Raw genomic sequence first — 227572 nt, 5'->3', positions numbered from 1 at the left:
CCGCCACAGTTGAAAGGCCAAATAAAACAGATACGCCGCCCCCAGAATCTTGATCCCGTAGAACAACAGCTCCGAGGTTTGCAGCACCACCGCCAAACCCGCAGATGCCAGCGCGATCATGCCGGCGAAGGCCAGCAGGCGCCCGATACCCGCCACGCACGAAGTGCGGTAGCCGTAGCGGGTGGAGTTGCTCACCGACAACAGGTTGTTCGGGCCGGGCGCCATGTTCAGGGCGAAGCAGGCGGGGAGGAAAAGGGAGAGGGTGGCGAGGTCCATGGCGGCTCCGTGTTCGCGGGGGACGGGGAGCGTTGAGGATAAGGGGAGTGGGGCGGATGGACAATGCGCGTTGGAACACCAACGCGCTCAGCCGTGGAGATTCAGTTTGGGGATGCCTCATCTTTAGTTGCCGGGGTTATCTGTTTGACCAGCCAAAGGCCAAGGTCAGATATGGAGTACGTCACAGGCGCTTTCGTGGGGGAGAATTGAATATCTATTTCTGGTGAGTTGTTGCTGATGAACGAGTCGTTCAGAAGCCCTTTGGCAATAAGATCTGATACGCAAGACTCAATCAACATAGGGTCCAGATCGCTGGGCAGCAGGTCTTCAATTGCACGCGTGGCGAGTGAGAGCTTCCTGCCCACAGAAAACATACCGTTGCCAGTTCCTGCGCCGTGAAGTTTTTGTGCTTCTGAAAGCACCAGGAAATGAATATCTTCCAGATCACGTACGAGGCGAAGGGTTTGAGAGGTCGCATCCCAGTGACTTGTTTTCTGGTTCCAGAGATTGCCCAGGATGGATGCAAAAACTCGGATTTTCTCTTCACTCAGTGATTCATTGATAGCGTTGAGAGAGATGCGCAGTGCAGGGATGAGGTCTGGCGAATCCGAAGGTGTGGAAAGTGGCGCGCGTTTTTCAAGCTCGGCAATGAGCTGGCGGAGTTGTCGCAGCTCAAAGTCCATTGCCTTTTTAGACAGGTAGCGGTCAACAAACCCAAGACCGCTTGAATTCAGAATGACGCACAATGGCGTCCATAGCGGGTGATCGTTCTCATAGATGTAGCCAGTTTTTTCAATTAGCGTTGCATTGTCGAGTTTGGACAGGTCCATTCCTTTTCCCTTAGTCGACGCATCAAAATCGATACAGTCAGTCAAAAAATTCCATACCTGCATACGGCTGGCGTCGGCATTGCTCAAGCCTTGAAGCCAAGCTGCCTACGTGCAGTTCCAGGCGATGCCCATCGGGGTCCAAAAAATAGAACGAGTTGCCCTCGCTCGAATTGGATTTCCACTCAATCACGTTACGAAGCCGCAAGTCAGCGGTGACTGCTTCAAAATCATCTTGCCCCACTGAAAACGCATAGTGGGTGTAATCAGGTGGCTTTTGCGCCGCACGGCTCTCGTCTAACGATAGGCAAAGCCATAGATCACCAAGGGACAGATAAGCCCCCGTGTCCCAGCGCGCAGCCAGCCTGAAACCGGGTAAAGCCACATAAAACTCGATACTGCGAGGGAGGTTCACCACCGCCAACGTAAGATGATTCAAGCCAGTTAACATAAACTTCTATCCAGAGCCAGTCCGCTAGAACGGTTGAGGGTATCAATATCGAGGGGCCTAACGTGCTTAAAGTGCGCTGAGTTCAGCTTGCAGGTAGCTCATCCCACAAGTTGAACGTGTGCTGCTTCGCAGTACCATCAAGTGCCCCGAAGACGAGTTCCACCCTGGTCGTTGGCTTTTGTAGAAAAGCCAACCTTTGAATATGCGCAAGGATAAAGGCGAATAGCGCCTTGGCATCGGCACCTTGAAAGACTGCCTCGCAGTCGCCGCCGTCGATTGCCATGTCGTCGCTATCAAATCGGCCGACGCCACTGCTGGCGAGCTGGGGCTGCAGGTTCTCGATAAATGTGCACCAAGGGCTGATGTCCTTGATGGTATGTGTGAAATACAGGATTAGATATTGCATTGGGCGCCTCCTGTGTCACTGAGGGGGCCCAATATCAAACCGTCACAATGTTTCATTGAATAGAGGTCACGAAGCAGGAATCAACGCCGACAGGGGTGGGCGGGAGAGCATTGACCAGCATGACGGCGTTGTCACCACAGTTGAGAAAAACCAGGAAGTCCCCGGATTCAAACTGGACTTTAAATCCGACTAGCCTGGGCGCCTTCCCGCAAAATGAGTCGAGTATTCCCTCTACCTCACTGATCATCTCGCCTTCGAGGCAAGGTATCGATAGCGTTGCCAGGAGGTCTTCTCTTTTCCAGGCACAGGTCACATCAGGCTCTATCTCAAAAGCAGCGGGTGTGTCGGTGGGATATAAGTCAGCGCCTACACTTTCACCGTCACTCAAGAGGTACATGGATAGTATTTCTTGTTCGCCGAAACGCCACTCAATAGGGTCAATATCTCCTAAGGTTTTTTCATCGGCAAAATAATACTGGTCATACACGAGCCCACTGAGTCGCTTACCTTTCAGCAAACGTGCGTTGTGCAGGTCCTGCGCGGTTCTCGTGAAGGAAAAGGTGCGGCGCAAAGCCATTATTGTCTCCAGGGCTGCAGTCAGCAAAAGAGCGGCCTAAACCGCTCCCCTATTATTTGATGATCAATTTCGCTTGTAACCACTGGTGCGCATCAACTTCCCTGATGAGTCAAACAAAAAACCGACGGTGATATTGTTTTCAACTTCGTAAAGGTAAACGTATCGACCGTCCGGGTTGTGGTTTTCATCAACGGGTGCTCCCAGGCAGCCTTTAATTTGCTCAGACGTTGCCTCGCCTGCCTTATAGTCGCCAATCTTTTTAGGGCAGTTTGCAGAGGCGGCAGCACTGGGTTGTCGCATCTTTTCAATCATAAAGTTCGCGCTACCCAAGCCGGTTTCGCTGAACGTCATCAAAAACGGTGTGCGAGTGCCCTTGGAGTCAACAATCCACATTTCTTGCCATGCTTGAGCACCGGGGGTGCCCTCAGGCTGCCGAACGACGGATTTCACTATTTTTGTTTCCGAGGTAAACGCAGCTTTACCCAGTATGTTTTGCAGGCCAGCTGTTGCATCAGAGACCAGTTTTTCATTCGCCAGTGTGCCCTCACTGGCAACGTTTGGCTTGATGGCTGAGGCCGGCTCCAACTGCGCTGAGGTTTGGCAGCCGGACAATATGAAGGCAAAAACGATGGCGGCGAGCGTTACACGCATTTAATCACTCCCTGACTAAGATGGGCTTACCAGATGGCCTGGTAGCCTTGGCGATAATATCTATAGGCCATTACTGCGTCTAATGCCTGCGCGCAACCGAAAAATACCTATCAATAGGGGCGGCCTCAAATCGAACGCTGATTGACCCGTGCCATCAGTTGCTCCGCCGTTTCCTTGCGCTCCGAATAACGGTCCACCAGAAACGCCTGTTGACCACGCAACAACAGGGTGAATTTCACCAACTCCTCCATCACGTCAACGACGCGGTCGTAGAACGGCGATGGTTTCATCCGTCCGGCCTCATCGAACTCCATGTAGGCCTTGGGCACCGAGGATTGGTTGGGGATGGTGAACATGCGCATCCAGCGCCCCAGCACGCGCAGTTGATTGACCACGTTGAAGGACTGGGAGCCGCCACACACTTGCATCACCGCCAGGGTCTTGCCTTGGGTTGGGCGAACGGCGCCCAGCTCCAGGGGAATCCAGTCGATTTGCGCCTTGAACACGGCCGACATTGCGCCATGACGTTCGGGTGAGCACCACACCTGACCTTCAGACCACAGCACCAATTCGCGCAACGCTTGCACCCTGGGGTGTTCCACCGGCGCGTCGTCCGGCAGAGGCAAACCGCTGGGGTTGAAAATACGCACCTCGGCGCCAAAATGCTCCAGCAGGCGCGCGGCTTCTTCAACCAGAAGGCGGCTGAAGGAGCGCTCGCGGGTCGATCCGTACAACAACAGGATGCGTGGTTTGTGGCCTGATGCTGGCAGGTCTGGGAACAGGCCAGGGTCGAGGTTGGGCAGGTGTTCTGACATGAGGCCTCCTTTAGAGTGTGCCGATTCGATCGAGCTCAGACTTGAGCTGGTCGCGGTTGAGCTGGGCAAAGGGCAGTTCGAGGAAGGCTTTGCAGCGTTGTTCGATGGTCGCCAGTGTCGAGCGGAACGCGGCTTCGATCTGCGCGTCATCGCCGTGCACGTCGGACGGGTCTTCCAGCCCCCAATGGGATTTCAACGCCGGGCCGAAATACACCGGGCAAACTTCGCCGGCCGCCTTGTCGCAAACGGTGACGACGATGTCTGGCGGGTTGCCTTCAAAGGCGTCATTGCCTTTGCTGTGCAAGCCGTCGATCGAGATGCCGGCCTGCTGCAAGGTCGACAGGCTGCGGGGCAATACCTGGCCCTTGGGGAAACTGCCGGCGCTCACCGCTTCAAAGCCAGCGGGGGCCAGGTGGTTGAACACGGCTTCGGACAGGATGCTGCGGCAGCTGTTGGCCGTGCACATGAACAGGACTCGCATGGGGTGCTCCTTTCGCTTGGGGCGGCTATCAAAGGCTCAGGCGCAGGGCCAGGGCCGAGAGGGTGATCAACAGAACCGGAAGGGTCAGCACGGCGCCGACCTTGAAGTAATAACCCCAGGTGATGCGCATGCCTTTGCGCGCCAGCACGTGCAGCCAGAGCAGTGTGGCCAGGCTGCCGATGGGGGTGATTTTCGGGCCGAGGTCGCAGCCGATGATGTTGGCGTAGATCATGGCCTCGCGAACAATGCCCTCCGCGCCGCTGGCCTCAATCGACAGCGCGCCGATCAACACGCTTGGCATGTTGTTCATCACCGACGACAGCAACGCCGACAGCAGGCCGGTGCCAAGGGTGGCGGCCCACAGGCCTTGCCCGGCCAGGTGATCCAGCAGCCGGGCGAGCCAATCGGTCAGGCCGGCGTTCTTCAGGCCGTACACCACCAGGTACATGCCCAGCGAGAACACCACGATCTGCCACGGGGCTTCGCGCAGCACCCGCCGCGTCGAGATCTTGTGGCCCTTGGCGGCGACCGCGAACAGCAAGGCCGCGCAAGCTGCCGCGACGGCGCTGACGGGAATGCCCAGCGGTTCGAGTGCGAACAGGCCGACCAGCAGCATCAACAACGTCCAGCCACCGACGATGAAGGTTGCGCGGTCACGAATGGCGGCTTTTGGTTCTTGCAACGCCTCCAGCGCATAGCACTGCGGAATGTCGCGACGGAAATACACCAGCAGCACCAGCAAGGTCGCGGCGACGCTGACCAGGCTTACCGGCACCATCACCGAGGCGTACTCGGTGAAACCCAGCCCGAAGTAGTCGGCGGAGACGATGTTCACCAGGTTGGACACCACCAGCGGCAGGCTGGCGGTGTCGGCGATGAACCCGGCGGCCATGACGAACGCCAGGGTCGCGGCGGGGGAAAAGCGCAACGCCAGCAGCATCGACATCACGATGGGCGTGAGGATCAGCGCCGCGCCATCATTGGCAAACACGGCGGACACGGCAGCGCCCAGCAGGACGCAGAAGGCGAACAACCGATAGCCGCTGCCTTTCGCCCAGCGCGCCACATGCAGCGCGGCCCATTCGAAGAAACCGGCCTCATCCAGCAACAGGCTGATGATGATCACCGCGATAAAAGTGGCAGTCGCATTCCAGACGATGGCCCATACCGTCGGGATATCCTGCAGCGACACCGCGCCCACGGCCAGCGCGATCAGCGCACCGACCGTGGCGCTCCAGCCAACGCCGAGGCCCTTGGGTTGCCAGATGACGAGTACGAGGGTGAAGACAAAAACAGCCACGGCGACAAACATTGAATACTCACTCGATCAGGGGTCAGCAGCAGGCCGCTTCGCGCACGGGGCGCCCATCCATGTTTTGCAGGCGTGAAGCGTTGCCCTTGAGCCAGCCCGCGTTGGCCTTGGACGTCACGTGCAGAACCTCGTGAACCCACTCGGGCAGGTCTGGATTGAGGCGGTAATAGACCCACTGGCCCTGGCGGCGATCCAGCAATAACCCGCTGCTACGCAGCTGGGCGAGGTGGCGGCTGATTTTCGGCTGGCTGTCGTCGAGCGCACACATCAACTCGCAGACGCACAGCTCACCTTGATCGGCAATCAGCAGGGTGGCCCGCACGCGGGTCTCGTCGGACAGGCTCTTGAAGACTTCGGGAGGTGTGATCATGGCGTACTCGTAACATGTGGATAAACGAATATACGGATATCCATATATTAAGATCAAGTACGAAATTCGCTGAGAGCCTGCCTTTGATCGGTGAGGGGGGGGAGCAAAAAAACTCAGGGCCTTGAATCCTATGTGTCAATCGAGAAAACTCCACCGCACAATTTGAGGAGGCGACAATGCAAGGAACAGCGTTTCAAATCGTGCGAATCGACCAGATCCACGAAATAGTTTCGCCTACCGTGGACGCACTTCTGCTGCCGTTGGGATTCGAAGTTCAAGGCCCATTGTCCTGGGTGCGCAGTGCTGACGCCCCCATCCGGCAGATCTTTCGCCTGGCGCAGTGGAAGGGCGGTGCGCTCGCGCCTTCATGGGGGTTGTCCCTGGATTTTGTCCCGCACCTGTCCGGCAATGACTTCAAGTGGCACAGGACTGTGAAGTCGGCGCGACCTGACCTGACGTTTGATGTGCGTGATCGGGCGCTTGATATTTCCTATAGCTACGGGCCCGAAACCATCGCCAAGTGCGCACCCGATATCCTCAGGGCAGTTATTCCAACCGCAGAATCCTTCTGGAACTCGGCGCGTTCGATAGCCGACCTGCCCAGTGCTTTTGAGCGGGTCAGGCAGCATCTGTCGACAGGCGGCTTGGGCTTTTACAACTACACGCAACACCCGCTTGCCTACGCTTTTGTGCTGGCCAGGAACGGCAAGCCCGATGCTGCTGAACAAGAGTTTCAGCGCTACTCACCGCGTCTTTCAGCGGCGGCGCAAAAGAAGCTTCGCACGCTGTTCGTTGATGCAGGGGGTTACCCAGGGGCGAGTGATTAACCGAATGAATCACCCACGTTGAAGCGTCTTTTGAATGGCCTTCAGTACCGCAGCGATGTGCCAGGTTTCAGGTCCGATGGCCGTGGCGCCTTTTGGTTCTGAAACCAATTCAATGTCCGTTGCTATCCCTTCCTCAGCCAGCAAACACTTGGCCTCTTCCAGGTGTCGGTGTATGCCCGTCAACCACTGGCGACCCGTAACCGAAAGGAGAGCGAAGCTCTCGGTGTAAGAGCACGACAGCGTTTGCCGCAACTTGATCACCAAAGCTTTGTCCACACGAGAGAACGTCGGGCACAGCACATAGCTATTGCCGGCGGCAGCCTGCAGATGCCTCTTGTCATACAGGTATTGGTCCACCGTAAAGCAACTGGCTACCGTCTCCAGCGCCCCGGTGTGTACGTCCACTAGGTGCGCGTTGACGCCGACGTAGCAGTACTCGGTTTTGCCGTGAAGCACGCATTCTTCGGTATTGCAGCGCACCACCCAGTAGTCGCGGTTGGCAGAGAGTTCGCAGAACGCAATGGCAAATCGCTCCGGGCGACCCTCTCTGAAGGAGCCTTCATGAAGGTCAAGGACGATAGCGCTGGCTTGTTGTGCGGATAGCATCTGGATACTCAGGTGATCATTTTGAAGGTTAAGGTCACGGAAAACTTACTTCAATTTTTCCACCACCACATTCGTGGCTTCAATTTCGATATCGCCGAAATCACCTTCCAGGATCAGTACGTTGTCTGCAAGGCTGATGCCCTCCAACTCTCCAAGGTCAGCGCGGGCGTGCAAGTTCAATGCGCCAAGCCGGATAGCCAGCTTAAGTCCATCGTCGTTCCAGGCCCTCAACTTGCAACAAGCACCGTCCTGCAAGCTGACGGTCATTTCAAAGAAACGATGGGCTTGGTCAATCGACATCGACAGGATATTGCTTTCTTCCAGGGCTTGAATGTTCATCGGCAGGTCTCGTTCGTTTGACGGCATTCTGCTGGAAACCCACGGGTCAGTGCTGAGAAACCGCCAACTCAGCGCTATCTTCCTTGGCCCGCGTCGCCCGCACCGCCATCACCAGCGCCAACACCGGTGCCAGGGTAAACACCGCGAACAACCAGCGCGCCGCATTGGCGACACCCGCATCGCCGGCTGCGTCGTTGATGCCCGCCATATTGGATATCACACCCGCAAGTGCCGCACCCAGTGCCATAGCAAACAGTTGCAGCGTGGTGATCGACGACGCGGCGGTGTCCTGGTCCTGAGCCGACGCGACTTGCAGGATGCGTGTCAGCAAGTGCGGCCAGCCCAGGCCGATACCGAACCCCACCAGGAACAGCCCAATGCAAATGGGCGCCAGCAGCGTCCACTCACCTGCACTGGTCACCGGCGTGGTGATGGCCAGTATCACCAACCCGGCCACGATCAGCAGCGGCCCTGCAAGGATGGCGCGATGGGCGCCGCGCCCGGTCCAGCCGGAGCTGAGGATCTCCGACACCGTCCAGCCTGCCGCCATCAACGCCGCCATGTAGCCGGCCACCAGCGGTGATTGGCCGTGCAGGTGCTGCAGGAAATACGGCATGAAAATCTCGCTGCTCATGCCGATCACCAGCAGGCAGGTGGTGGCGTAGAGCGCGCAGAGCGGGGTGCTGAATTTCAACGCATCTCGTGGCAGCAATCGCACCGAGGCGCGCGACTCCTGGCGGATCAACAAGAGCACCAGCACGGCACAGGTCGCGATGCCCAGCAGGTTCCAGCTCGGCAGCGGCGAAACGCTGCCCGCACACACCGCCAGCACGGCCGCGGCCAGCAGTATCAACTGCGGCACCGGCAGGCGTGCGGCGGTGGTCGCGGTTGGGTCCCGGGGTGGCAGCGCCCGGCTGGTGAGCACGATGTAGGCCAGGCTTACCGGCACCATCGCGCCAAATGCGTAACGCCAGGCGTCCAGTTCGGCAAACACGCCGCCCACGGCCGGGCCCACCAATGTCGCCACGCCCCACATGCCAGATACCAATGCCATTGCCCGAGGCCACAAGCGTTCTTCGAACACCAGTTGAATCATCGAGTAGCACAAGGCGAGCAAGACCCCGCCGCCCAGGCCCTGGATCGACCGCCCGACCAGCATCACCGGCATGCTCGGTGCCAGGGCGCAGATCATCACGCCCGCCATGAACACCAGGGTCGCCACCGCATAGGCCAGGCGTGGCCCGGTGCGTAGCAGCAGCTTGGAGGTGAGGGCCGAGCCCAGGATCGAGGCCACCACATACAGCGTGGTGCTCCAGGCATACAGCTCCAGCCCGCCGATTTCGGCCACCACCGAGGGCAAAATGGTGGTGGCGATATAGGTATTGGTGGCGTAGAGGGCAATGCCGCCGGAGAGGGCGAGGGAACGGGCCGCGTTCCTGCCGAGGAGCAATTCGCCCCAACTGCTGTTCTGGGTGTCCATCCACAATTCCTTGTCATACGGGCGCTGAAAAGCCCCGATGGTTTGCATGAGCGACAGGCTTGGGTTAATTTGCCAAGCAATTGCTTTGAATATTGCGGCGGGGCTAAATATTTTGTCAAGAAATGACTTGGAAAATTCATCGGCGTCTGCGGCAGACCGTGTATTGCACCTGCTCAAGACCCGTGGCCCGCAGCTGGCCGCCGATGCGGGCGTATTTCTAGGCACCAGCGGGGAGGCTGCGCGCCAGCAACTGGTGAAACTGGCGGCCAGCGGCCTGGTGCAAGCCACCTCCGAAGTGCGAGGGGTGGGACGCCCGACCCAAGTGTGGCAACTCACGGCCCAGGGGCATGCACGCTTTCCGGACACCCATTCGGACCTGACCCTGCAACTGCTGCAGACCGTGCGAGAAACCTTTGGCGAGGCTGCCATCGATCGCCTGATCGACGTGCGCGAGCGTCAGACCCAGGCCCTGTACGAGCAAGAGATGGAAGGGTTGACGGACCTGAAGGCACGGGTCGAACGGCTGGCCACGCTGCGAACCCGTGAAGGCTATATGGCCGAATGGAGCGAACAACCCGATGGCGCCTTGATCCTGGTGGAAAACCACTGCCCGATCTGTGCAGCGGCCACGGCATGCCAGGGCTTTTGCCGGGCGGAGTTGCAGGTGTTCGAGCAGGTGTTGCAAGCCAAAGTGGAGCGGGTGGAACACATTCAACTGGGGGCGAGGCGGTGTGCTTATCGGGTATGCCCGGCCTGAGTGCTCTGTGGCACGTTAATGGTGTTTCTCCAGTAGCCGTGACATCATTGGGCCATTACTTGGCCTAGGATACGTTAGTACTCATGGAAGAAAAAATTCGTCAACACTATGTCAGCAGATTTTATCTCGATAGCTGGGCTACCCAAGATTCGAATGGTGATTCATGGATCTGGGTCCACAACAAAAAAGATAAAAACACTTATAAAACAGCTAACTTAAAGAAGGTTGCCCAGCAGAATAGGTTTTATCGGGTTGAGATTGATGAAGTTGTCTGGGGGATGTTGAGTTACTACTTCGCTCCTTTGCAAGGTGAGCCGTTTGTGGCTGAGATGTTACACAAAATAAACCAGTTGCGTTTGGTGAATGCTTATAGAGTTTCCGGGCTTGAAAGGCACGAGAAGTTGGCGCCTCTGGAAACAAACTTTCTCGAGGATATGTATTCCGCATTGGAAAGTGAGTTTGCATATACCGTTGCTGCAATGAGTGCTAGGCCTGAAAATATGAATGTCGCAGTTGAAGAAGATGCTGAAAGACATCACGACAACTTGTTAAAGTTGATAGCGAGTCAATATTTTCGTACGCGACGCGCCCGAAAGGCAGTTATAGATCTAACGAAAGATATGTATCTGGAAAGCGTGAATGGGACGGAAAAGCTCACGCCTGTTCAGGTAGAAACTGTGACCAAGGTTATTCTTTTTGTTGAGTCGATTAGGCTCGCAAATAATTTTATTAGAACTGGTTTTACGCTTTCGCTGGATCACAATGCAAGTGATCTGGATCTTGTGACCAGCAGCAATCCGGTGTGGGGGAATGTGGAGGATCGAGAAGAAAAAGAAGATGTAAGCTCCTTTAAGGCGGTTATGCCCCTTGCGCCAAAAGTGAATCTGCGCCTTTTTAAGTCGGACAATACTGACAGTGTTTTTCAGTTTAATAGTATTGATCGGGACGTAGTGTATCGGCAGAACAAGCTGATCGCGGAAGCTTCCGACCTGGATGTCTATGCGACTACGAAACAGCAACTAAATATGTTCTAGCTTTCGTGGCTTGCACCGATGAGGCACCGCCCACTTAGGCGGTGACTCATAGTTGTTTGTCGTAGGTTTTCATTTAGTGCTTGTTGCATCCTCGCCATACCTGCAGATTTGGCTGTGGTGGGGGCCTGCTACCCGCTAGGGAGCAATGCTTATGGAAATGAGATCGGTATTGAAGAAAATGCTTCGGAACTGTTCACTGATGAAACCTCCGCCCCAACGCATCCAGCCGCACCGCAATCACCGGCAACTGCTCACTGCTCCTCGCCAGCATTTCCACATCGTCCGCCGTGCTCTGCGCAATCCCCTGCACCGCCTGCAACCGCCCAACAATTTCCATGTTGGCTGACGTCTGCTCCCGCGTCGTACTCACAATCCGCCCGTTCAACTGATCGATATGCGCGATGTCATTGCCCACGGCCTGCAGCATATCCACCGCGACCTGGCTGTCTTCCACGCACCGTTCCACCCCTTGGCGGCTGTCGTGCATGGCTTCCACGGCTTGGCGGCTGCCGTGTTGCAAGCCTTCGATGATGGTCTTGATTTCCTGGGTGGAGACGGCGGTGCGTTGCGCCAGGCTGCGCACTTCGTCGGCGACCACGGCAAAGCCGCGGCCTTGTTCGCCAGCGCGGGCAGCTTCGATGGCGGCGTTGAGGGCGAGGAGGTTGGTCTGGTTGGCGATGCTGCTGATCACTTCGAGCACGGTGCCGATCTGTTCGGCTTGCACCGCCAGGCCTTGCACGGTTTGGTGGGTGCCGTTGAGGCGGGAGGCCAATTGGGTGATTTCGTGCTGCGCGCGGCCGACACTTTGCTGGCCGCGCACGATTTGCTGGCTGGCCTTGCCCGCGTGTTCGACGGCTTGTTCGACGTGCACGGCGATGTGGCCCATGGCGTCTTCCATGCGCTGCATCGAGCCGGTCATCTGGGTGATTTCCGCCAGTTGGTGCCGCGCACCTTTTTCCAGGGTGCCGCTGGCGCTGGCGAGTTCCTGGCCCAGCTGGCCGAGGCCGTGGGAGTCGCGGGTGACGCCATCGATCAGGTGGGTGATCTGCTGCAGGAAGTGATCAAAGCGCTTGGCCAAAGACACATGCACCTTGCCTTCGCCCTGGCTGGCCTGCGAGGTGAATTGAGAGGTGACGGCCAGCATTTTTTCGAGCATTTCCTGGCTCTCGACCGCTTCGGCCTGGCTGTGCACGGCGAGGTAGAGCAGGGCGACGGTTTCCATCACCACGTAGAACGCATGCACGAATACCATGCCCCAACCGCCGTGATGATCCATCACAAACACCGGAAAACCCTGATGCTGCAAGGCATGGAACACCACGTGGTGCACCGCGATGGTGAGGGCGGCCACCAGGATCGGCAGCCAGTCGCGGTAAAACGTGAGCACGGCGAGCAAGGCGAAGATGCCGAAGTGGGATTCGATCACGCCCTGGGCCTGGTTGATGTGCAGGGCGGCCATAACCATCAGGCCTGCGCCGAGTGCGCAGCGCATCACGCGGGTGCCTGAAAGGGCACGGTAAAGCGCGGTCAGTACAACAGCGGTGCCGCCGCCGATGACCACCGCTTGCAGCAAGGTGTCGTGCCAGAACGCCAGGCCCACGGAGAACACAAACATCAGCCAGATCAACGCCAGCATGATGCGGTCGGCCTTGCGGTAATGCTCGAGAAAACGCGTACGGACAGGCATTCAGGCTTGCTCCATGTAATCGTAAGAGGATCTGGCGTGCGCGGAGCGAGTGTTCGGATTCAATACTGCCAGTCAGTTATCGGCCTGGTCGGGCAGGACTTTAAACGGGCCTGGAGCCGTTCTGAGCCTCACCGCCCAATCGCCACCCGACTCGTCGCCTTCACTTCCTTCAACGCCAGGCTCGACTGGATCGACGCAATCCCCAGCTGTCGGCGCAGCACGTTCTCGACAAATTCGCTGTAGCTGTCCAGGTCCTCGGCCAGCACCTGTAACAGGTAATCCGCATCGCCGGTGATCTTGTGGCACGCCAGCACCTGGGGCAGCTCGCGCATCACCGCCTCGAACGCGTCCGGTGCCTGGTCGGCGTGGATGGCGAAGCGCACGTGTACGAAGGCCAGGATGTTCAGCCCGAGCAGCTTGCGATCGAGGTTGGCCTGGTAGTCCTTGATCACGCCTTCTTCTTCCAGGCGCTTGCGTCGACGCCAGCACGGCGTGAGGCTCAGTGACAGGCGCTCGCTGAGCTGGGCATTGGAAATGCTGGCGTCTGCCTGCAGCAGGGCGAGGATGGCGAGATCGGTGTCATCAAGAGCGACCTGGCTGGTTTTATTTTTCATATATCGACGCCTTAAGGGTAAAAAACACCGAATAACCTAACATCGAGGGAAGTAAAAGCAAAGAAAGCCCCGCCCCGCCAGAACAAAATAGACCCTGTCTTTTACTGGCGGAACCTCAGCAATGTTGACTGTTTTTAGTGATGACCACCGTTTGCACCATGGCACCGAATTGAAAGATGGCGTGCTCAAACCCTCGTTCGAACAACCGAGCCGTGCGGACACGGTGCGTGACCGGGTGCAACGGGTGGGGCTGGGCGAGATCATCGTGCCGCGCACCTTCGACCGTGCCTGCTATGTCAATGCCCACAGCGAGCGCTATGTGACCTTCCTCGAAACCGCCTGGGCCGAATGGACCGCCATCGGCCGCAGCCACGACGCGCTGCCGTTGGTGTGGCCGGTGCGTGACCTGGCCAACCAGCAGGTGCCGGAGTTCATCGATGGCAAGCTGGGCTTCTTCGCCATGGACGCCGGCTCGCCGATCACCCGCACCACCTGGAACGCGGTCAAGACCAGCGCGGACATCGCACTGACCGGCCTGGCGTTGATCGATGAAGGCCAGCACAGCGCCTTTGCCCTGTGCCGTCCACCGGGTCACCATGCGGCGCGCGAATACATGGGCGGTTATTGCTACCTCAACAACGCTGCGATTGCCGCGCAACAGGCCATCACCCAGGGCGCCCGGCGCGTGGCGGTGCTGGATGTGGACTTCCACCATGGCAACGGCACGCAGAACATTTTCTATGACCGCCCCGATGTGATGTTCATCTCGCTGCACGGTGAGCCGAGCGTGTCCTATCCGTACTTCTCCGGCCATGCCCACGAGCGCGGTGCCGGGGCGGGAGAGGGCTTCAACCTCAATTACCCGTTGCCGAAAAACACCGACTGGGCCGGCTACCAAATCGCCTTGCTCGACGCCTGTCGGCAATTGAAAAACTTCGCCCCCGAGGTGCTGGTGATTTCCCTGGGCGTCGACACCTTCAAGGACGACCCCATCAGCCACTTCCTGCTCGACAGCCCGGACTTCATTGGCATGGGCGAACTCATCGCCGGGGTCGGCGTGCCGACGCTGTTCGTGATGGAGGGCGGCTACATGGTCGATGAGATCGGCATCAACGCCGTCAATGTGCTGCATGGCTTCGAAAACAAGAGCGCCTGAGCGCCACCGTTCAATCCTTTTTTCTGCCAAAACTCAAAAACATAACAAGAGGTTTTGTGATGAAAACAACCACGCCCGGGCTTGCCGAAAAGCCTGCGTTGCAACGCACTTTGAGTAACCGCCACATCCAGCTGATGGCCATGGGCGGTGCGATCGGCACCGGTCTGTTCATGGGCTCGGGCAAGATCATTGCGCTGTCCGGCACCTCGATCCTGCTGATCTACATGATCATCGGGCTGTTCGTGTATTTCGTGATGCGCGCCATGGGCGAGTTGCTGCTGTCCAACCTCAACTTCAAGAGTTTTGCCGACTTTGCCGGGGCGTACCTGGGGCCGCGCGCGGCGTTTTTCCTGGGCTGGTCGTACTGGTTGAGCTGGAGCGTGGCGGTGGTGGGGGATGCGGTGGTGGTCGGCGGGTTCTTCCAGTATTGGTTCCCGCATGTACCGGCCTGGATGCCCGCCGTGGGCATGTTGCTGACGCTGTTCGCGCTGAATGTGCTCACGGTCAAGCTGTTTGGCGAGGTGGAGTTCTGGTTCGCGATCATCAAGATCATCGCCGTGGTCACGCTGATAGCCGTGAGTGCGGTGCTGATTGCCTCGTCCTTTGTCTCACCCACCGGCGTCACCGCCTCGCTGGGGCATTTGCTGGATCGGCAGGCGGCGTTCCCCAACGGGCTGTTTGGCTTTTTTGCCGGCTTCCAGATGGCGATCTTCTCATTCGCCGGCACCGAGTTGATCGGCACCGCAGCGGCCGAAACCCGTGCCCCGGAGAAGACCTTGCCCAAGGCGATCAACTCGATCCCGCTGCGCATCATCCTGTTCTATGTGCTGGCCCTGGCGTGCATCATTGCAGTCACTTCGTGGCAGCAGGTGTCGCCCAGCAAGAGCCCGTTCGTGGAGTTGTTCTTGGTGGCGGGGTTTCCGGCGGCGGCGGGTATCGTCAACTTCGTGGTGCTGACCTCGGCGGCGTCGTCGGCCAACAGTGGCGTGTTCTCCGCCAGCCGCATGCTGTTCGGCCTGGCAGACCTTGGGGATGCGCCCGGGATCTTCCGACGCCTGTCCACCCGCAGCGTGCCGTTTATCAGCCTGGCGTTTACCACGCTGTTGATGCTGTTGGGCCTGGTGTTGCTGTTTGTGGTGCCGGAGGTGATGACCGCGTTTACGATCGTGTCGACGGTCTCGGCGATCCTGGTGATTTTTACCTGGTCGACTATTCTCGCCTCCTACATTGCCTACCGTAAAAAACGCCCGGACCTGCACGCCAAATCCCTCTACAAAATGCCCGGTGGCGTGCCAATGGCCTGGTTCTCCCTGGGGTTCCTGGCGTTTGTGCTGTGCCTGCTGGCCTTGCGCCCGGACACGCGACTGGCATTGTGCGTGATGCCCGCATGGTTTATCTGGCTGGGGATTGCCTACCAGCTGTCGCAGGTTCGCAATCGGTTCAACGCCCGGGTAACGGAGGGCAGGGCGCTATAGTTGTTTTTACACAACGCTACGTTTAATCATGCGCGGCAATTCCTAACCTACAAGTCAAGAAAAGGACGCTCCCCATGAAAGTCAGTGCACGCAATGTATTCAAAGGCCAGGTCAGCCAGGTACAGGATGGTGCGGTCAACGCCGAAGTTGTCCTGACCCTGCCCGGTGGTGAGCAACTGGTGGCCGTCGTGACCATGGAAAGCGTGCGCAACCTGGGCATCGCCGTCGGTAAAGAAGCCGTGGCGCTGATCAAGGCACCGTGGGTGATGCTGATGACCGAGTCCAGCGACATTCGCCTGTCGGCGCGCAACTGCCTGGAAGGCAAGGTGCTGAGCGTCAACGATGGTGCGGTCAACGCTGAAGTGGTGATTGAGTTGGCCGGTGGTTCGAAGGTGTACTCCATCGTTACCCGTGATGCGGTTGCCGAACTCGGCCTGGCACCGGGCGTCAGTGCAACGGCCGTGATCAAAGCGTCGCACATCATCCTGGGCGTACCGGCCTGATGAAAAACGTGGAGGTCCGGTGACACCCGGACCTCCACGCTCAGGGCGCCAGTTTGGTGAACACGTAGTCCCGGTCTTTCACCAATGCCTGGTGGCAGGCAAAGCACGTCTCGTGCTGGGCCTGGTCCGCCGGCTTGCCATTGATGAACCGCCCGAAACCCCAGCCGCCGGTGGCAGCGTACTTCTTCGAGTCCTTGACCATGAACTGTACCGTGGTGGCCGCGCCGGGAATGGACGCGGTCTTGAAGTCCGGTGACTGTTCGTGTTTCCACGCCAGCTTGGCCAACACCGTGCCATCGGGGAAGGGCAGTTTGCCTTCCCGGTAGGCCTTGAGTGCGGCGCTGTTGCCCAATACCACGCGCAGTTCGTTCAACGGGTCGGCTTCCTGGGCGGGCGCCACCAGTTCCCATTGGCGGTAGCCGTCGGGAATGGTCACGCCGTAGATCGGCGAGGCATTGTCGTCGGCGAACACCCAAGGGCTGGTCGCGCCGGCCAGGGCGATGAAGGCTAGGCAGAGGCGCTTCATCACAGGTGATCCGCGTCAATCACCGCCTTGGCAAACGCCTCGGGCGCTTCCTGAGGCAGGTTGTGGCCGATGCCGCCGTTGATCAGGCGGAACTGGTACTTGCCGGTGAAGCGCTTGGCGTAGTCTTCCGGTGCCGGGTGAGGGGCGCCGTTGGCATCGCCTTCCAGGGTGATGGTGGGCACACCAATGGACGGTGACTGCGCCAGTTTCTGCTCAAGCGCTTCGTATTGGCTTTCGCCCTGGACCAAGCCCAGGCGCCAGCGGTAGTTGAAGACGGTAATGGCCACGTGATCCGGATTTTGCAGGCCTTTGGCACTGCGGTCGAAGGTGGCGTCGTCGAATTTCCACTGGGGCGAGGCGGTCTGCCAGATCAGCTTGGCAAAGTCATGGGTGTTTTTCTGGTAACCCGCTGCGCCGCGCTCGGTGGCGAAGTAGAACTGGTACCACCATTGCAATTCGGCTTTTGGCGGCAATGGGTTCTTGCCGGCAGCCTGGTTGCCGATCAAGTAGCCGCTGACCGATACCAGCGCCTTGACCCGCTCCGGCCACAGCGCCGAAACGATATCCGCCGAGCGCGCACCCCAGTCATACCCGCCCAGCACGGCTTGCTTGATCTTCAACGCATCCATGAAATCGATCACGTCCTGCGCCAGCGCGGCGGGCTCGCCGTTGCGCAGGGTTTTATCCGACAGGAAGCGCGTGTCGCCATAGCCCCGAGCATACGGCACCAGCACGCGGTAACCCTTGGCGGCCAGCAGTGGGGCGACGTTGGCGTAGCTGTCGATGTCGTAGGGCCAGCCGTGCAACAGGATGACCACCGGGCCTGTGGCCGGGCCGACTTCGGCATAGGCCACATCCAACTGGCCGGCCTTGACGTGTTTAAGCGTGCTGAAGGCCGATTGGCTGACGGGCGCCGGAATGTTGATTTCGGGCATCTCGGCACGGGCTACGCCCAGGGCCCCGAACTGCAACAGCGCAAAGGCCAGAAAGAGTGGGCGTTTGGAGCGAGGGGTCAACTGAGTGTGCATGGCGAGCCTCCTGCGGCTTGATGTGTGCCTGGTGCTCAGTTGAACGCTGCGCTGTATCTGGCCTGTTTCAGAAAAGCCGCTGACTTAAAGGCGGTGTATCACAGCGGCCTCTGTACACACTGCGATACAAACCTAGAACAGCATCGCCCCTGCCCACCGAGCCATTGATCGTGGCCCAGGCTTGCGGCGCTACTGTGAAAAGCAACAGACATAGACGAGCGGGCGCCTAGCCCAACACGATCTCATAAGGCTCACGCATGCGCTCCAGCAACACCTGGGCCAGCATCGGCGGCAGGCCGATTTGCGGGTCGCCTGCCAACTGGCTGGCATACGCATGGGCTGCATGCAGCTTGCGCGCAACGCTCCAGGTGTCCAGGCGCACCTTGCGCGCGCGTTGCCACGGAATCACCGGGCCCTCGCGCGCCGGCCAGTGCCAGGCCCAGATCGGCAGTTCATACAGGCGGGCGCCCATCAGGCTGCAGGCTTTGGCGCTCGCGCGGCCGACGGCGTCGTGATCGTCGTTGCCATCGTTGCGCCAGGTGCTGAACACCACGTCACCCGGCTGCAGGTAGCGCGCAATGAATTGGCTCAGCGGTTGCTCGCGAGCGGCCAGGGCGTTGTCGCAAAAACCGCCACGTATCCATTTCAGGCTGTGCAGTGGCATGCCCAGGCGGCGCAACGCCTCGGCGCTTTCCTGGGGCCTGACCACGCTCAGGCGGCTGGCTGGCCACACATGGGAGCCGGGGTGGCTGGCGCTGCCATCGGTGATGGAGATCAATTGCAGCGGGTGGTCGCGGGTGCTGAGCAATTGCAGCAACCCGCCACAGGCCAGGACTTCATCACCGGGATGGGGGGCGATGATCACCACCCGTGCACCCGGTGGCACCAGCGAAGCAGGGGAAAGCGTGGGGATTTGCGCCAACTGCGGCGCGCTGTTCCAGATTTGAGCGGGACCACGACGGCCCTCGCTTAACGAGGCAGGCTTCATGGGTGTCACATCCTTGTCGATTGATGCTCGGCCGCGCCCTGTCAATGGGACGACTCTCTTTATTCACCGCAGACTCCGCTGCAATGATCGCGCGGCATTCCAACCCTGGAGTGCCGGCAAGGCGTTTTGAGCATAGACAAGGATCGGCGGCTTTTACATCTGGATATATCGATTTTTTACGTGGCCTGCATCAGGCTCTTCAAATAGTCGCCGAACCCACCCTGTGCGCGGCAGTCCAGGCGGGCGCTGGTGATCACCTGGGGCGTGTGGCTCCAGGCGATCGACGCGCCGCTGCGTTCCAGGTTGCGCACCAGTTGCACATCTTCATGGCAGGCCAACGGTTCGAACCCGCCGGCTTGCACATAGGCCCCGGCACTCACCCCCAGGTTGGCGCCGTGGATGTGGCGATGGCCGTCGCGCGCGGTATACGCCTGGTGATAACGGATCTGTGCGGCGGGGTCGAAGCCTTCGCTCCAGGCATCCACGGTCACTGTGCCGCACACGGCATCGGTACCCAGTGCCAATTGCGCCACCAGCCAATCGGGGGCCACACGGCTGTCGGCATCGGTGCAGGCAATCCACCGTGCCCCCAGGTTCAACAAATGCCGCGCGCCGGCGCCGCGCGCGTGGCCCACGTTGCGCGCCTGCACTTCAAGGCAATGCACCGGGAAACCTGCTGCAATGAGCGCGCTGGCGTCGCTGCAACTGTCGAGCACCGCCAGAACCTGTACGGCTTCATCCAATAATCCCGGATGGCTGGCGGCGGTCAGCGCGGCCTTCAAGCACTCGGCCAACAACGTTTGTTCGTTATGCACGGGAATCAGAATGCCGATCATCGCAGGCCCTCATGGCGCGCCACCGAGGTGCCGTCACGGCTCCACAGGTCAAGCAGGAAGTCACTTTCGTGATGCTGTACCACGTGATGCATGCCCAGCCGTTGGTGGAGCAGGTCATGTACCTGCTGCGCCGTTTGCAGACAATCGTCAGTCTGCGGGCGCCAGTGGCAGGCGAGCAGTTGACCGTCAGGGGTCAAGGAGGCGAGGGCGCGGTCAACCAAACGGTGCAGATCATCGGTACTGAGGTAGTAGCACAGCTCACTCAGCACGATCAGGTCGAAGGGCCCGGCCGGCCATTGTTCGGGCAGCCGGCTGTGCTCGACTCGCGCATGGGGAAAGCCCAGCAAGCGGGCTTTCGCCAGGTTGACGGCCGCGCCTGCCGCGTCACAGCAGAGCAGTCGATCACAGCGCGAGGCCAGATCGGCACTCAACTCGCCATTGGCGCAGCCGGGTTCGAATACCGATGCATAACGCGGGCGCGTCAACACTGCCAGGGTCATAGCGCGCTTGCGTCGCTCGTACCAGCTGTGACGATACGCCCAGGGATCGTTGTTGCCCGCGAACAGTTGATCGAAATGCCGTGTTGCCTCACTCATACAAACACCACTTCAAAAGGCTGCAGCAAGCGTTCCACCACATAGGGGGCGAGCACCGGTGGCAGGCCGATCTGTGGATCGCCCTCCAATTGGCTGGCAAACGCGTGAATCGCATGGCGCTTGCGCGCCACGGCTTCGCACGTCAGCGGGATTTTGCGCGCACGGTGCCAGGGCACTTGGCTGTCTTCAGGGGTTGCCCAATGCCAGGTCCAGACGGGCAACTCATACAAGGTCGCACCGACCGCCGACGAGGCTTTAGCGCTGGCCCGGCCGACCGCTTCATGGTCGCTGTGACCGTCTTCGCGCCACGTGGTGAACACCACATCGCCGGGTTTGAGGTAACGCTGGATAAACCTCACAAGCCGGTCTTCATGGTCGGCCACTTTGCTGTCGGTAAAGCCGGCACGCAGCCATTTCAGGCTGTGCAGCGGCAAGCCCAGCCGGTGCAGAGCCTGGGCGGACTCCTGCGGCCGCACCACGCTCAGGCGCTCTACCGGCCAGCGCCTGGAGCCGGGGTGGCTGGCGCTGCCATCCGTCACGGAAATCAGCAGGATCGGCCGGCCCAATGCGGCCAACCCTTGCAGCAGGCCACCGCAGCCGAGCACTTCATCGTCCGGGTGCGGGGCGATGATCACCGCGCGTCGGCCCTCGGGCACCAACTGCGCGACGCTCACCACTGGAAGTTCGGCCAACTGGGTCGAGGCCTGCCAGTGATGCAACGGCGTGCCTTGCCCCACGATCGGATTGGGTTTCACAGTTGCCACCTCCCTGTGGGTTCACCAGCGACCCGTTCGCCAAGGGCGGCCAGATCGCGCTCGGCATGACTTTGCCGCACATACACCGGTAGGTCCGCCATCAACTGGGCGAAGTGCGGGTCTTTGCAATACGGCCCCGCGCCCACTGCACGTCCGACGTGATGTATCACTTGTTCCACCGTGTCCTCGATGCACGCGCGGGTTTGTTGTGCCAGTTGCCGGGCATCGGCCTTGGGCTCGCGGTCGACCTGTTCGGCGCTGGCACGTAGCACACAGGCAGCAGCGTTCAACGCGCTGTCGACGGCGCCCAGGTGGGCGAGGGCGTGGGGTTCGGGACGTTGGCTGCACTGCGCGCGCAAGGCTTCGCCCAGGCGTTGCGCCGCGCCGTACCAACACGCGGCGATGCCGATTCCACCCTGCCAGAACCCGGGGCGTGCCAGGTAATCACCCGGGCCGCCGACGGCAATGCCTCGGGCGCCATCAAAGAGGATTTCGACACTGCCGGTGGCCGCCATGCCCACGGCGTCCCAGCCCTCGTTGGTGACGGTGATGCCGGGCCGGCCCATCTCAACCGCGACCAACTGCTGGCGGTCCTCTTCGTCCCAGGCAGTCAATAGCCCATGGCTGACCACCGCTGCGCCGGAACACCAGGCCTTGCGCCCGTCGACGATCAAACGATGCCCGTCCTGCCGCACGCGTACCTTGGCCGTCGGCGGTTCGGCGGCCCACATGCCCCAGAGGCTGCCTTCGGGGGGCAGCGAGCCCTGTAGTTCGGCAATGATCGCCAAGGCGTCGGTGTGCCCTTCAAACAACTTGCACAGGCGCAGGTCGTGCCCGGCCACCTGGGCCAGGCGGCTGAAGCGCTCCAATGTCTGGCCACTGCCAGGCAACGGCAGGCGATCCAGGCCTTCTTCCTGAAGTGCCCTCAGTGCGTTCCCCAGGGCGTGTGTATCCGCATAGCCCCGAAAGCCCTGAAGGAATCCATGCAGCGCCATGTCAATCCTCCTGTTCATATTGCAGTTCGAACAGCAGCAGCGAGCGGCCGGTGACGGCGTACTCATGATCGAACTCGAAGCGTTCCTGGCCGCGCACCGAGGTCTGGTTGGTGTCCACCATGCACGTCCAGAAGCCGCCCTCGGGCACCGGTGGCAGGCGGAAATTGACCATGTCGTGGTGCGCGTTCACCACCAGCAACAGCGTGGCGTCGGCGCCCGGGCGACGAATGCCGGTTTCCTGGGCACGGCCATCCATCAGCATGCCCAGGCAGCGGCCATGACTGTCCTGCCATTGTTCAGTGGTCATTTCATCGCCACTGGGCGCCAGCCAGGTCACGTCCTTGACCCCGATGTCTTCGTTATAGTCGCCCACCAGGAAGCGCCCACGACGCAGGATCGGGTAGGCCAGGCGCAACTTGATCAGGCGCTTGACGAACTTGAGCAGGGCCTTGCCATCATTGTCCAGGTCCCAGTTGACCCAACCGATCTCGCTGTCCTGGCAATAGGCATTGTTGTTGCCGTGCTGGGTGCGCGCGAACTCATCCCCGGCCACGATCATCGGCGTGCCCTGGGCCAGCAGCAGCGTGGCGAAGAAGTTGCGCATCTGGCGCAGGCGCAGCGCGTTGATCTCGGGATCTTCGGTCGGGCCTTCGACGCCGTGGTTCCAAGACAGGTTGTTGTTGCTGCCATCCTGGTTGTTCTCGTCGTTGGCTTCGTTGTGCTTGTCGTTGTACGACACCAGGTCGTGCAAGGTGAAACCGTCGTGGGCGGTGATGAAATTCACCGAGCTGTAAGGCCTGCGCCCCCGGTGGTTGAACATCTCGCCGGAGGCGGTCATGCGCCCGGCAAAATCGGCCAGTTGGCCGTCGTCGCCTTTCCAGAAGGCCCGCACGGTGTCGCGGAAGCGGTCGTTCCATTCCACCCAGCCCGGTGGGAAGTTGCCCACCTGGTAGCCACCGGGGCCGCAGTCCCAGGGCTCGGCGATGAGTTTGAGCTGACGCAACACCGGGTCCTGGCGGCAGGCCACGAGGAAGCTGTGGCGCTCATCGAAGCCCTCGCGGTAGCGCCCCAGGATCGTCGCCAGGTCGAAGCGGAAGCCATCGACGTGCATCTCGTTGGCCCAATAGCGCAGCGAGTCGGTGACCATTTGCAGCACGCACGGGTGGCTCAAGTCCAGGGTGTTGCCGGTGCCGGAATCGTTGATGTAGAAGCGCTTGTCGTCGGGCATCAGCCGGTAGTAGGAGGCGTTGTCGATGCCGCGCATGGACAGCGTAGGGCCGCGCTCGTTGCCTTCGGCGGTGTGGTTGTAGACCACGTCGAGAATCACCTCCAGCTTCTGCTCGTGCAGGTGCGCGACCATCTCCTTGAATTCGGCGATCTTGCCGCTGGCGAGGTAGCGCGGGTCGGGGGCGAAGAAGGCGATGCTGTTGTAGCCCCAGTAGTTGGTCATGCCTTTTTGCAGCAGGTGCTGGTCGTTGACAAACGCATGCACCGGCAGCAATTCAACGGATGACACACCCAGCTGGCGGATGTGCTTGAGCACGTCGTCTTCCATCAAGCCGGCGCAAGTGCCGCGCACCGATTCGCCCACCGAAGGGTGGCGCATGCTGATGCCGCGCAAGTGGGTTTCGTAGATGATCGTGCGGTCCCACGGCACGCGCACCGGCTGGTCGTTGCCCCAGGTGTGCGCCGGGTCGATGACCTTGCACTTGGGCACGAAGGGCGCGCTGTCGCGTTCATCGAAGCTCAGGTCATCGTCGGGGTGGCCGATGGTGTAGCCGAACAGGGCTTCGGACCATTTGAGCGCCCCCACCAGTTGTTTGGCATAGGGGTCGATCAGCAATTTGTGGTGGTTGAAGCGATGACCGTTGGCCGGGTCATAGGGACCGTACACGCGGTAGCCGTAAATCAGCCCGGGGTGGGCGTCGGGCAGGTAGCCGTGGAAGGTCTCGTCGGTGTATTCGGGGAGTTCGATGCGCTCCAGCTCCACTTCGCCGGCATCATCGAACAGGCACAGCTCCACCTTGGTGGCGTTGGCCGAGAACAGGGCGAAGTTGACGCCCAGGCCATCCCAGGTGGCGCCGAGGGGGAAGGGCAAACCTTCACGAATCCGCGACGGCTCGTGGTCCGGCGTCGGTTGGCTGTAATCGGGTTTGCTCATGGTTGAGTTGCTCCTGCAAGGTGTGTTTTTTCAGGCCGAACGCCGCCGTGACGACCGTGCGCCAGACAATTATTCAGTTCAGAGTGGGGTCACCTGTGGGGCCGGGCTTGCTCGCGAATGCGGTGTGTCAGGCGACAACAGGGTTGTGTGTGCCGACGCTTTCGCGAGCAAGCCCGCTCCCACAGGGGATAGATGTTTAGCCTGCGGGCTTGGGCGGCGTCTTGGGCTTTTTCGGCGCGGCCGGTTTGGCAGCCGCAGGCTTGGCCTTAGGCGGCGGCTTGGGTGCAGTCTTGGGTTTAGCCGCAGGTTTGGGTTTGCTCGGCGTCAGCGCTTCGGCTTCTGCCAGCTTGCGCGCCATCTCCCAGTGGCGCGTGTCTTGTCCGTGGGGCTTGCCTTCCGATTCCCAGATCTGATGCGCCAACTCGCGTATGCGTTTGTCTTCAGTACTCATCACAATGCTCCTCACAGAAAATGTTCAGCTTTCTTGATCATCAGGATTGATAAAGACATTGACCGGGAAATCCCCCAGGGCAGTGCTGATCAGCAGCTCCTTGTCTGGTGTGACTGCGGCCGTATGAAAAAGTCCCTTCCAGTTTTGGGTTGTGGTGGCGAACGGTAATTTCACCCGTGTATCGCCCCAAACCTGCGCATGGATGTGGGGCTGCACACCGTTTTCAAGCAAGCGATGAGGCCAGCGCGGCACCACCACCAGCAGCTGTTTGCCTTGATGCTCACGGCTAAACGCGACCACGTGATCGGCGTGTTTGCCCACCACCTCCAGTGGCAGGTAGCGCCCGTTGCGAAACAGTTCAGGGTGGGCCTTGCGCACGGCCAATCCCCCGGCGATCAACGCCTGTTTGATACGCCCGTCCTGCCAGTTCGACAACTGTTCGCCGATGTCCGGTGGGCTGTTGAGCGCACATTGCCGTGCGTCGAAATCCACCGGGCGACGGTTGTCGGGGTCGACTAGGCTGAAGTCCCAGAACTCGGCGCCCTGGTACAGGTCCGGCACCCCTGGCACCGTGAGGCGAAGCAAGGTTTGCGCCAGCCCGTTGAGCGCGCCGGCCGGGGCGATGGTTTGGGCAGCGGCGGCGATGGCGGCGCGCAGGGCCTGGCCTTCGTCACCCAGCAGCAGGCGCGTGAGGAATGTTTCGACGCCTTTTTCGTAGGCCTCGTTGGGGGCGCTCCAACTGCTCTGCAATTTGGCTTCGCGCAGGGCTTTCTGTTGCCATTGCCACAGGCGCTGATGATAAGCCTTGAGGTCCGGGCTTGATTCCAGAGGCCAACTGCCCAGCAGCACTTGATAGAGGATCAGCTCGTCACCCGCCGAAGGGCTGTCGGCAGATTCGCGCAACGGCGCTGCCAGGGTGCGCCACTGCTCCACCTGCTCGACGTACCACGGCGCGCATTCGCTGATCACGGCCAGGCGCGCGCGGCTGTCTTCGCCCCGTTTGTGGTCATGGGTGGCAGTGGCCAGCAGGTTGTCGGGGAAGGTCTGCAGACGTTGTGCGTTGATAGCGTGAAAGTCATCCAGCGGCGCGCTGAACTGCTCGGTGCTGAAGCCCACGTCATTGCGCGACAGCAGCACCGCCGAGCGATAGAACGCGGTGTCTTCCACGGCCTTGGCCGCAGCGGGTGAAGTCAGTTGCTGGAAGCGCACGCACGCATGCTTGAGGATCTTGCGTTCGCGACCCACCGGCCGGTTGCGCCAGGGCTGGCCGCCGAGCCACTGCTCCAGGTGGGCGAGCACCGGCCAGTCGCCTTCGTTCAGTGTGCTGCGCGCACCTTCCAGGGCGTGGTGGAATACCTCATCGTCGTCGGCGCTGCGCCCCCGGGCACTGATGTAAGTGCGGTAAACGGGGAAGTGCACGATCAGTTCCTGCAACGCACGGCGGATCGCGCCCAGGGTCAGGTCGCGGGTCATGACATCGTCACGGGCCACTTGCAGCAGGGCCTGGGCCACGCTTTCAAAGTCGCCGCCGAGGGAGCCGTTGAGGATTTGCTGGCGGGCCAACCGCGCTTCTTCGATAAAGGCCGAAGGGCGTTCGCTGTGGCGTGTCCATAACTCGGCCAGCGGCTCAAAGCCTTGCGGGTCATGTTGCAGCAATGACAGCTGGTTCATGAACTCATAGCCGGTGGTGCCGTCCACCTGCCAATCAGTGCGCAGGGTTTCGCCTTCGCCAAGAATTTTTTCCACGAAGATCGGCAGGTGCCGTTCAGGTGAAAGCGTGTCGACACGACGGCGCAATTTGCGGCAGTAACCCCGAGGGTCGGCGAGGCCGTCGATATGGTCGATGCGCAGGCCGTCCACCAGGCCTTCGCCGATCAGTTCGAAGATTTTGCCGTGGGTGGCTTCGAACACCGCGCTGCGCTCGACCCGCAGGCCGCCCAGTTCGTTGACGTCGAAGAAGCGCCGCCAGTTGATGTCGTCCGCCGCCGTGCGCCAGCTGGCGAGGCGATAGGTCTGTTGTTCGAGCAATGCATGCAGGCGGTCGAAGTCGAACGTGCCCAGCTGCTGCTCGATGGCGCGCAGCACGTCGCTTTCGGTGGCGCGCTCCGCCAGCGCTTGCTTGAGCCATGCCGCCTCGTGGTAAGCGTCATCTTGGTAGGCGAGGGCGGCGAAGCGTTCGGCCAGGGGGTTGAGCAACGGGTCGCTGCCCAGAATCATCGCGTAGTCCCGAGGGCAGATGGGGAAGCGGTGTTCGTAGTGTGCCGCGTAGAAACTACCCTGGGCGGCATCGAAGGCCAGGGCCAGGGTGCCGGTTTGCAGGGCTTCGCCGTAGTCGCTGCCGAGGAATGGCATCAGCAACTGGCCTTTGAGCAGTGGGTCGGGCGAGTGCCACTGGATATCGAAGAACTCGCAATAGGGGCTCAGGCGCCCCCATTCCAGCAGGTCAAGCCACCATGGGTTGTCGGCGCCGCCCACGGCCATGTGGTTGGACACGATGTCGAGGATCAGCCCCATCTCGTGTTCACGCAGCGCCGCGACCAGGCGGCGCAAGGCCGGTTCGCCGCCCAGCTCCGGGTTGACGGTGGTGGGGTCGACCACGTCGTAGCCGTGCATGGAGCCGGCGCGGGCACTGAGCAACGGCGAGGCGTACAGGTGGCTGATGCCGAGTCTGGCAAAGTAGGGCACCAGCGGCACCGCGTCGTCCAGGGTAAAGCCTTTATGAAATTGCAGGCGTTGGGTGGCGCGCAGCGGCAGGGCCTTCATCGGTCACGCTCGTGGGCCTGGTTACGCGCCACCGCCAGCAGTTCCAGGCGGCGCGCGGCGCTGTCGTTGTCGAGCAGGCTGGCGGCTTCACCCGGCAGGCGGCGGCGCCAGTTGGGGTGAGTGTCGAGGGTGCCGGGCAGGTTGGCCTGTTCCTCGATGCCGAGCGCGTCTTCCAGTGGCAGCAATACCAACGGCGCACGGGTGTGGCCCAGGTAGCGCACGCTGGCATCGATCATGTGGTCGGTGTCGTTGCGGATCTCATCGACGAAGTTCTGTGGGTCCTGGCTCAAGGCCTGGCGCAGCGCCTGGCGTTCGCGCAGGCGGTGTTCGCTCCATTGCTCCACCGTGGGCGCGTCGATCAAACCCAGCTGGATGTTCCACTCGATATCGCGGCTGTGCCACCAGCCGTTGAGGGTGGGCAAGTCGTGGGTGCTGGTGGTGGCCAGGGCGTTGTCCGGCCAGTCGAGGATCGGCTTGAACTGGCCGTCATGGTTCTGTTCGAACAGCAGCACGCGCATGCCGAGGATCGAGCGGCCGCTGAGTTTTTCGCGCAGGCCATCGGGCACGGTGCCCAGGTCTTCGCCAAGGACGATGGCCTGGTGACGGTGGGATTCCAGGGCCAGTAGGCGCAGCAGGTCATCCACCGGGTAATACAGGTACGCGCCTTCCCGGGGCGATGCGCCCATGGGAATCACCCAGAGGCGTTGCAGGCCCATCACATGGTCGATGCGCAGGCCGCCCGCGTGGGCGAAGTTGGCCCGCAGCATTTCGATAAAGGCGCGGAAGCCGTTGCGTTTGAGGCCCTCCGGGGAAAACGCGGAGATGCCCCAGCCTTGGCCCGATCGGTTGAGAATGTCCGGCGGCGCGCCCACGGTCAGGTCGGCCAGCAGCTCATCCTGGCGGCTCCAGGCTTGGCTGCCACCGCCGTCGGCACCCACGGCCAGGTCGGCGATCAGGCCCACGCCCATGCCGCTGCCGCGGGCGGCTTGCTGCGCACGTTCCAGGCTACGGGCGATCAGCCATTGGCTGAAGGCGAAATAGCCGATTTCATCGCGGTTGTCTTCGGCGAATTGAGTCAGTGCCGCGCTCTGCGGATTACGCCAGGCGTCTGGCCAGTGGCGCCAGTCCAGATCTTCACCGGCGGCCGCACGCTGAGCTTGCACAGCCTCGAAGCGACAGTGATTTTCCAGGGCCTCGCCACCGGCTTGGCGAAAGCTCAGGAAGTCGGCATGTTGCGGATGCTCGCCGTGACGGAAGTCTTCATACAGCGTGCGCAGCAAGCGTTGCTTGGCCTTCGCGGCGGCAGGCCAGTCGATCAGGGTGTGCTGTTCCAGGGTGTGCAGCTCATCGGCGAGACCGGCGGTATCGATGGCGTTGCGCACCTCGCGCTCGCCCAGGATGCAGCCCGGTGACGCGTAAAGACTGTTGAGGAACAGGCGGCTGGACGGTGAGTAAGGGCTGTAGCGGTTCGGGTCGGCACTGAACATCGCGTGCATCGGGCTGATCGCCAGGGCATCGGCACCGCGCTCGGCGGCCGAGCGCGCCAGGTGCTCCAGGGCCAGGGTGTCGCCGAAGCCGCCATCGCCGAGGCGACGCAACGAATACAACTGGGCGCTCAGGCCCCAGGCCCGGGCGGGGCGGCTGTCCACCGCTTCAGCCACGCTGTAGCAATGGGTGGGGGCCACGGCCAAGGTGAAGACCTGGTCGCTGATGTGTACTTGGTGGTACCCGAGAGCAATGACGCCCGGCAACACGGCGTTGCCATCCAGGCGCAGCTCTAGGGTTTCGCCGTCTTCGAGATTGACCCGGCACAGGGTGTCGGGTTCGAAGTAGCGCGCCAGGTCCAAGCCTTCGCCACTGTCGATGGTCATCAAAGGCGGCAGGTGTTTGTTCTGTTGCACCTGTTCCAGTTCGAGCAGGCTGGCGTCGATCTCGGCATCGGTATCGGCTGGGTGGCCCAGGCCTTTGAGGACCGCACGCAGGGCGTCGGGCTTCACGTGTTGCGGGCGGCCGTTTGCGTCGATCCAATCGACGGCCAGGCCCGCGCGGCTGGCGAGGATTTCCAGGTTCGCTTCGCTCAAGGGTGCTCTCCAACAGGGAAAAGGGCTACGCGCGCACTGAACGGCGCCAGCAGGGCCGGGTCATGGGCGCGCGTTTCGAATAGCAGGTGGGACGGCGCAGGGTGAGTCACGGGCGTGGCGCCCAGGTTCAGGTCGATCTGCAACAGGCTGCCGTTGCCCAGGCGCCAGCGCGCAGTGACGGCGCCGTCGGCCAGCACCTGTGCGCCCAATGCAACGCTGCCGGGCAAATGCGGCACGATGTGCTGGTGGCGCAGGTGCAGCAGGTGGCGATAGAGCGCGGTGTGGTCGTTGTCGGTGAAGCTGGGGGCGGAATGCTCAAAGGTGGACGCGGCGTTGGGATCGGGAATGCGTTTGCGCCGTTCGGGGTCGTGGAAGGCGGCGAAGTCGGCGAATTCATTACGCCGGCCTTCGCGCACGGCCTCGGCCAGTTCGCCATGGTGATCGGTGAAAAACAGGAACGGCTCGCTGGCGTTAGTTTCATCGCCCATGAACATCATCGGGATCATCGGCGACAGCAGCAGTAGCGTAGTGGCGGCTTTGAGTGCCTCGGGCGAACAGAGTTGGTGCAGCCGTTCGCCGAAGGCGCGATTGCCGATCTGGTCATGGTTCTGCAGAAACAACACGAAGGCGCTGGGTGGCAAGTGCCCGCTAGGTTCGCCGCGCGTGTGGCCGTGGCGGGTCGCTTGCCCCTGGTAGATAAAGCCTTCGCCCAGGCAACGCGCGAGCTTGGCGGTGGTGTCCGAAGCGAAGTCGCTGTAATAGGCGTCGGTTTCGCCGGTCAGCAGCACATGCAAGGCGTTGTGGCCGTCGTCGTTCCACTGGGCATCGAATTCATGCTCCAGCAGGCTCGCCTGATTGAATTCGTTTTCCAGCACCAGCCACACATGGCGGCCGATATCGGCTTGTTGGCGCACCCGTTGCGCCAGCTCCTTGAGAAACCCCGGGTTGTCGATGGCGTGCACTGCATCCAGGCGCAGGCCGTCAAAGCGGTACTCCAACAGCCACATCAGCGCGTTGTCGAGGAAGAAGTCGCGTACTTCGCGGCGGTCAAAATCAATGCCCGCGCCCCAGGGGGTGTGCACGTCTTCCTGAAAGAAGCCCTTGGCGTATTGGCCGAGGTAATTGCCGTCCGGGCCGAAGTGGTTGTAGACCACGTCGAGGATCACGGCCAGGCCGTGTTCGTGGGCGCTGTCGATCAGGTGCTTGAGTTGCTCGGGCGAGCCGTAGGCAGAGTGGGGTGCGTAGGGCAGCACCCCGTCGTAGCCCCAGTTGCGTTCGCCGGGGAACTGCGCCAACGGCATCAACTCGATGGCGGTGACGCCCAGCTCGGCCAGGCGTGGCAGGTGTTTTTCCACGCCGGCATAGCCGCCGAGCGCGCCAACGTGCAGTTCGTAAATCACCGCCTCGTGCCACGGGCGGCCTTGCCATTGGCTGTGCCGCCATGGATAGGCGAGCGGGTCGACGACTTGGCTCCACCCGTGAACGTCCGTGGCCTGGGCTCTGGACGCCGGGTCGGGTACATCGGTTTCGCCGTCGATGTTGTAGCGGTAGCGCGTGCCCGCCGCGCAGCGTATTTCTGTTTCGAACCAGCCCTCTGCCTGGGGCAGCATGGCGATGGACTTGCCGTCTTCCAATTCAACGCTGACATAAAATGCGTCTGGCGCCCACAAGGCAAAACGCGTGTGTTGCGCGTCCAGCATGATTGCGCCGTGGGGCCAGGTTTCCAGAGTCCGTGACGGCATCTATGAAGCCCTCCCTTGATTATTTAGCGGATTTCCCCAAGGCCTTGGCCACCAGTTGTTCGTACAGTTCGGCGTAGGGTTCGACCGCCTGGCACCAGTTGAAGGGTTGGGTCATGGCGCGGCAGCGCATGGCGTTGAGCAGCCCGGTATTGGCGAACACCTTGAACGCTCGGCTCAGGGCTTCTTCGTAGCTCTCTACCGTGGATTCATTGAACAGGAACCCGGTGACGCCGTTCTCGATGGTGTCGGCCAGCCCGCCGGTATTGCGGGCCACCGGCAGTGAGCCGAAGCGCTGGGCATACATCTGGCTCAGGCCGCAGGGCTCGTAGCGCGAAGGCATCAGCAGGAAGTCGCTGCCGGCGAACATGCGGCGGGCGTCGGTTTCGTTGAAGCCGATGCGCACGCCCACCTGGCCAGGGAAGCGCAGGGCCAGTTCACGCATGGCTTGTTCTTCTTCCGGTTCGCCACGGCCGATAATCGCGATCTGGCCGCCCTGTTCGACGATAAAGCTGGCAACGGCTTCGGTGAGGTCCAGGCCTTTCTGGTACACCAGGCGCGAGACCACGGCGAACAGCGGGCCGGTAGAGTCATCCAGTTCGAACAGTTCGCGCACGTGGGCGGCGTTGACGGCCTTGCCTTCCCAATCCCCAATATTGAAATTGTGGGTCAGGTGCGTGTCGGTGGAGGTTTCCCAGCTTTCATCGATGCCGTTGGGGATACCACTGAGCAAACCTTGTTGGGTCTTGCTGGCGAGGAAACCATCGAGGCCGCAACCGAATTCCGGGGTGGTGATTTCCTGGGCGTAGGTGGCGCTCACCGTGGTGATGTGGCTGGAGTACGCCATGCCGGCCTTGAGGAACGACATCTTGCCGTAGAACTCCATGCCTTCTTGTTGCAGGGCATGGGGCGGAATGCCCAGCTCCGGCGTCGAGGCCAGGCTGACCACGCCCTGGTAGGCCAGGTTATGGATGGTGAACAGGGTCGGGGTGCGTGACCCACGCCAGTGCATATACGCCGGGGCGAGGCCTGCGGGCCAGTCGTGGGCGTGCACCAGGTCGGGGCACCAGTGAATCTGCGCCAGGTTGGCGGCCATGTCGGCGGCGGCCAGGCCCAGGCGGGCAAAGCGAATGTGGTTGTCCGGCCAGTCGCGGCCGTTGTTGGCGCCGTAGGGGGTGCCTTCGCGCTCATAGAGTTCGGGGCAGATCAGCACATAGATGACCAGGCCGTCCTTGAGGTCCATGCGCCCGATCTTGCAGGGCGGCAGGGCTGCGTGGCCGCCCAGTTCGCCGACAATGTGGATCGGGTTGTCGCTTTCCATCACCTGCGGGTAACCCGGGATCAGCACTCGCACATCGTGCAGATGGGCCATGGCGCGGGGCAGGGCGGCGGACACGTCGCCCAAGCCACCGGTCTTCACCAAGTCGGCAAACTCGGAGGTTACAAACAGGACTTTCTTGCGATTAGGGTTCTGACTCACGATCGGCCGCACAGTGGTGGGCAGGTCGACCAGCGAAGGTCCCCCTACCGGCTGACTGACACGCTCTCCCTGAATATCTACAGCGGCACTGATCATAGTTCTCTCCCACATGTCTGTCGGCTAATGGCCCGCTGCCATTAGCTCCGATGACCGCATCCTGCGGTCAGGCGCACAAGCACTGTACAAACTGGCAAGGCGTATGCCAGTTGCACACTCAGCTGAAAAAGATTGGATGGACGGGCATCTGCGATCAAACGCGCGTGCTCGCCTTACCTTAAAACTGGACCTACGGCAGGTTTGGAAAGTTTCGATTTTTTGCGGGGTTTTTGTTTTCGAACGGACCCATCGGTCATCAGTCTAGGACAGATCCTAGAGCGTGTAGGGTTTGTGAGAAGATTTTGTAGGACAAAAAACTTGTAACCATATGCAGCTTTGAAAACACGGTTTGAACGGCGGCTTTCTGTGGCGAGGGAGCTTGCTCCCGTTGGGCTGCGCAGCAGACCCGTATTTGAAATAAAGAAAGGGCCGCTTCGCGCCCCAACGGGAGCAAGCTCCCTCGCCACGAGGAAGCATGCGCCCCGCAATGGTGCGCTAGCCGAGCATGCGAATGGGCGCGCCGTTGGCCCAGGCCTGGATGTCTTCGATCATCTGTTGGTAGAACTGGCGGTAGTTTTGCTCGCTGACGTAGCCGACGTGGGGGGTGGCCAGCACATTGGGCAGGCGGCGGAACGGGTGATCCACCGGCAGTGGCTCCTCGGCGTACACATCCAGTGCAGCCCCAGCCAGCCCGCCACTTTCCAGTGCCTGCACCAGCGCCTGTTCATCCACGATGGGCCCGCGGGCGGTGTTCACCAGGCGGGCGGTGGGTTTCATCCAGCTCAAGGCCTGGGCATCCACCAGCCCACGGCTACGGTCGCTGAGCACCAAGTGCACGGTGAGAATGTCGGCCTGTTCGAACAGTTCTCTCTTGCTGACCCAGGTCACGCCCGATTCGGCGGCGCGCTCGGGCGTGAGGTTTTCGCTCCAGGCAATCACACGCATGCCGAACACCTGGGCAAACTGCGCGACCTTCTGGCCGATGCTGCCCAACCCCAGGATGCCCAGGGTTTTGCCGTACAGGTCGCCGCCCAGGCCAACTTGCCACTGGCCGGCACGCAGGGAGTTGGCTTCGGCCAGCAGGTTGCGGGTGGAGGCCATAATCAGCGCCCAGGTCAATTCCGGTGCGGCCTGTTTATAGCTGTCGGTGCCACACACCTGGATCCCCAGGGCCTTGGCGGCGGCGATGTCGATGGCCGCGTTGCGCATGCCACCGGTCACCAGCAGCTTCAACTTCGGCAGGCCCTGCAACAGGGCCTTGTCGAAGGTGGAGCGTTCGCGCATCACGCAAATCACCTCGAACCCCTGCAAACGGTCAATCATCGTGGCGGTATCGGCAGGGTAGTCGTGCAGGAAATGCACCTGGCCGACGGTATCAAGCACCGACCAATCCACCACGCCACTGGCCACATTCTGCCAATCATCAATGACTGCGATCTGTACCGACATTCACGAGTGCCTCGAAAAAGGTTGAATTAAAGGGCGTTCAAACCCTGCAACAGCGCTTTATGAAACTGGGCCGGTTCTTCCATCTGCGGCGCATGCCCCAGGCCTGGGAATTCCACCAGAGTGGCGTGGGGGAATCAATGTCAATCCCACTTTAAATAATTCCAACAGCCCAGTAGGAGAACGCAATGCATCCCGTACATTCAATATCCTTGCTTCTTTGATTGCAAAGCTGATGCTGTACATGCAGCCACTGCCTATCTTGATGAACACAGCACGCGCTCTGTCCACAAATTCACAGTAGTTGAAGCCTACATTAACCACAAACAGAAGTGGTTAATGGTTCACCGTAATGGAAAAGCTTTACCTTTAAAAGGAAACGTACATGCGCACTAATATTCCACAGGTGGTCGGTGGATGGATGAGCGTCATTGATAACGCAATCCACAACAGCAACGAGAATAGCCGTACAGCATGCCCAGCAAGAGTTGTGGGTGTTAATGGTCGTTTCAGTGTCACCGTTGAAATCTCCAACCCGCGTAAAGCTGATGACGGCTATAACATGGATGACGCGTACGTTATCAACGCTCCTATCGCTCACATGAGAACTAGCAACAGCATGTTCCTCTTCCGTGTTAACGTGGGTGATAACGGAATGTGTGTGGTGATGGGTAACAAAATGGATAACTTTAAAATTGCAAAAGGCACAGCGCCAATCATGATCTACGATAACCGTAAAAAAGATGTTATGGGTTCTGTGTTTGTTCCCGGCTTGGCTCCTTTCTCAGTAACCACACAGCAAGTAAATTCCATGAGCTTGAGTAATGATCTAAATGGTTTGATGGCTGTGCATAACATTGGGACAGGTCAGTAGACACAGTTTTTTCTCAAGGTCGATGGTAATGCTGTAGTTGAATCTCAGTTCGCAGTTAGGGTGATTGGCAAATATATTGATCTTGAAGCCTCCAGTAGTATAAGCTTGAAAGCCAGCACTATGAATGTCCAACAGGCTAACACAAGCTGGACAGGTAACTACACAATGACAGGCAGCGCCACGTTCAATGGCATTTTATTTGATATACACAAGCACATCGGGATTACACCGGGTAATGGTGTTTCTGAATTGCCTACAGCATAAAGCGCTTTAGTTAAAGAGCAGCCCGCCGAGGCGGGCTTTTAGTTTGTATGGAGTTTACAGTTTTGAAACAAACTTGATTAGGTGCTTTAAGGATTCTTTGTAATTTGACTTAGGGATTCCCACCGAGTCTCCATTGGGCATGGTGTAGTTGTTATGTAGAGGTAGGCGATGTAAAGGTATGCCGAGGCTTGCTGATACCTTGCCCGCCGTGTGGAAGTCTTTTACATTAGATACGAAAAGCTTTTCCCACTCTTTTATCGTTGTTGGTGGTACATCGCAAGGATAAAATATTGTTGGATCTGTGGCGTATTGCTTCCATGCATAAAGGATCAGCTCCTCTCTTACAGAGTCAAAAGCTGTTGCCACCCCCAAATTCGTTGTGAAGTTGTTGAATGGAAGTTCCCATATCTTTGGTAGTTCAAGGCCATATTGCTCGACTTGTCGGCTGAAGGTGACAACCTTGGCTGCATAGTTCTTTGTGGCCGATGATGGGTATTTTCCATACAGCAACATCAGAATCCCTTTGATACCCTCCAGAGAGCTGAAATCTGCCATCATTGGTACGATCAAGGCGTCGGAGGATACCAACGCCATCTGTGTGTACACAGAAAAGCTCGGATTACAGTCTATAAAGACCGTCATATCATCGTATTCAGAATTCTGTAGTTCGATTTCACACAGCCTGCGAATGGCTGTCACGTACTCCTTCCACGCAAAAATGTTTGCCGGATTCATTGTGGCAAAGTTCAGCGCAAGGGTTAGCGACTCTAAAAACGAGTCACCAGCTATGAGGTGAAGGTTCTTGGTGACATTTGGGTTGTGCGGGTTAACTTGCGTCAAATAGCTTGTAGGCAAGCTAGTGAAGCCAGAGTTGCCGCCTAGCATCCAGTCCATGAAGCCGACAATGTTACGACGAGTGGCGGTTGATTGAAGACGTTGATTGGCCTTGTACCCGACATGTCCACCCCCCAAGAGGAACTGAGAAATGTTTGCTTGAGGGCACAGGTCAATCACCAAAACAAGCTTTTGAGGATTGTTTTCTGCGTAGAGGCAAGCTGCGTTTTGGCAGAGTGTGGTTTTGCCAACCCCACCCTTGTTGTTATAGAAAGCGTATATTTTAGTGGTCACTGGTCGGTTCTTCCTTGTCTTGTGTGCACGCATAATGACTCCGCAGTGATGGCATTTCAACAGCAGCGCTATGGCGAGACGTTCGCGGATGGCTTGAAATGGGTGATTTGATGCTCCGCGCCCTATATTCTGTTCGGACTGATTAAGGGAGGGGTGGGAGCAGTGATAAATTTATTGAAGCAGCTAGCAGGGATTGCTTTTCAGGCTACGGTTGACGAATGGCTCAAGCCCTCGACTAAGGAAGCGCCTAATGAAGCGCGTGATGCGCCCCGTGAAGTCAATCAGGTCTCTAAAAAAGAGAAGCGCCCTAGCCAGCCACGATACGTACTCCAAACTGCATCAAAGGTGCACCATAATGACGTTCTCTACGTAAAAGGAGAGTGGCGGTGGATTACGAAAGTTGTCTACACAGGAGGGGCGAGGGTGTACATGGAGACTCAGTGTGGACACAAATTCTCCCGTGCGTGGGATGATATGGTGCGCGTTCGCTGCTGAGGTGTTTCATTTTTTACACGTTCCTATTAAGGCTTTCGACCACAGTCACACCTATGCAGTGGTTTTTGTTTGTCTGATGATTTTGCTGGTGAGCCAATCCTAATCGAACTCTACGATACAGCTATCACTAACGCTCTTAGCTGGGTTTGGGTATTTTCTCGGTTAACTCATTGTTATCAAGGCAATGCGCCATCGCTCGTCTGGTACACTGGTCTCTTTTGCCTGATGGGGTTGCTATGGCGTCGCGGGGATGGGTGATAACAGGCATTTTAGGGGTGGGCGGGTTGATTCTGACCCCTATGGCGGATTCGTTAGTGAAGGAAGGTAAACTTCCAGATTGGCTCACTCCCAAGGTAGAAGGCTTTTTTAGCTTTTTTACGACTACCACCCCATGGGCTCTCTGGGAGTTGATGGCAATAGTCTTGTTTATAGCGGGGGTCGCAATTTTCGTAGCACACCGCGATAGTCGTAGCCTTGCACTCAAAGATGGTCACGTTGATAGATTGAGTGTGGAGTTAGATGAGTGCTCTAAGCGTTGTGCGGCACTAGAAGCGGCCAATACTCATCTTGAGGCTTCCGAAGCCCGTTTAAAGGAATCTAACGCTGCTCTCACAAAACAGATTGCTGAGTTGCCACCGGCTCTAGAAGAGGCAAAGCTTACCGATGTTGTTTTTGATATGTTGGAGGCTTTCACTGTATTCGCCAATCAAGGTGCCCGAGCGACACTGGTTGCTGTTAGCGCTGTAACGTCGCTTATACCTCTTGAAGTTCACGCTGCCGTTGACGTATTAATTGAGCGGAGGTTTTTGATTAGGTGTGGAGGTTTAAAGGGGGAGTACTATGAGCTTACGCCCGCCGGCCGTGCGTATTACATAAAGCATAGGTGATGGTCTATGAATGAGCATCCTTGGAAGCACTCCGTTGTCGATGTGTATGCCAATAACTATGGCAGCGTTGCGCAAGACTATTTGGAACTTGTTGTTCAGCCTTCCTTGCAAACCCTACAGCGTCGGCGGGATGAGTTGATTGCACGTCCTGACATAGATGACTTCATCAAATCTCTTCAAACGCTTGACCACTATGTACTGAAGCAGAGGACAGCTATGGCATTTTGTCTCGGCATCCAGTCTTTATGGGAGCAGCAGGTACGAACGTACATGTCTGGGTGTGTACCGCATTTGTTCATTCCCGATTCACCAGATGATCAGGCACCCGATGTGATTGGAAAGGCGATAGAGAAAGCAGAGAAAGCGCTCTGGGGAGCGGAGTTCAATGAGCTTTTCTTGAAGGTACGAGGTTTAGAGCTTCCACAATTTCAGTCCTACCCCCAACTCGATCTGCTTATGCTTTTAGGCAACGTGTGTCGTCATGGTGAAGGTAAAGCTGCTCGGGCTCTTCGGAAGAGGAATCCAGAGCTTTGGCCTGCTTCGTCTCATCTCCTTGAAGAGCATTATGGTGTGCGTCCTGTGACCGATCTGATGCTTTCATTTGAGCTGCTACGCTCGCTGGTGGAGGCGGTTGTATTGTTCTGGCAAGAGCTGGAGCGACATGGGCTGAAGAGTTTCATGCACGATCAGTCGGATGCACAGATTGAAACACGGCTATCAAACCGCATACGTGTGTAAGCGCCGTACGCATATTTCGAGTCTTCCTGTCCTTGTTCCGAGCATTACACGGCTTTATGCCATTGCAAGTGAATAGTTTGTTAGCATCCGTCCATCAAGCGGACATCGGTGAAGAAATGCAGCACAGTAAAAAATCCATATTTAAATGGTTGGTCAGTGCGCTGATGGCGATTGTCGGTGCGGTTTTGCTGGCGCCTTTCTCGAAATGGGGAGAGGAACAGTTGAACCCGTCTATCTTGAGTCCTCTGATTGATGGGGTGTGGAGCTGGATTGTGAGCGTAGGTAGCTGGTTGGGGCAGCCGATACCTACCGCGTTGTGGGTGCAAATCAGCATCTTCATTTGGGCAGTCGTGATGAGTACTCTGTTCGTACGCGCGTTAAAGGCCGCCGCTCAAACCGAAATAACCAACAAGGCGATCTTTGACTCTGCCGATCGGCAAATGCACGAAGCCTGTACGACGATTGATCACCAGAGCAATGAGTTGGAGAAAACCAAGGGCGAGTTGGTTGCAGCATGCTCGAACCTCTCATCTGTAAAGACAGATTTGAAGGCCGCTCAAGCGACAATTGCTGATCTAAGGACGCCCAAGGAGAAGCCGCTCAATGAACATCAGCGTAGAGCCCTCGCTGCAATCGCATTCGCTAACAACTCGGGTGAGGTAATCACTGCGGGTATGCTGTGCAAACGGCTTCAACTTAATGCGGTTCAGGCTGATAATGCGGTAGATGTGTTGTCAAGTCGGGGGCTTGTCGAGGAGTATTCCAGTTATGGTATGACAATGCTTTCGCTGTCTGCAAAGGGCCGTGCATATGTGCTGGAACCCGATTTCGACTCGTCTTTCCTTTAGTTGCTAGGGCGGTTACGGCCTGACGGAGAATGCTAAAAATGCACAAGAATTATGCAAAGAAGGGCGCAAGATTTAAGACTATTTTGGGGTGGGTATTCGGCACCTGTGCTGCAGTGTCTATCACAAAGTTTGTGGAAAACTACTAGACGTTTCTATTTTCAGTCCTGCGATAACTGGGGTGTGGAGCTGGATAGTCAGTATCGGCAGTTGGTTCGCAAGTGATGTGTCTTTCCCAATCTGGGTGGTCTTTCTTTTGGGCCTGCTGATGACGTTATTGGCGGTGCCGGTGTTGACGCGCGGATACGCTCGGTAGTTCAAGAAAGAAGCGGAGCCTAAAGCAACCCTGTCCGAAAACGACTTTATGGCACTCGCGGTAGTGGGGGACGGAACTGAAGGCTCACACCAATTTGGAATTGACGAGGTGATGAAGCACGCCAATCTTTCCAAAATCTTAGCCCAAATTGCCATCGACAGACTTTTTAAAAATGGGCTGATTCAGGAGAGTCGTGATCACTTGGGTGTTGTCTGTATAGATTTGACTCAGGATGGGCGAGAGATGTATGTGAAAATGGCGACTCTCGTAAAAAACCACCAAAGCGGGTTGTCAAATACAAAATAGTTGCTATCAGGGTCTTCTGGGCATGCGGGGTTGCGGTGTGCTAAGCGTCCCTGATAAAGCTACGATTTAGGCTTAATCACATGGAGAGCGAATGATGGCTAATGTAGAGGAAGGTCTTATCAAGCAGTATGTTGATGAGATTCGAGTGTTGAGTGTTAAGGCTTACGACGGTCAGGACGTTAAGATCAGGGTGCAGGATTCCGTAGGTCGGGCCGTCGAGCACTTCAAGATCATCGTAGGTAGCGATCCAAAGGCGAATGTAGCGGCATACCGTGGACGGTTGAAGCTAAGCGCCGATATCACTCATGAATCGCAGCCCGCAGTGAGGGAAACCCTCTTGTACGCTGTTTCGGTTTGCCCTGAGAGCGTATGACGTCTGAGCCACATTGATGTGACTGATACAGTTGCCTGAGCCCTCCAAGTGCGGGCTCTTTCATCCCAAAGAAGTAGACGTATACATTGCAAATTGTTGTGTGAAGATCATGTCGTAAATCAAGGCCGAGTTCCATGCGACCAGCGTATGCCCCGGGCCTTTATTCAGGCCGGCGAGCATGTCCACCCAGCGGTCATATTCGGGCTTCCAGCGGCCTACGTAGTAGGTGTTGAGTTCGTACTGGCGGATGCCCTCGGCGCTCAGCTTGAGCTCGCGCTCGTACCACTGGTCGACGCTGCGGTAAGGCACGCCAAGGGCTTTCCAATCTTCCAGGCCGATGGGGTTCACCAACGCCAGATGTTCGGTCTGGGCTGGGTAGAGCAGGGCATAGCGGGTGGCGAGCATGCCGCCGGTGGAGTGGCCGACGAGGGTGGCTTTCTGAATGCCGAGTTTCTCCAGCAGTTGGTGGGTGTTGGTGGCCAGTTGTTGGAAGCTGTATTGATAGTGCTCGGGCTTGCTGGAGGTGCAGAAGCCGATCTGGTCCGGCGCGATCACGCGGTAGCCGGCATCGCTCAAGGCTTTGATCGAGTCTTGCCAGGTGGCGCCGCAGAAGTTCTTGCCATGCATCAGCACCACGCTGCGGCCGTTGGCTTTGCCCTTGGCGGGGACGTCCATATAACCCATTTGCAGGGTTTTACCCTGTGACTGGAACTGGAAGTGTTCAACCGGATACGGGTATTGGAAGCCTTGCAGCTCGGGGCCGTAGGTGGCGGCGAAGGCGGGGGCGGCACTGGCGGTCAGCAGGCCGGCAATGCAGAAAGCACGGATCAGAGGCATCGGCTGGGCTCCTAGAGAAGGTGCTCGGATGCTGTTGGGAGGGGATTAAGTGGGGATTAACGCCCACTGCAGGGTCAGGGCGGCGAGCACGCCGTAACGTGCGCCTTTGGCGAGGGTAACCAGCAGCAAGAAGCGCCACAGTGGCTCACGCATCACCCCGGCCACCAGGGTCAGTGGGTCCCCGATGATCGGCACCCAACTGAGCAGCAACGTCCAATGCCCCCAGCGCTCGTAATGGTGGCGCGCCTTGGCCAATTGCTTGTCGCTCACCGGAAACCAGCGTCGGCCCTTGAAGTGTTCCACCCAGCGCCCGAGCCACCAGTTCACCAGCGACCCCAGCACGTTGCCCAGGGTGGCAACCCCCAGCAACAGCCACAGGCTGTAATGCCCGCTGAGCAGCAGGCCCACCAGCACGGCTTCCGATTGCAGGGGCAATAATGTCGCGGCGCCAAACGCCGCGAAAAATAACCCCAGGTAACCCGCGATCATTGCGCCGGGTAGTCAGCCACCACCACGTCGTTGCCCTCGCGGGTCAGGCCGATGATCTGGTAAGCCTCGCGACGGCCTTCCACTTCCATGCCCGGCGAGCCCATGGGCATGCCCGGTGCGGCGATGCCCAGCAGATCATGGCGCTTGCGCAGGGCCAGCACTTGTTCGGCCGGCACGTGGCCTTCGACGAACTTGCCGTCGATCACGGCGGTGTGGCACGAGCCCAGGCGCGGGGCCACGCCCAGGCGTTGCTTGACGGCGCTCATGTCGGCTTCGACGTGGTCGTTGACCTTGAAGCCGTTGTTTTCCAGGTGGCTGATCCACTTTTTGCAGCAGCCGCAGTTGGCGTCGCGGTGGACGTCGATGGGAATGAGGTCGGCGGCTTGGGCCAGGGAGGGGATCAGCAGGGAGGAAAGCAGGACCAGGCGCAATGGGGTTTTCATGGTGGGGCTCGTAGGTCAGGTAAACGTCGTCATGAGGGAGGCGATCATGACGACGTCATCGCAGGCAAGCCAGCTCCCACACGATGCCGCGTGGGGCGGTAATGTTTCTAAATTATACGGAGGGGCCGTTTTCCAGGCGGTGCTTGAGCTGGTCGAGGGCAATGCCCGACAGCTCGATCATGCGCTCATGCAGGGTGGCCAGTTGCAGCTCGGTCTCGTAGGTCAACACACGCTTGAACAGGGTGCCTCCGCGATGGGGCTGCAGGAAATAATGGATGGAACCGTCCACGGCCAGGGAGGTGAACACGGTCTTGAATTCGCCGGGGCGCCGGGCGATCTGCACGCGGTAGCTCATAGGGACGCGTACGCCCAACAGGTCGATGATTTCGGTAAACCGCGTGCCCGCAGGCAGCGAGCCGGTGGTGCCGGTGTCGGCACTCAGGGACGTGGGGTGCCACTCGTGCCAGCGATCAGGCTGGGTCACATAGTCATAAACGGCATCGATGGGGGCCTGGATAAAGCGTTCCTGACTGATCCGCTCCAAGCGGACCGATTGCTCGGCAGCGCGCATGGCACACCTCCTGTGTGACGACTAGGAAATGTCAGAATAGTCCTACTCCCGCGCTTTGCACGGGAGCCTCCAGGCAATTGATCAACGGACTTTGAAGCGGCTCATCAATGCAATCACCCGGCCATTGGCGTCCAGCAGGCTCTGGGTGTTGCTTTCGGTGGCATGGCCGCTGTGCACCAACTCTTCGACCATTTGTCGGATCTGCACCATGCTGCGGTTGATCTCCTCGGTTACCGCGCTCTGCTGCTCGGCCGCCGTGGCGATCTGGGTGCTGAGGTTGTTGATGTGGCTGACCGAGCCGGCCATCTCATCCAGGCCGGTGTTCACCCGCGCCGTCGCATCCGCCGCCGACTGGCAACTGGCCTGGGTGTTTTCCATGGCGGCCACCGACGAACTTACGCCGGTGGTCAAGCGCGCCAGCATTTCGTTGATCTGCGACGTGCTGGCCTGGGTGCGTGCCGCCAGGGCGCGTACTTCATCCGCCACCACCGCAAACCCACGGCCTTGCTCGCCGGCACGTGCCGCCTCGATGGCGGCGTTGAGCGCCAACAGGTTGGTCTGGCCGGCAATGGCGCCGATCACGCCGAGGGTTTCGGTGATGCGCGCAGCGTCCTGGCGCATGTTTTCCACGGTGTGGGTGGCGCTGGAGACTTCGCCGATCAAGGCGCTGACGCTGGTGGAGGCTTCACCCACTACCACGCGGGAACGGTCGGCGTGCTCGTTGGCGCGCTGGGTGAAGGCCGCGGTTTCGGCGGCATTTTGCGCCACGGTCTCGGCGGTGGAACTCATTTCGGTGATGGCGGTGACGGTCTGGTCGGTTTCCGAGGCGTGGCGCACCAGGATCCGGTTGGTCTGCGCCGAGGCCTGTTGCAACTGCTCCAGGCCCGACGACATGGCCCCCGTGGCCTGGGTCACTTCGCCGATCATGTTTTGCAGGTAGACAATAAAGCGGTTGACCGAATGGCCAATGGCGCCCAATTCGTCTTCAGCGCGAATGGTGATACGCCGCGTCAGGTCCGCATCACCGGCCGACAGCGCGTCGATGTTAGTCTTCAGCGACTTCATGCGCTGCACCAGTTGGCGGATGGCATAGGCCGCGAGCAGTACCAGCAGCAACACCATGGGGATTTGCAGCAGGGCCAGCGTGCCGAGTACATCGTCACGCTGGGCGGTGATCAACGAGGTGGGCAGGGCAGTAGCGAGGAACCACGGCGTGCCTTCGATCGGGCGCAGGTAGAAGGTGCTGGCCACGCCACCGTTGTCGAATTCACTGCGTTGCAGCCCCTGGTCGCGATGGGCCAGGGCTTTGCTGACCTGGGCGGCAAACGCCGAGCTGCCGGCCAGCTCGCTGATGTTTTTCAACACCACCGGGCTGTTGATGCGCGAGCTGTTGCTGATGATCTTGCCGTCGCCCTCGACGATCAGCATCTGGCCGCCGATGTCTTTTTCCTTGCTGGCCACCAGCTCGTTGAAAAAGCCCAGGGTCACGTCGATGGTGGCAACGCCGTAGGCCGCGCCATCGCGCTGGATCGCCATGGCGCAGTTGGTGCGCGGCTCCTGGCTGGCGTCATCCTTGTAGGCCGCCGCCCAGGCACACTGGCCACGTGGCGAGGCGAGGCCGCCTTTGTACCAGCTCTGGTCGTAGTAGTTGGGCGCGGCGTCGCTGTTCCAGAAGGTGTTCACCGTCAGCTTGCCCGAGGCATCGCGGTGCCAGAAGGTGCTGTGCTTGTTGCGCCCCGGGGTGCGCTGGTTCGGCAATGGCCAGATGCCGCCGCCGAAGACTTTCAGCTCGCCATACTGGTCCACCAGGCCCGGCAGGACCTTGTCGATGGCATCGCTGTCGAGCAGGGGAATGGTCTGGGTGATGCTGCGTTGCTGGGCTTGAACCTTGTTCAATTCGCCCTTGATCTGTTCGGCCACCTCGGCGATGCGGTTGAGCACCACCTGTTCTTCGGTGTGGCGCAGCGTGGGCGCGACCAACTGGCCGATACCCACGACGGTCAACACGAATAACACCAGGACGAACAGCACCAGAAACAGGGTATAGCGGGCTTGGATGGAGCGCAGTGGGGGCATGGGGTCGTCCTTACGAAGCGTTTATTATTCACGCGGCTTTCTTGGAGCTTCGTAGGGCTATCGGCTTGGGTGTCAGGAGCTTTAGGTACGTTCGTACAAGAAAGTCGAGGCGCCGTTTGCCGGCGCCTCATTCTGATGAGGGGGTCGCTCTTTGAGCGCAGCAGCGCTGACTTTTGGCGTTACAGGCCTCGACCCTGCGGGCTAGGGACAAGCTGGTGGAATTTTCGTAGTGGCTTGCCCATTTCTTCATTCAGAGCGTTTTCTGTGAAGTGCTTCGGGTTGACCGTCGTGGGCGGGGTAGAGGGGTCATCATCGAGATCAAAAGGTGTGGCGCTATTGGGTACACCAATAGCCTGGTACTCTAAGTTATTGGTCAAGTTTTTGCTGTCTGAGTCGTCCTTGGTGGACGGATCGTCGACTTTGCTGCGCCCTCTCAGGAAGGTGCCCTTTGCGCCATTCCAGGCGTGGGCTATTTCATGGTAGAGCGCTGTCACGGGAATAATCGTATTTCCGTTATGTTCCTCGATGATCGACCGCTCGTCGAAGTTAATGACGCCGCGGTCAGCGCGAGAACCGGCTACGCCATCGGTGATTCGCCCAAGGGCCGACAAATCAACCTTTCCTTTACCCTCGGCTCTCAGAGCATCCAAGGCCTTACTGCCAAAGTCGTAACCGGAGGCACCAAACCCGATGGGATTGATGCTGACACTGGCGCCATTGGTGTCAGCGAGCTCATCCATCTCGGCGAGGACCTTCTGACCATTAGGCGAACTACGGAAGAACTCCAGATCATCGGCCACGCGTTGCTTGAAGTTTTCATCACCGGTTACCGTAAAACCCCGCTCGCCCGCGTTGCTGGTTGCAACGGGGGTAAAGGACGAACCCCTGTTGCGGTCAAATTCATCGTTGATCTTCGCGTAAATGCGGTCGTGGGCGTGGTTGTTTCGTATCTTGTCCCGGCCTTTACCGGTATAAAACGTCGTGCTGTCATGCCCGACAAGTTCATCATCACCGTTGCCACCGTGCAGGACACTATGCCCGTTGCCTGCGAAGAGTTGGTCGTTGCCGTTGCCCCCGTCCAGGTAATTTTGCTTTTGTTTTCCCCCCGCGCCCGCGTAGAGACGGTCGTTGCCATTGTTGCCATACATGACGCTGTTACCGGTGCCGCCGATGAGGGTGTCATCACCTTCATTGCCTTCGGCATAGCCCAAGCCGCTGCCCAGGCGCAGCGTATCGTTGCCAGCTTGACCGTACAGTCGCGTTCTTCCGCCTCCCGCTTGAATATCATCGTCGCCGTCATCCCCGTACACATCGACACGAAGCATTACATCCTGGTCGATCGTAATTTTGTCGTTGCCGCCCATGGAGTCGATCGCCAGCCCCGGTTGCGGGCCTTTTTTTTGCTCGAAATCAACGTTGAATACATCGCCGTTTACGGTGATCCGAACCTGGTTTCCAGGCCCTTTACTGACATGAATGACGTCATCGTCATTACCGGTTTTTACAATGATTCGGTTGTTCAAGATCTGCGGCTTATCGCCAGGAAGCCAGGCGACTTCGTGGTTAATCTCGACGTCGCCTTTGGTATGCAGCACATGGTTCTTATAATTCACGACGCCAGGCTCCAGGTCTTTTGGCGTGTCGTAAGGTGATGTCGGGGGAAGGCCCGAGGTGTGTCGATGTTGTGATGCCGCCAAATATGCAAGGGCCGCGAGTATCATCATTAAACCTTTCTGTCGAACTTAGGAAAAGGTCTGACGGCGCTGTCGAATTTTGCGCGTCAGGCTCGCGAATTCTGTGGGCGTAACGCGCAGAACGTTCCCGCATACCGTAAGACACTTAACGCTAAATATTTCGACGGGGTCTGCTGCACTGGGAGGATGGACAATCAAGCGTGTTTTGATCGGGGCGAGTCAAAGGGGGCATTGCCCTGTAACATAAGCACCGGCCTCTGTGCTTCGTGTGTGGCGATACACAAGGGCCCAATACTTCAGCTTCAGGACCCTGTCATGACTCAAAAGCAACGTTTGAAATATTCGATTCTGATTGCCCTGTCGGTACTGGCGATCATGTTTGGCCTGTCCTACCTGCAGAACACCGGCGTGATCAGCGAGAAAACCTTCCAGTACATCGCCATTGCCGTGGCCGTGATCGTAGTGGTGATCAACGGCATCATGCGCCGCAAGGTCAAGCCGCACTTCTGATTCAGGCGCGACCTTCGAGCACCTTGGCAGCCTCTTCATGGAGGCTGTAGCTCTTATCGGCATTGAGGGTGATCACGCCCTCGCTGCACAGGCGCTTGAGCACTTCACGCACGCTGAGAAACGACAGCGGAATGCCCAGCTCCAGCAAATGGCTGTGCACGCCGCGCACCCCCAGGGTGCGCTGGTTGTCGGCAGCGGTGAGCAGGGCGTCGATGACCTTCAGCCGAATCAGGCTGGTGCGCAAACCGAAACACTTGAGCAAATGGCGAATCCGCTGGTTGCCTTGCTGTTCGGGCGCTTTGCCGAACGCGTGTGTGCCGTTGCCAAAACTGGCGTCGGCGCTCGGTGAATGTCCGTCCGTGGGCAGTTGCGAGTTGTACATGCAAAAAACTCCTTATCAGAGCCTGATCAGGAAAATGATGGCGCTCTTATTAGGTAAGACGTATGAGCGACAGAAATCATGAAGTCCCGGATGTAGAAATTTTGTCGGTATCCGGTTTGTCACTTTGTGGTTGCCCTGAATAAACGTGCCCGTCCGCTAAATTATTCCCGGTGCATTGCGTCCTTACGGTGGGGTAGTTACCCCTCGTGAGGGTGTTCAATTTAACGGTGGAGTCGGCGTGATTATTTCCAATGGGTTGTCCAGGGTGTGCATGGCAGGGGTGTTGCTGGGGGTGAGCTTCGCTGCATCGGCGCTTGAGCCGGTGGCACAGGCATCGGCGGATATCCGTCGCACCACATTCGGTGTGCCGCACATTCGTGCCAATGACGAGCGCGGCCTGGGCTACGGCATCGGCTATGCGTATGCCCAGGACAACCTGTGCCTGCTGGCCAATGAAGTGGTCACGGTGAACGGCGAGCGCGCCCGTTACTTCGGCCCCGATCAGACAACCCTGGAGGAGCGCAACAACCTCGCCAGCGACGTGTTCTTTACCTGGCTCAATACCCCGCAGGCGGTGGCCACGTTCTGGAACGCGCAAACCCCGCAGATGCAACAGCGCATGCAAGGCTACGTCGCGGGTTACAACCGATACCTGAAAGAGCAGGGCGCGCCGGTGCAGTGCCAGGCGGCGTGGGTACGGCCACTGGCGGTTGAAGACTTGGTGAAGCTGACCCGTCGGCTGCTGGTGGAAGGCGGTGTCGGGCAATTCGCCGAGGCCCTGGTGGGCGCGACGCCACCCCAGGCGACTGCCGGCGTGCCGGTCGACAGCAAAGCCTTTGCACTGGCCGCTGCCAACCAGCAGCGTTTTACCCTCGACCGTGGCAGCAACGCAGTGGCGGTGGGCCGGGACCGTTCCTTCAATGGCCGTGGCATGCTGCTGGCCAACCCGCATTTCCCTTGGGTGGGCGGCATGCGTTTTTATGAAATGCACCTGACCATCCCGGGCCAGCTGGATGTGATGGGCGCTGCATTGCCAGGCTTGCCGGTGATCAATATCGGCTTCAATCAGCACGTGGCATGGACCCACACGGTCGACACCTCCAAGCATTTCACCCTGTACCGCTTGACCCTCGATCCCAAGGATTCCACCCGCTATATGCTGGATGGCAAATCCATCCCGCTGGATAAAACCCCGGTCACTGTGCAGGTCAAACAGCCCGACGGCAGCCTCAAGGCGCAAGCCCATACGGTCTACAGTTCGCAGTTCGGCCCGGTGGTGCAATGGCCGGGCAAGCTGGATTGGGACAGCCACTACGCGTTCAGCCTGCGCGATGCCAACCTCGGCAATGATCGCGTGCTGCAGCAGTGGTACGCGATGAACCGCGCTACCAGCCTCAAGGAATTGCAAACCTCGGTGCACACCCTGCAAGGCATTCCTTGGGTCAACACCCTGGCGGCGGATGATCAGGGCCAGAGCCTGTACATGAACCTGTCGGTGGTACCCAACGTCAGCGCCGCCAAGTTGGCGCAGTGCAGTGATCCGCGTGCCGGCTTGCAGTTGATCCTGCTCGACGGCGCCCACAGCGCCTGCGCTTGGGACGTGAACCCACGTGCGGCCCAGCCCGGTATCTTCCCGGCTGATCAACTGCCGCAACTGGAGCGCACCGACTACGTGCAGCACTCCAACGACTCGGCATGGCTGGCCAACCCCAAGGCACCGCTCACCGGGTTTTCGCCGGTGATCAGCCAGGACCACATCGGCCTCGGCCCGCGTGCACGCTTCGCTGTGCAACGCCTGCAATCCCTGGAATCGCAGCCCATTACCGTGGCCGCGCTGCAGCACATGGTGATGGACAACGAGGTGTACCTCGCCAGCCAGGTCATGCCTGACCTGCTCGCGTTCTGCGCCAAACACTTGGGCAGCGACGCTGTGGCCCTGCAACCGCTGTGCACCAGCCTCAAGGACTGGGACCAGCGCGCCAACCTCGACAGCGGCCTGGGCCTGGTGCACTTCATCAACCTGGTGCAGCATCTGCAGCAAATCCCCGATGCCTGGCGCGTAGCCTTCGACCCGGCCCAACCGCTGACCACGCCACGCGGTCTTGCCATCGACCGCCCAGTTGTGGCCAACGCCTTGCGTGAAGCCATGCTGGCCTCGACCGCCGAGGTGGCCAAAAACGGCCTCACTGCCAACAGCCGTTGGGGCGATGTGCAGGTCAGCGGCCAAACGCCGATCCATGGCGGCCCGCAAGAGCTTGGCATCTACAACGCCATGCAAAGCGTGCCCCGCGCCGACGGCAAACATGAAGTCGTGAGCGGTAGCAGCTACCTGCAAATCGTCACCTTCGACGACAAGGGCCCGAACGCCCTCGGCGTACTGGCGTTCTCACTGTCCAGCGATCCCGCATCGAAATACGCGAAGGATCAAACCCAGGCCTTTTCCGAGAAAAAGCTGCGCCCACTGCCGTTTACCGACGCCCAGATCAAGGCTGATCCGCAGTACCAGGAGCAGGTCATCAAGGAGTAGGGCGGCCGCGCAACCCCTTGATGTCCCTACGAAATATTTTTGAAATCAAGGGGTTGCACGCTTTGGCAAATACGTACATAATGGCGCCCATCGAACGCAACGAAGCATTAAAAACTTCAATGTATTCAATGAGTTAGAGTAGAGGCAGGCTGTTACAGCCCACTCAAGTTTTTATGCGGTGAGTGCCAGCAACCAGGGCATTGATCGTTTGAGGCCGAGTAGCAAAATGGTTATGCAGCGGATTGCAAATCCGCCTACGCCGGTTCGATTCCGACCTCGGCCTCCACTCTTAGAAACCCCGTAGATTAACGTCTACGGGGTTTTTTATTGTCTGCGGTTTTGTCATCGCTTTTGCAATTAACGGCGAGAAGCGGGCGTTACACACGGGGTTAATGAATCTGTCCCCGTTTCACGCAAATGGGCACCACGTGAATCACTGACCTCTGAAGCAAACACCAACCACGCCTCTAGCGCTGATAACGGCCGCTTTGGGTAAAGTGGCGCGCGATTGCTGCCCTGCATGACTGATGTCAGAATGATGCGCCACGCCTTGTACACTCAACGATTAGCGCGATTCCCGGACTATCATCATGCCCAGCCTCTGTTGCTGTTCTAACACGCTAGGCCCACCGAAGAGACTTCTCCTGGTTCAGCTGCGCCGGCTGCTGTGTTTAGTGCTGCTTTGGGATCAATCTGCGTGGGCTGATCCTGGCCCTCGCCAGAATGGCGCCAAACAGGTGATTGATGTACAGCTGCGTTGGAAACATCAGTTCCAGTTCGCGGGCTACTATGCCGCAATCGCCAAGGGCTATTACCGCGAAGAAGGACTGGACGTGCGCTTGCACGAGGGTGGCCCCCATGTCACACCAGTTGAAGAAGTGCTCTCTGGGCGTGCCCAATACGGCGAAGCCAATAGTGAATTGCTCTACGCACGCCTGCATGGAAAGCCCTTGGTCGCGCTGGCGGTGATTTTTCAGCATTCGCCTTCCGTGCTCGTGGCTCGCACAGACCAAGGTATTCGCACTGTGCACGACCTGATCAGCAAGCCGTTGATGTTGATGGATGCACAGACCGATGCTGATTTTCTGGCGATGTTCCGTAGCGAGGGTATACCCCTCGAAAAACTGCAACTTCTACCCAGCAGCTTTCAAATTGGGGATCTAGCCAGCGGTAAGGTGGCGGCGTTCAACTCGTACCTGACCAACGAGCCCTTCTACCTGCAAGAGCGGGGCGTGGATTACAACATCATCTCGCCTGTCACCTATGGGATCGACTTCTACAGCGACATCCTGTTCACCAGCCAGGCAGAGATTGACGAAAATCCACAGCGGGTCGAGGCCTTCCGCCGCGCTACCTTGCGCGGCTGGCGTTACGCGATGGATAACCCCGAGCAAATCATAGACCTGCTGCTCAATCAGTATTCGGTGAAGAAAAGTCGCGCGCACTTGCAATTCGAAGCTGAGGCCATGCGCCCGCTGGTGGTATCTGACTTGATAGAGATCGGTCATATGAACCCAGGGCGTTGGCAACGAATGGCTGAAACCTTTCTCGAACTGGGAATGGTCGACAATATCGCCGGTCTGGAAAACTTCATTTACGATCCAAACCCGCCACAACTCGTCGAGCGGCTGCGCAAGACCATTGTGCTGATCAGTATCGGCGGTGTGCTTGTCCTGATGTTCGCTCTGGTTCTGTTGAATGCCCAGCGTCATCTGCGCAACGAGATCAAGTTGCGCAAACTGGCCGAAGAGGAAGTACACAAGCTGGCCTTCTATGACAGCCTGACTGGCTTACCCAATCGCAATAGTTTTATTCCCTCTGCTAGTCAGAAGCTATTGGATGCAAAGAGCCATGGAGAACATCTGGCCCTGTGCTATATCGACTTAAATCACTTCAAGCAGATCAATGATCGTTTTGGCCACCAGGCAGGCGATGCCATCCTGATCCATGTAGCCACGGCCATCAAATCCAATATTCGCGAGTTCGAAATAGCCGCGCGCATGGGCGGTGACGAATTCGTAGTGCTGCTCGACGGCGCGCATCACAGAGGCGATATCCAGCGCACCACCCATGAAATCTGCGATGCCATCAACCTGCCCATCCCATGGAAAAACAGCCAGCTCAAGGTCAGCGCCAGCCTAGGGGTGGCGTGGTATCCGGAAGATGGCGAAGGTCTGGACGATCTGATTTTCAAGGCCGACACCGCCATGTTCAAAAGCAAAGCCAGTATCGCTGCGCAGGCGTAAAGCTGCTTGCGTGGTGTCCCCAAAAAAAGAATTGGTAGTTAGGAAGCAGCGTTTCACTGCGGTTTGTGTGAGCGTCGTCCTTCGCATGACGCCTCTGGTCAGTGCCGTGACTGACCCGGATTGTAGAAGCTGAATGATCCATAGCCGCCTACGGTCATCCTCCGACCTCTTCAGGCCGACAGCACCTTCAATAAACCGCCGGTACAGAGAATTCTTATGACTCGCTTAACGTTGTAGGCGAGGACGTTCAAGCTCATCTGCGCACTTACCCGCGTTGGCGCTTGCGGACTTCGGAGTCAGAGAAGTTAAGGTTTTTATTCAGCCGCCGTCGGATTCGCACACTGTGACGAAGTTAATAGGTAAGAGAATAAGGAAAAGCGCACCTTAGTATTAGCTATTATGATACCGAGAATGCACATGCTGAAATCCTGATGATGAACTCATAGACTCATTTCGTACCCGGACCTCGCGCCGGATCCAACAACTATAAAAAGTAAGCGGAGACACGAATGAGTAAGCAAATATCGTTCGAAGACCTGCCGCTGACCCGCTTCCATATCAGGACGGTGTTCAGTGGTACCGGTGGTCAATTCAGTGATGGCTTTGTGCTGGGAATTATCGGCATCGCTGTGAGCATGGCGGCGGGTCCGCTGCAACTCACCGCGTTGTGGATGGGGCTGCTGGGTGCTGCGTCGCTCGCCGGCCTTTTCTTGGGCAGCCTGATCGCAGGCCCACTTGCCGACAAGTACGGGCGTAGGACTATTTTCGCCTGGGACATGCTGTTGTTCGCCACCATTTCCGCCTCCCAGTTTTTCGTCTCCTCACCCGAACAACTACTGGTGTTGCGTCTACTGCTGGGCCTTGTGCTGGGCTTCGATTATGTCGTCAGCAAGTCGTTAGTCACGGAATTCGCCCCGCGCAGGTACCGAGGGCGGCTGCTCAGCATACTCGCCGTGGCGTGGGCAGGCGGCTATGTCGCTGCTTATCTGGTGGGCTTCGCCGTTCGCGATATTGGCCCCGATGCTTGGCGCATCATGCTGGCATTGAGCGGCGTTCCCGCACTGCTCATCCTGCCGTTGCGCATGGGCGTGCCTGAGTCGCCGATCTGGTTGATGGCTCGTGGGCGTACCGAGGAAGCCATGGATATTGTGCGCAGTAAGTTTGGGCCCAATGTCAGCCTGCCGGAGCCTGTAAGTACACCGAAGAAGAAAGGTGGCAACTGGGCTGAGTTGTTCAGCAAACGCTGGCGCAAGAACACCGTGGTCGGGTGCGTCTTCTACACCTGCCAGGTTATTCCGTTCTTCGCCCTGGGCACCTTTTCTCCAAGAGTCTTGGAAGCACTGAACGTCGGTGACAAATTTGTCGGTGGCCTGGTTTACAACGTGCTGCTGATGCTGGGGGCAATCCTTGGCTTGTTGTGTATCGACCGGATCTCGCGTCGCGCATTTCTCGTCGGCACCTTCTACTTGAGCGCGTTGAGCCTTGCCGTGCTCGCGTATGCCGGTTTCGGCGCCTTCGGTACGATTCTGGCCTTTGGCCTTTTTGCCTGCATTCTAGCTGCCGCGGTAAACCTTGAATTCGTATATCCCCCCGAGCTTTTCCCGACCCATCTGCGTGCGTCCGGTATCGGCCTTGCGGTTGCGTCCAGTCGTTTCGGCTCTGCGTTTGCAACGTTCCTGCTACCGATTGCCGTGCAAAACCTCGGCATTCAGACGGCATTGGGTATTTGCGTCGGCGTGTTGATATTCGGTGGAGTGTTCTGCCACCTGTTTGCGCCGGAAACCAGCAAGGAAGAACTCTCTGGCGTAAATCCTGACGGACGCGGTCAAGCGACAGCCTTCGTCACGCCGGCCACAGTCCCCGAAGGGAAGTGACGGGCGAGTAAGCGATGGTCGCACTAAAGTCTTCCTGACCTGATAGAGCGAGAACAGACCTAATGGCAGCGAACAAATTCATCGACATGTATGCGGTTCAAGTGTTCATCGCAGTGGCCGAGGAGGGCAGCATGTCGGGTGCAGCTGCACGCATGGGGATTTCGCAGTCGGGTGTTTCGCAGATGGTCCGCCAGCTTGAGGAAGAGCTGGGTGTGATCCTGGTGGATCGATCCTCTCGCCCTCTGGTCTTGACCACTTTTGGGATAGCGTTGCGCAATCGCGGTTCAGTGTTGAGTGAGGAACTTTTCCATCTAAAGGCTCAAGTTTTGGATGCCGGGCGCGGAGTGAAGCCCGACCTGCGAATCGGTCTTGTCGATTCCTTCGCCGCGACCTGCGGCTCGGCTTTCACCAAGAAACTGTTGGGGAAGGTCGCACAGTTATCGATTCGTACCGGCTTGAGTCCGCAGCAAGGGGAGGCACTGTTGCGTCGTGACCTGGATTTGATCGTCACCAGCGATCCACTCATGGATGCCAATGACCTGATCCGCTACCGACTATTTTCGGAAAAATACTTTGTCATTACCCCCAAGGATTTGAACAAGAACATCGCGACCATTGAAGACATCCGGGTGATGGCCAACGTCATGCCCGTGGTCCGCTTCAACCGTGGTTCCCAGGTTGGGCTGCAGATCGAGCGCCATCTTCGCAGCTTGAATGTCCGAGTGCCTAATCGACTGGAACTGGACAACGCTGACGCCCTGACCTCAATGGTTGCAGAAGGTATCGGCTGGGCGGTAACGAGCCCGATGTGCTTTCTCCAAGCATCGGCCTGGGTTGACAAGGTGACGGTACACCTGACCCCTGAGCTGGGGCTGGAAAGGTCGCTCTATTTGGTCGCACGAAGAGATGAATACAGCGCTTTTTTTGCAGATGCCTGCGAAACAGCGCGTGAGGTAGTTCTCAACTCATTTTTGCCACGGCTGCAGTCCATGGGCTGCGGGGTTGAGACGTTAATAAATTCTAACGAGGGCAGTACTCTTGAATACTTTTGAATCCAAAGAATACCGACTGGAGCGCGACTACGTAGGTGAAGTCCAGATCGCTGCTGACAAACTCTATGGCGTGAACTCGGTGCGTGGCTTCGATAACCTCACCGTTTCTTCGCTGACTGTCGCTCACTATGCTGCGTTTCGTAATGCGTTCGCCCAGTGTAAGTGGGCGGCAGCGCTCGCGAACCTGGATAGCGGTGTACTGGCGAGTGAGCAATGCAGTGCCATCGTGCAGGCATGCAAGGATGTGATTGATGGCCAATGCGATGACTCCCTGATTGTCGATCTGTTGGAAGGTTCAGGTGGTACCTCCACGAACATGAACTTCAATGAAGTGATTGCCAACCGTGCCCAGCAGGTCATGGGGCATCCGGCTGGCTCCTACCAAATCATTCACCCGAACGACCACGTCAATATCTCGCAGTCGACTAACGATGTTTATCCGTCAGCGATGAAGATTGCGACCTACGCAATGTTCGGACCTCTGATCACCGAGGTCATGAAGCTCGCCAAACAGTTCGACCAGAAGGCTGAGCAGTTTGCGGATGTCCTGCACCTGGGCCGTACCTGCCTGCAAGACGCCCAACCTATGCGCTTGGGGCAGTTGTTCTCCGGTTACGCTTCACTCACCCATCGCCTCGCTGCAGAGCTGCTCAACGTACGCGATAAGCTACGTACTCTCCCGCTCGGTGGCACGGCCATCGGCACCGGATTTGGTGCACCGCCGGCCTACAGAGCATTTGCTTTCGCACACTTGGAGGCTATTACCGGCATCGAGTATCAGGCTCCGTCAAACCCCTTCGATGCAATGCAGAATATGGACGTGTTCTCTCGGGTTTCCGCAGAACTGCGCACATGCTCGGCTTCGTTGGCGAAAGTCGCCTCCGACCTGACGGTATTGTCATCGGGTCCAGTGGGCGGCATTGGCGAGTTGACGCTGCCAGAAGCCCAGGCGGGCTCGTCGATCATGCCGGGTAAGGTCAACCCGGTGTTGCCAATGTCGATGATCCAATTGAGTTTTGCGGTGATCGGCAACGATGTGGCCGTAGCCCAGGCCGTGCAATACGGCGAACTGGAAATCAACCATTTCGAGCCAGTGGTTGCCTCCCGGGTATTTGACAGCATTACGCTGCTGACCAATGGCATCCAGCGCTTCCGTGAGAAATGCGTCGCAGGGATCACCGCCGACGTAGCACGCAACGAGCAGCACCTGACTGAGTCGATGGCCGTTGCCACAGCCTTGGTGCCGACGCTCGGTTATGCGCAAGTCAGTAAGCTCGCCCGTCAGTCGGTGGCGCAAGGCCGTTCACTGCTGACGATTCTGGAAGAGTCCGGGATCCTGTCTCGGGCAGAGGCGATGGCGGCCATCGATAAGGCGTCATATCCGGTCTTTGCAAACTGACTCAAGTAATCAATCGGCCGCATTAAAGTGGCCGCTTGAACTCACCTGCAATTGTTTGTTGTGTTCAAGTTGATGAGGCTGTCACACACTTTTGCACGAGGTGTATATCCGTGGGTAATAGCATGGGTTTTCGCCTTTTTGAATGTTTATTGAAAAGCCGCTGTTGATAATTACGCACACCATCAGGTTGTTAGTAATTGGCGCGGGTACGCTGTTGCTCCGTTAAAAGAAAAATATATGAACGTTAACGAATGCACTCTAATTAACGAGTGTGTCATTACTTTTTCGAGGGTGAAACTATGAAAGTTTTGAAAAGTAGCGTGTTCGCAGGCATCTTAACGGTGTTGTCGATTTCGACTGTCAACGCTCAACCCCAACCACCGAAAGACCTTCCCCATGTCGCCGTGCTGGCGACTGGCGGCACCATTGCTGGCACGGCGGATCAGGAGACCCAGACCACGGGCTACAAGCCTGGTGTGCTTACTGCTGCGGCGCTGCTCAAATCTGTCCCGTCGTTGGACAAAATAGCCAAAGTGAGCGGCGAGCAGATTGTTAACATAGGTAGCGACAATGTCGACAATGAAGTCTTACTGAAGCTCGCCAAGCGGGTGAACGAGGTACTCGAAAGCCCAGATGTATCGGGTGTCGTGGTTACGCACGGCACTGATACGCTTGAAGAGACCGCTTATTTCCTGAATTTGGTCGTCAAAAGCGACAAGCCCGTTGTAGTCACCGGCTCGATGCGCCCGGCCAGTGCAATTGGCGCCGACGGCCCTAGCAACATTCTTCAGGCGGTGGCTGTTGCAGCTGCACCAGAGGCCCGCGGGCGAGGCGTGATGATCGTGATGAATGATCGTATTGGCTCCGCACGTTATACGACCAAGACGGATGCCAACTCTGTCGATACATTCAAACCCGTGGGTGGCGGTTATCTCGGAACCCTCGTCAATCAGCAACCTATTTTTGAAACGCGCGTAGTCAAAAAGCATACCGTCGAGACGCCATTCGATGTCTCCAAGCTGACCGCATTACCGAAGGTCGACATTATTTACGGTTATCAGAACGATAACGGCTACATGTTCGATGCTGCAGTTGCGAACCACGCGCAGGGTATTATCATTGCCGGCGTAGGGGCCGGGAGCGAATCGCGCTTCATCTTGCCAGCTATCAAGAAGGCAATGGAACAAAATGTCTTGATTGTTCGCTCCACGCGCACTGGCGCAGGTTTCATTCCAGAAGATGAAGCCTATCCGGGCCTGCTCGGTGATAGCTTGAATCCTCAAAAAGCCAGAATCCTTCTGATGCTCGCTCTGACCGTCAGTAGCGATCCAGCGAAGATTCAGGAGATGTTCCACACCTACTAGGCCCCGGATTAAATCGTCCTTTTACTTCCCCCCAGTCACATCAAGAAACGTCCCAGTAATAAATGAAGCCTCGGCACTCGCCAGCCACAAGACAGCCCGCGCCACTTCCTCAGGCTGGCCGCCGCGGCCCATGGGGATCGAGTCTTTAACCCGGTCTACACGCCCAGGCTCGCCACCGCTGGCGTGCATGTCGGTGTAGATGTGGCCGGGGCGGATGCAGTTGACGCGGATACCGTCGCGCGCCACCTCTTTGGCGAAGCCGATGGTAAAGGTTTCAATAGCGCCTTTAGTCGCCGCGTAGTCCACATATTCGTTCGGGCTGCCCAGCCGGGCCGATGCTGAAGAAATGTTGATCACCACGCCGCCAGGCCCGTTGTGTCGATAGGCCATGCGCTTGATTGCCTGCTGCGCACACAGGATTGGCCCGATAGCGTTGACGGTAAACAGGCGCTGCATCCGCGTGAAGTCGAGGTCTTCCAGGCGCGATTGCGGCGCCAGCATGGCGGCGTTATTGACCAGTACATCGAGGCGCCCGAATTCGCGGTCGATGGCGGCGAATAAATCAGCAATCTGTTGCGGGTCTGCATTGTCGGCGCGTATCGCCAGTGCTCGGCGTCCGAGCGCTTGCACATCAGTGACCACCGAGCGTGCGGCGGATTCGTCGCGGACGTAACTGATCGCCACATCGTATCCGCGTGAGGCCGCAAGTCGTGCGGTGGCCGCACCTACACCGCGACTGCCACCGGTGATCAGGATGATGGGGGGTTGAGTGAGTGTATTCATGACGCGAACCTCTAGGTATGACAGAAACAGGTGGCCTCAACCGATCAGGAAGGTGCCCGTCGCAATCACCGCACACGCTAGAAACTTGCGCGGGGTGAGGGCCTCGCCGAGAAAAAAATAGCCGATCAATGCTGCAAACAAGACGCTGGTTTCGCGCAACGCAGACACCGCGCCCATGGGCGCATAGGACATGGCGTAAATAATGATTGCGTATGCCAGCAACGAGACCAGCCCGCCCAAGAACGCTGTCGAGAAACCCGGTCGCAGGCTGAACAAGTCCCGCGCGCCACGCAGGCCGATATAAACCAATGGCATCAGCACGCCCCACAGGGCGCACATCCAGACCGTGTAGGCCAGCGGGGCGCCGGACAGTCGCGCGCCGATGCCGTCAGTGACGCTGTAGGCTGCAATGAAAACGCCGGTCCCCAGCGCGTAGGGCAGGCTGGGAGCCGCAAAGCGGCGCTTATGAAGCGCCAGGGAAATGATCCCGCCCGACACCAGCGCAATGCCCAGCAGCGCGCTCGCCGTCACGGTCTCCCCGGCAAACACCGACGCGGCGAGGGTAATCAGGATGGGCGAGGAGCCACGGGAGATCGGGTAGGTTTGCCCGAGATCACCCACTTTATAGCTGCGCACCAGGAACAGGTTGTAGCCAACATGCAGGACGGCGGACAGCACGGCGTAGAACCCACTGGCCGGGGCGGGTGCCGCCAAAAATACTGCGATGAGAGCGCTGGCGATGGCAACCGCCACGCACATGATGGTCATCGACCACAGCCGGTCGGCGCCGCCGCGCAACAGCGCGTTCCAGCTAGCGTGCAGCAGTGCGGCAAAGAGGATGAGTAATACGATGTGATAAGGCATGCGCCATCCTAGGCAACCGGTGCACCCGACTAAAGCGAAGTCCTTTCATTGCACTATGAGTAAATCCTCATGCTTTACAGGTAGCGCAGCTGGGCTTGGCTGGACTCAGCCAGGAGCCATTCGCGAAAGCTGACGACGTGGGGTTGGGCTTCAATACCTTTCGGGCAGACAAAGTAGTAGGCGACCGGGGAGGCAAACGGTTCGTTGAACAGCCGCACCAGGCGGCCATCACTGATCTGCGCTTCGACGTGGCCGCTGCGGGCAAGTGCAACACCCTGGCCCAACAGCGCCGCTTCGATCGTCATATTGGTGTCTGCAAACCGAACGCTTTCATTGAGTGCAGAAATACCCACGCCCACGTGTTGAAACCATGCTTCCCATTTCGGCACAAGGTCGGCGCCGTCGCGCGTCAGCAGTGGGTAGCGCAATAGTTCGGCGGGGTCGTGCGGGGTGCCAAACCGGTTGAGAAGCTCAGGGCTGGCCACGGGGAAGATCTGTTCCCTGAGCAGGAACTCTGAATGCAAGCCAGGGTAATTGCCGTTGCCCAGGCGGATCGCGACGTCCGATTCGTCGCTTGAAAAGTGGATGGCTTTATCACTGGTTTCCAGCGTGATCAGAATGTCCGGATGCTGCTGCGACAGGCTCGGCAATCGGGGTAGCAGCCACTTGAGTGCGAACGAGTAGGTGGTACTCACCTTGAGGCGCACCCTGCCTTTTTGTTCCCGAAGGTCCGACAGTGTGGCCTCGAGTTTCATGAAAAACTCGCGCACGATGGGCGCAAGTGCAGCGCCTTCGGGCGTCAGCCGCAAAGATTTTCCACGCTGGAACAGCTGCAGGCCCCAGATGTCTTCCAGGTGCTTCAACTGATGGCTGACGGCGCTTTGGGTGACGTGCAATTCTTCAGAGGCCGACGTAAACGTTGCATGCCGTGTGGCCACTTCGAAGGCACGCAACGCGGCAGTGGGGGGTAGGTCTCTCATTGGAGGTAACTCGGCGGGCTGCATGAGTGAAGGCTCATGTTAATTCAATTGCGCACCGCCGCCGATAGTCATAACACCCACCCCAACCCCAACGCCTTATGCAGCGACGCAAAATCCTTCAACAACTCCGCATCCCCTGAGATCCGGCTCTCCTGCGCCTGATACCGCGTGCGCTCCGCATCCAGCCAATCCAACGTGCTCGCCGTGCCCGCGCGGTAGCGTTGCCGCGTCAGGTCCGCCGCACGTACCGCTGAGGATTCCACATTGCGCAACAGCACCACGTTCTGCCGCTGGTTCCCGTACCGTGCCAACGCCACATCTGCATCGCGCAAGGCACTGAGCACCACGCTCTTGTAGTTGGCGAGTGCCTCGTCACGCCCGGCTTCGGCGCCTTTGACGCTGGCGGCGACGCGGCCGAAGTCGAGGGCGTTCCAGGTGAGGCGCGGCAGGATCAGCCAGGTGCCGTTGTCTTTGCGGGCGAGGTGGCCCGGGTCGCCGGCGGAGAAGGACAGGTCGCCCATCAGGCTGAGCTTGGGAAACCAGTCGGCGGTTTTTTCGCCGATCTGTGCGTTGCTCGAGGCCAGCTTGCGCTCGGCCACGCGGATGTCGGGGCGAGCTTTGAGGAGGGCGGCGGGGTCGGCCACGGGCACTTGGTTGGGGATGGCGGGCAGGGCGCGGGCGGTGGCGAGGCGGCTGTCCAGTTCACCGGGTTCCAGGCCGCAGAGCAGGCCCAACTGGTCGAGGGATTCGACGATGGAGGCTTGCAGGGGCAGGCGCTGGGCCCGGGTGTTTTCGGCTTGGGTGAGCACTTGTTCCAGTTGCAGTTGCGAGGCCACGCCGCGCTCGCGCCGTTGCTGGGTGAGGTCCAGGGCCTGGTTTTCGATGTCGACGCTGGCGTCCACCAGGGCCAGTCGCGCTTGCTGGTCGCGCAGGTCGGTATAGGCCTGCACGACGTCGGCGGCGAGTTGCACCTGGGCGTCTGCGAGTTGGGCCTGCGAGGCGTCGGCTTCGGCACCGGCGGCTTCGACGGCGCGACGGGTACCACCGAAGAGATCGGCTTCCCAACTGGCATCGAAACCGGCGAGGTACAGGCTCAACGGGCCGCGTCCGCCACCGCTGTTGCCGCCCAGGGCGGAGGTGTCGGGGGAGCGCAGCTTGAGCAGCGCCGCGTCGCCGGTGACCTTGGGCATCGCGTTGGCGCGGGCGCCGCTGAGGCTCGCGCGGGACTGGCGCAAACGTGCTTGCGCGGTGGCGATGTCAGGGCTGTTATGCAACGCCTGCTCCACCAGCTCATCGAGTTGCGTATCACCCAGGGTTCGCCACCACTGGGCGACTGCCGGCGCATTCGGCGCGGCGTTATCGGCATGGGGCAAGCGTCCGGCCGCCAGGGTTTTTGGCGCGACGGCAGGCGCGCCCTGGTAATCCGGGCCTACGGTACAGGCCGACAACAAACCAACGGTCAGCAGCAGGGGAAAGGAACGAGCAATCATGGTTATACCGTGCGCTTTTTCAGAATGAAGATCAGGGGCAGGCACGCCAGCATTGCGAGTCCCAGTAGGTAGAACGAGTCGTTGTAGGCCATCACCGAGGCCTGTCGCGCAATGTCATTGGCCAGTTGGGAGAATGCCTGCAACTGCGAGGCGGCGGCATCGCCACTCTGGGCCAGGTAGCTGGCGGTGTTGCTCGCCATGTGGTCCTGGGCCAGTTGGCTGTTGGCCAGGATGCCTTCGCGCAGGCGGTCGTCGTGGAAGTGGCTGCGACGGTCCATCAGCACGCCGAGCAACGCCAGGCCGATGGTGCCGCCGAGGTTGCGTGACATGTTGTAGAGCCCGGCCGCGTCGCCGGCGTCCTTGGTCTCGACCGAGCGCATCGACAGTTGGCTGAGGGGCATCATCACTAGGATCTGCCCGAAGCCGCGCAGCAATTGCGACCAGACAAAATCATGGCCGACGCTGTCACCAGTGAGCTGGGTGTCAACGAAGCAACTGGCCCAGTACAACAGCAGGCCGGTGCCGACCATCCAGCGCAGGTCATAACGGCCGAGCATTCGCGGCAAAATCGGCATCAGCAGGAACGCCGGAATGCCCGACAGCAACATGATCGAACCGGACTGTTGCGCGTTGTAGCCCGACAGGATCCCGAGGAACTGCGGCACCAGATAGGCCGTGCCATACAGCCCGGCGCCGACGGTGGTGCCGATCAGCAGCACGCTGCCAAAGCTTCTGTTGAGCAGCAGTTGCAGGCGCAGGATCGGCGTACTCGAACGGAATTGCCCAACGGCGATCAGGAACAGCCCGGTGACGGTGGTGAGGGTCAGCCAGGTGATCAGTGTTGAGTCGAACCAGTGTTCACGCTGGCCTTCTTCCAGCACCACAGTCAGCGAACTCAACCCCATGGCCAGGCCGAGAATGCCCAGCCAGTCGGCGCTGATAAAGCGTTGCAGGTTCATGCGCTCGGTCGGCAGGCCGGTGATCAGCAGGGTGATCAGGGCAATGCTGATGGGCAGGTTGAGAAAGAAACACCAGCGCCAGTTGATGTTTTCCGTCAGCCAGCCGCCGATCACCGGGCCCAGCAACGGGCCGAGGATGACGGTCATGCCGAACATCGTGGTGCCGATCGCCAGTTGGTGCGGCGGCAGGCGCGTGCGCACGATGGTTTGTGCGGTGGGGATCATCGCGCCCCCGGCAAAGCCCTGGCCGATCCGCCCGGCAATCATCGCGCCGAGGCTGGAAGACAAGCCGCAGAACATCGAGAACGCGGTGAACATCAGCGCCGTGCCGATCAGGAAGCGGCGCAGGCCGAACACGCGGGTGAGCCAGGCGGCGAGGGGGATCATGACGATTTCCGACATCAGGTAGCCGGTGGCGATCCAGGTGCCTTCGGTGCCCGTGGCGCCGATTTGCCCCTGGATCTGCGGCAGTGCCGAGTTGGTGATCGACACGTCCAGGGTTGCCAGCAACGCGCCGAGCGCGCCGGCGGCGACGGCGATCCAGTCGGTCAGCGAGGCATTGCGCGGTTTCTCGGCGGCCACTGTGGCCATCACGGCTTCAGCCATGATGGGCGTCCGCGCCTTGGGTGCGGGTGTCGACTTCCACCGTGGCCGATAAGCCCGGCATCAGGGCGACGCGCACGTCATCCGGTACATCCAGGGCGATGCGCACCGGTACGCGCTGGACGATCTTGGTGAAGTTGCCGGTGGCGTTGGACGGTGGCAACAACGCGAACTGCGCGCCGGTGCCCGGTGAAAGGCTGTCGATGTGGCCCTGCAAATCGCGGCCCGGCAGCGCATCCACGTGCACGGTGACGCTTTGCCCGGGGCGCATGTCGCCGATCTGGGTTTCCTTGTAGTTGGCGGTCAGGTAGATCGCGCTGATCGGCACCACAGTCAACAGGCGCGTACCGGGTTGCACGTACTGGCCTACACGCACGCCGCGATCAGCCACGCGGCCGTCCAGCGGGCTGCGAATGACGGCGTCATCCACGTCCAGTTGGCTCTGGGCTTCGCTGGCCTTGGCCACGCCAAGTTGCGCCTGGGCCTGCTTGAGTTGGGCCTCCAGCGTGCCATAGCGGGTTTGGCTGGAGCGCAACGCCGCTTGTTTGGCCGCGACGGTGCTGCGCGCCTGGGCCAATTGGTTGTTGAGCTGCGCCAAGCGCTCTTCCGGCTCGGCGCCGGAGCGGGCAAGCGGGGCGTAGCGGGCGACTTCGGTCTGGGCATGTCGTGCATCGGCCTCGGCGCCTTGCAGCTGGGCGCGGGCTTCGGCGATGGTCGAGTCCTGCTGCACCAGGTCGGCCTGGGCCTTGGCGTAGTCGGCGTTGCGTGCGGCGATGGTGGCCGTGGCTTCGTCGCTCACTGCCTGGTATTTGCGCGCATCCAGGCGCACCAGCACGTCGCCGCGCTTCACGTTCTGGTTATCGGCCACCAGCACGTCGGCGACGTAGCCATTGATCTTCGGCGCGATGCTGATGCTGTCTGCCTGCAGGTAGGCGTCGTCGGTGGTTTCGATAAACCGGCCGGTGAGCCACCACCAGGCGCCCCAACCCAGGCCGATCAGCAGGGCCACGGTGGCCAGTGTCAGGAGGATGCGCCGGGCCTTGCCGCGTTGGCCGTTGACGGTGTCTTCAGGAATGACCTGAGGGGAGGGCGGTGCAGCGGACATCGAGGTCGCTCCAAATTTATAACAGGTGGAATAAATTCCTTTTTTCGCGAAATTTTGTCAACTGGTATATTTTGATCCGATCTTGACAGGGAGCTGCACATGGCACGACATAAACCTGCCGCCGAAGGTGGTTACCAGCGCGGTGAAGAAACCCGCGCGCGGATTGTCGAGGCGGCGGTCGCGGTATTTGGCGAGCGTGGCTACGAAGGCGCGTCCACCCGCGACATCGCCAGCGCGGCCGGGGTCAACGCGCCTGCGATCCAGTACTACTTTGATGGCAAGGAAGGCGTGTACCTGGAGTGTGTCGAACACTTGATCGCGCTGTTGTGGCGCAAGATGGCGCCCTCCGTGGAAGCTGCCGAGCACGCGTTGGCCGATGACGGAACCGACGATGCGGTCCTCATCGATGCGTCACTGGGCATCCTGGGCACGGTGGTGTCGACGATCCAGGACAGCCCCCAGACCAGCGCATGGCGCGCTTTCCTTGATCGCCACCAGGCCGGCCTGTGCCCGGAAAGCGCGACGATGGCGTTTGAAGAACGCTTCAAGGCGCGCATCGGCCGGGTGATCCGCCAACTTATCGCGCGCCTGGCCGGTTTTGCGGTCGAGGACGATCGCACCGTGATTCATTCGATGGCGCTGTTCACTCAAGGCCTGGCGTTTCGAGTGCAGAAGCCCAAGTTGCTCGCGGCCTTGAAGTGGACCGAAATCAGTCAGGCAGAAATGGTGCAGGTGCGTGACGTGGTGCTGATGCAGGCACGCTTTACGCTGGAAGGGTTGGTGAGGCAGCGAGGCCTCAACGATGCTTGATGCACACCCTGTTTGTCTGGAGGGCCAGCCGATCACCGCGCCGAATACGGCACACCCAGCGCCCACCGCGACTGCCAGTGCTCCACATACTGGCGCGCCACTTCCGGCTGATTACGGATGACCACCACGTTCTCCGAGTTCAGCGTTTCGGCCGAGGCGGCGTAGTTGAACGAGCCGGTCTCTACCGTGGTGCCGTCGACGATGAGGGTTTTATCGTGCTGCAGGTGGAAATGATCGCTGGTGCGCAGTTCCACGCCGTTGCGGCTCACAAAATCCATGGCTTTCTTGCTGGCCTTGCCCAGGTTGCGTTTTTTGTCGATGACCACACGCACGTTCACGCCGCGCTGTTTGGCCTCCACCAGTGCCTGGGTGATGTCTGTGGCCTGAAAGGAGTAGGCGAGCATTTGTATGCTGTGTTGGGCGCTGCCGAGGGTGTCGAGCACCAGTTGGCGGGCGGTGCCCTCCGGTGAAAAGCCGACCTGGATGTCGGGAGCGGCGAAGGACAAGGTCGGGACGCCCAGTAAAGCAATCAGTGCGATGCAGCGAATATTCCACATGGTTCAGCTCCCAGGAGAATTGGGTCAATAGGCTTCGCGTGGAATCAAGGAAACGAATTCCGACTTGAAGATAGTCTCCATCACGCGCATGAAATCCGACGCCAGCTGTGAGCGCTGCTGGTGGCCGGGAAACACGATGGACACTTCGAACGGGATGTCCTGGTCGAGTTTGCGGAACGTGATCCCCGGGTATTTCGTGTAGGACGCCGTAAAGGGATCGCAGATCGTAATGCCCAGCCCACCCGCGACCATCCCGCATGCCGAATGGGCCGCCGTGGTTTCCACCGACGAATGCCCAACCACACCGCGTGCCTCCATCGCGGAGCGGATGCGGCGCTGCAACGGGTTGTTCGCGTTCATCGTCACCAGCCGCCGCCCGTGCAGGTCGTCCAGGGTCACCACGCTTTTGCTGGCCAGCACATCCTCTTTCGGCATCACGCACACCGCACTGATCGGCGGCAAGGGAATGGCAAAAATACCGGGGTACTCGCCCGAGGGGATCTGCACAAAACCGATGTCCAGCTGGTTGGCCGAGGTCAATTCCAGAATGCCCAGGGAGTTGCGTACATCCAGCGAGGTTCTGACTTCCGGATGCCGGCGGGCGAAGCGGCAAACGCCCTCGGCCACCACACTCAAGCCCAATGTGCTCATGGCGCCGATGCGCAAGGTGCCCGTACGCAACGTGACCAGGTCTTGCGCTACACGCTCGATGCGCTCGATGCCCTGATAGAACTTGTCGACCTCGGCATACAGTACCTGGGCTTCGGCCCCGGGGATCAGCCGGTTGCCTTCACGTCGGAACAGCCGGATCGACAACGCCGTCTCGAGGTCACGTATCAACCGGCTGACGGCGGGCTGGCTGACTTGCAGGGCTTCTGCGGCGATGGTCATGCTGCCGGTCAGCATCACCGTCCTGAAGGCTTCCAGTTGGCGGGGGTTGAGTTTCATTGTTCGGCTCGGCGCTAAATAGGAAAGAGGCATTTTTTCGAGCGTATAACATTTTGTTATGTGCGTCCAACAGCGTGCCGGTTTGCTATCGGGATGTAACGGGGCGATCATTTAGTTGCGTCGTTTTAATCGATCGCAACCCAGCTTAAATCGTGGGCGACGTGATCGTAAAATAAAAAAAGAGGATGCCACGTGCTGAACTACACCTTGCGTCGGTTATTACTCCTTTTCCCCATGCTATTAGGTGTGTCCGTTGTGATATTCCTGGTCATGCATTTCATTCCGGGCGATCCCGCACAACTAGCGGCAGGCCCGGATGCGACGGAAGAGGATATAGCGCAGATACGCATCAACTACGGGTTGGATAAACCACTCGTCAATCAATACTTCATCTATATAAAGAATGTCGTCAGTGGCGATTTCGGCGAATCTTTCCAGACGTTTACTCCGGTACTGGAAGGCATTGCAAGAACGCTCCCGGCCACCCTTGAACTGACGGCAGCAGGCATGTTGCTGGCCGTGGTCATCGGCGTGCCCCTAGGCATCATTGCCGCGCTGAGGCCTCGAGGGTTGCTGGACAGCTCATTGACCACCTTCGCCGTGTTGGGCATTTCGGTACCCGGTTTCTTCCTCGGGCTGATCCTGATGTCGATCTTCTCCGCCAGCCTGGGCTGGTTGCCGCCCACGGGACGCGGCGGATGGCAGCACTTGATATTGCCCGCGCTGACATTGGGCCTGCCGTATGTGGCGACATTCTCCAGGTTATCCCGCTCCACGATGATGGATGTATTGCAGGAAGACTATATACGCACGGCCTACGCCAAAGGTGTGCCCAGTTATAAGGTAGTTATAAAACATGCACTTTCCAATGCGGCTATTCCGTTGGTAACGGTATTTGGCATGGACTTTGGTCGGCTGTTGGGCGGGGCGGTTATTGTCGAAACCGTATTTGCCTGGCCGGGCATGGGGCGGTTTTTAATTGATGCAATCATGGCGCGGGATATTTATGTGGTTCAAGGCACGGTACTGGTATTTGCCGCCTTGGTCGTCATCATCAACTTAATGGTGGACTTGGTCTATGGCATCCTCGACCCTCGCATCACCTACAACTGAGGCCAGCATGCTTACTTCAAAAAAGCGTCGGCCAGGGTTTGTTCGTTTCCTTGTCTCCCATCAGCGCTGGTTCGCCTTCAGTGCATTGGTCGTGATTGTGATCATGGCCGCCGCTGCGGTGTGCGCACCGTTGTTCTTTGATTGGGATGCGGTGACCAAGATCAACTTGTCCCGCTCCCTGGTCAGCCCCGGCAGCGACTTCCTGTTCGGCACCGACCAGATGGGCCGTGACTTGCTCGGCCGTGTGCTGTGGGGCGCGCGCATTACCTTGACTGTGGCGCTGTCCAGCGTGGCCATCGCCATGTTGATTGGGGTCGCGGTGGGCGCGGCATGCGGTTACTACAACGGTGCGCTGGCCAGCCTGGTCATGCGTGTCATGGACGCCATGATCGCCTTCCCCCGCACGCTGGTGGCCATTCTGGTGATTACCGTGGCGGGCAACAGCATTCTGAGCCTGACCCTGGCCATTGCCATCTCCAGCATTCCCATCTACGTCCGCTTCTTTGCCGGGCCGGTGGCAGCCTTGAGAAACCGCGAGTTCGTGCTGGCCTCCAAGTCGATTGGCGTCAGCGACCTGCGCCTGCTGTGGGTGCACATCCTGCCCAACATCGGCTCGCTGGTGATCATCCAGGCCACCGTGTCGTTGGCCGAAGCCATCCTGATCGGCTCCGGGCTCAGCTTCCTCGGCCTGGGCCCACCACCACCGACACCGGAGTGGGGCTCGATGATTGCCGAGTCGCGGCCCTTGCTGACCACCCACCCCTACATCCTGTTGGCGCCGGGGTGCGCCCTGGTCCTGACCATCTTGAGCTTCAACATTGTGGGCGACGCACTGCGCGATTACATCGATCCCAAGTCACGCAATGCGTGACCGCGATCGGCGCGGTGCTTGCACCCGAACACTCACCCATTTTTCAGCGAGAACTCTGATGGGGCGTTTAAAACTCCTGGCAGCGCTGATCGGCAGCCTGCTTGCATTCAATGTACTGGCGCTGTCGACAGGCAACGCCGCTTTTGCCCAGGCAAAAGAGCAAGGCCAGATCACCTTCGTGCAGGGCTCGGACATCGACACCCTGGACCCGGCCATCTCGCGCAGCGTGCCGTCCTACAACGTGATCGATCATGTCTTCAACCGCCTGGTCGCGTGGGAAGGGCACGACCATGAACGTTTCATGCCTGACCTGGCGCAGTCCTGGTCGAGGACCGAAGACGGCAAGCAATGGACGTTCGTGCTGCGCCAAGGCGTCAAGTTTCATGACGGCACCGACTTCAACGCCCTGGCCGTGAAGTTCAACCTCGACCGGATTCGCGACCCCAAGCTCGGTTCGCCCCACCGTTCCTACTATGCCGACATCGTGGCGGTCGACGCGGTAGCGCCCTACGAATTGCGGATCACCACGCAGCATCCGTCACCGACCATGCTGGAGTTGCTCGCCAAGCAATCTTCGTCCATCAGCAGCCCGGCGGCGGTGGCCAAGTACGGCAGGGCCTACGGGCATCACCCGGTCGGCACCGGGCCTTACGTCTTCGACAGCTGGATTCCCAATGACCAGGCGGTGATCGAGCGTAACAACGGCTTTTTCGGCGAGCCGGGCAAGCCGTCGAGAATCGTGTTCCGCCCGGTCAAGGAAGACGCTTCGCGGGTGATCGAACTGCGCACCCAAAATGCCGACATCGCCGCCAACCTGTCACCTGAAGCCGCAATGGAACTGAAGGCGCTGAACACGTCCACATTGCTGCGCGTGCCCAGCACCTTCCAGGTGTTCTTTGAAATGAACCTGACCAAGCCGCCCTTTGACGACCCGCGCATTCGCCGTGCGGTCAGCCTGGCCATCGACCGCCAGGCCCTGGTCAACAAGGTGCTGCTCGGCTACGGCAAGGTGCCCACCGGGCCCTTTCCCGAAGGCACCCAGGCGCGCCGTGCGTTTGCCCCGGTGCAGTACGACCCGCAGAAAGCCAGGCAGATCATCAATGAGGTGTACCCGGGCGGCTACCCCGGCACGGTGGTGCTGTGGACCCCGGCCGGACGCTACACCAAGGATCGCCAGGTCGCCGAGGTGGTGCAGGGCTACCTGAATGCCGTGGGGCTGAAAACCGAGTTCAAGGTGTGGGAGTGGGCCACCTACCAGAAGAACCTGTACCGCCCGGAGCCCGGCAAAGGCACCGGCAAAGGCTCCAACGACGCAAACATGTGGTTGCTCGGCACCGGGCTGTCGGACGCCGATATCCGCCTGCGCCGCAAGCTGTCCAGCGGTGACCCGCAAAACCTCACCGGCTACAGCAACCCCGAGGTGGACACGCTGCTCCAGCTGGCCGCACGCGAGCTGGATCAGCAGAAACGCATGGCCTATTACGGCCAGATCCAGCAGATCTTGTGGGAGCAGGACCCTGACAACCTGCCGCTGTTCGATCAGGAACAAGTGATGGGTTTGCGCAAAGGTTTGAACGGTCTCGACGTGGATTACGAAGGGACCCTCGATTTCAAGAATGTAGAATTCAGTGAGCGGTGATTGAAAATGTCTAATGCACATGCCAGCGAAACCTTGTTGACCGACGCCCGTTTGAGCGCGCCTCCCGCCGAGCGCATGGTCAAGTACCACGACATCCCGGCCCTGGAGACCGAGAAACGCCAGTTCCACGAGTTCATCGAAGTCGACCTGGCCCACACGGTGATGCTGGTCGAACAGAAGATCCTGTCGCGGCCGGTCGGGCAGGCCATCCTCGCCGAGTTGCGGCGCATACGGGACATGTCCTCGGCAGATTTCCCCTTCGATGTGAAGAAAGGCAGTTTTCTGCTACAAGTCGAGTCCTACCTGTTCGCCAGGATCGGTGAAGACTCCGCCGGCCAGATGCACACCGGCCGCAGCCGTATCGACCAGGGCGCGACGGTGCGCCGGCTGTATGACCGCACGCGCATCCTGGCAGTGCTGGAGCGTATCAATGAGTTCCAGGTGGCCTTGATCGAGAAAGCCGCGCAGCACGCCGGCACCATCATGCCCGGCTACACCCACATGCAGCACGCCCAGCCCTGGGTGTTCGGCCACTATCTGCTGAGCTTTACCTCGCGCCTGCACGACAGCTTCAGCCGGTTGATGCACGCTTATACCCGAGTCAACCGCAACCCGTTGGGCGCGGTAGGCCTGGCGGGTACATCCTGGCCGCTGGACCGTGAGCGCACCACGCACTTGCTGGGTTTCGACAGCCTGGTGGAAAACTCCAAGCTGGGCCGCGAAGCCTGGTATGCGGCAGAAACCATCGGCGCGCTGTCCTTTGTCATGGCCGACCTAAATGACCTGGCCACCGACCTGCACATCTGGTCCAGCGTCGAGTTTGCGACGGTGGAAAGCCACGACGGTTACTGCGGCACCAGCAGTATTTTCCCGCAGAAGAAAAACCCCAGCGGCCTGGAGACCATCAAAAAAGCCGCTGGCGGTTCGGTGACCTGGCTCAGCACCGCGCTGGCCACCTTTCGCTCCGAAGGCACCGGCGACCAGGCCATGCGCGACCTGCCGCTGATCCACGACGCCCTCGCCACCACCGAAGGCATGCTGGACCTGTTCACCGGCATCATTGAAACCCTGGTGGTGCATGAAGACCGCATGGCCGAGCTGTTGTCCGGCAGTTGGTGCACGGCCAGCAACCTGGCCGACGTGATTGTGCGTGAGCGGGGTGTCTCGTTCCGCCAGGTGCATCACGTGGTGGCGCGGCTGGTGCGCAACTGCCTGGTGGCGGGCGTGGCGCCGGGCGCTGTCACGGGGGCGGCGCTGGATGAGGCGGCGCTGGAAACCATCGGCTCCACCCTGGGTTATTCCGACGAGCAGGTCCGTGATGCCCTGAACCCTCGGCGTTTTGTCGAAACGCGTACCTCCACCGGTGGCGTTGGCCCTGGTGAAGTCAGCCGCCTGCTGGCAGTCGCCAGCAGCGAGCTGCAGCAGGACCGTGAATGGGTCGCCCAGCACCGGCAACACGTCGCCCGTTCGCGTGCCGACCTGGATGCCGCCGTATCGCGCATCGTCGATTAAAGGAGCAGGCATGGAACAGAATCTGGTAGCCCGTGTGCGTAACCTGAGTGTCGGGTTCGGGCCGCGGGGCAGTGAGTCCGCCGTGGTGCGCGATGTGTCCTTCGAGGTCATGCGTGGCCAGACCCTGGCCATTGTCGGCGAGTCCGGCTCGGGCAAGTCCGTCACATCGATGGCCATGATGGGGCTGGTCAAACGCGCCGGTGGCCGCGTGTTGTCCGGCTCGATGGAGTTGCACACCCGCAACAACGAGACCATCGACCTGGTCAACGCCCCCGAGTCGGTGTTGCGCCGCCTGCGGGGGGCGGCCATGTCGATGATCTTCCAGGAGCCGATGACTTCGCTCAACCCGGTGTTCAAGATCAGCGCCCAACTCACCGAGGCCATCGTGCTGCACAAACGCTGCAACCGCGCGGCAGCCGAGGCGCAGGCCTTGCGCATGCTCGACCTGGTGCGCATCCCCGATGCCCGGCAGGTCATGGGCCGCTATCCCCACGAGCTGTCGGGCGGCATGCGCCAGCGCATCATGATCGCCATGTCGCTGGTGTGTGAACCGACGCTGCTGATCGCCGACGAACCGACCACGGCGCTGGATGTCACGGTGCAGGCGCAGATCCTGCGGATCATCAAGGAGCTGCAAGACGACCTGGCCATGGGCGTGATCTTTATCACCCATGACATGGGCGTGGTGGCCGAAGTGGCCGACCAGGTGATGGTGATGAAGAAGGGCGAGACCGTCGAACACGGCGCGGCCCGCGAGGTGTTGCTGGCGCCCACGCAGCGTTATACCCAGGCGTTGCTGGCGGCGGTGCCGAAGATCGGCTCGATGCGCGGCACGTCGCTGCCGGCCAAGTTTGCACTGATTGAGGACAACACCGAGCCAACCCAAGCATTGCCGCCGCTGGCGCCTGACTACGCCGGTGCGCCGATCCTGAGCGTGAAGGCGCTGTCCATCCGCTACGACCTCAAGGGCGGACTGCTGGGCAAGGTCCAGCGCCGGGTGCATGCGGTCGAAGGGATCGACTTCGATATCTACCCGGGAGAAACCCTGGCCCTGGTGGGTGAGTCCGGGTGTGGCAAGTCCACCAGCGCCCGCGCGGTGGCCGGGCTGATGCCGATCCAGGGCGGGGACATCCGGTTCGGCGGCCAGAACCTCGCCAGCCTGAACAAGGGCGGCATGCAACGCCTGCGCCGGGATATCCAGATGGTGTTCCAGGACCCCTATGCGTCGTTGAACCCGCGCCTGACCATCGAGGACAGCCTGCTGGAACCGCTGCAGGTGCACCGGATTGCCCAAGGCGAGGCGGCGCGCAAGATCGTGCGCGATTTGCTGGAGCGGGTCGGGCTGTCGGCCGAGCATGCCCAGCGTTACCCCCACGAGTTCTCGGGTGGGCAGCGCCAGCGGATTTGCATTGCACGGGCGCTGACCCTGTCGCCCAAGCTGATCATCGCCGATGAGGCCGTGTCGGCGCTGGACGTGTCGATCCAGGCCCAGGTGATCAACCTGCTGCAGGACCTGCAACGGGACATGGGTATTGCGTTTCTGTTTATCTCCCACGACCTGGCGGTGGTGGAGCGCGTCAGCCACCGGGTGGGGGTGATGTACCACGGACGCATTGTTGAAATCGGCCCGCGCCGTGCGGTGTTCGAAAACCCGCAGCACGCCTACACGCAAAAATTGCTGAGCGCCGTGCCGTCGGCAGACCTCAACGCGGCCAGGACGCCCTTCAGCTTGATGGAGGAGGCGGTGCCGAGCCGCATCTACGATGTGAATCACCGTGCGCAAGCCATGAGTTATCGGGAAGTCAGCCCCGGTCACTTTGTGGCGACCTCGGCGGTTGCCTGAGAAAGGCGGGCAGGGCAGCGGCCAACAGTTGGTCGCTGCCCGCGAAATATTCCGGTTCTTGTGAATTGTTGTGAAGCGGGTGATTAATGGCCCATTGCCCATGCTACCGTCCGCGACGGGGTATCGTCAGCACGACGATTTCATTCGTTTCATTGAGGGAGCAGCGCCGATGTCTACTACCGTAACGCCCGCGACCGGCGGGCCGAGCACGCCAAAGTCTTCACCGTCCTCGTTCGATGACAAGTTGAACATCGCCAAGTCCAGCAAGGTGATCGCCGACTACATGCGCCAGAGCGGCAAGTCGGCCATTACCAAGCAAGAGCTGACACAGCTAGCTAACAATGCCTCTGGCAAGGTGCCCGCCAATGTGTCCGACGCGGCCAAGTACATGGAGCGTCATCCGGACGTATTCACCGCCATCGAAACCCACGACGTGGCCGGTGCCGATAACCTGTCCGGCGTGTGGAACTTCGATTGGGCGGCCAACGGTGGCTTGAACGGCACCTCGACCGATGCCATCGCCAAGATGCAGGACACCTTTGACCTGGCGATCGCCAAGTCGGCGCAGATCACCGAAATCAGCACCGCCAAGAAAGCCGAGCTGGATTCGACCAAGCAACGGCCGCAGAACTGAGTGACGGGCGCTGTCAGGCCTGATAAACGGTTCCCGGGAGGTTGGTCGGGAACCGTTTACCCATCTTTCTTCCTTTCGTGATGTGTTCAGCGCCGATTCAAGCGAAGTGCGCAAGTATACCGATCAGTGAAGGCAATCCAATTGCAGTGCGCCCGCGATTGCCTGCCATCCGTTTATTCACCTCGCTGTCGGAGATGCCTTGATGCTTGTCGTGGTTGCTTTGCTTGCCATCGTTGCCGCGTGCGTGTGGTGGACGTACCCACGGGTGGGGGATGTGCTGTTCGAGGTCATCGCCCGTGTCGAATCGCGGCGCTCGCGGCTCAAGGCGATCACCGTGCCGATCAAGGGCATGACCCTGGCGACTTACCAAGGGGGGGAGCGTCACGCGCCAGCCCTGTTGCTGCTGCATGGGTTCAGTGCCGACAAAGGCGTGTGGCTGGGGTTTGCCCGGCACTTTGTCGACGACTACCGGCTGCTGATCCCGGACCTTGCCGGCCACGGTAAAAATGCCTTTGTGGCAGGCGGCGACTACAGCATCGCGGCACAGGCGCGGCGCATGGTGGCGTTGCTGGACGCGTGTCACATCGACAAGGTGCATGTGATCGGCAGTTCCATGGGCGCCTATGTGGCCACCTGGTTGGCGACCCATTACCCGCAGCGCGTGATTTCCCTGGGGCTGATCGGTGCGGCGGGTGTGCGCTTGCCGCAACCGAACGAAGTGGAAGAACTGGTCAACCGCGGCGACAACCCGTTCCTGATTCATTCACGGGCACAGTTCGACCGCTTTTTCGCCATGACCATGGCCGCGCCACCCTACATTCCTGAAGTGCTGCTGGCCGCCGAAGCACACACCTACATCCGCCGGCGCGAGGCCTTGACTGAGATCTTCGCCAACTTCTCCGACAGCCCGCGCCTGGAACCCTGGCTGCCCCAGGTGCGGGTGCCCAGCCTGATCCTGTGGGGCCGCGAAGACCGCATGGTGCCAGTGGCCAGCGCGCACACCTGGCTGGCGGGCATTCCCCATGCGCACCTGGAGATCCTCGACGGCATCGGCCACCTGCCGATGATCGAGTGCACCGAGCAAACCGCAGCGCACTGTCGCCGGTTTCTCGAGTGCGCCAAAGTGTATTCCTCGATCCGCCCCTAGCTGTACGGGGCGGTTGGATCCAGAAACCACTACTGTCGCAGGCATACCTCATCGCCTGGATGCCGCACCATGTTCATGTCTACCAGCCTGTTGTCGGCCTTTGTGCTGTTCGCCTTTGTGTCGTCGATCACGCCGGGGCCCAACAACACCATGCTGCTGGCGTCGGGGGTGAACTTCGGTTTTCGCCGTTCCATGCCCCATGCGCTGGGGATCAGCGTGGGGTTCATGCTGCTGGTGATTTCGGTCGGGCTGGGGCTGGGCGAGGTGTTCAAGGTGTTCCCGTGGGCCTACACCGTATTGCGTTATGCCGGCGCCGCCTACTTGCTGTATCTGGCGTGGAAAATCGCCAACGCCGGAGGCATGTCCGAGGGCAGTGATGCACAGGGCAAGCCGATGACGTTCCTGGGCGCCGCAGCCTTTCAGTGGGTCAACCCCAAGGCCTGGATCATGGCGCTGGGGGCGATCACCACCTACACGCCGGCTGAGGGCTACGTGACCAATGTGCTGGTGATTGCCCTGGTGTTTGCCGTGGTCAACTTGCCCAGTGTCTGTGTGTGGGTGGTGTGTGGCAGCGGGCTGCGCAACGTGTTGCGCGAGCCGCGCTGGCTGCGACTGTTCAACTGGTCGATGGCGGCGCTGTTGGTGGTGTCGTTGTACCCGATGCTGGTTGCCAGCTGATATAGCCGCGTGCCGCCATTGACGGGGTTTGACGGGCTACTGCATGCTCGGCGCTGCATGTCAGGCCTGCTACGGGATGTTGCGGCACGAAGCGATTGAACGGGCGTCGGGTTCGAAGTATCGCTTCAGAATCCTTCTATGAGAAACCCGAGTGTGAAGCGTCCCCTCGTCCTTGCTGTGCTCATGGCGGCGTCCGTCGCCGCCCATGCCGATAACCTCGTCGGCATCCGCGCCATTGAAACCACGTACCACCAATTGATCACCGAGCTTGACCGCAGCCGCGGCGGCCGGCCTGATGCCGACACCCGCCAGCGCATCACGACAGCAGCCCAGGCGTTCCAGGCGACGATGCAGCGTGATGGCGGAGCGCGTGACAACCTCAACACCGACGTGAAAAACATCGTCGCTTCCCTGAGCGACGGCAGCTACAGCGCCGACGGCAGCATTCGCGCCTTGCAGCGCGACGCCAAGGGCAGCGTGATCGACGCCGGCCCCTGGAAGCCCGCCCTGGCCGGCAACCCCATCACCCAGCCGATCGGCACCCACCTGAACCAGACCAGCGAAGGCGACTGTGTGGGCATTTCGGTGGTCAAGGCGTTTTCCAACACCCAGATGGGCGCGCAGATCCTGCAACGCGGCGTCACGCTCAATGCGGACGGCAGTTTCAATGTGAGCCTGCCGGGCGCGCCTTCAACGGTGTTCCACCTGCAAGCCGCCGACCTCGACCAATATGGCAAGGGCGACGCGCCCGCGGCGGCGGTGGTAGGGGCGATGTTCCAGTACTTCCACCTCGACCCGGCCAAGGGCTCGCTGCCGACCAACAAGGTCATGGAGCTGCTGGCGGGTCAGTACGGTGATCACCAGCGCCTGGCCGACGCCCACAGTTCGCCCCAGGACATCACCCAGTTTCTGTTGAGCCATGCGAGTGGGGTCGGCAGCCGGGCGGCTATCGTGTTCGGCGGCAAACCGGCGCGGAATGGCGATTGGTCCAAAGGTGACGGGCATGCCTTCGCGATCATCCATATCGACCCGGCGAGTGGCCAGCTCAGTTACACCAACCCGTGGAATGAGGGCGTGCAGGTGCGCACAATTGCGATCAGCGACCTGGCGGCGCAGGCCGCGGGCACCTCGGCGGATTTCGAAATGGTGACGTTCCGCTGAGTACTGCTTAAACCGGCGAGATGGTCGCCAGCAGGCCGATGCCGATGGTCAGCACCAGAAAGCCGAACAGGAAAAGTGCCATCTTGGTCATAAGGCCTCCGAAGGGAAGGGGACGGCGGGGAGATTCCTGCCGCGCTCGACACGGGTGTCGGGAGTGACGCCATTGTCCGCCCGAGGCAGATTTCGATACAGACGCAGATGCAAAAGAAAAAACCGTATCAGATGGGGCTGTGAGTGCTCAGCACAGGGCTTTGCAGAGCACCGGCTTTATGAAGATCAGCCGTTTATACCGTGCATTGCACGCCAGGCCTTGTGCCTTAATGTAATCTTCATGTCGGGCAATGATTGTTGCCAAAAGTGACCGTGGCTGGCGTAGACACTGCTCTACGCCGATTGATGCAGAGCGAGGATGTATGCGACGTTGGCTGAGCAAGTACCGTTACGCGATCATTTTTTGGCTGTGCTTCGGCATCTTCCGTACCTCGTTGGCCGACTGGAACCCGATCCCCTCCGGCTCCATGCGCCCGACCCTGGTGGAAGGCGATGTGGTGTTGGTCAACCGCGTGGCCTATGACCTCAAGCTGCCACTCACGGACATCTCCCTGGCCGAGTTGGGCAACCCGCAACGCGGCGATGTGGTGACGTTTTCCTCGCCCAAGGACGGCGAGCGCCTGATCAAACGCATCGTCGGCATCCCCGGCGACACCCTGCAAATGAAGGACGAGGTGCTGTGGGTCAACGGTGTGCCAGCCACCTATCAGGATGAACAGGCGATCAGCGAGCCCATGGGGCCGGGGCAAACCATCCCGGGCATCAAGCTCACTGAACTGGCCAGCAGCAGCCGGCGCACGGTGCAGTTCATGCCGGCGGTGCGTGCTGCACGAGACTTCGGCCCGGTGGTGGTGCCGGCCGACAGCTACTTCATGCTCGGGGACAATCGCGACAACAGCGCCGATTCACGCTACATCGGCTTTGTGCCGCGCCGCCTGCTGATCGGGCATGCGCACCATATCCTGGCCTCCGCGAAGATCCTCGATAACTGGATGCCACGATTTAGCCGCTTTGGCTCGCCAATCCTCTAAGATAGCGCCCACTGCATCAACAATAAGAGTGGGCCAACCCTCGATGGAAAGACGCCAATTCAGCGGTGGCATGAAAGGCAAGAACCTGCGCTACCTGAACGAAAACCCGCAACAGCCGACGCCGGCCACCCGCGTCGGCTTCTTGTTGCTCGAACATTTCTCCCTGCCGGCCTTCACCCAGACCCTCGACACCCTGGTGACCGCCAACCTGTTGCGCCCGCAACTGTTCGCCACACGCACCTTCGGCTGGGACGATGGCGAAGTCATCAGCGACCTGGGCCTGGTGATCCGCCCGGATGCGCGCCTTGTGCCGGCGGTGCTGCAAGACCTTGACCTGCTGGTGATCTGCGGCGGTTTCCGCACCGAGCTCAAGGCCAGTGATGACTTCAACCAGTTACTGGGCAGCGCCGCTGAACACGGCGTGAACCTTGCCGGGTTGTGGAATGGCTCGTGGTTCCTTGGCCGCGCCGGGTTACTGCAAGGCTACCGCTGCGCCATCCACCCCGAACACCGCCCGGCGCTGGCGGAAGTGGCCAAGGCGGCGCAGGTCACCAGCGAACCCTACGTGATCGACCGCGACCGCCTCACGGCCTCCAGCCCTTCGGGCGCCTTCCATATGGCGCTCGACTGGATCAAAAGCCTGCACGGCAAGGCATTGGTCGAAGGCATAGAAGACATTCTGTCCTTTGAAGAGTCACGCTACCGGCGCATCAAACCCACCGAAAACGTCTGCGTCAGCGCCCCCCTGCGCGAAGTGGTCAAGCTGATGGATTCCAACCTTGAAGAACCGTTGGAGCTGGACCAGTTGGCGGTCTACGCCGGTCGCTCGCGCCGTCAGTTGGAGCGGCTGTTCAAGGAACAACTGGGCACCACCCCGCAACGCTATTACATGGAATTGCGGGTGACCGAGGCGCGGCGGCTGTTGCAGCACACCGAGCTGTCACAGGTGGACGTGCTGGTGGCGTGCGGGTTTGTGTCGCCGAGTCATTTCAGCAAGTGTTACAGCGCGTATTTCGGATATCGCCCCTCCAAGGAGAAACGGTTGGTCAAGTAGCATGGCCCCTGTTTGTCGGGATGGGCTTTTTATCAAGGAATGCTGATGTCTGTTACGTGTGTAGACCGCTATCGCGGGAGTTTGCTGGGGTTGGCGTGCGGTGATGCGGTGGGCACCACCGTTGAGTTCATGCCTCGGGGCTCGTTTGAACCCCTGGTGGATATGGTGGGCGGTGGCCCGTTCAACCTGAAGTGTGGCCAATGGACCGACGATACGTCGATGGCGCTGTGCCTCGCCGAGAGCCTGATACGCAAGGGCGGCTTCGATGCTGCGGACCAGATGGGGCGTTACCTGAACTGGTGGACGTGGGGCTATTTGAGCGCAACGGGCGAGTGTTTTGATATCGGCCTGACGGTGCGTACCGCGTTGGCGAAGTATCAGGAGGACGGTGACCCGTTTGCGGGCTCTACCGACCCGTTTTCTGCGGGCAATGGTTCGCTGATGCGCTTGGCACCGGTGGTGCTGCTCTATTTCCCGGACCGAGAGAAGGTGCGCTTCTACAGTGGGGAAAGTTCTCGAACGACCCACGCCGCCCAAGAGGCCATTGAATGTTGTTGGCTGCTGGCCGAGGCGCTATCAAATGCCTTGGACGGTCTACCCAAGGAACAGGTTTTAAACCTCTCTCAAACCCTACTGAGCGCGCCAAAAGTCGAGGCCATCGCGCGCGGTGAGTACCGCGACAAACCCCGTGAGGACATCATCGGCTCGGGGTATTCGGTGGCGGCACTCGAAGCAGCGTTCTGGTGTTTTCATCACACCCACAGCTTTGCTGACGCCGTGTTGGCGGCGGCCAACCTGGGCAACGATGCCGACACCACGGCCGCCATTGTGGGGCAACTGGCTGGCGCTTTTTACGGCGTAGCGGGTATCCCGACGCATTGGCTGGATACCTTGCACATGCGCGATGAGATCCAGGAGATGGCCGACGCGCTATTGAGGGCTTCTCAAAACCTGTCCAGTTGATAGGGCGCAAGCGCAGGCAAGCCTGAGAATGTCGGGGCCGTTGAAGCGAGTTGCCCAATCATTTCCGCCGTTACCGCCGCCTGGGTCAACCCCAGGTGCTGATGACCGAACGCAAGCAGCACCTTGCCGTCGCACACCCGATCGATGATTGGCAGCGAGTCCGGCAGGGAGGGCCGAAAGCCCATCCAGGGGGTGGCGTCGCGGGTGCTCAGGTCGTCGCGGAACAAGCCCTGGCTCAAGCGGTGCAGTTGCCAGGCGCGTTGCAGGTTGGCCGGGCGTTCCAGCCCGGCGAATTCCACCGTGCCAGCCAGGCGCAAGCCGCCGGCCATGGGCGTCATGATGAACTTGCGCTCAAGCGACGTAACGGCGAAGGGCAGGCGTTGATGCTCATGGGGCAGCATCAGGTGGTAACCGCGTTCGGTGTCCAGCGGTACGTGCTTGCCCGTCAACGCAGCGGTGAGCTTGGCCGAATGGGCGCCGCAGGCGATCAGCACCTGGCGCGCCGCGAAGGAGCCTTGATCACAGACCAACGAAACGCCATCGGCGTGTACTCGGCCATCCATCACGCGTTGCTTGAGAAACTGCACGCCCTCGGCCTTGGCAGCGCTGACCAGCTCGCACACCACCTGGTACGGGTCGAGAAAATGCCCGGTGGCGGGGAAGAACAGCCCGCCTTGAATACCCTCGCTCAATGGCGGCGCGGCTTCACGGATAGCATCGCCAGACCAGTAGGCCACCGGCACGTTTTGCTGCTGCATGCGCACCTGCAGCGCATCAAGGGCGGCACGGGAGTCGGCGCGTTCATACACCAGCAGCGAGCCGTCTTCGCGCAACAACTGCGGGCGCCCGATAGACCCCAGCACACGTTGCCAGGCACCCAGGCTGCCTTCGTTCAGCGCGCGGATACCCGCCACGGTACGCCGGTAGCTGGCCGGGCGCAGGTTGAGCAGCAGGCGTACGAACCAGGGCAGGGCGCGGGGCAGGTACTTCCAGTCCAGGCGCAGTGGGCCCATGGGGTCCAGCAGCATGGCGGGCAGGCGCTTGAGGATCGACGCGTCGGCGATGGGAAACACCTGCTCGGTCGCCAGGTGCCCGGCGTTGCCGTAGGACGCGCCCATGCCCGGTTCCTGCGGGTCTATCACCACGACCCGCAGGCCCTGACGCGCCAATTGCAGGGCAGAGGCGACGCCGATGATACCGGCGCCGACGACGGCGATGTCTGGGCGGTTGGAATCGGGCATGGCCTAGGCCTCTCTCTGGCCGTTGAGCAACCGCCGCAACAGCAACGGGTTGCCGTGTTGCAGGGCGTCGGGCAGCAGGGTGTCGGGGAAGTCCTGGTAGCACACCGGGCGCAGGAACCGCAGGATCGCCGCCGTACCGACCGAGGTACTGCGCGAGTCGGAGGTGGCCGGGAACGGTCCGCCGTGGACCATGGCGTCACACACTTCCACCCCCGTCGGCCAACCGTTGACCAGCAAGCGCCCGGCTTTGTGCTCCAACACCGGGAGCAATGCCTTGGCGTAAGGCAGGTCACCCTCATCCAGGTGCAAGGTGGCCGTGAGTTGCCCCTCTAAATGCTCGGAAACCTCGCGCACTTCACGTTCATCGGCACAGATCACCACCAGCGAAGCCGCGCCGAATACTTCAGCTTGCAGGTGTGTGTTGGTCAAAAACGCCTTGGCCTGGGTCACGAACAAATGCGCCTGGCCCTGGTTCGGCCCCTGGGCTTGAAGGCCCTTGGCGACAACGTTGGCATGGGCTGCCAAGCTGCCGACGCCCGCTTGGTAAGCGCTGAAGATACCGGGCGTGAGCATGGTCTGGGCGGTGCACTGTGCGAGTTGTTCGCCGGCCGCGCCGATGAAGCGATCCAGTCCGCTTCCAGCGATGGCAATCACCAGACCGGGGTTGGTGCAAAACTGCCCGGCGCCTTGGGTCAACGATGCGACAAACCCCTGGGCCAAACTTTCAGCTCGCGCTTCAAGTGCCGCAGCAAACAGGTACACCGGGTTGATCGAACTCATTTCGGCATACACCGGAATCGGCTCCGGCCGTGCCTGTGCCGCCTGGGTCAAGGCAACGCCGCCGCTGCGCGAACCGGTAAACCCTACTGCCTTGATACGCGGGTCAGTCACCAGCGCTATCCCGACCTCACGGCCTGAGCCGTACAGCAGTGAAAACACACCCTCTGGCAGCCCGCACTGATTGACCGCCTGGGCAACCGCGCGCCCCACCAGTTCACTGGTACCCGGGTGTGCACCATGGGCCTTGACGATCACCGGGCAACCCGCGGCGAGTGCCGACGCTGTATCGCCGCCGGCCACGGAAAAGGCCAGCGGGAAGTTGCTGGCGCCAAACACCGCCACCGGGCCCAGCGGTACATGGCGTTGGCGCAGGTCTGCACGGGGCAGCGGCTGGCGCTCGGGTTGTGCGGTGTCGACGCGCACGTCCAGCCATTCACCGGCGCGCACGGTACGGGCAAAGGTGCGCAGTTGCCCGCAGGTACGGCCGCGCTCACCGAGGAGGCGCGGGCGCGGCAGGCCGGTTTCGGCCACGGCGCGTTCGATCAACTCGTCGCCCAGGGCCTCGATGCGGTCGGCGATGATTTCAAGAAACGTGGCGCGTGCCGCCAGGGAGGTTTCGCGGTAAGTGTCAAAAGCGGCCCAGGCCAAGGCGCAGGCTTGAGCGACATGCTCGCCGTTGCCACCGGCGTAGGCCGGTTCCAGCGGTGTGTCGGTGGCGGGGTTGATGGCCCGGATCGCTTCGCGATGGCCAGAGAGTGAGTGCTGACCGATCAGCATCTTGCCCGTCAGAGTCATGGGGTCGTCCTGAAAAAAAGGGGGGGGCCGCTGTGAGAACCACAGCGGCGCGCAGGGTCAGGCTAGGTTCTGTTCGGCCGACCAGTTGGCGTACCACTGGCGGAACAGCGCGTATTGCTGCTCGGCATAGCGGCGCTGGGCATCGCTGAGTACGTCGGTCTCGTTGAAATGCAGGGCGTAGCCCTGGTCGCCGTTGAGCACCATCAAGTGCTTGTAATACAGCACCAGGTCGCAGCCTTCGTCGAACGACGACAGCACCGCCAGCGCCGCTTCCAGTTCACGGGCCAGGCGACGGGCCTTGGCGTCGCCCTTGGCGGCTTTTTTGCTCAGCGCCACCAGGTGCAGCACTTCCCGTGGCAGGGCGTTGCCGATGCCGGTGATAGCACCGGTGGCGTTGCAGTTGACGAAACCGTGGACCACTTGGGTATCGACACCGACCATCAGGGTCACGTCATCGTCCTGGGAGGTGATGTTCTCTGCGGCGTAACGCAGGTCGGCACCGCCGCCGAATTCCTTGAAGCCAATCAGGTTGGGGTGTTCGCGGCGCAGTTCGAAGAACAGGTCGGCGCGGGTGGCGAAGCCGTAGTACGGGCTGTTGTAGATCACCGCCGGCAGGTTTGGCGCCGCATTGAGGATCGCGGCAAAGTGGGCCTTTTGCGCGGTCGCCGAAGCACCTCGGGACAGCACGCGAGGAATCACCATCAAGCCGTGGGCACCGACCTTGGCGGCATGGGCGGCGTGGGCCACCGCTTCACGGCTGTTGACCGCACCGGTGCCGACAATGGTCGGTACGCCGGCCGCGACCAGGCGCGCCACGCCTTCCTGGCGCTGGGCTTCGGTGAGCAATGGCCAGTCACCCATGGAGCCGCAATACACCACGGCGCTCATGCCGATGTCGATCAGTTCACGGCCCTTGGCGACCAACGCGTCGAAGTCTGGCTGGCGGTCGGCGGTGCACGGGGTCATCAGCGCGGGGATGCAGCCGGTGAAGATGTTGTCGCTCATTGTTCTTGCTCCTTACAGTGTTCAGATAAAGACGGCGGGGCTCAAATGCCCCAGGCGAAAGGGTCTTGCTCGTCGATCAGCAGGGTGCTGTCGGCGGTCATGTAGGCGCGGCCGGTGATGAAGGGGCGCACGTGTTCGCCGTCCCATTCATAACGGCCTTCGAATTGGCTGCCGGTGATACTGGCTTGTACCCACACTTCACCCGGCTGCAGTTTTCCGTCGGCGGCCAGGCACGCGAGTTTGGCGCTGGTACCGGTGCCGCAGGGTGAGCGGTCATAGGCTTTGCCGGGGCACATCACGAAGTTGCGGCTGTTGGCGTGGGCGTCGTCGGCGAACAGTTCGATGTGGTCGATCAGTGCGCCGTCCGCCCCGTGGATGCCCTGGTCTTCCAGGGCCTTGAGCATCGCCCAGGTGTAGTCGGTGAGGACATCGACGTTGCCCATTTCCAAATCCTGGCCGTGCTCCGACACCAGGAAAAACCAGTTGCCGCCCCAGGCAATATCCCCGAGTACTTCGCCGTAGCCCGGAACCTGGACCGCCACCTGATGGCGAAAGCGGTAGGCTGGCACGTTGCGCAGGGTCACGGCGCCATCGGCGTGCAGGGTGGCAGTCACCGGGCCCACTGGCGTGTCAATCGTGTGATCCCCCGGCGTGATGCGCCCCAAGTGGTGCAACGAGGCAACCAGGCCAAGGGTGCCGTGGCCGCACATGCCCAGGTAACCGGCGTTGTTGAAAAAAATCACCCCGCAGGTTGCGCCGGGCGTGACGGGTTCGCAGTACAGCGCCCCCACCAGTACATCATTGCCGCGCGGTTCCAGCAGGCAGGCACGGCGCCATTGATCGTGCTGGGTGCGCAGGTTGTGCAGTTGGTCGGCGATCGTCGCGCCGGTGAGTTCGGGGAACCCGTTCATCACCAGGCGCGTGGGTTCGCCGCCGGTGTGGGAGTCGATAACGTGCAACCGTTTCATAAAACGCTCCATCAATGGGTGGCCGGGGACAGCGGTGCGCGGTAGGGGGCTTCGCTGACGACTTCGCTTTCGTCGTCTTCGGTTTCCAGACGGACCAGGTGCGCTGGCACGCCGGTGGCGGCGCCCCAGTAATAGATGCCCAAGGCGCAGACCGCGACGACCACCGTGTCAAACGGGTGGCTGATCACGCCGATGCCGCCAAAGCTGCCGAGCTTGGACAGCAGGATGGTCACCGCGTAGAAGCCGATCAGCCAGGCTGACGAGCGCACTTGTTGCTTGAGGTTCAGGTGGGCAGTGGGCACCCAGCGAGCGCACAGCAGGTACACCACGAACATCAGGATCTGCAGGCCGAGCAGCCAGGACACGGTGCTCCAGCCCGACCAGTACACGATCAGCGCCGCGATGATGAACGACAGCGGCCCGAGCACACCCAGGCCCTTGACCCGGAACGGCCGCGCCATGCCCGGGGCGTTGCGGCGCAGGGCGGCGACGGTGACCGGGGCCACGGCGTAGCTCAGGATCAGCGCGGCTGACACCACGTTGATCAGCGCTTCCCAGGACGGGAACGGCAGGGTCCAGAACACCGACAGGCCAAAGGTCAGCCACAGCGCCGGGCGCGGGATGCCGGACTTCTCATCGATACGCGTGAAGATCTTGAAGAACGTGCCGGTCTGCGCCCAGCCATACACCACACGCGGCGTGGCGTTCATGTAGATGTTGCCGCAGCCGCTGGGAGAGATCACCGCATCCGCCACCACCAGGTAGGCCAACCAACCCACGCCCAGGGCCAGGGCAATGTCGCGGTAAGGCAGGGCCAGTTCCTTGCTGATCCCGGCCCAGCCGTTGGCGAGCATTTCGGTGGGCACGCCGCCGAGGAACGCGGTTTGCAGCAGCACGTAGATGGCGGTGGACAGCAGTACCGACAGGATCAGGGCGATGGGAATGGTGCGCTGAGGGTTCTTCACTTCGCTGGCCACCGAGATGATCGGCGTCAGCCCCAGGTAGGCGAAGATTACGCCCCCGGCCGAGACCGCCATTTCAATCCCCGACAGGCCGAACGGCGCAAAACCGTGGACCTGGAAGTTCGCCGGCTTGAAGAAGGTGAACAGCACGCCAATCACCAGCAGCGGCACGATGAACTTGAACACGCTCACCAGGTTGTTGGCGATGGCGAAGGTCTTCACGCTGCGGTAGTTGAGGACGAAAAACAGGCAGAGCAGGGCGAACTGCACCAGCCAGCCGAGGGTGGTCGGGTCACTGGAACCTGCTTTGGTCAGCTCGGGGAACCACGCCGCTGCGTATTGGCGCGAGGCGACCACTTCAATCGCCACCAGGCTTGAAAACGCGATCAGTGTGATAAAGCCCATCAGGTAGCCGAGCAACGGGCCGTGGGAGTAGACCGGGTAGCGCACCACACCACCGGCTCGGGGCAATGCGGCACCCAGTTCGCAGTAGACAATGCCGAGCAACAGCACGGCAAAACCGCCGAGTAACCAGGAAAAAATCCCTGCCGGGCCTGCGATGGCCGACACGTGGCTGGCCGCGAATAACCAGCCCGAACCGAAGATGGCACCCAGCCCGATAAAGGTGAGGTCCATCAGTGAAAGTTGTTTCTTGAACTTGCCTTGACCTGACATGTTGGCGCCTTCTTGTGAGTTATTGGATAGGCATGCAGTGGCGACATCGTGAACCGATCAGCTCGGCGGCGATTGATGTTTTACGCAAGCGGGAATGACGAATTCGGCACAATTGCCGGCGCTCGACAGCGCCCTGGGCATGGGGCAATCTGCTCGGCGTCGGTGCCAGAATCGGGAAGTGAAAGTCATGCTGCAGAGCGCGTTTGCAACCCTTTGCCAGGGGGATGGAGCCAATCGTCCCCAGAGCATCGAGCAGCTGTTGGCCGGGGTGGCGCAGCTGTTGCCGATGCTGGATGTGATCCCCAACGCGGCGATCTTTATCAAGGATGTCGACGCGCGCTACGTGCTCGCCAACCGCACCCTGGTGCAACGCTGCGGCCTGCGGCAGTTGCAACCGTTGCTGGGCAAGACCAGCGCCGACGTGTTCCCCGCACAACTGGGGCCGGGGTACACCGAACAGGACCGACGTGTACTTGAGGAAGGATTGGTGCTCGAAGATCAATTGGAACTGCACCTGTACGGCAGCCGCGAACCTGGCTGGTGTTTGACCCACAAGTGGCCGCTGTACAACCACGCCGGTCAGATCATCGGCTTAGCCGGTATTTCGGTGGACCTGCAATCGGCCAGCGAAACCCACCCGGCCTACCAGCGTCTGGCGGCGGTGGATGAACACATCCGCCAGCACTTCAACCGCCGCGTCACCCTGGGTGAACTGACCCGCATCGCCGGGATTTCCGTGGCGCAGCTGGAGCGCTACTGCAAGCGCGTGTTCCACCTGACACCGCGCCAGATGATCCAGAAAGTCCGCCTGGAACACGCGCACCGGCTGTTGCATACCGAGCTGCCGATCACCGAGGTGGCGCTGCAATGTGGCTACACCGATCACAGCGCGTTCACCCGCCAGTTCAAGGCGTTGACCGGGTTTACGCCAAGGCAGTATCGGCAACTGGCCTGACTGCCCGGGATATCCAATGCAACGAATGCCGCCCGTTGCCGCTCCTATGCTTACGAGCAACCCTTCACGACGGCAGGTATCAGGCTTATGACGGCGGCGGACAAGGACCATGTGAACTGGCTGGTGGAGCAATCGATGCTGCACGCGGCGCGACAGCGGGCCCGGCTGTATTCGGGGCAGGGCCGGTTGTGGCAGCAACCCTATGCGCAGACGCGGCCACGGGATGCGTCAGCGTTGTCGTCGGTGTGGTTCACCGCGTACCCGGCGTCCATCGTCACTCGCGAGAACGGCACGGTGCTTGAAGCGCTGGGCGATGAGGCGCTGTGGCAGGCGTTGTCGAAGATTGGTATCCAGGGCATTCATAACGGGCCGTTGAAAAAGTCCGGTGGCCTGTCGGGCACCGAACACACGCCGACCATCGACGGCAATTTCGACCGCATCAGCTTCGAGATCGACCCGCAATTGGGCACCGAGGCGCAGTTGCAGGCCCTGACGCGCATGGCCGCTGCGCACAACGCGGTGATCATCGACGACGTGATCCCGTCCCACACCGGCAAGGGCGCCGACTTCCGTCTCGCCGAAATGGCCTATGAAGACTATCCCGGCCTGTACCACATGGTGGAGATCCGCGAAGAAGACTGGGCGCTCCTGCCTGACGTCACCCCGGGGCGCGATGCGCAGAACCTCAGCCCGCAACAGGTCGACGTGCTGCGCGACAAGCACTACATCGTCGGCCAACTGCAGCGGGTGATCTTCTTCGAGCCCGGGGTGAAGGAAACCGATTGGAGCGCCACGCCCGTGGTGGTGGGCGTGGACGGCAAGCCACGTCGCTGGGTGTACCTGCACTATTTCAAGGAGGGCCAGCCGTCGCTGAACTGGCTGGACCCGTCGTTTGCAGCGCAACAGATGATCATTGGCGATGCCCTGCACGCCATTGATGTGATGGGCGCGAAGATCCTGCGCCTGGATGCCAATGGCTTTCTCGGCGTGGAGCGCAAGCTGGACGGCACCGCGTGGTCGGAAAGCCACCCGTTGTCGATCACCGGCAACCAGTTGCTCGGCGGTGCGATCCGCAAAGCCGGGGGCTTCAGCTTTCAGGAACTGAACCTCACGGTCGACGATATCGCCGCCATGTCTCACGGCGGCGCCGATTTGTCCTATGACTTCATCACTCGCCCGGCCTACCAACATGCGCTGTTGATGGGCGACACCGAGTTCCTGCGCCTGATGCTGCGCGAGATGCACAGCCAGGGCATCGACCCCGGCTCGCTGATCCATGCGTTGCAAAACCACGACGAACTGACTTTGGAACTGGTGCACTTCTGGACCTTGCACGCCCACGACAGTTACCCCTACCAAGGCCAGACGTTCCCCGGCAACAGCCTGCGCGAGCATATCCGCGAGCAGATGTACGAGCGTCTGGCCGGTGAACACGCCCCTTACAACCTCAAGTTCGTGACCAACGGCGTGTCCTGCACCACCGCCAGTATCATCACCGCCGCGCTGGGCATTCGCGACCTGGAAGCCATCACGCCCGCCGATATCGTGCAAATCCGCCAGATCCATTTGCTGCTGGTGATGTACAACGCGATGCAGCCCGGGGTGTTTGCCTTGTCCGGCTGGGACCTGGTGGGCGCTCTGCCGCTGGCGGCGGATGAGGTGGTGCACCTGATGACCGATGGCGATACGCGCTGGATTCATCGCGGTGCCTATGACCTGGTGGACCTGAACCCCGAGGCGGTGCTCTCCGCGGGGCAAATGCCGCGTTCGAAAACCTTGTATGGCAGCTTGAACAGCCAGTTGCAGGACCCTGAATCCTTCGCGTCGCAGCTGCAGAAAATCCTGGCGGTGCGCCGGGCCTATGACATCGCCGCCAGCCGCCAGATCCTGATACCGGATGTGGAGCACCCCGGCTTGCTGGTGATGGTCCACGAACTGCCGGCCGGGAAGGGCACGCAAATCACCGCGCTCAACTTTGGCGCGACACCCATCACCGAAACCTTGCACCTGCCCGACATTGCGCCTGGGCCGGTGGTGGACATCATCAATGAACGGGTCGAGGGCGACCTGACTGCCGAAGGGGATTTCACCATCACCCTGGATGCCTATGAGGGCCTGGCGCTGCGGGTGGTGAGCAGTACGCCGATGCTGTAGCAGGTTTCATGGAATAAAGGCGCGCACCGAGGCGTTCCATCAGTAACCGTCATCGCCTCGGAGCGCGCACAGCATGTCATCGATCACCCAACAAGCCCTCAAGAGCTTCGAAAACGCGCCCGACCCGCGTTTCAAACAGGTCATGCAAAGCCTGGTGCGCCACCTGCACGCGTTTGCCGACGAGGTGGAACTGACCGAGGAGGAATGGTGGGAGGGCATTCGCTTCCTGACCGATACCGGCCATATGTGCGACGGGTTTATCCGCCAGGAATTCATCCTGCTGTCGGACACCCTGGGGCTGTCGATGCTGGTGGATGAGATCAACCACCGCCAAGTCGCCAACGGCACCGAAACCACGGTGTTCGGGCCGTTCTATATCGACGGCATGCCGGACCGGGCCTTTGGTGAAAACATGGCGTTCACGCCGGGTGACGCCACGTTGATCCACGGGCGTGTGCTGGATACTCACGGCCAACCCGTGGCCGATGTGGTGCTGGATGTTTGGCAGACCGCCAGCAATGGCATGTATTCCGGACAGGATGTCGACCAACCCACTGGCAACCTGCGCGGCCGCTACCGTACCGACGCCAACGGCGATTTCGCGATTCGTACCATTTTGCCCGTGTGCTACCCGGTGCCGACCGACGGGCCGGTGGGGCGTATGCTCGACGCCGCCCAGCGCCTGGCCTGGCGGCCGGGGCATGTGCATTTCGTGCTGGAACGCCCGGGTTACACGCGCCTGGTTACGCACCTGTTCACCGAGGGTGACCCGTACCTGGGCTCGGATGCGGTGTTTGGGGTCAAGCCGTCGTTGCAAGTGGTCTATGAAGACCGTGAGGAGCAGGATGCACTGTCCGCCCAGGTCGGGATGCCGTTACCGTTCAAGCGCGCGTATTACGAGTTTGTGCTGGAGAGTGAGTGAAGCGTCTGCATCAGCACGTCTTTCAGGCACGTCGCGGCTGGGGTCAAGGCGCGCCCGGCTGAGCTGAGGAACACATGCACGGGAGGCAGCGCTGGCAGGGCTTGGCTGGCACGGATGGCCTCCAGGCCCTGGGGTGCACTCATCTGCGTGCGCAGGGTGATGCCCAGGCCGGCATTGACCGCCGCCCATAAGCCGGACACGTTGGCGGTGGTAAAGGCGATTTCCCAAGGGATCCCCGCTTCATCCAGCGCATTGATCGCCGCCGTGCGGAAGAAACACGGCGCTTCCAGCACCGCCAGTTGCACCGGCTCGCCGGCCCTCAACTGGTCGCCGGGGCGGCCGATCCACGCCATCGGCACGGTGGACAACACCTGGGCTTCCACGCTGACCTTGCCACTGAGCAACACGCTCAGATCGAGCTGGCCCTTTTCCAGGCGCTCGATCAGCGCGGCGTTGCGGTCTACCGTGGCTTCGATGCGGATGTTCGGGTAGCAGCATTTGAACTGCTGCAACGCGAGGGGCAGCCAGGTGTGGACCAAGTCTCCGGAAAAGCCGAAACGCACCACGCCTTTGACTTTGATGCCGCTGATCACGGTGACGGCTTCGTCATTCAGGTCAATCATGCGTCGGGCGTAGGCCAGCAAAATTTCCCCGGCTTCAGTGAGTACACGTCCGCGACCTTGCTTGCGAAACAGTGGTTGGCCGATGCGGTGCCCCAGCTTCTGAATCTGCTGGCTGACGGCCGACTGGGAGCGCCCGACCTTATCGGCCGCACGGTTCATGGCCCCCAGTTGCTGGGCGGCGATCAAGGTGCGTAGCACGTCCAGGTCCAGATCGATGGGCATGGGGTTCCTGCCTGTGAATGAGTGGGTGGAACCGCCGAATCCCTGGCGGCGTTTGGCATTGGTTCAGTGGGTGCGCACGTAGGCGATTTCGCCGTACACGCCTGGGCCACCAATCGTAGGGTGCGGGACGGTGAACGTGGCGTGCTCGGCATCGACGGTGTAGGGCCAAGTCAGGTTGGCGCCTTCCCAGTTGGCGTAGGTGGCGTGCTCCACGTGCAGGGTAATGGTGTGGTCCTTCTCGTTGACGGTGTAGGTGCCGAAGTGGCATTGGGTGCCCACGACTGTCGCGCGGTACTCTTCGGGGGTGCCTTTGCTCTTGTCATTGGCGGCGAACCTGGGGCGCACTTTGCTCATGATCTGCAGCGAGTAATGACCGGTGGCGTCGAAATTCAGCGTGCCTTGCGGGTCATCGCCGTACAGGTGAATGCGGGTGCCGTCGGGATTGATGTTGTCCGAAGCGGTGAGGGTCCAGGTGCCTTGCAGGGGAAAGGCGGCGTAGGCGGGCAGCGTCAGTGCCAGCGGCACCAGGCACGTCAGGGCGCGAATCAGGGTTTTGCCAAGCATCATGTTTTTCTCCAGCCTTTGGGTGAATGCGAGCGCCGAGCCTACCAACGGCGCTTTCACCGCACTAACGGATAGTATGAACGTGAGACTGTTGAAAAACTGAAGCCTCAGTGGCTTTGCGAGGCGTTGTGCAGCAGGCGCGAAACCAGTTCGGCCGTGGTCACAATCGAATGAGCAAAGGTCGGCCCGTTGAGCTCATGGGCGGCGTGCATGAATTCGGGGCCGAAGGCCGCCGTAGCGTCGCGCACCAGGGTGACGTGGTAGCCCAGTTCCACGGCGTAGCGCGCAGTCGCTTCAATACAGGTATTGGCCAGCAAACCGACGATGATCACGTGGGTGATGCCTTGCTGCTTGAGGCGAAAGTCGAGGTCGGTGTTGGCAAAACCGCTGGACCCCCAATGCTCTCGAGCCACGATGTCGCCCGGCTGCGGGGCGAAATCCGGGTGCCAGTCACCGCCCCATTCGCCTCGGGCAAAGTGGTGCATGTGCTGGATTTTGGATTGGGTGGGGCTTGGGTGATTCCAGCTGTCGTAGTCGCCTTTCTCCCAGCGACGGTGCGGTACAATCGCCACCTGCACGCCCAGGCTGCGTACGGTTTTGTCGAGGGTGCGCAGGTTGTCGAGCAGGTTGACCTGGTCGGCAGTGGGCTTGATCAAGGGGTAGACCTTGCCGCCTTCGGAGAGAAAGTCATTGTAGGGATCGACCAGCAGATACGCGGTGCGATCGAGGGGGTAGGCGGGGGTCGTCATGATCCGTTCTCCAAGGCATTCAGAGGCGCATAAGCAGTTCGGGGTGCCCGTCTGCATTATGCTATGATAATCATAGTTACTTTTCAGAGGCAACGTCCGTATGTCGTTGAAGAAGAAACTTGCGCCTGAAACCCTGTGCCCGGTCTCCCGCGCGGAGGAGATCGTGGGCAGCAGTTGGACGGTGCTGGTGCTGCGCGAATTGTTCATGGGCAACCATCGGTTCGACGAAATCCAGGTACAAAGCGGTGGCACGCCGCAAATGATTGCTGCGCGCCTCAAAGGCCTGGAAGCCGATGGGATGGTGGAGCGCCGGCCTTACAGCGAGCGGCCTTTGCGCTACGAATATTTCCTCACGCCGAAAGGTGAGGGGTTCTATTCGGTGGTGCTGGCGTTGCGCGCCTGGGGCGAAACCTGGTGCAAGTCCCCGGGCGAGGACAGGGCGGTGAATTACATCCACGTGCCCTGCGGCCAGCCTGCAGGCTTGGGCCCATTGTGTGAGCATTGCGGTGAGCCCTTGCGTCGGGGCGAACTGGTGGGCGAACTGAGCGAGGGGTATGCCCTGGAACGCCAGTTGCGCCGTGAGGGTGCCTAACCCAGGCCGTCGGTGATGGCCTGGATCAGCAACTGATTGGCCAGCCGTAAGTTGCCCGGGCGGGGCGAGTGCGTGACCCAAATGCCCATCTTGAGCTGGAAGTCCTCGATGCTCACCACTGACAACGCGTGTGCGTACGGGTTGCCGGGCAGCAGCGTCGCCGGGATCAGCCCCAGGCCCAGGCCGGCCGCGACCATGCGCATTTGCATGGCGGCGCCGTGGGTGTCCACCGCGAGCTTGAGGGTGTGCCCGCGCCCGCCCATGGCCGCCTCCAGGGCCGCTCGATAGCCGCAGCCCTTGGGGTTGAGCACCCACTCTTGAGCGGCCAGGTGTTTGATCTGGGTGGCGGCATTCACCAGGGGTTTTGATTGGCTCTGCACCACCAGGATATCGAGCGTGGTCACCCGTTGACCTTCCAGTGCCGCGGGTGGGCGGCTGGCCGCTGGCAACATCAGGGTGGCGGCGTCCAGTTCGCCGGCCAGCATCTGCTGCTCCAGTTCGGAACTCCAGTCGGTGACGATCTGCAGTTCAAGGCTCGGCAGTTGCTCGCGCATGCGGGTCACCACGTCAAACACCACGGCGTCCGCGACGATCTGCGTCAGCCCCACGCGAAACCGCCCGCTGGGCACTGCGCTTTCCTGAGGCAGGCTGAGCAAATGCTCGGCGTCGCGCAACAGGCCCACGGCCAATTCGTAGACGCGGTGCCCCATGGCCGTGGGCAAGGGCGGGCGCGTGGTGCGATCAAGCAGCGCTTCGCCCAAGGTCTCTTCCAGGTGCTGGATGCGGCGGGACACGGCGGACTGGGTCAAGCACAAGCTCTGCGCCGCGTTGGTCAGTGAAGCGCTTTCAATCACCGTGACGAAGGCTTTCAGGTCCTGGAATAGCATGCGTAATACTCATCATCTTTTCGAAAATTATGCGCTTGATGAATCATGGCGTCGAGACTAGCGTTGTATCACCGGCCACCGACCTGGATTGGCCATTGACCCGTTAAGGATTTCCCCATGCCTTTAGTTCGAATCGACCTCGCTGCCGACACCAGCGCCGAAACCGCAGCCGCCATCGGTGATGTGGTGTATGCCGCAATGACGAGCGTTGCCAACGTGCCGGAGCACGATAAGTTCCAGATCATCAACCGTCATGCCAAGGATGAGCTGGTGTACCCGGCGGCCGGCTACCTGGGTATCTCGTACACGCCCAAAATCGTGTTTATCCAGGTCACCTGGAACGCCGGGCGCACCATCGAAGTGAAAAAGGCCTTCTACAAGTTCATCGCCGAAGGCATCCACGCCAAGACCGGGCTGCGCAAGGAAGACGTGTGGATCAGCCTGGTGGACGTGAAGCGCGAAGACTGGTCCTTCGGCAACGGCGAGATGCAATACGCGCCCACCGAGTGATCTGAACACAGTAAAAAGGGGCGACGCCTGTGGGCGTCGCCCCTTTTTTTATCCGGCGTTCAGTGCTTGCAGAAACGCGCTGTGCTGCAGGGTCTGGGAAAACATCGGCAAGGTGAACTGCTCGGCGGCGTGCTGTTGTTCGTCACTGAAGGTGGCGGTGCAGTCGGTCAGGGTCACGACGTCGTAGCCCTTTTCATAACCTGAACGCACGGTGCCTTCGACGCAGCAGTTGGTCAGGAAGCCTGCGACCACCAGGTTCTGGATGCCGTTGTTGCGCAGTACCAGGTCCAGGCCGGTGGTGGCAAAGGCGTCCAGCCCACGCTTGCCCTCGATCACGATGTCGACGGGATCGCGGGGCAGGGCGTCGGTGATTTCGGCGCCCCAGGTGCCGGCGAGAAACGCATGGCCGTCCGACACGCCTTTGAGGATCCCGTAGGAGCGCGTGGTGAGTTCCGGGTAGCCTTTGGCAAAGTGGATCGGCATGTGGATGATCGTCACACCAAGCTTGCGCGCCTGCTCGATGGTGGTCGCGGTATTGGCGAGCATATTGGAGGACTGCATCACGCCTTTGACAGCGTCATGGAAGACCCCGCCCGGACTGGTGAAGTCGTTCTGGTACTCGATCAAGACAATCGCAGTGTTATGCGGGTGCATGGGAAGGCTCCTGTCAGTGGCTGCCCGGGATGGGGGCGTTGGGGTGGATAAAACCCTGTTCTTTCATGGCCTGCCAGAACGCAGGCGGGATCACGGCATGGATCGCTTGGGTGTCTTCAATAATCCGCGAAGGGCGGCTGGCCCCCGGGATAACGGCGGCCACGAGCGGGTTGGCCAGTGGGAATTGCAAGGCGGCGGCCTTGATATCCACGTGGTACTGCTGGGCGAGGGCGTGGATTTTCGCCACTTTGTCGAGCATCGCGGCGGACGCCGGCTGGTATTCGAAGTGTTTGCCGCCGACCAGCACGCCGGAACTGTAAGGCCCACCCGCGACAAATTCGGCGCCCTTGGCCTGGGCCTTGGCGAAGAGCCGTTGCAGGGGTTGTTCATGGTCGAGCAGCGTGTAACGGCCCGCGAGCAGGAAACCGTCCGGACGCACGTCCTCCAGGTCCAGCAACAGCTCGCAGGGCTCAACGCGGTTCACACCCAGCCCCCAAGCCTTGATAACGCCTTCCTCTTTGAGCCGGGTCAGGGCTTTGAAGGCGCCTTTGCGGGCGATGTTGAAGTGCTCGATCCATTCATCGCCATGGGTGTCCTGGGCCACGTCGTGCACGAACACGATGTCGAGGCGGTCGGTGCCCAGGCGCTGCAGGCTGCTTTCGATGGAGCGCAGGGTGGCGTCGGCGCTGTAGTCGCTGAGCATCTTGTTGGGGTTGCCCTGGCTGAACGGGCCGGAGCCCGGGTTGGGGTTCACTTCGTCAGAAACCAGGCGGCCGACTTTGGTGGCCAGGGTGTAGGAATCGCGTGGATGTTGCGCCAACGCCCGGCCCAAGCGGGTCTCGGACAACCCGGCGCCGTAGAGCGGTGCCGTATCAAAGAAGCGAATGCCCTGGTCCCAGGCCGCGGCGACGGTTGCCGCGGCTTCCTCTTCGTCGATTGAGCGAAACATGTTGCCCAGGGGCGCGGTGCCAAAACCCAGGGTGCCGATAATCTTGTCTTTCAAGCTCATTGCCGTTTCTCGTGTGGTGAAGTGGGTGGACTAGTGCTGCGCAATGCGGTTTTCGAGTGTGCCGATGCCCTCAATGGCAATGCGCACGGTGTCGCCGGCCTGCAGAAAGCGCGGCGGGGTGAAACCAATGCCGACGCCCGCCGGCGTGCCGGTGCTGATCACATCGCCCGGCTTGAGCTCGATGCCGGCAGAGAGGCATTCGATCAGCGCGGGGATATCGAAGATCAGGTCCCGCACATTGGCCTGCTGGCGAAGCGTGCCGTTGACCCAGCATTCAATCGTGGCGTCCTGGGGGTTGAATGCGTCGGCGGTGACGACCCAAGGGCCCATGGGGCACAAGCCGTCGAGGGATTTGCCGAGGAACCACTGGCGGTGGTTCTTCTGCAGGTCGCGTGCGGTCATGTCATTGATGATGGTGTAGCCCCATACGTGAGCGTAGGCGTCTTCCCGGGAAATGCCTTTGCCGCCTTTGCCGATGATCACGGCCAACTCTGCTTCATAGTCCAGCTGGCGCGTGACCGAGGCGTGCAAGGGGATCGTGGCGTGATGGCCGATCACCGACTCTGGGGTCTTGGTGAAAATCACCGGAAACTGCGGGGCGATTTCCCCGTCCTTGGCGCTGTGGTCGAAACCCGATTGGCTGAACTCCGCCGCGTGCTCGTGATAGTTCTTGCCGACGCAAAAGATATTTCGCGTGGGGGAGAGCGGTGCGAGGAGGGTCGCGCCTTCCAGCGGCAGGCCGTCGCCGTGCGGGGTGAGCCCTGCCTTCAGGTGATCCCACTGACCGATCAATTGCCCCAGGCTGCCGGAAAACGGCACGGCCAGCTCACTCAGCGGCCAATAGCGCTGGCCGTCGGCATCGATCAACGCAGGCAAGGCCTTACCGTTGCTGCTCAAGACATTGGTGAATTTCATCGTATGACCTCAACCCATGTGTCGGGTGATGGAGGACCACCCGAGGTGAGATTCAACATACATGATTAGAAACATCTATTGATAAAAGTGTTGTTGAAATCTATTAATACGTGGATGAAGCAAAACTGATAGGTGAGAACAGGTCGGCTTGACGGCTGTAAAGCCATTTGAGCAAATGCACACCCACCGTGGACGCGGTAGTGGTTAAACCTCTCTTTCTCTTGCGGATTCAGCCCCATGACATTGCGCCTGTTGCCAGCCTGCCTGCTGTTCGCCTGCACGCTCACCCACGCTGCCGAGAACCCGGTTCCACAACCGGTGGCAGAGCAGGTTGGGCGCTTGGTCGAATTGCTCAAGGACGGTTTTGCCAGCGGTTACCCCGAGGCCACCCAGGTGCAGGACTTGAACGTGGGCACGGCCGACCAGCTCACCCTGGCCGTCTTCACCGTCGAAGGCTTCGACAAGGGCAATACCTACCGTCAATACATTGCGGCCTTTACACCCTCCGTAACGGAAGATGACCAGGAGCACTACACGCTGGTGGACGTGATGCACATCGGCGGCGATGGCTGGCGCGCCGTCGAAACACTGGACGCCAAGTGGGTGAAGGACCCGGCGCACAAGCGAGCGCTCATCGACATCCCCGTGATGGAAAACGCTTCGGGGGATTCCCCCAACTTTCCCAGCCAACCGGGCGTGATTCACCTGGCCCTGATCGGCGAGGAATCCAAGCGTTTTGTTGAGAAAGACTGAAGCACCTGAACTACGCTGCACCCAAGCGATCGTATCTCGATCAATGAAACCGGCGACGGGGCACTATGGATAAGCGGCTGGCGGGTCTTTCGTTTTTGCTGACACTGGGATGGGTCAGCGCGGTTGCGTTTGTGATGTGGTTTTTTGGCAAGACGTAGCCTGGGGGGGACGTGGGCGTTGAAGGGTATCAATGAAACGCAACGATGGCGCCCGATAGGGAGGGCCTTATGCCCAATCTAGAAATGGTCAGGCGCAAATTCGAGTGGTTGATTGGCGTTCGCGCAGTCGAACGGAGTTTCATCGACAATCTTGAGCATGAACTGGGCATGACGCTTCCCCAAACCTTTAAATCTGTCGCAAATTTTTTTGATGGCAGTGGTATTTACGTCCTGCCGTTGCATCAAATCGGGTATCAGTCGCCAACGAATGTCCTCAGTGAAACCCAGCGCCTGAGAAAATATGGTGAGCTTTCATCCCGTTACCTTGTGCTCGGGGAGCCCACTGAGAGCCTGATTGTGATGGACTGTGACTCCACATCGGGACGCGTGCTCTGGTGTGATGCAACTGACGTGTGTCGTCTTGGCAAGGAACCATTGCTGAGAGAGCCTGATAGCTGGGCGTCTTACCTGGATTTTGTTGAGTATCTGGTAACACAGGAAGAGGCTGAACAAGGATAGAAGCACGCAACCTGATAGCGCTGCTCAGCATTCAAGCTGTAACCCAGCCCTGCTGACAGTCACTCGGGCAGCTCACGCCTGACGCGAGTGACGTCCGCATCTGGCGTAAATTATAGCTGATGCAATCTGCCGCTGACTTAGGCGTACCGTTGGAAAATTTTCGAGATGATTTTCCACTGACCCTCTATTTTGAGCAGTGAAAGAAAGTCGTGGAAGCTCGCACCCAAAACGTCATTCTCCATGTCCACGCGCACCACTGCGGCTGTGGGTGCGATAGCCAAAATATCCAGACGACTGCGAGCGTTGGGTGAGGCACCCAGTGAATTGAAGAAGCTTGCGAATACCGGAACAGCGGGACCTTGAAGCAACTCATCGCCGCTGTAGCCCCACATGATCGCATCGTTGTGGAAGGCCTTCTCAATTCCAGCGATATCACCGGAGCGATAGCCGTCTATATAAGCTTGTGCTGCCTGAATCACATCATCGTACTCAGTGGTGGCGACTGGTTTTATATACGAAGTCATGTTTAACCCTCGAAAGCTACTTAGCGAAATGTGCAAATTTATTGGCCTCGCAGAGCCACAGACGGCGATCACCACAATGGTTGTTATAGCGAGTGCTCGCCCCTGGGTGATTGGACCAAACCATGGGTGATTCGTAGTGTTCTACTTTTCCGACGGCGAACGTGTCACGGCGAGCATTACAACCGTCGCCGATGGTGTTCGTGCCAGCAACTTTACGTAGGAGTCTGGTAAACGAAAACGACGTTTTTCCCTCACTTTAGGCCAAGAAATCTAACTCCCAAGCACCATCAAGAACGCCAGGCTTCGTGGCGTTACACTAGGGTTCCCGGCAACCGGGGGCTGAACGCTGGAGCTGAATTGCGATGTACCGAATTGGATTTTTTGTCTGCACTGGCCACGATGCCCTCGATCTTGCAGGGCCATTATCTGCATTCAACCAAGTGGCGACGGCTGAAGGTTATAAGCCGTATGAGCTTCGCGTCGTATCGCGTTTCGGAGGGCTGGTTATTGGCAATTCCGGCCTTCCGGTCGATACCACTCCGGTCGGTAAGGATATGTTTGACACCGTGATTTTTGTGGGGGGTGAAGTCGAACCCATGCTGACATCAGAAAATGTCGCTGCAGCAAGGCAACTAATCGTTAACGCATCGCGAGTCGCAAGCGTGTGCACGGGTGCGTTCTTGCTGGCAGAGACCGGCCTGTTGAACGATCGGCGGGCTACGACGCACTGGCACCACACTGCACAACTGCAATCGCGTTACCCCCGCATCAACGTTGAAGGGGACATTATTTTTATAGAGGACGGACACGTCTGGACCTCAGCGGGCATTGCTTCCGGGATCGATCTGGCGCTCGCTATGATTGAGAAAGACAGGGGGGCGAATGTAGCGCGCGATGTCTCCAGGTTGCTGGTCGTTCCCTACCGCCGACCTGGTCGCCAGTCGCAAATTTCCGCGATGTCGCAAATGGAACCAGAGTCAGATCGCATCCGTATTGCGCTGAAATTCGCCAGAGAGCACTTGTCTGAGGCGTTACCCATTGAGCGACTCGCCGATGCGGCGAGATTGAGCTTGAGGCAATTTGGACGAGCATTCCGTCGAGAGACGGGAGAAACGCCAGCTAAAGCAGTAGAACGCTTACGCGTCGAAGCGGCGTGTTTACGTTTGCAAGAAGGCAGTGAGCCGATCGAGCAAGTTGCCCAGGCGGTGGGCTTTACTGACCCCGAACGGATGCGCAGGGCGTTTGTTCGGCTGCATGGATATTCACCGCAACATGTCCGCCGCGAGAACCGGTTGAGCGCAGAGGGGAGATCGCTCGATGGTGAGTGATGGACGGTAAAGCCCTCGCATGCAGGAATACGGGGCTTTTTTTGCCTGCCGATGACGTTACTCAGGAACCGACCGCCAAGAGAACAACGCTACGGAACTACAATTAGGTGGGAGCCCGTGTTGATAACCGTGCTCGGCGCGCCATATGTTCATTCGCGACGCTTACCGCTTCGTCGGTTCGCCCCCACAGCCCCTTTATCTGCGCAACGATTTCTGGTCGCGCGGTGCGTGGATTCCCCGAGGTCATTGTCGGCTGCGGGTCGTACTCAAGCACGAGTTGCGTAAATTCAGCCGCGTCCCGACCTTTGAGTTGCGCGATGACCAGCAGCGCAAAATCGATACCTGCCGTTACACCGCCACCTGTGATTCGGTTCCTGTCGACGCATACTCGTTCGTAGCTCGGTTCGATACCCAGTGCGATAAGGGGTTCGTAGAAAGGCCAATAAGTCGCTGCGCGGTAGCCCTCCAATAATCCCGCCATGGCAAGAAGTACAGAGCCTGTGCATACAGCGGTTACATAGGTGGCCGTCTTGCCTGCGCGAGCAATGAAATCGAGCAGCTCCTGGTCCTTCATGATTTCAGGCGTTCCTCCACCCCCAGCGACAAACAGCACGTCCAGGTTATCTGGAACGTCATCAAACGTGATCGTAGGGTTCAGGGTGACACCCATATCCGTAGGAACGGGCTCCAGGGTCTTCCAGATTATGTGAGTTTTGGCATGAAGGCCGAACGCCGTCTGTGGACCTGCCAAATCCTGCAGAGTGAAACCAGGAAAAATCACCATGCCAATCTGCAGTTGGCGCTCTTCACGCTTATCGCTCAGCTCATCAGACATTACCGTCTCCTCTCGTCGTAATTGACTAAAGCGTATTCCTGCTGGACGCTGTACGTGAGTGGCTTAAACGACATCAAACGATCGTTTTCTGCCAGCCATTTTGATTTTGAGAGCAGAGGTCCACGGCGTGCACAAGATTGCGGTGCTGGTATTGAATGATGTGGTGCCCTTGGACTTGGGTATCGCCTATCAGGTTTTTGCGTTGGCTTCTCAGGTCGATGGGAGCAACGCTTACGAGGTGGAGGTGTGCGCACCCGAGCGGACAATTCGGGCCGCTGGCTTTGATATGCAGGTGCGGTATGGCCTCGACCGTCTTGAACTAGCCCACACTGTTGTCATTCCAGGGTGTGAAGACCCGTTTGGAGTCGTTCCAGAAGCGGTAAGCATTGCTCTTCGCGAGGCACATACGCGGGGTGCACGGTTAGCGTCCATCTGCACGGGGGCTTTTATCTTGGCCGCGAGCGGTCTTCTTGGTGGCAAACGCGTCACGACGCACTGGCGTTTCGCCGAGGACTTGGCCAGGCTTTATCCAGAGATAAAAGTAGAACCTAATGTCCTATTTGTGGATGAAGGCAGCATCGTGACGTCGGCCGGCGCGTCAGCGGGATTAGATATGGGTTTGCATATCGTGCGACGCGACTTTGGTCAGGCTGTTGCGGCAAACACTGCCCGTCTGGTGGTCGCGCCACTGTATCGTGATGGCGGTCAGGCCCAATTTATTCGTCAGGAGCTTCCAGGTTCTCCAACCAGCTTAATGTCCTTGATCGAATGGATACGGGACAATTTGAACAGTCCGCATACGGTCGATAGCCTTGCCGCTCGCGCCAACATGAGCTCGCGTACCTTTGCTCGGCGATTTCAAGAACAGACCGGTACGACACCTTTACAGTGGCTTCTCACCGCTCGTATTGATCGAGCGCGTGAGCTGCTTGAGGAGAGCGAGACATCGATTGATCAAACGGCATTGCTTTCCGGATTCGGGTCTGCGGTGACCTTCCGGTCGCGGTTCCGAAAAGTCGTTGGCCTCACGCCAACGGAGTACCGTCGCCGTTTTAGTTCGGCTCGGCACGTTTGATGAACAGCGGCATACCTGGCCAGTAGCAAACAACGTCGATTTTCTTTTGACCCAGTGTTTTTGGCCGACACAAAAAAGCCCGCGCTTGGCGGGCTTGAGTCGAGCACTGGGAGTCGCGCTTATGCAGGCAAGTGCAAATCGCCACGATGGACTATGTGCACTTTATTGCCATCCGGGTCACGTAGGTACGCGCCATAATAGCCGTCGCCATAATGCGCGCGTGGCCCTGGTTCACCCGCATCAACACCGCCAGCACGAAGGCCTGCGGCGTAGGCTGCGTCGACAGAGTCTGGATGTGGCGCGCAGAAAGCCACCATGCTGCCATTTCCCGCGACGGCCTCTTTGAGGTCGTAAGGGCAGTAAACATAAAAGCGCGGCAGGGGGCTGTTGGGGTTAACCCAGCATGCGGCAAGAGGCCCTCCATCAGGTGTTACAACCCGACGGCAAAGTCCCAGAGGGATCAGCACCGCGTCATAGAAGGTAGCGGCTTTATCAAGATCGTTTGTCCCAACGGTTACGTGACTGAACATCCTGTGTTCCTACTGACGAAGGCGAGGGGCTATCGTGTCATTTTGTAGGGTGGCGCGTATAGCCGTCGTTGTGCGGTCCGGGGGAGGAGATTCTCGGCCATGCAAATCATTGGTAAAGAAAAACCTGCGAGGCTCCAGGCTGTTCAAAATCCGCATCAGGAAAACCAACCATAGCCAGGGCACTTCATTGCTCGGAGGCGATGCAACAGCGCCAGTGCTTCTGGAAAGTGATAATCCGAGGCGATGAGCGTGGAGCGCTGTGCGTATTGCAGGGCGTCCTCAGCCCGCTGGATGTCTGCGAGTCGCTTGAAATTACGACATTGCTGTAGACGTTCAGCTTCCGTAACGGGCATTGGAAAGGCATCGATCTGTTTTTCATACTCGGTTTTTTCTTTTGGCGTGCTGAAGCAGCCGGAGACAAAAAGCGGCGCGACTACAAGTGCAGCGACCCGAAAGGCATTCATCACCACATTCCTTTGTGAACACGAGCGCTACTCAGCTCGCGATATCTCGATTTGGCCTGTCATCCAGGCACATGGGCCTGGAACGCAGGCGGATCAGTAAAACTTTTCCAGCGCCAGCACAACTACGCCAACCATCTGACAGTTCTCATCCACTGCCTCAATAGGATAACTCGGGTTCAGCGGCTTCAGGAACAGCCGGCCACCGTCATCGAGTCACCTTTCACCGTCAGCCAGAGAGCAGGACCCTTGGAGTCGTATTCCGAAAACTCGCAGGTGTCCGAGATTCCAACCGGACGGGCCCCAAGTCTTCCGCCCACGCGCTGGCGGCAACCCAACTGCCGTTCCATTGGTGGAGTGAAAACGGGTTTTTCAGCAGAGCGCATTCCATGCTGCTCGCCGTTGCGCCGCAGGTGATGCCTTGCACGCACGGCTGAACGCACAGTTGTGCCGCTGGTTCCGGCGCATCAACAACTACGGCACCGCATATAAGGCAGAGTGGAGGAGGGACACGCGGAAGAATCCCGACCGCCACTTAATCTACACCGATCGAGTCAGTGAGTAATGGAGACAGCGCCGGCGTGTCGGTGATGTCGGGAATCTGAGGGCATTGTCAGCCTAATTTCTCTGCGCGGTGTTGACCAGGTGTTTGATACTGATCAGTATCTGCGGCCTGCCGTGAGTTTTTGTCAGGCTGTTTTACTCAGTGCAATTATTAAGTGTGGCTTGATTTTTCTTCTTTGGGAGCATGGCGGTAATGGAGCAATACTTGAAAGATGGACTGCGGAATTTAATCGGAAATGCTGCCAGGAAAGTTAATCGGACAGGCTTTAGTCAAGAGCCAAATTATACCGCTGCTTTTTTTGGGAAGCTTCACGATGAGGCAGTTATAAATCCGTTGACTGGTAAGTTCGTAAATCTACATACTTCAATATCCAACGATCGTGGGCCCGGTTCTGCAGAGTCAGTCACCGGTGTAGATATCGGGTTGGTGTTTCAATGGGTAGATGAGAACGGTCTTGCGTACGAGAAAGCAATTCTTATGCAGGCAAAAAATGATGTCGCAACGCTCAACAGTACCGAGAAATCGAAACTTTTCGAGCAATGCGACAAGATGGCAAATATCTCATCAAGTTTTGTCGTAATGGATTGCCCATTCGACGGCTCAATTCCTCAGGTATTTCGCACTAAGAAGCCTGACGCTTTGGTTGAGCCTTCGATATGTCTCGCAGACTACTTGATTGATTTTGTTTTTCCATGTACTCAAGGCGATGATGATAGGAAAGTGGTAGAAATTGCCAAACGCGCAGACAGAAGCGTGACATTGACGACTAATACACCTAAACCTAAAAATATTTTGAAGAAGCGTAGAAAAAATACGCCTTGACGGAATGCCTGAAGTATTGACGTCAGGGGGGGGTAACTAAGTGCCAGAAATGGGTATGTAGTAATTTGAGCTTGACCTCGATGGGGTAATCCAACGAGGGACTGACCACCGCCGCCCTCATCCCCACTCGGGGCGATTTTCCCACCACTGACCCAATAAATATGGCACCAAGATTGACGGTATTTTGTGGATTGGTATTTCGTCTTACCCATTTCACGCCATTCGTGTTCGTGGAGCTTTCTTTTGGGAAGAGGGCCGGCATGGTGTACACATGGATACGTATGGTTCTACCCACACGCTTATTCTTGTTGGTCGGAGAAACAAATGGCCTACAGATCGAACGCGGAAATGCGAACGTGACTGGATTCAGAGCCAACGGAAACGAAGGAGTTGCAGTGTTCCTTTCAAATGACAACCACATCGTCGGGGGTAACGACCTGAGCGAGAATGATGTTTCTGGGTTTGGCTTCGCCGTAACCCCGACCATCACGCACGACGTAGGCAATTTGAAGGTTTGATTATTCGCTGCACCATGGATACGCTGCGCGCGATAAAAGGAGATTTCAGTGGGCGGTGGCAAGATTGAATTCGCGAACACACTCAGAGGCTTTGCAGCTCTTGCTGTGATAATTGCACATTATTTCGGCGTGTTCTGGGTTGCAAGGCCAACGGTGTCTGGCTTCATAAATGCGCCTGAGCTGCCAATAAATGAGTATGCAATACCGAACTATATCTCTCTTGTTAATTCCTTTCCGATATTCAATTTCGGGGCGTTTGGTGTCGCCTTGTTCTTTGTTATAAGTGGGTTTGTTATACCCTTTTCATTTAGGAAGGTTGGCGGATTTGCATTTTTAATAAATCGGGTGCTCCGGATTTTTCCAACCTATTTTGTTGGCTTTTCTGTGACTCTGTTGGCTGTGTACTGTTCGACCCTTTATTTTTCCGGGGTGTGGCCTTACACGAACAGTGAAATAGCTATCCACTACTTTCCAGGGCTAAGAGACTTGCTTTGGTCTAGAGATATAGACGGGATAGTCTGGACGCTAGAGGTTGAGTTGAAGTTTTATCTTGTGTGTGCGGCTTTTTATTTTCCTATTCGGCGTGGGTCGCTTTACATTTTCATCTTGCCTGTGCTGATTGCGGCTGCATCTGTCGTACTGTCCGGAAAACTTGAGCTGTGGGGGAGCACCGATGCGGGCCTGTACGTTAAAGCAATTGCCTTCGTGTACCCAGCGAAGTATCTGGTGTTCATGTTTATTGGCGTTGCTTTTCATTACATGAATGCAGGACGACTGCCTCACGCGGCAGGTTATTTCATTATTGGGGCGCTGTTCATTTTGTTTGCAGCACTGTGGTACAGCGGACCAACAAGCAATTCTTTCTACTTGGTGTGGAGCTATGCCGCCGCCTTGCTCGTTTTTTCTTTTGCATATGCCTTTCCGTCACTGTTCAAGGCAAATCCAGTATTCGACTTTTTTGCAAATATCAGCTACCCGCTCTACGTGATTCACGGCGTTGCTGGATATGCTGCTTTGCGCATACTTCTGGACCAGGGGGTAAAAGCTTGGATTTCTCTGATTATCGTCACCGGCTCATCTTTTGTACTGTCGTGGATAATCCACAAAGCCATTGAGTCACCATCCCAAGCGGTCGGGAAAAGGCTTGCGTCACTTCTAGCCCGCCCTGGATCATCAGAATTGCAGATGCCTGCACGCAGCTGATACCGCAGCGACTCGCTCACTGCTATTTCAAAATAGCTGGCTTGGCATACGAGAGGAGCTATCAGGCTTTGAGTATCAGAACTGTAGCTCGGTGAGTTTTCTCAATTCTCCCTGCAACCGCTGATTCTCCCTGACTCCCTGAACAGCTGATCGAGCTATCGGTTTGATGCGATTTGAAGCGACGAGCTATAAGAGGTTGGGGTTTTGTGTCAGTTCGGCAGGACGCCGTAAGGCAGAAGTTGCGGAACAGCTCGATAAATTGCAGAGCGCAAAAGATAAGGGCCTGCACGACGTTCATCATGCAAGCCCTTGATATCTATGGTGCCCGAAGCCGGAATCGAACCGGCACGCCCTTACGAGCGGGGGATTTTAAGTCCCATGCGTCTACCAGTTTCGCCATTCGGGCGGTAGCGCGGTGAAGCAGGGTTGGGAATATATAGACCCAGACGCTTCGACGCAAGGTCGGGGGGCGCCTTTCTTGTACAAATGCCCGGCTGAAAAAGCTCGATAGATCAGTGATCTACGGATAAATCTTGGCGCAATGCCGAGGAATCTTACAGCACGGGAACAAGATCCCAAAATCCCAGTCATAGCGATATGCCATCCCGGCAGTCATGAAAGGAATCTGTTGATGCACAGTGTTCGCAAGCCTTCTTTGGTCATTGCTGCAAGCGTATTGGGGTTGCTGGCCGCCTTTGGTGTGACGACGGCGCAGGCGGGTGATGTGCAATGGGGAAGTTTCGGTTCAGGCAGTAGCGACAAGCTCACCACCAGCTCAACGGAGGGCGCCCACCGCGTGCTGTCCACCACCGGTCTTTCGGTAAGTGATCTCGAAAAAATGCGCGATGGCCAAAAGAGCGATCATGAAGAGCTGCAGCGGCTCAAGAGCAAGCTGGACGAGCAGGCGAAGTATTTCGAGGAGTTCAAGCGTAAGAACGGCTCAAGTTCCAGCACCAGCGACAGCCAATTATCCGACTTGAAGCGCACCGTGGCCGATCAGAAAAACACCATCGACAAGCTCAAAAGCGAAGTGGATGACCTCAAACGCAATTCAAGCTCCAGTTCCAATTCCAGCTCCAGCGAACTGTCGCGGCTCAAGAGCGATGTCAGTGATCAGAAGCGCAGTATCGACGACCAGAAACGCAGCCTGGATGACCTCAAACGCAGCCTGGATACGTTGAGCAGCAAGGTGAAATAACCCGCCCTACAGACTGGCGCCTGCAAGCAGCAGGCGCCTTTTCTGAGCCGGTTATACGAACGGCTGGCCGCTGAAACCCCGTGGCAAACGCTGCAGCCCGGGCAGGTCGGTCAGGCGTTGTGTCCAGGCACTGCGCCGGTCACTGGCGGTGTGGGTCTTGGCTTTGCGCGCAGCGCGGCGAGCGGCATTGCGCTGGGTGCGGCGCGCTTCTTTGTAGGCATCGGTGTTGCGGCAGGTACGGCATTTGACACGGTTCAGCTCGGTACTGGACGTGAGGTTGTTACCGTGATGGCCGCAGGCTAAATGCCCGGCGACCTTGAAGTGAGTGACCATGTAAGCGTCTCCTTCTTATGGGGGTACGCACAGCCCGGCAGGGCGGGTGTACGTGAGCAGGGCGGGACAATTTCTCCCGGCGCCTTACAGTTACGACCTTACGCGACGTGCAGCGTTCGGTTTTGTTATCACCGGGGTTCACGCTACCCTGAGGCGTCAACAATCATAAAAAGGAATGGATAATGAGCGTCGAACACCAGCCGCTGGAAGGCAGTTGCCGCTGCAACCGGGTGCGTTTCAGCGTGATTTTGCCACCAGTGATCACCATGGCCTGCCACTGCACCGGCTGCCAGAAGATGACCTCCAGCGCGTTCTCCCTCAGTGCGCTGATTCCCGCCAGTGGTTTTACCGTGACCCAAGGCTGCCCGGTGATGGGCGGGCTGCACGGCGTGGACCGCCATTATTGCTGCCCGCACTGCATGAGCTGGCTGTTTACCCGTCCCCATGGCATCGATGAGTTCGTCAACGTGCGTGCGACCTTGCTGGACAACGCCGGCGCCTACGTACCCTTCATGGAAACCTGGACCAGCGAAAAACTGCCTTGGGCCTCCACACCCGCCGTCGAAAGTTTTGCGCAGTTGCCTCAGCCACACGATTTCCCGCGATTGATGCAGGCCTACGCCGAATTCAACGCGGGCTGAATTCAGTCGATCAGCGCCAGCAGGTCGGTATCGCCGACGTCCACGCCGGCCTGGGTCAGCAACGTGGTGGCCTGGCCCCGGTGGTGGGTCTGGTGATTGAAAAAATGCACCAGCAGGCTGAAGAACGGTTTGTCCGCGGCCACGCCACGCATGTTGCGGTAATGCAGGCGGTGATCCAGGTCGGCTTCACGCAGCGTGTGAGCCCAGTCGATGATGAGTTCGTCCAGCCAGGTTCGACGGGCGCCAAGCTCGCGGAGATCGGCGAAGGCCAATTGTTTCAGGTTTGTGGGCATGGCCAGGTCGCTCAACGGAGCCAGCACGATGAAGCCTGAAGGATGCTGGACAAAGCGCTTGAGCCATACGGTGTCGCCCAGGGTAAGGTGGTTCAGCGTGCCGAGGATCGAGCCGAAAAATGCCTGCCGGTCCATCGCCAGCTCAGCGTCCGTCAATGTGGCGGCCGCGTCGTAGACCTTGCGGTTCATCCACTGGTTGTAGCGGGCCATCAATGCGATGTGTTCGATACGGTTCACCTGCGTTCTCCCCAAGCGGCGCAATGGCGCCATCATAAGGCGTGCCCGCCCGGCGGTCATGGTATTCGCGCAATGGCGGGCTATGGTTGATGGACGCCTACATTGCACCCTGGGAGGGTGAAACCATGAACACCAGCGATCTTCTCGAACAACTGCTGCGCGCCGGGCAGCAGGGCGGCGGTGCCTCGGGTGGCGGCCTGGGTGGCTTGCTCGGCGGTTTGTTGAACGGCGCTGGCACCGGCACTGCGTCAGCCGGTGGTGGTGGCCTTGGCGGATTACTCGGAGGCCTCGGCGGCCTGTTGGGCGGTGCACCTTCGGGCAACGCGGCGCCCAATCGTTCTGGCGGGATGAACTACGCCGCGCTGGCGTCCCTCGGCATGGCGGCCTTCCAGGCCTATCAAGCGTGGCAGCGCCAGCAGGCGAGCGCACCGCAGCAAGCCTTCCAAACGGTCGACCAGTTGGACGGCCCCCAGGCCGAAGCCCATAGCCATGCGCTGTTGCGCGCACTGATCGCGGCGGCCAAGGCGGATGGCCGCATTGATGAACAAGAGCAGCAAATGATCGGCGCAGAGATCGGCAGGCATACCGATGACCCGCAATTGCAACAATGGCTCGACGCCGAAGTCGCCAAGCCACTGGATGCTGCCGATTTTGCCGAGTACGCCCATGACCCGGCGCTCGCCTCGGAGATTTACCTGGCCAGCGTGATGCTGGTGGACGACCAGCAGGACGCCGAGCGCAATTACCTCGACGACTTGGCCGCGCAGTTGCAGATCGACCCTCAGTTGCAACTGCACTTGGAGCAACAAGCCAAGGCTTAGAAGCGCACTGTGGCCCCCGTTGTCAGCCATTGGGCCCTGTCAGCGATCAGGCTGCGCCCGACCACGACATCCACGTCGACGAACTCACCCAAGTGAAAGCGTGGCCCGGCCTGCCAGGCCTGGTCACCGCCTGCCTGGCCGTAACGCTCGCCAATCAGGCTCAGCGCGGGTGCTACCTGGTATTCGAACCCGGTGCCCCAAGTCAGGCGGTGTTTCTGGTCGCCGTCGTTGTAGGCGTGGGTCCAGCCGGCGTTGAGGTTCAGGCGCAAGGCTTCTGCAGGTTGCCACGTCAGTGGAATGTTGAAATCGGCGCCGTCGAAGCTGTGCTGACGGTCCAGCGCAAAATGCGCCCCAGTCGACAAGGCCAGCTCAAGCCCCAGGTCTTTCTGTGTATAGACCTGGGCTTTGACTTGCGGGTTGACCTGAGTCTCGCCGCTGCTCGCCGTGTCTGCCCGCGAGAGCGCCGCCGTCCATTGCACCGTCGGCATGCCCGTAAAGGTACAGGCCGGTGACAGGGTCTGGTTGTGGGTGCTCCCGTCATGCCGGTTGGCGGTGAACCACGCGTCGACATTGCATTGCCCCGGATCGTTGATGGCGCCGTCGTCCACCACATAGGAGCCGCCCGCCGCATGGGCTTTCGAAAACAGGGCGATCAGCAAGATTAAACCCAGGGTCACGCCGATAAAGATCAAGTTACGTTGCAGTGCGCGCCGTTTGGCCGGTGGCAGCAGCAACAGGGTGTGGCGAGCGCCGCGATAGTGACGCGCACGGTATTTGGCGAACCCGTCCTGACGGTTCGGTGTGTGTTTTTTGTGCATGATGCACCTCGCTTGAATTCAGCTTTCTACTGTCAGCACCGAAATGCCACTGGCTTTGGCCTGGCAGACCAGTTCCGACGTGTCGTCGCCACCGGGGAGGGCGATAATCACGTCGGGGCGGCTGTCGGTCAGCATGAAATGGTTGCGCTGGCGTTCGGCCTGTTTGCCGTGGCGTTGCCAGTTGGGTGGGTAGCGCACCACGTCGATGCCGATTTCCCGCGCCCATTCCTCGATGTCGCTGCCCAGGAATTGGTTGCCGCCGTGGATCAATACCTGCACGGGGCGCAGGCGGTGGTAGGCGTCCAGCACTTGGCGGGACTTTTTGGTGTCGGCGTAATGACGACCTGCACAGATCAAGACGCGCATAAGGTAGTTCCTTGCATTGCAAACGCACCCCTGTAGGAGCCGGCTTGCCGGCAAAGGCGTCCTGTTGAACACCCGTGGCCTCAAGGGCCTCATCGCCGGCAAGCCGGCTCCTACAGCCAGGCGTTATTTGGGGCTCAGTACCACTGCTTGAAGCGGCGGATGTAGATCGTCTTCATCAGTTGGGCGACGCAGCAGTAGCTGAGCAAGGTGCCCACCAGCCAAGGGAAGTACGCCAGCGGCAGCGGCTGCAGGCCCACCAGAGTGCCCAGCGGCGAGAACGGTACGTAGATCCCCAATGCGATCACGATGCACGTCATCATCAGCACCGGCCAGGCGGCCGTGCTCTGGAAGAACGGGATCTTGCGGGTACGCAACATGTGCACCACCAGGGTTTGCGAAAGCAGGCCCTCGATGAACCAGCCGGACTGGAACAGGGTCTGCATTTCCACGCTGTTGGCGGAGAACACGTACCACATCAGCGCAAAGGTGGTGATGTCGAAGATCGACGAGGTCGGCCCGATCCAGATCATGAAGCGCCCGATGTTCTTGGCGTCCCACTTGCGTGGTTTGGCCAGGTATTCCTTGTCCATCTTGTCCCACGGCAGGGCCAGCTGGGAGATGTCGTACATCAGGTTCTGCAGCAGCAGGTGGATCGACAGCATCGGCAAAAACGGAATGAACGCACTGGCCACCAGCACCGAGAACACATTGCCGAAATTGGAGCTGGCGGTCATGTTCAGGTACTTCATGATGTTGCCGAAGGTTTCGCGACCCTTGAGCACCCCTTCTTCCAGCACCATCAGGCTTTTTTCCAGCAGGATGATGTCGGCCGACTCCTTGGCGATGTCCGTGCCGCTGTCCACCGAAATACCCACGTCAGCATCCCGCAGCGCCGGCGCATCGTTGATCCCATCACCGAGGAAGCCGACGGTGTGACCGTTGGCTTGCAGCGCCTTGAGCACGCGGGACTTCTGCAGCGGTGTCAGCTTGGCGAACACCGTGCGCTCTTCCACGCGCCGCAACAGGGTGGCGTCGTCCATCGCTTCGATTTCCACACCCAGCAGCGGCTGGCCTGGCTCGAGGCCGACCTGGCGGCAGATCTTGCTGGTGACCACGGCGTTGTCGCCGGTCAACACTTTTACGGCGACGCCGATTTGTTGCAGCGCGGCAATCGCCGGACCTGCGGTTTCCTTTGGCGGATCCAGGAAGGTCAGGAAACCCTGGATGACCAGGTTGCGCTCATCGGCCGTGGTGTACTGCTGACGGGCCAGGGATTTAGGGATATTGCGGGTCGCCACCACCAGCACGCGGAAACCGTCCTCGTTGTAGTCGTTGGCCAGGGCCAGCAACTCGTCACGACGGCGATCGTCCAGCGGCACGGCCTCACCGGCTTCCATCACGTGCGTGGAAATGCTCAGCATCTCTTCCACGGCACCCTTGCACACCAGCAATTGGTCGCCGGCGGCGTCCTTCACCACAATCGACAGGCGACGGCGCACGAAGTCGAACGGCAATTCATCGACCTTGCTGTAGGCGAACGGCACCTGGAACTTGGGGTTCTGCTCCGAGAACTGCACCACCGCCTGGTCCATCAGGTTTTTCATGCCGCTCTGGTGATAGCTGTTGAGCCATGCCAGGGACAGCACGCTGTCATCCCGTTGGCCATGGGCATTGACGTGGTGCTCCAGGATGATTTTGTCCTGGGTCAGGGTGCCGGTCTTGTCGGTGCACAGCACGTCCATGGAACCGAAGTTCTGGATCGCGTTGAGGCGCTTGACCACCACCTTGCGCTTGGCCATGGCCGTGGCGCCCTTGGCCAGGTTGGCGCTGACGATCATTGGCAGCATTTCGGGGGTGAGGCCGACGGCAACCGCCAGGGCAAACAGGAACGCATCGCCCCAGTCGCCTTTGGAGAAGCCGTTGAGCAGGAATACGATCGGCACCATCACCAGCATGAAGCGGATCAACAACCAGCTGACGCTGTTCACCCCGCGATCAAAGGCGGTTTGCACCCGCGAGCCCACAATCGCCTTGGCCAGGGAGCCGAAGTAAGTGCGCGGGCCGGTGGCGACGACCACGGCTTTGGCGCGGCCGCTGACCACGTTGGTGCCCATGAAGCAGATGTTTGGCAGATCAAGCAGGTTGCCTTGGTCGGCGGCCATGGTCGAGGCGGACTTCTGCGTCACATCACCGAGGGTGTCGTATTTCTCCACCGGCAAGGCTTCACCGGTCAGCACCGCCTGGCTGATAAACAGGTCGCGGGATTCGATCAGGCGGATGTCGGCAGGGATCATGTCGCCCGCTGACAGCTGCACGATGTCACCGGCCACCAGGTCGCGCATCGGCACTTCCCGCAGGGTCGGTGCGGAGCCTACTTGTTCGCGGCGCAGGACGGTGGCGGTGGTGCGCACCATGGCTTTGAGGGCTTCGGCGGACTTGGCCGAACGGTGTTCCTGCCAGAAGCGCAGCAGGCTGCTGAGCAGGACCATGGTCATGATGATCACGACTTTGGTGGGATCAGCCTCTTCGCCTTCCTGCATCGGCAGCCAGCAGTCGGTGACAAAGCTGATGCCGCCCAGGGTCAGCAACACATAGATGAAGGGGTTGTTCAGTGCCTGCAGGAACTGGACGATGGCGTGCGGCGGCTTGTCATGGGCCACCTCGTTGTAGCCCTCGCGTTGCAGGCGAGCAGAGGCGTCCAGTTCGGTCAGGCCATCCTGGGTGGCCCGCACGTTGGCGAGGGTGGCCGACAGGCCGTTCTGGGCTTCGCGGGCGGCACGCATCGACAGTTTGGTGCTGTCGTCGGTGCCATTTTTCTTGTGCAGAGGCGTGTTTTTTACGGCGCTCATTGTCTGTACTCCTGTCGCCAATTCTCGACAAAACATACCCGGTACTTACCTGAATACAGGCGAGCGAAAGCATGCCGAGCCGCGGACTTCGCGATCGGTTTAAATAAGAGTTTCGATAACTTCTACAGGGCCCGCTTAGTGCGCGTTAGTTATTCGGCGCGCAGCGGGCTACTACTGGATGTATTCATGAAAGAACTCCAGGTTATAGATAAGAAAGTTGCTGTTTCCAGCCGGTTTAAGCTGCGCGAGTGCTCATGTACAGATCGAGCATCAGGCTAGCTTGAACCAGTCTGGAAACGATCGGTCTCTGCGGGTCTTGAGGGTCGGCGTGATCCCAGTGCTGCAGCAGTTGGCCGCTGGCAGGGCAGATACGCCAGTGCGCCAGCGGAGGAGCCGGACGCACTTGGGGGGAGGGTGCAGCAAAGGTCGAGCGGGTAGGGGAAAAGCCTACGGGCTCGCGGCACAGCTTGGCGCGCAGGGCTGCGGCTAGCGTACGAATATCCGGCAAAACAATGAGTTGAAAGGTCATAACACACCTCGGGACCGGACGGGCGACCGGTGAGGCAGTTACGGTGGAGCATCAAGCTCTAGCGCAGCTTACCGGACCTGGAAGGCGAGTCCTGTCATATTCTGGGTTTGGCGCCCGAAGCCCGCAGAGGCGGTGCTCGGACAGCGACTAGATACTGTGTCCATTGGCTTCTTTTGTGAGGTTTAAAAAAGGCCCCAGTTGCGGGCACGGGCAATCTACTCAGACGATTACAAAATGTCAACGCATGATTAATTAAATTAACCCATGTTCAGAGTTCATTCAGACAAAGGGCACGGATAAGTTGCATGCCCGATAGAGTTATATACCCAGCGCGGCCAATATCGCCAAGTACAGTAATACCAACCCGCAGGCGCCATAACTGATGCGTTGCCACAGGGGCGACGCCGTGTTGCGCAATACATTCACCAACCCGGCAATCAAAAAACACGACAGCACCGACGCCAGCATGAAACCGGCAAAAAACATCAGCGTCTGCCCATGGCTGGGCGTGGCACCGACAATGCCGGACAACGCACTGCCGAGCGCGCCCCAATACACAATGTTCTTCGGGTTAGCGAGGGAGATAGCGGCACCCACCGCCAGCGCATTCTGCCCTGAGCGGGCGGGTGCGCTGTCGGCGGCGGGCAAGTGCCATGCGTCGATCAGGCTGCGCAGCCCCAGCCAGGCGAGGTACAGCGCGCACACCACGGTCAGTGGCACGCGCACCGCATCATGCTGGATCAGCAACGCGATGCCGGTCAGGCCAATCACCGCCCATACGGCGTCGCCTACCAGCGAGCCAATCTGCACCAGCAATGCCGGGGTAAAACCGTGGAGCAAGCCCCGGCGCAGCGTCTCTGCCAGCACCGCGCCGGGTGAGAGGCAAAACACAAAACCAAAGACCAATGCGTAGAAAAAGATCGTCAACATGCCTGCTTTCCTTCAAGGGATGGCGGGCAGTGTGAAGAGGGCGCGGGCGGCTGTATTGGACCAGATTGCACGGTTCAACGTTTGAGCACGGCTTGATAGCGCCCAGGCGTGATGCCGTAGGCGGCACGGAAATGCCGGTTGAGGTGGCTCTGGTCGGCAAAGCCCAGGTCATGGGCCACGTCGCTCGCGGCGGCGCCGTTGCGCAGCAGGCCTTTGGCGCGTCGAGTACGCAACTGCATCGCCCATTGCCGTGGGCTCAAGCCGGTTTCTTTTTGGAAAGCGCGCAGCAGGTGGAATTTGGATAAGCCGAGTTCATCGCCCAAGTGGTCCAGGGGCAGCGATTGATGCAACTGCTCGGCGAGCAACGCCTGGGCGCGGCGGATCAGGTTCTTACCGGGCGCCGTGCTGCCTGGTACACGCACACCGCTGACCGCGACCACTTCACCCAACAGCAGCACCAGGGCTTCTTCATTCAACTCACGAACCAGTGGGTCGCGGCTCAAGGCGCCTTGCACCGCTGAGGCAAGACGCTGCGCCAGTTGCGGTTGGAAACACAGCGAGCGATCGAACTCCAAGTGCACCAAGCCAAGATCGGCCGCCAGCTGATCTGCCGGGGCATACAGGCTGACAAATTGCCAAGGCGCGCCCTCGGCCGCGCCACCGCCCTGAATCTGTCCTGGGTTGTACAAGGTGATGGTGCCCGGGCCGGCCTCAAACTCACGACGGTCGAGCCAGACCTTTTCCTCGCCCACCATGTTCACGCCGATCACGCACTCATCGTGGCTGTGTCGCGCAAAGGACAGGCCGGTGCACGTGGTGCTGGTGACTTCGTAGTTGCCCAGCCAGGCGTGTTGCATGGCGCTCATCGTGTCGGCTCGAGGCAGAATGAACGCCGAGCATAACTAAATACTCAGGCGCAACGCGAGCGCAGCAAGGGTGATCAACAGCACTGGCAAGGTCAGCACTATCCCCACTTTAAAGTAGTAGCCCCAGGTAATGTTGATGCCCTTGCGCGCCAGGATATGCAGCCACAGCAGGGTGGCCAGGCTGCCGATCGGCGTAATCTTGGGCCCCAGGTCGCTGCCGATGACGTTGGCGTAGATCATGGCGTCCTTGACCACGCCTACCGCATGGCTGGCTTCGATGGACAGGGCGCCGATCAACACCGTCGGCAGGTTGTTCATCACCGAGGACAGCAGCGCCGTCAGCATCCCGGTGCCCAGCGCGGCACCCCACACGCCATAACCGGCGAAGTTGTCGAGCCAGGTGGCCAGGTAAGTCGTAAGGCCGGCATTGCGCAGGCCATAGACCACCAGGTACATGCCCAGGGAAAAGATCACGATCTGCCAAGGCGCTTCCTTGAGCACCTTGCGCGTGGAAATCTTGTGACCCTTGGCGGCGATCACCAACAGCAACACTGCACAGGCGGCCGAGATGGCGCTGATGGGAATGCCCAAGGGTTCCAACGCAAAACAGCCCACCAGCAGGATGCCCAGCACCCACCAGCCGGCACGAAACGTGGCGCGGTCATGGATCGCATTGGCGGGGTCATCCAGGTCCGCAGGGTCGTAGGTGGCGGGGATGTCACGGCGGAAGAACCACAGCAGCACCGCCAAGGTGGCGGCGACGCTGACGAGGTTCACCGGCACCATCACGGCGGCGTACTCGTTGAAGCCGATCTTGAAGTAGTCGGCCGAGACGATATTGACCAGGTTCGACACCACCAGCGGCAGGCTGGCGGTGTCGGCGATAAACCCTGCGCCCATGACGAACGCCAAGGTGGCGGCCGGCGAAAAACGCAGCGCCAGCAGCATCGACATCACGATAGGCGTGAGGATCAACGCCGCTCCGTCATTGGCAAACAACGCCGACACCAGCGCGCCCAGCAGCACCATGTAGGCAAACAGCCGCCGACCGCGCCCACGCCCCCAGCGCGCCACATGCAGGGCGGCCCAGGCAAAGAAGCCGGCTTCGTCGAGCAACAGGCTGATGACGATCAGCGCGACAAACGTACCGGTGGCATTCCAGATGATGTGCCACACCACCGGGATGTCCGCCAGGCTGATCACCCCGCAGGCCAAGGCCAGGATGGCGCCCATCGTCGCGCTCCACCCGACGCCCAATCCCTTGGGCTTCCAGATGACCAATACGATGGTGAGTAGAAAGATGCCAACGGCTACGAGCATTAAATGTCCCCGGGAAGGATGAAATCGCGTAAGGATTGACCTATGGCATGGCTTTTTAATTCAGCGACAAGTGCCTGAAATTAAAATGAAACACGACTGTCCTAAAGTGCCCGACCATTGGTGATAAAGGAAGTAACCGCGTGACCCGTGCCACTCGCAACCTGCGCAAGACCCTCGATTCCGTCGCGGACAATAACGAAACCGCGGCGTTTGACCTGATGCGCGCCGTCGAAAAACTCGGCGATGAGGTGCTGCGTCAGCGCCTGCTCAATACCATTCACAGGCTCAACCAGGACGCCTACGAGCTGCGCGAAGCCCGCGACGCGGTGGAGCAGGTGTCGGTCAAGCTCGCCTGAGCACGATCGTTCAAGACAAGCCCTTTTTGCACTGGCATGCTTGTCGACTGTTTGTCGATGAGCCGTTTCCATGCCTGCTGCCGTCCCTTTTAACGCCTTTGCTCGTGGCGCTATCGCCGTCATCCCGTTATCCCTGGCCTGCGCGCCGTGGGGACTGCTGGCCGGCTCCATGGCCATCGATGCGCAATTCAGCCCGCTCGAAGCCCAGGGGCTCTCCGCCATCGTGTTTGCCGGCGCCGCGCAATTGGTGGCCATCGGCATGGTCAAGAGTGGCGCCAGCCTGATTTCCATTGTGCTGACCACACTGCTGCTGACCTCCCAACATTTGCTCTACGGCATGCACATGCGCCCCACATTATCGGCGCTCAACACCCGCTGGCGCATGAGCCTGGGCTTTTTGCTGACCGATGAATTCTTTGCACTGGTCAACCACTATGACCGCGAGACCTTCAACCGCTGGTATGCACTGGGTGTAGGCCTGACGTTCTACATCGCCTGGAACCTCTTCACCCTGGCGGGCATTGTGCTCGGCAAAAGCATCCCAGGGCTTGATCAACTGGGGCTGGAGTTCTCGATTGCCGCGACGTTCATCGCCTTGATTACGCCGGTGGTGCGTGACGTGCCGACGGTGGTGTGCGTGGCCGTGTCGCTGCTGTTTTCAGTGTGGCTGAGTTACCTGCACTGGGAGTCGGCCGTGGTGGTGTCCGGGGTGTTGGGGATGAGCGCGGGCTATGCCTGCAAGCGGCTGGGAGTCGGGCAGCAATGATCTACTTCATGATCGTGGCCATGGGCCTGGTGGTATTTTTCAACCGTTACCTGTTTATCGAGCCGCGCCTGCCGGTGCGCCTCAACCGTGGCGCGCGGGAGTTTCTCGGGTTCGCCGTGCCGGGCATGCTGACGGCGATTTGCGGGCCGATCATTTTCCTGGCCGACCATAAGCTCAATCTGAGCCCGGCCAATCCTTACCTGCTGGCGGGCATCAGTGCCGTGGCGCTGATGTTCTGGACGCGCAGCGTGCTGATTACGGTGTTGCTGAGCATGGCGTTGTTCTACCTGTTTCGCTGGTGGCTCTGAACCGCAGGCGAAAAAAAGCCCGCGGGAGAGCGGGCAGAAGGGAGACTTCTTAAAAATGAGCCTGCCGACTATAGGCGGGCCCTTGTCTGTTCACAGTGAAACTAAATTCATGGGGCTGTCAGCGAAGCAGCCCCCGCAGGAGCTTAATGGTAGAGTCGCGTTTTTTTCCAAGGAAGCGATGGCATGCACAAGCTGGTGATTGGCGCGTTGGTGGTGGCAGCACTGTCCGGTTGCGCGGGCTCGAAGATGAAGGACGCGCGGGCTGGCACGCCCTACAAGACTCTGGCGTCGGACAAGGCCCCTCTGGTGGTTGCCCAATGCGTGCAGTTCGGTTGGCAGGATGAAACGGTGTTCGGCGTCGACGCCGGCGGGTTCAAGGAGCCAATAGAGGCGGGTGGTTTTACCGTCTACACCACCGGTGGCGATTATTTCGTCGACGTGCGCAGCGCCGGTGCCGGCTCCACGGTCAATTACTTTGCAGCCGAGACCAGCATGGTCGCCCAACGTCGCTTGGCGGCCCTCGCAACTTGCCTGTAATCCTTTGCCTTAGTCATATTCGGAAAAACCCGGCGGGACAGCCGCCGGACATTGGCCTATCATTCTCCCGCTCGCTCGACGTGATGGCTCTTTACCAGTACACGGACGTCGAGGCCGAAACGTCGGGCGGGCCTCCTCCTTATTCCCTTTGTTCCAGACGCCACCCCTCGGCGTGCCACGCCAACACGTGGGTCGGCTTGATCGCCTGCATGAACGCTTCATCGTGGGAAACCACCAGCATCGCCCCGCAAAATCCCTGCAATGCCTGTTCAAAAGCCCGCACCGATTCCAGGTCCAGGTGGTTGGTGGGTTCGTCAAGCAACAACAGCTGCGCAGGCACTTCACGCCACAAGGCAATGGCCATGGCTGCCTTCAAGCGCTCGCCGCCGCTCAATTGGCTGCACGGTTGGGTCACACGCGTGGCATCCAGTTGCAGCAAGGCCAGGCGTGTGCGCAGTTCGCCCTCAGCCAAGGGCGTGTCGAGCAGGTTGAGTTGCTCAAGGACACTGCGCTGATCGTCCAATAGCGCCAGGTGCTGATCGATATACGCACTTGAAACCTGCACGGCACATTCGCCACTGACAGCCTGCCAATGGCCCGCGAGCACTTTGAGCAGCGTGGACTTGCCACACCCGTTCGGCCCCTGGATGGCAACGCGTACTGGCCCGGCGACGTTAAGCGTGACGTAGCTCGCAGGCGACTGCGGATTCAGCCACGGCAGTTGCGCGTTCTCCAGGGTCAGTACGCTACGGCCGTTGGGCAGTGCCGAGCCGGGCAGGGCCAACAGCGTAGGCGTTTCATCGATCACCCGTCCATAGGCCTGGCGCACCTGTGCATCGAGCTGGTTTTTGTGAGCGTGATGGGCGCTGCGCACGGTGCTGACAATTTCCGTGGCGGCACCTTTCCAGCGAGCCTTGGTAAACCGGTCGACGTTGGCGGTCTCCGCATGTTTGCGTGAACGCGCGGCATTGCGTTGCAGGCTGTCGTGGTCTTTTTGCAGGCGCCGCCGTTCGCGACTGCGCTCCAGGCGGGCATGCTCCAGGGCGGCGACAGCCGCGTGTTGTTCGGTATCGCGCTGCAGGCGATAGGCATCGTAGTTGCCGCCAAACACCCGGGCGCCGAGGGGCGACAGTTCAATGATGCGTTGCAGGGTGTTCAGCAGTTGCCGGTCATGGCTGACCACCACCAATCCGCCGCGCCACGCCTGTAGCAGCCTTAGCAACCAGGTGCGCCCGGCGCTGTCGAGGTGGTTGGTGGGTTCATCCAGGATCAGCAGTTGCGGCGCGGCCAGCATTGCCCCGATCACCGCGACCCTGGCCAATTGGCCGCCGCTGAGTTGGTCGGCGGGTGTGTCGGCGTTCAGTTGTGTCAGGCCCGCCGCATCCAGCGCTGCGCGCAGGCGATCGGCAAGGTCCCAGCGGTCGTCGATCAGGTCCAGGTCAGCGGCCTGCGCTTGACCGCATGCCATGCGCTCAAGGGCCGCCAGCGTCGTGGCGGTCCCGGTGATGTCCGCGATGCGTTCGCCGGGTTGAACGGCCAGCGTCTGGGCCACATAGGCCACCGTCGCCGTGCCCTCTACCGTGCCCGAGGAGGGCGCCAGGCGGCGGGCTATCAACTGGGCCAGGATACTTTTACCCAGGCCATTACGGCCGACAATGCCGGTGGGTGTGTGATCGATTGACAGGTCAAGGTCTTCCAGCAAGGTCTCGCCATTGGCGAACTGGAAGCACACGTGGTGCAGGGAAACGAGAGCGGGCAGCCGTTTGACGTGAGTCATCAGCACCTCCAAAAAAATGTCCAACAGGCCAACAAGCGCGCCGTGCGACTTGTCGCAGATACATTTTGGAAGGCTTAGTTGTTCACGTTTGCGGTCGTCCCGTGAGTCAGAAGGGAAGCAGAGGCTAACCCAGCTTGGCGCGCTTGGGCAAGTCGGCGGCCAGCTGCTCAAGGAACATCGCCAGAGCGACTTCCTCAGCTTTCAAACCCTTGCGCACCCGAGGCTTGGGCAGCCTGGACAATTCACCCAGGCTGAAATGCTCCAGCACGGCCGGATGGATGTAGCACTTGCGGCACACCGCAGGGGTATTGCCCAGTTGCTTGGCGACGGCCTTGACCGTGGTGACCACATGCCGTTTGGCGTCCGATTCGGGCTGCCATTCCAGTTCGCGCAGCACCGCCAGTGCGAGCGCGGTACCGGCCCAGGTGCGGTAGTCCTTGGCGGTGAAGTCTGCGCCCGTGAGCGTATGAAGGTAGGCGTTGACGTCGTGGGAACTGACGGTATGGCGCTCGCCCTGTTCATCCAGGTATTGAAAGAGGTTCTGCCCCGGCAGCTCCAGGCAGCGTTTGACCACGGTGGCCAAGCGGCGGTCTTTAACGCTGACCTGATGTTCAACGCCGCTCTTGCCGCGAAACTGGAACAGAATCTCGCTGCCCTTGATGTCCACATGACGGTTGCGCAGGGTGGTCAGCCCATAGGATTTGTTGTCGCGGGCGTATTGGGTATTGCCGACGCGGATCAACGTGGCGTCGAGCAGCATCACCACCGTGGCCAGGACTTTCTCGCGGGTGAAACCAGGCTCGGCGATCTGTGCTTCCAATTGCTTGCGCAGCTTGGGCAGGGCTTCTCCGAACGCCTGCAAGCGCGCGTACTTGTCACTGTCGCGTACTTCGCGCCAGCGCGCATGGTAACGGTACTGTTTGCGGCCCCGGGCGTCACGGCCGGTGGCTTGCAGGTGGCCGCGCGGGTCGGCGCAGATCCACACATCGGTATAGGCCGGCGGCACCGCCAGCGCATTGAGGCGCTGGATTTCGTCCGCGTCAGTAATACGCGTGCCTTTGGCATCGAAGTACTGGAACTTGCCGCGCAAGGTTTTGCGACGGATACCCGGCTGGGTGTCGTCGACGTAATGCAGGTCGCGGGGCAGGTCGGCAAGCAATGCAGAGTCGGGCATGGTGCAACTTCCTTGGCAACGGATCAGGCCGGTATGTCTGATGGACCGCACGGGTGTGCGGTCGTGCCAAAAAGCTTTGCTAGGCCAGTACCGCCACCGCCTTGATCTGTGCCCACAGCACCTGGCCGGCGTGTAGCTGCAACTGGTCGCGGGAGAAGCGGGTGATGCGCGCCAGCAACGGCGTGCCACCTGCCTCCAGGCGCACCAGCACATGGGCGTTGTTGTCGGCGGTGATGTCCTGGGTGACCGTCACCGGCAAGCGGTTGAGAATGCTGCTGTGCTCTTCGGCCTGCAGGCTGAGGCTCACATCCCGGGCCTGGACCTTGACCCGCAGTTGCTTGCCCAGCGCCAACGGCGCGTGGGCCACGCGTATCTGCAGGGCGCTGTCGGGCAGTTGCAGGGTGAGCAATTGATAATCGGCGTCATAGGCGCAGACGGTGCCGTTGACCACCACGCCGGCGTCGTCGCCCAGGGCCATGGGCAGGTCGAGCCGTGCCAGGGTTTCGCCGATCGGCCCGCTGGCCAGGGCCTTGCCGTCGCTGAGCAACACGATGTGGTCGGCCAGCCGCGCCACTTCGTCCTGGGCATGGCTGACATACAGCACCGGGATGTCCAGTTCATCATGCAGGCGTTCAAGGTACGGCAGGATCTCGCCCTTGCGCTTGCTGTCCAGGGCGGCCAGTGGCTCATCCATCAACAGCAGTTTTGGGCTGGTGAGCAACGCACGGGCGATGCCGATGCGCTGGCGCTCGCCACCGGACAAGTGCTGCGGGTGACGATCCAGCAGGTGGCCGATCCCCAGCAATTCGGTGGCTTGGGCCATGTCCACCCGGCGTTGCTCGGGTTTGATGCGCTTGAGGCCGAACTCCAGGTTGGCCCGCACCGACAGGTGCGGAAACAGGCTTGCCTCCTGGAACACATACCCCAGGGCGCGCTTGTGCGGTGGCACGAACAGGCCGCTGCGGCTGTCTTGCCAGATTTCGTCGTTGATCTGGATAAAGCCGTCTTCGGCGCGCTCCAGCCCGGCGATGCAGCGCAGGCAGGTGGTCTTGCCGGAACCCGAGTGACCGTACAACGCGGTCACGCCACGGCCGGGCAGGTGCAGGTCCACGTCCAGCGAAAAGCCTGTGTAGTTCAAGTTGAGGCGTACATCGATCATCGCGGTCAGCTCCAGCCCATCTTGGATTTACGGCTGGAATACAACGCCAGCAACACGAGGAACGCGAACACCACCATGGAGCCGGCCAGCCAGTGGGCCTGGGCATATTCCATGGCCTCGACATGGTCGTAGATCTGCACCGAGACCACGCGGGTCTTGTCGGGAATGTTGCCGCCGATCATCAGCACCACGCCAAATTCACCGACGGTGTGGGCAAAGCCGAGAATCGACGCGGTGATGAAGCCGGGACGGGCCAGGGGCAGGATCACCGTGAAAAACGTGTCCCACGGGTTGGCGCGCAAGGTCGCGGCCACTTCCAGGGGGCGCGTGCCGATGGCGGAGAAGGCGTTTTGCAACGGCTGCACCACAAACGGCATGGAATAGATCACCGAGCCAATCACCAGCCCGGCAAAGCTGAAGGTCAGGGTGCCCAGGCCCAGCCATTGGGTGAGCTGGCCGAAGTAGCCGTTGGGCCCCATGGTCAACAGCAGGTAAAAGCCGATCACCGTGGGCGGCAGCACCAGCGGCAAGGCGACGACGGCCCCGATGGGGCCGCGCCACCAGGAGCGGGTGCGCGACAGCCACAGGGCAATCGGAGTGCCGATGACCAGCAGGATCACGGTGGTCAGTGACGCCAGTTTGATGGTCAGCCAGATAGCGGAAAAATCGGCACTCGACAGGGGCATTTACAGCTCGTAACCGTAGGATTTGATAACCGCGGCGGCTTTTGGCCCCTTGAGGTATTCAACCAGTGCCTTGGCAGCGGCGCTGTCTTTGCCCTTGTTGAGGATCACCGCGTCTTGTTTGATCGGGTCGTGCATCGAAGCAGGCACGATCCAGGCCGAGCCGCTGGTGACTTTGCCGTCTTTATAGATCTGCGACAAGGCCACGAAGCCCAACTCGGCATTGCCAGTGGAGACGAACTGATAGGCCTGGGTGATGTTCTGGCCTTCGACGATCTTGTCCTTGACCTTCTCGGTCAGGCCTTCTTTGGCCAGCACTTGGGTGGCGGCCAGGCCGTACGGCGCGGCTTTCGGGTTGGCGATGGAGAGGTGCTTGAATTCGTTCTTCTTCAGCACGTCGCCTTTGGCATCCACGTAGCCTTCTTTGGCCGACCACAGGGCCAAGGTGCCGACGGCGTAGGTGAAGCGCGAGCCTTTGACGCTGTCGCCTTCGGCTTCGAGTTTCTGCGGGGTGGTGTCGTCGGCGCTGAGGAACACTTCGAACGGCGCACCGTTCTTGATCTGGGTGTAGAACTGCCCGGTGGCTCCGTACGCGGCGACCAGCTTGTGGCCGGTGTCTTTTTCAAAGTCGGCGGCGATGGCCTGGATCGGTGCGGTGAAGTTGGCGGCCACGGCCACCTGTACTTCATCGGCCTGGGCCGAACCGAACGCGAAGGCGGCAATCAAGGTCGCCAGGGCCGTGGGGGCCAGGCGTGAGGCGCGAATCATCATGAAGCAGCTCCTTAGGGTTGTACGGCTTGTTATAGGTAGAAGGCTTAACCGCTATGTATGGGAATATATAGCGGTTGGCCATTGCCGGTACAGTGCAAAGTTGCCCCACGTGTCAGATCTAGTTGAGCTTGGCCAACGCCTGCTCGGCCAACTGACGTGTCAGGTCATACGTTGAAATATCCTTGCCCAGGCGCAGCGCCTGGCCCGACCACAGGTTGCTGAAGCCCGCTTCATCCTTGGCCTTGAGTGGCATCAGGGCGCCACCGGACGTGGGGAAGGCCGGCGCTGCCGGGTTGATCGCGCCCAGTTCACGCATCACCCGATTGACGATGCCCCGTGCCGGGCGGCCGGTGAACAGGTTGGTCAGCGCGGTTTCGCTGGCCTGGGCGTGGCGCAGCGCGTAGTGATGGGACGCGGTGACATTGGCCTCGGGGGTAAACAGGTACGCGGTGCCGATCTGCACCGCCGACGCGCCCAGGGCGAAGGCCGCGACGATACCGCGTGCATCACCGATACCGCCGGCAGCAATCACCGGCACGGCGACGGCGTCGACTATTTGCGGCAACAGGGCGAACAAACCGATCTGGGTATTGAGGTCGTCACTCAGGAACAGGCCGCGATGGCCACCGGCTTCAAGGCCCATGGCGATGATTGCGTCGCAGCCATGTTGCTCCAGCCAGATCGCTTCTTCTACGGTGGTCGCCGACGACAGCACCTTGGCGCCGGTGGCTTTTACCCGGTCCAGCAAGGCTTTTTCCGGCAGGCCGAAGTGAAAGCTCACGACCTCGGGACGAAATTGTTCCACCACCTGGCAAGCAGCCTCGTTGAACGGCGCGCGGTTGGACACTGGGGTTGGCGCGTCAAAATCGACGCCCAATTCGCGGTAGTAGGGTTCCAGCAATGCCTTCCAGCGTCGGTCACGGGCCTCGTCGGGCGCCGGTGGCTGGTGGCAGAAGAAATTCACGTTGATGGGCCGCGTGCTGGCCTGGCGGATGGTGGCCAACGCCTCGCGCAATTGCTCGATGCTCAAGGCTGCGGCGGGCAGTGAACCCAGTGCGCCGGCGTTGTTCGCAGCAATGACCATGTCGGTGGTCGTGCCCACGGCCATGGGGGCCTGGATGATGGGCAGGTCGATGCCCAGCAGGTCAAGAATGCGCGTGTCTGGCCAGGTGCTCATGGGTTGCGTCTCCAGCGTGAGTAAGACTTTTAGCTGTTTTAGCAGGGCCCCTGGCACCCGGCCAGTCTGTTTTATTCACTGGACGAGTACGGCGTTTCGTGCAGTGCCATCAGTCGATGGCATGCCCCAGTACGGCATGGATGCGCTGGGCGATGTGGGCCGCATGGGTTTCCAGGGCAAAGTGGCCAGTGTCCAGTAACTCGACCACGGCGTTGGCGTTGTCACCCGCGTAGGCGTGGGCGCCCGGTGGAATGAAGAAGGGGTCGTTCTGGCCCCAGATCACCAGCGTCGGTACCTGGCTGGCCTTGAAGAACGCTTGGAACGCCGGGTACAGCGTGAGGTTGTTGCGGTAGTCGAGGAACAGGTCGAGCTGGATCTCATCGTTGCCCGGGCGCTGCATCAACAGCACATCCAGCATGTACGACTCCGGCGCGACCAGCTCGGGCTGGCTGACGCCGTGCAGGTACTGATAGCGCGTGCCTTCGAGGCTGATCACCGCATGGCGGATCACTTCGCGATTGGCCTGGGTCGGCTCGGCCCAATATCGGCGGATCGGCGCCCAGGCATCCCCCAGGCCTTCGAGGTAGGCGTTGCCGTTTTGCGAGACCAGCGCACTGACCCGCTGCGGATGCGCCACGGCCAACCGCAGCCCGACCGGAGCGCCGTAGTCGAAGACGTACAAGGCGTAACGGCTCAATTCAAGCGCATCGACAAAGTGCCCGACGGTCACGGCCAGGTTGTCGAAGCTGTAGTGGTAGTCGCGGTCGGCAGGCACCTCGGTGAAGCCAAAACCTGGCAAATCCGGCGCGATCACGCGGTAGCGGTTGGCGAGCAGGGGAATCAGGTCACGGTACATGTGGGACGAACTGGGAAAACCGTGCAGCAGCAACATGACCGGGGCCGCTGGGTCGCCGGCTTCACGGTAGAACATGCGCACGCCATCGACATCGACGTGCTGGTAGCGAATCACAGGGGCTTGGGTAGACATGATGAAGGCGCCTTTTGTAACTTGATAAAGTGTGTTTACGGGTTAGCTGTTTTTAAAGCTGCGCTCAAACATGTAACCTGTCAACGTAATTATTCAGGTTAGATTTTCGTCGCTTGTAACTACCCATCCTGCTGGTTAGCGGTTACTATCGTGTGATGCTCAAGAGGATCCCCCATGGCAATCACCGTCCCCCCAGCTGTCCCTGACGAGCCCTATGTCCTGGCCGATGATCCGGTGCTGGACATGCTCAACACCCTGGCCAACATCGACGGCGTGCCGTGGGATTTCTGGCAGACCGATGCCGACGTGGAGCGTTGGTTGGTGCGCTTGCAATGGGTCGAGGAGGGCAGTGCTCCCAAGTTTGAAGCCGGCACCTTGCTCAGCGCGGCGCGGCAACTGCGCGAAGTGATTCGTGAGTTGGTCAAGCAACGCAAAAACGACCAGCCTGGCAACCCGGCCGCCCTCAACAGCTTCCTGCGCAAGGCGGTCAGCCATCCGCAACTGGTGTGGCCGGCGTCGGGGGGGCCGCAGCTGGAACGCCAGCGCAAACGGCAGACGGCCGAACAATTTCTGTCGCCGATTGCCGAGGCAGCCGCTAATTTATTGGTGGCGGGCGATTTCACCCTGATTCGCCGCTGTGAACACCCGGAATGCATCCTGTGGTTTTATGACCGGACCAAGGCCCACAAACGCCGCTGGTGCAGCATGGCGTTGTGCGGCAACCGGCATAAGGTCGCCGAATTCCGCAAACGAAAACTCAAGCTTTAAAAGGAGAAGGCTTTGCACGTCACCAAGGAACAACTGAAGGCAGCATTCACCGTGTCGGGTCTGAAGGTTCGCACACGCAACGCCGATGAGTCGCAGGCCGCGAGCGCAAAAATCGGCCCGATGTGGCAGCGGTTTTACAGTGAAGGGTTGTACGAGGGGATCCCCGCCAAACAACCGGGCTCACCGGTCTACGGGGTTTACAGCGGCTATGAATCCGATGCCAGTGGCCTGTTTGATGTGACGGCGGGCGTGGCGACGGATGCGCCCGCCCTGGGTTTTGAAAGCCTGGTTATTGAGCCGGGAAACTACCTGGTATTTGAAGCACGCGGGCCAATGCCCCAGGCGATCATCGCCGCCTGGCAGCAGATCTGGGCGTATTTCGAGCAACCTGACGTGCCGGCCCGTGCGTTTGTCACGGACTTTGAGGCTTATCAGGGCCCGGACCTGGCGTTCATCCATATCGGCATTCGCTAGGCTTCGGACGGGCTTTCCCGTTCCAGCAGCTGCCGCTTGCGCTCCACGCCCCAGCGGTAGCCCGACAGGTCCCCATTACTGCGCACCACGCGGTGGCAGGGAATGGCGACCGCCAGGCTGTTCGCGCCACAGGCCTGGGCTACGGCTCGAAAGGACTTGGGCGCGCCGATTTGCTGGGCGATTTGCGCGTAACTGGCAGTGCTGCCCACCGGAATGGTGCGCAGCGCTTGCCATACCCGTTCTTGAAAGGCTGTACCGCGCAGGTCCAGTGGCAAGTCCAGCCCCAGTGCGGGCGCTTCAATAAAGCCAACGACCTGGGCGATCACTTGCTCAAAGTGTGGGTCAGCTCCCACCAGCTCGGCCTTGGGAAATTGGTCCTGCAGGTCGCGCACCAGTTTGTCCGGATCATCCCCCAGCAGGATCGCGCACACGCCGCGCATGCTCTGCGCCACCAGAATCGCACCCAGTGAACATTGGCCCACGGCAAACAGGATTTCGTTGTTGGTGCCGCCGGCCCGGTAATCGCTGGGTTTCATGCCGAGCAGTTGGTCGGCAGACTCATAAAAGCGGCTGTTGGAATTGAAGCCGGCGTCATACAAGGCGTCGGTGACCGAATGCGGGCCCTTGAGGCTGTTGCGCACTTTGCGTGAGCGATGGGCGCTGGCGTAGCCCTTGGGCGTCAGGCCGGTCACGGTCTTGAACACGCGGTGGAAGTGAAAGGGGCTCAGGCCAGCGTGTTTGGCCAGGGTTTCCAGGTCGGGGGGCGTCTCGGCTTGCTCGATCAGCCGGCACGCGTCGGCGACCAGTCGGGCATGGTGCAGGGCGACTTGGGTCTGATCGCCGACAGCCCTTTTGCTGGGGCGATAGCCCGCCGCTTCGGCTTGCTCGCGGGTGTCGAAAAACTCGATATTTTCTGGGCGCGGCAGGCGCGAAGCACTGCTGGGGCGGCAATACACGCCAGTGGTTTTCACGCCGTAGACAAACAGCGTATCGGCCTTGGGGTCGCGGGCCACAATGGCAGCCCAGCGAGGATCTTGTTCGTTGCTCATGGCCAGCACTCTAGACGGTTCACATGGGCAGGTTAGCCGGGCTGGCCGTCTGTGACACTCCGAACCTTGCGGTCAAATCAGCCTGCGGTGCGAAATGTGAGGTTGATGCGTTGCGGGCCCATGACCGGGTGCATGCCTTCCTTGATCGGCATCACGCCGTGAAAACGCAAGCGGTCGACGCCACCCCAGACCACCACATCGCCATGGAACAGCGAGATTTTCTGGGCCTTGTCGCTGCGTTCATGGCCACCGAACAAGAAGATGGCCGGCAAGCCAAGGGACACGGACACCACGGGGGCATCGTAGAGGCGCTCGTTCTTGTCTTGATGCAAGGACATCTTGGCGCCCGGCACATACCGGTTGATCAGGCAGGCATCGGGGGCGAAATCGTTGAACCCGGCCTCAGCAGCTGCCTGCACGGCCAGCTGGCGCAACACCTCGGGCAAGGCCGGCCAGGGTTGCTGGCTGCGTGGGTCAAGCGGGCTGTAACGGTAGCCGCGGGTGTCCGTCGTCCAGCCCAGTTCGCCGCAACTGCTCAGCGCCGCCGACATGGTAAAGCCACCGGGCGTGGTCATTTTCCGAAAGGGTGACTGGGCCAGGATGCGGCGAAGTTCAGGCAGAAGGCGATCGATCCAGGGCAGGGCGTGGCCTCTGAGCACGTAGGACTCTGCGCCAATCTGTTCGCGCCCTGCGGGTTGTTGCAAGGCGTTGTCCGCGAACAGGTCGGCAGTAGGGCCGGGCATGGCTTACAGCGCCTTACTCACGTTGATGTCAGTAATTTCATCAGTGGCGTCGTGAATTTTAGCCAGGGCTTGCTTGGCTTCCTCTACGCTGTTGCTCTGCAATTGCGCGAACTCGAAACGGCGTTCGCCGTTGAGTTTGTATTTGATGACGTACTTGGTGGTGGTGTTCACGGCTATTTCCTGTCGGGTATTCGGATCAGCTCAGCTTGGAGCTGGTGCGACGAACGATGCGGATCTTGTGGGACAGCGCAGGTTTGCGAGTAACGCTGATGGCGCGGCGAGTGACCACATCCAGGGTGATGTTCCAGAAGCCGGTGCTGGGTGCGGTGATCTTGGCCGGGAACTTGTCGAAAGCACCACCGTGGTAGGTATGGCGACCGCCGTTTTTAAAGCTGCGAAAATTCGCATCGCTCATCAAACGGATGTTACAGGTCTGCGAGCATTCGATGACGACAATGTCTCCCTCGTTGAGGTGCTCACGCTGGTGGATGAATTTCATGAGGGTGTCTCCAGAAGGGCTTTTTCTGAAAAATCAGAATGATACGTAGGTTAAGATAGAGTTTATCAGCCCCAGCGCGTTTATTATCGGGCCGTCGTCGACGACTTCGACAATTTAAAACAGTTATTTACCGAGTTATCAGGGATAAATCCTACTTGGGCGGGAGAAAATTACCATCCCCGCTGTCGTAGGGTCTTTATCGGAGGTTTTTGTATGAAGTGGAGTGTGTTGGTTCTGGCCTTGGCAATAGGTGGGTGTGCTTCGGTTGCAGATATCAAGCAGACCCCGCCGACGCTGTCGGTCATTTCCGGGAAGAAACCACAGGAATATGCTGCCTGTGTCGTGCGCAAACTGTCGACGACGCGCCGACCACCACAGATCGAGCCCCACAAGGATGGTGTGCAGGTAATTGTGCCGCAGAAGTATTCGGCTGACCCTTCGGCGATCTTCGAGATTGAAGAACGCTCCAGCGGCAGCAGCATCAAGCTCTACGAGAGCATGGCCAACGTACCTATCCGCCCAGGTGACGTGAAAAAAGCCGGTGAGGATTGCATTTCCGGCTGATTCCCCGCGTTTCACCCATGCGCCAACATCCGATAAAGAAGCCCGGCCCCGCTGTTGTGGGGCCGGGCTTTTTAATGCATGAGGTTTGACGGTTATCGTCAGCGGATCATTACCCTACCACTTGTAGGCGTATGCGCTTAAGGCCTAAGCATATAACTATAAGAATGGAGTCGTGATGATTTCGTTTGAGCGAGTTCTGCTGGGAGGTGCGCTGCTGTTGCTTGGCCGAGTATGTGCGCAAGCAGTTGGTAGATTTCAGCAGCGGGGAGCGCATCAATCCGGTGATGCAGCCGCTGGCCAAAGTCCTGACCGAGGCGGAAATTTCTGCACTCAGCCTAACATTGGCGGCGATGCCTGCGCCCGTATCCGCAACCGTGCACCGTAGCGAAATGCCGAGTACTGCTGCGCAAAAGCTTGCTTTGCAAGGGGCGTGGGAGCGGCAAGTTCCTGCGTGTGTCAGTTGTCACGGGCCTGCAGGTGCCGGTGTGGGAAGTGCATTCCCGCCGCTGGCAGGTCAGCCGGCCGCCTATCTGAGCGCACAATTGGTCGCCGGGCAGGCAGGCACGCGGCGCAATGACCCCAATGACCCGATGGGGCACATCGCCAAGGCGCTGATCCCGGAAGAAGTGCAGGGGGGGGGCGCGCAGTATTTCGCGTCGCTGCACCAGGAGGTCAAGCCATGAAGGCCTTCAGGTTTGCACCCGTATTCGCCTTGCTGATTTCACTGCCGACGCATGCGGCGACGGTCGCCATGGAAGACCAGTCGCAGTCGCAGTTGCACCCAACCGCATCGCCTGTCTCTGCTACGTTCCAGCCGCCCCAAGAAAGTGAATTGCCTGACAACGCCTACGGCAAGCTCGTTAGGCAGGGTTACGCCTTGTTTGTGGACACCAAGCGGTTGGCACCGAAATTTGTCGGCAACGGCCTCAACTGCAGCAACTGCCACCTGGACCAGGGCCGGCTGGCCAATTGGGCACCGCTGTGGGGCGCTTATCCGATGTACCCGGCCTATCGAAAAAAGAACGACAAGGTCAATACCTTTGCCGATCGTCTGCAAGGCTGTTTCCAGTTCAGCATGAACGGTGGCACACCGCCTGCGGCAGATAGCCCCGAAATTACCGCGCTGTCGGTGTACGCCTATTGGTTGGCCAGCAAGGCGCCCTTGGGTGTCGAGCTGCCGGGACGAGGTTACCCGGACGTGGCGCCGCCCGCCAAAGGCTACAGCCTGGCCCGGGGCGCCGAGGTGTACAAAGACCAGTGTGCGGTGTGCCATGGCGGCGAAGGGCAGGGACAAAAGGGTGGCGACAGCTACGTCATGCCACCGTTGTGGGGTAAAGACTCCTACAATTGGGGCGCAGGCATGCACCGTTTCAATACGGCGGCGTCCTTCATCAAGCACAACATGCCGCTGGGCAAGGGTGGCAGCCTGAGCGATGAGCAGGCCTGGGACGTGGCGGCCTACCTCAACAGCCACGAGCGGCCGCAAGACCCACGGTTGATAGAGGGCTCGGTCGAGAAAACCCGTGTGAAGTTTCACGCCAATGACGGCGTCAATCTGTACGGGCAAACCGTTGAAGGCGTGCTGATCGGGCAGGGCATCCGTTAAACTGTCGGGTAATGCATACAAAAATGCCGCGCAACCTTAAGGTTTGCGCGGCATTTGTCTTTAAATCGGGAAAACCTAATGAAACGTGAACACGTCAGGGCGCGCCATGCCGACGGCCAGATCTCAGCCACCCATGTCATCCAGAACCCGGCTGACCTGGGTGAATGGATCGTGTTTTTCAAGAAGAGCGGCGGGCGTAGTTACTTCTTGGTGGACGAGCAGGACGAGGTAGAATCATTTGCGCGCCTGGATGAGCTGATCGAAACCCTGCGCGGGCTCGGCATCAAGTTCGCCGAAATCCACCTGTAGCCCTATGGCTTACTTGCAAACCACCACCACGCTGCGGCTTTTGTAGTTGCCCACGTCCTTGCCCAGGGTCTTGTCGTCCTCTTTGAGCGATGGCGTGCCTTCAGTGCCGACGATGCGGTAACCGGTGCCGGCGCAGGAAGCATCTGCCTTTTCATAGCAACTGGCCCAGGAGTTGGCTTCGCCGGAACAGTCGATGGTCAGGCCTTGTTCGCCGTTCTTCAGGTACGTATCGGAGGTGGTGGTGCAGCCGGTCATCAGGACCAGTGCTGCAGTCAGCGTCAGTATCTTGTTCATGGTGGGGTCGTCGTCGAGGTATTGGAGGGGCGCTGACACTGTCGTGGGGCGGTCGTGCGAGATTATAGCCATCTGCCACATACGCAGTCTCCAGAATAAACGCCTTCGACTGCGTAGCTTCCGTTGATGGGCGTTACGGCACGCCCATCACCAGTACACCACTGCCGCTGACGGCGCCGGCAGCGGGTAGCGACCCATTGCGTCGAACCAGGGTGAACATCACATCATCCCCACCCACGCTGTTGGTGATCTGTGTCCGGAATGAGCCGTTGACCTGAACCGCAGCCCCCGAACGGACCATAGCGGTACCCACGTTCGGGTTCGTCATACTCAGCAGACGTGTGTCGAATGACGAGGGTGTTCCTTTGTAGGTGATGGTGATCGGTGTCGTGATTCCCCCATCGGGGTACGAGTAAGTGAGCCTGCGGTTGCTGCGGATGGGGCTCGTCAGCGGGTCGGTGCCTATCTGTCGCTGCTGGACGGTGCCGAAGTCCACCGTGATCGGGTTGTTGTTATTGATCGTGCAGGTTGACGGCGAAACAGTAAAGTTGTTAGCCGACGTGTAAGTGACAGTGAGTTGCGGTCTCGAAGCGTCCCAGTTGTTCGAGCTGGTGAGACGTAACAGGCCGAGATTATCCCCGACACGGACATTGATAGGGTTCGACGGACTGTTACGCATCAGAATATAGGGGGTGATATTGATAGGATAAACGCCACCGTTGTTGGGCATGGTCGCGACCAGGATGCCGCTCAGGACCGGGGTGTTGTAGAAGGTCCCATTGATTCGCAGCCCGGTCCTTTCAAAGGAAAACTTGGGGCCGGGAGTCCACGGAGTGCCTGAACTATTGCCTGTTGCCCAATAGTCCTGACCCCACGCCGGACCCTGGCCAGGTGAGTATCGACATTCCAGCCTTGCGCCTTCGAGCATGATCCTGGTTTTGTCTGGGGTCAGCGTGACCGTAACGGGAACTTGCAGGTTGGGATTTCCCGTCTGCCATGCGCCACCATTCACCCTGCAGTCAACGGCCTGTGCAGTCGGAGCCAAACCAAGCAGCGTAAGAAGCATGCTTTTTTTATATAGTCGTTTCATTTTATTTCTCGTTGCTCCCCTCCCCGGAAGGCTAAATCCGCCCGGCGAGAGGTGAGGTTTGTCTGGGGCTGTTACGGATAGTCCAGCGTAAACGTTGACGTCACCGTATATCTGCCGTGCCCGATGGTTTGGTCCCGGATCGCATCCGGTTCGCCCTGCACATAGGCTTTGAGCTCAATCACATTGCTGCCGGTACTCAACACCTGTTTGTCGCTGACGGTGTTGACGGGTAAAGGTTTATTGCCCGGGGTTTCTATACCAAGGCCAATCCCCGTGGCGCCGCTGCCACCATCGAGTGCGAACAAGCCTGGCAACTTAGTGTTTTCCGTACCGCTGAGCAGGAGGGTGACCGAGTCGCCAATCGTGGTGTCGCAGTTCTCCAGATGCACCCTGAACCCCTTACCCTGGGTGCGCGTATTGAGGTAGAGGTGCTTGCTGGTGACGTCCCAGAGTTCCAGCGTGATCGCATCGTCACCCGGGCGAATCGTGCAAGCCTCTTCCACCAGGTTGCCCTTGAAGCTCAGGTTGTCTGCCGCAGACCCCTTGTCCGGCAAGCCGAAGGTCATCAATAACGCGAGCCAGGCACACGACCACTTTTTATGATCCATTTCAAATCGCATAGACGTGGTTCCTACTGGTATTCAGCCAACAGCGTGGCCACCGCTGCAAACCGTGTGGGGGCCAGCGTTGCACCGGCTTGTTTGACGGGCACGACGTCCAATGTCGGCGGTGTCGACAAAGTAATGTTCATGGGCGTGTTGAGTGGAAACGGCACGTTATTCTGAAAGACCCGGATACCCAGCGCCGGAACGTTGGTCTGCACCGCTGCGCCATCAAATGCCGTGGGCGTACCGTTGACGGTGAGCTTCAGCACCCAGGGGAGGGTGTCCGAGCCACAGTTGATGATGTAGGGAACCGATTTGCGGTACTTCACACCGTCGACACGTTTTACGCCTACATCTCCAAAGTCGATTTCAATGGTATTGCCTGCATCAATGGTACAAGGCGGCGGTTCGTTCAAGGTTCCGCTGAACGTCAGGTTGGCCAATGCACCACCGCACAGGCCGATGGAGCACAAGGCGAGCAACGCTCGCTGTTGCCAGCTTCTCATTGATCATTCCTCTTCATTGATAATCGACTACCAGAGTGGCGGTTGCATCAAATGCCCCTCCGGTCAATTTGCTGCCTGCACGCTTGACCGGCACCGCCTGCACGACAGGGATGTTTGGGTAGGTAAAATTCACGGCCCTGTTCAGCGGCCAGGCTGCACCGTTGACGTACAGCTTTACGCCAAGATCGGCCTTGCGGGTCACGAGCACGGCGCCGTCAAACGCCGCTCCCGTTCCCTTGAGTTCCAGAGTCAGCGCATTGCTGAAAGGCGAATTACAGGTGACGGTATAAGGCACATTTCGACGGTAATTGACGCCGTCCACCCGTGACGTCAGAAGGTCATTGCCGAAAGGCACATTGAGCGTGGTGCCGCTGTTGATCACACAGGGCGGAGGCGCAATGATGACCGCGCGAATGGTCAGGTTGGTATCGGCCTGCACACCCTGGCAAATCGCCCACAGCAGGCTGCCTCCTATTAGTAAGGCCCAGGGGCCGGTTGAGTTCGCCATCGTTCTGCCCTTACTCATAATTGAGCCTGAAATCCACCACGGCCCGAAATGCCCCGCTACTTAATTGAGCGGAGGTGCGCGTGGGCTGGACCTTCCAGGTCTGGGTATTGCTGCCCAGAGGAAGGAACAGAGGTTCCCCCCTTGAGCCAAGCTGTACATCGCGCCCTAAAGCATCGGTCAGTTGCAGGCCCATTCCGGTGATGCCTTGTACTTTGACCAATCGGGTGTCATCGGTATCAGCGGGCGCATAAAACGCCACCGACACCACCGGTTGGAATGCGCTCCACACCAAATTCCCCGTGCGTTCACTGCGGATGCCGCCGGCTTTGCGTTGGCAATCGGCAAAACGCAACTGGAACGCGATTGGGTTGGCCTGGTCGCCAGGGCGCTGCAGTTGGCTGGTCGAAAAGGCGCCCAGGTCAATGGTTTGATGCAGTGATGTCATTTCCAGGCTGCAAGGGGTTTCATGCATGGACCCACTGATGTTAAGCATGCCGCTCATACCCTCGACATCATCCTCCTGAGCGTGTGCCCCCCCCATACAGGCCAGCAGGAGTACGCCCAGGACCTTCATGTTATGCAGCTTCATGACCTTCTCCGGTGCCAGGCACTACTCATTGGGGGTAGGTGCTTGCGCGTTGACCTTGCAGGTGTTGTCACTGCAGGTAAAAGCCATCAGTGGGCGTCCGCCGTAATCGTTCACGTAGGCCAGGTGCGGGGTTGAGCCAAGTGCCTTGACGGTTGGCCCCAGGGCCAGCGAGCCTTTTGGGGGGATCATCAGCGGTTCAAAACCGGGCAAGGTTTTGCCGTCCTTGGCGCTGCGCGCATCGACCAGAGTGACGTAGTAGGGCGTCGGGTTGTTCACCTGGTAGCGGTCGCCTTCGCGAGTAAGGGTCAACTTTTCCTGCCATGGGTTGGACAAGTCTTGCTGGGTCGGCGTAATGGCTTGCGGCCGATAGAACAATTTGATTCGGGTCTGCAGTGCGATTTGCAAGGTGTTGGGCTTGTCACTGCGTGGAGGAATTTCCCGCAAATTGAAGTAGTAGACCGTCTCTCGATCCTGCGGCAATGTCTTGGCGGCCGGTAAGGCCTGCACTTTCATCTGGCTTTGTTTCCCCGGCTCCAACCGTTGAACCGGTGGCAACACGATCAGGGGGGACGTGATTTTTTTACCCGCTTCATCCTCAATCCACCCCTGTGCCAAATACGGCAATTGGGTGTTGTTGTTGGTGATATTCACGCTGGTAGCGTCTTTGCCACCATCAAAGATCACGCGGGTGCGGTCTAGGCCAACCGCAGCGTTGGCGTCGTGGCTCAAACCCAGCGCCAATAAGGTGAGGACCTGACAAGTGAAACGTGTGTAGAGGTTCATGAGGATGTGTTCTCCGTTTCGGCACGCTTGCCGGTCAACGTCGCGGGCTCAGGTAAGGATTGATCAGCGGCCACCATCCGGCAGCCCAGTTGCAGGGCATCGCTCAAGCCATCAGCGGGCAACACGTCGGGGAGGTTGAGGATGCAGCGTTCGGCGCCGCCCCAACTGACGACCATTTGTCCGCCGGCCTGGATGCCACTCAGGTACACGCTGCCGCCATCGTTCACGATGCCGGTGTCCTGTTGTTTTACGTTTTTGACGGTGGCGCCAAAGGGCGGTGAACTGCCATCGGGCAGGCGAAGAACGGCCATGGCTTTTTCACCGGCGATCACCGGCAGGGACCGGTAACCGATAGCGCCTTCGGTGAGCGTCAGCTGTGTGACGGATTGAGTGGCTTCGACATTGCTCGGCAAGCTCTCCAGGTCGACGCTGGCGGCTGTGCGCAAGTAGCTGGCTACGTCGACGATCACGGCTTTGCCGAAGGCGTTACTGCGGGTCGGCGTGCCGTAACCGCGCACTGGCACATCGGGTACACCGCCGGTGTCAACCATCAGGCGGGTTCCGCCTGTACTGTTGGTGCGATGCAGCGCTGCGCCATAGGGCGTGAGCGTGCCACCGCCGCGAGCCGATACGCTGAGTGTTGAGTAACCGCCTTCCTGCTTGCTTGCGGCCAGGTCAACGTCAGCCAAATTGCCGACATGATTCAAGTAGCCACTGACGGACTTGTCGTTGGCGCTGATCTGGTAACTGTTGCGTTCATCCAGGCGATCGTTATAGCGCGTGCCGAGGCTGTTCTTGCCTGAGACTCGGCTGGCGTCCATCGACAGCGTGCCGGTGGGCCCGAACGGCAGGCTGATCGCCAACGAAACACCGTTGTCCTTGTAGTTGTAGTCCTGGGTGCGATGAAGGTTCAGGGATACATTCAGGTTTTTGACGGTACCGACATTGAAGTAGCGAGATGCCGACAGGTTCCAACGCTGAGTGGCCGAGCGCCCCCAGTAGGTTTGTTTGTTGTAGCTGGCGTACACCGTGGCCCCTAGGTCACGAAACTGCTTGTTCACCGTTGCGGTATACAACGCCTTGCTATCACCGATCGGCCTCCAGCTTTTCAGAAGGTCGCCGTTGGCGTCGCGCCCGGCGAGTTCGCCATTCATGCCGTAATGACGAGCGTCCAGGTATTCGCTCATGCTCAGGTAGTTCTTCTCGGAAAATCGATACCCGGCAAAGGTGACTTGGCTGTCGTACTCCTCGAAATGCTTGGAATATTGAAGGCGGTACGATTTGCCCGAGAGCGACTCACCCCATACTTGCGCACGAGATTGAGTGACATCCAGCGAGAGCGCACCGAAGGCCAGCAAGTCGCGGCCGACCCCGGCAGACAATGCGCCGTAGTTGTTATCCGTGATACCGCCGCCATACAGCGACCAGCCGTTACTGACCCCCCACGAAAATTCACCCGTGCCGAAAAAGTCACCCTCGGCGCCGTAGTGCAGATTGGACGGACGCCCCGTCGCCACTTTGTAGCGAATATGCCCTGGGCGCGTGAGGTATGGCACCCCAGCCGTATCGAACTGGAACGTCTGTACCGAGCCATCCTGCTCTTCTACCCGCACATCCAGCCGACCGGTCACTGCATCATTGAGGTCCTGGATGCGAAAAGGACCTGCTGCAACCAGCGTTTCATACAGCACGCGGCCTTGTTGGCTGACAATGACCTTGGCGTTGGTTTTGGCCACGCCCACCACCTCAGGCGCATAACCACGCAAGTTAGGCGGCAACTGGCTCTCATCCGAATTGAGTGCGGCACCGGTGAAGCGGAAGCTGTCGAACAGATCCGAATACAGGTAGTTTTCACCCACAATCAGCCGGGCCTGCAATTGCGGGATGGCGCGATAGGCGTAGTAACGGCTCCACTCCAGGCGCTGACGACGCTCGGACGAGTCCGCACGGTCAGGGTCGACACGGCCCTGCCAGTCAGCCCGCAAACGCCACGCACCGGCATTGGCCCCCACCGTTCCGTTACCACTGAAGTTGGTGCGGGTCCCGTCATTCTTCTGGTGGCCGGTCTGCGCCGTCATGTTGTAGTCAATCAGCAGGCCAGGCACCCCTTCGTCCCAGCGAGAAGGGGGGTCCCAATTAATGTCGCTGTATTCAAGATAAGCGTGGGGCAAATTAATGTTGAGTGTGGACGTTGCCAGGTCACCATTGACTTCCGTTCCGGGCAGCTCCTGAATATCCAGGCACTCACCCTGTTTCCACCCATTGAGTTTTTCAATGATTGAAGATTTCAAACCCAATTGCTCAATAATGTTTTGCGATAAGCAGGCCTGGCTCCCTTTAGGATCATCGTCGGGTGGGTAAAACGCGACGGACTGTTCTGATATAGGTTGGTTGTTAATCTGTACGGTCATTGAGTACGTGCCCGGCAGAATGAATCCTTTACGTGCAAATTGCGACAAGTCAATGTTGGAGCGATCACTGAGATCAAGAACGTCGGTATTAAATTCGATATCCCCAGCGCCCAGTGCAGTCCCAGCCATGGATATCAAGCCGCCAAATACTAAACTTGGGCGTAATGTATTTTTTATCTTCGATGCATTCAGCATGAAAGCAACCCATCAATGTTCAAAAGTATTCCAGCCTGAATCGCACTGCGGCACTGTGCGCGCCGGGCAATAACTGCAACCCGTTGCCGACCAGACGAAGCGTGTAGTTCAGTGTCATGTCACCCTCATTCAAGGGATGCGGGGCCATGCGCTCGCCCGGGACACTCTCCTGGCCTGTGGAATCCCAAATATGAAACGCCACGCCTTGGGACAGGCCTGTGGCAGCAAAGGAGCGGCCATCCCTGTCGGGGGCTCCATCAAACGTTACCCGCAGATGTTCCCAGTCGGGCAGCGTTGCGCCTGGGCGATTCGGATCGGGGCGTGTCAATGAACAGTTGACCAGGCGCAGTTGAAAGGGGTGTGGTGCGCCCAGCGTATTTCGCAACAGCCGGCCGATGGGCTCCGGAGGCATTTCGATTGTCTGATCGACACTGGACAGTTCCAGCCCGCAGGCAGAATCAATGATCTCTCCGCCCAATGTCACAACCCCGTCGCCTTGACCTTGGGCAAGTACTTGTCCGATGGACATCATCAGTGAGCTGGTAATAGCGAGGTTTTTGAATGTTTTCACCGTTATCTCCCGCCAGTTGCCCCCCGCCACTGTGGTGGCGGGGGGAATATTCACTGATAAGCCAGGGTGAAATTGGTGACGGCGCTGAAATCACCGGGGACGATGTCGCCCGTGGCTGCACCCTGCACATAGGCACCGAATTCCAGGGTGTTATCACCGGCGACAATGGCCTGCGGGCGGGTCGGTGTACCCAGGTCGATAGGCGCGCCACCATGGGTCATCATGATGCCAATGTTGCCCGCGCCCCCGACGGTGCCGATCGCACCAGGCACCACGGTCGATGGCGCCGCTGTAAAGGTGGTCGTCACAGTGTTGTCGGTAAGGCCAGTCAGGTCGCAGCCTTCAAGTTCAATGCGTACAGGCCGGGCGCTGGATTTGCCTCCGGCTTGCAGTTGATGCTTTGCGATGGCCCCCAAGTTAACTGATTGATCTACGGATTCAGGCTTGATAGAACAGGCGCCAGAGTGAACCGAGCCGTAAAACGTAACGGTTCCATCCGCCGCTTGAACGGCAGGCATCGATCCCATCAACAGCCCGAGAGACAACAGCGCAGTTTTCATTTCAGTTTTCATTTGCAAAGACCCATCTATTAGTGAATGTCATCAGTCAATCCCAACGCAGTTGCGTGCAGGACTTTCCAGGCATACAGCAATGGTCGATGCCATTGCGACGCTGGTATTAATGCTTCGGGCCCGCCCTCGACTTGAACGTGGAAAGTTTTAAATTTTCCAACTAGTTGTATTGCCTGTTCAGGCTTTTTCCGAAGTCAGGTGATTGTCAGGGCCGTACTTTAAAAAGTAAGTCGCTGGATTCGTTTAGTTGCGTAGTCTAGATGTATCGGAATATGTAGGTGGATTATGGCTATTTGCCAAAACTAGAGTTTCGGCTGTAGGATATTAACTACACGACGATTGTTGAGCGGGGTTTACGTGGTGTGTTAGTTGTAGGAATGGTATTACAGCTTTGTGAATGCAATAGGGGGGGTATGCATTCATCTCAACGAATAGTGCGGTGTTGGGCAAGTAAGGTTGAGGGTGGCTAAAAACGCGCGCGCACAAAAAAGCCCCGATCAACGGGGCTTTCTGTGTGGCTTGATAAGCTTACTTGCCCTTAGGTCGTTTGCTCGACGCGTGGCCTGCTTCGTCCACGAACACTTCAGCCACTGCAATCGCTTGGCTTTCGGTTGCGAAAGCACCGGCAACGCTGTCGCCGTGGAAGTTGATCAGGTGCCAGCCGTCTGCTCGCTTCGTGATCAAGTAGCCGTTTACGCCTTTTGGTTCGGACATCTGTCAATCTCGTGGTCTGGTTCAAGCGGTCCATGATAGCGCCAAATGGCCTCGGGCCGCGCAAGTTGTTGCAGGTCAGTGTCGTATGGTCAAAAGCGTGGTAAAACGGTTGCAGCCCTTTAAGCAAGGGGGCAAAGGCTTGTTTTGCCATGCCGCCAGTGAAGCTCTTCGTAGGATCTGCGGAACTTACGCCGACATTTTTTCTCTATGATGACATCGCAACGCCAGCAGGACCCATTGTAAGGTGACTGCGGCCTGATTAGACTGCGCCGAATTCCGTACGCACAGCCCTTTAGTAAGGACTTATATGATCAAGAAATGCTTGTTCCCAGCAGCCGGTTACGGCACTCGCTTCTTGCCAGCGACCAAAGCCATGCCCAAAGAGATGCTGCCGGTGGTGAACAAGCCACTGATTCAGTACGGCGTCGAAGAGGCACTGGATGCCGGCCTGAACGAAATCTCCATCGTGACCGGCCGTGGTAAGCGCGCGCTGGAAGACCACTTCGACATCAGCTACGAGCTGGAAAACCAGATCAAGGGCACCGACAAGGAAAAATACCTGGTCGGCATCCGTCGTCTGCTGGACGAGTGCTCGTTCTCCTACACTCGCCAGACCCAGATGAAAGGCCTGGGCCACGCGATCCTGACCGGCCGCCCGCTGATCGGTGATGAACCATTCGCCGTGGTATTGGCGGATGACCTGTGCGTCAACCTGGACGGCAAGGGCGTGCTGGAGCAGATGGTCGACCTGTACAAAAAGTACCGTTGCACCATCGTTGCGGTCCAGGAAGTGGACCCTTCGGAAACCAACAAGTACGGCGTGATCGCCGGCGACGAAATCGGCGATGGCCTGATCCGCGTACGTGACATGGTTGAGAAGCCAGCGCCGGAAGATGCTCCGTCGAACCTGGCGATCATTGGTCGCTACATCCTGACCCCGGACATCTTCAAGCTGATCGAAGAAACCGAGCCAGGCAAAGGCGGCGAAATCCAGATCACCGACGCCCTGTTGAAGCAAGCCAAAGACGGCTGCGTGATTGCCTACAAGTTCAAAGGCCAGCGTTTCGACTGCGGTGGCGCCGAAGGCTACATTGAGGCGACCAACTTCTGCTTCGAGCATTTCTACAAGACCGGCAAGGCCTACTGAGTTCAGTCAGCCCCGCCAAGTAAAAAGCCACCTTCGGGTGGCTTTTTCGTTTTTCAGCCCCACGTAAGTCGGTATGCTGATGGCCTGCCGAGGAGAGTGAAATGGCCTACGATTTTGACCTGTATGTAATTGGCGCCGGTTCTGGCGGTGTTCGTGCTGCACGCTTTGCTGCGGGCTTTGGTGCCAAGGTGGCGGTAGCCGAGAGCCGCTACCTGGGCGGTACGTGCGTAAACGTCGGTTGCGTGCCGAAAAAACTGTTGGTGTACGGCGCGCATTTTGCCGAAGACTTTGAACAAGCCAGCGGGTTTGGCTGGTCGTTGGGTGAGGCGAACTTTGATTGGGCAACCCTGATCGCCAACAAGGACCGCGAAATCAACCGCCTCAATGGCATCTACCGCAACCTGCTGGTCAACAGTGGCGTGACCTTGCATGAAGGTCATGCGCGGCTGGTGGACCCGCATCAGGTGGAAATCAACGGTGAGCGCTTCACTGCCAAGCACATCTTGATTGCCACCGGCGGCTGGCCACAGATCCCGGAAATTCCGGGGCGCGAGCACGCCATCGGCTCCAACGAAGCGTTCTTCCTGAAAGAGCTGCCAAAACGCGTGCTGGTGGTGGGGGGCGGCTACATTGCCGTCGAGTTCGCCGGCATTTTCCACGGGCTGGGCGCGCAGACCTCGCTGTTGTATCGCGGCGATCTGTTCCTGCGCGGCTTTGATGGCTCGGTGCGCACGCACCTGAAGGAAGAGCTGACCAAGCGGGGCCTGGACCTGCAATTCAACGCAGACATCGAGCGCATCGACAAGCAAGCGGACGGCAGCCTCAAGGCCACTCTCAAGGACGGTCGTGTACTGGAAGCCGATTGCGTGTTTTACGCCACCGGCCGTCGCCCGATGCTGGATAACCTTGGGCTGGAAAACACCGGCGTCAAATTGGACAAGCGCGGCTTCGTTGAAGTGGATGACCTGTACCAGACCGCCGAGTCGTCGATCCTGGCCATCGGTGATGTGATTGGTCGCGTGCAGTTGACGCCGGTTGCCTTGGCCGAAGGCATGGCCGTAGCGCGTCGCCTGTTCAAGCCCGAGCAGTACCGCCCAGTGGATTACGCCATGATTCCGACGGCGGTGTTCAGCTTGCCGAACATCGGCACCGTGGGCTTGACCGAAGAAGAGGCGAAGAAGAACGGCCATAATGTGCAGGTCTTCGAAAGCCGCTTCCGGCCGATGAAGCTGACCTTGACCGACTGCCAGGAAAAAACCTTGATGAAGCTGGTGGTGGACGCTGACACCGACAAGGTGCTGGGTTGCCACATGGTCGGCCCCGACGCCGGCGAGATCGTGCAGGGCCTGGCGATCGCGCTCAAGGCGGGCGCGACCAAGCGGCATTTCGATGAAACCATCGGCGTGCACCCGACGGCGGCGGAAGAGTTCGTCACTATGCGCACGCCTGTGGCCGGCTGATCAGGCTGGCGGTGTCTGCTCTGGCGCCGTTGCAACGACGGCGGCCAGACGCAATGCCTCGATACTGGCCTGGGCCTTGATCAGGTCCAGTTCCAGCGCTTTGTTTGCCTGTTGGTGAGTTGCAAGCGACTCCTGGCGCGACTGACTTTCCAGCACGGCAACGCGCAAGCGTTCCTGAAGCAGCGTGCGTTCGCTGTCGATCTGGCTGACCTGTTCGCTCAACTTGAGCTGCAGGGCCTGGTCTTTTCGGGTTTGTTCCTGCAGTGCAGTCAATTCTTTCGCGGTCACGCGGTGCTCGATCAGCAGTCGCTCGTTGTCGCGGTGCAACTGCGTGATTTCGTCCTGGCGCACCAATGCGCTCTGCTGGGCCTGGCGCAGCTCCGTCTGGACCTGTTGCAGTTGCCCCTCATGGCGGCGCTGCTCCTGCTCGCGTTGATCCTTGATTGCGTTGCGGTAATGCTCAAGCGCGTCCCGGGCGTGCAGATGCTTTTCTTCCAGTGAGCGAATCTGCTCGTCCTTGTCGTTGATCCGCAACTCATAGTCGCTGCAGGCCTGGCTCAGCCCGGCATTGCGGGTCTGCTCGGTCTGCAGGCTGGCGGTGGTGGTTTGCAGGGCAGCGCTTTCCTCGGCCAGGGCGGAGGCTTGAATATCGAATTGCTGCTTGAGTTGGCCGTGGGCTTCTTCCAGGGTTTCCAGCTGGGCGAGCAGGGCAGTTTTCTGTTGCTCGAATTGCGCCAGGGCCAGGTCGATGGGCTCCTGGGCTTTTTCTTTTAGGCGTTGGGCCAGCCGCGCCACCAGTTCGCCAAGCTCGTCGTCGATGGGCGCCTCGGTGATGGTCAGGCGGGTTTCGCTGTCGTCCAGTTCTTTCAGATAGCGATGAATCGTGGTTTTCGAGCCGGTGTTGCCCATTTCGATGCGTACTGCGTCGATGCTGGGGTTCTCGCCACGGGCCAGGATGGCCAGGCGGGCCGTTTGAACCACTGCTTTGTTGATGCCGCCGCGCGCCATGGGGTCTCCGTCGATTTGATAGTGTGGTATGTGGTATGTATTTACATACTATATCATCAATAAAAAAATGTTAAAAATCATGATTTAACAGATGGGATATTGGCGTATTATCCCGTGTCAGGCGTGCTTTTGCGCACGCAGCGCCCAATGGCAGTACGAATAGGCCCCTCATGAGCGATCTGGATCGTTACCTAAACGCGGCCACCCGCGACAACACCCGCCGCAGCTACCGTGCGGCCATCGAGCATTTTGAAGTGAGCTGGGGCGGTTTCCTGCCGGCCACCAGCGACAGCGTGGCGCGTTATCTGGTCGCCCACGCTGGCGTGCTGGCGGTCAACACGTTGAAGTTGCGGCTGTCAGCATTGGCGCAGTGGCACACCAGCCAGGGGTTTCCAGACCCGACCAAGGCGCCAATGGTGCGTAAGGTGTTCAAAGGGATTCGTGCTGTGCACCCTGCGCGGGAAAAGCAGGCTGAGCCTCTGCAGCTCAAGCATCTGGAGCAGGTGGTTGCCTCTTTAGAGGCCGAAGCTAAGGCGGCGAGTGATGCCCAGGACATGCCTGGCTTGCTTCGCGCCAAGCGCGACACAGCACTGATCCTGCTGGGGTTCTGGCGCGGGTTTCGTAGCGATGAGCTCTGTCGCCTGGAAATCCAGCACGTTCAAGCTATGCCCGGGGCTGGCATCAGCCTGTACCTGCCGCGCAGCAAGAGTGACCGTGACAACCTCGGCAAGACTTATCAGACGCCGGCGCTGTTGCGGCTTTGCCCGGTGCAGGCCTACAGCGAGTGGCTCAGCACCTCTGCACTGGTGCGCGGCCCGGTATTCCGTGCGATTGATCGCTGGGGCAACCTGGGCGAGGAGGGGTTGCATCCCAACAGCGTGATTCCACTGTTGCGTCAGGCCCTGGAGCGAGCGGGTATTCCTGCGGATCACTACACCAGTCACTCACTGCGTCGCGGCTTCGCCACCTGGGCCCACCGTAGCGGCTGGGACCTGAAGTCGCTGATGAGTTACGTCGGTTGGAACGACATGAAATCCGCCATGCGCTATGTTGAAGCGACGCCCTTTCTCGGCATGACGTTGGCCACCCAACCGCTGATTTGAGATTTCTTCTATTAATACAGTTACCTGATAGGGAAAACCAATTGCCAGCATCAGGTTTGCCAATGAGCCATCGGTCGAGAGAGTGGGTAGGATTCACCTCATCAACTTCTTAACCCCTGACGGAGAGTCAACGATGCCTATCATCAACAGCCAAGTAAAACCGTTCAAAGCGACTGCATACAAAAACGGCAACTTCGTAGATGTGTCCGACGCTGACCTGAAAGGCAAGTGGTCCGTTGTGTTCTTCTACCCAGCCGACTTCACCTTCGTTTGCCCAACCGAGCTGGAAGACCTGGCTGACAACTACGCCGAATTCCAGAAACTGGGCGTCGAAATCTACAGCGTTTCCACCGACACCCACTTCGCCCACGCTGCCTGGCACAACACTTCGCCAGCCATCGGCAAAATCCAGTACACCATGATCGGCGACCCAACCCTGACCATCTCCCGCAACTTCGACGTGCTGATCGAAGAAGCTGGCCTGGCAGACCGCGGTACGTTCGTGATCAACCCAGAAGGTCAGATCAAGATCGTTGAGCTAAACGACGGCGGTGTTGGTCGTGACGCTTCCGAACTGCTGCGCAAAATCAAGGCGGCCCAGTACGTCGCTGCCCACCCAGGCGAAGTATGCCCAGCCAAGTGGAAAGAAGGCGAGGCTACTCTGGCTCCGTCCCTGGACCTGGTCGGCAAGATCTAAGTCTGTGAAGTCTCAAGGGCGGTACGCCGCACCTAAGTAAGCTGCATCCGCCCTCAAAACGCCCGGGCGAGATTCGCTCGGGCGTTTTTTTGTCTGCAATAAACCGAATGAACAGGAAATCGCCCGTATGTTGGACGCCAATCTTAAAGCTCAGTTGAAGTCATACCTGGAACGGGTCACCCAGCCGATCGAGATCGTCGCCTCCCTTGATGACGGTGCGAAATCCCAGGAAATGCTTGCCCTGTTGCAGGATGTTGTCAGCCTCACCACGCTGATCACCCTGAAAACCGATGGCAATGATGCGCGCAAGCCGTCGTTCTCCATCAACCGCCCGGGGGCCGAGATCAGCCTGCGTTTCGCCGGCATCCCCATGGGTCATGAATTCACTTCGTTGGTGCTGGCCCTGCTGCAAGTCGGTGGCCACCCGTCGAAGGCCAGTGTCGAAGTGATTGAACAGATCCGTGCCCTCAAGGGCGAGTTCAACTTCGAGACTTACTTCTCACTGTCGTGCCAGAACTGCCCGGATGTGGTCCAGGCGCTGAACCTGATGGCCGTGCTCAACCCGAACATCCGCCACGTTGCCATCGACGGTGCGCTGTTCCAGGCTGAAGTCGATGAACGCCAAATCATGGCGGTACCGAGCGTGTACCTCAATGGCGTGAACTTCGGCCAGGGCCGCATGGGCCTGGAAGAGATCCTCGCCAAGCTCGACACCAGCGGCATCGAAAAAGCCGCCGAAAAGATCAGCGCCAAAGACGCCTTTGATGTCCTCGTCGTCGGCGGTGGCCCAGCCGGTTCTTCCGCGGCCATCTACGCGGCCCGTAAAGGCATCCGCACCGGCGTCGCCGCTGAGCGCTTTGGCGGTCAGGTGCTGGACACCATGTCCATCGAGAACTTTATCTCGGTACAGGAAACCGAAGGCCCCAAACTGGCCAGCGCCCTGGAAGCCCACGTGCGTCAGTACGACGTGGACATCATGAACCTGCAGCGTGCCAGTGCGCTTGTCCCGGCGAAAAACGCCGGTGACTTGCACGAAATTCGCTTCGAAAGCGGTGCAACCCTCAAGTCCAAGACCGTGATCCTGGCCACCGGCGCCCGCTGGCGTGAAATGGGTGTGCCGGGCGAGCAGGAATACAAGGCCAAGGGCGTGTGCTTCTGCCCGCACTGCGATGGCCCGTTGTTCAAGGGCAAACGCGTCGCGGTGATCGGCGGCGGTAACTCCGGCGTTGAAGCGGCCATCGACCTGGCCGGCATCGTCAGCCACGTCACCTTGCTGGAGTTCGACAGCAAGTTGCGCGCCGACGCTGTGTTGCAGCGCAAGCTGTATAGCCTGCCGAACGTGGACGTGATTACCAGCGCCCTGACCAGTGAAGTCAAAGGTGACGGCCAGAAAGTCACGGGCTTGGCCTACAAGGATCGCGACAGCGGTGAGTTCAAGACCATCGACCTGGAAGGGATCTTTGTGCAGATCGGCCTGTTGCCCAACACCGACTGGCTCAAAGGCACCGTGGAATTGACACCACGCGGCGAGATCATCGTGGATGCACGCGGCGAGACTTCACTGCCTGGCGTGTTCGCTGCCGGTGACGTCACGACGGTGCCGTACAAGCAGATCGTGATTGCAGTAGGCGAGGGCGCGAAGGCTTCCCTCAGTGCGTTCGATCACCTGATCCGTACGTCTGCCCCGGCCTGATTGGGCCACAAACAAAAAGCCCCGTGAGCAATCACGGGGCTTTTTCGTTTCGTAGGAGCCGGCTTGCCGGCGATGGCGATTTCAAAATTGCCATCGCCAGCAAGGGGTATACAGGTTACAGCGGCGCAGGCTGAATGATCTCAACCCAGTACGCATCCGGGTCCTTGATGAACGCCAGGCTTTTCATGCGGCCATCGCTCAGGCGCTTCTGGAAGTCACAACCCAGGGCTTCGAAACGCTCGCACGCCGCGACGATATCCGGCACCGAAATGCAGATATGACCGAAACCGCGTGGGTCGGTGTTGCCGTTGTGGTAGGCGAAGTCGGCGTCGTTTTCGGTGCCGTGGTTGTGGGTCAGTTCCAGGATGCCCGGGATCGATTTCATCCATTGGGTGCGCTCGGCGGCATCGGCCGGGATCTGGGATTTGTCCACCAGGGCCAGGAAGTACAGGCTGAATTCGGCTTCCGGGAAATCACGCTTTTCAACCAGGGAGAACCCCAGGACGCGGGTGTAGAAGTCCAGCGACTTGGTGATGTCCTTGACCCGCAGCATGGTGTGGTTGAACACGAAGTTCGCGGTGGCGGTGTCGGGCTGGGCAGTGACGCCCGGGAAAGTGTTCAGTTCGTGCAGGCTCATGGGCCCTCCAGAAAAAAATGGGGCAAACGCGGCTCCGGTGACAGGAGCGTTCCCTTGGCTTGCGGCTGGCATCCGTGCAGCGGGGTCATGATACGCAAGGCCCGCCCAGGGCGCCAAATGAAAAAGGTCACGCGGCGCTTGCGACCAGTCGGTGTCGGGCCTCAAACTTTGAGGCTTGAACCTTGGGTGTTTCTGGCAATGATTGAGTTCCGTAAACCGCTGTTGAGTTCGTTGTGCCTGCTGTTGGGCAGCCCGTTTGCGCTGGCGGCCGACCCGGAAATCCACTGGCCCAGCGGCTGGCAAGTGGAAGAAGTGGTGTCGGATGATCAAGCGCCCGCCACCCCTGCAACCGTGTCGCGCCAACGCGCAATCAAGAACGATGAAAATGGCACTACCTTGATGGTCATGGAGTTGACCGCAACGCCGATCGATGCCGGGCATAAAGTTAATCTTCAAGGCGTGCTGCTGGAAATGCGCAAATCCATCCAGAAGGATTTTGCCAAAGGCGGTTATCAAAGCGTGTGCAGCAAGATGCACCCCTCGACATTGAGTCGTCTTGATGCACTGGAAACCACTTGTGTGATTACCGAGAACGGGCGACATGTGTTGTCGCAAACACTAGTGGGGGCGGTAGATGCCGATAAGGCGTATGTCTTTTCGTACGCGGGCCAGGCGCAGGCCTACGAAGCAAGCAAAGATGAAGTCAGTGCGGTGCGTGCAAGCCTGAAACTATAAGCAGGGCGTCCCTCGATTGTGAAAGAGATGAACTGTTAGTTAAGTTCGATTTCGAACCTTGGCGCTCCTCGCCAGACTTAAACAAAAAGCCCCGCATGTGCGGGGCTCTTTGTTAGTGCATGTTGATCAGCCGCGAAGCCAGGAATCTACAGTGGCGGCGCCGTACTGTTCTTTCCAGGCCTTCAGGCCGCGGTGGTTGCCGCCTTTGGTTTCGATCAGCTCACCGGTGTGCGGGTTCTGGTAGACCTTGACCACACGTGCGCGGCGCTGTTTAGGCGCGGCGACAGCAGCGGAGGCCTTGCCCGGGTTAGGGTCAAGGATGGAAATGATGTCGCGCAGGCCTTTGCCGTAGGTCTTCATCAGCGCTTGAAGCTTTTCTTCGAATTCGATTTCTTTCTTCAGGCCGGCGTCGTTCTTCAGGGATTCCAGCTGGGCAAGCTGCTCTTGAAGGGCTTTTTCTGCTGCGCGAAATTCGGCGAGTCTGGACAAAATCTGTACTCCAATAGTGTATTTGGCTGATATCAACTGCAGACAACGCTATAAGCCAAGAGCTTTAAGGTGACTCAAAGAAAGAAACCTTTCTGCGAGTTGTGCACAGGCACGAAAAATTGTAGTAGTTAATTCATCACGAGTAAATCATGACTTTTGTCGAAATAACACGCTTTCATCAAGGGTGGTAGATGGCTATTCAATGGCTGCTCAGTGATTTAATGAACTCCTCACATGGAAGAGGCCGTCCGAACAGATAACCCTGCAGGAAATCCACACCTTGTGCCGCCAGATATTCGCATTGCTCGGTTGTTTCCACGCCTTCGGCGACGATCCCCAGGTCGAGTTTGCCGGACAGTTCAATGATGCTGTCCAGAATATGCCGCGAGAGCGCATCCGCGCCGATCATCGCGACAAAGCTTTGGTCGATCTTCAAGTAGTCCACATTGAAGTTACGCAAGTAACCCAGGCTCGAGTGTCCAGTACCGAAGTCATCGATGGCGATCATCACGCCCAGTTCATGCAGAGCGTCGAATAGCTGGCGTGTGATGTCGGTAGGTTCGATCAACTCGCGTTCGGTCAACTCCAGCACCAGCGTGACCTGGCCTGGTGTAAAGGCCGCAAGAAACTCGCGACAGTCGTCTACCAGCGCGAGGTCCTGACAGTGCCGCGCGGTGATGTTCACACCCACGTGAAAACCCGGCGAGAAACGCTCGGCATGGGGGGCCAACTGAGCAGCGGTCTGACGCAGGAGCGACCGGGTCATGGGCACGATCAGGCCGGAATGCTCAGCCAACGGAATAAACAGGTCGGGGCGCACCAGGCCTTCCTTCGGGTGCTGCCAGCGCATCAACACTTCGCAACCGGCCCATTGGCGGGTGTCGCCACGTACCACAGGCTGGAAGTAGGGAATGAACTCGTTGGCCCCCAAAGCCCGCTGCAACTCGTGGGTCGGTGCCGATGAACGCTTTTGCAACCAGTGCGCAAGCACGCCGGCCAATACACCAAAGAACATCAGCAGGCTGAACAGCGCGGGGTAGCGGGCTTCCATGTAGCGCCACACTTCACCGGCGGGCATGCCGGCGTCGACGCTGTAGTGATAACGCGAAGACACCAAGTGATGATGGGCCACGGGAAACTGCGGCACTGCGTTGTCATGCACCTTGCCCTCGGCGTCCAGCCAGTTGGGGCCCACTTGCAGGATAAGGTGCGCGTAACGGCTGATCAGGCGCAGGGCGTTGGTCAGGTGGTAACCGTCGATAGAGGCAAACGCGGCTTTATCGCCATCTACCAGCCGGTACACGAGTAGCGCGGTATCGGGCGTGACCGGGTTGCCATTCATCAACCACAGCGTGCCATCAACGTAATCGTCCGGGTTGACCGCCGACTCGTAGTTGCCGCCAAACAGCGATGTGCAATAGATGTTTCTCTTCCAGGACAGGGTCGTGGCTCGCACAAAGGGGCGGCGGGTCACCTGTTCACGCAGCGCCAGTTGCGCACCGCTGTCACACGGCTGGCCGGCCAGTGGCAATAAGGCCTGGGCGGCGAGATAGGTATTGTCCAGCATCAGGTCGAATTGCCGAACGGCTTCCTGTGCGGTCTGGGCCGTGCTCAATTGCAAGGTACGCTCGGCTTGCCAGTACAGGATGACCACACCCAAGGCGATGGGTAACAGGCCGCTGAGGGTGGTGATCAGGTAGCGCGTGGCGCGTTTTCGCGGGCCTGTGACGGTGAGGGGCATGGACAATGCGGCCTGTGGCTGGAATAGGACGATGATAGATGGCCCGGGCTGATTAAGCTCGCCTGAGTTAACCCAACGACGAATAGTCCAGGCTTTGCGCTACCCGAATAAAGGCCAGCGCTGCCGGGGAGGATTGCCGTCGGTCCAGCACCGCCAACCCGATACTGCGTGGAACAGCCGGTATCAGGGGGCGTTGCACGTAACGCGGGTCCGGGGTGAGCGGCAGCGACGCTTGCGCCACCACCGTCACCGCCTCTCCACGGCTGACCACATCCAGCGTGCTGAGCAACTGCGCGCAGCGGTAGCGCACATTCGGCGTGAGGCGGGCAGTGTTGAACAAGCGCGACACCAACTCCGAGGAACCGGCCTCGGTCAGAATGAACGGATCGGCGCACAAGTCCTTCAAGGCCAGGGCAGGGCGCTTGGCCAAGGTGTGGTTGGCCGGTAGCAGGGCGACCATTTCGTCCGTGAACACGGGGAACGTGTCGTAGCGCTCCTGTTCCAGCACCACAAAACCAATGTCGATCCGCCGCTCATCCAGCCACTGTACAACCTGCCGGTCGGGGCCTTCATCGATGTGCACCTCGATGCCCGGATACGCCTGATGAAACCGCGTGAGGATGCGTGGCAACAAACGAATGGAAGACGTTGGGCCGAACGAGCCGATGCGCAGCGTGCCGCGCTTGAGGCCCCGGGCATCGGCGGCTTCCTGCTGCAACGTGTCCGCGAGGCCAAGCATGGCCCGCGCGCGCAGCAGCAACTGCGTGCCGATATCCGTGAGTTGGACCTGGGATTGGTGGCGCCGGAACAGGTCCACACCCAGCTCCTGCTCCAGCCCCTTGATGGCATGGGACACCGCCGACTGGCTGATACCCAGGCGTTGGGCTGCACTGGTGAAGCCTTGCAGCTCAGCCACGAGGGAAAAGATTTCAAGCTGGGTCAGGGTCATGAGCAAACACTCATTTTACGATGAGCTGAGATTACCAGAACAATGCGCCAATCCCTTCCTCATCGAGCACTGTGTTCATGCGTGATTCTTCCGACCACGTTACCTATCTAAAGCTGGCCGCCGTCACCATGGTCTGGGGCGGCACCTTTGTGGCGGGACGCTTCCTGGCGGGTACGATTGACCCGCTGCTGGCCTCCAGCCTGCGTTTTCTCATGGCCAGCGTGGCACTGCTGCTGTTCATGGCCTGCGCACGCGTTCCTCTCGTGCGCCCCAGCGCCGGGCAACTTCTGCGCTTGGCGCTGCTTGGGTTCTTCGGCATCTTTTTCTACAACCTGTGTTTTTTCTATGGACTGCAGTTCATCAACGCCTCCCGGGCATCGCTGATCGTCGCGTTGAACCCGGCGGTGATTGGCCTGGCCTCCTGGCTTGTGTTCAAGGAGCGGATGGGGGCGAATAAGGTTGCAGGTATCGCCCTGTGCCTGGGTGGGGCCGCAACGGTCATTGTCAGCCGAAACCCACAGTTGCTGCAGGGCACAGCCCTGGCCTGGCGCGGGGATCTGCTGATTTTCGGTTGTGTGGCGGGGTGGGGCGTCTACTCGTTGTGTTCCCGGGAGCTCAACAAGGCTTTAGGCCCGTTGCAAACCGTCACCTGGTCGGTGTTGCTGGGAACCCTGATGCTGACGCTCGCCAGCCTGATCATGGGCCGGTTCACGTTTGCAGCGTTCCATGCGATCCATGCGCCTCAACTGCTGAGCCTGCTTTATTTGGGTGTGTTGGGGTCCGCCGTGGCCTATATCGGCTACTACGACGGCATCCGACGTATCGGCGCAACGCGTTCCGGTGTGTTTATTGCGCTCAATCCACTGACGGCCGTCATCTGCGGGGCGCTGTTGCTGGGTGAGCAATTGACCCTGGCCATGTCAGTGGGGGGAGGGGTGATCCTGCTGGGTATCTTCCTGTGCAACAAACCCCTTGCACGGGCCAGGGCAATGGGGATTTGATAAGAGTACGGACAAACACTGTTACGCTGTGTAGAATCGATTTACGCATACAAGAATATGGACTTGCGCTCACGCAAGCCTAGGCCGTCAGAGACTGATGACACCATGAAGCGACTCGGCTCCCCCCTCATCTTTGGTGACTTCCTCGCCCGCAGCGTGCGAGGCCTTTCCTGTGCGCCACCCTGCAACCTCATCCTTGCTCGCAAATAACACTGTTTATTACAAGAATGATGAGGTGCCACCATGGCAGACCAATACGAAAACCCAATGGGCCTGATGGGCTTTGAATTCATCGAGTTCGCCTCGCCGACCCCGGGCACCCTGGAGCCGATCTTCGAGATCATGGGCTTCACCAAAGTCGCGACCCACCGCTCCAAGAACGTGCACCTGTACCGCCAGGGCGAGATCAACCTGATCCTCAACAACGAACCCGACAGCCTCGCCTCCTACTTCGCGGCGGAACACGGCCCGTCGGTGTGCGGCATGGCATTCCGCGTCAAGGACTCGCAAAAGGCCTACAACCGCGCGCTTGAACTGGGTGCCCAGCCCATTCATATCGAAACCGGCCCGATGGAACTCAACCTGCCGGCGATCAAAGGCATTGGCGGTGCGCCACTGTACCTGATCGACCGTTTTGGCGAAGGCAGCTCGATCTACGACATCGACTTCGTATACCTCGAAGGCGTGGAGCGCAATCCGGTCGGCGCAGGCCTTAAAGTCATCGACCACCTGACTCACAACGTCTATCGCGGGCGCATGGTCTACTGGGCCAACTTCTACGAGAAGCTGTTCAACTTCCGTGAAGCGCGCTACTTCGACATCAAAGGCGAATACACCGGCCTGACCTCCAAGGCCATGAGCGCCCCGGACGGCATGATCCGCATCCCGCTGAACGAAGAGTCGTCCAAGGGCGCCGGCCAGATCGAAGAGTTCCTGATGCAGTTCAACGGTGAGGGTATCCAGCACGTGGCATTCCTCACCGAAGACCTGGTCAAGACCTGGGACGCACTGAAGAAGATTGGTATGCGCTTCATGACCGCGCCACCGGACACCTACTACGAAATGCTCGAGGGCCGCCTGCCGAACCACGGCGAGCCGGTTGACCAACTGCAAGCCCGCGGCATCTTGCTGGACGGTTCGTCCATCGAAGGTGACAAACGCCTGCTGCTGCAGATCTTCTCGGAAACCCTGATGGGCCCGGTGTTCTTCGAGTTCATCCAGCGTAAAGGCGACGATGGCTTCGGCGAGGGCAACTTCAAGGCGTTGTTCGAGTCCATCGAGCGTGACCAGGTGCGTCGTGGCGTGTTGACCACCGATTAAGTCGGTTTTCGTTTCAAATCAGCCCGGTCGAGCCCCGCTCGACCGGGCTTTTTTATGCCTGCTTTGAACGTCAGAAACCTCTTAAAACATTTGTCGCCTTCGACGTTGGAACGCCCTTGTGACGGCCGGCCACCCAGTACTACGACGCAAATAACAGTGTCCTGCGTTGTTTCAGATTACTCCGTCACCTATTAGGGAAAGCATTAGCATGAAAAAATACACGCTGGCTGCAACACTATTGGCCGTTTCCGGTTTCTGCGTGGGTTCGGTGTTCGCAGCCGATGGCACCATCTCGATCACCGGCGCGATCACCGGGACCACGTGCACCATCAGTGGCGGTACAGGCGCGGCGCCAGGGTCGGGGGCTAACTTTCCGGTAGTCCTTCCAACTGTCCAGTCCTCCGCCCTCGCCGGGAATGGCGCCACCGCCGGCAGCAAGGCCTACGCTATCTACGTCGGCGGCAATGCTACTTGCCCGGATGGCACTAAGGTCGCGGTCTTGTATGAGGCCACCAGCCCAGCGATCAACCCGGCCACCGGCAACCTGAAAAACATGGCCAGCGCTACACCGGCGTCGAATGTTGAAGTTCAAATCGTCGACGCGGCGATCAATAAACCGATCGACTTGCGCGCCAGCCAGAACTCCACACCGGCCACCGTCACTGGCGGCATTGCGACCCTGCCGTTCCATGCACGCTACATCGCCACAGGTGGCGCTGCCGGCAAAGGCCTGGTCAGCACCAACGTGCAGTACAGCGTGACGTTCCCCTGATCCTTCCGCGTTGATATCACAGCCATTCGTTGTTTGAAGCCTGTGCCCCGTCATGTCTGGGCGCAGGCAGCTATCGGATCAAGGAACGCGTCATGCTTCATCCATCAAGCACGTTGAAACGCTACATGATGCTTGCAGCCGTTTACGTGGCTGCTATGTCCGCGTCACCGCTGGTCGTGGCTGGCGTGATCATTGAGGGGACGCGCCAGATCTACCCGCAACAGCGCCGTGAAATCACCGTTCGGTTGACCAACGACGATAAGAAAAAACCTCGCCTGGTACAGGCGTGGCTGGATGATGGTTCGCCAGACCAGCGACCTGAGTCCAGCGACGTGCCTTTCACCCTATCGCCTCCGGTTTTTCGCCTGGACTCAGGCAAAAGCCAGGCCATGCGTTTGTCCTACACCCAGCAACCGCTTGCGCAGGATCGGGAGTCGTTGTTCTGGCTGAATGTGCTGGAGGTCCCGCCGAAGACCGATGAGTTCGATGTCGCCCGCGAGGACAGTGACCTCAACCAGTTGTATTTCGCATTTCGTATTCGCACAAAGGTTTTTTTCCGCCCGGCAGGATTGGCTGGCAAGCCCGAAGAAGCACCCAGTCAGTTGCGTTGGGCTGTTGTACAGAGTGCTCGAGGGCCGATGTTGACGGTACACAACCCATCTGCCTATCACGTCACGTTTAACGACGTTGCGCTGGTGATGGGCACCGACAAGGGCGCCCGCAGCGTTGCAGCCGAACCCGGCATGGTCGCGCCTGGCGCGTCGCTGACATTGCCCGTGCGCCAGGCGGTGGCGGTGGTGCCTGCCGATGCCCAGGTGGCGTTTACCTACATCAACGATTTCGGTGCTTTTTCGCCCCTGCAGCAGGCTGCTTTGCGGCGTTGACCCCTCCCATCCGAGCTTACTGAAGTCATGACCATGCCAAATCACGTCCAGCTTTGGGTGCGTGTCAACGCCCCCGTTTTGCCCGCAAGGTTTCGAAAAACGATAGTGGGTGGGTTGCTCAGCGCTGCGCTGATGCCGCCCGATATCGCCTGTGCATCGCCCTTGAGCTTTGACCTCAATGCGTTTTCTTCCAGCCTGGCCAATACCGTCGACACGTCACGTTTCAGTACCAGCAATGCCATGGTGCCAGGCACTTATCGCCTGGATATCCTGGTCAATGGTCAACCGATAGGGCGGCGCAGCGTCAATTTTGTAGCTGGCAATGACAGTGCAGGTGCAGAGCCGTGCTTCAGTCGCGAGATGCTGGAGCAACTTGGTATCGCGATGGACAAAGTCGACGCCGATTCCGGTTACAGAGACGCTGCGCAGCCGTACTGTGGAGATTTGGGCCGTTGGATTCCAATGGCCTCCAGCAGCGTTGACGGCGGCACGCTGGAGTGGTCGGCGAGCGTCCCGCAGGTCTACATGAACAAGGCTACGCGAGGTTATGTCGACCCCGCGTTCTGGGATGACGGGATCACCGCCGGGTTGCTTAACTACAACTTCAGCACCTCCAGCATCGTGTCGGGCGAAGGGCAGGACCGGACCTACCTGGGACTCAACGCGGGGCTCAACCTCGGCGCGTGGCGCCTGCGACATCAAGGGGCCCAGGCCTGGGACAATGGCAACGGCTTGCAGCCGTACCAGAATACGTCCACCTACGTGCAACGCAGCATTGCGCCATTGAAGTCCCAATTGACCGTGGGTGACACGTTCAGCAATGGGCAGATTCTGGATGGCGTTCGGGTGCGAGGCGTCACCCTGGCGACTGACGATCGCATGCTGCCGCAGTCCCAACAAGGTTATGCCCCGCAGGTGCGGGGTGTGGCAGACAGCAATGCAACGGTGACGGTGAGCCAGAACGGTTACACCGTGTACGAAACGACGGTGGCGCCGGGTCCCTTTGTGATCAGCGACTTGTATGCCACCGGCCAGGGCGGTGACCTGACGGTCGCCGTGACCGAAGTTGACGGGCGTCGCAAGACGTTTGTCGTACCGTATTCGGTGGCACCCCAGCTGTTGCGGGCTGATGGCACCCATTACAGCGCCACCCTGGGACGGGTACAGCAAAGGGGTATTGCCGATGACAAGGCAATGGTCTTCCAGGGAACACTGCAACACGGCCTTACGGACAGCCTGACAGCCTACGGCGGCGGCACCGTTTCCGAAGGCTACACGCAAGCCAAGCTGGGCCTCGCATTCAGCACCCCGGTCGGGGCATTTTCCCTGGATGGCAGCAACTCAAGCACGAATGTGCCCGGTGGCGATTTGCTCTCGGGGCACAGTTACGGTGTGGGCTACAACAAAAGCGTGCCGTTCACTGGCACCCACTTCGCGCTCGGCGCATACCGATTCTCCTCGCAAGACTACTTGAGCCTGCCCGACGCGCTGAACGTTCGTGACCTGGGGCGGCGGGGCGAAGACATCAATCAATATGCCCGGCAGAAAAACCGCGTGGACTTGAGTATCAGCCAGAAATTGGGAGACGGTTCGCTGACCCTCTACGGCAGTTCAGTCGAATACTGGAGGCAACAGCAAGGGCGTCAGACGTCGTTTACAGTCAGTTATGGCTCATCCTGGAATACCCTCAATTGGAACGTCTCTGCGCAACGCTCGCGCATTCAGGACACGCGCCAGCTCAGCGCCAATGAACTCAGTGACGAAGTGTTTTTCGGCAGGAATGGGCAGCAGGGAAGGGTGGACACGCGCTACATGCTGACGCTATCCATGCCTATAGGCGGTTCAGCCAATGCTCCGACCATTTACACCTCGCTTGCGCGGGATGCGGGTGACACGCGGGGCAGCCAGCAGCAGGTCGGTATCAGCGGTTTGGCAGGGGAACATTCCCAACTCAATTACGGGCTCTCGGCCAGCCGCTCGACCAGCGATGACACGCGTAGCCATCAGGTCAATACCTACGCCGGCTACCGCACCGACGCCACGCAATTGCGTGCCGGTTACGGCCAGAGCCGGGACAGTTCACAGGTTTCGTTCGGCGCCGACGGCGGGATAGTGGCTCACGCGGGCGGTGTCACGTTCTCTCAAAGCCTGGGCGAGTCGTCTGCATTGGTCCATGTCCCGGACGCAGAGGGTGCTGCACTGGGCGATGGCAGCGGTACGCGAGTCAACCGCAGCGGCTATGCCGTCGTGCCGTCACTCAGGGCCTTTCAAAACAACACCGTCAGCATTGACCCGGAAGGGATGTCGATGGACGTCGAACTGCAGGAGTCGACGCGCACCGTGGCGCCGACGCTGGGTGCGGTGTCACTGCTGACGTTCGAGACGGTCAGCGGGCGTGCGGTAGTCATCAAAGGCACGCAGGAAAACGGCCAGCCGTTGCCTTTCGCGGCGCAGGTGTTTGATCAGCAAGGGCGTGAAGTCGGCGTCGTCGGGCAGGCGGGCAAGGCATTTGTCCGGTCGATCCCGGACCGCGGCAGCCTGACCGTCAAATGGGGCGACAAGGCTGCAGATCGCTGCGAGATCAGCTATGACATGCCGCCGCAGACCGCAGCCGAGCCCCAGAGCATGAGTGAATACATCCAAGGGCTATGTGTAAAAAATCCGGCACGACAGGTAGCAACTCAATGATGAGAGGGCAAACGTTGATGAATCGCGCGCAGGAGTACCTGGCAATGATGAGTAAGGCGCTCATACACGGCTTAGTACGCGTTGGCGTCCTGTTAAGCCTGTGGGTTTCGGCAGCGCAAGCGAATACGGTGGCTGGATACTGCCATCCACAAGCAGCCCTGACCATTACAGTTCCGCCTATCACGGCACCTGCCAATCCGCAGGTTGGCCAGGTGCTAGGTTCGCAAGACGGTTACGGTTTTGGGAATGGGTCAGTCGTGATGCAATGTATCTATCAGGATTGGCCGTTCTCCTGGCCAGTTTCAGGCGTGTTGAGAATCGTCAACGCCAACCCCACGGGCAGGACGTTCAATGCTGGAGGCCTTACATTGCCGGTCTACAGCACTGACGTCGCTGGCGTGGGGGTTGCCATGATGGCCCGTGACCCGAACCGGCCGTGGATGTCAATCAGTCATACCGGGGCAACGCTGTGGGACGGAAAATTCAACAGGCCACAGTATTGGGGATTGGATGGGCGTATTTACTTGGTGGTAACCGGCCCGATGTCTCCCGGCAACATCACCGCACGTACGCTGGCGCAATACGTGGTGACAAACATGACGGTTACAGCGCCGGGCTTTCATTCGGTCAACCTTGCCAGTGTCGTTATCAACCCGCCGCTCAAACCGACGTGCGTTGTCACGACGCCGGCAATCAGCTTACCAATAGGCCAGGTGGCAAGCCGTGATTTCAGAGGGGTGGGTAGCCACGCCGGCAATGCGACCTCCAGTCTCAGGCTGTCGTGCTCCGGCGGTTCAGGGGGGATGCGAGACATCTATGTGACCGTAAGGGACCAGACATCACCGGCAAATCGCGGCAACCAGTTGTCACTGACCCCTACGTCCAGTGCACGCGGCGTGGCGATTCAATTGTTGAGCGGCAATAGATTGATCAGCTACGGCCCGGACTCTTCGGCAGTGGGCAACCCAAATCAATGGTTTGTGGGCAGCTCCGGTAATGGCACGGTGCAGATTCCGTTGACGGCCCGATACGTCCAGACGGCGCCGTCAATTGCTCCGGGCAATGCCAAAGGCCTTGCGACGTTTACGATGAGCTACCGATGACTGCCAGCGCGCGCAAGGCGCTCATGGTGTGGGCGTGGCTACTGATGGTGTTGCAGCCTTCAATGAGTTACGGCGAAGTGACGGTGGACCGTACCCGCGTCATTTATCCCGCTGCCGCGCGCGAAGTGACGGTCAACCTGACCAACACGGCGCAGGCGCCGCGATTGGTGAAAGTGTGGATAGACGAGGGCGACGCCGAGGCGTCACCCGAGGCCAGCGACGTTCCATTCACGCTTAATCCGCCCGTGTTTCGCATGGAAGCGGGAAGTGGGCGGGCGTTACGGGTTGTCTATCATCCTTCACCTCGGGCATTGAGGCGCGAGGAACAGGTTTACTGGTTGAACGTGCTGGGGATAAGGCCAGAGGTTTCATCCACGGAGCAGGTGAACACCCTGCAATTTGCTTTGCGCACCCGCATCAAACTCTTCCTTCGCCCAACCACCCTTACAGGAAAAGCCAGTGAGGCCGTGGGCTCGTTGCAGTGGCAACTGAACGCACAGGAGAGGGTGCTCGCAGTCAACAACCCGACGGATTACCACATAACGTTAGCGAGCATCCTGTTAACGAGCGGGGGGAAGGATTTTCATAGCGAGGACCCGCCGATGATCGCCCCTCGGAGCGCGGCCGAGGTGGCCGTGCCCGGGCTGCCGGGCGGCGTGGGCAGGGCACCTTTGCTAAGCTTCACGACGCTGGATGATAACGGCGCCACTCAACACCACGAGGCGCCCTTATCGATAGCCGAATAACCTTTCCTCAGGCTTTGCGCTGGCGCACCAGGTGCTTGAACCCTTCGTACACCAGCACCATCACCGCCAGCCAGATCGGAATGTAGGTGAGCCACTCGCCGCCTTTGATCCCTTCACCCAGGATCAACGCGACACCCAGCAACAGCACGGGCTCAACGTAGCTCAACAGGCCAAAAAGGCTGAATGCCAGCAGCCGGCTGGCAATGATATAGCTCACCAGGGCCGAAGCACTGATCAGCCCTAACATGGGAATCAACGCGTACAGTTTCGGGTGGGCATCCATCACCGCAAAGCCCTGATCGCCACTCTGCACGAACCACCAAGCCACCGGCAGCATCAGCGCCATGTCCAGCCAGAGCCCGCCCAAGTGGTCGGTCTTGAGGTGTTTGCGCACGATGAAGTAAACCGGGTAGCCGATGATCACCACCAGCGTCGCCCAGGAAAAACCACCGGCCTGGTACAGCTCGTTGAGTACGCCGAGGGCCGCAAGCACCACGGCGATCTGCTGCAGGTACGAAAGCCTTTCGCCCCACACCAGGCGGCCCGTGAGCACCATGGTCAACGGCAACAGGAAGTATCCCACCGACACATCGAGGCTACGCCCGTTCAGGGGCGCCCACATGAACAGCCACAACTGCACGCCCAGCAAAGCCGAAGACACCAGCACGCCACCTATCAACACAGGTCGCTGGGCCAGCATCCGCAGCAACTCCCACACTCGCCTCCATTCGCCGCTGACGATCATGAACACCGTCATGCACGGCACGGTCAGCAGCATGCGCCAGCCGAAGATTTCCAGGCCACTCAAGGGCGTGAGCAATGATGTGAAGTAATACATCACGGCAAACAACACCGAGGCCAAGACCGATAACACAACACCTTTAGACACACTGTCCTCGCGAAAAACGATTGATTCAGAAGAACGTGGATTATGGTGCTTTTGGCGGGACAGCGTTGCGCTGTTTTGGGGCGGTTTCCAAAATTTTCCCCGCCCGTACTGATCTGTAGTGAGCGGGCTTGCCCCGCGCGGCGGTGTGTCAGGCGGGTATAGGGCGGCTGACACACCGCGGCGCGGGGCGAGCCCGCTCACTACAACGAGGTATCAGCGTGGCAGGCGGCCGCTGACAAAGTGGCTGACATCGTTGAACCCGGGCGTAGACGAATGCCCCGGCGTGACCAGCGAATCGATAAACGCTTCATCTTCCGCCGTGATCTTAACGTCCAAGGCGCCGGTGTAGGCGTCCCACTGCGCTTCGGTACGCGGCCCCACAATCGCCGAGCTCACCGCCTGATTGTTCAGCACCCATGCGATCGCGAACTCCACAATGCCCACGCCACGACCTTGCGTGTACTGCTGGATCTGCTGGGCGATGCGCAATGACTCCACGCGCCATTCGGTTTCCAGGATGCGCTTGTCCTGGCGCGCCGCACGGCTGCCGGCTTCAGGTGTGACATCCGGCGCGTACTTGCCGCTGAGCACGCCACGGGCCAACGGGCTGTAAGGCACCACGCCCAGGCCGTACGCGGCCGCGGCGGTGATCTGTTCGACCTCGGCCTGGCGGTTGACGATGTTGTACAGCGGCTGGCTGATGATCGGCCGATCCACTCCCAGGCGCTCGGCCACCCGCACCACCTCGGCAATGCGCCAGCCACGGTAGTTGGACAGGCCCCAATAACGGATCTTGCCCTGGCGAATCAGGTCGCCAATCGCCGATACCGTGACTTCCAGCGGCGTGTCATGGTCTTCACGATGCAGGTAGTAAATATCCAGGTAATCGGTGTCCAGACGCGTGAGGCTGGCTTCCAGTGCATTGAAAATGCGCTTGCGGCTCAGGCCGCTGCGGTTGGGCAAACCGTCGGTGGGGCCGATGGCGACTTTGGATGCCAGCACCCAGTCTTCACGATGGCGGGCAATGGCCTCGCCGACGATTTCTTCGGAACGCCCACCGGTGTAGACGTCGGCCGTGTCGATGAAATTGATGCCCTGGTCCCAGGCCTTGTCGATGATGCGCAGCGAGTCTTCGGTGCTGGTTTGTTCGCCAAACATCATGGTGCCCAGGGTCAGCGCGCTGACCTTCAACCCCGACTGGCCCAATGTGCGGTAAATCATGGAAAGCTCCTCATGGCAGGGAAACGTACCCCATGCAATACCAGACTCGAGGGCTCTGGAACAAGCCCCGGAACGGTTTCTTCATTCATCGAGCAAGGCGTGGCAGCGCACCTGCAAGAACTGGTGCAACACCTTGACCCGCTCCGACACTTGCAGGCGATGCGGGCACATCAGGTTGAACGGCGTGGGCTCGCCTTGCCATTCCTGTAGCAACGGCACCAGGCGTCCGGCCTTGATATCGCGGGCCACATCCAGGTTGGCCTTGTAGGCAATCCCGTGGCCGGCCAGCGCCCAGCGCCGCACGATTTCACCGTCGTCGCTCAAGTAGTCGCCACTCACCTCGACTTCCTGCAACTGTGTGCCCTGGCGGAAATACCAGGTGTTGTTGGCCTGGCCCCGGCGCATGTAGCGCAGGGTGCTGTGGTGCGCCAGGTCGGCTGGCGTAAGCGGTGTGCCATGCCGCGCAAGGTAGTCAGGGCTGGCGCAAGGAATGCGATGGTGGCCGGGCACCACCGGCAGCGCCACCAGGCTGGAGTCGCGTGGCACGCCAAAGCGCAGGGCAATGTCCACGGTGTCGCGGAACAGGTCGGCATTGCTGTCGTTAAGCAGCAATTGCAGGCGAATATTCGGGTGTTCGCGCTTGAACTCATCAAGCCAGCCCAGCAGCACGTTACGCCCGAAGTCCGAAGGCGCGGCCAGCTGCAACAAGCCGCTGAGGCTCTGGCCCTGTTGCTTGAGCGCCTGTTCGCCTTCGGCCAGCGCTTCCAGGGCCACGCGCACGCTGTCGAGGTAGCGCCGGCCTTCTTCGGTGAGGCGCATGCTGCGTGTGGAGCGGGCGAGCAAACGGGTACCCAGGCGGGTTTCCAGGCGCTTGAGGGCGATACTTGCGGCTGCGGGCGTCAGGTTGAGGCTACGCGCTGCGGCCGACAGGCTGCCCGTGTCCGCCGTGCGCACAAACACTTCAAGGTCCAGGGTTGAGCTCATTTGTAAAAATCCTTTAAAGATCTTGTCGTTTTACCGGGATTTTTCGCCGATTGCCAAGCGAGGAAGATGAACGCTCATTTTCTTGATCAGGACATTTCCCATGACAGCTTCCCTCAACGGCAAAACCGTCATCGTCATCGGTGGCAGCAGCGGCATTGGTGCAGCGGTGGCCAAGGCCGCGTCAGCGCGGGGTGCGCAGGTGGTATTGGCCGGGCGGCGGTTGACCTCCGGTGTCGACAACGGGGTGCGCAGTGAACCGGTCGACGTCACTGACAGCGCCTCCCTGCAACGCCTGTTCGAGGCGGTGGGGCGCTTTGATCACCTGGTCTATACCTCCGGCCCTTCGGTACGCGCCAAGCCCTTGAGCGAAACCGACCTGGATGAAGCCCAGGAGAATTTCAACGTGAAACTCTGGGGTTCGCTGCGGGCGATTCAGTTGGCCCTGCCATTTCTCGATGCCCACGGCAGCATCAGCCTGACCTCCGGCCAGTTGGGGCGTAAGTTTGCGCCCGGTCAATTCATCAAGACTGGCATCAATGCGGCAACCGAGGCGCTGGGCAAACAACTGGCCAAGGAGCTGGCGCCGCGTCGCGTCAACGTGATCAGCCCGGGCGTGATTGATACACCGGCGTATGCGGGGTTGGCTGAAGATCAGCGTCAGGCGATGTACGCCAAGGCGGGTGGGGCGTTGCCGGTGGGGCGTGTGGGGCAGGCCGAGGAAGTGGCGGCAGGGTATGTGCTGGCCATGGAGAATGGCTTCATGACCGGTGCCGTGATCGATGTCGACGGCGGCGGCCTGCTGTAAACACTGCGATCTGTTTTGTAGGAGCCCGGCTTGCCGGCGATGGCGATATCACTGGCGCCATCGCCGGCAAGCCGGGCTCCTACAAGGGGTGCGTCAGGCCTTCAGGGTGCGGGTCAAGCGCAGCGCCAATACGCTGCCGGCCACGATCACCGCCGCCAGCAGGTACAACGCCACATCCGTGGACCCGGTCGCATCCTTCACAAACCCCACAATGTAGGGGCTGAGGAAACCGGCCATCTGGCCCATGGAGTTGATCAACGCCAAGCCACCGGCCGCTGCGCCGGCACTGAGCATTGCCGTTGGCACCGGCCAGAACATCGGCAGCCCGGTGAGGGCGCCCATGGTGGCGATGGTCAGCCCCAGGATCGCAATCGCCGGGGTGGTGGCGAAATTCACGGCGATCACCAGGCCAATCGCGCCCATCAGCATCGGCACCACCAGGTGCCAGCGACGCTCCTTGCGCAAGTCCGCCGAACGGCCCACCAGCAGCATGAACACCGCCGCCAGCAAGTAAGGAATCGCGCTGAGCCAGCCAATCACCAGGTTATCGCTGAACCCCAGGTTCTTGATGATTGACGGCAGCCAGAAGTTGATCGCGTACACGCCGCTCTGGATGCAGAAGTAGATCAAACCAAACGCCCAGATCGCCGGGTTCTTGAACACTTCGCCCAGGGAATCGCTGGTGGTTTTAGGCTTGTTGGCCAGGTCGGTTGCCTGGTCGGCCTCCAGCACCGCGCGCTCGTGGGGCGTGAGCCACTTGGCATTGGCGAAGCTGTCGCTGAGCAGGAAGTAGGCGAGGGCGCCCAGGATCACGGTCGGGATGCCCTGCAACAGGAACATCCACTGCCAGCCCGCCAGGCCACCTTGGCCCGCGGCGAAGTGGTTGAGGATCCAGCCGGAAAACGGGCTGCCGAGCAGGCCCGACACCGGGATCGCCGACATGAACAGCGCCATGATCCGCCCACGGCGGAAGGTCGGGAACCACTGCGAGAGGTACAGCACCACGCCCGGGAAGAAGCCGGCTTCGGCGGCCCCGGTAAACAGGCGCAAGGTGTAGAAGTGCGTTGGCGTGGTGACGAACAACAGGCAGGTGGACAGCGTGCCCCACACGATCATCATCAGTGCGATCCAGCGCCGTGGACCGAATTTGGTCAGCGCCAGGTTGCTCGGCACGCCGCACAGCACGTAGCCGATGAAGAAGATCCCGGCACCCAGGCCGTATACGGTTTCGCTGAACTTCAACGCATCGAGCATCTGCAGCTTGGCAAATCCAACGTTCACCCGGTCGAGGTAGTTGAACAGGTAGCAGATGAAGATGAAGGGGATCAGGCGCAGGGTAATGCGCTTGTAGATGGCGTTTTTATCGTCATCGGTGGCCAGTGTGGCAGTGGCGCTCTGTGACATGGCAATCTCTCTTTATTATGATTTTTCGCGATGCGAGGGTAACGTTGATCGCCCAATGAGTCTCGGCCACCTGGCAGGGTGCTGTCTTTGTGCTCGCGCACAGTGAAGCATGTTTTGCGCTGTGCCTATGAACAACCCGCTTTCTAGGAAATTAGCCCCATGTTCGAGCTGGATCATGACCTGGCGCAGGATATTGTCGACCGCACCATGGCCATCCTGCCCTACAACGTCAACGTCATGGACAGTCAGGGGCTGATTCTCGGCAGCGGCGAGCCCGAACGCATCAACACCCGCCACGAAGGCGCACAACTGGTGCTGGCCAACGGCCGCGTGGTGGAAATCGACGGCCAGACCGCCAAGCACCTCAAAGGCGTGCAACCGGGCATCAACCTGCCGCTGCTGCATGACGGGCGCCTGATCGGCGTGCTGGGCATCACCGGCGAGCCGGAAGGGCTGCGCACCTACGCCGAGCTGGTGCGCATGACCGCCGAAATGCTGGTGAGTCACCGCCATCAGCAGGCCGAGCAACAATGGCGGCGCCAGCGTTGCGATGACCTGCTGGCGTTGCTGCTGGCCGAAACCGGCGACTCGCCGCGCCTGGTGGATGAAGCGCAACAACTGGGCCTCAAGCCACAATTGGCGCGCACCCCTTATTTATTCGAGCTGGGCGCGGGCCAGTCGGCGGAAGCCCTGAGCGCCTGGCTGACCTCACGGTATCCGGACAGCTGGTGCGTCAGCTCTGCGCAATTTTCCCTGCTGTGGTGCCGGCCCGCAGCTGTGCAGGTGGACAACCCACGGCTATTGGAAAAGCTCGAAGGGCTGGGCTGGAATGTCCTCCGCGTAGCTGTGGGTGGCCAGGCCGACGGGCTGGCAGGTTTGCGTCGTTGCTATCGCCGCGTCGGTGACTTGCTTGCCTATGGTCGTGATGTGTTGCCACATTCACGCCTGCTGACGCTCAACCGTTTTCGCTTGCCGGTGATGCTCTGGCGCCATCGCAACGACGATGCGCTGGATGAATTGCTCAACCCATTGCGCAAAGTGCTGGCCAAGGACAGCAACGGCCAACTGCTCGCCACGCTGCGCAGTTGGTGCGAGCACGACGGCCAGAGCCAGGCCTGCGCAGACGCCTTGGGCATCCACCGCAACAGCCTGCGTTACCGCATGGAGCGCATTGCCGAACTCAGTGGCGTCGACCCGCTGACCCTGGACGGCATGCTCGCCCTGTACCTCGGCGTGCAACTGCTGCCCCAGGCTTTGTAGAAATGAACAACAAAGCTGATCGGCACTTGTGCATCGGACCGGCGTCATTCCTCCAGGCAACTGGCAGCATGGGCGTTATAAAAACCGGAGAAAGCCCATGAAAATCATCATCGCCCCCGACTCGTTCAAGGACAGCCTGAGTGCCGAAGGCGTCGCCCAGGCCATTGCCGAAGGGTTGACCGAGGTCTGGCCGGAGGCAGAACTGGTCCAGTGCCCTATGGCGGATGGTGGTGAAGGCACGGTGGATTCAGTACTGGCCGCGTGCAACGGCGAACTGCGCACTCAACGTGTCACCGGCCCCTTGGGCGGTTCGGTTGAGGCACGCTGGGGTTGGTTGGTCGAGAGCCGCACGGCAATCATCGAAATGGCTGAAGCCAGCGGCCTGCAATTGGTCCTTCCGGGGCAACGCGATGCGTGTTCCAGCACCACCTTCGGCACCGGCGAACTGATCCGCGCGGCCCTCGACCTGGGCGCCGAGCGCATCATCCTGGCGATTGGCGGCAGCGCCACCAACGATGGTGGGGCAGGGGCCATGCAAGCACTTGGCGTGCAATTGTTCGACAACGAGGACCAACCTTTGCCACCCGGCGGGCTGGCCTTGGCTCGCCTGGCGCGTATCAGCCTTGACGCGCTCGACCCACGCCTGGCCCAAGTACGTTTTGAAATCGCCGCCGACGTGAACAACCCTTTGTGCGGCCCGCATGGCGCTTCCGCTATTTTCGGGCCACAAAAAGGCGCCACTCCCGATCAAGTCCAACAACTGGACGCCGCCCTCGGCCACTTCGCCGACCACTGCGTCAAGGTCCTGCCCAAGGACGTGCGTGACGAGCCCGGCAGCGGCGCGGCCGGTGGGCTTGGTTTTGCTGCCAAAGCGTTCCTGGCGGCGCAGTTCCGTGCAGGTGTAGAGGTGGTTGCTGAATTGGTCGGCCTGGACGCCGCTGTACGCGGCGCCGACCTGGTGATCACCGGCGAAGGCCGCTTCGACGCCCAGACCCTGCGCGGCAAAACCCCATTTGGCGTGGCGAGAATCGCCCGGCAGCACAACGTGCCCGTGATCGTGATCGCCGGCACCCTGGGCGACGGTTACGAGCAGATGTATGCCCATGGCGTGGATGCCGCATTTGCCTTGCCATCCGGCCCGATGAGCCTGGAGCAGGCGTGCAGCGAAGCACCACGGCTGTTGCGTGAACGCGCGGAGGATATCGCGCGGGTGTGGCGTGTGGCGGCGCAGCGTTTATAAATACCGCCCCGTACAGCGCCATTTTTTAATTTGAAGCAAAGCAAATCGACAGACGTGCAGGCTTACGACCGTATGCTAGGTAATCACCTGTGTAGCGGTTGACACATGTGTTGGGATTAGAAAAAGAAACGCCGTGCTGATAGGCCCCCTTAAGCAAGACCATGTGGGTATTCGGTACGCTCTGCGACGCCTTTAAAGCCCCCGGTGCAGGTGTTTGGTCGTCAAATTCTGCTTGAATCATCAAGATACTGCTGGCTTGTCCAAGCGCCTTAAGTGGCACGCCCGACAACGGTTTGCCGCTCCACGCCGCGCAATGTCTTGCGTAGAAGTAACTACCTCCCACTGGATACTGGGTTGCGTACAGGTTTTCCATTTCCGTCCAGAACTTTTCATCGGCCGTTGCCGAGTCGTTGCATAAGATGGTGCTGCGCACAGACGCGGCGGGGTCCAACTTCAGGGGGCCGACAGCGATGTCGTTCCAGAGAACAGGTTCTCGGATAACCGTGACTAAGCGTGTAAATGCACTGAGAGCGGAATGATTAACCTCAGTGTCCGGGCTGAACCGATAGGTTTGTGCTTTGTTCAGCAATTCGGTGTCATTGAGGGTAGGCGACTCGCGCAGCCATGTGCTGAGCACTCTTGCGGCCATCAGGAATTCGATAGAACTGTAGCGTTCGGTGTCAGAGCGCAGCGCTACTTGAACCTGCGGTAGCAGGTTTATAAAAGAATGCCGTATGGCCTTTGGGTCATTACCCATTTCATAGACCAGAGGGTTTTCGGCCGCGGGTTCTGCAACGAAACGGGCGAAGATACGTTCTTTTTCAGGTGCCAGGTTCAAGGAGGCGTTTTGAAACGTTGAGGTCCAATCAAGATTGGAATCAAGCACCATACGACCCACAGTCTTTGGAAACAGGCCTGCGTACCAGGCGCCCAGCCACGTGCCATAAGAATTGCCGAAATAGTTGAGTGTTCTTTCATTCAATTGAATACGGACGAACTCCATATCCCGCGCAGTCTGGTCGGTGGTGATGTAAGGGGCCAAGGGTTGGTTCGCACACCCTTGGGCCAACACTTCAGTATTATGCCGCAGGGCTTCAAGATTGGCGGGGCTGCGGTCCTGGGTGATGTCATTTTGCGCGACAATCACGTCATTGGATTGGCATATCAATTGTGAGTCAGGCGAACTGCCCATTCCCCGCGGCGTGATGCCAATCAAGTCATAGGCATTGATCAGATGGCGATAGGACTCGCCTTCTGGCTCATCAGCGTACCCCTTCCATATTGATGCCAGTACCACGGCGAAGCCGCTGCTGTCAGCACCTGGCCCGCCAGGATTGGTAAATATTGCGCCTTCATGCCGCTGCGGATGAAGGCTTGTAACGCGAGTGATATCTAGTTTAAGAGTGCCTTGAGTCGGGTTTGTATGATCCAGCGGCACGGTGACTACGCCACACTGTGTTCTGGCGACGACTTCGGGATCCAAGCCACTGAACGGGCGCCCCTCGCAGTTCGGCAACCACTTGATCTCTGGTTCCTGCTCTTGCTCAGTCGCACAGGCCCCTATCGCTAACAATCCTGCGACACAAATACTGCTTGCCAATGTCCGTTGCTTCATCACGTTACGATCCTTACTGCGAATCAAGAGAATTCCGGATGCTGCACGCTGGGCTTCAGTCTGTGCGTAGGACAAGCTTGTTCTTGTTGACTGAAAGAGCTGCTTTCCATTGCGCACGTGAGGCCTCTACACTGCTGGGCCACGTGTTTTTCAAAGGATGAAACACAATGCACGCACCTGAACCCCACATCGTCATCCAGCGTTTTACCGAGGCCCATCTTGAAGGCGTCGCCGCGCTCTATAACGACCCGGCCGTGTGCCGGCAGGTGCTGCAGATGCCTTTCCAGGCTGTGGAGATGTGGCGCAAGCGCCTGGTCATGGACAACGAACGGCGGTTACAGCTGGTGGCGGTGCACGGCGGTGAAGTCATCGGCCAGTTGGGCCTGGAGCAGTGCCTGCGGGTGCGCCAGAGCCATGTCGGTTCGTTCGGCATGGGCGTGGCGACGGCCTGGCAGGGCAAGGGCGTGGGTTCGCGGTTGCTGGCGGCCGCGCTGGACGTGGCCGACAATTGGATGAACCTGCACCGCGTGGAGTTGACGGTGTTTGCCGACAACGACGCTGCGCAAAACCTGTACCGTAAGTTCGGCTTTGAGGTTGAAGGCCGATTGCGCGACTACGCGGTGCGTGATGGCAAGTATGTCGATACCGTGAGCATGGCGCGCCTGCGCCGGCCGGTTTAATCCCCCAGAGCAAACGCCACCGCAGCCTGTGCATGCAGCTCGGTGGTGTCCAGCAGTGGCAGGTCGCTGTGTTCCGGCTTGATCAGCAGGCCGATTTCCGTGCACCCCAGGATGATCGCCTGGGCGCCGCGTGCGGCCAGGGACTCGATCACGCGTTGATAGACCTGGCGCGACGCGTCACTGATCACGCCCACGCACAATTCCTCGTAGATGATCCGGTGCACGGCCTGGCGTTCGTCCGCCTCGGGCACCAGCACGGTCAGGCCCTGGGCGGCCAGGCGGGATTTAAGAAAGTCCTGCTCCATGGTGAACGCTGTGCCCAGCAAACCGACAGTCAGCGTGCCCGCTTCGACGGCCGCCGCACCCGCCGCATCGGCAATGTGTAGGAACGGAATCGACACTGCTGCTTCGATGCGTGGCGCTATCAAGTGCATGGTGTTGGTACACAGCACCACACAGTCAGCGCCCCCGGCTTGCAGGCGCCGTGCGGCGTCTTCTAGGATCAGCGCGGTATCGTCCCAGCGCCCGGCATGCTGCGCCTGTTCCACCGGGCCGAAATCCACGCTGTACATCAACAACTGCGCCGAACGCAGCGGCCCCAGTTGGTCGCGCACGCGCTGATTGATGATGCGGTAGTACTCGGCGCTGGACTCCCAGCTCATGCCGCCGATAAGGCCGATGGTGCGCATGCGATGCTCCTGACAAGGAATGTGGCTTCACCTTACCCATTGGCTACGGATTAGTCATACGCAGTTGCCGAGCAAATGACCGGAGCAGTTCCTTCGTTCAGGCGCCCTGTGTGCGGTGATGTGCACTTGCACAGCGTTAACCGCACGCAGCACCCGCGTATCTGCCATGATCGACCCTCGCAACCTGGCTCACCGGAGGACATTCGCAATGGACGACGTACAGCAACTGGGCGAGATGCTTCGTCATTACGCCGAGAGCGAAGCGCACAAGAAACAGCAATTCGACGTGCAGTCGGCGCGTTGGGCGCAAAAGCTCAACGAGTTATTCGGGCAGATTGAGCACTGGCTGGCGCCGGTCAAGACGGTGGGCTTGCTCGACGTGCAGCGTGAAGCCTATGTGGCCAGCGGCCCGAGCGTGCCGGTGGAGGTTTCGACCTTCAAGACCGAGAAGCTGAACGTACAAATCACCGGAAAAACCGTGGAGTTCGTACCGGATGTGATGGGCGCGGGAGGGTTGGTTACAGTGGCGGTGATCGGTCTCACCGCCGCGCGCCACGGCAGCGTCTCGCTGGTACTGCCGGCGGATAAAAATGATTGGCTGTGGAAGAAAACCAACGGCCTCAAAGACCCGGACACCTTCGCCTTCGACGCCAACTTCCTCGCCTCCCAGCTCCAGAGCCTGATCCCGCGGGAACGTATTTAAGGCAACGGTTGCCATCGCAGGCAAGCCAGCTCCCACATTCGAGCGCATTTCAAAAGGATGCACTCGGTCCCTTGTGGGAGCTGTCGAGCTTCAGCGAGGCTGCGAAGGCTGTGGTTCAGGCAACATCACTGTTGACTGTGCCGCCGCTTTCGCAGGCAAGCCAGCTCCCACATTCGAGCGCATTTCAAAAGGATGCACCCGGTCCCTTGTGGGAGCTGTCGAGCTTCAGCGAGGCTGCGAAGGCTGTGGTTCAGGCAACATCACTGTTGACTGTGCCGCCGCTTTCGCTGGCAAGCCAGCTCCTACATTCGAGCGCATTTCAAAGGGATGCACTCGGTCACCTGTGGGAGCTGTCGAGCTTCAGCGAGGCTGCGAAGACGCAGGTATTGGCGTTAAAGAGGGTGTGCCAAGCCACCGTCTTCGCAGGCAAGCGCTTATTTCAGTGCCGGGTCGCCTGGGTTGAGGTTTTTCCAGGCTTGCATCACGACCTGGGCCTTGGGCTCCTGGCCGTTTTCCAGGTAGTACTGGATCAGCGACAGTCGTGCGTTACGGCTGTACGGCTGGCGCTGCAACAGCGACTCCAATTGCTGGCAGGCCTCATCAACCTTCCCACTGTCGTGCAACGCCACCGCCAGTACGTAGGCGTACTGGGCGCTCGCCGGGTCGAGGCGAGCGGCGTTGCGCAGGTGCGGCATCGCTTGGGCAGTGTCTCCTGCGCGGATCAACATCAACCCCTGGGTGTGTTGCAGCAGCGGTGCCTCAGGGTGCAGGGCCAACTGGTCGCCGATCAATGTGCGCGCCTCGTCCGCACGGCCATTGGCCTCCAGCCACTGAATCAGCGTTACCAACGCCGGGAAAAAGTCCGGATCACGCAGCAGGGCCGTGCGCAGTTGCGCCTCGACCTTGTCGCCACGGCCGCTGGCCTGGTAGAGCATCGCCAGGTTGAGGTTCGCTTCGGCACGCTCCAGCAGGCTCGATTGCACCTGTTCGTATTCGGCGATGGCGCTGTCCCACGCCGGCCCCAAGCTCTGGCTGGAGACACTCAATAAATCCCGCGCAGCAATGATGCGCACGGCGCGCACCGGGTCCTTGAGCAACGGCACATACAGCGCAATGCGCTCTGGCGGCGGCAGCAACGCACTCACCGCACGCACGGCACTTTCGCGCACTTGCGGGGCAGGGTGGCCCAGGTCCCGGGTTGCCAGTTTGAGTGCCTGCTCGCTGGGATAGTTGGGCAACTCCACCAACAAGGTCGCCCGCTGGATGGCCGGCAGGTTGCTGCGTGCCAATTGGTCATACAGCGCCTGGGCGGCCCCCGGTTGGCCGCCGCGAATCAATACCATGCTCTCGGCATAAGTAGGCGCCTTCAGCACGTCCCGCGCACCCGCAGGGATACTGAAACTGTGGTCATGGCGCAAGTCATTGCCCATGTACACCTTGCCCGGCATATGGCAGTCGACACAGAACGAACCCGGCTGGCCCACCGGTTTGCCGGTGTGTTCAGGAGCGTCATAATTTTTGGCCTGCAGGCCACGCCCATCGACCGTGGCGATCGGGTTTTTGCCGGCGGTGTTGTGACACTGCAAGCACACCGCGTTGCCCGGCGCCTTGAGTTCGTTGCTGTGGGGGTTGTGGCAGTTGCTGCAGCGCACGCCTTTTTCGGCCATTTTGCTTTGGGCGAAGGAGCCATGTTCAAACACTTCGTCCTTGATCTTGCCGTCCAGGGCATACAGCTCGCGGGTCAGCACGCTGGGCAGGTAGTCATCCATCAAACGCTTGCCGACGGTAAACCCGTCACCCAACGGAGCGCGCCGGGCGTGGCAGCGCGCGCAGGTTTCCAGCTCGACGGTGGCGTCCTTGTCGTTGAGGTCCACGGCAAACCCGGCGTGCAGCAGGTCGCCTTTTTTAGCCGCCCATTGCAGGTGGTTGGAGGCCGGGCCATGGCAGGCCTGGCAGCCGACGCCGAGGCTGTTCCACTGGCTGTCGAAGCTGTTTTTCAGCGGATCAAAGTTGCGCTTGTAGCCGGTGGTGTGGCATTCGACGCACATGAAGTTGGCGTTCTGGCTGGGCTTGCTCCAATGCAGCGGGTTCTTGAAGGTCACGCCCTGGCCTGGGTAGAGGTGAAACCAGCGGTGCTGCTGGGTATCCCAGGCCACGCCCAGCGCCTGCAAGCGGCCATCGCCCACGTCGATCAGGTATTGCTGTAGCGGCGCGATGCCAAAGGTGTAGACCACCTTGAAGTCAGCAGGCTTACCGTCGCCGCCGGGCGTATTGACCCAGAACGCATCGCCCCGGCGAAAAAACCGGGTGGTTTCACCCTCGCCGGTAAACGTGGCGTCATTGAAGTCTGCCGGTACCGTCTGTGGCGTGGCCTGCTGCATCGCCAACTGGTGGTGGGAGCCTTGCCAATCCTTGACTTGAGCCTGGTGACAGCCCTGGCATTGCTGTTCATCCACCATCGTCGCCGGTGCGATAACCACCGGTTTCACCGCCATCACGGGCGCGGGCAGCCGAGGCGCGCTCGTCTGCAGGTAAAACCAGATCCCGGCCATGGCCAACAGCAACGACACAATCAGAATGGGGTGCAGGTAACGACGGGGTGATTCACGGTGGGGTGCGGCTTTTTTGGTTGTGGGCGCTGGCATTCCGACTTCCATTGTCTTGATGCAGGGACGCTCTACGGCGTGCTTTAAGCTCCGTGCAGCTTTGACGCTGGGGACGGGTCTGTCAAACGATGCGCGGGAAATAACGGCTATTTCCCCAGAGTTGGCTATACCTACAGCTCAGTGTTCCAGTGATGACTGCCAGGGAGTTCAATGATGAAACTAAGGCTAATGATCAGCACGCTGTGCCTCGCTTCAATTGGAATGACAGGCTGCGCCAGCAAAGTCACACAACCGGAGGAGTACTCCGGCTTTCTCTCGGACTACAGCCAACTCAAGCAAGCCAAGTCGCCTTCGGGCGCGGATGTGATGCGTTGGGTGGACCCCAAGCTGGACCTGAGCCGCTACACCGCGGTGTATGTCGAGCCGACCCAGTTCTATCCCAAGCCCCAGGCCACCGCGAAAATCCCTGAGAGCACCCTTAACGGTATCAACACCTACTACAACCAGGCGCTCAAGCGAGAGCTGGAAAAATCCCTGCCGCTGGCCAATGCGCCGGGCCCGGGTGTGATCGTCGTGCGGGCGGCAATCACCGCCGTGAGCAGCAAGACCGAAGCGCTCGCACCGTATGAGTACATCCCGGTAGCGCTGGTCGTCGCGGCCGCGAGTACCGCCACCGGCCACCGTGACCAGGAAACCACCCTGGGCACCGAGGCGCAGTTCCTCGACGGCGCCAGCGGCAAGGTGATCGCCCAAGTGGTGCGCAAAGGCACCGGCAAACCGCTGTCCAACGACGCCCAGGTGATGAAGGCCGACGACGTCAAAGGCGTTATCGATGGCTGGGCGTCAGACCTGCATCAGTCCTACGTGAAACTGAAAAAACACTAAGCCTCAAAACGCGTTGCGTGCCGGCCGGTTGTAATAGCTGAGCAGGGCGTCGTAGCGGCGGGTGACGAGGTAATAGTCGTCACTCAGTTGCTGCGGCGCGGCATGGTGCAGCCAGTCCTGGTGCAACGTGCCCAGCGCGGCCAGGTAGGCATCGGCGGCCGGGGTGATCGTGTACCAGAGGTGGCGCGCTTCCTCATCCAGGTGCTCGGTGGGGTGGGTACGCAGGTAGGCTTTGCCAGCGTCGGCAGCCTGTTGCAAGGCCGCTGCCTGGCTGGCGACGGCCTGGGGTGTCAGGCGTGCGTCGTGCATCCCTTGCTCAAGGGCATTCACCGCGTGGCGGGCGATGATCATGTAGTTGAGCACGTGCCAATGCAGGTCGCGGCCGAAGCGCGACTCCAGCAGCGCCAATTGCGCCGGGCGTATGTTCAGGTCCTGCTCTTCCAGCTGTTGACGCAGTTGGGTGGAGACCCTCAGGTAGTCGTCGCCTTCTTGCACCAGCTCCTGCCTCAACGATTCTGTGACGGGCAGCACCACGGCTTGCCGGCCGCTCAGCGAGAGCCGTTCGGCCTGGGTCGGCGTGACCCGGTCGGCCACGGACGTGAACCTGTGCAGCCTGTACGCATACACCGAGGCCAGGCCGACCAATTGGCTCCCGGGCTGTTGGCGCTCCAGCTTCAGGGTGTACAGCTGGGAGCAAACAGCCGCCTGGATAACGCGCGGTTCAGGCTCGCTGCTGTCGCCAAACTGATCGTGGTCCGGCGCTTCGGGTTCGGTTGAACGCATGCGGTAAAAGGCCAGGCGCGTGTCGCGGTCGATGCGGTTCGCGCAATCGATGATCGGCGCCAGGGCGCTCGCTGCTGCGGTGTGGGGGCTGTCCCGTTGATCCAACCAGAACTGAATCCGCTGCAGGGGTTTGGTGGCGCCGGCCAGGCCGAGCAAGGCCAGGCCCAGGATCAGGCCGATGGGTAACAACCATTTGGGGTTCATTGCGCGGCCTCCTGGCCGTACCACTGTTTCTGGGTGGCGGGCGCCTGACACTCGGCATCGCTGCGCGGCATGCGGCTGCACAGGCGCTCGGTCCACTGTTGCAGGCCCTGGTTACGCACGACCCGGTGGCCGTTGTCGAGCAAGACCAAGCCCGCGTAGAGCGCAATCACACCGACCACGCCGAGGGCCGCACCCAGCAGGGTCCAGCGCGGGTGGCTTGCGGTCCAGGGCGTGTGACGGCTCATCCCGGGGCGCTTGATCACGCCGATCAGTGCCAAGGCCGCGATCAGCGTCGCGCTGGCCAGCGGGCCGAATAGGTAGCCGAGGATTGCCACCAGGACCAACCCGGGCACCAGGTCACGTACCGGCAGCAGCGGCAGGTGGGTAGGGCTGAGCCAGCCGGGCAGGCGCTGGCTGAAAGCTTCGTCCTGCACGCGGTAGTGATGGGCGAGGGGCCGCCAGCCTTGCCAGGCCAGCCCGGCGCCGACCACGAAGGCCAGTGACCACAAGAGCCCGTGGCCCAGCGTCGGCACCCCATTGCCGGCCAGGAACTCGGCTTTCTCCAGCACCCCCACCAGGCAGCTCACGACCAGCGCGACGACCCAGGGCCAGGTGTCCATGGCCTTGTCCCAGTCTTGCCAGAAATACACGGTGCCACCGGGCATGGCTTCAGCGACGACCACATGCTCGGCATAGATGTCAGCGCTGAGGGTTTGGCAGGCTTTCCAGTCGTCTTCACTCAAACGCTGGGCGAAGGCACGGCGCTGGCCCAGGCTCATCGGCGCCAGCAGTAAACGTGCCGCGCGTTGCTGTGGGCTGTAGGGTGGTTCGGCGGCCAACGCCCGCTGGCGTGCGAGGAAAGCCGGCCCTTGCTGGCGCTTCAACAGCAGCGCCCAATCGTCGGCGGGGCAGTTGGGGTCGGCACCGCCGTGCCAGCCTTGGCCGGCACACACGGCGTCGAACACGGCACTGGACCAGAAATGGCTCTGGGCAAGCAGTTTGGCCAGCCATTCGTTGAACCACTCACCGTGGGGATGATTGTGTACCCACGGGTGCTCATCACGCGCTGCATAAGCAGCAAGAAACGCCGACTCATCTTTCTGCTCAAGGGCCAGGCGCAACGGTTGCTGTAAAGCGGCGCGGTGTTGGCGTTCTAGCGTGTCGATCAGTTCGACCGGCAGCTCCAGCCGTTGCCAGGCTGTGAGCCAGTTGAAGGCCTGGAACGCCCAGCGGGCGTCCTCGGCGTTGAGTTCGCCGTCAACACAACGATGCAACAGGTGGATTTCGAAGAACAACGCCGTGCCGTTGGCCATTGCCGCTTGATAGCGTTGTTCCAGGGTTTCCTCCACGTGTTCGGTGACGACCTCAACGGCTTCACCCACGTGCTCGATGACCACCTCAGCGGTTTCCCTCACGTGCTCGATGACCACCTCAACAGTTTCCCGCTGCTCCTGGCTCCACTGCAGAGCTTGCTCGTAGGCTTCGCGCAGGCGCTGGAACCCCTCGGGGTCATCGTCCGGCCGGGTTTTCTTCAGCAGCGCCGCATATTGGCGCTTGATCGCGCGGCTGTCGGCGTCAGGCGTGAGGCCCAGGATATTCCAGCAAGTCATGTGCGGCGCAACTCCCTAAACAATCGCGCGCACATTACCTGTTTTAGGGGCTGATAAACCAGCGGTAGTAGGGGTTGGCGCTGTCTTGTTGCAGCACGTCACGAATATCCCGGCCCCAGGCGTCGCGGTCGCCATCGTAGGCATGCAGGCTCGCGCGGTAGAACTGCATCAAGCGTTGTTGTTCAGCGGCCAGGGTGCGGGCAAAAGACGCATCCGCGTTGACCAGCGGCGCCGGTACACGCAGGTCCAGCAGGGCCGGCAATACTCGGGTGATTTCCTTGCTGCGCACCCACGGGGCGTATTCGATGCGCGGCCTGTCGTCGGTGACTGGCAGCGCATTCGCGGCAAACCGCTCCAGGCCCTGGCGGTCAGTGACCCAGGTGGCAAGCAGCGTGGCCGTCGAATCGATGCCGACCTCAGCCAACGCCGAACGCACCGGGGGCTGTTCAAAGCGCTGGCGAATACGCTCGGCGTCCAGCGCCACAGGCTCCAGGGAACCCACGAGCAGCATCTCGTGGAACTCGCTGGTCCACAGCGAGGCATAGGGGAATACATTGAGGAAGCTGCGCACCAACGCGCGGGAATCATCGATATTTTGCGTGGGCAGCGGCAGCCACTGAGCCAGCAGGCCATGTTTTTCCAGCCGTGTTGCGGCCAGCGCATAGAAGTCCTGGGAATATAGGTTGACCACCCCGGCAGCGGAAGGCGGCGGCGGTTCCAGGGTGATCAGGTCATAGCGCTGGGCATTGCGCAGCAATTCCTGGCGCCCATCGCGCAGGCGCAGGTCGATGGCCGGGTCCTGGGCAGCATTGAAGTTGCCTTTGAACAGCGACGCAGCCTGCAGCACCGACGGCAGCAACTCAGCCACCACCCGATGCTCCAGCCCCGGGTAACGCAACAGCGCACCCGCTGTGATCCCGGTGCCAAAGCCAATCACCAGCGTCGACTTGGGCTCGGCGTTGTGGACCAGCAACGGCAACAACGCCTGGATGCGCATGTAGCGTAACGACGGCATCGCATCACCGGTATTGGAAACACCCTGGATATATAGGCGCTGAAACGCCCGCGCTCCTTGACCCTGGGTGACCACGGCCACCGTCGCGCCACGACCTTCCTGGTAAAACGCCAGGCTGGCGTTACGTGCGCCGGGAAGCAACTTGGCCAGGCGGTCCACCGGGGTCAGCCCGGCAACCGCCAGCGACACCAGGCCCACCACGAGCACCGCCTGGCGCCGCGATTTTTTAACCCCATGGCCGCGACGTACCGCCAGATAACCCACGGCGCCGGCCATCACTGCCAGCAGGCCGAGGGTGCGCACCAGGCCCAGCCAGGGAATCAACACGAACCCGCAGAGCATGACCCCGACGATCCCGCCCAAGGTGTTGAATGCCACCACCGCGCCGACATCACGACCGACATGGCGATTACCCACGCTCAAGCGCAACGCCAACGGAAATGCCGCCCCCAGCAGCAAGGTCGGAACAAACACAATGCACAGCGCCGCCACGGCGAACCGGGCACTCATGCCCGGCAACTCACTGCCGCCCAGGCTCAGCACCAGCGCTTCTGCCTGGGTTTGCAGCAGAATCAGCCAGCGCCCCAGCACCGCAACTTCCAGCAGTGCCACCAAACCGGCGCCTGCAATCAGCAGGCCAAACACACCCCAGGGATCGCGAATGCGCTCAACCCGGTGTGACATCAGTTGGCTGCCGATAAACAAGCCGGTCAAGTAGGTGGCCAGCACCACGGCAAACGCGTAGGTGCGCGTGCTCATGAACTGTACGATGGACTGCGACCACACCACTTCATAACCGAGGGCGACCCCCCCGGCGATGGCATACAGCACCAGCGCCAGGCGCGCTGGTTGAACGCTGCGCGCAGGGGCGACAGCGACGGGAGCGTGATGACGCACAGACAACAAGGCGCCGACCGCTGCGACCAGGTTCAGCATCGCCGCTACCACCGCACTGCCACGCACGCCAAACTGCGCGATCAGCACAAATGTCGTGAGCAGCGTACCGGCGATGGCCCCGGCGGTGTTCGCGGCGTACAAACGGCCACCCGCCTGGCTCAGGCCCTTGGCATTGATATCCAGTGCACGCACCAGCACCGGCAGCGTGCCGCCCATCAACAGCGCGGGCAGGCCCACCAACGCAAATGGCAGCGCCCAGGCCGCAAGGCCGATGCGTTGTTCCAGCCAGGCAAACGGCTCGGCCGCCATACCCAGCGCCACGGTGGCGCCCACGCCGAACGCGGCGACCAATAATTCCAGGGCTGCATACAACAGCAGCGGCCGTGAAAAGCGGTCCGCCAGCCGTCCAAACAACAAACCACCCAGGGCCAGCCCGGCAAAAAACGCGCTGATGCCCGTGGTGATCGCATACACCTCCACGCCCACCACCAGCGACAGTTGCTTGATCCACAGCACCTGATAGACCAGCGCCGCGCCACCTGAGACAAACAGGAGCAGGGCAGGGATAAGGGTCGAGGTGGCGTTGCCGATTTCAACAGGCTTGCTGGCGGTGCGAGAGGTCATTACAAAATTCCAGAAGGTACAGAGAACCCTGTGGGAGCGGGCTTACTCGCGAAAACGGTGTGTCAGTCGCCGAATCGGTTGGTTGAACGACCGCTTTCGCGAGCAAGCCCGCTCCCACATTTGCCTTGTGTTGTGCCAGCTATGAAGCCGGGGCGGCCTTCATCTTCTCTTCGATCTTCTTGTCCACCGCTTCACGGATCTGGTCGATGCTGAAGCTCGGCGGTTTCTGGCTAGGCGGGTATTCGATGAAGGTCTGCAGGAACTTCGCCGCCTTGGTCACCGCAACCGCACCGAGGTAGACGTTCTTGGTAGTCCAGTCGTAATACTGGTCACTCACCACGTCAGCGCGCTCATACGGGTCCATCCTCAGGTTGAAGATCTTCGGCACCCGCAACTGTACGAACGGCTCGCTCCACACTCGGAAACCACCCGGCTGGCGCTGCTCGGCAAACACCACTTTCCAGTTGTCGAAGCGCATCGAAACCAGCATGCCGTCGTCATTGAAGTAGTAGAACTCGTTGCGCGCGCCTTTAGGTTGCTGGCCGGTCAGGTAGGGCAGTTGGTTGTAGCCATCCAGGTGCACCTTGAAGTTGGTGCCGCCTGCCGCAGGCGTCCAGCCTTTGAGCAACTTGTTTTTCACGTCGGCGTCACCGGCTGCGGCCAACAGGGTCGGGAACCAGTCCATCCCCGAGACCATCTCGTTGGAGACCTGACCCTCCTTGATCTTGCCCGGCCAACGGATGATCGCCGGCACGCGGTACGCGCCTTCCCAGTTGGAGTCCTTTTCGTTGCGGAACGGCGTGGTCGCCGCATCCGGCCAGGAGAACTGGTTCGGCCCGTTGTCGGTGGTGTAGACCACGATGGTGTTGTCGGCGATCTTCAAGTCGTCGAGGGTCTGCAGCAGTTTGCCCACGTCGCCGTCATGCTCAAGCATGCCGTCGGCGTACTCGTTTCCGGGCATGCCGCTCTGGCCCTTCATCGAGTCACGCACATGGGTGAACACGTGCATGCGCGTGGTGTTCATCCACACGAAGAACGGCTTGTTGGCTTCGGCCTGTTTCTTGATGAAGGCCTGGGCCGCCGCGGTGGTTTCGTCGTCGATGGTTTCCATGCGCTTGGTGGTCAAGGCGCCGGTGTCTTCGATCTTGCCGTCGGCGAAACTGTGGATCACCCCGCGCGGGGTGTTGGCCTTGACGAATTCGGCGTCGTCCTTGGGCCAATACGGGCGTTCGGGTTCTTCTTCGGCATTGAGGTGGTATAGGTTGCCGAAGAACTCGTCGAAGCCGTGGTTGGTGGGCAGGTACTCATCCCGGTCGCCCAAGTGGTTCTTGCCGAATTGCCCGGTGGAGTAACCCAGGGACTTGAGCGCCTGGGCGATGGTGATATCGCGCTTTTGCAGGCCCACCGGGGCCCCCGGAATGCCCACCTTCGACAGGCCCGTGCGCAACGGCGTCTGGCCGGTGATGAAGGACGAGCGCCCAGCCGTGCAACTGTTCTCCGCGTAGTAGTCGGTGAACATCATGCCTTCTTTGGCGATCCGGTCGATATTGGGCGTCTTGTAGCCCACCACGCCCATGGAATAGGCGCTGATGTTGGTTTGCCCGATGTCATCGCCGAAGATCACCAGGATATTCGGCTTCTCGGCGGCCAGGGCGGATGCCGAGGCGCCTATTACCGACACCGCCACCAGGGCGAGTTTCGGCAGCCACTTACGTATGCGAGTCATAAGACTTGCTCCTTTTAGGGCTTGAGTCGCATTGCCTGCGACCAACGTTTTTGTACAGTCCGTCGTGACGTTTTCTTATTGCACCTTTGCTTGCACAGCCGGCTCGAAGGGGTAGATACGGCGCCAGTCGCTCGCCATGTCCACCACGATCCAGCCGTTTGCCCTGGCCAGGTCCAACGCCTTGTCGAGGCGCCCCACCTGAGAGTTTCGGTCATAGGCCCACTCGCGCCTGGCGTCGGTGTGGTGCACCAGGCCCATCAAGCGCTTGCCACTGCCAGCGGCGGTCCATTGCAGCATTTGCAGGTCGCCATCGGAGTTGCCGAAGGCCAGCAAGGGCCGGCGGCCGATAATCGCGTCGATGCTTTCCGGCTTGCCCGGGCCATCGTCGTTGTGCGCCAGCTTGGCGGTGCGCAGGATCTGCGGGTTGCCGTCCTTGAGCTGGTACTGGGTGACGAAGTTGGTGCCGATCACCTGTTCCGGTGGCACGCCATACACCACCTCGGCAAAGGCGCGCATGAAGGCCGTGTCGCCGCCGGAGACGATGTAGGTCTTGAATTGCTGGCTGCGCAGGTAGTCGAGCATTTCCAGCATCGGCTGGTAGATCATCTGATCGAACGGTTTGCCCGTCTTGGGGTGGCGCGCCTGTTTTAGCCAGGCTTTGGCATTGTCGATGAAGGCTTCGGTGCTGATGCCGGTGTGGGTTGCGCCGATGATCTTCAACAAGCCCTGCATGCCCGTGGCCGCGAGGGCCTGGTGGTCGCCTTCGAGCACCGCCTGGAACGGCTGTGTGGTTGCCCACTCGGGGTGCTGGGGCGCCAGGCGCTTGATTTCATTGAAGGCGAACAACACCTCGAAATAGGCCGGTTGTTCTGTCCAGAGCGTGCCGTCGTTGTCAAAGACGGCGATGCGTTCGGCGGGTTTGACATAGTCCTTGGAGCCTTCGACGGTGACCGCCTGCACGAAATCGACAATCTGTTTTTTGCTGGGGCCATCGTTCCATGACGGCAGCGGGTCGGCGGCCAGAGCCGGCAGGCTGAGGAAAAGAAGCAGGGGCAGGGCAGAACGCAGCGACGTCATGGGAAGTCCTTTTCGTGACGAGGGTTCAGTGGAACCAAGCGTAGTTGACGACACACCCAGCGCAATGTTGTGCACACGTTTCGCCACAGTGGCGGCAGGCGTGGCCACAGCGCATGCAGCAGGTAACCGGCGAGAATCAGCACGGCCACCGCGGCGATCCAGGCAAACAGGTGCCGCGAAACGTGCCAGCGGCTGTGCTGCCCGAGGGCTTTGAGGTCATCGGCAATGGAGAAGGTGGGCGTGTAGGCGCTGCCCGCCTGGGCCTCGAACGTGAGGGCAGGCAACTGGCTGTTCTGCACGTGCCGGTTGCGGCTGTCCCACCATTTCACGCTGATGGCAGGCAAAGTGAAATGACCCCCTTGCTCGACGCGATACACCAGCCAATCGATGCGCTGGCCACCGGTGATTGCGCCGCGACCGTCGTCCAGGTTGCTGATGCTTGGCGCTTGCGGGTACAACCGCAGGCCCTGGATGGGCGCGGAGGCGGGCGGTGGCAGGGAAAGTCCCGGCGTGTCGTCGGCTTGCAGCGTGAGGGTGCGGGTCAGGCTGTCGCCCACCTTGAGGTCAGTGGCTGACAGCGTCTGGCTCAGGCGCAGGCCACTGGCGACCAGCACCGGCTCCCCGGGGGCAAACCCCGGTGGCTGGGTGGCAGTGAACGACAGCGGCGTGCTCTGGGCATTCAAGGGCGCACTGGCCTGACCCGGCTGGGCGCTGACGGTCAGTGCCGGCACCGTGAATGCCTGGGCGACATTCGGCGTGATTCGGTAGCGGTAGCGCATGCCGTAGAACATCTGCCCGCCAATCTCTTGGGTGGTGTGTTCAGCTTCGCCACCCGGCGCCTGAACCCGTGCACCGGCCAGTTTCAGCACCGGCAGGCTGGCGCCAGAGGTAAACCAGGTATCGGTGAGCACATCCACCTGCACTTGCAGTTGTTCACCCACCACCACCGCAGCGCTGGGCAGCAGGTGTGCCTGGACTTTGAGCTGCGGCTCGGCCGCCCACAACGGCCCGGAAAGCAACAACAGCACGCCGCAATAGCGGTTCATCGCTTCGCCTCCTGATCCTGCAGGCTGAATTTGCGGCGCAGGAAATTGGCCGGTGAGGTCGTCAGGTTCTGCAACCACAGGGCATCGCTGTTGGCTTGTTCGGTCTGGATCGCCTTGCTTTGGCCCTTGCCCGGGGCCTTGTCGAACTTGATCTCGTCGGGCTTGACCTCGGGGGTGTTGTTCGCTGCGCTGTCGGTGTCCTTTTTCAGCGCAATGGCCAGGGCCAGGTTGGCGCTGGCCTCGGGAAACGTCGGTTGCAGCTTCAAAGCACGCTGATAGGCCACGATGGCGTCGTCGAATTTGAAGCGGCGCACGTGGATGTTGCCGAGATAGAACGCGGCGTGTGCGGTGTCGAGGGTGTTGAAGGTGGTTTCGGCCAAGGCGTAGTCGGCGGCGTTATAGGCGGCAATGCCTTTCCAGTAGGCGTCTTGAAACAGGGAGGCCGCCTCGGGGTAACGATGATGCTCGAAAGCCCAACGGCCTTGTTGGTCAGGGGTGAGGAACGGGTTGGCATCGGCGTGCAGCGGTTGCAGCAACAGGCCGAGCAGTACCGTCGCCACCCAGTTCAGGCTCCAGCCGCGTCGCACGCTCAGCAGCACCACCAGCAACAGCGGCCAGCACAGCCAGTAACCGGCGTCCTTCCACTGCAACAGGCGCTGTTGCTCATCGGCATTTTGGAAGTGCTGCTGGGCGTGCAGCTCGATCCAGTCCAGGTCGTCGTCATTGAGGGTCAGGCTGCCCAGTGGCGCGTCGGTGGCCGAGGCCAGTTGCTTGAGGGCGGGATTGCTGCCCAGCGCTAGTACCAGCACTTGCAGCGGGCTGTCGGCCAGGTGTTGCTTGAGGCTTGGCAATTGCGTGCTGTCGGCGCCATCGGTGACCAGCAACAACGTGCCAGGCGATTGCGCCAACAACGGCTTGGCCTGGTCGATGACGCTGGCGACGTCCTTGCCGGCTGTACTGATCAAGTCGGTGCCGAGCGCCTGGATAAAGGTGTCTAGCAGCGCCGGGTCATCGGTCGGCGGCAATACCAGATGGGCACTGCCGGCGTACACCAGTAGCGCGGTGCGCGCCCCTTTGCGCCGCTGTACCAGGTCGTGGAGCTTGTGCTTGGCGGCGGTCAGGCGGGTCGGTGGGACGTCGGCGGTGTCCATGGACGGCGACAGGTCCACGGCGATGATCAACGGCGCGCGGTTTTCCAGGAAGTCCGGGCGGTCCTGCTCCCACGTCGGCCCTGCAGCGGCGACTGCGCCGAGCATCAACAGCACGCTCGCCAGGTGCACCGGGCGCAGGCGGTGCGAATCCGTCGGCGTGAGCAACAAATGCGGCAGCAGGTGCGGGGCGATATTGCCACGCAGACGACGCTGCAGGTCGCGGCTGCGTTGCCAGGCCAGTGGCAATAAAGCCCCCAGTAAGGCCAGCAATAACCACGCGGGGCGCAAGAAGTGGAAGTCACTGAAGTCCATCGGCCACCTCTCGTTTGATCCGGTGGGGCCATAACGCCGCCAACAGGTGGTACAGCGCAAACAGTCCAAGCGCCGCGCACAGCGGCCACCAGAACAGGTCGCGCTTGGGTTGGTGACTCAAGGTCTTCACTTGATGTGGGGTGATCTGGTCGAGCGTCGTGTACACCTGGCTCAGGCTGTCGCGGTCTTCGGCGCGGAAGTAACGCCCACCGGTGGCGCTGGCGATGGCTTGCAATGCGCTGAGGTTGACCTTGGCTTCGCCGGTGGCCTGCGGGTCGCCAATGCCGATGGTATGGATGACCACGCCCTTGGCCGCCGCCATGTCGGCGGCATGGTCGGGGGTGATTGCGCTGCTGGTGTCGTTGCCATCGGTGAGCAGAATCAGCACTTTCTCGGGCTCATGGGCCTGGTCCAGCAGCTTGAGCCCCAGGCCGATGGCATCGCCAATGGCGGTGTTCGGCCCGGCCATGCCAATGCCGCTGTCATCCAACAGCAGAGACAGGCTGCTGTGATCGAGGGTCAACGGTGCCTGGGGGTAGGCGCCGCTGCCAAACAGAATCAGGCCGATGCGATCGTCTTTGCGGCGCGCGATAAAGTCATGGACCACCTGTTTGACGGCGGCGAGGCGGTCGATCTTTTGCCCGGTTGCGTCGGTAAAGTCCTGGGTTTCCATAGACTGGGAGATATCGATGGCGAGCATCAGGTCGCGCACCGGCTGCTGGCGTTCGATGGGTTTTTCCACCCATACCGGGCGGGCAACCGCCAGCACCAGCAGTACCCAGGCCACCAGGTTGAGCACAAGCTGGCTGCGATTATTCCGCACGCCGCTCGCAGAGGGCGCGCCACCCACGGCCTGGCTCATGCCGGTGAAAAACGGCACCCGCACGGCGCTGCGGGCTTCTAGGTAGGCAGGCAGGTACCGGTACGCCAGCCAGGGCAGCGGCAGCAGTAGCAACAGCCACGGGTTATCAAGCTGCCACATGGTGCTGCTCCACCCAGGCTTTGCACTGGGCCAGTAGTTGCGTGTGTTGGGCGTCGGGCAAGGGCGCGGCGTAGGCCAGGTCAGCCAGTTGCTGGCTCAAGTCCTCGGGGATCGGTGCGCCTGCGTGGCGTTGCAAGAACGCTTGCCAATCAGCGCCCGTCAACGTCGGGATGGATGCGTGTTCCTGCGCCGGGAGTGGCATCGACAGCGCCACACGCTTGAGCAGTTCGGGCAATTCACGCAGGTCGGTCAGCGCGTCCAGGCGTGCCACGGCCTCACGTCGATAAGCATCGCGGCGCCAGTGCAGCCAGTTGCGTACGGCCAGCACCAGCAGGGCCAACACCACCAGGCCAAGGACCACAGCCCACCCCCAGGTTTGCGGCCAGTAACTGACGGGCGCGGGCAAGCCCAACTCCTGCAGTTGTTCGATGCTCGGCACAGGGGCAGTCACCGGCGTCTACCCAGTTCGCTGCGCAGTTGGTCGACCGCGGGCAGGGCGGTGCTGATCATCAGCAACGGCACCTGGCTGCGACGTAGCAGGCTCGCAACATCCTTGATCCGCCCGCCCAGATAATCCCCCAAGGGCTGGCGCACCTGGCGCCTGTTCACGGCCAGCTCCACTTGCAACTGACCCTGGGTGACCAACAGTTGCCCGCTGTCGGGCACGTTCAGGGCCAGGGGGTCATACACCTGCAACGCCACCACGTCGTTGTGCGTTGACAGTTCCCGCAGCAGTTGCAGGGTGCGCGGGCCTGCACCGGCGAAGTCGCTGACCAGGCAGATCAAGTGGTCGTGCCCGGCCACTGCGCGGCACTGCTGCAGCACGCGGTCAAGCTGGCTGTCGCCTTCGTGGTCCGGGCAAGTGGCGTTCAGTTCGCCGTTTTGCTGGGCGATGCGACTGCACAAGGCTTCAACGCGTTTGCGGCTGCGCAGCGGTGCCACGCTGTCGATGCGTCTGTCATTGAACACCAGGCCGCCGACCCGATCCCCGGCGTTGAACACCATCCACGCGGCGAGGGCGCCCAGTTCGGCCGCAACCGCCGATTTGAAGCTGCGCACCGAACCAAAAAACATCGACATGCGTTGGTCCACCACGATCAAGGCCGGGCGGTCGCGTTCTTCGGTGAAGGTGCGCACCACCGGTTTGCCGGTGCGCAAGGATGCGCGCCAATCCAGGTGGCGCAAGTCATCGCCGGGCTGGTAGCGCCGCAGCTCGTCGAAATTCAGCCCACGCCCGCGCAGCCTTGAGGCGTGGTTGCCGGCCAGGACGCTGCCCTGGGGCTGGCGCGCAACAAAACTCAAGTCTCGCGCCTGGAACTGCAAGGCCATCAGCTGCGCCAGGCTGACGTAGACGAACCCGTCGGCGTTCATGCCGGGATCGCCACTGTGCAGAGCAGACGGTCGAGCACCTGGTCGGCCGTTACGCCGTCTGCCACCGCGTCATAACTCAATTGCAGGCGGTGGCGCAGCACCGGGTGCGCCACCGCACGTACGTTGTCGGGGGTCACGAAGGTTTGGCCTTGCAACCAGGCGTCCGCCCGCGCACAGCGATCCAGCCCGATGCCGCCCCGTGGGCTGGCGCCCAGGCTGATCCAGCGCGCCAGGTCAGGGTCATAGTCGCCGGGGTGGCGCGTGGCGTTGATCAGGTCGATCAGGTAGCGATCGATGGCTGGCGACACCTGGATGGTGCTGACTTCCTTGCGGGCCGTGAAGATCACGTCCTGGGCAAGAGTAAAGCCCCCGGACGCCTGGGTGGAGGCGGCCTGCTCTTCATCGCGCAACAGTCGCAAGACCTGGCTTTCGTTGTCGGCACTGGGGTAATCCAGCAGCACCTTCATCACGAAACGGTCCATCTGCGCTTCGGGCAGCGGGTAGGTGCCTTCCTGTTCGATGGGGTTTTGCGTGGCCACCACGATAAACAACGCAGGCAGCGGGTGGCTGGCACCGGCGACGGTGATTTGCCGTTCTTCCATGGCCTCCAGCAACGCGGCCTGGACCTTGGCGGGCGCGCGGTTGATCTCATCGGCCAGGATCAAGTTGCCGAACAGCGGGCCGGGCTGGAAGCGAATCTGGTTCTGGCCGTCGACCTGGTGCAGTACTTCTGCGCCAGTGATGTCCGAGGGCAACAGGTCGGGGGTGAACTGGATGCGGCTCATCTTCGCCTCCAGGTGCCGCGCCAGGGCCTTGACCGTGCGGGTCTTGGCCAGGCCCGGCAAGCTTTCCAGCAACAGGTGACCATTGGCCAGGAGACCCAGCAGGATCTGGCGGATCACCTGGTCCTGGCCGAGTACGCTTTCAGCCATGCTGGCCTGCAGGGCATTCACATCGTTGAGTGCTGTCATGCCAATCGTCCTTGAAACAGTGGGTCACCAGGGCGCGGCGACCACGATGTATTGCACGGAGCCGCCGACATACCGCGGCTGGTACCAAGTGGGCCCGCAGTGCTGGTAGGCCACGCCATTGGCGACCACCGACACACATTCAGGCGGCACCGTACTGACCTGGGTGCCGATGGCCAGGATCGTCGCAGTGGTGGCGCCGACCACGGCCGCAGCGGCCCAAGGGTGATACCAGTCATCCGGGTGCGGAGGCGGTGGTGGCGGCGGCGGCGGCGGTGGCGGTGGCATCGGATGCGGGCCTGGTTCCGGGCCAGGGTGAGGCCCGGGGTACGGATGCGGTGGCGGGTAAGGATGGGGTTCCGGGCGTGGCGGCAGCGGCCTCGGCGCCGGCATGGGGTGTGGCACCGGTGGCGGGCGATAGCCACCGCCGCCATGGGGCACCACGAACGTCCGCGCACCACCGCCGCCGCGCACCTGCCAGGCTTGGGCAACCAGCGGGTCGAACAGGGCCAGCAGCAAGCTGGCCGTCAGCACCGTCGCCGTGGCTTTCATGGCTGTTCTCCCTGTGGCTCCAACTGTTGCAGGGGCACCGAACGCGCACCGGCGGGTGGGGTGAACTCGAACTCCCGTGCAGTGGGCGGATGGTTGAGTTGCCATTGGTAGTTGACGGTGTGCCGGGGTTGCTCGGCGGTGTCGCGGCGGCTGATCACCAAACGGCAGGGCAGCGGTTGCGGACCCTGGCGCACCCACAACTGCCAGTCGATCTCCGGCTGGCGATAGGCGTAGTGGGTGCAGACCTTGCCTTCCAGGGTTTCGTCGCCGATCAGCAGCGCGCTGGTAATGCCGACTTCCTTGGCCGTGCCCGGGTGCCAGCGGAACAGGTCCGCCAGGGGCAGCTCGATGCGGTAGCGCTCGCTCAGTTGGTCGAGCAGGCCGCCGATGCTGGCCGGTGCAGCCTGGCTGGCGAAGTAACCGCTGCGGCTGTCGTAGAGGGTGAAGTGCTTGCCGTTGTAGAACAGGCTGCGGCGCTTGCCGTCGCTTTCAACCGAGACGTGCAGCTTGTCGGGCTGGCGGGCCAGCAACCGGGTGCGGTGGCTGAACTCGATGACCTGGCCGTTTTCCAGTACCTGGTCGGTGTGGCTGCTGGCGTCGATACGAAACTGTTGCAGGCTGCGCAGGTAGGCGCCCATCTGGTCCAGGGCGGTGAGGGCGCGGGGCTCCATTTCTTCGCCCCAGACGCTGCCGCAAGCAACCAGTAGGCCAAGGATTACGACCCTGCGTGTGCGATGAAAACGCGACATGGCGCACCTCGTTCACAGCATGAAAGTGGGGATCACCGGGATAAACGACACGCGGAAATTCCAGCGGCTGCTGATCAGGTCGTCAGCGTGGATCACCGAGTACTGCACTTCACCGGAAATGCGCACCGGCAACTTGCCGAAATTGACGATGCGTCCGGCGCCGATGCCGATGGGGAAGTTGACCTTGTTGCCACCTTCGGCTTTCCAGTTGACGGTGACATTGGGCGTCATGCCCACCCGCCATTGCCCCGGGCCAGGAATCGCGCGTTGGATGAAGTACTGGATGTTGGTCAGGCTGACGTCCTTGCGTCGCGCATCGCCACCCACGGACCACCAGTGCTGAGGGAACACGCCCAGGGTCCAGTCTTCGCCCAGATAGGCCGCAACAAAGGCGGGGCCGAGTGAGTATTTACCGGTGCCCAGCACGTCTCTCTCGGCCGTGGGGAACATGGCCGTGGGGCCGAAGCCCCAGACCATCTTGCCGCCGTTGGCAAAGCGCACCGGCTGCTTGGGCGAGAACACGCCCACGTACGCCAGGTCGCCAAAGCCCGAAGTGCGGTCGAACGGGTCGTTCACCACCGAGGGAAAGTCGCGGTCCGTCAGCACGCCGTAGGGGCTCATGCCGATCAGGTCGCCCGCCTTGGAATTGACGGGTGCGCTGACATAGCTCACCGGGAGGCGGTTGATCAAGTTCCAGTCCTCCCCCAGGGAAATGGGAAAGGTCGGCATGAAGCTGTATTTGCCCAGGTAGCGCGTACCGTTGCTATGGGGGCCTTTGAGGGCGCTGTAGTCGAACTGGTTGAACAGCAACACCAGGTTGCCCACCGGGTTGTCCATCAACTTGGCGATCTGCTCGGTGGACGGCTCGCAACCGGCCTTGACCACTTGCTTGAGGTCGATATCGAAGTCTTGCTGGAGGCGATGGCAGGTTTCGGCATCGGCCTTGGGGGGCGGTGTGGGGCTGCCCAGTTGCGGCAGGTTGGCCGCCGACACGCCGCAGCTGGTGAGCAGGCCGAAAACCAGAGGCGTAGCGCAGAACCCTTGCGCACGAGCAGGTGAAATCATGGCGTCATCCATCCTTGTATCGGCCTGATATCAGGGGGTTACATGCCCGGCCTAACCCTGTTGCGGCCGGGCACGCGGCGTTACTTGAGCGGTGTCAACGGCGGCAGTTTCCATTGACCATTACCCACCTCAGGCTTGGGCAGGTAAATCCGCAGTACGGCATAAAACGGGCCGGGAGGTGCTGGCAGCCAGTTGCTCTGTTCGGCTTTCGGCGGCTCATGGTGCTGCAACGCCAGGGTCAGGCCGCCGTCGGCGTCCAGCTTGAGGTTGGGCAGCATCCGCGAATTGATCAGGTAGCGTTTTTTCAGGTTCGGCGCCAGCAGCTTGGTCTTGGCGTCGTACATGGTCAGCGACCAGAAGGCATCGGCTGGCGGCAGTTGGTCCTTGGCGAAATGCACGGTGTAGCTGTGGCGTGCGCCGTTGGCCGGTTTACCTTCGCTGTCGACAAAGTAGGTCATGTAGATCGCTTCGTCGGTGGAATTGCCAAAAATGCCCAGGTCAGCCCCGGCATAGCGGTACAGGTAGTTGTTTTTCAGGCGGTCACGGCTGCCGAACAGGTCGCCGCTGGACACCTGATGGGTGTCGATCTTGTCTTTCTTGAAGGCCGCAAATTCAGCCCGGGCGTCGGCGATACCGTCTTCCAGGGCCTTGCGTTGCTCAACCGTCAGCTCTTTGACCTTGAATGGCGCGCCCGGGGCGATGCCGATCTTGGCGAAGCGGGCCAGCAGGTCTTTTTCGCTGTCCTGGGGGGCAGCAAACGCCAGCATGAAGTTCAGGTAGCGGAACAGTTGCGGGCCTTCGGTCATGGTGGCCATCGGCTTGGGCCATTCGATCTTCGGCACGGCGGCCGGGGCCGGCTGTTTCACATAGCTGCTCAGCGACTGCACTTTGTAGCCGTTCTGGATCTGCTTGACCTTGTTCAGGTCCTTTTCGTCAAACAATTGCGTGCGGTATAGGGCGTAGGCGATGTTGCTTTCGCTGTAGACCACGCGGTCGACGTCTACCGGCTGCTGACCTTTCCAGTCTGGCCCTGCGATCATGTAGTGACCGCCATTGTTGCCGGTGCTGCGGGTGCCCAGGTAGGCGATGTTCTGGGTGTAGAGGTCGATCAACTGCACCGAGTAGTAACGGTTGTCTTCGATCTTCGGCAGGGTCAGGACCAAGGGTTCCTTGCGCAGGTCCATCCACACGAAGGAGTAGGGCGTGTCCGAGTTCGGAGTGACGAACGCAGTGTCCTTGGGGGTGAACACCTGGGCGGTGTTGCCGATATGGTTGAACGGGGCCTTGAAGTTGGCACCGCCTTTATCAACGGCCTGGGTGTAGAGCGTCTTGTACATCGCCACGACCGGGTAGCCATACAGGTACGCCTCCTTGGCAATGGCCCGGGCTTCGGCGGGGGTGGCCGTGAAGTCGGCCAGGGCGCCGGTACTCATCAGTATCGAGAGGCTCGCCAACAGCAGGCGCGTCGGTTTTCCAATCATGTTGTTGCGTCCTTCCAGAGATCTTTTTAAAGGGCGTGGGATGAAAGCGCCGAGTTTCCAGTTTTATTTGCCGAACGTCACGTTAATCCCTGCGAACAAGGTGAACTGAGGCAGGCCATCGCCTTTGCGTGCCACGGTCCATTGCGGCTCTACATAGGCGTTCACGATGTTGGTGCCGGCTTTCCAGGCTTTGCCCGCGCCAAAACCGACCGGGATGTAGTGGGTGTCGTTCTTCAAATCGAAGGTCCAGGTGCCGGTGGAACGCAGGTACCAGCCCTTCGGCAGGTTATGAATGATAAACGGTTGAAAAGTTGCACTCTCCACGTGCGCTCGGTCACGGTCCCCGGCAAATGAGCTTTGGTATTGCACCAGCGCGCCCAGCAACCCACGGGGTGATGCATCGATGGCAATGGCCGCCAGCCCGGCCTGCCATTTGCCGGTGCCCAGCTCATCGTGCTCAGCCGTGGGCGCGGTGATCTGCGGGCCGATGCCCAACTGCACGCCTTCGGTCTTGAGCAAGAAGATATCGAACAGGTTCAGGTCGCCGATGCCAGTGCTGTAGCCACTGTGCGGGTCGGGTCGCGTGCTGATGGGCAGCGTGGCGCGCAACAGTTGCGGCACACCGATAAAGTCCGAGGGTGCGACCGGCAACGTGCCGCGCAGTAACAGGTCGTTGGTGTGGGCGTTAGTGTCGAAGAGCCTGGGGGTGTAGTAGTCCTGCAGGTTGGCACCTGGGGCGAGGTTGAGGGGGTTGTTGCTCTTGTTCGCCGTTTCGGCGTTGTCGGCCAGGGCGCTGGCGCCGGGCATTGTCAAAACGGCCAGCATCAATGCCGACCTATAAGGCGACTTGAACATGCGCGCTCCCCCCATACCTGGGCGACTATTCCTTGTGATTAATACCTGTAGGGCATGTCGATTGAAGCTAGCAGCTAAATCCGGACGCGCTAGGCAAAACGGCGAATTAGTGCAGGACTGAGGGGGCTGTCACAAGGCTGTCACACCCTGCGAAGGGCCGCCCAGGCTGGGCGGCGAGGCGCTGAAGTGGCGTCAGGCGTTGGGCAGCATCGATTTGACTTTGTCGCGCAATTGATCGATCGAGAAGGGTTTACCGATCACCTGCATGCCGGGTGGCACATCGATATTTTCGGCATAACCGCTGGCGAAGAGGATGGGCAGGGCGGGGCGCAGTTCGCGTACTTTGGTCGCCAGTTGCTTGCCGTCCATGTCGGGCAGGCCGACGTCGGTCATCATCAGGTCGATGGCCTGGGCCGAGTCCTGCACGATTGCGAGGGCCTCCTCGGCATCAGCGGCTTCAAGCACCTGAAACTCCAATTCTTCGAGGACATCGACGATCAGCATGCGCACGATGGCGTCGTCTTCGACTACAAGGATGGTGGAATCAGCGGCGGACATAAGTAGGGTTCCCGAGAAGTGGAGGTGCAGGTCTTGATCGGATAAAGACCATCCTCTAATGAGTCATGACAATCTCGGCAAGTTCCCGGCCTGGGGGTGGCATTGTGAAGGCATTCGTAGGGAATGTCTCGCTCGAACCTCTCTGGCTTCGTACGAATCGGCAGGCATTTGCCCCAAGTTGTCGCGTAAACATAGCCCTGGCCATCGACTTTGGGGCAAACTCCCGGTTTTTACACACTTGGCCAAGGCATGCCCATGACTCCTGCGTCGTCCGTCGATGAAAAGAGCTTTCGTAATCTACTGAGCCGAAATGTGGCCTTGCCCCTGGGTGTGGGCGTGCTCAGTGCCGTGTTTTTCGTCTGCCTGATCACCTACTTGTTGACGGTGATCCAGTGGGTGGAGCACACCGACCGGGTGATCAACAACCTCAATGAGTCATCCAAGCTGACGGTGGACCTGGAAACCGGCATGCGCGGCTTCCTGATCACTGGCGACGAGCATTTCCTCGACCCTTACGAAGTGGCCAAGCCACGGATCATTGCCGACCTGCGCAACCTGCAGGATCTGGTGGCAGACAATCCCCAGCAGGTGGATCGCCTCAAGCGCCTCGAAGCCTTGCAGATCGAGTGGAACAAGTACGCCCAGTCGATGATTGATATGCAGCGCGAAAGCGGTGACTACCGCAGCGCAGTCAAGGCGGGGCGAGGCAAGCGCCTGACCGATGAGATCCGCAAGGAATACGACGATGCGGTGGCGATGGAGCAGCAGTTCCGTATTACCCGTAACGAAGAAGTCACCCGTACCACCATTATCAGTGTCACCTTGTACCTGGCCTTCGTGCTCGGCCTGAGCGGTTTCCTGGCGTATATCGGCCGAAAAAATCTGGTTTCGTTATCAGAGAGTTACAACGCAAACCTCGCGTCACAGCAGAGGATTGCGGGGCGCCTGGAGCAGCAGGCCTGGTTGCGCAACGGCCAGACTGAACTGGCGGAACAGGTGCTGGGCCAACTGACCTTGAACATGCTCGGCCGCAATATCCTGCAGTTTTTTGCCCAATACATGGGCTCGGCCGTGGCGGCGTTGTATGTACGCGAAGAGCATGGCGGCCTGCGCCGCGTGGCCACTTATGGCTTCTCTCGTGAGCAGGAGCAGCTGGAGCAGTCGATCTACAGCGATGAAGGCATCGTCGGCCAGGCCGCGCAGTTGGATCGCCTGATCCGCCTAGACGACGTGCCGGTGGACTACTTCAAGGTCAGCTCCGGCCTGGGCGAAGGTTCGACCCGCAGCGTGCTGGTGATGCCCACCAGTGACGATGATCGCGTCAACGGCGTGATCGAACTGGGCTTCCTGCGCCCGGTGCAGGAGCGTGATGTGGAACTGCTGGAGCTGATCGCCGGCAACATCGGCACCTCCATCGAGGCCGCCCGCTATCGCCAGCGCCTGCAGGAAGTGCTGGCCGAGACCCAACAGCTCAACGAAGAGCTGCAAGTGCAACAGGAAGAGCTCAAGACCGCCAACGAAGAGCTGGAAGAACAGTCGCGCATCCTCAAGGAATCCCAGGCTCACCTGGAAACCCAGCAGGCGGAACTGGAGCAGACCAATGAGCAGTTGGCCGAGCAGACCCAGACCCTGGCCGAACAGCGCGACGCCATGGACCGCAAGAACATCGAGCTCAACAGGGCCCAGATGGAGCTGGAAGACCGCGCCGACGAACTGCAGCGTTCCAGCAAGTACAAGTCCGAATTCCTCGCCAACATGTCCCACGAGTTGCGCACACCGCTGAACAGCTCGCTGATCCTGGCCAAGTTGCTGGCCGAGAACCCCCAGGAAAACCTCAGCGCCGAGCAGGTCAAGTTTGCCGAGTCGATCTATTCGGCCGGCAACGATCTGCTGAACCTGATCAACGACATCCTGGATATTTCCAAGGTGGAAGCCGGCAAGCTCGAAATGCGTCCGGAGAACTCCAGCGTCGCGCGCCTGGTGGACGGCCTGCGTGGCCTGTTCGAGCCGCTGGCGGCCGATCGCAAGCTGGGCTTCCAGCTGCAGGTCCAGGCTGACGCGCCGGCGATGCTGTTCACCGACCGCCAGCGCCTGGAACAGATCCTCAAGAACCTGCTGTCCAACGCGATCAAGTTCACCGAGCAGGGCGAGGTGAGCCTGTCGGTGTCCCGTGCGCCGGGGGAGGGCATTGCCTTTACCGTGCGCGATTCCGGCATCGGCATTGCGCCGGACCAGCAGGAAAGCATCTTCGAAGCTTTCCGCCAGGCCGACGGCACCACCAACCGCCGTTACGGCGGCACCGGGCTGGGCCTGTCGATCTCCCGCGACCTGGCCACCTTGCTCGGCGGCTATATCAGCGTGACCAGCGAGCCGGGCAAGGGCAGCGTGTTTACCCTGGTCATGCCCGAGCAGTATGTGGAGCGTGAAGCGGATGCGCCGGCGATCGAGCAACCACGCCAGGTGGTGGCAGCGCCCGCGCCGACGCCGACGCCGATCAAGGTGTCGCCGTTGCTGGTGGCTGACGCAGCCGCCATCCCGCGCTTTGCCGATGACCGCGACAAGGCACCGTTCACCAACCGTTGCATCCTGGTGGTGGAAGACGAGCCCAACTTTGCGCGCATCCTGTTCGACCTGGCCCATGAGCTGGGCTATCACTGCCTGGTGGCCCACGGCGCCGATGAAGGCTACAGCCTGGCCGAAGAGTTCATCCCGGATGCGATCCTGCTGGACATGCGCCTGCCGGACCACTCCGGCCTGACTGTGCTGCAACGCCTCAAGGAACACGCCGATACCCGGCACATCCCGGTGCACGTGATTTCCGTGGAAGACCGCGTCGAGGCCGCCATGCACATGGGCGCCGTGGGTTATGCGGTCAAGCCCACCACCCGCGAAGAACTCAAGGACGTGTTCGCCCGCCTGGAAGCCAAGCTGACCCAGAAGGTCAAGCGCGTGCTGCTGGTAGAGGACGATGACCTGCAGCGTGACAGCATTGCTCGCCTGATCGGTGACGATGACATCGAAATCACCGACGTTGGTTACGCCCAGGCCGCACTCGACCTGCTGCGTACCAACGTCTACGACTGCATGATCATCGACCTGAAACTGCCGGACATGCTCGGCAACGAGCTGCTCAAGCGCATGGCCACCGAGGACATCTGCTCGTTCCCACCGGTGATCGTCTACACCGGGCGCAACCTGACCCGGGATGAAGAGGCCGAGCTGCGCAAGTATTCGCGTTCGATCATCATCAAGGGCGCGCGCTCGCCGGAACGCCTGTTGGACGAAGTGACACTCTTTCTGCACAAAGTCGAATCCCAGCTGTCCCATGACCGCCAGAAGATGCTCAAGACCGCGCGCAGCCGCGACAAGGTCTTCGAGGGGCGCAAGATCCTGCTGGTCGACGACGATGTGCGCAATATCTTCGCCCTGACCAGCGCCCTGGAGCACAAAGGCGCCGTGGTGGTGATCGGGCGTAACGGCCGTGAAGCCATCGACAAACTCAATGAAGTCGACGATATCGACCTGGTGTTGATGGACGTGATGATGCCGGAAATGGACGGTTACGAGGCCACCGCCTTGATTCGCCAGGACCCGCGGTGGAAAAAGCTGCCGATCATCGCGGTGACGGCCAAGGCCATGAAGGACGATCAGGAGCGCTGCCTGGCAGCCGGCTCCAACGATTACCTGGCCAAGCCGATTGATCTGGACCGTCTGTTCTCACTGATTCGCGTGTGGCTACCCAAGATGGAACGGATTTAAGTGGAGCGAAGTTTTTTGGACAAAAGCAGCGATATTGAGCTGCGCCTGTTGATCGAGGCGATTTACCTCAAGTACAGCTACGATTTTCGCGACTACTCCGGCGCGTCGGTCAAGCGCCGCGTGGCGCATGCCCTGCGCCAGTTCGACTGCGCGACGATTTCGGCGCTGCAGGAGCGGGTGCTGCATGACCCGGCGGCGTTCATGCAATTGCTGCAGTTCTTGACGATTCCGGTGAGCGAGATGTTTCGTGACCCGTCGCACTTCCTGGCGATCCGCCAGGAGGTGGTGCCGCTGCTCAAGACGTACCCATCGATCAAGATCTGGATCGCCGGCTGCAGCACCGGCGAAGAGGTGTACTCCATGGCCATCCTGCTGCGTGAGGAAGGGCTGCTGGAGCGCACGATCATCTACGCCACGGACATCAACCCGGCATCGCTGGACAAGGCCAAGCAGGGGATCTTCTCCTTGGAGAACGTACGCGCCTACACCGCCAACTACCAGCAGGCCGGTGGCCAACGTTCATTTGCCGACTACTACACCGCGGCATACGATTACGCGATCTTCGACAAGACCTTGCGCGAGAACGTGACCTTCGCCGATCACAGCCTGGCGACCGACAGCGTATTCTCAGAGACTCAATTAATTTCGTGTCGCAACGTATTGATTTACTTCAATAAAAAATTGCAAGATCGGGCGTTTGGATTGTTTCACGAGTCGCTGTGCCATCGTGGTTTCCTGGTGCTGGGCAGCAAGGAAACCCTGGATTTCTCGGCTTTCGGCAAACAATTCGAACCCTTGGTCAAGCAGGAACGGATCTACCGAAAACTATGAACCCAGTGGCGGCAGGCCCGGCACGTGTCCCGGGGATAGAGGCGATTGTGATCGGCGCATCCGCAGGCGGCGTCGAGGCCTTGTTGACGGTGTTCGGTGAGCTGCCCAGTGGTTTCGGCCTGCCGATCATCACCGTGCTGCACTTGCCAGACGAGCGCCGCAGCCAACTGGCCGAGGTGTTCGACCGCCGTGTGGCGATGCCGGTGGTCGAGGCGCGTGACAAGGAGGCGATCCGGCCTGGCACCTTGTATTTTGCCGGCCCTGGGTATCATCTATCGGTAGAGCATGACCACAGCCTGTCCTTGAGCCAGGAAGACCGGGTGCACCATTCGCGGCCGGCCATCGATTACCTGTTCGAGTCCGCCGCCGACACCTATGGCCCAGGCCTGATGGCCATCCTGCTGACCGGCGCCAACCACGACGGCGCCCGTGGCCTGGCCCACGTCAAGCAGCAGGGCGGAACCACCGTGGTGCAAGACCCTGCCGAAGCGCGTGTGGCCGTGATGCCCCGGGCGGCCCTGGCACTGCATACACCTGACCACATTCTTTCTTTGAGCCGCATTGGCTCATTGCTGGCTTCCCTGGAATATTCCCCATGTTAAGTACTGTCCAGGCCAAACTGCTGATCGTTGACGATCTGCCGGAAAACCTGCTCGCCCTCGAAGCGCTGATCAAGCGCGAGGACCGCCAGGTGTTCAAGGCATTGAGCGCCGACGAGGCCTTGTCACTGTTGCTGGAGCACGAGTTCGCCATGGCGATTCTAGACGTGCAGATGCCCGGCATGAACGGTTTCGAGCTGGCCGAACTGATGCGCGGCACCGAAAAGACCAAGAACATCCCGATCGTGTTCGTCAGCGCCGCTGGCCGCGAACTCAACTACGCGTTCAAGGGTTACGAAAGCGGCGCCGTGGACTTTCTGCACAAGCCGTTGGACATCCACGCGGTCAAAAGCAAGGTCAACGTATTCGTCGACCTGTACCGCCAGAGCAAGGCCATGAAGCAACAGGTCGAAGCCCTGGAGCGCAGCCGGCGCGAACAGGAACTGCTGCTGACACGCCTGCAGGCCACCCAGGCCGAGCTGGAGCAGGCAGTGCGCATGCGTGATGATTTCATGTCGATCGTCGCCCATGAGGTGCGCACGCCCCTCAATGGCCTGATCCTCGAAACCCAGCTGCGCAAGATGCACTTGGCCCGGGACAACGCCGCCGCGTTCACCCTGGACAAGATGCACGCCATGGTCGATCGCGATGAGCGGCAGATCCAGAGCCTGATCCGCCTGATCGAAGACATGCTCGACGTGTCGCGCATCCGTACCGGCAAGCTGTCGATCCGGCCTGCACGGTTTGACCTGACGCAGTTGGTGCACAACCTGGTGGAAAACTTCGCGCCGCAGGTGGCCGCTGCTGGCTCGACCATGCAACTGGTGGTCGAAGGGCCTGTGGAAGGCAACTGGGATGAGTTCCGCATCGAGCAAGTGATCACCAACCTGCTGACCAACGCCTTGCGCTACGGGGCCAAGAGCCCGGTAGATGTGCGGGTGTACACCGAACACGGTGAGGCACGAGTGGAAGTGCGTGACCGGGGTATTGGTATCAGCGAAGAGAACCAGAAGCGCATTTTTCAGCAGTTCGAGCGGGTCTCGGCCAGCCACGTCGCGGCCGGGTTGGGCCTGGGGCTGTTTATTTCCGAGCAGATCGTCGCGGCCCATGGCGGCACTATCGAAGTCGAAAGCCAGATAGGCGAGGGCGCCCTGTTCCGGGTGTGCCTGCCCCTTGAAGCGTCGGTATGAAATCAATCGTCAGCTTGACGCAACCTTCTGCGTGACCCCATGGTCGTAATTGCAGCAATTGACCGGATTAAGGCTTCCCATGAGTGAAGATGCACAAGATGTCGTTCTCATCGTCGAGGACGACGAATCCATTATGTTTGTGCTGGGTGAATACCTGGCAGGCCTGGGCTATCGGGTCTTGAAGGCGATCGATGGCGAACAGGCCTTCGAGATTCTGGCTACCAAGCCGCACCTGGACCTGATGGTCACCGATTACCGCTTGCCTGGCGGCATTTCCGGGGTACAGATCGCCGAGCCTGCAATCAAGCTGCGCCCGGAATTGAAAGTCATCTTTATCAGTGGGTACCCGCAGGAAATCCTCGACTGCAACAGCCCGATCACGCGCAATGCACCGATCCTGGCCAAGCCGTTTGACCTTGATACCCTACAGGAACATATCCAGCGCCTCTTGGCGTAGTAGCGAGCGCGCGGTGCGGTGGTGTGTCAGCTATCTATGAGGAGGCTGACACTGCGCGGCGCGGGGCAAGCCCGCTCACTACAGGCTTTTGATCATTTCGCGGACTTTGGCGGTCAGCAGGTCGAAGGTGAAGGGCTTGGTGATCAACTGCATCCCCGGGTCCAGAAAGCCGCCGCGTACCGCTGCATGTTCGGCGTACCCGGTGATGAACAGTACTTTGAGCTCAGGGCGGATCTGCCGGCCGATTTCCGCCAGTTGCCGACCGTTCATGCCGGGCAACCCGACATCGCTGATCAACAGGTCGATACGCTGGTCCGACTCGATGATCGGCACCGCCGTATCGGCGTCGCCCGCTTCGACAAAGCCGTAACCCAGCTCCTTGAGCACGGCGCTGACCAAGACGCGCACCGCCGGGTCGTCCTCCACAATCAGCACGGTTTCGCCGGCATTGGCGAATGGCAACAGCGCCGGGTTGGCTGCCTCTACCTGCGCGATTTCGCCTAAAAAGCGCGGCAGAAACAGACTCACCGTCGTGCCTTTACCGACTTCACTGTGAATCGTCACATGCCCATGGGATTGGCGGGCAAAACCGTAAATCATCGATAGACCCAGGCCGGTACCCTGGCCGATCGGCTTGGTGGTGAAAAACGGGTCGAACACACGGCTCAACAGGGTTTGCGGAATGCCGCAACCGGTGTCGCTGACGCTCAGCTCCACGTAATCACCGGGTTTCAACGTGCCATAAGCGGCGGTAAACACGCTGTCGAGGTGGCGGTTGGTGGTTTCAACCACCAACTGGCCGCCGTTGGGCATGGCGTCGCGGGCATTGATCACCAGGTTGAGCAGGGCGCTTTCCAGTTGGTTGGGGTCCGCTTCGGCGGTCCACAGCTCGTGGGTCAGGCGCATGTCCAGGGCGATGCTTTCGTTGATGCTGCGCTGCAGCAGCTCGCCCATGGAGCTGACCAATTGGTTGATCTCCACGGGCTTGGAGTCCAGCGATTGACGACGGGAGAACGCCAGCAGGCGGTGGGTGAGGCCGGCGGCGCGGTTGGCCGAGGTGACGCCCAGGTCGATCAGGCTGTCGAGGTCGTCCAGCTTGCCCCGGGACACACGTCGGCGCAGCAGCTCCAGGCTGCCGATGATGCCGGTGAGCATGTTGTTGAAGTCATGGGCGATACCCCCGGTCAACTGGCCGACCGCTTCCATTTTCTGCGACTGGCGCAGTGCATCCTCGTTGTAGCGCAACTGGGCGGTACGCTCTTCCACCTGCTGCTCCAAGGTTTCCAGGGTGCTTTGCAGGCGCCGTTCGCTTTCGCTCAGGTCGATCAGACGGTCCCGCGCGTCATATTGCCGGCGTCTGCCGCGCAGGGCGGCGCTGACCATACTGATCAGGGTGACCGGGTGAAATGGCCGCTCCAGGAAGGTGACGTTGCCCAGCAGGCCGCTCAGGTGTGACGAGCCGTTCTGCTCGCTGCCGCCGTGATGGGTCATCAGCACGATCGGCAGGTCGGACCAGGCCGGCTGCTGGTGCAGGTACTCCAGCAGCGGGTCCAGCTCAACGCCGCGCAAGGCTTCGGCCGCGATCACCAGCAAGCCGGCACCTTGCTCCAGCGCGTCGCACAGGTGGACCAGGTTGTTGGCAACGATGCCGCTGTAGCCGGCTTCGTTGAGCATCATCAACGCCAGGGTGCTGTCGCGCCCCAAGGGCGCAAGAATAATCGCGCGCTCGGAGACCGGCATAGGTTCGGCCACTAGCCCTCATCCTTGAGCAGAGGCGAACCGGCACCGAGGTAGGTGGGGATGCCGCGCAGCACACCCTGGAAGTTGTCCAGGGGTTCGCCCACGGTCATGCCGCGGCTGCCGATACGGTATTCTCGGATGGTCGATTCATGGGAGCCGGTGCGTTTCTTGATGATCGAGATCGCGCGACGCACCTTGCCCAGCGCTTCGAAGTACCGCAGCAGAATCACCGTGTCGGCCAGGTAGGTGATGTCCACCGGCGCCTGCATGTCGCCGACCAGGCCATGCTGGGCCACGGTCATGAAGGTCGCGGCGCCGCGACGGTTGAGGTACAGCAGCAACTCGTGCATGTGCAGGATCAGCGCGTTCTCTTCTGGCATCGCGGCCTGGTAGCCGTTGACGCTGTCGATCACTACCGTCTTGATGCCGCGCTCATCCACGCAGCGCCGCACGCGGTGGGAGAACTCGCCGGGTGACAGCTCGGCGGCGTCCACCTGTTCGATCAGCAGGTTGCCGGTGGCTTGCAGCGCCTCAAGGTCGATGCCCATGTTTTTCATGCGCTCGAACAGCAGGCCCAGCTCTTCATCAAAGATGAACAGCGCGGCTTTCTCGCCACGGGCTACGGCGGCGGCGGCGAAAATCATCGAAATCAGCGATTTGCCCGTACCCGCCGGGCCGAGAATCAGGCTGCTGGAACCGGTCTCGATGCCGCCACCGAGCAACGAATCCAGCTCTTTGATGCCGCTGCTCAACGTTTGGCGGTTATAGCCACCCCGGTGCTCGGCCGCGACCAGTCGGGGGAATACGTGTACACCGTCTTGCATGATGGTGAAGTCATGGAAGCCACCCCGGTATTTCTGGCCGCGGTACTTCACCACCCGCACCCGACGGCGTTCGGCGCCGTAGTTGGGGGTCAGTTCTTCCAGGCGAATCACCCCGTGGGCCACGCTGTGCACGGTCTTGTCGAGGGATTCGGTGGTGAGGTCGTCCAGCAGCAACACGGTGGCGTCGTAGCGCACGAAGTAATGTTTGATAGCCAGGATCTGCCGGCGATAGCGCAGCGAGCTCTGGGCCAGCAGGCGAATCTCGGACAGGCTGTCGACCACGACACGGGTCGGCTTGACCCGTTCCACCACTTCGAAGATCTGCCGGGTCGCTTCACCCAGCTCCAGGTCCGAGGAGTACAGCAGGCTCTGCTGATGCTCGGCGTTGAGCAGGCTCTCGGGCGGGGTCAGTTCGAAGATATGAATATTATCGTCCAGGTCCCAACCATGGGACTTGGCACCCTGGCGCAGTTCACGCTCGGTCTCCGACAGGGTGATGTACAGCGAACGCTCGCCGTTGTTTGCACCGGCCTGCAGGAAATGCAGGGCCACGGTGGTCTTGCCGGTGCCCGGCTCACCCTCCAGCAAGAACAGATGGCTACGCGATAGCCCCCCGGAAAGAATGTCATCAAGACCTTCGATGCCGGTGGCCGCCTTTTCACTGAACAGCGTATTGGATGTAGACAAGAAGTGCCCTCAGGTCACGTACAAGTAGAGGGGCGCGCCACCTGGGGGCGCGCCATATTCACTTGACCGTAGTGGCTCGTGGCGGTTCAACGTTTGATGATATTTGTACAGCGGACGCGTTGATTTACAAGTTTTTGTAGCGCAGCTACAGGCCTTGCTGAAGCGCCGGATCGTCCGGGTTCTGTTGTTCAAGCTGGGCCAGCAACACTTGCACATTCTGCAACTGGCCGGTTTCTTTCCAATAGTTGATCAGCAACACCCGAGCTTTGCGATTGGCGGGATGGCGCTGCACAATTTCTTCCAACTGGCGCTGGGCGGCTTCCAATTCTTCCTGGGCATGCAACGTGGTCGCGAGGTCGTAACGGTAATCCTGATTGTCCGGCTCCAGTTCCACCGCCTTGGACAGGCCGAGCAGGGCATACGGGCGCTCGCCATGGTGCAGCAACCACATGCCCAGGGCGTGTTGCAGGTAGGCCGACTCCGGGTGAGCCGCCAATTGGCGCGCCAGCAGTTGGCGCGATTCGTCGGTCTTGCCTTGCTTGTCCAGCAGCTCGATCTGCGCAACCACGGCCTGCAGGTTGTCCGGCTGCAAGCGCATGGCCTGCTCCAGGGCGTTTTGCGCATCTGGCAACAAGGCGCTGTGGATGTACAGGCGCGCCAGTTGAATCCAGCCTTCGGCGGTTTCGGGCTGGCCCTTGAGTTTTTTCACGAATTCATCGAGCACTTGCTGCAACGGGCCAAAGTACAGGCCCAAGGTATCCGGCGACAGGCCCAGCAATGCATTGGCGGCGGCAAAGCGCACGTCTTGTTCAGGGTCGTCCAATACCGGGCCGAGCAGCAAGGTGCGCTGGCCGGTGGGCACCAGGCCGACAATGCTGTGGATCGCCGCTTCGCGGACCAGTGGCGCATCATTGGCCAGGTCTTTATCCGCCAGTTTCAGGGCCTGGGGGCTTGGGTAGTTGGGCAATTCTGCGTGCAGTGCAGCACGTCGCTCGGGCGAAAGGTCAGGGCGGCCCAGCTGCTGGTACAGCACGCGCGCGGCTCCCGGCTCGCCGTTATGGGCCTGGCGCAGCGCCTTGGCGTAACCATGGGCAATCGCCGGCGGCACGGTCACTTGAGTGGAACGGGAGAAAAACCAGGTGATGAGCACAATAGACAACAGGGCGCACAGGCCGATGAGGGCGTAACGGCGTGACTTTGACATGCAGGCGTCCAAAAGCTGGGGCAGCTATCGCAAAGCCACCAGCTTCGGTCAGACCACGGCGAGTGTCAAACCTGTATCAGGTGAGCACGTACTCCACGGGCTCCAGGGGCGGCGGCAGGTCGGTATCGCCCAAGGCGGCGCGGACCTCACGCTCCAACGTGCGCAGGATGGCGTTGCACGGCAGGTCGTTTTCGTCGAAACCGAAGGGGTCTTCCAGGTCGTCGCCAATCTCATCCAGACCAAAGAACGTGTAGCTGACAATGGCGGTGAACACCGGCGTCAACCAGCCCAGCGGCTCGGCCATGGCAAACGGCAGCAAGATGCAGAACAGGTAGATGGTGCGGTGCAGCAACAAGGTGTAGGGGAAGGGCAGCGGCGTGTGCTTGATCCGCTCGCACGAGGCCTGCACCTGGCTGAGGCTGACCAGCCGGGTTTCCAGTTGAGTGTAACGCCACTCGCTGATCACGCCTTGCTCAGTCAGCGCAGAAAACCGTGCGCCGAGTCGTTGCAGGACTTGATCTGGCAGGTTCGGATGCCCTTGATCGACCGAGGCCCAAGGGGCGATTGCGCGAGTTTCATCCTCCAGGCGCAAGCGCGCGATCAGCCCATGGGCAAACCCGCACAGCCCGCGCAAAAGGCCGGCACGCTCCGGCGTATCGCCCAGTACCTGGGTTTCGCGGATCAACGAGCGCACATCAATGATCATTTGCCCCAGCTGCTTGCGCCCCTCCCACCAGCGGTCGTAGCAGGCGTTGTTGCGAAAACTCATGAAGATCGACAGCGACAGGCCCAGCAAGGTGAACGGCGTGGCGTTGACCTTGGAAAAATAGGCCGGGTGCCAGGTTTCTACCAACACGATCACTGAAGCCAGCAAGGTCACCAGCAAGCTGCGCAGGGCAATGCGCTTGGCAATCGAGCCTTTGAGGGAGAACAGGATACCCAAGAGGTTGGGTTTGGGGCGGACGATCATCGGGCGGGGCTTCTTATGTGGCGCAGGTCCTCAGGTTAGAAGCTGGCACCCGCGACGTCCAATCGCTTGGGTCGACCCGTTGATAAGCGCGATCGATGATTGGCCAAACCAGTCAGTCATGTTGAAGGCTTTGACCATTGCTGCTGCGCCGCTCTAGAGCGACTATTTCCGCGATTCGTGTGATGCAAAATGTCCTGAAAATAAAAATACAGAAGGATTTGAAGCAATGCGTGAGTATTTGGCTGCCACTACCGAGTTCGATTACCAGCACACCGTCGACGCCGCGTTGGCCGGCACCCTGCAGGGCCTCAATGCCTGTGTGGAGTGTTGCGACCGCCACGCGCTGCCGGGGCGAATTGCGTTGTTCTGGGAGGGCAAGGACGGCCGCAGCGCCACGTCCACCTTCACCGAGTTGCAAGACCAGGCCTCACGTTTTGCCAATTTCCTGCTGGCCCAGGGCGTCACGCGCGGCGACAAGGTGGCCGGCCTGCTGCCGCGCACCGCTGAATTGTTGGTGGTGGTGTTGGCCACCTGGCGTATCGGTGCCGTGTATCAACCGCTGTTTACCGCCTTTGGCCCCAAGGCCATCGAACACCGCCTGGGCAGCTCGGGCGCTAAGTTGGTGGTCACCGACGCGGTGAACCGGCCCAAGCTCGCCGAAGTTGAGGGCTGCCCGACCATCGTCACCGTCGCCGGGCCCAAAGGCGAAGGCATCGTGCGCGGCGACTACAGTTTCTGGGCCGAACTGCCCAACCATTCCAATAACTGCGCCCCCGTGCTGCTGAGCGCCGATGACCCGTTCCTGCTGATGTTCACCTCGGGCACCACCGGCCCGTCGAAGGCGCTGTCGGTGCCGCTCAAGGCCATCGTCGCGTTCCAGAGCTACACCCGCGACGCCGTCGACCTGCGCCCTGAAGACGCGTTCTGGAACGTCGCCGACCCGGGCTGGGCCTATGGCATTTATTTCGGCGTGACCGGCCCACTGTCCATGGGCCACCCGATCACCTTCTACGATGGGCCGTTCACCCTGGAAAGCACGTGCCGGGTGATCAACAAATACGGCATCACCAACCTCACCGGTTCGCCAACGGCCTACCGCCTGCTGATTGCCGGTGGCGAGCAGTTCGCCCAGTCGATCAAGGGCAAGCTGCGCATTGTCAGCAGCGCCGGCGAGCCCTTGAACCCGGAAGTGATTCGCTGGTTTGCCGACAACCTCGGCGTGACCATCCACGACCACTACGGCCAGACCGAACTGGGCATGGTGCTGTGCAATCACCATGGCCTGGAGCACCCGGTGCACGTCGGCTCGGCGGGTTTTGCCTCGCCGGGCCATCGCATCGTGGTATTGGACGACGACTATCAAGAACTGCCGGCCGGCGTGCCCGGCATCCTGGCCATCGACCGCGAGCAATCACCGATGTGCTGGTTTGCCGGCTACGACGGCGTGAAGACCAAGGCCTTCGTCGGCAAGTACTACCTCAGCGGCGACACCGTGGAGCTCAACCCCAACGGCAGCATCAGTTTCGTCGGGCGCAGCGATGACGTGATCACCACCTCCGGCTACCGGGTCGGCCCGTTCGACGTGGAAAGCGCCCTGGTGGAGCACCCAGCGGTGATCGAAGCGGCTGTGGTGGGCAAACCTTGCCCGCAACGCACCGAACTGGTGAAGGCTTTTGTAGTGATCAATGCGCACTACCGCGCCACCGAGGAACTCGCCGAAGAGCTGCGCCAGCACGTGCGCAAGCGCCTGGCGGCGCACGCGTATCCCCGGGAAATCGAATTCGTCAGCGACTTGCCCAAGACCCCGAGCGGCAAGCTGCAACGCTTTATTTTACGTAATCAGGAAATCGCCAAGGCGGCGGTGGCCTGACCTTTTTTCAAGGACACAATGATGCATATCCAAAACAAGGTTTTTCTGGTCAGCGGCGGTGCTTCGGGCCTCGGCGCGGCTACTGCCGAGATGCTGGTCGCGGCCGGCGCCAAGGTGATGCTGGTGGACATGAACGCCGACGCGGTGGCGGCCAAGGCCAAGCAACTGGGGGATAACGCCCGCAGTGCGGTCGCCGATATCAGCCAGGAAGCCGCCGCTGAAGCCGCGGTGCAGGCCACCGTCGCCGCCTTTGGCGGGCTGCACGGCCTGGTGAACTGCGCCGGCGTGGTGCGCGGCGAAAAAATCCTCGGCAAGAACGGTCCCCACGGGCTGGCCAGCTTTGCCCAGGTGATCAACGTCAATCTGATCGGCAGTTTCAACCTACTGCGCCTGGCCGCCGCCGCCATCGCGGAAACCGAAGCGAATGCCGATGGCGAGCGCGGCGTGATCATCAACACCGCCTCAGTGGCGGCATTCGATGGGCAGATTGGCCAGGCCGCGTATTCTGCCTCCAAAGGCGCGATTGCCAGCCTGACCTTGCCTGCCGCCCGTGAGTTGGCGCGCTTCGGCATCCGCGTCATGACCATCGCCCCGGGCATCTTTGAAACGCCGATGATGGCCGGCATGACCCCTGAGGTGCGTGACTCCCTGGCGGCCGGCGTGCCATTCCCGCCACGCCTGGGCAAGCCTGCCGAGTACGCCGCCCTGGTGCGACACATCATTGAAAACAGCATGCTCAATGGCGAGGTGATCCGTCTCGACGGTGCCTTGCGCATGGCAGCCAAGTAAGGAGCACACCCCATGAGCGATCCGATTGTTATTGTCAGCGCTGTCCGCACGCCAATGGGCGGTTTCCAGGGCGACCTCAAGGGCCTGACTGCACCGCAGCTGGGTGCTGCGGCCATCCGTGCGGCGGTCGAACGCGCCGGTATTGCCAGCGACGCGGTCGATGAAGTGCTGTTCGGCTGCGTATTGCCCGCTGGGCTTGGCCAGGCACCGGCACGGCAAGCCGCGCTGGGCGCCGGCCTGGATAAATCCACGCGTTGCACCACCCTCAACAAAATGTGCGGCTCGGGCATGGAGGCGGCGATCCTGGCCCACGACTCGCTGCTGGCCGGCAGTGTCGACGTGGTGATTGCCGGTGGCATGGAGAGCATGTCCAACGCGCCGTACCTGCTGGACCGCGCGCGCAGCGGCTACCGCATGGGCCACGGCAAGGTGCTGGACCATATGTTCCTCGACGGCCTGGAAGACGCCTACGACAAAGGCCGCCTGATGGGCACCTTTGCCGAGGACTGCGCGGTACACAACGGCTTCAGCCGCGAAGCCCAGGACGCGTTTGCCATTGCCTCCCTGACTCGCGCGCAGGAAGCGATCAACCATGGCAACTTCGCCGCCGAAATCGTGCCGGTGCAGGTCACCGTGGGCAAAGAGCAAAAAACCATCCTGCATGACGAGCAGCCGCCCAAAGCCAAGATCGACAAGATCGCCAGCTTGAAACCGGCCTTTCGCGAAGGCGGAACCGTCACAGCGGCCAACTCCAGTTCGATTTCCGACGGTGCGGCGGCGTTGCTGCTGATGCGTCAGTCCGAGGCGCAAAAGCGTGGCCTCAAGCCGCTGGCGGTGATTCATGGGCACGCCGCATTTGCCGATGAGCCAGGGCTGTTCCCGGTGGCACCGGTCGGCGCGATCCGCAAGTTGATGAGCAAGACCGGCTGGAACCTGGGTGAAGTCGACCTGTTCGAGATCAACGAAGCCTTCGCCGTGGTCAGCCTGGTGACCATGAGCAAACTGGAAATTCCCCATGCCAAGGTCAACGTCCACGGCGGCGCCTGCGCCTTGGGCCATCCGATCGGCGCCTCGGGCGCACGCATCCTGGTGACCCTGCTCTCGGCCCTGCGCCAGAAAGGCCTCAAGCGAGGCGTGGCCGCCATCTGCATCGGCGGTGGTGAAGCCACGGCCATGGCCGTCGAATGCCTGTATTAAGGACTCACCCCCATGCTGCCCAATGACGAACAACTGCAAATCAGCGACGCGGCCCGGCAATTTGCCCAGGAACGCCTCAAACCCTTCGCCGCAGACTGGGACCGCGAGCACCGCTTTCCCAAGGAAGCCATCGGCGAGATGGCCGAACTGGGTTTTTTCGGCATGCTGGTGCCGGAACAGTGGGGCGGTTGCGACACCGGCTACCTGGCCTACGCCATGGCCCTCGAAGAGATCGCGGCCGGTGACGGGGCGTGCTCGACCATCATGAGCGTGCACAACTCGGTGGGCTGTGTGCCGATCCTCACGTTCGGCAACGACGACCAGAAAGAGCGCTTTCTCAAACCCCTGGCCAGCGGCGCCATGCTCGGCGCGTTTGCGTTGACCGAACCCCAGGCCGGCTCCGATGCCAGCAGCCTGAAAACTCGCGCGCGGCTGGACGGCGAGCACTACGTACTCAACGGCTGCAAGCAGTTCATCACCTCCGGGCAGAACGCCGGCATCGTCATCGTGTTTGCCGTGACCGACCCTGCGGCCGGCAAGCGCGGGATCAGCGCGTTTATCGTGCCTACCGACTCGCCGGGTTATACCGTGGCACGGGTCGAAGACAAGCTCGGCCAGCATGCGTCCGACACCTGCCAGATCCTGTTCGAGGACGTGAAGGTGCCGGTCGCCAATCGCCTGGGCGAGGAGGGTGAAGGTTACAAGATCGCCCTGGCCAACCTGGAAGGCGGACGCGTCGGTATCGCCTCGCAATCGGTGGGCATGGCCCGCGCCGCCTTTGAGGCGGCCCGCGACTATGCCCGTGAGCGCGAAAGTTTCGGCAAGGCGCTGATCGAGCACCAGGCCGTGGCCTTTCGTTTGGCGGACATGGCCACGCAAATCGCCGTGGCCCGGCAGATGGTGCACTACGCCGCCGCCCTGCGTGACAGCGGCAAGCCGGCCTTGGTGGAAGCCTCCATGGCCAAGCTGTTTGCCTCGGAAATGGCCGAGAAAGTCTGTTCGGCCGCCTTGCAAACCCTGGGCGGTTACGGTTACCTGAGTGACTTCCCGTTGGAGCGCATCTACCGCGATGTGCGGGTTTGCCAGATCTACGAAGGCACCAGCGATATTCAACGCATGGTCATCTCACGCAATCTCTAAGGAGCCGATACATGAGTTACGAAACCATCCTGCTTGACGTCCAGGGCCGTGTCGGCCTGATCACCCTCAACCGTCCGCAGGCCTTGAACGCTCTCAATGCGCAACTGGTCAGCGAACTGAACCAGGCGCTGGACGGCTTGGAGGCCGACCCGCAAATCGGCTGCATCGTGTTGACCGGTTCGAAGAAGGCCTTTGCAGCCGGTGCCGATATCAAGGAAATGGCCGAGCTGACCTACCCGCAGATCTACCTCGACGACCTGTTCAGTGACAGCGACCGCGTGGCTAACCGTCGTAAACCGATCATTGCCGCCGTCAACGGCTTTGCCCTGGGCGGCGGCTGCGAGCTGGCGTTGATGTGCGACTTCATCCTGGCCGGCGACACCGCCAAGTTCGGCCAGCCTGAAATCAACCTCGGCGTGCTGCCAGGCATGGGCGGCACCCAGCGCCTGACCCGCGCCGTGGGCAAGGCCAAGGCCATGGAGATGTGCCTGACCGGGCGCTTTATCGATGCGGTGGAAGCGGAGCGTTGCGGCATCGTGGCGCGGATCGTGCCGGCTGACGAGCTGTTGGACGAGGCGTTGAAAGTTGCCGCGCTGATCGCCAGCAAATCGGTGCCGATCAGCATGATGGTCAAGGAAAGCGTGAACCGCGCCTTTGAGGTGAGCCTGTCCGAAGGCGTGCGCTTTGAACGCCGCGTGTTCCATGCCGCGTTTGCGACCCAGGACCAGAAGGAAGGCATGGCCGCGTTCGTGGCCAAGCGCGCGCCCGACTTCAAAGACCAATAACCCGGTCTGCTATCGCTAGAGATCAAAATGTGGGAGCGGGCTTGCTCGCGAATGCGGTGAATCAGTCGATACATTGGATGACTGACACTGCGCATTCGCGAGCAAGCCCGCTCCCACATTGGGTTTTTGGTGTGTTTGTCAGAGCGGGTAGTTTTTCAGTTCCCGGGCAATCACCATCCGCTGAATCTCGCTGGTCCCTTCGTAAATCTGCGTGATTCGCGCATCCCGGTAGTAACGCTCCACCGGGTAATCCTCCAGGTACCCATACCCGCCGTGAATCTGCATGGCCGAGGAGCAGACCTTTTCGGCCATTTCCGAGGCAAACAATTTGGCCTGGGACGCTTCCGACAGGCACGGCTTGCCGGCGCTGCGCAGGCGCGCAGCATGCAGGATCAGCAGGCGTGCGGCATTGAGCCGGGTCTGCATATCGGCCAGCAGGTTGGCAATGCTCTGATGCTCAATGATCGCCTGGTTGAATTGCACACGGTCGCGGGCGTAGGCCAACGCAGCCTCGAAGGCGGCACGGGCGATCCCCAGGGCTTGGGCGGCAATGCCAATGCGACCGCCTTCCAAGTTGGACAGGGCGATGGCCAGGCCTTTGCCACGCTCGCCCAGCAGGTTGGCTTCGGGCACGGTGCACTGGTTGAGGGTGACGGCGCAGGTGTCTGACGCCCGAATGCCCATTTTGTGTTCCGTTCGGTCGACCACAAAGCCCGGCGTATCCGTTGGCACCAGGAACGCCGAGATGCCTTTCTTGCCCAGATCCGGGTCGGTGACCGCAAACACGATGGCCAGCTTGGCGCGCTTGCCGTTGCTGACAAATTGCTTGGCGCCGTTGATCACCCACTGGCCGTCGCGCAGTTCGGCGCGGGTGCGCAGGTTGTGTGCTTCGGAGCCGGCCTGGGGTTCGGTGAGGCAGAAGCAGCCAATCGCCTGGCCACTGGCGAGGTCAGCCAGCCAGGTCTGTTTCTGCTCGGTGGTGCCGTAGTTGAGGATCGGCCCGCAACCCACTGAATTATGGATACTCATCAGGGCACCCGTAGCACCATCGCCGGCTGAAATTTCTTCCACCGCCAGGGCATACGCCACGTAGTCGACATAGGTGCCGCCCCATTCCTCGGGGACCACCATGCCCAGCAGGCCCAGCTCGCCCATCTTGGCAACCAGGCCATCGTCGATCCAGCCGGCTTTTTCCCAGGCTTGGGCGTGGGGGGCAATTTCGCCACGGGCAAAGTCGCGCGCCATGTCGCGGATCATCACTTGTTCTTCTGTGTATTCAATGTCTTGCATGGCTTATTGAACCTTTTGCGCGAAGTCGTGAAAGAAGCTCTCGACGTGGGTGGCGTCCAGCCCATGCAGCGTGGGCGGGTTCCAACGCGGGGTTTTGTCCTTGTCGATGATCAGGGCGCGAACGCCTTCGATCAGATCACCGCGCTCGAACCACTGGCGATCCAGGTGCAATTCCAGCGCAAAGCATTGCTCCAACGGCAGGCGGCGGCCACGGCGGAGCATTTCCAGGGTCACGGCCATGGCCAACGGGGAACGGGTTTGCATCAGGTCGGCAGTGGCCAGCGCCCATTCGTGGCTGTCGGCAACGGTGACGGCACGCAGTTGCTCGACGATGCTCGGCACGTCCGGCAACGCGAAGAAGTGATCGATGACGGGGCGCAGGGCGGCGAGGGGCGCGTCCGGCAGTTGTTGCACGGCGAGCTTGGCGAGTACGCCTTGCAAGTCCTTGAGGGGAGAGTCGTGCCACTGCAGGCGGTCGAGTTTCTGGTCAAGCTCGGCGAGTTTGGTGCTGTCGAGAAACCAATCGGCCAACCCGCAATACAGGGCGTCTGCGGCACGAATCTGCACGCCGGTCACGCCGAGGTAAATGCCCAGTTCACCCGGGATACGCGACAGGAAATAGCTGCCGCCGACGTCAGGGAAGTAACCGATGGCGACTTCCGGCATCGCCAGGCGGCTGCGTTCCGTCACCACCCGCAGGTCGGCACCTTGCACCAGGCCCATGCCGCCGCCGAGGACAAAGCCATCCATCAGGGCCAGCACGGGTTTGCGGTAATGATGGATAGCCAGGTCGAGGGCGTACTCCTCGACGAAGAAGTCTTGGTGCAGGGTGTCGCCATCTTTGAAACTGTCGTACAGGGAGCGGATGTCACCCCCGGCACAGAAAGCTTTTTCGCCGGCACCGCGCAGGACCACGGCGTACACCTGCGGGTCATCGGCCCAGGCCTGCAGCTGCCGCGTCAGGCTGCGCACCATGTCCAGGGTAATGGCGTTCAAGCCCGCCGGGCGGTTGAGGGTGAGGTGGCCGATATGGTTGCGAACGTCGGCCAGTACCTCGTCTTGAAGAATGTCGGCGCGGCTTGCTTCGGATGAAACCTGAGCAGTCATCTCTAACTCCCTGCTTTTATTGTTCTTTATCAAGATGTTCGTAGGCGAACTCTCTCGCGATCGTACCAGTGCAAATTTGCCCAGTACAACCGTGAATCATGCAGGTCGTTTTTGCATATTTGCAGGGGAACTCAAGCGGCCCGATGGGCCAGCACTTCACCGATGCTGCGCCGCCGCGCATGACCTTCGGCCGCGTGGATCAACTGCTCAAGCTCGGTGGGTTCGATGTCGTAGAACTGCTCCATTTCAGCCAGCGCCAGCTTCAGATCAACCGCCGTGATCGTGGGGTCGGTGGCGGGCGCCGGGGTGCCTAACACAACGGCGGGCGATTCAGCGGCGCCCTTGGGATAGCGAGTGCGGGTGGCATTGTTGTAGGCCAGCGCGCACACCAGCAAGGCCGCGGCACCGAGCATGACCGCTGGCAGTTCGTACCAGCCAAGGCTGGCCGAAGCCGGGTCGGCCAACACCAGGGTCATGGCCAGCCCGCCTGCGGGTGGGTGCAGGCAACGCAGCCAGCACATCAGCACCACCGTCATGCCCGCCGCCAGGCAGGCGCTGCCCAAGGTGCGCCCCAGCACCCGTGCCACCAGCAGCGCGACAACGGCGGCACACAAGTAGCTGCCGATGATCGACCACGGCTGCGCGAGGGCGCCGGACGACACCGCGAACAGCAGCACTGCCGAAGCCCCGAGAGGCCCGAGCAGGTGCATCGCCACCTCCATGCCAAACACGTGGGCGCAGGCCCAGACACTGAGCATCGTGCCCAGGGCCATGCCGATGGCGGCGCGGCTCCATTCGGCAGGGCGCGTATTGATTGCAGCGGGGATCAGGCGAGCGAGCATTGAAGAGGGTCCATAAACAGCGGGCGAAAAAAAAGGCTTGCCTGGTTTCCCGGAAAAGCCCTTTGAAAGTTCCAACATTTGGGGGAGGAACTTGTGCAGTGTGCCGACCCTGCGAGCAGGGCGCCAATGCATATTAATGAGGGTTCAATGCAATAATAATGCAGTTAAAGGGCCGCACCAAACGGAATCAGGCGTACGCTGTGCAAGGTTGGAATGTTTACCTTGCCCAGTACCCGTCTATCCGTTTCTTCGTTGAACAGGTGTTTTTGCAGGTTTTCCCTGAGTTCTGGGTCATCCGCCAACGGCCCCTTCAACGCCACCAGAGCATCGCGCAAGCCCATCAGGCGATCCAGCGAAGGCACCGGCAGGGTCACTCGTTCATCTCCCACAGTCTTCTCCTCTCAGTCAAAAACCATCACGGCAGAGATGGCCTACAGCGTCCTTGTTGTTATGCGGGTGCGCTAAAACAGGCCCATCGAGAAGCTCTCTTATGGCCGGGTGGTAGATAGTTAAGGCACCTGGCGAAAGAGTCTACAGCCGGGTTTTGGGTGCCGGAAGAGGCGGGTCCCCAGCCATTACGCATAGGGCTGTAGGATGATTCTTGGCGATAAGAATGCAAAACGCCCACTCCGTGAAGAGTGGGCGCTGTTTCTCACAGAGCCACAAGAAACGCCTCTATGGCGGAGTGGTTTTAGCCAAGTGCAGCAACACATAAGGGTTCTTGTCGAACTCCCCGGTGAGTGTCGGCGTGATGGAGCGAAAGCGCGGATCTTGCAACCCCTCGTAATCCTCCTGGCTCATCACCAGCCAGGCCGGGCCTTGCACCGGTGCGAGCTCGGCAGGCAACTGGGTGAACAGCGGCACCCGGTCGCAGTCGAGGTTGACCATCAGCTTGATGGCCTTGGCATCTTTACCCAGGGCATGCAACACCACCGGCGCCGGCTGGCTGTTGATCTGCGCCTTGACCGCCAGGCTGAAGGTGCGCGTGTCATAGAGGCTGCGCTCAAGGGGCTCGACCACCACGATATAGGTCGCCCAGATTGCCAGTACCGCCGCCAACGCCGGGCCTGCCGGGCGCAGCCGAGCCTTGAACAACGCCAGCAATGCGAGCACTTGCAGTACGCCAAGCACGGCCAGGATCGGTGTCAGGCTACCCAGCTGCTCTGCGTAACGGCGACGCGCAACCAGCAGGCCGATGGCCAACAGCGCGGGCAACAACGTCCAGATACCCAGCATCAGGTTGCGCAACCCGGCAAACAGCCGCCCCTGAGTGACCTGGAACGGGTACGCCGCAATGATCGCCGCCATGGGCAGCATTGGCAGTATGTAGCGGGCTTTCTTCGCTTGGGGAACCGACAGGCCGAGCATCACCAGCAAACCTGCCGCTGCGCAGTACAACACCAGCTGCAGCGCCGGGTCGGGTGCCCGTCGCCCACTTGCCGCCACCGCCAGCAGCACCAGCAGCGCCACCGGGTAGGCCAGGGCGTAGTTGCCGATCGAGCTGGTGAAGTAATACAACACACCGCTGGAGCCTTCGGTGCCGTCCATGCGCCCCAGAAACTGCATGCGAATCACATCCCGCATGAAGTCTTCACCGCCGCTCATCTTGGCCAGCAGCAACAGCAGGCCGACACAGGCCGCCAGCAGAGCCAGGGCCAGCAGGCCGAAGCTGAACAACTGGCGCCATTGGCGGTTGATCAAGTAATAGCTGCACAGCACGCCGGTGGGAATCACCAGGCCGATGGGCCCACGGATCGCAAAGCCGACGATTAGCAGCAGGAACAGCCAGTGCAGGCGTTTGCCCGCGCCAAAATGGTCATGGGCGTAACCCAGGTAGAACACCGTCAACGCCACGGCCGCGAGCATCTGGTCGAGGGACACCGCACGGGTTTCGCTGATGAAGGTGCTGCTGAGCAGCAACATCGCCACGCTCAGCAGGCCCCAACGCGGGGAGTAGGGCGCCGTGAGGCGGTACACCAGCACCACAATCAGCGCCGAAGCGATGGCCGTGGGCAACCAGGCCGTAAAGCTGGTGACCTGCCCCAGGGGCAGGGAGAACAGCCATGTCAGCAGGGTCGAGGTGGCCAGGTAGTCGGCGTAGGGTTGTCCGTAGGTGGTCGGGAAAAAACTGGGCCCATGGCGCAGCATTTCCTGGGCGAACACCACAAAGCGTGAGTCGAACCCGATGATTGCCTGGTGCCAGTTACCGGCAATGAACAGCAGCAGCGCCAAGAGCCCGAGCCCCAGCGACTGGTGGCGGACCGTGGCAGTGAGCCGGGGCGGATGAGCTTTGTTCACGTATCAGGCTTCCTGAACCTGCGGCACCCACTGTTGCTGGGGGATTGGCAATTCACAGGAGTCACCACGCCCAATCGGGAAGTACTTGAAGCCTTTGCGCGACAGGCGCTCGCCGTCGTACAGGTTGCGGCCGTCGAAGATCACCGGGGTTTTCAGGCGCTGGTGGATCAGGTCGAAGTCCGGGGCCTTGAACTGCTGCCATTCGGTGCAGACGATCAACGCGTCGGCGCCGCTCAGTGCCGATTCCGGGGTGCCCAGCAGCGTCAGGCGCGATTCGTCGCCGTAGATGCGCTGGGTTTCCTGCATGGCTTCAGGGTCGAAGGCACGTACATTGGCGCCGGCAGCCCACAGGGCTTCCATCAGCACGCGGCTGGGCGCATCGCGCATGTCATCGGTGTTGGGCTTGAACGCCAGGCCCCACAGGGCGAAGGTCTTGCCCTTCAACTCGCCTTTGAAATAGGCATTGATGCGTTCGAACAGCTTGCTCTTCTGGCGCTGGTTGATGGCTTCGACGGCTTCCAGCAAGTCGCTGGAGCAGTTGGCCTCTTTGGCGCTGTGGATCAGGGCGCGCATATCCTTAGGGAAACACGAGCCGCCGTAGCCACAGCCCGGGTAAATAAAGTGGTAGCCGATGCGCGAGTCGGCACCGATGCCCAGGCGCACGGCTTCGATGTCGGCGCCCAGGTGCTCGGCCAGTTCAGCGATCTGGTTGATAAAGCTGATCTTGGTGGCCAGCATGCAGTTAGCAGCGTACTTGGTCAGTTCGGCGCTGCGCAGGTCCATGAAGATGATGCGGTCGTGGTTGCGGTTGAACGGCGCGTACAGGTCGCGCATCACCTCGCGCACCTCTTCACGCTCACAACCGATGATGATGCGGTCCGGACGGCGGCAGTCGGCAACAGCCGAGCCTTCCTTGAGGAATTCCGGGTTGGAGACGATATCGAAGTCCAGGTGACGACCGGCCACGCGCAGGTTCTTCTCAATGTGCGCGCGCAGGGTGTCGCCGGTGCCCACGGGTACGGTGGACTTTTCTACCAGGATCACCGGTTCCACGCGGTGGCGGGACACCGCGTCGCCGACCGACAGCACGTACTTCAAGTCGGCCGAGCCGTCTTCGTCGGAGGGTGTACCCACGGCGATGAACAGCACTTCACCGTGTTCCACGGCGAGTTTTTCGTCGTGGGTGAAATGCAGGCGCCCGCTTTCCAGGTTTTCCTTCACCATTGCAGCCAGCCCCGGCTCGAAGATGGTCACATGGCCTTTTTGCAGCGATTCGACCTTGTTCTTGTCAACGTCCATGCAGATGACATCGTGACCGACTTCGGCCAATACGGTGGCCTGCACCAGACCGACGTAACCACTACCAAATACACTGATTTTCATGGGGCATTCCTGGGACTTGTGGTGCTAGCACGACGAGAGTTAATAACCAGTACACCGAGGATGACCAACGCCACCCCCAGGGTTTTTGAAAGCGAGAAATGTTCGTTGAACACCGGCAGGCTGGCGGCCAGCAGGTACACCAGCGCGTAGCTGATGCTGAGCAACGAATACGCACGGCCAAGGGGCAGGTCCTTGAGCGCGCCGAGCCAGCAGAGCATGGACAGCGCATAGGCGATGATCGCCAGGATCACCACGCCAAGGGCACCAAGGTCGATGGCATTGGTGCTGAAGGCCGTCAACCATTCGGTCGGCAGGGGCAGGCGTGTCATGCTCCAGCGCATGCCCAACTGGGCGGCGCTGACCAGGCCGACGCTGCCCAGGGCCAGGGCAAAACCACGAACCCGGCTCATACCTGACGCCCCAGCAACACGACCCCGGCGATTACCAGGGCCACACCCAGCCAGTGGCGGCCATCGATGTGTTCGTGGAACACAAAGCGTGCCATCAGCGTGACCAGCACAAAGTTCAGGCTGAGCATGGGGTAGGCAATGCCCACTTCCAGGCGCTGCAATACCAGTAACCACACCAGCAGGCCCAGGCCCAGGCAGATCAGTGCCGACCACAGCCACGGCGAGCGCAGTTTCAGCGCCCAGCCGTCGGGCTGATCACGCCAGCTTTCTACGGCAAATTTTTGCGAAACCTGACCCATGCAGGTGAGCAGGCAGGCGCCCAATAGCAGCAACAGTGTGATCATGGTGCGACCTGAGGGAAGATCAGGATCACGATGTTGCCTTGCTCGTAACGCTTGCCATCCTGAGGCAGCAAGTTCACCTCAGCGACTTCATCGTCACCCTTGACGCGCATCACCACGCCGACCGGGCCTTGTTTGCGCGCCTCGCTCATCCATTGCTGGACCTGGCTGATGTCCACCTTGCGATGGGCCGTGTCTGCGAAAGCAAGACCGTATTTCACTTCGCCGACGGTGTTGTAGAGGGTCACGTCCGGACGGTGCAGGCGCCATGCCAAGGCCGATGCGGCACCCAGGTCATTGCTCAGCAGTGCGGTGGTTGGTTGCAGTTCCTGCAGGTGATCAATGATGAATGGGTCCGGGGTCTTGTTGTACACCACCGAATGGGGCAGTGCGGCCGGCACCAGGGCCACCAGCAGCCAGCTGCCGATGGCGGGTGCCGCCCAGAGTTTCAAGGGGCGCGCGGCGTGCAGCAGGTTGACCAGGATCCAGCCGAACAAGAAGGTAAACACCAGCACCAGGCTGAGGGTTTCCTGACCGTGCTCGTACACCGGCTTCTTCATTTGGAACCAACTGAGAGCCAGCATCGCCACCAAACCAATCACCAGGTTCAACCAGCCGTTGATACACAGCACGCGGCCACGGTTCTGGGCCAGCTTGTCGGCCAGGGTCGAACCCATCAACAACGCCAGGGGCAACAGGCACGGCATGATGTAGGAGGGCAGCTTGCCCTTGGCCAGGCTGAAGAACGCCAGGGGCATCAACAGCCACAGCAGCAGGAAGGCGGTTTTTGGCAGGCGCTTGTCGTGCCAGGCCTGTTTGACCGTGGACGGCAGCAGCGCCACCCAGGGCAGCGAGAACGCCACCAGCAGCGGCAGGTAGTACCAGAACGGCTCGGCATGCTGGGCGTCTTCACCGGCAAAGCGTTGGATATGCTCGTGCCAGAAGAAGAAGTTCCAGTAGTCCGGCTCCTGCAGGTGCACGGCCAGCGCCCACGGCAGGCTCACGACAATCGCCACGACCACCGCCACCAGGCCGTAGCCGAGCAGTTCACGGAAACGCTTCTGCCAGATGGCGTAGGGCAGGGCGATGAGCACCGGTAGCAACCAGGCCAGGAAACCCTTGGTCATGAAGCCCATGCCACAGGCAAAACCCAGCAAGGCCCAGGCGCCCAGGCGGCCACGGCGGGTGGTGTTGTCGAAGCAGAACCACAAGGCGACGCCGGTCAGGTTGACCCAGAAGGTGAACTGCGGGTCGAGGTTCGCATAGCCGCCCAGCAGGGCCACACTGGCGAAACTCATGTAGAGCACGGTGCTGACCAGGCTCTTGCGCGGGTCATTCCACAGCCGGCGCGACACCAGGTACACCAGCAGGATGCTCAGGCCGGTGCTCAAGGCGGAGGCAAAGCGCACGCCGAACAGGTTCTGCCCGAAGATCGCCTGGCCCAGCGCGATCATCCAGTAGCCGGCTGCGGGTTTTTCAAAGTAGCGGATGCCCATGAAGTGCGGCGAGGCCCACTTGCCGGTCAACAGCATTTCCTGGCTGATCTGCGCGTAGCGGGTTTCATCCGGGATCCACAGGCCATGGGTGGCCAGCGGCAACAGGTAAAACACGCCAAACGCCAACAGGAGCAGGGGCAATGCCAGGCGCCGGATCATGCTTGTTGCACTCCGAGCCAACCCTCGCGCCCAGGCAGGGCGCCACGCACCAGCTGTTGCTGGGGCAGGGTGGTCACATCGGCGGGCAACAGCTCGCCCAGCGGTTTGAAATCGATGCCGCGCTGCCCTGCCTGGGCAAGCAACTGGCGAAAATCGTTAGCCATCAGAATCCCTTCTACTTCAGCGTGAATCGTGTAGACGTTCAGCTTGGACTCGGCAAAGCGGTCCAGAATGAAGCCGTTGAAGTCTTTGGCAGCCACGACCGGCCCGACGACTTCGTCGAAGGTCGGCAGGTCTACCGGAATTTGTGGGGTGCCCGCGCTGCCATCGGCCAAGGTTGGACGAAACAGGCTGGTGCCCCGGCAATCACTGTTGTAGCGAAAGTTGAAACCTTGCTTGGCTTGCACCACGCGTTCATCGGCACGCCAGCCGGCCGCCGCTGAACAATCGATACGCTCGCCGAGAATGTCGCTGAGGGTGTCGACGCCACGGCGGATCTGTTCGATCAGCTGTGCCTCGCTCCAGCGCCCGGTGTTGGCTTGCCAGCCGTGGTGGTCCCACGCGTGCAGGCCCACTTCATGCCCGGCAGCCTTGACCTGGCGCATCAAGTGCCCCAGGTCGCGGCCAATCGGCTTGCCTGGCCAGGCGGTGCCGGCCAGCAAGATGTCCAGGCCATACAGACCGACGGCGTTGGAGCGCAGCATCTTCCACAGGAACTGCGGGCGGATGAGGCGCCACAAGTGGCGCCCCATGTTGTCCGGCCCAACGCTGAAGAAGAATGTTGCCTTGACCCCGGCTTCATCCAGGGATTCAAGCAACCGTGGCACACCTTCACGGGTGCCACGGTAGGTGTCGACGTCGATGCGAAGGCCTGCCTGCATTACTTCTTGTCCGCGATTTCGAGCATGGCTTCTTTCAGGAAGAAGTCCAGGGTGTTACCGATGGTCTCGCTCATCTCGACGGTCGGCTCCCAGTTCAGCAGGCGCTTGGCGTTTTCGATGCTTGGCTTGCGGTGTGCCACGTCCTGGTAACCAGTGCCGTAGAACGCCTTGCTTTCCACGTCGCGGAAACCGGCGAACGGAGGGAAGTTGCTACGCAGCGGGTGCGCCTCGAACTGACGCAGCAGTTCTTCGCCCAGCTGACGAATGCTGGCTTCGTTTTCCGGGTTGCCGATGTTGACGATCTGGCCGTCGCACACGCCGTTTTCGTTATCAATGATGCGTGCCAGGGCTTCGATACCGTCGGCGATGTCAGTGAAGCAACGTTTTTGCTCGCCGCCGTCGAACAGACGGATCGGAGTACCTTCCACCAGGTTCAGGATCAACTGGGTAATTGCACGGGAGCTGCCGATACGCGCCGAATCCAGGCGGTCCAGTCGCGGGCCCATCCAGTTGAACGGACGGAACAGGGTGAATTTCAGGCCTTTGTCGCCGTAGGCCCAGATCACGCGGTCCAGCAGTTGCTTGGAGACCGAGTAGATCCAGCGCTGCTTGTTGACCGGGCCGACCACCAGGTTGGAGGTGTCTTCGTCAAAGTACTGGTCCTGGCACATGCCATACACTTCGGAGGTCGACGGGAAGATCACGCGCTTGTTGTACTTCACGCAGTAGCGAACCAGCTTCAGGTTCTCTTCGAAGTCGAGCTCGAACACGCGCAGCGGGTTACGGGTGTATTCGATTGGGGTAGCGATGGCCACCAGTGGCAGTACCACGTCGCACTTCTTGATGTGGTACTCGATCCACTCGGTGTGGATGCTGATGTCGCCTTCCACGTAGTGGAAGTTCGGGTGGCTGCGCAGGCGCTCGATGGCGTCGGAACCGATGTCCAGGCCGTAGATTTCATAGCGGTCGTCACGCAGCAGGCGCTCGGACAGGTGGTTACCGATAAAGCCGTTCACACCCAGGATCAGTACGCGGGTACGGCGTGGCTTGCGACCGGACTCAGCACCGCGCAGCACGGAACCGTCTACCAGGCCCAGGGCATCGGCCAGGGCAGGGCCGGCCAGGAACAGGCCGTCGGCGTTGCGTTGGCCGAACTTGACCACCAGGGAGTCTTCGCCGCAGGCAATGCGCAGCGGGTTGACGCTGATCACACGGCCTGGCGCCAGGCCTTCGTTGCCCTTGACCACGTCGGCTTGCCACACGATCAGCTTGTGCTCGCCCACGGCGCAGAAGGCGCCCGGGTACGGTTGAGTCACGGCGCGAACCAGGTTGAACAGTTCTTCAGCCGGCTTTTTCCAGTCCAGTTTGCCATCAGCCGCGGTGCGGCGGCCGAAGTAGCTGGCCTGGCTTTCGTCCTGGGCGGTTTCGCTCAGTTTGCCGGCAACCAATTGTGGCAGGGCATCGCGCAGCAGGTTGGCGGCGGCGTCACGCAGCTTGGCGTGCAGGGTCAGGCCGGTGTCGGTGCGGTCGATGATGACTTTTTGCTGGGCCAGGATCGCGCCGGCATCGGCGCGCTTGACCATGCGGTGCAGGGTCACGCCGGTTTCGGTCTCGCCATTGACCAGCACCCAGTTGGCCGGGGCGCGGCCACGGTATTTCGGCAGCAGAGAACCGTGCAGGTTGAACGCGCCTTTCTTGGCGGTGGCCAGCAGCGCTTCGCTCAGCAGGTTGCGGTAGTAGAAGGAGAAGATGAAATCCGGGTTCAGCTTGGCGATGCGCTCGATCCACAGCGGGTGGTTGGCGTCTTCCGGTGCATGCACCGGGATGCCGTTGCGGGCGCAGAGTTGGGCGA

Annotated in this window: 218 protein-coding genes, 2 tRNA genes and 4 pseudogenes (2 of these 224 only partly in view); 85 read left to right on the top strand and 139 right to left on the bottom strand. The window is 60.3% G+C overall.

Going from position 1 to position 227572, the window contains the following annotated elements:
• The 10 genes from M2394_RS02730 to M2394_RS02685 all read right to left on the bottom strand — a co-directional run.
• Positions 1-276, bottom strand: partial view of a LysE family translocator gene (locus M2394_RS02730; RefSeq protein ID WP_259171534.1) — the 5' end (the start) only. Its footprint begins 345 nt before the window's first position; the window shows 276 of its 621 coding nt (coding positions 1-276); it begins with the start codon at positions 274-276; its stop codon lies beyond the left edge, outside the window.
• A gap of 101 nt (positions 277-377) precedes the next feature.
• A complete protein-coding gene (locus M2394_RS02725; protein ID WP_259171533.1) occupies positions 378-1106 on the bottom strand; it encodes a hypothetical protein in 729 nt (242 codons plus the stop codon).
• Between the two features lie 37 nt (positions 1107-1143).
• Positions 1144-1554, bottom strand: coding sequence for a fosfomycin resistance glutathione transferase (gene fos / locus M2394_RS02720; RefSeq protein ID WP_259171532.1), 411 nt, complete (start codon positions 1552-1554; stop codon positions 1144-1146).
• Between the two features lie 82 nt (positions 1555-1636).
• On the bottom strand, positions 1637-1960 hold the full coding sequence (locus M2394_RS02715; RefSeq protein ID WP_259171531.1) for a hypothetical protein: 324 nt from the start codon (positions 1958-1960) through the stop codon (positions 1637-1639).
• Between the two features lie 52 nt (positions 1961-2012).
• A complete protein-coding gene (locus tag M2394_RS02710) occupies positions 2013-2537 on the bottom strand; it encodes a hypothetical protein (protein ID WP_259171530.1) in 525 nt (174 codons plus the stop codon).
• A gap of 63 nt (positions 2538-2600) precedes the next feature.
• Positions 2601-3188 carry a hypothetical protein gene (locus tag M2394_RS02705; protein ID WP_178920538.1) on the bottom strand — a complete coding sequence of 196 codons (588 nt, stop codon included), beginning with the start codon at positions 3186-3188 and terminating at the stop codon, positions 2601-2603.
• Between the two features lie 125 nt (positions 3189-3313).
• The gene (gene arsH / locus M2394_RS02700) at positions 3314-4003 is read right to left on the bottom strand and encodes an arsenical resistance protein ArsH (protein ID WP_178920540.1); all 690 of its coding nucleotides are present in this window, start codon (positions 4001-4003) and stop codon (positions 3314-3316) included.
• Between the two features lie 10 nt (positions 4004-4013).
• Positions 4014-4484: an arsenate reductase ArsC gene (locus M2394_RS02695; protein WP_259171529.1), complete on the bottom strand. Its 471-nt coding sequence runs from the start codon at positions 4482-4484 to the stop codon at positions 4014-4016.
• Positions 4485-4512: 28 nt separating this feature from the next.
• Positions 4513-5796, bottom strand: coding sequence for an arsenic transporter (locus M2394_RS02690; RefSeq protein WP_259171528.1), 1284 nt, complete (start codon positions 5794-5796; stop codon positions 4513-4515).
• Positions 5797-5818: 22 nt separating this feature from the next.
• Complete coding sequence (locus tag M2394_RS02685) at positions 5819-6166, bottom strand: metalloregulator ArsR/SmtB family transcription factor (protein WP_176995922.1); 348 nt, start codon at positions 6164-6166, stop codon at positions 5819-5821.
• 176 nt (positions 6167-6342) lie between these two features.
• Between M2394_RS02685 and M2394_RS02680 the strand changes: the two genes are divergently transcribed.
• Positions 6343-6993, top strand: a complete 651-nt coding sequence (locus tag M2394_RS02680) for a hypothetical protein (protein ID WP_259171527.1) — start codon at positions 6343-6345, stop codon at positions 6991-6993.
• Positions 6994-7002: 9 nt separating this feature from the next.
• On the opposite strand, the gene M2394_RS02675 is transcribed toward M2394_RS02680, so the two are convergent.
• Genes M2394_RS02675 through M2394_RS02665 form a run of 3 tightly spaced genes read right to left on the bottom strand, consistent with a single transcriptional unit; the run spans position 7003 to position 9418 of the window.
• Complete coding sequence (locus M2394_RS02675; protein WP_259171526.1) at positions 7003-7599, bottom strand: hypothetical protein; 597 nt, start codon at positions 7597-7599, stop codon at positions 7003-7005.
• A gap of 45 nt (positions 7600-7644) precedes the next feature.
• A complete protein-coding gene (locus M2394_RS02670; protein WP_259171525.1) occupies positions 7645-7938 on the bottom strand; it encodes a hypothetical protein in 294 nt (97 codons plus the stop codon).
• A 46-nt stretch (positions 7939-7984) separates the two neighbouring features.
• Positions 7985-9418 (bottom strand): MFS transporter, encoded by a 1434-nt coding sequence (locus tag M2394_RS02665; RefSeq protein WP_259171524.1) that lies wholly within the window; start codon positions 9416-9418, stop codon positions 7985-7987.
• A gap of 127 nt (positions 9419-9545) precedes the next feature.
• Between M2394_RS02665 and M2394_RS02660 the strand changes: the two genes are divergently transcribed.
• Both M2394_RS02660 and M2394_RS02655 read left to right on the top strand, forming a co-directional pair.
• Positions 9546-10175 (top strand): metalloregulator ArsR/SmtB family transcription factor, encoded by a 630-nt coding sequence (locus M2394_RS02660; protein WP_218647008.1) that lies wholly within the window; start codon positions 9546-9548, stop codon positions 10173-10175.
• 83 nt (positions 10176-10258) lie between these two features.
• Complete coding sequence (locus tag M2394_RS02655) at positions 10259-11209, top strand: DUF4238 domain-containing protein (RefSeq protein ID WP_259171523.1); 951 nt, start codon at positions 10259-10261, stop codon at positions 11207-11209.
• Positions 11210-11402: 193 nt separating this feature from the next.
• Here M2394_RS02655 and M2394_RS30385 read toward each other — a convergent pair whose 3' ends face one another.
• Both M2394_RS30385 and M2394_RS02645 read right to left on the bottom strand, forming a co-directional pair.
• Positions 11403-12896 (bottom strand): methyl-accepting chemotaxis protein, encoded by a 1494-nt coding sequence (locus tag M2394_RS30385; protein ID WP_310521998.1) that lies wholly within the window; start codon positions 12894-12896, stop codon positions 11403-11405.
• Between the two features lie 128 nt (positions 12897-13024).
• Positions 13025-13510 carry an Lrp/AsnC family transcriptional regulator gene (locus M2394_RS02645; RefSeq protein WP_259171522.1) on the bottom strand — a complete coding sequence of 162 codons (486 nt, stop codon included), beginning with the start codon at positions 13508-13510 and terminating at the stop codon, positions 13025-13027.
• A gap of 121 nt (positions 13511-13631) precedes the next feature.
• Here M2394_RS02645 and M2394_RS02640 point away from each other — a divergent pair, with 121 nt between their 5' ends.
• The 3 genes from M2394_RS02640 to M2394_RS02630 all read left to right on the top strand — a co-directional run bounded on the left by M2394_RS02640 (position 13632) and on the right by M2394_RS02630 (position 16644).
• Positions 13632-14666 (top strand): histone deacetylase family protein, encoded by a 1035-nt coding sequence (locus tag M2394_RS02640; protein WP_259171521.1) that lies wholly within the window; start codon positions 13632-13634, stop codon positions 14664-14666.
• Positions 14667-14725: 59 nt separating this feature from the next.
• Complete coding sequence (locus tag M2394_RS02635; protein ID WP_259171520.1) at positions 14726-16141, top strand: amino acid permease; 1416 nt, start codon at positions 14726-14728, stop codon at positions 16139-16141.
• A 74-nt stretch (positions 16142-16215) separates the two neighbouring features.
• The gene (locus M2394_RS02630) at positions 16216-16644 is read left to right on the top strand and encodes a molybdopterin-binding protein (RefSeq protein WP_155585186.1); all 429 of its coding nucleotides are present in this window, start codon (positions 16216-16218) and stop codon (positions 16642-16644) included.
• A 40-nt stretch (positions 16645-16684) separates the two neighbouring features.
• Here M2394_RS02630 and M2394_RS02625 read toward each other — a convergent pair whose 3' ends face one another.
• From M2394_RS02625 to M2394_RS02555, 15 genes and pseudogenes are all read right to left on the bottom strand, one after another.
• Positions 16685-17170, bottom strand: coding sequence for a cytochrome P460 family protein (locus M2394_RS02625; protein WP_178920568.1), 486 nt, complete (start codon positions 17168-17170; stop codon positions 16685-16687).
• The gene (locus M2394_RS02620; RefSeq protein WP_259171519.1) at positions 17170-18198 is read right to left on the bottom strand and encodes an alpha/beta fold hydrolase; all 1029 of its coding nucleotides are present in this window, start codon (positions 18196-18198) and stop codon (positions 17170-17172) included. Before M2394_RS02620 ends, M2394_RS02625 begins: the two co-directional genes overlap by 1 nt.
• Before the next feature lie 226 nt (positions 18199-18424).
• Positions 18425-19186 (bottom strand): PIG-L deacetylase family protein, encoded by a 762-nt coding sequence (locus M2394_RS02615; RefSeq protein WP_259171518.1) that lies wholly within the window; start codon positions 19184-19186, stop codon positions 18425-18427.
• Positions 19187-19362: 176 nt separating this feature from the next.
• A complete protein-coding gene (locus M2394_RS02610) occupies positions 19363-20022 on the bottom strand; it encodes a glycosyltransferase family 2 protein (RefSeq protein ID WP_178920575.1) in 660 nt (219 codons plus the stop codon).
• The gene (locus M2394_RS02605; RefSeq protein ID WP_259171517.1) at positions 20019-20618 is read right to left on the bottom strand and encodes a nodulation S family protein; all 600 of its coding nucleotides are present in this window, start codon (positions 20616-20618) and stop codon (positions 20019-20021) included. Before M2394_RS02605 ends, M2394_RS02610 begins: the two co-directional genes overlap by 4 nt.
• A complete protein-coding gene (locus tag M2394_RS02600) occupies positions 20615-21373 on the bottom strand; it encodes a PIG-L deacetylase family protein (RefSeq protein WP_259171516.1) in 759 nt (252 codons plus the stop codon). The genes M2394_RS02605 and M2394_RS02600 overlap by 4 nt, the downstream gene beginning before the upstream one ends.
• The gene (locus M2394_RS02595; RefSeq protein WP_259171515.1) at positions 21370-22368 is read right to left on the bottom strand and encodes an acyl-CoA dehydrogenase family protein; all 999 of its coding nucleotides are present in this window, start codon (positions 22366-22368) and stop codon (positions 21370-21372) included. The genes M2394_RS02600 and M2394_RS02595 overlap by 4 nt, the downstream gene beginning before the upstream one ends.
• 1 nt (position 22369) lies before the next feature.
• On the bottom strand, positions 22370-24529 hold the full coding sequence (gene glgX, locus M2394_RS02590; RefSeq protein WP_259171514.1) for a glycogen debranching protein GlgX: 2160 nt from the start codon (positions 24527-24529) through the stop codon (positions 22370-22372).
• A 196-nt stretch (positions 24530-24725) separates the two neighbouring features.
• Positions 24726-24980, bottom strand: a complete 255-nt coding sequence (locus M2394_RS02585; RefSeq protein ID WP_259171513.1) for a DUF2934 domain-containing protein — start codon at positions 24978-24980, stop codon at positions 24726-24728.
• A gap of 24 nt (positions 24981-25004) precedes the next feature.
• Entirely contained in the window at positions 25005-27743 is a 2739-nt protein-coding gene (locus tag M2394_RS02580) for a malto-oligosyltrehalose synthase (RefSeq protein WP_259171512.1), read from the bottom strand.
• Positions 27740-29824 carry a 4-alpha-glucanotransferase gene (malQ, locus tag M2394_RS02575; protein WP_178920588.1) on the bottom strand — a complete coding sequence of 695 codons (2085 nt, stop codon included), beginning with the start codon at positions 29822-29824 and terminating at the stop codon, positions 27740-27742. Before malQ ends, M2394_RS02580 begins: the two co-directional genes overlap by 4 nt.
• Positions 29821-31566: a malto-oligosyltrehalose trehalohydrolase gene (gene treZ, locus M2394_RS02570; protein ID WP_259171511.1), complete on the bottom strand. Its 1746-nt coding sequence runs from the start codon at positions 31564-31566 to the stop codon at positions 29821-29823. Before treZ ends, malQ begins: the two co-directional genes overlap by 4 nt.
• A gap of 19 nt (positions 31567-31585) precedes the next feature.
• Positions 31586-33139 carry a glycogen synthase GlgA gene (gene glgA, locus M2394_RS02565; protein WP_178920592.1) on the bottom strand — a complete coding sequence of 518 codons (1554 nt, stop codon included), beginning with the start codon at positions 33137-33139 and terminating at the stop codon, positions 31586-31588.
• 495 nt (positions 33140-33634) lie between these two features.
• Positions 33635-34588, bottom strand: a complete 954-nt coding sequence (locus tag M2394_RS02560) for a D-2-hydroxyacid dehydrogenase family protein (protein WP_259171510.1) — start codon at positions 34586-34588, stop codon at positions 33635-33637.
• A gap of 26 nt (positions 34589-34614) precedes the next feature.
• Positions 34615-34719: pseudogene (locus tag M2394_RS02555) on the bottom strand (alpha/beta fold hydrolase); the annotation flags it as partial.
• 251 nt (positions 34720-34970) lie between these two features.
• Here M2394_RS02555 and M2394_RS02550 point away from each other — a divergent pair.
• On the top strand, positions 34971-35459 hold the full coding sequence (locus M2394_RS02550; protein WP_259171509.1) for a hypothetical protein: 489 nt from the start codon (positions 34971-34973) through the stop codon (positions 35457-35459).
• A 318-nt stretch (positions 35460-35777) separates the two neighbouring features.
• Here M2394_RS02550 and M2394_RS02545 read toward each other — a convergent pair whose 3' ends face one another.
• A complete protein-coding gene (locus M2394_RS02545; RefSeq protein WP_259171508.1) occupies positions 35778-36851 on the bottom strand; it encodes a ParA family protein in 1074 nt (357 codons plus the stop codon).
• A gap of 779 nt (positions 36852-37630) precedes the next feature.
• On the opposite strand from M2394_RS02545, the gene M2394_RS02540 reads away from it, so the two are divergent.
• The 4 genes from M2394_RS02540 (at position 37631) to M2394_RS02525 (ending at position 40811) form a co-directional block, all read left to right on the top strand.
• Positions 37631-38233, top strand: a complete 603-nt coding sequence (locus M2394_RS02540) for a hypothetical protein (RefSeq protein ID WP_259171507.1) — start codon at positions 37631-37633, stop codon at positions 38231-38233.
• 6 nt (positions 38234-38239) lie between these two features.
• The gene (locus M2394_RS02535; protein ID WP_259171506.1) at positions 38240-38971 is read left to right on the top strand and encodes a hypothetical protein; all 732 of its coding nucleotides are present in this window, start codon (positions 38240-38242) and stop codon (positions 38969-38971) included.
• 32 nt (positions 38972-39003) lie between these two features.
• Positions 39004-39819 carry a hypothetical protein gene (locus M2394_RS02530; protein ID WP_259171504.1) on the top strand — a complete coding sequence of 272 codons (816 nt, stop codon included), beginning with the start codon at positions 39004-39006 and terminating at the stop codon, positions 39817-39819.
• Between the two features lie 710 nt (positions 39820-40529).
• Positions 40530-40811 (top strand): hypothetical protein, encoded by a 282-nt coding sequence (locus tag M2394_RS02525; protein WP_259171503.1) that lies wholly within the window; start codon positions 40530-40532, stop codon positions 40809-40811.
• A 96-nt stretch (positions 40812-40907) separates the two neighbouring features.
• On the opposite strand, the pseudogene M2394_RS02520 reads toward M2394_RS02525, so the two are convergent.
• The 6 genes and pseudogenes from M2394_RS02520 to M2394_RS02495 form a co-directional block, all read right to left on the bottom strand.
• Positions 40908-41648: pseudogene (locus M2394_RS02520) on the bottom strand (alpha/beta fold hydrolase); the annotation flags it as partial.
• 45 nt (positions 41649-41693) lie between these two features.
• Complete coding sequence (locus M2394_RS02515) at positions 41694-42137, bottom strand: YqaA family protein (RefSeq protein ID WP_259171502.1); 444 nt, start codon at positions 42135-42137, stop codon at positions 41694-41696.
• The gene (locus M2394_RS02510) at positions 42134-42580 is read right to left on the bottom strand and encodes a DUF411 domain-containing protein (RefSeq protein WP_259171500.1); all 447 of its coding nucleotides are present in this window, start codon (positions 42578-42580) and stop codon (positions 42134-42136) included. Before M2394_RS02510 ends, M2394_RS02515 begins: the two co-directional genes overlap by 4 nt.
• A 112-nt stretch (positions 42581-42692) precedes the next feature.
• A complete protein-coding gene (locus M2394_RS02505) occupies positions 42693-43151 on the bottom strand; it encodes an SRPBCC family protein (protein WP_178920602.1) in 459 nt (152 codons plus the stop codon).
• Between the two features lie 81 nt (positions 43152-43232).
• Positions 43233-45227, bottom strand: a complete 1995-nt coding sequence (locus M2394_RS02500; RefSeq protein WP_259171499.1) for a methyl-accepting chemotaxis protein — start codon at positions 45225-45227, stop codon at positions 43233-43235.
• Between the two features lie 179 nt (positions 45228-45406).
• On the bottom strand, positions 45407-46840 hold the full coding sequence (locus M2394_RS02495; RefSeq protein ID WP_259171498.1) for a M91 family zinc metallopeptidase: 1434 nt from the start codon (positions 46838-46840) through the stop codon (positions 45407-45409).
• A 396-nt stretch (positions 46841-47236) separates the two neighbouring features.
• Here M2394_RS02495 and M2394_RS02490 point away from each other — a divergent pair, with 396 nt between their 5' ends.
• Entirely contained in the window at positions 47237-47431 is a 195-nt protein-coding gene (locus tag M2394_RS02490) for a hypothetical protein (RefSeq protein WP_176995952.1), read from the top strand.
• A gap of 1 nt (position 47432) precedes the next feature.
• On the opposite strand, the gene M2394_RS02485 is transcribed toward M2394_RS02490, so the two are convergent.
• The gene (locus M2394_RS02485) at positions 47433-47813 is read right to left on the bottom strand and encodes a fe2+ zn2+ uptake regulation protein (protein ID WP_178920607.1); all 381 of its coding nucleotides are present in this window, start codon (positions 47811-47813) and stop codon (positions 47433-47435) included.
• A 238-nt stretch (positions 47814-48051) separates the two neighbouring features.
• Between M2394_RS02485 and M2394_RS02480 the strand changes: the two genes are divergently transcribed.
• From M2394_RS02480 to M2394_RS02450, 7 genes are all read left to right on the top strand, one after another.
• Complete coding sequence (locus M2394_RS02480; protein ID WP_259171497.1) at positions 48052-50340, top strand: acylase; 2289 nt, start codon at positions 48052-48054, stop codon at positions 50338-50340.
• 212 nt (positions 50341-50552) lie between these two features.
• A tRNA-Cys gene (locus M2394_RS02475) sits at positions 50553-50626 on the top strand.
• 304 nt (positions 50627-50930) lie between these two features.
• Complete coding sequence (locus M2394_RS02470; RefSeq protein ID WP_259171496.1) at positions 50931-52586, top strand: GGDEF domain-containing protein; 1656 nt, start codon at positions 50931-50933, stop codon at positions 52584-52586.
• A 509-nt stretch (positions 52587-53095) separates the two neighbouring features.
• On the top strand, positions 53096-54460 hold the full coding sequence (locus tag M2394_RS02465) for an MFS transporter (RefSeq protein WP_259171495.1): 1365 nt from the start codon (positions 53096-53098) through the stop codon (positions 54458-54460).
• Positions 54461-54522: 62 nt separating this feature from the next.
• Positions 54523-55512: a LysR family transcriptional regulator gene (locus tag M2394_RS02460; RefSeq protein WP_178920613.1), complete on the top strand. Its 990-nt coding sequence runs from the start codon at positions 54523-54525 to the stop codon at positions 55510-55512.
• Positions 55499-56911, top strand: a complete 1413-nt coding sequence (locus tag M2394_RS02455) for an aspartate ammonia-lyase (RefSeq protein WP_259171494.1) — start codon at positions 55499-55501, stop codon at positions 56909-56911. The genes M2394_RS02460 and M2394_RS02455 overlap by 14 nt, the downstream gene beginning before the upstream one ends.
• Positions 56912-57210: 299 nt before the next feature.
• Positions 57211-58275 (top strand): type II asparaginase, encoded by a 1065-nt coding sequence (locus M2394_RS02450; protein ID WP_310521997.1) that lies wholly within the window; start codon positions 57211-57213, stop codon positions 58273-58275.
• Between the two features lie 21 nt (positions 58276-58296).
• Here M2394_RS02450 and M2394_RS02445 read toward each other — a convergent pair whose 3' ends face one another.
• The 6 genes from M2394_RS02445 to M2394_RS02420 form a co-directional block, all read right to left on the bottom strand.
• Complete coding sequence (locus tag M2394_RS02445; RefSeq protein WP_178920619.1) at positions 58297-59058, bottom strand: SDR family oxidoreductase; 762 nt, start codon at positions 59056-59058, stop codon at positions 58297-58299.
• A gap of 36 nt (positions 59059-59094) precedes the next feature.
• A complete protein-coding gene (locus M2394_RS02440) occupies positions 59095-59922 on the bottom strand; it encodes a DMT family transporter (protein ID WP_259171493.1) in 828 nt (275 codons plus the stop codon).
• Between the two features lie 74 nt (positions 59923-59996).
• Positions 59997-60902, bottom strand: coding sequence for a transcriptional regulator GcvA (gene gcvA / locus M2394_RS02435; protein ID WP_259171707.1), 906 nt, complete (start codon positions 60900-60902; stop codon positions 59997-59999).
• A gap of 68 nt (positions 60903-60970) precedes the next feature.
• A complete protein-coding gene (locus M2394_RS02430; RefSeq protein WP_259171492.1) occupies positions 60971-62392 on the bottom strand; it encodes an efflux transporter outer membrane subunit in 1422 nt (473 codons plus the stop codon).
• A 2-nt stretch (positions 62393-62394) separates the two neighbouring features.
• Positions 62395-63957, bottom strand: coding sequence for an MDR family MFS transporter (locus M2394_RS02425; RefSeq protein WP_259171491.1), 1563 nt, complete (start codon positions 63955-63957; stop codon positions 62395-62397).
• Positions 63950-65059 carry an HlyD family secretion protein gene (locus tag M2394_RS02420; RefSeq protein ID WP_259171490.1) on the bottom strand — a complete coding sequence of 370 codons (1110 nt, stop codon included), beginning with the start codon at positions 65057-65059 and terminating at the stop codon, positions 63950-63952. The genes M2394_RS02425 and M2394_RS02420 overlap by 8 nt, the downstream gene beginning before the upstream one ends.
• 99 nt (positions 65060-65158) lie before the next feature.
• Between M2394_RS02420 and M2394_RS02415 the strand changes: the two genes are divergently transcribed.
• Entirely contained in the window at positions 65159-65869 is a 711-nt protein-coding gene (locus M2394_RS02415) for a CerR family C-terminal domain-containing protein (protein WP_178920628.1), read from the top strand.
• 32 nt (positions 65870-65901) lie between these two features.
• Here the strand turns inward: M2394_RS02415 and M2394_RS02410 are convergent, their stop codons facing one another.
• On the bottom strand, positions 65902-66426 hold the full coding sequence (locus M2394_RS02410; RefSeq protein ID WP_259171489.1) for a phospholipase D family protein: 525 nt from the start codon (positions 66424-66426) through the stop codon (positions 65902-65904).
• A 24-nt stretch (positions 66427-66450) separates the two neighbouring features.
• Positions 66451-67374 carry a LysR substrate-binding domain-containing protein gene (locus M2394_RS02405; protein ID WP_178920632.1) on the bottom strand — a complete coding sequence of 308 codons (924 nt, stop codon included), beginning with the start codon at positions 67372-67374 and terminating at the stop codon, positions 66451-66453.
• A 192-nt stretch (positions 67375-67566) separates the two neighbouring features.
• Between M2394_RS02405 and M2394_RS02400 the strand changes: the two genes are divergently transcribed.
• From M2394_RS02400 to M2394_RS02345, 12 genes are all read left to right on the top strand, one after another.
• Positions 67567-68487, top strand: a complete 921-nt coding sequence (locus M2394_RS02400; RefSeq protein ID WP_178920634.1) for an ABC transporter permease — start codon at positions 67567-67569, stop codon at positions 68485-68487.
• Positions 68488-68494: 7 nt separating this feature from the next.
• Positions 68495-69358 carry an ABC transporter permease gene (locus M2394_RS02395; RefSeq protein WP_178920636.1) on the top strand — a complete coding sequence of 288 codons (864 nt, stop codon included), beginning with the start codon at positions 68495-68497 and terminating at the stop codon, positions 69356-69358.
• 58 nt (positions 69359-69416) lie between these two features.
• Complete coding sequence (locus M2394_RS02390) at positions 69417-70997, top strand: ABC transporter substrate-binding protein (RefSeq protein WP_259171488.1); 1581 nt, start codon at positions 69417-69419, stop codon at positions 70995-70997.
• Positions 70998-71003: 6 nt separating this feature from the next.
• On the top strand, positions 71004-72509 hold the full coding sequence (gene argH, locus M2394_RS02385; protein ID WP_259171487.1) for an argininosuccinate lyase: 1506 nt from the start codon (positions 71004-71006) through the stop codon (positions 72507-72509).
• A gap of 10 nt (positions 72510-72519) precedes the next feature.
• The gene (locus M2394_RS02380) at positions 72520-74352 is read left to right on the top strand and encodes an ABC transporter ATP-binding protein (protein WP_259171486.1); all 1833 of its coding nucleotides are present in this window, start codon (positions 72520-72522) and stop codon (positions 74350-74352) included.
• Between the two features lie 169 nt (positions 74353-74521).
• Positions 74522-74986, top strand: a complete 465-nt coding sequence (locus M2394_RS02375; RefSeq protein ID WP_176995965.1) for a hypothetical protein — start codon at positions 74522-74524, stop codon at positions 74984-74986.
• 202 nt (positions 74987-75188) lie between these two features.
• Positions 75189-76133 carry an alpha/beta fold hydrolase gene (locus tag M2394_RS02370; protein ID WP_259171485.1) on the top strand — a complete coding sequence of 315 codons (945 nt, stop codon included), beginning with the start codon at positions 75189-75191 and terminating at the stop codon, positions 76131-76133.
• A gap of 69 nt (positions 76134-76202) precedes the next feature.
• On the top strand, positions 76203-76811 hold the full coding sequence (locus tag M2394_RS02365; protein ID WP_178920654.1) for a LysE family translocator: 609 nt from the start codon (positions 76203-76205) through the stop codon (positions 76809-76811).
• A gap of 153 nt (positions 76812-76964) precedes the next feature.
• A complete protein-coding gene (locus M2394_RS02360; protein WP_259171484.1) occupies positions 76965-77972 on the top strand; it encodes a hypothetical protein in 1008 nt (335 codons plus the stop codon).
• Positions 77973-78385: 413 nt separating this feature from the next.
• Complete coding sequence (gene lepB, locus M2394_RS02355; protein WP_178920658.1) at positions 78386-79054, top strand: signal peptidase I; 669 nt, start codon at positions 78386-78388, stop codon at positions 79052-79054.
• 70 nt (positions 79055-79124) lie between these two features.
• A complete protein-coding gene (locus M2394_RS02350) occupies positions 79125-80108 on the top strand; it encodes a GlxA family transcriptional regulator (RefSeq protein ID WP_259171706.1) in 984 nt (327 codons plus the stop codon).
• Between the two features lie 45 nt (positions 80109-80153).
• The gene (locus M2394_RS02345) at positions 80154-81071 is read left to right on the top strand and encodes an ADP-ribosylglycohydrolase family protein (protein WP_259171481.1); all 918 of its coding nucleotides are present in this window, start codon (positions 80154-80156) and stop codon (positions 81069-81071) included.
• Here M2394_RS02345 and M2394_RS02340 read toward each other — a convergent pair.
• The 5 genes from M2394_RS02340 to M2394_RS02320 are packed head-to-tail and all read right to left on the bottom strand — an operon-like array spanning position 81053 to position 87497.
• Positions 81053-82312 carry an FAD-binding oxidoreductase gene (locus tag M2394_RS02340; RefSeq protein WP_259171480.1) on the bottom strand — a complete coding sequence of 420 codons (1260 nt, stop codon included), beginning with the start codon at positions 82310-82312 and terminating at the stop codon, positions 81053-81055. The genes M2394_RS02345 and M2394_RS02340 overlap by 19 nt on opposite strands.
• A gap of 3 nt (positions 82313-82315) precedes the next feature.
• Complete coding sequence (locus M2394_RS02335; protein WP_259171479.1) at positions 82316-83887, bottom strand: aldehyde dehydrogenase (NADP(+)); 1572 nt, start codon at positions 83885-83887, stop codon at positions 82316-82318.
• 57 nt (positions 83888-83944) lie between these two features.
• Positions 83945-84892 (bottom strand): dihydrodipicolinate synthase family protein, encoded by a 948-nt coding sequence (locus M2394_RS02330; protein WP_178920666.1) that lies wholly within the window; start codon positions 84890-84892, stop codon positions 83945-83947.
• A gap of 41 nt (positions 84893-84933) precedes the next feature.
• Positions 84934-85860, bottom strand: a complete 927-nt coding sequence (locus M2394_RS02325; protein ID WP_259171477.1) for a 4-hydroxyproline epimerase — start codon at positions 85858-85860, stop codon at positions 84934-84936.
• 11 nt (positions 85861-85871) lie between these two features.
• Positions 85872-87497 carry an APC family permease gene (locus tag M2394_RS02320; protein ID WP_259171476.1) on the bottom strand — a complete coding sequence of 542 codons (1626 nt, stop codon included), beginning with the start codon at positions 87495-87497 and terminating at the stop codon, positions 85872-85874.
• Positions 87498-87684: 187 nt separating this feature from the next.
• Here M2394_RS02320 and M2394_RS02315 point away from each other — a divergent pair, with 187 nt between their 5' ends.
• The 3 genes from M2394_RS02315 to M2394_RS02305 all read left to right on the top strand — a co-directional run bounded on the left by M2394_RS02315 (position 87685) and on the right by M2394_RS02305 (position 91528).
• The gene (locus M2394_RS02315) at positions 87685-88452 is read left to right on the top strand and encodes an AraC family transcriptional regulator (protein WP_259171705.1); all 768 of its coding nucleotides are present in this window, start codon (positions 87685-87687) and stop codon (positions 88450-88452) included.
• Positions 88453-88539: 87 nt separating this feature from the next.
• Positions 88540-90606: a maltose alpha-D-glucosyltransferase gene (gene treS / locus M2394_RS02310; protein ID WP_259171475.1), complete on the top strand. Its 2067-nt coding sequence runs from the start codon at positions 88540-88542 to the stop codon at positions 90604-90606.
• 73 nt (positions 90607-90679) lie between these two features.
• Positions 90680-91528 carry a dioxygenase gene (locus M2394_RS02305; protein WP_178920673.1) on the top strand — a complete coding sequence of 283 codons (849 nt, stop codon included), beginning with the start codon at positions 90680-90682 and terminating at the stop codon, positions 91526-91528.
• On the opposite strand, the gene M2394_RS02300 is transcribed toward M2394_RS02305, so the two are convergent.
• The 3 genes from M2394_RS02300 to M2394_RS02290 all read right to left on the bottom strand — a co-directional run bounded on the left by M2394_RS02300 (position 91501) and on the right by M2394_RS02290 (position 93686).
• Positions 91501-92373 carry a LysR substrate-binding domain-containing protein gene (locus tag M2394_RS02300; RefSeq protein WP_259171474.1) on the bottom strand — a complete coding sequence of 291 codons (873 nt, stop codon included), beginning with the start codon at positions 92371-92373 and terminating at the stop codon, positions 91501-91503. The two genes, M2394_RS02305 and M2394_RS02300, sit on opposite strands and share 28 nt — an antisense overlap.
• Positions 92374-92436: 63 nt before the next feature.
• Positions 92437-92940, bottom strand: coding sequence for a lipocalin-like domain-containing protein (locus tag M2394_RS02295; RefSeq protein ID WP_259171473.1), 504 nt, complete (start codon positions 92938-92940; stop codon positions 92437-92439).
• Positions 92941-93044: 104 nt separating this feature from the next.
• Positions 93045-93686: an isochorismatase family cysteine hydrolase gene (locus M2394_RS02290; protein ID WP_259171472.1), complete on the bottom strand. Its 642-nt coding sequence runs from the start codon at positions 93684-93686 to the stop codon at positions 93045-93047.
• A 100-nt stretch (positions 93687-93786) separates the two neighbouring features.
• Between M2394_RS02290 and M2394_RS02285 the strand changes: the two genes are divergently transcribed.
• The gene (locus M2394_RS02285; RefSeq protein WP_259171471.1) at positions 93787-94278 is read left to right on the top strand and encodes a helix-turn-helix domain-containing protein; all 492 of its coding nucleotides are present in this window, start codon (positions 93787-93789) and stop codon (positions 94276-94278) included.
• On the opposite strand, the gene M2394_RS02280 is transcribed toward M2394_RS02285, so the two are convergent.
• Positions 94275-95165, bottom strand: coding sequence for a LysR family transcriptional regulator (locus tag M2394_RS02280; protein ID WP_259171470.1), 891 nt, complete (start codon positions 95163-95165; stop codon positions 94275-94277). The two genes, M2394_RS02285 and M2394_RS02280, sit on opposite strands and share 4 nt — an antisense overlap.
• 117 nt (positions 95166-95282) lie before the next feature.
• Between M2394_RS02280 and M2394_RS02275 the strand changes: the two genes are divergently transcribed.
• Positions 95283-95675 carry a tautomerase family protein gene (locus tag M2394_RS02275; protein WP_176995982.1) on the top strand — a complete coding sequence of 131 codons (393 nt, stop codon included), beginning with the start codon at positions 95283-95285 and terminating at the stop codon, positions 95673-95675.
• Positions 95676-95723: 48 nt separating this feature from the next.
• Here M2394_RS02275 and M2394_RS02270 read toward each other — a convergent pair whose 3' ends face one another.
• The 3 genes from M2394_RS02270 to M2394_RS02260 are packed head-to-tail and all read right to left on the bottom strand — an operon-like array spanning position 95724 to position 98253.
• Positions 95724-96329, bottom strand: a complete 606-nt coding sequence (locus M2394_RS02270) for a cysteine hydrolase family protein (RefSeq protein WP_259171469.1) — start codon at positions 96327-96329, stop codon at positions 95724-95726.
• A 13-nt stretch (positions 96330-96342) separates the two neighbouring features.
• Positions 96343-97338: an aldo/keto reductase gene (locus tag M2394_RS02265; RefSeq protein ID WP_259171468.1), complete on the bottom strand. Its 996-nt coding sequence runs from the start codon at positions 97336-97338 to the stop codon at positions 96343-96345.
• Between the two features lie 30 nt (positions 97339-97368).
• Positions 97369-98253, bottom strand: coding sequence for a fumarylacetoacetate hydrolase family protein (locus M2394_RS02260; protein WP_259171467.1), 885 nt, complete (start codon positions 98251-98253; stop codon positions 97369-97371).
• Positions 98254-98490: 237 nt separating this feature from the next.
• On the opposite strand from M2394_RS02260, the gene M2394_RS02255 reads away from it, so the two are divergent.
• Both M2394_RS02255 and M2394_RS02250 read left to right on the top strand, forming a co-directional pair.
• Positions 98491-99006, top strand: a complete 516-nt coding sequence (locus tag M2394_RS02255; protein ID WP_259171466.1) for a hypothetical protein — start codon at positions 98491-98493, stop codon at positions 99004-99006.
• Positions 99007-99233: 227 nt separating this feature from the next.
• Complete coding sequence (locus tag M2394_RS02250) at positions 99234-99683, top strand: SMI1/KNR4 family protein (RefSeq protein WP_259171465.1); 450 nt, start codon at positions 99234-99236, stop codon at positions 99681-99683.
• A 137-nt stretch (positions 99684-99820) separates the two neighbouring features.
• Here the strand turns inward: M2394_RS02250 and M2394_RS02245 are convergent, their stop codons facing one another.
• Positions 99821-100207, bottom strand: coding sequence for a nuclear transport factor 2 family protein (locus M2394_RS02245; protein ID WP_259171464.1), 387 nt, complete (start codon positions 100205-100207; stop codon positions 99821-99823).
• A gap of 362 nt (positions 100208-100569) precedes the next feature.
• Here M2394_RS02245 and M2394_RS02240 point away from each other — a divergent pair, with 362 nt between their 5' ends.
• Positions 100570-101535 (top strand): GlxA family transcriptional regulator, encoded by a 966-nt coding sequence (locus M2394_RS02240; RefSeq protein WP_178920690.1) that lies wholly within the window; start codon positions 100570-100572, stop codon positions 101533-101535.
• Positions 101536-101638: 103 nt separating this feature from the next.
• Here M2394_RS02240 and M2394_RS02235 read toward each other — a convergent pair whose 3' ends face one another.
• Entirely contained in the window at positions 101639-102370 is a 732-nt protein-coding gene (locus tag M2394_RS02235; RefSeq protein ID WP_259171463.1) for a DJ-1/PfpI family protein, read from the bottom strand.
• 127 nt (positions 102371-102497) lie between these two features.
• Here M2394_RS02235 and M2394_RS02230 point away from each other — a divergent pair, with 127 nt between their 5' ends.
• The gene (locus tag M2394_RS02230; RefSeq protein WP_259171462.1) at positions 102498-103445 is read left to right on the top strand and encodes a helix-turn-helix domain-containing protein; all 948 of its coding nucleotides are present in this window, start codon (positions 102498-102500) and stop codon (positions 103443-103445) included.
• Between the two features lie 119 nt (positions 103446-103564).
• Here M2394_RS02230 and M2394_RS02225 read toward each other — a convergent pair whose 3' ends face one another.
• From M2394_RS02225 to M2394_RS02215, 3 genes and pseudogenes are all read right to left on the bottom strand, one after another.
• Positions 103565-103975 (bottom strand): VOC family protein, encoded by a 411-nt coding sequence (locus tag M2394_RS02225; protein WP_259171461.1) that lies wholly within the window; start codon positions 103973-103975, stop codon positions 103565-103567.
• A gap of 155 nt (positions 103976-104130) precedes the next feature.
• Positions 104131-104439: a hypothetical protein gene (locus M2394_RS02220; protein WP_259171460.1), complete on the bottom strand. Its 309-nt coding sequence runs from the start codon at positions 104437-104439 to the stop codon at positions 104131-104133.
• Between the two features lie 93 nt (positions 104440-104532).
• A pseudogene (locus M2394_RS02215) lies at positions 104533-104776 on the bottom strand (LexA family protein); the annotation flags it as partial.
• Between the two features lie 429 nt (positions 104777-105205).
• Between M2394_RS02215 and M2394_RS02210 the strand changes: the two are divergent.
• Positions 105206-105823: a hypothetical protein gene (locus tag M2394_RS02210; RefSeq protein WP_259171459.1), complete on the top strand. Its 618-nt coding sequence runs from the start codon at positions 105206-105208 to the stop codon at positions 105821-105823.
• Positions 105824-106389: 566 nt separating this feature from the next.
• Positions 106390-107544 (top strand): acyltransferase, encoded by a 1155-nt coding sequence (locus M2394_RS02205; RefSeq protein ID WP_259171458.1) that lies wholly within the window; start codon positions 106390-106392, stop codon positions 107542-107544.
• Positions 107545-107863: 319 nt separating this feature from the next.
• On the opposite strand, the gene M2394_RS02200 is transcribed toward M2394_RS02205, so the two are convergent.
• Positions 107864-107950 (bottom strand) — tRNA-Leu (locus M2394_RS02200).
• Between the two features lie 225 nt (positions 107951-108175).
• Here M2394_RS02200 and M2394_RS02195 point away from each other — a divergent pair.
• Complete coding sequence (locus M2394_RS02195) at positions 108176-108742, top strand: hypothetical protein (RefSeq protein WP_259171457.1); 567 nt, start codon at positions 108176-108178, stop codon at positions 108740-108742.
• A gap of 51 nt (positions 108743-108793) precedes the next feature.
• Here the strand turns inward: M2394_RS02195 and M2394_RS02190 are convergent, their stop codons facing one another.
• Positions 108794-109075, bottom strand: a complete 282-nt coding sequence (locus M2394_RS02190) for a hypothetical protein (RefSeq protein WP_259171456.1) — start codon at positions 109073-109075, stop codon at positions 108794-108796.
• A 182-nt stretch (positions 109076-109257) separates the two neighbouring features.
• Between M2394_RS02190 and M2394_RS02185 the strand changes: the two genes are divergently transcribed.
• A complete protein-coding gene (locus M2394_RS02185) occupies positions 109258-109716 on the top strand; it encodes a GFA family protein (RefSeq protein WP_259171455.1) in 459 nt (152 codons plus the stop codon).
• Between the two features lie 2 nt (positions 109717-109718).
• On the opposite strand, the gene M2394_RS02180 is transcribed toward M2394_RS02185, so the two are convergent.
• On the bottom strand, positions 109719-110246 hold the full coding sequence (locus M2394_RS02180; protein ID WP_259171454.1) for a DinB family protein: 528 nt from the start codon (positions 110244-110246) through the stop codon (positions 109719-109721).
• Between the two features lie 125 nt (positions 110247-110371).
• On the opposite strand from M2394_RS02180, the gene M2394_RS02175 reads away from it, so the two are divergent.
• Complete coding sequence (locus M2394_RS02175) at positions 110372-111067, top strand: tellurite resistance TerB family protein (protein WP_259171453.1); 696 nt, start codon at positions 110372-110374, stop codon at positions 111065-111067.
• Here the strand turns inward: M2394_RS02175 and M2394_RS02170 are convergent.
• From M2394_RS02170 to M2394_RS02140, 7 genes are all read right to left on the bottom strand, one after another.
• Positions 111064-111885 (bottom strand): hypothetical protein, encoded by an 822-nt coding sequence (locus M2394_RS02170; protein WP_259171452.1) that lies wholly within the window; start codon positions 111883-111885, stop codon positions 111064-111066. The genes M2394_RS02175 and M2394_RS02170 overlap by 4 nt on opposite strands.
• An 18-nt stretch (positions 111886-111903) precedes the next feature.
• On the bottom strand, positions 111904-112251 hold the full coding sequence (locus M2394_RS02165; RefSeq protein ID WP_176996002.1) for a DUF2493 domain-containing protein: 348 nt from the start codon (positions 112249-112251) through the stop codon (positions 111904-111906).
• A gap of 134 nt (positions 112252-112385) precedes the next feature.
• Positions 112386-115100, bottom strand: coding sequence for a magnesium-translocating P-type ATPase (gene mgtA, locus M2394_RS02160; RefSeq protein WP_178920711.1), 2715 nt, complete (start codon positions 115098-115100; stop codon positions 112386-112388).
• A 235-nt stretch (positions 115101-115335) separates the two neighbouring features.
• On the bottom strand, positions 115336-115629 hold the full coding sequence (locus tag M2394_RS02155) for a hypothetical protein (RefSeq protein ID WP_178920713.1): 294 nt from the start codon (positions 115627-115629) through the stop codon (positions 115336-115338).
• Between the two features lie 318 nt (positions 115630-115947).
• On the bottom strand, positions 115948-116559 hold the full coding sequence (locus tag M2394_RS02150; RefSeq protein ID WP_178920715.1) for a LysE family transporter: 612 nt from the start codon (positions 116557-116559) through the stop codon (positions 115948-115950).
• Between the two features lie 74 nt (positions 116560-116633).
• Positions 116634-117425: an AraC family transcriptional regulator gene (locus tag M2394_RS02145; protein ID WP_178920717.1), complete on the bottom strand. Its 792-nt coding sequence runs from the start codon at positions 117423-117425 to the stop codon at positions 116634-116636.
• A gap of 36 nt (positions 117426-117461) precedes the next feature.
• Entirely contained in the window at positions 117462-118745 is a 1284-nt protein-coding gene (locus M2394_RS02140; RefSeq protein WP_259171451.1) for an arsenic transporter, read from the bottom strand.
• A 140-nt stretch (positions 118746-118885) separates the two neighbouring features.
• On the opposite strand from M2394_RS02140, the gene M2394_RS02135 reads away from it, so the two are divergent.
• From M2394_RS02135 to M2394_RS02120, 4 genes are all read left to right on the top strand, one after another.
• Positions 118886-119101: a hypothetical protein gene (locus tag M2394_RS02135; RefSeq protein ID WP_016969776.1), complete on the top strand. Its 216-nt coding sequence runs from the start codon at positions 118886-118888 to the stop codon at positions 119099-119101.
• A gap of 70 nt (positions 119102-119171) precedes the next feature.
• Positions 119172-119867: an AzlC family ABC transporter permease gene (locus M2394_RS02130; RefSeq protein WP_178920721.1), complete on the top strand. Its 696-nt coding sequence runs from the start codon at positions 119172-119174 to the stop codon at positions 119865-119867.
• Entirely contained in the window at positions 119864-120175 is a 312-nt protein-coding gene (locus M2394_RS02125; RefSeq protein ID WP_178920723.1) for an AzlD domain-containing protein, read from the top strand. Before M2394_RS02130 ends, M2394_RS02125 begins: the two co-directional genes overlap by 4 nt.
• 183 nt (positions 120176-120358) lie before the next feature.
• Complete coding sequence (locus M2394_RS02120; RefSeq protein ID WP_176996009.1) at positions 120359-120712, top strand: hypothetical protein; 354 nt, start codon at positions 120359-120361, stop codon at positions 120710-120712.
• Positions 120713-120851: 139 nt separating this feature from the next.
• On the opposite strand, the gene M2394_RS02115 is transcribed toward M2394_RS02120, so the two are convergent.
• The 7 genes from M2394_RS02115 to M2394_RS02085 form a co-directional block, all read right to left on the bottom strand.
• Positions 120852-122489, bottom strand: coding sequence for an ABC-F family ATP-binding cassette domain-containing protein (locus tag M2394_RS02115; protein ID WP_259171450.1), 1638 nt, complete (start codon positions 122487-122489; stop codon positions 120852-120854).
• Between the two features lie 124 nt (positions 122490-122613).
• Positions 122614-123663 (bottom strand): DNA topoisomerase IB, encoded by a 1050-nt coding sequence (locus M2394_RS02110; protein ID WP_259171449.1) that lies wholly within the window; start codon positions 123661-123663, stop codon positions 122614-122616.
• Positions 123664-123742: 79 nt separating this feature from the next.
• On the bottom strand, positions 123743-124822 hold the full coding sequence (gene modC / locus M2394_RS02105; protein WP_259171448.1) for a molybdenum ABC transporter ATP-binding protein: 1080 nt from the start codon (positions 124820-124822) through the stop codon (positions 123743-123745).
• A 5-nt stretch (positions 124823-124827) separates the two neighbouring features.
• Positions 124828-125508 carry a molybdate ABC transporter permease subunit gene (modB, locus tag M2394_RS02100; RefSeq protein WP_259171447.1) on the bottom strand — a complete coding sequence of 227 codons (681 nt, stop codon included), beginning with the start codon at positions 125506-125508 and terminating at the stop codon, positions 124828-124830.
• On the bottom strand, positions 125509-126276 hold the full coding sequence (gene modA / locus M2394_RS02095; protein ID WP_178920732.1) for a molybdate ABC transporter substrate-binding protein: 768 nt from the start codon (positions 126274-126276) through the stop codon (positions 125509-125511).
• A 118-nt stretch (positions 126277-126394) separates the two neighbouring features.
• A complete protein-coding gene (locus M2394_RS02090) occupies positions 126395-127453 on the bottom strand; it encodes a nitronate monooxygenase family protein (RefSeq protein WP_259171446.1) in 1059 nt (352 codons plus the stop codon).
• A 109-nt stretch (positions 127454-127562) separates the two neighbouring features.
• The gene (locus tag M2394_RS02085) at positions 127563-128441 is read right to left on the bottom strand and encodes an alpha/beta fold hydrolase (RefSeq protein WP_259171445.1); all 879 of its coding nucleotides are present in this window, start codon (positions 128439-128441) and stop codon (positions 127563-127565) included.
• 174 nt (positions 128442-128615) lie between these two features.
• Here M2394_RS02085 and M2394_RS02080 point away from each other — a divergent pair, with 174 nt between their 5' ends.
• Positions 128616-129209: an ABATE domain-containing protein gene (locus M2394_RS02080; RefSeq protein ID WP_178920738.1), complete on the top strand. Its 594-nt coding sequence runs from the start codon at positions 128616-128618 to the stop codon at positions 129207-129209.
• Between the two features lie 12 nt (positions 129210-129221).
• Complete coding sequence (locus tag M2394_RS02075) at positions 129222-129683, top strand: GyrI-like domain-containing protein (RefSeq protein ID WP_259171444.1); 462 nt, start codon at positions 129222-129224, stop codon at positions 129681-129683.
• Here M2394_RS02075 and ada read toward each other — a convergent pair.
• The 4 genes from ada to M2394_RS02055 all read right to left on the bottom strand — a co-directional run bounded on the left by ada (position 129680) and on the right by M2394_RS02055 (position 131974).
• Positions 129680-130732: a bifunctional DNA-binding transcriptional regulator/O6-methylguanine-DNA methyltransferase Ada gene (gene ada, locus M2394_RS02070; protein WP_178920742.1), complete on the bottom strand. Its 1053-nt coding sequence runs from the start codon at positions 130730-130732 to the stop codon at positions 129680-129682. The genes M2394_RS02075 and ada overlap by 4 nt on opposite strands.
• A gap of 77 nt (positions 130733-130809) precedes the next feature.
• Positions 130810-131475, bottom strand: coding sequence for a DNA oxidative demethylase AlkB (alkB, locus tag M2394_RS02065; protein WP_259171443.1), 666 nt, complete (start codon positions 131473-131475; stop codon positions 130810-130812).
• Between the two features lie 3 nt (positions 131476-131478).
• Entirely contained in the window at positions 131479-131646 is a 168-nt protein-coding gene (locus tag M2394_RS02060; protein WP_178920746.1) for a hypothetical protein, read from the bottom strand.
• 25 nt (positions 131647-131671) lie between these two features.
• On the bottom strand, positions 131672-131974 hold the full coding sequence (locus M2394_RS02055; protein ID WP_003191319.1) for a DUF1883 domain-containing protein: 303 nt from the start codon (positions 131972-131974) through the stop codon (positions 131672-131674).
• A 213-nt stretch (positions 131975-132187) separates the two neighbouring features.
• Between M2394_RS02055 and M2394_RS02050 the strand changes: the two genes are divergently transcribed.
• The 4 genes and pseudogenes from M2394_RS02050 to M2394_RS02035 all read left to right on the top strand — a co-directional run bounded on the left by M2394_RS02050 (position 132188) and on the right by M2394_RS02035 (position 134453).
• Positions 132188-132538 carry a hypothetical protein gene (locus tag M2394_RS02050; RefSeq protein ID WP_176996021.1) on the top strand — a complete coding sequence of 117 codons (351 nt, stop codon included), beginning with the start codon at positions 132188-132190 and terminating at the stop codon, positions 132536-132538.
• A gap of 224 nt (positions 132539-132762) precedes the next feature.
• Positions 132763-133221: pseudogene (locus tag M2394_RS02045) on the top strand (c-type cytochrome); the annotation flags it as partial.
• A gap of 68 nt (positions 133222-133289) precedes the next feature.
• Entirely contained in the window at positions 133290-134144 is an 855-nt protein-coding gene (locus M2394_RS02040) for a c-type cytochrome (RefSeq protein WP_405046547.1), read from the top strand.
• A 78-nt stretch (positions 134145-134222) separates the two neighbouring features.
• On the top strand, positions 134223-134453 hold the full coding sequence (locus M2394_RS02035; protein ID WP_178920748.1) for a hypothetical protein: 231 nt from the start codon (positions 134223-134225) through the stop codon (positions 134451-134453).
• 9 nt (positions 134454-134462) lie between these two features.
• Here M2394_RS02035 and M2394_RS02030 read toward each other — a convergent pair whose 3' ends face one another.
• From M2394_RS02030 to M2394_RS01980, 11 genes are all read right to left on the bottom strand, one after another.
• Complete coding sequence (locus M2394_RS02030; protein ID WP_178920750.1) at positions 134463-134747, bottom strand: hypothetical protein; 285 nt, start codon at positions 134745-134747, stop codon at positions 134463-134465.
• Positions 134748-134880: 133 nt separating this feature from the next.
• Positions 134881-135837, bottom strand: coding sequence for a fimbrial protein (locus M2394_RS02025; RefSeq protein WP_259171441.1), 957 nt, complete (start codon positions 135835-135837; stop codon positions 134881-134883).
• Between the two features lie 71 nt (positions 135838-135908).
• Positions 135909-136457: a fimbrial protein gene (locus tag M2394_RS02020; protein WP_178920754.1), complete on the bottom strand. Its 549-nt coding sequence runs from the start codon at positions 136455-136457 to the stop codon at positions 135909-135911.
• An 11-nt stretch (positions 136458-136468) separates the two neighbouring features.
• The gene (locus M2394_RS02015; protein ID WP_178920755.1) at positions 136469-136948 is read right to left on the bottom strand and encodes a fimbrial protein; all 480 of its coding nucleotides are present in this window, start codon (positions 136946-136948) and stop codon (positions 136469-136471) included.
• Between the two features lie 13 nt (positions 136949-136961).
• Positions 136962-137456, bottom strand: a complete 495-nt coding sequence (locus M2394_RS02010) for a fimbrial protein (RefSeq protein WP_178920757.1) — start codon at positions 137454-137456, stop codon at positions 136962-136964.
• Positions 137457-137466: 10 nt separating this feature from the next.
• Positions 137467-138045, bottom strand: coding sequence for a fimbrial protein (locus tag M2394_RS02005; RefSeq protein ID WP_178920759.1), 579 nt, complete (start codon positions 138043-138045; stop codon positions 137467-137469).
• 21 nt (positions 138046-138066) lie between these two features.
• Positions 138067-138828 (bottom strand): fimbria/pilus periplasmic chaperone, encoded by a 762-nt coding sequence (locus tag M2394_RS02000; RefSeq protein WP_178920761.1) that lies wholly within the window; start codon positions 138826-138828, stop codon positions 138067-138069.
• Positions 138825-141434 (bottom strand): outer membrane usher protein, encoded by a 2610-nt coding sequence (locus M2394_RS01995; RefSeq protein WP_259171440.1) that lies wholly within the window; start codon positions 141432-141434, stop codon positions 138825-138827. Before M2394_RS01995 ends, M2394_RS02000 begins: the two co-directional genes overlap by 4 nt.
• 19 nt (positions 141435-141453) lie before the next feature.
• Positions 141454-142005 carry a fimbrial protein gene (locus M2394_RS01990; RefSeq protein WP_259171439.1) on the bottom strand — a complete coding sequence of 184 codons (552 nt, stop codon included), beginning with the start codon at positions 142003-142005 and terminating at the stop codon, positions 141454-141456.
• A 50-nt stretch (positions 142006-142055) separates the two neighbouring features.
• Positions 142056-142577 (bottom strand): fimbrial protein, encoded by a 522-nt coding sequence (locus M2394_RS01985; protein WP_259171438.1) that lies wholly within the window; start codon positions 142575-142577, stop codon positions 142056-142058.
• Positions 142578-143105: 528 nt separating this feature from the next.
• Entirely contained in the window at positions 143106-143291 is a 186-nt protein-coding gene (locus M2394_RS01980) for a hypothetical protein (RefSeq protein WP_029294643.1), read from the bottom strand.
• A gap of 307 nt (positions 143292-143598) precedes the next feature.
• On the opposite strand from M2394_RS01980, the gene galU reads away from it, so the two are divergent.
• On the top strand, positions 143599-144438 hold the full coding sequence (galU, locus tag M2394_RS01975) for a UTP--glucose-1-phosphate uridylyltransferase GalU (protein ID WP_178920769.1): 840 nt from the start codon (positions 143599-143601) through the stop codon (positions 144436-144438).
• Positions 144439-144539: 101 nt separating this feature from the next.
• Positions 144540-145898, top strand: a complete 1359-nt coding sequence (gorA, locus tag M2394_RS01970) for a glutathione-disulfide reductase (RefSeq protein WP_178920770.1) — start codon at positions 144540-144542, stop codon at positions 145896-145898.
• On the opposite strand, the gene M2394_RS01965 is transcribed toward gorA, so the two are convergent.
• Entirely contained in the window at positions 145899-146906 is a 1008-nt protein-coding gene (locus tag M2394_RS01965) for a DNA-binding protein (RefSeq protein WP_259171437.1), read from the bottom strand.
• A gap of 170 nt (positions 146907-147076) precedes the next feature.
• Here M2394_RS01965 and M2394_RS01960 point away from each other — a divergent pair, with 170 nt between their 5' ends.
• The 3 genes from M2394_RS01960 to ahpF all read left to right on the top strand — a co-directional run bounded on the left by M2394_RS01960 (position 147077) and on the right by ahpF (position 150399).
• On the top strand, positions 147077-148009 hold the full coding sequence (locus M2394_RS01960; RefSeq protein ID WP_259171436.1) for a site-specific integrase: 933 nt from the start codon (positions 147077-147079) through the stop codon (positions 148007-148009).
• Positions 148010-148142: 133 nt separating this feature from the next.
• Complete coding sequence (gene ahpC, locus M2394_RS01955) at positions 148143-148706, top strand: alkyl hydroperoxide reductase subunit C (RefSeq protein ID WP_010210361.1); 564 nt, start codon at positions 148143-148145, stop codon at positions 148704-148706.
• A gap of 127 nt (positions 148707-148833) precedes the next feature.
• Positions 148834-150399 carry an alkyl hydroperoxide reductase subunit F gene (gene ahpF / locus M2394_RS01950; protein ID WP_176996037.1) on the top strand — a complete coding sequence of 522 codons (1566 nt, stop codon included), beginning with the start codon at positions 148834-148836 and terminating at the stop codon, positions 150397-150399.
• A gap of 115 nt (positions 150400-150514) precedes the next feature.
• On the opposite strand, the gene gloA is transcribed toward ahpF, so the two are convergent.
• Positions 150515-151036, bottom strand: coding sequence for a lactoylglutathione lyase (gloA, locus tag M2394_RS01945; RefSeq protein WP_012724171.1), 522 nt, complete (start codon positions 151034-151036; stop codon positions 150515-150517).
• Positions 151037-151234: 198 nt separating this feature from the next.
• On the opposite strand from gloA, the gene M2394_RS01940 reads away from it, so the two are divergent.
• Positions 151235-151771 carry a DUF4946 domain-containing protein gene (locus M2394_RS01940; RefSeq protein WP_178920817.1) on the top strand — a complete coding sequence of 179 codons (537 nt, stop codon included), beginning with the start codon at positions 151235-151237 and terminating at the stop codon, positions 151769-151771.
• A gap of 126 nt (positions 151772-151897) precedes the next feature.
• On the opposite strand, the gene M2394_RS01935 is transcribed toward M2394_RS01940, so the two are convergent.
• The 3 genes from M2394_RS01935 to M2394_RS01925 form a co-directional block, all read right to left on the bottom strand.
• Positions 151898-152260, bottom strand: coding sequence for a histone-like nucleoid-structuring protein, MvaT/MvaU family (locus M2394_RS01935; RefSeq protein ID WP_178920776.1), 363 nt, complete (start codon positions 152258-152260; stop codon positions 151898-151900).
• A gap of 199 nt (positions 152261-152459) precedes the next feature.
• The gene (locus M2394_RS01930; protein ID WP_259171435.1) at positions 152460-154001 is read right to left on the bottom strand and encodes an EAL domain-containing protein; all 1542 of its coding nucleotides are present in this window, start codon (positions 153999-154001) and stop codon (positions 152460-152462) included.
• 67 nt (positions 154002-154068) lie between these two features.
• Positions 154069-154950 (bottom strand): LysR family transcriptional regulator, encoded by an 882-nt coding sequence (locus M2394_RS01925; RefSeq protein ID WP_178920781.1) that lies wholly within the window; start codon positions 154948-154950, stop codon positions 154069-154071.
• 77 nt (positions 154951-155027) lie between these two features.
• On the opposite strand from M2394_RS01925, the gene M2394_RS01920 reads away from it, so the two are divergent.
• The 7 genes from M2394_RS01920 to M2394_RS01890 all read left to right on the top strand — a co-directional run bounded on the left by M2394_RS01920 (position 155028) and on the right by M2394_RS01890 (position 163464).
• Complete coding sequence (locus M2394_RS01920) at positions 155028-155951, top strand: DMT family transporter (RefSeq protein ID WP_178920783.1); 924 nt, start codon at positions 155028-155030, stop codon at positions 155949-155951.
• A 243-nt stretch (positions 155952-156194) separates the two neighbouring features.
• Positions 156195-157271, top strand: a complete 1077-nt coding sequence (gene hppD / locus M2394_RS01915) for a 4-hydroxyphenylpyruvate dioxygenase (RefSeq protein ID WP_178920785.1) — start codon at positions 156195-156197, stop codon at positions 157269-157271.
• Between the two features lie 208 nt (positions 157272-157479).
• Entirely contained in the window at positions 157480-158043 is a 564-nt protein-coding gene (locus tag M2394_RS01910; RefSeq protein ID WP_259171434.1) for a fimbrial protein, read from the top strand.
• A gap of 92 nt (positions 158044-158135) precedes the next feature.
• Positions 158136-158927, top strand: coding sequence for a molecular chaperone (locus M2394_RS01905; protein ID WP_259171433.1), 792 nt, complete (start codon positions 158136-158138; stop codon positions 158925-158927).
• Positions 158928-159059: 132 nt separating this feature from the next.
• Complete coding sequence (locus M2394_RS01900; RefSeq protein ID WP_259171432.1) at positions 159060-161615, top strand: fimbria/pilus outer membrane usher protein; 2556 nt, start codon at positions 159060-159062, stop codon at positions 161613-161615.
• Between the two features lie 17 nt (positions 161616-161632).
• Positions 161633-162718 carry a fimbrial protein gene (locus tag M2394_RS01895; RefSeq protein WP_259171431.1) on the top strand — a complete coding sequence of 362 codons (1086 nt, stop codon included), beginning with the start codon at positions 161633-161635 and terminating at the stop codon, positions 162716-162718.
• Entirely contained in the window at positions 162715-163464 is a 750-nt protein-coding gene (locus tag M2394_RS01890) for a molecular chaperone (RefSeq protein WP_259171430.1), read from the top strand. Before M2394_RS01895 ends, M2394_RS01890 begins: the two co-directional genes overlap by 4 nt.
• A 7-nt stretch (positions 163465-163471) precedes the next feature.
• Here the strand turns inward: M2394_RS01890 and rarD are convergent, their stop codons facing one another.
• From rarD to M2394_RS01875, 3 genes are all read right to left on the bottom strand, one after another.
• Positions 163472-164353 carry an EamA family transporter RarD gene (rarD, locus tag M2394_RS01885; RefSeq protein WP_178920797.1) on the bottom strand — a complete coding sequence of 294 codons (882 nt, stop codon included), beginning with the start codon at positions 164351-164353 and terminating at the stop codon, positions 163472-163474.
• A 213-nt stretch (positions 164354-164566) separates the two neighbouring features.
• Positions 164567-165574 (bottom strand): aldo/keto reductase, encoded by a 1008-nt coding sequence (locus M2394_RS01880; protein ID WP_259171429.1) that lies wholly within the window; start codon positions 165572-165574, stop codon positions 164567-164569.
• 81 nt (positions 165575-165655) lie between these two features.
• Positions 165656-166558 (bottom strand): LysR family transcriptional regulator, encoded by a 903-nt coding sequence (locus M2394_RS01875; RefSeq protein ID WP_259171428.1) that lies wholly within the window; start codon positions 166556-166558, stop codon positions 165656-165658.
• Between the two features lie 100 nt (positions 166559-166658).
• On the opposite strand from M2394_RS01875, the gene M2394_RS01870 reads away from it, so the two are divergent.
• Positions 166659-167363: an SDR family oxidoreductase gene (locus tag M2394_RS01870; RefSeq protein WP_176996046.1), complete on the top strand. Its 705-nt coding sequence runs from the start codon at positions 166659-166661 to the stop codon at positions 167361-167363.
• 93 nt (positions 167364-167456) lie between these two features.
• On the opposite strand, the gene M2394_RS01865 is transcribed toward M2394_RS01870, so the two are convergent.
• Positions 167457-168767 carry an MFS transporter gene (locus tag M2394_RS01865; protein WP_259171427.1) on the bottom strand — a complete coding sequence of 437 codons (1311 nt, stop codon included), beginning with the start codon at positions 168765-168767 and terminating at the stop codon, positions 167457-167459.
• A 159-nt stretch (positions 168768-168926) separates the two neighbouring features.
• Here M2394_RS01865 and M2394_RS01860 point away from each other — a divergent pair, with 159 nt between their 5' ends.
• Positions 168927-170027 (top strand): sugar diacid recognition domain-containing protein, encoded by a 1101-nt coding sequence (locus tag M2394_RS01860; RefSeq protein ID WP_259171426.1) that lies wholly within the window; start codon positions 168927-168929, stop codon positions 170025-170027.
• A gap of 97 nt (positions 170028-170124) precedes the next feature.
• Complete coding sequence (locus M2394_RS01855) at positions 170125-171267, top strand: glycerate kinase (protein ID WP_259171425.1); 1143 nt, start codon at positions 170125-170127, stop codon at positions 171265-171267.
• Between the two features lie 25 nt (positions 171268-171292).
• On the opposite strand, the gene M2394_RS01850 is transcribed toward M2394_RS01855, so the two are convergent.
• Entirely contained in the window at positions 171293-172957 is a 1665-nt protein-coding gene (locus M2394_RS01850) for an alpha/beta hydrolase (protein ID WP_259171424.1), read from the bottom strand.
• Between the two features lie 92 nt (positions 172958-173049).
• Between M2394_RS01850 and M2394_RS01845 the strand changes: the two genes are divergently transcribed.
• Complete coding sequence (locus M2394_RS01845; protein WP_259171423.1) at positions 173050-173562, top strand: GNAT family N-acetyltransferase; 513 nt, start codon at positions 173050-173052, stop codon at positions 173560-173562.
• On the opposite strand, the gene M2394_RS01840 is transcribed toward M2394_RS01845, so the two are convergent.
• Positions 173559-174251 (bottom strand): aspartate/glutamate racemase family protein, encoded by a 693-nt coding sequence (locus M2394_RS01840; protein WP_259171422.1) that lies wholly within the window; start codon positions 174249-174251, stop codon positions 173559-173561. The two genes, M2394_RS01845 and M2394_RS01840, sit on opposite strands and share 4 nt — an antisense overlap.
• Positions 174252-174459: 208 nt before the next feature.
• Between M2394_RS01840 and M2394_RS01835 the strand changes: the two genes are divergently transcribed.
• Positions 174460-174954: a hypothetical protein gene (locus tag M2394_RS01835; protein WP_259171421.1), complete on the top strand. Its 495-nt coding sequence runs from the start codon at positions 174460-174462 to the stop codon at positions 174952-174954.
• A gap of 434 nt (positions 174955-175388) precedes the next feature.
• Here the strand turns inward: M2394_RS01835 and M2394_RS01830 are convergent, their stop codons facing one another.
• On the bottom strand, positions 175389-177599 hold the full coding sequence (locus tag M2394_RS01830; RefSeq protein ID WP_259171420.1) for a tetratricopeptide repeat protein: 2211 nt from the start codon (positions 177597-177599) through the stop codon (positions 175389-175391).
• A gap of 174 nt (positions 177600-177773) precedes the next feature.
• On the opposite strand from M2394_RS01830, the gene M2394_RS01825 reads away from it, so the two are divergent.
• The gene (locus M2394_RS01825) at positions 177774-178445 is read left to right on the top strand and encodes a DUF3313 domain-containing protein (RefSeq protein WP_259171419.1); all 672 of its coding nucleotides are present in this window, start codon (positions 177774-177776) and stop codon (positions 178443-178445) included.
• A gap of 3 nt (positions 178446-178448) precedes the next feature.
• Here the strand turns inward: M2394_RS01825 and M2394_RS01820 are convergent, their stop codons facing one another.
• From M2394_RS01820 to M2394_RS01740, 17 genes are all read right to left on the bottom strand, one after another.
• A complete protein-coding gene (locus M2394_RS01820) occupies positions 178449-179432 on the bottom strand; it encodes a YiiG family protein (protein ID WP_259171418.1) in 984 nt (327 codons plus the stop codon).
• On the bottom strand, positions 179429-181042 hold the full coding sequence (locus M2394_RS01815; protein ID WP_259171417.1) for a J domain-containing protein: 1614 nt from the start codon (positions 181040-181042) through the stop codon (positions 179429-179431). Before M2394_RS01815 ends, M2394_RS01820 begins: the two co-directional genes overlap by 4 nt.
• 43 nt (positions 181043-181085) lie before the next feature.
• Positions 181086-183578, bottom strand: a complete 2493-nt coding sequence (locus tag M2394_RS01810) for a fused MFS/spermidine synthase (RefSeq protein ID WP_259171416.1) — start codon at positions 183576-183578, stop codon at positions 181086-181088.
• A 139-nt stretch (positions 183579-183717) separates the two neighbouring features.
• Positions 183718-185304: an arylsulfatase gene (locus tag M2394_RS01805; RefSeq protein ID WP_178925799.1), complete on the bottom strand. Its 1587-nt coding sequence runs from the start codon at positions 185302-185304 to the stop codon at positions 183718-183720.
• Positions 185305-185379: 75 nt separating this feature from the next.
• On the bottom strand, positions 185380-186381 hold the full coding sequence (locus M2394_RS01800) for an HAD family phosphatase (protein ID WP_259171415.1): 1002 nt from the start codon (positions 186379-186381) through the stop codon (positions 185380-185382).
• Positions 186378-187427, bottom strand: coding sequence for a hypothetical protein (locus M2394_RS01795; RefSeq protein WP_259171414.1), 1050 nt, complete (start codon positions 187425-187427; stop codon positions 186378-186380). The genes M2394_RS01800 and M2394_RS01795 overlap by 4 nt, the downstream gene beginning before the upstream one ends.
• On the bottom strand, positions 187424-188890 hold the full coding sequence (locus M2394_RS01790) for a VWA domain-containing protein (protein WP_259171413.1): 1467 nt from the start codon (positions 188888-188890) through the stop codon (positions 187424-187426). Before M2394_RS01790 ends, M2394_RS01795 begins: the two co-directional genes overlap by 4 nt.
• Entirely contained in the window at positions 188877-189872 is a 996-nt protein-coding gene (locus M2394_RS01785) for a VWA domain-containing protein (protein ID WP_259171412.1), read from the bottom strand. Before M2394_RS01785 ends, M2394_RS01790 begins: the two co-directional genes overlap by 14 nt.
• Positions 189859-190323, bottom strand: a complete 465-nt coding sequence (locus tag M2394_RS01780; RefSeq protein WP_178925794.1) for a DUF4381 domain-containing protein — start codon at positions 190321-190323, stop codon at positions 189859-189861. The genes M2394_RS01785 and M2394_RS01780 overlap by 14 nt, the downstream gene beginning before the upstream one ends.
• Positions 190320-191243, bottom strand: coding sequence for a DUF58 domain-containing protein (locus M2394_RS01775; protein WP_178925793.1), 924 nt, complete (start codon positions 191241-191243; stop codon positions 190320-190322). Before M2394_RS01775 ends, M2394_RS01780 begins: the two co-directional genes overlap by 4 nt.
• Positions 191240-192214: a MoxR family ATPase gene (locus M2394_RS01770; RefSeq protein WP_259171411.1), complete on the bottom strand. Its 975-nt coding sequence runs from the start codon at positions 192212-192214 to the stop codon at positions 191240-191242. Before M2394_RS01770 ends, M2394_RS01775 begins: the two co-directional genes overlap by 4 nt.
• Positions 192215-192238: 24 nt before the next feature.
• Positions 192239-192763 carry a hypothetical protein gene (locus M2394_RS01765; protein ID WP_259171712.1) on the bottom strand — a complete coding sequence of 175 codons (525 nt, stop codon included), beginning with the start codon at positions 192761-192763 and terminating at the stop codon, positions 192239-192241.
• Positions 192760-193512 (bottom strand): DUF2092 domain-containing protein, encoded by a 753-nt coding sequence (locus tag M2394_RS01760; protein WP_259171410.1) that lies wholly within the window; start codon positions 193510-193512, stop codon positions 192760-192762. Before M2394_RS01760 ends, M2394_RS01765 begins: the two co-directional genes overlap by 4 nt.
• Before the next feature lie 12 nt (positions 193513-193524).
• Positions 193525-194577, bottom strand: coding sequence for a transporter (locus M2394_RS01755; protein ID WP_259171409.1), 1053 nt, complete (start codon positions 194575-194577; stop codon positions 193525-193527).
• Positions 194578-194657: 80 nt separating this feature from the next.
• On the bottom strand, positions 194658-196058 hold the full coding sequence (locus M2394_RS01750) for a DUF1254 domain-containing protein (RefSeq protein WP_178925924.1): 1401 nt from the start codon (positions 196056-196058) through the stop codon (positions 194658-194660).
• A 63-nt stretch (positions 196059-196121) separates the two neighbouring features.
• On the bottom strand, positions 196122-196883 hold the full coding sequence (locus M2394_RS01745; RefSeq protein WP_178925923.1) for a hypothetical protein: 762 nt from the start codon (positions 196881-196883) through the stop codon (positions 196122-196124).
• Between the two features lie 222 nt (positions 196884-197105).
• Positions 197106-197471 carry a response regulator gene (locus M2394_RS01740; RefSeq protein WP_178921860.1) on the bottom strand — a complete coding sequence of 122 codons (366 nt, stop codon included), beginning with the start codon at positions 197469-197471 and terminating at the stop codon, positions 197106-197108.
• 255 nt (positions 197472-197726) lie between these two features.
• On the opposite strand from M2394_RS01740, the gene M2394_RS01735 reads away from it, so the two are divergent.
• The 5 genes from M2394_RS01735 to M2394_RS01715 all read left to right on the top strand — a co-directional run bounded on the left by M2394_RS01735 (position 197727) and on the right by M2394_RS01715 (position 204307).
• Positions 197727-201230, top strand: a complete 3504-nt coding sequence (locus M2394_RS01735; RefSeq protein WP_259171408.1) for a response regulator — start codon at positions 197727-197729, stop codon at positions 201228-201230.
• On the top strand, positions 201231-202061 hold the full coding sequence (locus M2394_RS01730) for a protein-glutamate O-methyltransferase CheR (RefSeq protein WP_371319340.1): 831 nt from the start codon (positions 201231-201233) through the stop codon (positions 202059-202061).
• Positions 202058-202663, top strand: a complete 606-nt coding sequence (locus M2394_RS01725) for a chemotaxis protein CheB (protein ID WP_178921858.1) — start codon at positions 202058-202060, stop codon at positions 202661-202663. Before M2394_RS01730 ends, M2394_RS01725 begins: the two co-directional genes overlap by 4 nt.
• Complete coding sequence (locus tag M2394_RS01720) at positions 202657-203850, top strand: hybrid sensor histidine kinase/response regulator (RefSeq protein ID WP_259171407.1); 1194 nt, start codon at positions 202657-202659, stop codon at positions 203848-203850. The genes M2394_RS01725 and M2394_RS01720 overlap by 7 nt, the downstream gene beginning before the upstream one ends.
• A 79-nt stretch (positions 203851-203929) precedes the next feature.
• A complete protein-coding gene (locus M2394_RS01715; protein ID WP_003217591.1) occupies positions 203930-204307 on the top strand; it encodes a response regulator in 378 nt (125 codons plus the stop codon).
• 78 nt (positions 204308-204385) lie between these two features.
• Here the strand turns inward: M2394_RS01715 and M2394_RS01710 are convergent, their stop codons facing one another.
• The 4 genes from M2394_RS01710 to M2394_RS01695 form a co-directional block, all read right to left on the bottom strand.
• On the bottom strand, positions 204386-206047 hold the full coding sequence (locus tag M2394_RS01710; protein ID WP_259171704.1) for an ATP-binding protein: 1662 nt from the start codon (positions 206045-206047) through the stop codon (positions 204386-204388).
• A gap of 11 nt (positions 206048-206058) precedes the next feature.
• Positions 206059-207558 (bottom strand): ATPase domain-containing protein, encoded by a 1500-nt coding sequence (locus M2394_RS01705; protein ID WP_259171404.1) that lies wholly within the window; start codon positions 207556-207558, stop codon positions 206059-206061.
• A 145-nt stretch (positions 207559-207703) separates the two neighbouring features.
• Positions 207704-208762: a tetratricopeptide repeat protein gene (locus tag M2394_RS01700; protein ID WP_178926111.1), complete on the bottom strand. Its 1059-nt coding sequence runs from the start codon at positions 208760-208762 to the stop codon at positions 207704-207706.
• Positions 208763-208838: 76 nt separating this feature from the next.
• Positions 208839-209732, bottom strand: coding sequence for a bestrophin family protein (locus M2394_RS01695; RefSeq protein ID WP_259171403.1), 894 nt, complete (start codon positions 209730-209732; stop codon positions 208839-208841).
• A 226-nt stretch (positions 209733-209958) separates the two neighbouring features.
• Here M2394_RS01695 and M2394_RS01690 point away from each other — a divergent pair, with 226 nt between their 5' ends.
• From M2394_RS01690 to M2394_RS01670, 5 genes are read left to right on the top strand one after another with little or no spacing between them, the layout of a single operon-like run.
• Entirely contained in the window at positions 209959-211602 is a 1644-nt protein-coding gene (locus tag M2394_RS01690; protein WP_259171402.1) for an AMP-binding protein, read from the top strand.
• A gap of 21 nt (positions 211603-211623) precedes the next feature.
• Entirely contained in the window at positions 211624-212391 is a 768-nt protein-coding gene (locus M2394_RS01685; protein ID WP_259171401.1) for an SDR family NAD(P)-dependent oxidoreductase, read from the top strand.
• A gap of 12 nt (positions 212392-212403) precedes the next feature.
• Positions 212404-213588 carry an acetyl-CoA C-acyltransferase gene (locus tag M2394_RS01680; protein WP_178926046.1) on the top strand — a complete coding sequence of 395 codons (1185 nt, stop codon included), beginning with the start codon at positions 212404-212406 and terminating at the stop codon, positions 213586-213588.
• A gap of 12 nt (positions 213589-213600) precedes the next feature.
• Positions 213601-214728 carry an acyl-CoA dehydrogenase gene (locus tag M2394_RS01675; RefSeq protein WP_259171400.1) on the top strand — a complete coding sequence of 376 codons (1128 nt, stop codon included), beginning with the start codon at positions 213601-213603 and terminating at the stop codon, positions 214726-214728.
• A gap of 11 nt (positions 214729-214739) precedes the next feature.
• Positions 214740-215513 carry an enoyl-CoA hydratase gene (locus M2394_RS01670; RefSeq protein ID WP_259171399.1) on the top strand — a complete coding sequence of 258 codons (774 nt, stop codon included), beginning with the start codon at positions 214740-214742 and terminating at the stop codon, positions 215511-215513.
• A gap of 138 nt (positions 215514-215651) precedes the next feature.
• Here the strand turns inward: M2394_RS01670 and M2394_RS01665 are convergent, their stop codons facing one another.
• The 11 genes from M2394_RS01665 to arnA form a co-directional block, all read right to left on the bottom strand.
• A complete protein-coding gene (locus M2394_RS01665) occupies positions 215652-216803 on the bottom strand; it encodes an acyl-CoA dehydrogenase family protein (RefSeq protein ID WP_178920177.1) in 1152 nt (383 codons plus the stop codon).
• 3 nt (positions 216804-216806) lie between these two features.
• The gene (locus M2394_RS01660) at positions 216807-217910 is read right to left on the bottom strand and encodes an enoyl-CoA hydratase/isomerase family protein (RefSeq protein ID WP_259171398.1); all 1104 of its coding nucleotides are present in this window, start codon (positions 217908-217910) and stop codon (positions 216807-216809) included.
• Positions 217911-218041: 131 nt separating this feature from the next.
• Positions 218042-218752 (bottom strand): HPP family protein, encoded by a 711-nt coding sequence (locus M2394_RS01655; protein ID WP_178920175.1) that lies wholly within the window; start codon positions 218750-218752, stop codon positions 218042-218044.
• A 164-nt stretch (positions 218753-218916) separates the two neighbouring features.
• A complete protein-coding gene (locus tag M2394_RS01650) occupies positions 218917-219120 on the bottom strand; it encodes a type VI secretion system contractile sheath small subunit (protein WP_256732835.1) in 204 nt (67 codons plus the stop codon).
• Positions 219121-219427: 307 nt separating this feature from the next.
• Positions 219428-221050, bottom strand: a complete 1623-nt coding sequence (locus M2394_RS01645) for a glycosyltransferase family 39 protein (RefSeq protein WP_259171397.1) — start codon at positions 221048-221050, stop codon at positions 219428-219430.
• A gap of 3 nt (positions 221051-221053) precedes the next feature.
• The gene (locus M2394_RS01640) at positions 221054-222433 is read right to left on the bottom strand and encodes a UDP-glucose/GDP-mannose dehydrogenase family protein (protein WP_178920173.1); all 1380 of its coding nucleotides are present in this window, start codon (positions 222431-222433) and stop codon (positions 221054-221056) included.
• The gene (arnF, locus tag M2394_RS01635; protein WP_178920172.1) at positions 222430-222843 is read right to left on the bottom strand and encodes a 4-amino-4-deoxy-L-arabinose-phosphoundecaprenol flippase subunit ArnF; all 414 of its coding nucleotides are present in this window, start codon (positions 222841-222843) and stop codon (positions 222430-222432) included. Before arnF ends, M2394_RS01640 begins: the two co-directional genes overlap by 4 nt.
• Positions 222840-223187 carry a 4-amino-4-deoxy-L-arabinose-phosphoundecaprenol flippase subunit ArnE gene (gene arnE / locus M2394_RS01630; protein ID WP_178920171.1) on the bottom strand — a complete coding sequence of 116 codons (348 nt, stop codon included), beginning with the start codon at positions 223185-223187 and terminating at the stop codon, positions 222840-222842. The genes arnF and arnE overlap by 4 nt, the downstream gene beginning before the upstream one ends.
• Positions 223184-224839, bottom strand: coding sequence for a lipid IV(A) 4-amino-4-deoxy-L-arabinosyltransferase (gene arnT, locus M2394_RS01625; RefSeq protein WP_178920170.1), 1656 nt, complete (start codon positions 224837-224839; stop codon positions 223184-223186). The genes arnE and arnT overlap by 4 nt, the downstream gene beginning before the upstream one ends.
• Positions 224836-225720: a 4-deoxy-4-formamido-L-arabinose-phosphoundecaprenol deformylase gene (arnD, locus tag M2394_RS01620; protein WP_259171396.1), complete on the bottom strand. Its 885-nt coding sequence runs from the start codon at positions 225718-225720 to the stop codon at positions 224836-224838. Before arnD ends, arnT begins: the two co-directional genes overlap by 4 nt.
• Positions 225720-227572: the 3' portion of a bifunctional UDP-4-amino-4-deoxy-L-arabinose formyltransferase/UDP-glucuronic acid oxidase ArnA gene (gene arnA / locus M2394_RS01615; protein ID WP_178920168.1), read on the bottom strand. It continues 139 nt past the right edge of the window; 1853 of the gene's 1992 nt are visible here — the last part of the coding sequence; the start codon falls outside the window, past its right edge — the gene reads right to left on this strand; the stop codon is at positions 225720-225722. Before arnA ends, arnD begins: the two co-directional genes overlap by 1 nt.

The organism is Pseudomonas sp. BIGb0164 (assembly GCF_024810135.1).
In the GTDB taxonomy this organism is placed as follows: Bacteria; Pseudomonadota; Gammaproteobacteria; order Pseudomonadales; family Pseudomonadaceae; genus Aquipseudomonas.
The sequence above is the reverse complement of the archived record's forward strand: the minus strand, read 5'-3'. Positions and strand labels throughout refer to the sequence as shown.

Bases quoted from the DNA above. Each gene is read 5' to 3' on its own strand.
- M2394_RS02725 (WP_259171533.1), bottom strand. From the start codon at position 1,106: ATGGACCTGTCCAAACTCGACAATGCAACGCTAATTGAAAAAACTGGC.
- fos (WP_259171532.1), bottom strand. From the start codon at position 1,554: ATGTTAACTGGCTTGAATCATCTTACGTTGGCGGTGGTGAACCTCCCT.
- M2394_RS02715 (WP_259171531.1), bottom strand. From the start codon at position 1,960: ATGCAATATCTAATCCTGTATTTCACACATACCATCAAGGACATCAGC.
- M2394_RS02710 (WP_259171530.1), bottom strand. From the start codon at position 2,537: ATGGCTTTGCGCCGCACCTTTTCCTTCACGAGAACCGCGCAGGACCTG.
- M2394_RS02705 (WP_178920538.1), bottom strand. From the start codon at position 3,188: ATGCGTGTAACGCTCGCCGCCATCGTTTTTGCCTTCATATTGTCCGGC.
- arsH (WP_178920540.1), bottom strand. From the start codon at position 4,003: ATGTCAGAACACCTGCCCAACCTCGACCCTGGCCTGTTCCCAGACCTG.
- M2394_RS02695 (WP_259171529.1), bottom strand. From the start codon at position 4,484: ATGCGAGTCCTGTTCATGTGCACGGCCAACAGCTGCCGCAGCATCCTG.
- M2394_RS02690 (WP_259171528.1), bottom strand. From the start codon at position 5,796: ATGTTTGTCGCCGTGGCTGTTTTTGTCTTCACCCTCGTACTCGTCATC.
- M2394_RS02685 (WP_176995922.1), bottom strand. From the start codon at position 6,166: ATGATCACACCTCCCGAAGTCTTCAAGAGCCTGTCCGACGAGACCCGC.
- M2394_RS02680 (WP_259171527.1), top strand. From the start codon at position 6,343: ATGCAAGGAACAGCGTTTCAAATCGTGCGAATCGACCAGATCCACGAA.
- M2394_RS02675 (WP_259171526.1), bottom strand. From the start codon at position 7,599: ATGCTATCCGCACAACAAGCCAGCGCTATCGTCCTTGACCTTCATGAA.
- M2394_RS02670 (WP_259171525.1), bottom strand. From the start codon at position 7,938: ATGAACATTCAAGCCCTGGAAGAAAGCAATATCCTGTCGATGTCGATT.
- M2394_RS02665 (WP_259171524.1), bottom strand. From the start codon at position 9,418: ATGGACACCCAGAACAGCAGTTGGGGCGAATTGCTCCTCGGCAGGAAC.
- M2394_RS02655 (WP_259171523.1), top strand. From the start codon at position 10,259: ATGGAAGAAAAAATTCGTCAACACTATGTCAGCAGATTTTATCTCGAT.
- M2394_RS30385 (WP_310521998.1), bottom strand. From the start codon at position 12,896: ATGCCTGTCCGTACGCGTTTTCTCGAGCATTACCGCAAGGCCGACCGC.
- M2394_RS02645 (WP_259171522.1), bottom strand. From the start codon at position 13,510: ATGAAAAATAAAACCAGCCAGGTCGCTCTTGATGACACCGATCTCGCC.
- M2394_RS02640 (WP_259171521.1), top strand. From the start codon at position 13,632: ATGTTGACTGTTTTTAGTGATGACCACCGTTTGCACCATGGCACCGAA.
- M2394_RS02635 (WP_259171520.1), top strand. From the start codon at position 14,726: ATGAAAACAACCACGCCCGGGCTTGCCGAAAAGCCTGCGTTGCAACGC.
- M2394_RS02630 (WP_155585186.1), top strand. From the start codon at position 16,216: ATGAAAGTCAGTGCACGCAATGTATTCAAAGGCCAGGTCAGCCAGGTA.
- M2394_RS02625 (WP_178920568.1), bottom strand. From the start codon at position 17,170: ATGAAGCGCCTCTGCCTAGCCTTCATCGCCCTGGCCGGCGCGACCAGC.
- M2394_RS02620 (WP_259171519.1), bottom strand. From the start codon at position 18,198: ATGCACACTCAGTTGACCCCTCGCTCCAAACGCCCACTCTTTCTGGCC.
- M2394_RS02615 (WP_259171518.1), bottom strand. From the start codon at position 19,186: ATGAAGCCTGCCTCGTTAAGCGAGGGCCGTCGTGGTCCCGCTCAAATC.
- M2394_RS02610 (WP_178920575.1), bottom strand. From the start codon at position 20,022: ATGATCGGCATTCTGATTCCCGTGCATAACGAACAAACGTTGTTGGCC.
- M2394_RS02605 (WP_259171517.1), bottom strand. From the start codon at position 20,618: ATGAGTGAGGCAACACGGCATTTCGATCAACTGTTCGCGGGCAACAAC.
- M2394_RS02595 (WP_259171515.1), bottom strand. From the start codon at position 22,368: ATGGCGCTGCATGGATTCCTTCAGGGCTTTCGGGGCTATGCGGATACA.
- glgX (WP_259171514.1), bottom strand. From the start codon at position 24,529: ATGAGCAAACCCGATTACAGCCAACCGACGCCGGACCACGAGCCGTCG.
- M2394_RS02585 (WP_259171513.1), bottom strand. From the start codon at position 24,980: ATGAGTACTGAAGACAAACGCATACGCGAGTTGGCGCATCAGATCTGG.
- M2394_RS02580 (WP_259171512.1), bottom strand. From the start codon at position 27,743: ATGAAGGCCCTGCCGCTGCGCGCCACCCAACGCCTGCAATTTCATAAA.
- treZ (WP_259171511.1), bottom strand. From the start codon at position 31,566: ATGCCGTCACGGACTCTGGAAACCTGGCCCCACGGCGCAATCATGCTG.
- glgA (WP_178920592.1), bottom strand. From the start codon at position 33,139: ATGATCAGTGCCGCTGTAGATATTCAGGGAGAGCGTGTCAGTCAGCCG.
- M2394_RS02560 (WP_259171510.1), bottom strand. From the start codon at position 34,588: ATGTCGGTACAGATCGCAGTCATTGATGATTGGCAGAATGTGGCCAGT.
- M2394_RS02550 (WP_259171509.1), top strand. From the start codon at position 34,971: ATGCGCACTAATATTCCACAGGTGGTCGGTGGATGGATGAGCGTCATT.
- M2394_RS02535 (WP_259171506.1), top strand. From the start codon at position 38,240: ATGAATGAGCATCCTTGGAAGCACTCCGTTGTCGATGTGTATGCCAAT.
- M2394_RS02525 (WP_259171503.1), top strand. From the start codon at position 40,530: ATGATGGCTAATGTAGAGGAAGGTCTTATCAAGCAGTATGTTGATGAG.
- M2394_RS02515 (WP_259171502.1), bottom strand. From the start codon at position 42,137: ATGATCGCGGGTTACCTGGGGTTATTTTTCGCGGCGTTTGGCGCCGCG.
- M2394_RS02510 (WP_259171500.1), bottom strand. From the start codon at position 42,580: ATGAAAACCCCATTGCGCCTGGTCCTGCTTTCCTCCCTGCTGATCCCC.
- M2394_RS02505 (WP_178920602.1), bottom strand. From the start codon at position 43,151: ATGCGCGCTGCCGAGCAATCGGTCCGCTTGGAGCGGATCAGTCAGGAA.
- M2394_RS02500 (WP_259171499.1), bottom strand. From the start codon at position 45,227: ATGCCCCCACTGCGCTCCATCCAAGCCCGCTATACCCTGTTTCTGGTG.
- M2394_RS02490 (WP_176995952.1), top strand. From the start codon at position 47,237: ATGACTCAAAAGCAACGTTTGAAATATTCGATTCTGATTGCCCTGTCG.
- M2394_RS02485 (WP_178920607.1), bottom strand. From the start codon at position 47,813: ATGTACAACTCGCAACTGCCCACGGACGGACATTCACCGAGCGCCGAC.
- M2394_RS02470 (WP_259171496.1), top strand. From the start codon at position 50,931: ATGCCCAGCCTCTGTTGCTGTTCTAACACGCTAGGCCCACCGAAGAGA.
- M2394_RS02465 (WP_259171495.1), top strand. From the start codon at position 53,096: ATGAGTAAGCAAATATCGTTCGAAGACCTGCCGCTGACCCGCTTCCAT.
- M2394_RS02460 (WP_178920613.1), top strand. From the start codon at position 54,523: ATGGCAGCGAACAAATTCATCGACATGTATGCGGTTCAAGTGTTCATC.
- M2394_RS02450 (WP_310521997.1), top strand. From the start codon at position 57,211: ATGAAAGTTTTGAAAAGTAGCGTGTTCGCAGGCATCTTAACGGTGTTG.
- M2394_RS02445 (WP_178920619.1), bottom strand. From the start codon at position 59,058: ATGAATACACTCACTCAACCCCCCATCATCCTGATCACCGGTGGCAGT.
- M2394_RS02440 (WP_259171493.1), bottom strand. From the start codon at position 59,922: ATGCCTTATCACATCGTATTACTCATCCTCTTTGCCGCACTGCTGCAC.
- gcvA (WP_259171707.1), bottom strand. From the start codon at position 60,902: ATGAGAGACCTACCCCCCACTGCCGCGTTGCGTGCCTTCGAAGTGGCC.
- M2394_RS02430 (WP_259171492.1), bottom strand. From the start codon at position 62,392: ATGATTGCTCGTTCCTTTCCCCTGCTGCTGACCGTTGGTTTGTTGTCG.
- M2394_RS02425 (WP_259171491.1), bottom strand. From the start codon at position 63,957: ATGGCTGAAGCCGTGATGGCCACAGTGGCCGCCGAGAAACCGCGCAAT.
- M2394_RS02420 (WP_259171490.1), bottom strand. From the start codon at position 65,059: ATGTCCGCTGCACCGCCCTCCCCTCAGGTCATTCCTGAAGACACCGTC.
- M2394_RS02415 (WP_178920628.1), top strand. From the start codon at position 65,159: ATGGCACGACATAAACCTGCCGCCGAAGGTGGTTACCAGCGCGGTGAA.
- M2394_RS02410 (WP_259171489.1), bottom strand. From the start codon at position 66,426: ATGTGGAATATTCGCTGCATCGCACTGATTGCTTTACTGGGCGTCCCG.
- M2394_RS02405 (WP_178920632.1), bottom strand. From the start codon at position 67,374: ATGAAACTCAACCCCCGCCAACTGGAAGCCTTCAGGACGGTGATGCTG.
- M2394_RS02395 (WP_178920636.1), top strand. From the start codon at position 68,495: ATGCTTACTTCAAAAAAGCGTCGGCCAGGGTTTGTTCGTTTCCTTGTC.
- M2394_RS02390 (WP_259171488.1), top strand. From the start codon at position 69,417: ATGGGGCGTTTAAAACTCCTGGCAGCGCTGATCGGCAGCCTGCTTGCA.
- argH (WP_259171487.1), top strand. From the start codon at position 71,004: ATGTCTAATGCACATGCCAGCGAAACCTTGTTGACCGACGCCCGTTTG.
- M2394_RS02380 (WP_259171486.1), top strand. From the start codon at position 72,520: ATGGAACAGAATCTGGTAGCCCGTGTGCGTAACCTGAGTGTCGGGTTC.
- M2394_RS02375 (WP_176995965.1), top strand. From the start codon at position 74,522: ATGTCTACTACCGTAACGCCCGCGACCGGCGGGCCGAGCACGCCAAAG.
- M2394_RS02370 (WP_259171485.1), top strand. From the start codon at position 75,189: ATGCTTGTCGTGGTTGCTTTGCTTGCCATCGTTGCCGCGTGCGTGTGG.
- M2394_RS02365 (WP_178920654.1), top strand. From the start codon at position 76,203: ATGTTCATGTCTACCAGCCTGTTGTCGGCCTTTGTGCTGTTCGCCTTT.
- lepB (WP_178920658.1), top strand. From the start codon at position 78,386: ATGCGACGTTGGCTGAGCAAGTACCGTTACGCGATCATTTTTTGGCTG.
- M2394_RS02350 (WP_259171706.1), top strand. From the start codon at position 79,125: ATGAAAGGCAAGAACCTGCGCTACCTGAACGAAAACCCGCAACAGCCG.
- M2394_RS02345 (WP_259171481.1), top strand. From the start codon at position 80,154: ATGTCTGTTACGTGTGTAGACCGCTATCGCGGGAGTTTGCTGGGGTTG.
- M2394_RS02340 (WP_259171480.1), bottom strand. From the start codon at position 82,312: ATGCCCGATTCCAACCGCCCAGACATCGCCGTCGTCGGCGCCGGTATC.
- M2394_RS02335 (WP_259171479.1), bottom strand. From the start codon at position 83,887: ATGACTCTGACGGGCAAGATGCTGATCGGTCAGCACTCACTCTCTGGC.
- M2394_RS02330 (WP_178920666.1), bottom strand. From the start codon at position 84,892: ATGAGCGACAACATCTTCACCGGCTGCATCCCCGCGCTGATGACCCCG.
- M2394_RS02325 (WP_259171477.1), bottom strand. From the start codon at position 85,860: ATGAAACGGTTGCACGTTATCGACTCCCACACCGGCGGCGAACCCACG.
- M2394_RS02320 (WP_259171476.1), bottom strand. From the start codon at position 87,497: ATGTCAGGTCAAGGCAAGTTCAAGAAACAACTTTCACTGATGGACCTC.
- M2394_RS02315 (WP_259171705.1), top strand. From the start codon at position 87,685: ATGCTGCAGAGCGCGTTTGCAACCCTTTGCCAGGGGGATGGAGCCAAT.
- treS (WP_259171475.1), top strand. From the start codon at position 88,540: ATGACGGCGGCGGACAAGGACCATGTGAACTGGCTGGTGGAGCAATCG.
- M2394_RS02305 (WP_178920673.1), top strand. From the start codon at position 90,680: ATGTCATCGATCACCCAACAAGCCCTCAAGAGCTTCGAAAACGCGCCC.
- M2394_RS02300 (WP_259171474.1), bottom strand. From the start codon at position 92,373: ATGCCCATCGATCTGGACCTGGACGTGCTACGCACCTTGATCGCCGCC.
- M2394_RS02295 (WP_259171473.1), bottom strand. From the start codon at position 92,940: ATGATGCTTGGCAAAACCCTGATTCGCGCCCTGACGTGCCTGGTGCCG.
- M2394_RS02290 (WP_259171472.1), bottom strand. From the start codon at position 93,686: ATGACGACCCCCGCCTACCCCCTCGATCGCACCGCGTATCTGCTGGTC.
- M2394_RS02285 (WP_259171471.1), top strand. From the start codon at position 93,787: ATGTCGTTGAAGAAGAAACTTGCGCCTGAAACCCTGTGCCCGGTCTCC.
- M2394_RS02280 (WP_259171470.1), bottom strand. From the start codon at position 95,165: ATGCTATTCCAGGACCTGAAAGCCTTCGTCACGGTGATTGAAAGCGCT.
- M2394_RS02275 (WP_176995982.1), top strand. From the start codon at position 95,283: ATGCCTTTAGTTCGAATCGACCTCGCTGCCGACACCAGCGCCGAAACC.
- M2394_RS02270 (WP_259171469.1), bottom strand. From the start codon at position 96,329: ATGCACCCGCATAACACTGCGATTGTCTTGATCGAGTACCAGAACGAC.
- M2394_RS02265 (WP_259171468.1), bottom strand. From the start codon at position 97,338: ATGAGCTTGAAAGACAAGATTATCGGCACCCTGGGTTTTGGCACCGCG.
- M2394_RS02260 (WP_259171467.1), bottom strand. From the start codon at position 98,253: ATGAAATTCACCAATGTCTTGAGCAGCAACGGTAAGGCCTTGCCTGCG.
- M2394_RS02255 (WP_259171466.1), top strand. From the start codon at position 98,491: ATGACATTGCGCCTGTTGCCAGCCTGCCTGCTGTTCGCCTGCACGCTC.
- M2394_RS02250 (WP_259171465.1), top strand. From the start codon at position 99,234: ATGCCCAATCTAGAAATGGTCAGGCGCAAATTCGAGTGGTTGATTGGC.
- M2394_RS02245 (WP_259171464.1), bottom strand. From the start codon at position 100,207: ATGACTTCGTATATAAAACCAGTCGCCACCACTGAGTACGATGATGTG.
- M2394_RS02240 (WP_178920690.1), top strand. From the start codon at position 100,570: ATGTACCGAATTGGATTTTTTGTCTGCACTGGCCACGATGCCCTCGAT.
- M2394_RS02235 (WP_259171463.1), bottom strand. From the start codon at position 102,370: ATGTCTGATGAGCTGAGCGATAAGCGTGAAGAGCGCCAACTGCAGATT.
- M2394_RS02225 (WP_259171461.1), bottom strand. From the start codon at position 103,975: ATGTTCAGTCACGTAACCGTTGGGACAAACGATCTTGATAAAGCCGCT.
- M2394_RS02220 (WP_259171460.1), bottom strand. From the start codon at position 104,439: ATGAATGCCTTTCGGGTCGCTGCACTTGTAGTCGCGCCGCTTTTTGTC.
- M2394_RS02195 (WP_259171457.1), top strand. From the start codon at position 108,176: ATGCACAGTGTTCGCAAGCCTTCTTTGGTCATTGCTGCAAGCGTATTG.
- M2394_RS02190 (WP_259171456.1), bottom strand. From the start codon at position 109,075: ATGGTCACTCACTTCAAGGTCGCCGGGCATTTAGCCTGCGGCCATCAC.
- M2394_RS02185 (WP_259171455.1), top strand. From the start codon at position 109,258: ATGAGCGTCGAACACCAGCCGCTGGAAGGCAGTTGCCGCTGCAACCGG.
- M2394_RS02175 (WP_259171453.1), top strand. From the start codon at position 110,372: ATGAACACCAGCGATCTTCTCGAACAACTGCTGCGCGCCGGGCAGCAG.
- M2394_RS02170 (WP_259171452.1), bottom strand. From the start codon at position 111,885: ATGCACAAAAAACACACACCGAACCGTCAGGACGGGTTCGCCAAATAC.
- M2394_RS02165 (WP_176996002.1), bottom strand. From the start codon at position 112,251: ATGCGCGTCTTGATCTGTGCAGGTCGTCATTACGCCGACACCAAAAAG.
- mgtA (WP_178920711.1), bottom strand. From the start codon at position 115,100: ATGAGCGCCGTAAAAAACACGCCTCTGCACAAGAAAAATGGCACCGAC.
- M2394_RS02155 (WP_178920713.1), bottom strand. From the start codon at position 115,629: ATGACCTTTCAACTCATTGTTTTGCCGGATATTCGTACGCTAGCCGCA.
- M2394_RS02150 (WP_178920715.1), bottom strand. From the start codon at position 116,559: ATGTTGACGATCTTTTTCTACGCATTGGTCTTTGGTTTTGTGTTTTGC.
- M2394_RS02145 (WP_178920717.1), bottom strand. From the start codon at position 117,425: ATGAGCGCCATGCAACACGCCTGGCTGGGCAACTACGAAGTCACCAGC.
- M2394_RS02140 (WP_259171451.1), bottom strand. From the start codon at position 118,745: ATGCTCGTAGCCGTTGGCATCTTTCTACTCACCATCGTATTGGTCATC.
- M2394_RS02130 (WP_178920721.1), top strand. From the start codon at position 119,172: ATGCCTGCTGCCGTCCCTTTTAACGCCTTTGCTCGTGGCGCTATCGCC.
- M2394_RS02125 (WP_178920723.1), top strand. From the start codon at position 119,864: ATGATCTACTTCATGATCGTGGCCATGGGCCTGGTGGTATTTTTCAAC.
- M2394_RS02120 (WP_176996009.1), top strand. From the start codon at position 120,359: ATGCACAAGCTGGTGATTGGCGCGTTGGTGGTGGCAGCACTGTCCGGT.
- M2394_RS02115 (WP_259171450.1), bottom strand. From the start codon at position 122,489: ATGACTCACGTCAAACGGCTGCCCGCTCTCGTTTCCCTGCACCACGTG.
- M2394_RS02110 (WP_259171449.1), bottom strand. From the start codon at position 123,663: ATGCCCGACTCTGCATTGCTTGCCGACCTGCCCCGCGACCTGCATTAC.
- modC (WP_259171448.1), bottom strand. From the start codon at position 124,822: ATGATCGATGTACGCCTCAACTTGAACTACACAGGCTTTTCGCTGGAC.
- modB (WP_259171447.1), bottom strand. From the start codon at position 125,508: ATGCCCCTGTCGAGTGCCGATTTTTCCGCTATCTGGCTGACCATCAAA.
- modA (WP_178920732.1), bottom strand. From the start codon at position 126,276: ATGATGATTCGCGCCTCACGCCTGGCCCCCACGGCCCTGGCGACCTTG.
- M2394_RS02090 (WP_259171446.1), bottom strand. From the start codon at position 127,453: ATGAGCACCTGGCCAGACACGCGCATTCTTGACCTGCTGGGCATCGAC.
- M2394_RS02085 (WP_259171445.1), bottom strand. From the start codon at position 128,441: ATGTCTACCCAAGCCCCTGTGATTCGCTACCAGCACGTCGATGTCGAT.
- M2394_RS02080 (WP_178920738.1), top strand. From the start codon at position 128,616: ATGGCAATCACCGTCCCCCCAGCTGTCCCTGACGAGCCCTATGTCCTG.
- ada (WP_178920742.1), bottom strand. From the start codon at position 130,732: ATGAGCAACGAACAAGATCCTCGCTGGGCTGCCATTGTGGCCCGCGAC.
- alkB (WP_259171443.1), bottom strand. From the start codon at position 131,475: ATGCCCGGCCCTACTGCCGACCTGTTCGCGGACAACGCCTTGCAACAA.
- M2394_RS02055 (WP_003191319.1), bottom strand. From the start codon at position 131,974: ATGAAATTCATCCACCAGCGTGAGCACCTCAACGAGGGAGACATTGTC.
- M2394_RS02050 (WP_176996021.1), top strand. From the start codon at position 132,188: ATGAAGTGGAGTGTGTTGGTTCTGGCCTTGGCAATAGGTGGGTGTGCT.
- M2394_RS02040 (WP_405046547.1), top strand. From the start codon at position 133,290: ATGGAAGACCAGTCGCAGTCGCAGTTGCACCCAACCGCATCGCCTGTC.
- M2394_RS02035 (WP_178920748.1), top strand. From the start codon at position 134,223: ATGAAACGTGAACACGTCAGGGCGCGCCATGCCGACGGCCAGATCTCA.
- M2394_RS02030 (WP_178920750.1), bottom strand. From the start codon at position 134,747: ATGAACAAGATACTGACGCTGACTGCAGCACTGGTCCTGATGACCGGC.
- M2394_RS02025 (WP_259171441.1), bottom strand. From the start codon at position 135,837: ATGAAACGACTATATAAAAAAAGCATGCTTCTTACGCTGCTTGGTTTG.
- M2394_RS02020 (WP_178920754.1), bottom strand. From the start codon at position 136,457: ATGCGATTTGAAATGGATCATAAAAAGTGGTCGTGTGCCTGGCTCGCG.
- M2394_RS02015 (WP_178920755.1), bottom strand. From the start codon at position 136,948: ATGAGAAGCTGGCAACAGCGAGCGTTGCTCGCCTTGTGCTCCATCGGC.
- M2394_RS02010 (WP_178920757.1), bottom strand. From the start codon at position 137,456: ATGGCGAACTCAACCGGCCCCTGGGCCTTACTAATAGGAGGCAGCCTG.
- M2394_RS02005 (WP_178920759.1), bottom strand. From the start codon at position 138,045: ATGAAGCTGCATAACATGAAGGTCCTGGGCGTACTCCTGCTGGCCTGT.
- M2394_RS02000 (WP_178920761.1), bottom strand. From the start codon at position 138,828: ATGAACCTCTACACACGTTTCACTTGTCAGGTCCTCACCTTATTGGCG.
- M2394_RS01995 (WP_259171440.1), bottom strand. From the start codon at position 141,434: ATGCTGAATGCATCGAAGATAAAAAATACATTACGCCCAAGTTTAGTA.
- M2394_RS01985 (WP_259171438.1), bottom strand. From the start codon at position 142,577: ATGAAAACTGAAATGAAAACTGCGCTGTTGTCTCTCGGGCTGTTGATG.
- M2394_RS01980 (WP_029294643.1), bottom strand. From the start codon at position 143,291: ATGTCCGAACCAAAAGGCGTAAACGGCTACTTGATCACGAAGCGAGCA.
- galU (WP_178920769.1), top strand. From the start codon at position 143,599: ATGATCAAGAAATGCTTGTTCCCAGCAGCCGGTTACGGCACTCGCTTC.
- gorA (WP_178920770.1), top strand. From the start codon at position 144,540: ATGGCCTACGATTTTGACCTGTATGTAATTGGCGCCGGTTCTGGCGGT.
- M2394_RS01965 (WP_259171437.1), bottom strand. From the start codon at position 146,906: ATGGCGCGCGGCGGCATCAACAAAGCAGTGGTTCAAACGGCCCGCCTG.
- M2394_RS01960 (WP_259171436.1), top strand. From the start codon at position 147,077: ATGAGCGATCTGGATCGTTACCTAAACGCGGCCACCCGCGACAACACC.
- ahpC (WP_010210361.1), top strand. From the start codon at position 148,143: ATGCCTATCATCAACAGCCAAGTAAAACCGTTCAAAGCGACTGCATAC.
- ahpF (WP_176996037.1), top strand. From the start codon at position 148,834: ATGTTGGACGCCAATCTTAAAGCTCAGTTGAAGTCATACCTGGAACGG.
- gloA (WP_012724171.1), bottom strand. From the start codon at position 151,036: ATGAGCCTGCACGAACTGAACACTTTCCCGGGCGTCACTGCCCAGCCC.
- M2394_RS01940 (WP_178920817.1), top strand. From the start codon at position 151,235: ATGATTGAGTTCCGTAAACCGCTGTTGAGTTCGTTGTGCCTGCTGTTG.
- M2394_RS01930 (WP_259171435.1), bottom strand. From the start codon at position 154,001: ATGCCCCTCACCGTCACAGGCCCGCGAAAACGCGCCACGCGCTACCTG.
- M2394_RS01925 (WP_178920781.1), bottom strand. From the start codon at position 154,950: ATGACCCTGACCCAGCTTGAAATCTTTTCCCTCGTGGCTGAGCTGCAA.
- M2394_RS01920 (WP_178920783.1), top strand. From the start codon at position 155,028: ATGCGTGATTCTTCCGACCACGTTACCTATCTAAAGCTGGCCGCCGTC.
- hppD (WP_178920785.1), top strand. From the start codon at position 156,195: ATGGCAGACCAATACGAAAACCCAATGGGCCTGATGGGCTTTGAATTC.
- M2394_RS01910 (WP_259171434.1), top strand. From the start codon at position 157,480: ATGAAAAAATACACGCTGGCTGCAACACTATTGGCCGTTTCCGGTTTC.
- M2394_RS01905 (WP_259171433.1), top strand. From the start codon at position 158,136: ATGCTTCATCCATCAAGCACGTTGAAACGCTACATGATGCTTGCAGCC.
- M2394_RS01900 (WP_259171432.1), top strand. From the start codon at position 159,060: ATGCCGCCCGATATCGCCTGTGCATCGCCCTTGAGCTTTGACCTCAAT.
- M2394_RS01895 (WP_259171431.1), top strand. From the start codon at position 161,633: ATGAATCGCGCGCAGGAGTACCTGGCAATGATGAGTAAGGCGCTCATA.
- M2394_RS01890 (WP_259171430.1), top strand. From the start codon at position 162,715: ATGACTGCCAGCGCGCGCAAGGCGCTCATGGTGTGGGCGTGGCTACTG.
- M2394_RS01880 (WP_259171429.1), bottom strand. From the start codon at position 165,574: ATGATTTACCGCACATTGGGCCAGTCGGGGTTGAAGGTCAGCGCGCTG.
- M2394_RS01875 (WP_259171428.1), bottom strand. From the start codon at position 166,558: ATGAGCTCAACCCTGGACCTTGAAGTGTTTGTGCGCACGGCGGACACG.
- M2394_RS01870 (WP_176996046.1), top strand. From the start codon at position 166,659: ATGACAGCTTCCCTCAACGGCAAAACCGTCATCGTCATCGGTGGCAGC.
- M2394_RS01865 (WP_259171427.1), bottom strand. From the start codon at position 168,767: ATGTCACAGAGCGCCACTGCCACACTGGCCACCGATGACGATAAAAAC.
- M2394_RS01860 (WP_259171426.1), top strand. From the start codon at position 168,927: ATGTTCGAGCTGGATCATGACCTGGCGCAGGATATTGTCGACCGCACC.
- M2394_RS01855 (WP_259171425.1), top strand. From the start codon at position 170,125: ATGAAAATCATCATCGCCCCCGACTCGTTCAAGGACAGCCTGAGTGCC.
- M2394_RS01845 (WP_259171423.1), top strand. From the start codon at position 173,050: ATGCACGCACCTGAACCCCACATCGTCATCCAGCGTTTTACCGAGGCC.
- M2394_RS01840 (WP_259171422.1), bottom strand. From the start codon at position 174,251: ATGCGCACCATCGGCCTTATCGGCGGCATGAGCTGGGAGTCCAGCGCC.
- M2394_RS01835 (WP_259171421.1), top strand. From the start codon at position 174,460: ATGGACGACGTACAGCAACTGGGCGAGATGCTTCGTCATTACGCCGAG.
- M2394_RS01830 (WP_259171420.1), bottom strand. From the start codon at position 177,599: ATGCCAGCGCCCACAACCAAAAAAGCCGCACCCCACCGTGAATCACCC.
- M2394_RS01825 (WP_259171419.1), top strand. From the start codon at position 177,774: ATGAAACTAAGGCTAATGATCAGCACGCTGTGCCTCGCTTCAATTGGA.
- M2394_RS01820 (WP_259171418.1), bottom strand. From the start codon at position 179,432: ATGAACCCCAAATGGTTGTTACCCATCGGCCTGATCCTGGGCCTGGCC.
- M2394_RS01815 (WP_259171417.1), bottom strand. From the start codon at position 181,042: ATGACTTGCTGGAATATCCTGGGCCTCACGCCTGACGCCGACAGCCGC.
- M2394_RS01810 (WP_259171416.1), bottom strand. From the start codon at position 183,578: ATGACCTCTCGCACCGCCAGCAAGCCTGTTGAAATCGGCAACGCCACC.
- M2394_RS01805 (WP_178925799.1), bottom strand. From the start codon at position 185,304: ATGACTCGCATACGTAAGTGGCTGCCGAAACTCGCCCTGGTGGCGGTG.
- M2394_RS01800 (WP_259171415.1), bottom strand. From the start codon at position 186,381: ATGACGTCGCTGCGTTCTGCCCTGCCCCTGCTTCTTTTCCTCAGCCTG.
- M2394_RS01795 (WP_259171414.1), bottom strand. From the start codon at position 187,427: ATGAACCGCTATTGCGGCGTGCTGTTGTTGCTTTCCGGGCCGTTGTGG.
- M2394_RS01790 (WP_259171413.1), bottom strand. From the start codon at position 188,890: ATGGACTTCAGTGACTTCCACTTCTTGCGCCCCGCGTGGTTATTGCTG.
- M2394_RS01785 (WP_259171412.1), bottom strand. From the start codon at position 189,872: ATGTGGCAGCTTGATAACCCGTGGCTGTTGCTACTGCTGCCGCTGCCC.
- M2394_RS01775 (WP_178925793.1), bottom strand. From the start codon at position 191,243: ATGAACGCCGACGGGTTCGTCTACGTCAGCCTGGCGCAGCTGATGGCC.
- M2394_RS01770 (WP_259171411.1), bottom strand. From the start codon at position 192,214: ATGACAGCACTCAACGATGTGAATGCCCTGCAGGCCAGCATGGCTGAA.
- M2394_RS01765 (WP_259171712.1), bottom strand. From the start codon at position 192,763: ATGAAAGCCACGGCGACGGTGCTGACGGCCAGCTTGCTGCTGGCCCTG.
- M2394_RS01760 (WP_259171410.1), bottom strand. From the start codon at position 193,512: ATGTCGCGTTTTCATCGCACACGCAGGGTCGTAATCCTTGGCCTACTG.
- M2394_RS01755 (WP_259171409.1), bottom strand. From the start codon at position 194,577: ATGATTTCACCTGCTCGTGCGCAAGGGTTCTGCGCTACGCCTCTGGTT.
- M2394_RS01750 (WP_178925924.1), bottom strand. From the start codon at position 196,058: ATGATTGGAAAACCGACGCGCCTGCTGTTGGCGAGCCTCTCGATACTG.
- M2394_RS01745 (WP_178925923.1), bottom strand. From the start codon at position 196,883: ATGCTGGCCGTTTTGACAATGCCCGGCGCCAGCGCCCTGGCCGACAAC.
- M2394_RS01740 (WP_178921860.1), bottom strand. From the start codon at position 197,471: ATGTCCGCCGCTGATTCCACCATCCTTGTAGTCGAAGACGACGCCATC.
- M2394_RS01735 (WP_259171408.1), top strand. From the start codon at position 197,727: ATGACTCCTGCGTCGTCCGTCGATGAAAAGAGCTTTCGTAATCTACTG.
- M2394_RS01725 (WP_178921858.1), top strand. From the start codon at position 202,058: ATGAACCCAGTGGCGGCAGGCCCGGCACGTGTCCCGGGGATAGAGGCG.
- M2394_RS01720 (WP_259171407.1), top strand. From the start codon at position 202,657: ATGTTAAGTACTGTCCAGGCCAAACTGCTGATCGTTGACGATCTGCCG.
- M2394_RS01715 (WP_003217591.1), top strand. From the start codon at position 203,930: ATGAGTGAAGATGCACAAGATGTCGTTCTCATCGTCGAGGACGACGAA.
- M2394_RS01710 (WP_259171704.1), bottom strand. From the start codon at position 206,047: ATGCCGGTCTCCGAGCGCGCGATTATTCTTGCGCCCTTGGGGCGCGAC.
- M2394_RS01700 (WP_178926111.1), bottom strand. From the start codon at position 208,762: ATGTCAAAGTCACGCCGTTACGCCCTCATCGGCCTGTGCGCCCTGTTG.
- M2394_RS01695 (WP_259171403.1), bottom strand. From the start codon at position 209,732: ATGATCGTCCGCCCCAAACCCAACCTCTTGGGTATCCTGTTCTCCCTC.
- M2394_RS01690 (WP_259171402.1), top strand. From the start codon at position 209,959: ATGCGTGAGTATTTGGCTGCCACTACCGAGTTCGATTACCAGCACACC.
- M2394_RS01685 (WP_259171401.1), top strand. From the start codon at position 211,624: ATGCATATCCAAAACAAGGTTTTTCTGGTCAGCGGCGGTGCTTCGGGC.
- M2394_RS01680 (WP_178926046.1), top strand. From the start codon at position 212,404: ATGAGCGATCCGATTGTTATTGTCAGCGCTGTCCGCACGCCAATGGGC.
- M2394_RS01675 (WP_259171400.1), top strand. From the start codon at position 213,601: ATGCTGCCCAATGACGAACAACTGCAAATCAGCGACGCGGCCCGGCAA.
- M2394_RS01670 (WP_259171399.1), top strand. From the start codon at position 214,740: ATGAGTTACGAAACCATCCTGCTTGACGTCCAGGGCCGTGTCGGCCTG.
- M2394_RS01665 (WP_178920177.1), bottom strand. From the start codon at position 216,803: ATGCAAGACATTGAATACACAGAAGAACAAGTGATGATCCGCGACATG.
- M2394_RS01660 (WP_259171398.1), bottom strand. From the start codon at position 217,910: ATGACTGCTCAGGTTTCATCCGAAGCAAGCCGCGCCGACATTCTTCAA.
- M2394_RS01655 (WP_178920175.1), bottom strand. From the start codon at position 218,752: ATGCTCGCTCGCCTGATCCCCGCTGCAATCAATACGCGCCCTGCCGAA.
- M2394_RS01640 (WP_178920173.1), bottom strand. From the start codon at position 222,433: ATGAAAATCAGTGTATTTGGTAGTGGTTACGTCGGTCTGGTGCAGGCC.
- arnF (WP_178920172.1), bottom strand. From the start codon at position 222,843: ATGAGCCGGGTTCGTGGTTTTGCCCTGGCCCTGGGCAGCGTCGGCCTG.
- arnE (WP_178920171.1), bottom strand. From the start codon at position 223,187: ATGATCACACTGTTGCTGCTATTGGGCGCCTGCCTGCTCACCTGCATG.
- arnT (WP_178920170.1), bottom strand. From the start codon at position 224,839: ATGATCCGGCGCCTGGCATTGCCCCTGCTCCTGTTGGCGTTTGGCGTG.
- arnD (WP_259171396.1), bottom strand. From the start codon at position 225,720: ATGCAGGCAGGCCTTCGCATCGACGTCGACACCTACCGTGGCACCCGT.